Source organism: Sodalis praecaptivus, from assembly GCF_000517425.1.
GTDB lineage: Bacteria > Pseudomonadota > Gammaproteobacteria > Enterobacterales > Enterobacteriaceae > Sodalis_A > Sodalis_A praecaptivus.
Window position 1 is genome coordinate 2,011,193 of record NZ_CP006569.1, and the last position, 230,686, is coordinate 2,241,878.

At 57.6% G+C, this 230,686-nt stretch carries 191 protein-coding genes, 1 tRNA gene, 2 other RNA genes, 2 pseudogenes, 1 riboswitch and 1 other annotated feature (2 of these 198 cut by a window edge); of the genes and pseudogenes, 104 read left to right on the forward strand and 92 right to left on the reverse strand.

What is annotated here, in order from left to right:
* The 3 genes from SANT_RS08980 to cspE form a co-directional block, all read left to right on the forward strand.
* Nucleotides 1-521, forward strand: the 3' portion of a protein-coding gene (locus SANT_RS08980; RefSeq protein WP_025421959.1) for an MBL fold metallo-hydrolase. The gene continues 466 nt to the left of window position 1, outside the view; only the last 521 of its 987 coding nucleotides appear in the window; the start codon falls outside the window, past its left edge; the stop codon is at nt 519-521.
* A gap of 1,026 nt (nt 522-1,547) precedes the next feature.
* On the forward strand, nt 1,548-1,682 hold the full coding sequence (locus SANT_RS23320; RefSeq protein WP_071882013.1) for a DUF2627 domain-containing protein: 135 nt from the start codon (nt 1,548-1,550) through the stop codon (nt 1,680-1,682).
* Between the two features lie 23 nt (nt 1,683-1,705).
* The gene (gene cspE, locus SANT_RS08985; protein WP_005968829.1) at nt 1,706-1,915 is read left to right on the forward strand and encodes a transcription antiterminator/RNA stability regulator CspE; all 210 of its coding nucleotides are present in this window, start codon (nt 1,706-1,708) and stop codon (nt 1,913-1,915) included.
* Nucleotides 1,916-2,308: 393 nt separating this feature from the next.
* On the opposite strand, the gene pgeF is transcribed toward cspE, so the two are convergent.
* The gene (pgeF, locus tag SANT_RS08990) at nt 2,309-3,034 is read right to left on the reverse strand and encodes a peptidoglycan editing factor PgeF (protein WP_025421960.1); all 726 of its coding nucleotides are present in this window, start codon (nt 3,032-3,034) and stop codon (nt 2,309-2,311) included.
* Between the two features lie 111 nt (nt 3,035-3,145).
* Between pgeF and rlmA the strand changes: the two genes are divergently transcribed.
* Nucleotides 3,146-3,967, forward strand: coding sequence for a 23S rRNA (guanine(745)-N(1))-methyltransferase (gene rlmA / locus SANT_RS08995; protein WP_025421961.1), 822 nt, complete (start codon nt 3,146-3,148; stop codon nt 3,965-3,967).
* A 157-nt stretch (nt 3,968-4,124) separates the two neighbouring features.
* Here rlmA and mntP read toward each other — a convergent pair whose 3' ends face one another.
* The 5 genes from mntP to manX form a co-directional block, all read right to left on the reverse strand.
* Nucleotides 4,125-4,712: a manganese efflux pump MntP gene (gene mntP, locus SANT_RS09000; RefSeq protein WP_025421962.1), complete on the reverse strand. Its 588-nt coding sequence runs from the start codon at nt 4,710-4,712 to the stop codon at nt 4,125-4,127.
* Between the two features lie 47 nt (nt 4,713-4,759).
* Nucleotides 4,760-4,900, reverse strand: a riboswitch (yybP-ykoY riboswitch).
* A 197-nt stretch (nt 4,901-5,097) separates the two neighbouring features.
* Nucleotides 5,098-5,559 (reverse strand): DUF986 family protein, encoded by a 462-nt coding sequence (locus SANT_RS09005; RefSeq protein ID WP_025421963.1) that lies wholly within the window; start codon nt 5,557-5,559, stop codon nt 5,098-5,100.
* A gap of 64 nt (nt 5,560-5,623) precedes the next feature.
* Nucleotides 5,624-6,472: a PTS mannose transporter subunit IID gene (locus SANT_RS09010; RefSeq protein WP_025421964.1), complete on the reverse strand. Its 849-nt coding sequence runs from the start codon at nt 6,470-6,472 to the stop codon at nt 5,624-5,626.
* A 12-nt stretch (nt 6,473-6,484) separates the two neighbouring features.
* The gene (locus tag SANT_RS09015; protein ID WP_025421965.1) at nt 6,485-7,285 is read right to left on the reverse strand and encodes a PTS mannose/fructose/sorbose transporter subunit IIC; all 801 of its coding nucleotides are present in this window, start codon (nt 7,283-7,285) and stop codon (nt 6,485-6,487) included.
* 89 nt (nt 7,286-7,374) lie between these two features.
* Complete coding sequence (gene manX / locus SANT_RS09020) at nt 7,375-8,340, reverse strand: PTS mannose transporter subunit IIAB (RefSeq protein WP_025421966.1); 966 nt, start codon at nt 8,338-8,340, stop codon at nt 7,375-7,377.
* 585 nt (nt 8,341-8,925) lie between these two features.
* Here manX and SANT_RS09025 point away from each other — a divergent pair.
* Nucleotides 8,926-10,482, forward strand: coding sequence for a TerC family protein (locus SANT_RS09025; protein ID WP_025421967.1), 1,557 nt, complete (start codon nt 8,926-8,928; stop codon nt 10,480-10,482).
* Nucleotides 10,483-10,789: 307 nt separating this feature from the next.
* On the opposite strand, the gene SANT_RS09030 is transcribed toward SANT_RS09025, so the two are convergent.
* The 3 genes from SANT_RS09030 to pabB form a co-directional block, all read right to left on the reverse strand.
* A complete protein-coding gene (locus SANT_RS09030; RefSeq protein ID WP_025421968.1) occupies nt 10,790-12,154 on the reverse strand; it encodes an L-serine ammonia-lyase in 1,365 nt (454 codons plus the stop codon).
* 310 nt (nt 12,155-12,464) lie between these two features.
* Nucleotides 12,465-13,058 carry a CoA pyrophosphatase gene (locus SANT_RS09035; protein WP_051440141.1) on the reverse strand — a complete coding sequence of 198 codons (594 nt, stop codon included), beginning with the start codon at nt 13,056-13,058 and terminating at the stop codon, nt 12,465-12,467.
* Nucleotides 13,051-14,412: an aminodeoxychorismate synthase component 1 gene (gene pabB, locus SANT_RS09040; RefSeq protein ID WP_025421970.1), complete on the reverse strand. Its 1,362-nt coding sequence runs from the start codon at nt 14,410-14,412 to the stop codon at nt 13,051-13,053. The genes SANT_RS09035 and pabB overlap by 8 nt, the downstream gene beginning before the upstream one ends.
* A 151-nt stretch (nt 14,413-14,563) precedes the next feature.
* Between pabB and SANT_RS09045 the strand changes: the two are divergent.
* Nucleotides 14,564-14,740 (forward strand): annotated as a pseudogene (locus SANT_RS09045) (YoaH family protein); the annotation flags it as partial.
* Between the two features lie 90 nt (nt 14,741-14,830).
* On the opposite strand, the gene SANT_RS09050 reads toward SANT_RS09045, so the two are convergent.
* On the reverse strand, nt 14,831-15,181 hold the full coding sequence (locus tag SANT_RS09050; RefSeq protein WP_025421972.1) for a RidA family protein: 351 nt from the start codon (nt 15,179-15,181) through the stop codon (nt 14,831-14,833).
* A 164-nt stretch (nt 15,182-15,345) separates the two neighbouring features.
* Between SANT_RS09050 and SANT_RS09055 the strand changes: the two genes are divergently transcribed.
* The 4 genes from SANT_RS09055 (at nt 15,346) to rnd (ending at nt 19,877) form a co-directional block, all read left to right on the forward strand.
* Nucleotides 15,346-17,247, forward strand: a complete 1,902-nt coding sequence (locus SANT_RS09055; RefSeq protein WP_025421973.1) for an ATP-dependent DNA helicase — start codon at nt 15,346-15,348, stop codon at nt 17,245-17,247.
* Nucleotides 17,248-17,327: 80 nt separating this feature from the next.
* The gene (gene tsaB, locus SANT_RS09060; protein ID WP_025421974.1) at nt 17,328-18,026 is read left to right on the forward strand and encodes a tRNA (adenosine(37)-N6)-threonylcarbamoyltransferase complex dimerization subunit type 1 TsaB; all 699 of its coding nucleotides are present in this window, start codon (nt 17,328-17,330) and stop codon (nt 18,024-18,026) included.
* Nucleotides 18,027-18,088: 62 nt separating this feature from the next.
* Nucleotides 18,089-18,700, forward strand: coding sequence for a Slp family lipoprotein (locus SANT_RS09065; RefSeq protein ID WP_071882069.1), 612 nt, complete (start codon nt 18,089-18,091; stop codon nt 18,698-18,700).
* Between the two features lie 37 nt (nt 18,701-18,737).
* Complete coding sequence (gene rnd / locus SANT_RS09070) at nt 18,738-19,877, forward strand: ribonuclease D (RefSeq protein WP_025421976.1); 1,140 nt, start codon at nt 18,738-18,740, stop codon at nt 19,875-19,877.
* 84 nt (nt 19,878-19,961) lie between these two features.
* On the opposite strand, the gene minE is transcribed toward rnd, so the two are convergent.
* The 3 genes from minE to minC are packed head-to-tail and all read right to left on the reverse strand — an operon-like array spanning nt 19,962 to nt 21,752.
* Complete coding sequence (minE, locus tag SANT_RS09075; protein WP_025245067.1) at nt 19,962-20,231, reverse strand: cell division topological specificity factor MinE; 270 nt, start codon at nt 20,229-20,231, stop codon at nt 19,962-19,964.
* 3 nt (nt 20,232-20,234) lie between these two features.
* Nucleotides 20,235-21,047, reverse strand: a complete 813-nt coding sequence (gene minD, locus SANT_RS09080) for a septum site-determining protein MinD (protein ID WP_025421977.1) — start codon at nt 21,045-21,047, stop codon at nt 20,235-20,237.
* Between the two features lie 21 nt (nt 21,048-21,068).
* A complete protein-coding gene (gene minC / locus SANT_RS09085) occupies nt 21,069-21,752 on the reverse strand; it encodes a septum site-determining protein MinC (protein ID WP_025421978.1) in 684 nt (227 codons plus the stop codon).
* Between the two features lie 134 nt (nt 21,753-21,886).
* Between minC and SANT_RS09090 the strand changes: the two genes are divergently transcribed.
* The 3 genes from SANT_RS09090 to SANT_RS09100 all read left to right on the forward strand — a co-directional run bounded on the left by SANT_RS09090 (nt 21,887) and on the right by SANT_RS09100 (nt 24,055).
* The gene (locus tag SANT_RS09090; RefSeq protein WP_025421979.1) at nt 21,887-22,168 is read left to right on the forward strand and encodes a YcgL domain-containing protein; all 282 of its coding nucleotides are present in this window, start codon (nt 21,887-21,889) and stop codon (nt 22,166-22,168) included.
* A 664-nt stretch (nt 22,169-22,832) separates the two neighbouring features.
* Nucleotides 22,833-23,489, forward strand: a complete 657-nt coding sequence (locus SANT_RS09095) for a fumarylacetoacetate hydrolase family protein (RefSeq protein WP_025421980.1) — start codon at nt 22,833-22,835, stop codon at nt 23,487-23,489.
* Nucleotides 23,490-23,605: 116 nt separating this feature from the next.
* Nucleotides 23,606-24,055, forward strand: coding sequence for a YcgN family cysteine cluster protein (locus tag SANT_RS09100; protein ID WP_025421981.1), 450 nt, complete (start codon nt 23,606-23,608; stop codon nt 24,053-24,055).
* 274 nt (nt 24,056-24,329) lie between these two features.
* Here SANT_RS09100 and SANT_RS09105 read toward each other — a convergent pair whose 3' ends face one another.
* Together SANT_RS09105 and dsbB are read right to left on the reverse strand one after the other, a co-directional pair.
* Nucleotides 24,330-25,187 (reverse strand): hypothetical protein, encoded by an 858-nt coding sequence (locus tag SANT_RS09105; RefSeq protein ID WP_025421982.1) that lies wholly within the window; start codon nt 25,185-25,187, stop codon nt 24,330-24,332.
* Between the two features lie 701 nt (nt 25,188-25,888).
* Nucleotides 25,889-26,419, reverse strand: coding sequence for a disulfide bond formation protein DsbB (dsbB, locus tag SANT_RS09110; RefSeq protein ID WP_025421983.1), 531 nt, complete (start codon nt 26,417-26,419; stop codon nt 25,889-25,891).
* 315 nt (nt 26,420-26,734) lie between these two features.
* On the opposite strand from dsbB, the gene fadR reads away from it, so the two are divergent.
* Entirely contained in the window at nt 26,735-27,463 is a 729-nt protein-coding gene (gene fadR / locus SANT_RS09115; RefSeq protein WP_025421984.1) for a fatty acid metabolism transcriptional regulator FadR, read from the forward strand.
* Nucleotides 27,464-27,512: 49 nt separating this feature from the next.
* Here the strand turns inward: fadR and SANT_RS09120 are convergent, their stop codons facing one another.
* A complete protein-coding gene (locus SANT_RS09120) occupies nt 27,513-29,048 on the reverse strand; it encodes a SpoVR family protein (protein ID WP_025421985.1) in 1,536 nt (511 codons plus the stop codon).
* Nucleotides 29,049-29,856: 808 nt separating this feature from the next.
* Between SANT_RS09120 and SANT_RS09125 the strand changes: the two genes are divergently transcribed.
* Together SANT_RS09125 and dadX are read left to right on the forward strand one after the other, a co-directional pair.
* Nucleotides 29,857-31,143 carry a D-amino acid dehydrogenase gene (locus tag SANT_RS09125; RefSeq protein ID WP_038668420.1) on the forward strand — a complete coding sequence of 429 codons (1,287 nt, stop codon included), beginning with the start codon at nt 29,857-29,859 and terminating at the stop codon, nt 31,141-31,143.
* 44 nt (nt 31,144-31,187) lie between these two features.
* Nucleotides 31,188-32,258 carry a catabolic alanine racemase DadX gene (dadX, locus tag SANT_RS09130; RefSeq protein ID WP_025421986.1) on the forward strand — a complete coding sequence of 357 codons (1,071 nt, stop codon included), beginning with the start codon at nt 31,188-31,190 and terminating at the stop codon, nt 32,256-32,258.
* A 33-nt stretch (nt 32,259-32,291) separates the two neighbouring features.
* On the opposite strand, the gene SANT_RS09135 is transcribed toward dadX, so the two are convergent.
* On the reverse strand, nt 32,292-33,488 hold the full coding sequence (locus tag SANT_RS09135) for a multidrug effflux MFS transporter (protein ID WP_025421987.1): 1,197 nt from the start codon (nt 33,486-33,488) through the stop codon (nt 32,292-32,294).
* A 218-nt stretch (nt 33,489-33,706) separates the two neighbouring features.
* Between SANT_RS09135 and SANT_RS09140 the strand changes: the two genes are divergently transcribed.
* Nucleotides 33,707-34,141: a MarR family winged helix-turn-helix transcriptional regulator gene (locus tag SANT_RS09140; protein ID WP_025245054.1), complete on the forward strand. Its 435-nt coding sequence runs from the start codon at nt 33,707-33,709 to the stop codon at nt 34,139-34,141.
* Nucleotides 34,142-34,304: 163 nt separating this feature from the next.
* Here SANT_RS09140 and SANT_RS09145 read toward each other — a convergent pair whose 3' ends face one another.
* From SANT_RS09145 to yeaG, 3 genes are all read right to left on the reverse strand, one after another.
* Nucleotides 34,305-36,035, reverse strand: coding sequence for a potassium/proton antiporter (locus SANT_RS09145; protein WP_025421988.1), 1,731 nt, complete (start codon nt 36,033-36,035; stop codon nt 34,305-34,307).
* 1,068 nt (nt 36,036-37,103) lie between these two features.
* Nucleotides 37,104-38,381, reverse strand: coding sequence for a YeaH/YhbH family protein (locus SANT_RS09150; RefSeq protein WP_025421989.1), 1,278 nt, complete (start codon nt 38,379-38,381; stop codon nt 37,104-37,106).
* A 36-nt stretch (nt 38,382-38,417) separates the two neighbouring features.
* Nucleotides 38,418-40,352: a protein kinase YeaG gene (gene yeaG, locus SANT_RS09155; RefSeq protein ID WP_025421990.1), complete on the reverse strand. Its 1,935-nt coding sequence runs from the start codon at nt 40,350-40,352 to the stop codon at nt 38,418-38,420.
* A 430-nt stretch (nt 40,353-40,782) separates the two neighbouring features.
* On the opposite strand from yeaG, the gene SANT_RS09160 reads away from it, so the two are divergent.
* Nucleotides 40,783-41,535, forward strand: coding sequence for a MipA/OmpV family protein (locus tag SANT_RS09160; protein ID WP_025421991.1), 753 nt, complete (start codon nt 40,783-40,785; stop codon nt 41,533-41,535).
* A 90-nt stretch (nt 41,536-41,625) separates the two neighbouring features.
* On the forward strand, nt 41,626-42,480 hold the full coding sequence (locus SANT_RS09165; protein WP_025421992.1) for an aldo/keto reductase: 855 nt from the start codon (nt 41,626-41,628) through the stop codon (nt 42,478-42,480).
* A gap of 213 nt (nt 42,481-42,693) precedes the next feature.
* Here the strand turns inward: SANT_RS09165 and SANT_RS09175 are convergent, their stop codons facing one another.
* Both SANT_RS09175 and gapA read right to left on the reverse strand, forming a co-directional pair.
* Nucleotides 42,694-43,566, reverse strand: coding sequence for a D-hexose-6-phosphate mutarotase (locus SANT_RS09175; protein ID WP_025421994.1), 873 nt, complete (start codon nt 43,564-43,566; stop codon nt 42,694-42,696).
* Between the two features lie 68 nt (nt 43,567-43,634).
* Nucleotides 43,635-44,633, reverse strand: a complete 999-nt coding sequence (gene gapA / locus SANT_RS09180; RefSeq protein ID WP_038668423.1) for a glyceraldehyde-3-phosphate dehydrogenase — start codon at nt 44,631-44,633, stop codon at nt 43,635-43,637.
* Between the two features lie 344 nt (nt 44,634-44,977).
* Here gapA and msrB point away from each other — a divergent pair, with 344 nt between their 5' ends.
* Both msrB and SANT_RS09190 read left to right on the forward strand, forming a co-directional pair.
* Nucleotides 44,978-45,391 carry a peptide-methionine (R)-S-oxide reductase MsrB gene (gene msrB, locus SANT_RS09185; protein WP_025421996.1) on the forward strand — a complete coding sequence of 138 codons (414 nt, stop codon included), beginning with the start codon at nt 44,978-44,980 and terminating at the stop codon, nt 45,389-45,391.
* Nucleotides 45,392-45,439: 48 nt separating this feature from the next.
* Nucleotides 45,440-45,712 carry a YeaC family protein gene (locus tag SANT_RS09190; RefSeq protein WP_025421997.1) on the forward strand — a complete coding sequence of 91 codons (273 nt, stop codon included), beginning with the start codon at nt 45,440-45,442 and terminating at the stop codon, nt 45,710-45,712.
* A gap of 152 nt (nt 45,713-45,864) precedes the next feature.
* Here SANT_RS09190 and pncA read toward each other — a convergent pair whose 3' ends face one another.
* The 3 genes from pncA to sppA form a co-directional block, all read right to left on the reverse strand.
* The gene (gene pncA / locus SANT_RS09195; protein ID WP_025421998.1) at nt 45,865-46,518 is read right to left on the reverse strand and encodes a bifunctional nicotinamidase/pyrazinamidase; all 654 of its coding nucleotides are present in this window, start codon (nt 46,516-46,518) and stop codon (nt 45,865-45,867) included.
* The gene (gene ansA / locus SANT_RS09200; RefSeq protein WP_025421999.1) at nt 46,493-47,548 is read right to left on the reverse strand and encodes an asparaginase; all 1,056 of its coding nucleotides are present in this window, start codon (nt 47,546-47,548) and stop codon (nt 46,493-46,495) included. The genes pncA and ansA overlap by 26 nt, the downstream gene beginning before the upstream one ends.
* A 179-nt stretch (nt 47,549-47,727) precedes the next feature.
* Nucleotides 47,728-49,581: a signal peptide peptidase SppA gene (gene sppA / locus SANT_RS09205; RefSeq protein WP_025422000.1), complete on the reverse strand. Its 1,854-nt coding sequence runs from the start codon at nt 49,579-49,581 to the stop codon at nt 47,728-47,730.
* A gap of 223 nt (nt 49,582-49,804) precedes the next feature.
* Between sppA and SANT_RS09210 the strand changes: the two genes are divergently transcribed.
* Nucleotides 49,805-50,356: an NAD(P)H nitroreductase gene (locus SANT_RS09210; protein WP_025422001.1), complete on the forward strand. Its 552-nt coding sequence runs from the start codon at nt 49,805-49,807 to the stop codon at nt 50,354-50,356.
* A 142-nt stretch (nt 50,357-50,498) separates the two neighbouring features.
* Nucleotides 50,499-52,454 (forward strand): DNA topoisomerase III, encoded by a 1,956-nt coding sequence (locus tag SANT_RS09215; protein ID WP_025422002.1) that lies wholly within the window; start codon nt 50,499-50,501, stop codon nt 52,452-52,454.
* A gap of 50 nt (nt 52,455-52,504) precedes the next feature.
* Here SANT_RS09215 and SANT_RS09220 read toward each other — a convergent pair whose 3' ends face one another.
* The 7 genes from SANT_RS09220 to SANT_RS09240 all read right to left on the reverse strand — a co-directional run bounded on the left by SANT_RS09220 (nt 52,505) and on the right by SANT_RS09240 (nt 55,798).
* The gene (locus SANT_RS09220) at nt 52,505-52,906 is read right to left on the reverse strand and encodes a pyrimidine (deoxy)nucleoside triphosphate diphosphatase (protein ID WP_025422003.1); all 402 of its coding nucleotides are present in this window, start codon (nt 52,904-52,906) and stop codon (nt 52,505-52,507) included.
* 5 nt (nt 52,907-52,911) lie between these two features.
* A complete protein-coding gene (xthA, locus tag SANT_RS09225) occupies nt 52,912-53,718 on the reverse strand; it encodes an exodeoxyribonuclease III (RefSeq protein WP_025422004.1) in 807 nt (268 codons plus the stop codon).
* A gap of 121 nt (nt 53,719-53,839) precedes the next feature.
* A non-coding RNA gene (locus SANT_RS23325) (RtT sRNA) lies at nt 53,840-53,967 on the reverse strand.
* Between the two features lie 40 nt (nt 53,968-54,007).
* Nucleotides 54,008-54,135: non-coding RNA, RtT sRNA (locus SANT_RS23330), on the reverse strand.
* Between the two features lie 40 nt (nt 54,136-54,175).
* Nucleotides 54,176-54,260 (reverse strand) — tRNA-Tyr (locus tag SANT_RS09230).
* A gap of 155 nt (nt 54,261-54,415) precedes the next feature.
* Complete coding sequence (gene purU / locus SANT_RS09235) at nt 54,416-55,264, reverse strand: formyltetrahydrofolate deformylase (RefSeq protein WP_025422005.1); 849 nt, start codon at nt 55,262-55,264, stop codon at nt 54,416-54,418.
* A 69-nt stretch (nt 55,265-55,333) separates the two neighbouring features.
* The gene (locus tag SANT_RS09240; RefSeq protein ID WP_025422006.1) at nt 55,334-55,798 is read right to left on the reverse strand and encodes a YchJ family protein; all 465 of its coding nucleotides are present in this window, start codon (nt 55,796-55,798) and stop codon (nt 55,334-55,336) included.
* A gap of 462 nt (nt 55,799-56,260) precedes the next feature.
* Here SANT_RS09240 and rssB point away from each other — a divergent pair, with 462 nt between their 5' ends.
* The 4 genes from rssB (at nt 56,261) to SANT_RS09260 (ending at nt 60,779) form a co-directional block, all read left to right on the forward strand.
* Nucleotides 56,261-57,274, forward strand: coding sequence for a two-component system response regulator RssB (gene rssB / locus SANT_RS09245; protein ID WP_025422007.1), 1,014 nt, complete (start codon nt 56,261-56,263; stop codon nt 57,272-57,274).
* Between the two features lie 191 nt (nt 57,275-57,465).
* Nucleotides 57,466-58,368 carry a UTP--glucose-1-phosphate uridylyltransferase GalU gene (galU, locus tag SANT_RS09250; RefSeq protein ID WP_025422008.1) on the forward strand — a complete coding sequence of 301 codons (903 nt, stop codon included), beginning with the start codon at nt 57,466-57,468 and terminating at the stop codon, nt 58,366-58,368.
* Between the two features lie 50 nt (nt 58,369-58,418).
* Entirely contained in the window at nt 58,419-59,762 is a 1,344-nt protein-coding gene (locus SANT_RS09255; protein WP_025422009.1) for a UDP-glucose dehydrogenase family protein, read from the forward strand.
* A 9-nt stretch (nt 59,763-59,771) separates the two neighbouring features.
* Complete coding sequence (locus SANT_RS09260; protein ID WP_025422010.1) at nt 59,772-60,779, forward strand: NAD-dependent epimerase; 1,008 nt, start codon at nt 59,772-59,774, stop codon at nt 60,777-60,779.
* A 1,321-nt stretch (nt 60,780-62,100) separates the two neighbouring features.
* On the opposite strand, the gene hns is transcribed toward SANT_RS09260, so the two are convergent.
* Nucleotides 62,101-62,508, reverse strand: a complete 408-nt coding sequence (gene hns / locus SANT_RS09265) for a histone-like nucleoid-structuring protein H-NS (RefSeq protein WP_025422011.1) — start codon at nt 62,506-62,508, stop codon at nt 62,101-62,103.
* 634 nt (nt 62,509-63,142) lie between these two features.
* Between hns and SANT_RS09270 the strand changes: the two genes are divergently transcribed.
* Entirely contained in the window at nt 63,143-63,760 is a 618-nt protein-coding gene (locus tag SANT_RS09270; protein ID WP_025422012.1) for a thymidine kinase, read from the forward strand.
* 539 nt (nt 63,761-64,299) lie between these two features.
* Here the strand turns inward: SANT_RS09270 and adhE are convergent.
* Nucleotides 64,300-67,017, reverse strand: coding sequence for a bifunctional acetaldehyde-CoA/alcohol dehydrogenase (gene adhE, locus SANT_RS09275; RefSeq protein ID WP_025422013.1), 2,718 nt, complete (start codon nt 67,015-67,017; stop codon nt 64,300-64,302).
* A gap of 1,826 nt (nt 67,018-68,843) precedes the next feature.
* Between adhE and oppA the strand changes: the two genes are divergently transcribed.
* The 5 genes from oppA (at nt 68,844) to oppF (ending at nt 74,474) form a co-directional block, all read left to right on the forward strand.
* On the forward strand, nt 68,844-70,481 hold the full coding sequence (gene oppA, locus SANT_RS09280; protein ID WP_025422014.1) for an oligopeptide ABC transporter substrate-binding protein OppA: 1,638 nt from the start codon (nt 68,844-68,846) through the stop codon (nt 70,479-70,481).
* A gap of 98 nt (nt 70,482-70,579) precedes the next feature.
* Complete coding sequence (gene oppB / locus SANT_RS09285) at nt 70,580-71,500, forward strand: oligopeptide ABC transporter permease OppB (protein ID WP_025422015.1); 921 nt, start codon at nt 70,580-70,582, stop codon at nt 71,498-71,500.
* 15 nt (nt 71,501-71,515) lie between these two features.
* A complete protein-coding gene (oppC, locus tag SANT_RS09290; RefSeq protein WP_038668427.1) occupies nt 71,516-72,424 on the forward strand; it encodes an oligopeptide ABC transporter permease OppC in 909 nt (302 codons plus the stop codon).
* Nucleotides 72,425-72,435: 11 nt separating this feature from the next.
* Nucleotides 72,436-73,461 (forward strand): ABC transporter ATP-binding protein, encoded by a 1,026-nt coding sequence (locus SANT_RS09295; protein ID WP_025422017.1) that lies wholly within the window; start codon nt 72,436-72,438, stop codon nt 73,459-73,461.
* Entirely contained in the window at nt 73,458-74,474 is a 1,017-nt protein-coding gene (gene oppF, locus SANT_RS09300) for a murein tripeptide/oligopeptide ABC transporter ATP binding protein OppF (RefSeq protein WP_025422018.1), read from the forward strand. The genes SANT_RS09295 and oppF overlap by 4 nt, the downstream gene beginning before the upstream one ends.
* Nucleotides 74,475-74,602: 128 nt before the next feature.
* Here oppF and SANT_RS09305 read toward each other — a convergent pair whose 3' ends face one another.
* Nucleotides 74,603-74,926, reverse strand: coding sequence for an HI1450 family dsDNA-mimic protein (locus SANT_RS09305; RefSeq protein WP_038668430.1), 324 nt, complete (start codon nt 74,924-74,926; stop codon nt 74,603-74,605).
* 54 nt (nt 74,927-74,980) lie between these two features.
* Entirely contained in the window at nt 74,981-76,441 is a 1,461-nt protein-coding gene (cls, locus tag SANT_RS09310; RefSeq protein ID WP_025422020.1) for a cardiolipin synthase, read from the reverse strand.
* Nucleotides 76,442-76,614: 173 nt separating this feature from the next.
* Between cls and SANT_RS09315 the strand changes: the two genes are divergently transcribed.
* Entirely contained in the window at nt 76,615-76,794 is a 180-nt protein-coding gene (locus SANT_RS09315; protein WP_025422021.1) for a YciY family protein, read from the forward strand.
* 168 nt (nt 76,795-76,962) lie between these two features.
* On the opposite strand, the gene SANT_RS09320 is transcribed toward SANT_RS09315, so the two are convergent.
* Entirely contained in the window at nt 76,963-77,196 is a 234-nt protein-coding gene (locus SANT_RS09320) for a hypothetical protein (protein WP_038668433.1), read from the reverse strand.
* 588 nt (nt 77,197-77,784) lie between these two features.
* On the opposite strand from SANT_RS09320, the gene lysM reads away from it, so the two are divergent.
* Nucleotides 77,785-78,261: a peptidoglycan-binding protein LysM gene (gene lysM, locus SANT_RS09325; RefSeq protein ID WP_025422023.1), complete on the forward strand. Its 477-nt coding sequence runs from the start codon at nt 77,785-77,787 to the stop codon at nt 78,259-78,261.
* A gap of 281 nt (nt 78,262-78,542) precedes the next feature.
* Here lysM and SANT_RS09330 read toward each other — a convergent pair whose 3' ends face one another.
* Nucleotides 78,543-78,839, reverse strand: coding sequence for a YciI family protein (locus SANT_RS09330; protein WP_025422024.1), 297 nt, complete (start codon nt 78,837-78,839; stop codon nt 78,543-78,545).
* Nucleotides 78,840-79,123: 284 nt separating this feature from the next.
* On the opposite strand from SANT_RS09330, the gene tonB reads away from it, so the two are divergent.
* Nucleotides 79,124-79,873, forward strand: coding sequence for a TonB system transport protein TonB (tonB, locus tag SANT_RS09335; protein WP_038668436.1), 750 nt, complete (start codon nt 79,124-79,126; stop codon nt 79,871-79,873).
* Nucleotides 79,874-80,065: 192 nt separating this feature from the next.
* On the opposite strand, the gene yciA is transcribed toward tonB, so the two are convergent.
* From yciA to SANT_RS09355, 4 genes are read right to left on the reverse strand one after another with little or no spacing between them, the layout of a single operon-like run.
* Nucleotides 80,066-80,488, reverse strand: coding sequence for an acyl-CoA thioester hydrolase YciA (gene yciA, locus SANT_RS09340; protein WP_025422026.1), 423 nt, complete (start codon nt 80,486-80,488; stop codon nt 80,066-80,068).
* Nucleotides 80,489-80,529: 41 nt separating this feature from the next.
* Nucleotides 80,530-81,081 (reverse strand): septation protein A, encoded by a 552-nt coding sequence (locus SANT_RS09345; protein ID WP_025422027.1) that lies wholly within the window; start codon nt 81,079-81,081, stop codon nt 80,530-80,532.
* Nucleotides 81,082-81,117: 36 nt separating this feature from the next.
* Entirely contained in the window at nt 81,118-81,870 is a 753-nt protein-coding gene (locus SANT_RS09350) for a YciC family protein (protein WP_025422028.1), read from the reverse strand.
* 54 nt (nt 81,871-81,924) lie between these two features.
* On the reverse strand, nt 81,925-82,335 hold the full coding sequence (locus SANT_RS09355) for a YkgJ family cysteine cluster protein (RefSeq protein ID WP_025422029.1): 411 nt from the start codon (nt 82,333-82,335) through the stop codon (nt 81,925-81,927).
* 276 nt (nt 82,336-82,611) lie between these two features.
* Between SANT_RS09355 and ompW the strand changes: the two genes are divergently transcribed.
* A complete protein-coding gene (gene ompW, locus SANT_RS09360; RefSeq protein ID WP_025422030.1) occupies nt 82,612-83,247 on the forward strand; it encodes an outer membrane protein OmpW in 636 nt (211 codons plus the stop codon).
* Between the two features lie 66 nt (nt 83,248-83,313).
* Here ompW and SANT_RS09365 read toward each other — a convergent pair whose 3' ends face one another.
* The 7 genes and pseudogenes from SANT_RS09365 to trpL all read right to left on the reverse strand — a co-directional run bounded on the left by SANT_RS09365 (nt 83,314) and on the right by trpL (nt 90,457).
* Complete coding sequence (locus SANT_RS09365; RefSeq protein WP_025422031.1) at nt 83,314-83,628, reverse strand: BON domain-containing protein; 315 nt, start codon at nt 83,626-83,628, stop codon at nt 83,314-83,316.
* Between the two features lie 107 nt (nt 83,629-83,735).
* Entirely contained in the window at nt 83,736-84,542 is an 807-nt protein-coding gene (trpA, locus tag SANT_RS09370; protein WP_025422032.1) for a tryptophan synthase subunit alpha, read from the reverse strand.
* 1 nt (nt 84,543) lies between these two features.
* Nucleotides 84,544-85,734 (reverse strand): tryptophan synthase subunit beta, encoded by a 1,191-nt coding sequence (gene trpB, locus SANT_RS09375; protein WP_025422033.1) that lies wholly within the window; start codon nt 85,732-85,734, stop codon nt 84,544-84,546.
* A 33-nt stretch (nt 85,735-85,767) separates the two neighbouring features.
* Entirely contained in the window at nt 85,768-87,126 is a 1,359-nt protein-coding gene (gene trpCF, locus SANT_RS09380; RefSeq protein WP_025422034.1) for a bifunctional indole-3-glycerol-phosphate synthase TrpC/phosphoribosylanthranilate isomerase TrpF, read from the reverse strand.
* A 7-nt stretch (nt 87,127-87,133) separates the two neighbouring features.
* A pseudogene (trpD, locus tag SANT_RS24695) lies at nt 87,134-88,727 on the reverse strand (bifunctional anthranilate synthase glutamate amidotransferase component TrpG/anthranilate phosphoribosyltransferase TrpD).
* Nucleotides 88,727-90,289 carry an anthranilate synthase component 1 gene (locus SANT_RS09395; RefSeq protein ID WP_025422037.1) on the reverse strand — a complete coding sequence of 521 codons (1,563 nt, stop codon included), beginning with the start codon at nt 90,287-90,289 and terminating at the stop codon, nt 88,727-88,729. The pseudogene trpD and the gene SANT_RS09395 overlap by 1 nt, the downstream one beginning before the upstream one ends.
* A gap of 30 nt (nt 90,290-90,319) precedes the next feature.
* Nucleotides 90,320-90,424: a sequence feature (Trp leader region), on the reverse strand.
* Nucleotides 90,398-90,457, reverse strand: a complete 60-nt coding sequence (gene trpL, locus SANT_RS24875) for a trp operon leader peptide (RefSeq protein WP_148296350.1) — start codon at nt 90,455-90,457, stop codon at nt 90,398-90,400. Its footprint overlaps the feature before it by 27 nt.
* Before the next feature lie 167 nt (nt 90,458-90,624).
* Here trpL and rnm point away from each other — a divergent pair, with 167 nt between their 5' ends.
* The 3 genes from rnm to rluB all read left to right on the forward strand — a co-directional run bounded on the left by rnm (nt 90,625) and on the right by rluB (nt 93,544).
* Entirely contained in the window at nt 90,625-91,512 is an 888-nt protein-coding gene (gene rnm / locus SANT_RS09400) for an RNase RNM (protein WP_038668439.1), read from the forward strand.
* A 52-nt stretch (nt 91,513-91,564) separates the two neighbouring features.
* A complete protein-coding gene (locus tag SANT_RS09405) occupies nt 91,565-92,185 on the forward strand; it encodes an L-threonylcarbamoyladenylate synthase (protein WP_025422039.1) in 621 nt (206 codons plus the stop codon).
* A gap of 471 nt (nt 92,186-92,656) precedes the next feature.
* Entirely contained in the window at nt 92,657-93,544 is an 888-nt protein-coding gene (gene rluB, locus SANT_RS09410) for a 23S rRNA pseudouridine(2605) synthase RluB (RefSeq protein ID WP_025422040.1), read from the forward strand.
* A 149-nt stretch (nt 93,545-93,693) separates the two neighbouring features.
* Here the strand turns inward: rluB and cobO are convergent, their stop codons facing one another.
* Both cobO and SANT_RS09420 read right to left on the reverse strand, forming a co-directional pair.
* Nucleotides 93,694-94,284, reverse strand: coding sequence for a cob(I)yrinic acid a,c-diamide adenosyltransferase (gene cobO / locus SANT_RS09415; RefSeq protein ID WP_025422041.1), 591 nt, complete (start codon nt 94,282-94,284; stop codon nt 93,694-93,696).
* Nucleotides 94,285-94,337: 53 nt separating this feature from the next.
* Complete coding sequence (locus SANT_RS09420) at nt 94,338-95,099, reverse strand: YciK family oxidoreductase (protein WP_025422042.1); 762 nt, start codon at nt 95,097-95,099, stop codon at nt 94,338-94,340.
* A gap of 77 nt (nt 95,100-95,176) precedes the next feature.
* Here SANT_RS09420 and SANT_RS24070 point away from each other — a divergent pair, with 77 nt between their 5' ends.
* On the forward strand, nt 95,177-95,356 hold the full coding sequence (locus tag SANT_RS24070) for a hypothetical protein (RefSeq protein ID WP_148296261.1): 180 nt from the start codon (nt 95,177-95,179) through the stop codon (nt 95,354-95,356).
* 288 nt (nt 95,357-95,644) lie between these two features.
* The gene (gene sohB, locus SANT_RS09430) at nt 95,645-96,691 is read left to right on the forward strand and encodes a protease SohB (protein ID WP_025422044.1); all 1,047 of its coding nucleotides are present in this window, start codon (nt 95,645-95,647) and stop codon (nt 96,689-96,691) included.
* Between the two features lie 474 nt (nt 96,692-97,165).
* Here sohB and SANT_RS09435 read toward each other — a convergent pair whose 3' ends face one another.
* The gene (locus SANT_RS09435; RefSeq protein WP_025422045.1) at nt 97,166-97,417 is read right to left on the reverse strand and encodes a YciN family protein; all 252 of its coding nucleotides are present in this window, start codon (nt 97,415-97,417) and stop codon (nt 97,166-97,168) included.
* A 419-nt stretch (nt 97,418-97,836) separates the two neighbouring features.
* On the opposite strand from SANT_RS09435, the gene topA reads away from it, so the two are divergent.
* The 5 genes from topA (at nt 97,837) to SANT_RS09460 (ending at nt 105,865) form a co-directional block, all read left to right on the forward strand.
* Nucleotides 97,837-100,425 carry a type I DNA topoisomerase gene (gene topA / locus SANT_RS09440; protein ID WP_025422046.1) on the forward strand — a complete coding sequence of 863 codons (2,589 nt, stop codon included), beginning with the start codon at nt 97,837-97,839 and terminating at the stop codon, nt 100,423-100,425.
* 198 nt (nt 100,426-100,623) lie between these two features.
* Nucleotides 100,624-101,598 (forward strand): HTH-type transcriptional regulator CysB, encoded by a 975-nt coding sequence (gene cysB / locus SANT_RS09445; RefSeq protein WP_025422047.1) that lies wholly within the window; start codon nt 100,624-100,626, stop codon nt 101,596-101,598.
* A gap of 420 nt (nt 101,599-102,018) precedes the next feature.
* A complete protein-coding gene (acnA, locus tag SANT_RS09450) occupies nt 102,019-104,712 on the forward strand; it encodes an aconitate hydratase AcnA (RefSeq protein WP_025422048.1) in 2,694 nt (897 codons plus the stop codon).
* Between the two features lie 200 nt (nt 104,713-104,912).
* Nucleotides 104,913-105,269: a DUF4440 domain-containing protein gene (locus tag SANT_RS09455; protein WP_025422049.1), complete on the forward strand. Its 357-nt coding sequence runs from the start codon at nt 104,913-104,915 to the stop codon at nt 105,267-105,269.
* Between the two features lie 140 nt (nt 105,270-105,409).
* Nucleotides 105,410-105,865 (forward strand): GNAT family N-acetyltransferase, encoded by a 456-nt coding sequence (locus SANT_RS09460; protein WP_025422050.1) that lies wholly within the window; start codon nt 105,410-105,412, stop codon nt 105,863-105,865.
* A 191-nt stretch (nt 105,866-106,056) separates the two neighbouring features.
* Here the strand turns inward: SANT_RS09460 and ribA are convergent, their stop codons facing one another.
* Nucleotides 106,057-106,656, reverse strand: coding sequence for a GTP cyclohydrolase II (gene ribA / locus SANT_RS09465; protein ID WP_025422051.1), 600 nt, complete (start codon nt 106,654-106,656; stop codon nt 106,057-106,059).
* A gap of 260 nt (nt 106,657-106,916) precedes the next feature.
* On the opposite strand from ribA, the gene pgpB reads away from it, so the two are divergent.
* From pgpB to yciH, 5 genes are all read left to right on the forward strand, one after another.
* A complete protein-coding gene (gene pgpB, locus SANT_RS09470; RefSeq protein ID WP_025422052.1) occupies nt 106,917-107,675 on the forward strand; it encodes a phosphatidylglycerophosphatase B in 759 nt (252 codons plus the stop codon).
* 237 nt (nt 107,676-107,912) lie between these two features.
* The gene (locus SANT_RS09475) at nt 107,913-108,230 is read left to right on the forward strand and encodes a LapA family protein (protein WP_025422053.1); all 318 of its coding nucleotides are present in this window, start codon (nt 107,913-107,915) and stop codon (nt 108,228-108,230) included.
* 6 nt (nt 108,231-108,236) lie between these two features.
* Nucleotides 108,237-109,406, forward strand: a complete 1,170-nt coding sequence (gene lapB, locus SANT_RS09480) for a lipopolysaccharide assembly protein LapB (protein ID WP_025422054.1) — start codon at nt 108,237-108,239, stop codon at nt 109,404-109,406.
* Nucleotides 109,407-109,546: 140 nt separating this feature from the next.
* Nucleotides 109,547-110,308, forward strand: coding sequence for an orotidine-5'-phosphate decarboxylase (pyrF, locus tag SANT_RS09485; protein WP_025422055.1), 762 nt, complete (start codon nt 109,547-109,549; stop codon nt 110,306-110,308).
* Entirely contained in the window at nt 110,298-110,621 is a 324-nt protein-coding gene (gene yciH, locus SANT_RS09490; protein ID WP_025422056.1) for a stress response translation initiation inhibitor YciH, read from the forward strand. Before pyrF ends, yciH begins: the two co-directional genes overlap by 11 nt.
* 75 nt (nt 110,622-110,696) lie before the next feature.
* On the opposite strand, the gene osmB is transcribed toward yciH, so the two are convergent.
* Complete coding sequence (gene osmB / locus SANT_RS09495) at nt 110,697-110,912, reverse strand: osmotically-inducible lipoprotein OsmB (protein WP_025422057.1); 216 nt, start codon at nt 110,910-110,912, stop codon at nt 110,697-110,699.
* 284 nt (nt 110,913-111,196) lie between these two features.
* On the opposite strand from osmB, the gene araD reads away from it, so the two are divergent.
* A complete protein-coding gene (gene araD, locus SANT_RS09500) occupies nt 111,197-111,892 on the forward strand; it encodes an L-ribulose-5-phosphate 4-epimerase (RefSeq protein ID WP_025422058.1) in 696 nt (231 codons plus the stop codon).
* A gap of 489 nt (nt 111,893-112,381) precedes the next feature.
* Entirely contained in the window at nt 112,382-113,401 is a 1,020-nt protein-coding gene (gene kdgT, locus SANT_RS09505) for a 2-keto-3-deoxygluconate transporter (protein WP_025422060.1), read from the forward strand.
* A gap of 136 nt (nt 113,402-113,537) precedes the next feature.
* On the opposite strand, the gene SANT_RS09510 is transcribed toward kdgT, so the two are convergent.
* Complete coding sequence (locus SANT_RS09510) at nt 113,538-115,472, reverse strand: exoribonuclease II (RefSeq protein ID WP_025422061.1); 1,935 nt, start codon at nt 115,470-115,472, stop codon at nt 113,538-113,540.
* A gap of 178 nt (nt 115,473-115,650) precedes the next feature.
* Entirely contained in the window at nt 115,651-117,954 is a 2,304-nt protein-coding gene (locus tag SANT_RS09515; RefSeq protein ID WP_025422062.1) for an FdhF/YdeP family oxidoreductase, read from the reverse strand.
* A gap of 253 nt (nt 117,955-118,207) precedes the next feature.
* Between SANT_RS09515 and SANT_RS09520 the strand changes: the two genes are divergently transcribed.
* Both SANT_RS09520 and SANT_RS09525 read left to right on the forward strand, forming a co-directional pair.
* Complete coding sequence (locus SANT_RS09520) at nt 118,208-119,806, forward strand: PTS transporter subunit EIIC (protein ID WP_025422063.1); 1,599 nt, start codon at nt 118,208-118,210, stop codon at nt 119,804-119,806.
* 252 nt (nt 119,807-120,058) lie between these two features.
* Entirely contained in the window at nt 120,059-120,988 is a 930-nt protein-coding gene (locus SANT_RS09525; RefSeq protein WP_025422064.1) for a LysR family transcriptional regulator, read from the forward strand.
* 111 nt (nt 120,989-121,099) lie between these two features.
* On the opposite strand, the gene fabI is transcribed toward SANT_RS09525, so the two are convergent.
* The 6 genes from fabI to sapA all read right to left on the reverse strand — a co-directional run bounded on the left by fabI (nt 121,100) and on the right by sapA (nt 127,496).
* A complete protein-coding gene (fabI, locus tag SANT_RS09530; protein WP_025422065.1) occupies nt 121,100-121,888 on the reverse strand; it encodes an enoyl-ACP reductase FabI in 789 nt (262 codons plus the stop codon).
* Between the two features lie 171 nt (nt 121,889-122,059).
* Complete coding sequence (gene sapF / locus SANT_RS09535; protein WP_025422066.1) at nt 122,060-122,872, reverse strand: putrescine export ABC transporter ATP-binding protein SapF; 813 nt, start codon at nt 122,870-122,872, stop codon at nt 122,060-122,062.
* A gap of 2 nt (nt 122,873-122,874) precedes the next feature.
* On the reverse strand, nt 122,875-123,867 hold the full coding sequence (gene sapD, locus SANT_RS09540) for a putrescine export ABC transporter ATP-binding protein SapD (RefSeq protein WP_025422067.1): 993 nt from the start codon (nt 123,865-123,867) through the stop codon (nt 122,875-122,877).
* Entirely contained in the window at nt 123,867-124,757 is an 891-nt protein-coding gene (sapC, locus tag SANT_RS09545) for a putrescine export ABC transporter permease SapC (protein WP_025422068.1), read from the reverse strand. The genes sapD and sapC overlap by 1 nt, the downstream gene beginning before the upstream one ends.
* Nucleotides 124,744-125,709, reverse strand: coding sequence for a putrescine export ABC transporter permease SapB (gene sapB / locus SANT_RS09550; RefSeq protein WP_025422069.1), 966 nt, complete (start codon nt 125,707-125,709; stop codon nt 124,744-124,746). Before sapB ends, sapC begins: the two co-directional genes overlap by 14 nt.
* Nucleotides 125,706-127,496: an ABC transporter substrate-binding protein SapA gene (gene sapA / locus SANT_RS09555; protein WP_420480357.1), complete on the reverse strand. Its 1,791-nt coding sequence runs from the start codon at nt 127,494-127,496 to the stop codon at nt 125,706-125,708. Before sapA ends, sapB begins: the two co-directional genes overlap by 4 nt.
* A 771-nt stretch (nt 127,497-128,267) precedes the next feature.
* Between sapA and SANT_RS09560 the strand changes: the two genes are divergently transcribed.
* Entirely contained in the window at nt 128,268-130,589 is a 2,322-nt protein-coding gene (locus SANT_RS09560; RefSeq protein ID WP_237234686.1) for a TonB-dependent receptor domain-containing protein, read from the forward strand.
* 436 nt (nt 130,590-131,025) lie between these two features.
* Here SANT_RS09560 and SANT_RS09565 read toward each other — a convergent pair whose 3' ends face one another.
* From SANT_RS09565 to pspF, 3 genes are all read right to left on the reverse strand, one after another.
* On the reverse strand, nt 131,026-132,066 hold the full coding sequence (locus SANT_RS09565; RefSeq protein ID WP_025422072.1) for a hemin-degrading factor: 1,041 nt from the start codon (nt 132,064-132,066) through the stop codon (nt 131,026-131,028).
* 1,146 nt (nt 132,067-133,212) lie between these two features.
* Entirely contained in the window at nt 133,213-135,756 is a 2,544-nt protein-coding gene (locus tag SANT_RS09570) for a hypothetical protein (RefSeq protein WP_025422073.1), read from the reverse strand.
* A gap of 249 nt (nt 135,757-136,005) precedes the next feature.
* Complete coding sequence (gene pspF, locus SANT_RS09575; protein ID WP_025422074.1) at nt 136,006-136,995, reverse strand: phage shock protein operon transcriptional activator; 990 nt, start codon at nt 136,993-136,995, stop codon at nt 136,006-136,008.
* A 168-nt stretch (nt 136,996-137,163) separates the two neighbouring features.
* Between pspF and pspA the strand changes: the two genes are divergently transcribed.
* The 7 genes from pspA to tyrR all read left to right on the forward strand — a co-directional run bounded on the left by pspA (nt 137,164) and on the right by tyrR (nt 143,200).
* A complete protein-coding gene (gene pspA / locus SANT_RS09580; protein WP_025422075.1) occupies nt 137,164-137,826 on the forward strand; it encodes a phage shock protein PspA in 663 nt (220 codons plus the stop codon).
* Nucleotides 137,827-137,906: 80 nt separating this feature from the next.
* Nucleotides 137,907-138,140 (forward strand): envelope stress response membrane protein PspB, encoded by a 234-nt coding sequence (gene pspB, locus SANT_RS09585; protein WP_025422076.1) that lies wholly within the window; start codon nt 137,907-137,909, stop codon nt 138,138-138,140.
* Between the two features lies 1 nt (nt 138,141).
* The gene (gene pspC, locus SANT_RS09590) at nt 138,142-138,498 is read left to right on the forward strand and encodes an envelope stress response membrane protein PspC (RefSeq protein WP_025422077.1); all 357 of its coding nucleotides are present in this window, start codon (nt 138,142-138,144) and stop codon (nt 138,496-138,498) included.
* The gene (locus SANT_RS09595) at nt 138,495-138,719 is read left to right on the forward strand and encodes a hypothetical protein (protein WP_025422078.1); all 225 of its coding nucleotides are present in this window, start codon (nt 138,495-138,497) and stop codon (nt 138,717-138,719) included. The genes pspC and SANT_RS09595 overlap by 4 nt, the downstream gene beginning before the upstream one ends.
* 340 nt (nt 138,720-139,059) lie before the next feature.
* Nucleotides 139,060-140,457: a YcjX family protein gene (locus tag SANT_RS09600; protein WP_025422079.1), complete on the forward strand. Its 1,398-nt coding sequence runs from the start codon at nt 139,060-139,062 to the stop codon at nt 140,455-140,457.
* Complete coding sequence (locus tag SANT_RS09605) at nt 140,454-141,509, forward strand: YcjF family protein (RefSeq protein WP_025422080.1); 1,056 nt, start codon at nt 140,454-140,456, stop codon at nt 141,507-141,509. Before SANT_RS09600 ends, SANT_RS09605 begins: the two co-directional genes overlap by 4 nt.
* 119 nt (nt 141,510-141,628) lie before the next feature.
* Nucleotides 141,629-143,200 (forward strand): transcriptional regulator TyrR, encoded by a 1,572-nt coding sequence (tyrR, locus tag SANT_RS09610; RefSeq protein WP_025422081.1) that lies wholly within the window; start codon nt 141,629-141,631, stop codon nt 143,198-143,200.
* A gap of 186 nt (nt 143,201-143,386) precedes the next feature.
* Here the strand turns inward: tyrR and tpx are convergent, their stop codons facing one another.
* Complete coding sequence (gene tpx, locus SANT_RS09615) at nt 143,387-143,893, reverse strand: thiol peroxidase (protein ID WP_025422082.1); 507 nt, start codon at nt 143,891-143,893, stop codon at nt 143,387-143,389.
* A gap of 149 nt (nt 143,894-144,042) precedes the next feature.
* Between tpx and ycjG the strand changes: the two genes are divergently transcribed.
* Nucleotides 144,043-145,011: an L-Ala-D/L-Glu epimerase gene (ycjG, locus tag SANT_RS09620; protein WP_025422083.1), complete on the forward strand. Its 969-nt coding sequence runs from the start codon at nt 144,043-144,045 to the stop codon at nt 145,009-145,011.
* Nucleotides 145,012-145,063: 52 nt separating this feature from the next.
* Here ycjG and mpaA read toward each other — a convergent pair whose 3' ends face one another.
* A complete protein-coding gene (mpaA, locus tag SANT_RS09625; RefSeq protein WP_025422084.1) occupies nt 145,064-145,786 on the reverse strand; it encodes a murein tripeptide amidase MpaA in 723 nt (240 codons plus the stop codon).
* 145 nt (nt 145,787-145,931) lie between these two features.
* Between mpaA and SANT_RS09630 the strand changes: the two genes are divergently transcribed.
* Complete coding sequence (locus tag SANT_RS09630; RefSeq protein WP_025422085.1) at nt 145,932-147,548, forward strand: peptide ABC transporter substrate-binding protein; 1,617 nt, start codon at nt 145,932-145,934, stop codon at nt 147,546-147,548.
* A gap of 308 nt (nt 147,549-147,856) precedes the next feature.
* Here SANT_RS09630 and SANT_RS09635 read toward each other — a convergent pair whose 3' ends face one another.
* Both SANT_RS09635 and SANT_RS22915 read right to left on the reverse strand, forming a co-directional pair.
* Complete coding sequence (locus tag SANT_RS09635) at nt 147,857-148,657, reverse strand: queuosine precursor transporter (protein WP_025422086.1); 801 nt, start codon at nt 148,655-148,657, stop codon at nt 147,857-147,859.
* Nucleotides 148,658-148,670: 13 nt separating this feature from the next.
* On the reverse strand, nt 148,671-149,246 hold the full coding sequence (locus SANT_RS22915) for a helix-turn-helix domain-containing protein (protein WP_025422087.1): 576 nt from the start codon (nt 149,244-149,246) through the stop codon (nt 148,671-148,673).
* 674 nt (nt 149,247-149,920) lie between these two features.
* Between SANT_RS22915 and SANT_RS09645 the strand changes: the two genes are divergently transcribed.
* The 3 genes from SANT_RS09645 to SANT_RS24600 all read left to right on the forward strand — a co-directional run bounded on the left by SANT_RS09645 (nt 149,921) and on the right by SANT_RS24600 (nt 152,323).
* Nucleotides 149,921-150,658 (forward strand): hypothetical protein, encoded by a 738-nt coding sequence (locus SANT_RS09645; protein WP_025422088.1) that lies wholly within the window; start codon nt 149,921-149,923, stop codon nt 150,656-150,658.
* A gap of 61 nt (nt 150,659-150,719) precedes the next feature.
* On the forward strand, nt 150,720-151,703 hold the full coding sequence (gene zntB, locus SANT_RS09650) for a zinc transporter ZntB (RefSeq protein WP_025422089.1): 984 nt from the start codon (nt 150,720-150,722) through the stop codon (nt 151,701-151,703).
* A gap of 473 nt (nt 151,704-152,176) precedes the next feature.
* A complete protein-coding gene (locus tag SANT_RS24600; protein WP_200867283.1) occupies nt 152,177-152,323 on the forward strand; it encodes a hypothetical protein in 147 nt (48 codons plus the stop codon).
* 190 nt (nt 152,324-152,513) lie between these two features.
* Here the strand turns inward: SANT_RS24600 and ttcA are convergent, their stop codons facing one another.
* Nucleotides 152,514-153,461 (reverse strand): tRNA 2-thiocytidine(32) synthetase TtcA, encoded by a 948-nt coding sequence (gene ttcA, locus SANT_RS09655; protein WP_038669507.1) that lies wholly within the window; start codon nt 153,459-153,461, stop codon nt 152,514-152,516.
* A 731-nt stretch (nt 153,462-154,192) separates the two neighbouring features.
* Between ttcA and SANT_RS09660 the strand changes: the two genes are divergently transcribed.
* Nucleotides 154,193-156,055, forward strand: coding sequence for a pentapeptide repeat-containing protein (locus SANT_RS09660; protein WP_257720089.1), 1,863 nt, complete (start codon nt 154,193-154,195; stop codon nt 156,053-156,055).
* A 141-nt stretch (nt 156,056-156,196) separates the two neighbouring features.
* On the opposite strand, the gene nifJ is transcribed toward SANT_RS09660, so the two are convergent.
* Entirely contained in the window at nt 156,197-159,724 is a 3,528-nt protein-coding gene (gene nifJ, locus SANT_RS09665) for a pyruvate:ferredoxin (flavodoxin) oxidoreductase (protein WP_025422092.1), read from the reverse strand.
* A gap of 232 nt (nt 159,725-159,956) precedes the next feature.
* Here nifJ and SANT_RS09670 point away from each other — a divergent pair, with 232 nt between their 5' ends.
* Nucleotides 159,957-160,205, forward strand: coding sequence for a DUF333 domain-containing protein (locus SANT_RS09670; protein WP_025422093.1), 249 nt, complete (start codon nt 159,957-159,959; stop codon nt 160,203-160,205).
* A gap of 228 nt (nt 160,206-160,433) precedes the next feature.
* On the opposite strand, the gene SANT_RS09675 is transcribed toward SANT_RS09670, so the two are convergent.
* Nucleotides 160,434-161,426, reverse strand: a complete 993-nt coding sequence (locus tag SANT_RS09675) for a 2-hydroxyacid dehydrogenase (protein ID WP_025422094.1) — start codon at nt 161,424-161,426, stop codon at nt 160,434-160,436.
* Nucleotides 161,427-161,560: 134 nt separating this feature from the next.
* On the opposite strand from SANT_RS09675, the gene SANT_RS09680 reads away from it, so the two are divergent.
* Nucleotides 161,561-164,197 (forward strand): YdbH family protein, encoded by a 2,637-nt coding sequence (locus SANT_RS09680; RefSeq protein WP_051440148.1) that lies wholly within the window; start codon nt 161,561-161,563, stop codon nt 164,195-164,197.
* The gene (locus SANT_RS09685) at nt 164,197-164,424 is read left to right on the forward strand and encodes a YnbE family lipoprotein (RefSeq protein ID WP_025422096.1); all 228 of its coding nucleotides are present in this window, start codon (nt 164,197-164,199) and stop codon (nt 164,422-164,424) included. The genes SANT_RS09680 and SANT_RS09685 overlap by 1 nt, the downstream gene beginning before the upstream one ends.
* A gap of 119 nt (nt 164,425-164,543) precedes the next feature.
* On the opposite strand, the gene SANT_RS09690 is transcribed toward SANT_RS09685, so the two are convergent.
* Nucleotides 164,544-165,149, reverse strand: coding sequence for an FMN-dependent NADH-azoreductase (locus tag SANT_RS09690; protein WP_025422097.1), 606 nt, complete (start codon nt 165,147-165,149; stop codon nt 164,544-164,546).
* Between the two features lie 221 nt (nt 165,150-165,370).
* Between SANT_RS09690 and hrpA the strand changes: the two genes are divergently transcribed.
* A complete protein-coding gene (gene hrpA / locus SANT_RS09695) occupies nt 165,371-169,258 on the forward strand; it encodes an ATP-dependent RNA helicase HrpA (protein WP_025422098.1) in 3,888 nt (1,295 codons plus the stop codon).
* 24 nt (nt 169,259-169,282) lie between these two features.
* Here the strand turns inward: hrpA and SANT_RS09700 are convergent, their stop codons facing one another.
* From SANT_RS09700 to rstA, 4 genes are all read right to left on the reverse strand, one after another.
* Nucleotides 169,283-170,101 carry a trypsin-like serine peptidase gene (locus SANT_RS09700; RefSeq protein ID WP_025422099.1) on the reverse strand — a complete coding sequence of 273 codons (819 nt, stop codon included), beginning with the start codon at nt 170,099-170,101 and terminating at the stop codon, nt 169,283-169,285.
* Between the two features lie 365 nt (nt 170,102-170,466).
* The gene (gene asr / locus SANT_RS09705; protein WP_025422100.1) at nt 170,467-170,781 is read right to left on the reverse strand and encodes an acid resistance repetitive basic protein Asr; all 315 of its coding nucleotides are present in this window, start codon (nt 170,779-170,781) and stop codon (nt 170,467-170,469) included.
* A gap of 352 nt (nt 170,782-171,133) precedes the next feature.
* Nucleotides 171,134-172,432 (reverse strand): two-component system sensor histidine kinase RstB, encoded by a 1,299-nt coding sequence (gene rstB, locus SANT_RS09710; RefSeq protein WP_025422101.1) that lies wholly within the window; start codon nt 172,430-172,432, stop codon nt 171,134-171,136.
* Nucleotides 172,429-173,157, reverse strand: coding sequence for a two-component system response regulator RstA (gene rstA, locus SANT_RS09715; RefSeq protein WP_025422102.1), 729 nt, complete (start codon nt 173,155-173,157; stop codon nt 172,429-172,431). The genes rstB and rstA overlap by 4 nt, the downstream gene beginning before the upstream one ends.
* A 276-nt stretch (nt 173,158-173,433) precedes the next feature.
* Here rstA and SANT_RS09720 point away from each other — a divergent pair, with 276 nt between their 5' ends.
* Nucleotides 173,434-173,859, forward strand: coding sequence for a hypothetical protein (locus SANT_RS09720; protein ID WP_025422103.1), 426 nt, complete (start codon nt 173,434-173,436; stop codon nt 173,857-173,859).
* Between the two features lie 134 nt (nt 173,860-173,993).
* Here the strand turns inward: SANT_RS09720 and ydgH are convergent, their stop codons facing one another.
* Entirely contained in the window at nt 173,994-174,947 is a 954-nt protein-coding gene (gene ydgH, locus SANT_RS09725; protein ID WP_025422104.1) for a DUF1471 family protein YdgH, read from the reverse strand.
* A gap of 327 nt (nt 174,948-175,274) precedes the next feature.
* On the opposite strand from ydgH, the gene pntA reads away from it, so the two are divergent.
* Together pntA and pntB are read left to right on the forward strand one after the other, a co-directional pair.
* Complete coding sequence (gene pntA, locus SANT_RS09730) at nt 175,275-176,807, forward strand: Re/Si-specific NAD(P)(+) transhydrogenase subunit alpha (protein ID WP_025422105.1); 1,533 nt, start codon at nt 175,275-175,277, stop codon at nt 176,805-176,807.
* A 10-nt stretch (nt 176,808-176,817) separates the two neighbouring features.
* Nucleotides 176,818-178,206, forward strand: coding sequence for a Re/Si-specific NAD(P)(+) transhydrogenase subunit beta (gene pntB / locus SANT_RS09735; protein WP_025422106.1), 1,389 nt, complete (start codon nt 176,818-176,820; stop codon nt 178,204-178,206).
* 84 nt (nt 178,207-178,290) lie between these two features.
* Here pntB and SANT_RS09740 read toward each other — a convergent pair whose 3' ends face one another.
* Nucleotides 178,291-179,073 carry an SDR family NAD(P)-dependent oxidoreductase gene (locus tag SANT_RS09740; protein WP_038668447.1) on the reverse strand — a complete coding sequence of 261 codons (783 nt, stop codon included), beginning with the start codon at nt 179,071-179,073 and terminating at the stop codon, nt 178,291-178,293.
* Nucleotides 179,074-179,376: 303 nt separating this feature from the next.
* On the opposite strand from SANT_RS09740, the gene SANT_RS09745 reads away from it, so the two are divergent.
* Together SANT_RS09745 and SANT_RS09750 are read left to right on the forward strand one after the other, a co-directional pair.
* Nucleotides 179,377-180,315 carry a LysR family transcriptional regulator gene (locus tag SANT_RS09745; protein WP_038669514.1) on the forward strand — a complete coding sequence of 313 codons (939 nt, stop codon included), beginning with the start codon at nt 179,377-179,379 and terminating at the stop codon, nt 180,313-180,315.
* Nucleotides 180,316-180,694: 379 nt separating this feature from the next.
* Entirely contained in the window at nt 180,695-180,907 is a 213-nt protein-coding gene (locus SANT_RS09750) for a DUF378 domain-containing protein (RefSeq protein ID WP_025245682.1), read from the forward strand.
* A gap of 100 nt (nt 180,908-181,007) precedes the next feature.
* Here SANT_RS09750 and uspE read toward each other — a convergent pair whose 3' ends face one another.
* Nucleotides 181,008-181,961: a universal stress protein UspE gene (gene uspE / locus SANT_RS09755; protein WP_025422109.1), complete on the reverse strand. Its 954-nt coding sequence runs from the start codon at nt 181,959-181,961 to the stop codon at nt 181,008-181,010.
* A gap of 126 nt (nt 181,962-182,087) precedes the next feature.
* Nucleotides 182,088-182,861 carry a fumarate/nitrate reduction transcriptional regulator Fnr gene (fnr, locus tag SANT_RS09760; protein ID WP_025422110.1) on the reverse strand — a complete coding sequence of 258 codons (774 nt, stop codon included), beginning with the start codon at nt 182,859-182,861 and terminating at the stop codon, nt 182,088-182,090.
* Between the two features lie 216 nt (nt 182,862-183,077).
* Between fnr and smrA the strand changes: the two genes are divergently transcribed.
* The gene (smrA, locus tag SANT_RS09765) at nt 183,078-183,644 is read left to right on the forward strand and encodes a DNA endonuclease SmrA (protein WP_025422111.1); all 567 of its coding nucleotides are present in this window, start codon (nt 183,078-183,080) and stop codon (nt 183,642-183,644) included.
* Nucleotides 183,645-183,825: 181 nt separating this feature from the next.
* Here smrA and SANT_RS09770 read toward each other — a convergent pair whose 3' ends face one another.
* Nucleotides 183,826-184,791 carry a TDT family transporter gene (locus SANT_RS09770; protein ID WP_025422112.1) on the reverse strand — a complete coding sequence of 322 codons (966 nt, stop codon included), beginning with the start codon at nt 184,789-184,791 and terminating at the stop codon, nt 183,826-183,828.
* A gap of 107 nt (nt 184,792-184,898) precedes the next feature.
* Here SANT_RS09770 and SANT_RS09775 point away from each other — a divergent pair, with 107 nt between their 5' ends.
* From SANT_RS09775 to SANT_RS09800, 5 genes are all read left to right on the forward strand, one after another.
* Entirely contained in the window at nt 184,899-185,783 is an 885-nt protein-coding gene (locus tag SANT_RS09775; RefSeq protein ID WP_025422113.1) for a LysR substrate-binding domain-containing protein, read from the forward strand.
* 115 nt (nt 185,784-185,898) lie between these two features.
* Entirely contained in the window at nt 185,899-186,669 is a 771-nt protein-coding gene (gene tam, locus SANT_RS09780) for a trans-aconitate 2-methyltransferase (protein ID WP_025422114.1), read from the forward strand.
* Between the two features lie 342 nt (nt 186,670-187,011).
* Nucleotides 187,012-188,028, forward strand: a complete 1,017-nt coding sequence (locus SANT_RS09790) for an isopenicillin N synthase family dioxygenase (protein ID WP_038668452.1) — start codon at nt 187,012-187,014, stop codon at nt 188,026-188,028.
* Between the two features lie 87 nt (nt 188,029-188,115).
* Complete coding sequence (locus tag SANT_RS09795; RefSeq protein ID WP_200867284.1) at nt 188,116-188,520, forward strand: MbcA/ParS/Xre antitoxin family protein; 405 nt, start codon at nt 188,116-188,118, stop codon at nt 188,518-188,520.
* Nucleotides 188,517-189,251 (forward strand): RES family NAD+ phosphorylase, encoded by a 735-nt coding sequence (locus SANT_RS09800; protein ID WP_025422117.1) that lies wholly within the window; start codon nt 188,517-188,519, stop codon nt 189,249-189,251. Before SANT_RS09795 ends, SANT_RS09800 begins: the two co-directional genes overlap by 4 nt.
* A gap of 210 nt (nt 189,252-189,461) precedes the next feature.
* On the opposite strand, the gene SANT_RS09805 is transcribed toward SANT_RS09800, so the two are convergent.
* The 4 genes from SANT_RS09805 to SANT_RS09820 all read right to left on the reverse strand — a co-directional run bounded on the left by SANT_RS09805 (nt 189,462) and on the right by SANT_RS09820 (nt 196,465).
* The gene (locus SANT_RS09805; protein WP_025422118.1) at nt 189,462-193,244 is read right to left on the reverse strand and encodes an NAD(P)-binding protein; all 3,783 of its coding nucleotides are present in this window, start codon (nt 193,242-193,244) and stop codon (nt 189,462-189,464) included.
* A 471-nt stretch (nt 193,245-193,715) separates the two neighbouring features.
* On the reverse strand, nt 193,716-195,287 hold the full coding sequence (locus tag SANT_RS09810) for an ABC transporter substrate-binding protein (protein WP_025422119.1): 1,572 nt from the start codon (nt 195,285-195,287) through the stop codon (nt 193,716-193,718).
* A 238-nt stretch (nt 195,288-195,525) separates the two neighbouring features.
* Complete coding sequence (gene ssuE, locus SANT_RS09815) at nt 195,526-196,089, reverse strand: NADPH-dependent FMN reductase (protein WP_025422120.1); 564 nt, start codon at nt 196,087-196,089, stop codon at nt 195,526-195,528.
* Between the two features lie 163 nt (nt 196,090-196,252).
* The gene (locus tag SANT_RS09820) at nt 196,253-196,465 is read right to left on the reverse strand and encodes a hypothetical protein (RefSeq protein WP_025422121.1); all 213 of its coding nucleotides are present in this window, start codon (nt 196,463-196,465) and stop codon (nt 196,253-196,255) included.
* Nucleotides 196,466-196,984: 519 nt separating this feature from the next.
* On the opposite strand from SANT_RS09820, the gene SANT_RS09825 reads away from it, so the two are divergent.
* The 4 genes from SANT_RS09825 to SANT_RS09840 all read left to right on the forward strand — a co-directional run bounded on the left by SANT_RS09825 (nt 196,985) and on the right by SANT_RS09840 (nt 200,965).
* On the forward strand, nt 196,985-197,584 hold the full coding sequence (locus SANT_RS09825; protein WP_025422122.1) for an ATP-dependent Clp protease proteolytic subunit: 600 nt from the start codon (nt 196,985-196,987) through the stop codon (nt 197,582-197,584).
* Between the two features lie 483 nt (nt 197,585-198,067).
* Nucleotides 198,068-198,778 (forward strand): helix-turn-helix transcriptional regulator, encoded by a 711-nt coding sequence (locus tag SANT_RS09830; protein WP_025422123.1) that lies wholly within the window; start codon nt 198,068-198,070, stop codon nt 198,776-198,778.
* 83 nt (nt 198,779-198,861) lie between these two features.
* Complete coding sequence (locus SANT_RS09835) at nt 198,862-200,151, forward strand: purine-cytosine permease family protein (RefSeq protein ID WP_237234669.1); 1,290 nt, start codon at nt 198,862-198,864, stop codon at nt 200,149-200,151.
* Nucleotides 200,152-200,170: 19 nt separating this feature from the next.
* A complete protein-coding gene (locus SANT_RS09840) occupies nt 200,171-200,965 on the forward strand; it encodes a nitrilase-related carbon-nitrogen hydrolase (RefSeq protein ID WP_335328941.1) in 795 nt (264 codons plus the stop codon).
* A gap of 159 nt (nt 200,966-201,124) precedes the next feature.
* Here the strand turns inward: SANT_RS09840 and SANT_RS09845 are convergent, their stop codons facing one another.
* Nucleotides 201,125-201,952: an SDR family oxidoreductase gene (locus SANT_RS09845; RefSeq protein WP_025422126.1), complete on the reverse strand. Its 828-nt coding sequence runs from the start codon at nt 201,950-201,952 to the stop codon at nt 201,125-201,127.
* Between the two features lie 98 nt (nt 201,953-202,050).
* Between SANT_RS09845 and SANT_RS09850 the strand changes: the two genes are divergently transcribed.
* The gene (locus SANT_RS09850; protein WP_025422127.1) at nt 202,051-202,956 is read left to right on the forward strand and encodes a LysR family transcriptional regulator; all 906 of its coding nucleotides are present in this window, start codon (nt 202,051-202,053) and stop codon (nt 202,954-202,956) included.
* Nucleotides 202,957-203,139: 183 nt separating this feature from the next.
* A complete protein-coding gene (locus SANT_RS09855) occupies nt 203,140-205,533 on the forward strand; it encodes a membrane-bound PQQ-dependent dehydrogenase, glucose/quinate/shikimate family (RefSeq protein WP_025422128.1) in 2,394 nt (797 codons plus the stop codon).
* A 207-nt stretch (nt 205,534-205,740) separates the two neighbouring features.
* Here the strand turns inward: SANT_RS09855 and SANT_RS09860 are convergent, their stop codons facing one another.
* Nucleotides 205,741-206,325 carry a hypothetical protein gene (locus SANT_RS09860; protein WP_025422129.1) on the reverse strand — a complete coding sequence of 195 codons (585 nt, stop codon included), beginning with the start codon at nt 206,323-206,325 and terminating at the stop codon, nt 205,741-205,743.
* Nucleotides 206,326-207,155: 830 nt separating this feature from the next.
* Here SANT_RS09860 and SANT_RS09865 point away from each other — a divergent pair.
* From SANT_RS09865 to SANT_RS09885, 4 genes are all read left to right on the forward strand, one after another.
* On the forward strand, nt 207,156-208,721 hold the full coding sequence (locus tag SANT_RS09865; RefSeq protein WP_025422130.1) for an MFS transporter: 1,566 nt from the start codon (nt 207,156-207,158) through the stop codon (nt 208,719-208,721).
* Nucleotides 208,702-209,718 carry a 3-dehydro-L-gulonate 2-dehydrogenase gene (gene yiaK / locus SANT_RS09870; protein WP_025422131.1) on the forward strand — a complete coding sequence of 339 codons (1,017 nt, stop codon included), beginning with the start codon at nt 208,702-208,704 and terminating at the stop codon, nt 209,716-209,718. The genes SANT_RS09865 and yiaK overlap by 20 nt, the downstream gene beginning before the upstream one ends.
* 1,176 nt (nt 209,719-210,894) lie before the next feature.
* Nucleotides 210,895-211,599, forward strand: coding sequence for a fimbria/pilus periplasmic chaperone (locus tag SANT_RS09880; RefSeq protein ID WP_025422133.1), 705 nt, complete (start codon nt 210,895-210,897; stop codon nt 211,597-211,599).
* Nucleotides 211,600-211,676: 77 nt separating this feature from the next.
* Nucleotides 211,677-214,445: a fimbrial biogenesis usher protein gene (locus SANT_RS09885; protein WP_158500155.1), complete on the forward strand. Its 2,769-nt coding sequence runs from the start codon at nt 211,677-211,679 to the stop codon at nt 214,443-214,445.
* On the opposite strand, the gene SANT_RS24075 is transcribed toward SANT_RS09885, so the two are convergent.
* On the reverse strand, nt 214,382-214,684 hold the full coding sequence (locus SANT_RS24075; protein ID WP_148296264.1) for a hypothetical protein: 303 nt from the start codon (nt 214,682-214,684) through the stop codon (nt 214,382-214,384). The two genes, SANT_RS09885 and SANT_RS24075, sit on opposite strands and share 64 nt — an antisense overlap.
* 71 nt (nt 214,685-214,755) lie before the next feature.
* Here SANT_RS24075 and SANT_RS09890 point away from each other — a divergent pair, with 71 nt between their 5' ends.
* From SANT_RS09890 to SANT_RS09920, 7 genes are all read left to right on the forward strand, one after another.
* Nucleotides 214,756-215,310, forward strand: a complete 555-nt coding sequence (locus SANT_RS09890) for a fimbrial protein (protein WP_025422135.1) — start codon at nt 214,756-214,758, stop codon at nt 215,308-215,310.
* A 148-nt stretch (nt 215,311-215,458) separates the two neighbouring features.
* On the forward strand, nt 215,459-216,358 hold the full coding sequence (locus tag SANT_RS09895; protein ID WP_025422136.1) for a hypothetical protein: 900 nt from the start codon (nt 215,459-215,461) through the stop codon (nt 216,356-216,358).
* Nucleotides 216,359-216,474: 116 nt separating this feature from the next.
* Nucleotides 216,475-217,248, forward strand: coding sequence for a hypothetical protein (locus SANT_RS09900; protein ID WP_025422137.1), 774 nt, complete (start codon nt 216,475-216,477; stop codon nt 217,246-217,248).
* 478 nt (nt 217,249-217,726) lie between these two features.
* Nucleotides 217,727-219,040: a GntP family permease gene (locus tag SANT_RS09905; protein ID WP_025422138.1), complete on the forward strand. Its 1,314-nt coding sequence runs from the start codon at nt 217,727-217,729 to the stop codon at nt 219,038-219,040.
* A gap of 15 nt (nt 219,041-219,055) precedes the next feature.
* On the forward strand, nt 219,056-220,204 hold the full coding sequence (locus SANT_RS09910) for a glycerate kinase (protein ID WP_025422139.1): 1,149 nt from the start codon (nt 219,056-219,058) through the stop codon (nt 220,202-220,204).
* 25 nt (nt 220,205-220,229) lie between these two features.
* The gene (gene pyk / locus SANT_RS09915; RefSeq protein WP_025422140.1) at nt 220,230-221,672 is read left to right on the forward strand and encodes a pyruvate kinase; all 1,443 of its coding nucleotides are present in this window, start codon (nt 220,230-220,232) and stop codon (nt 221,670-221,672) included.
* A gap of 284 nt (nt 221,673-221,956) precedes the next feature.
* Nucleotides 221,957-223,111 carry a CdaR family transcriptional regulator gene (locus tag SANT_RS09920; RefSeq protein WP_025422141.1) on the forward strand — a complete coding sequence of 385 codons (1,155 nt, stop codon included), beginning with the start codon at nt 221,957-221,959 and terminating at the stop codon, nt 223,109-223,111.
* A 183-nt stretch (nt 223,112-223,294) separates the two neighbouring features.
* On the opposite strand, the gene fhuE is transcribed toward SANT_RS09920, so the two are convergent.
* Nucleotides 223,295-225,517 (reverse strand): ferric-rhodotorulic acid/ferric-coprogen receptor FhuE, encoded by a 2,223-nt coding sequence (fhuE, locus tag SANT_RS09925; RefSeq protein ID WP_025422142.1) that lies wholly within the window; start codon nt 225,515-225,517, stop codon nt 223,295-223,297.
* A 644-nt stretch (nt 225,518-226,161) separates the two neighbouring features.
* Between fhuE and fhuD the strand changes: the two genes are divergently transcribed.
* Nucleotides 226,162-227,055, forward strand: a complete 894-nt coding sequence (gene fhuD, locus SANT_RS09930; RefSeq protein ID WP_038668459.1) for a Fe(3+)-hydroxamate ABC transporter substrate-binding protein FhuD — start codon at nt 226,162-226,164, stop codon at nt 227,053-227,055.
* A gap of 71 nt (nt 227,056-227,126) precedes the next feature.
* On the opposite strand, the gene SANT_RS09935 is transcribed toward fhuD, so the two are convergent.
* Nucleotides 227,127-227,549, reverse strand: a complete 423-nt coding sequence (locus tag SANT_RS09935) for an aegerolysin family protein (RefSeq protein WP_025422144.1) — start codon at nt 227,547-227,549, stop codon at nt 227,127-227,129.
* A gap of 752 nt (nt 227,550-228,301) precedes the next feature.
* Between SANT_RS09935 and SANT_RS22920 the strand changes: the two genes are divergently transcribed.
* On the forward strand, nt 228,302-229,471 hold the full coding sequence (locus SANT_RS22920) for a hypothetical protein (RefSeq protein ID WP_148296265.1): 1,170 nt from the start codon (nt 228,302-228,304) through the stop codon (nt 229,469-229,471).
* 279 nt (nt 229,472-229,750) lie between these two features.
* On the opposite strand, the gene SANT_RS09945 is transcribed toward SANT_RS22920, so the two are convergent.
* Nucleotides 229,751-230,686 carry the 3' portion of an insecticidal delta-endotoxin Cry8Ea1 family protein gene (locus SANT_RS09945; RefSeq protein WP_025422146.1) on the reverse strand. Its footprint extends 414 nt past the window's final position, so the window shows 936 of its 1,350 coding nt (coding positions 415-1,350); the start codon falls outside the window, past its right edge; it ends in the stop codon at nt 229,751-229,753.

The following is a 230,686-nucleotide window of genomic DNA, read 5'->3' on the forward strand; positions in this document are numbered from 1 at the left end:
CGCCATTGGGCATGGGCGCTTGGTTGCGCCGACACGGCGTCAAGCACGTGGCCGAATGCGACTGGTGGGATGCGCTCACGGCGCCGGCGTTCGCGCTGCACTGTACCCCGGCACGGCACTGGAGCATGCGCTCGCTCTGGGACCGCAACCGAAGCTTATGGTGCGGCTGGGTGGTGTCCACGCCGCGCTGGCGTTTTTTCTTTTCCGGCGACAGCGGCTATACCCCGCGGTTGGCGGAAATTGGCCAACGCCTGGGGCCGTTTGACGCGGCGGCGTTGCCCATCGGTGCCTATGCACCAGAATGGTTCATGGCGGAAAGTCATATGAGCCCCACCGAGGCGGTGCGTTTTTATCAGGAACTTCAACAGCCCCGGGTGATCCCGATTCATTGGGGGGTGTTCGAGCTGGCGGATGAATCCCTTGACGAGCCGCCGCGCGAGTTACTGCGTGCCCAGCGCGAGGCGGGCGTCAATAATGCCGATTTCGCGGCGCTAAAGATCGGCGGTAAGATCACGCTATGACAGATGATGTGACCATTAGCCCGGGCGTCGGCGGCGCTAAAGATCAGCGGTGCCGTGGCCTGCTGGTGAGATGCGAGGCTAGGGGCGTGCCGGGGGGGCGGACCGACGGCCGTTTGATTGGGTAGCACGTGACCTGATGGCCCGGTATTTTGCCGGCCTGACGCCCCTGCGGACTCAGTAGAAGCGGTTTTGCTTCGCCGCCGGCGTAACCCTGCACGTCAGCCTGGAGGCGAAAGCGTTAACCGATGCCCTGGTCGCCCTCTTAATGCCAATGTGTCGCGCGTGCGACCCCGAAGATAATTAAACGAAGCGGTGTAAGAAATAATCTCAACCGCAATACTGGCCGATTTCCTTTTCCGTTTGTCATATTGCTTTAATATTCACCGTATATAGCGCGTTAATAACCAGATTGTCCAAATCCCTCGCGCGGCAGGTAATAAATGAACATTATGTGTCTTTTTTGTTCATTTTGCGGCATTAACCGCGCATAGGTTATTTTTAAATTTATTAATTGGCATATTAGCAGGTTGTGCACATAAAAAGATTGCACAACATTGGTGATCCTTTATAGCGCAACATCAGCACCGCGCTGGGGCGAGACGCGGGGCTCATAAGCGGATGTTATCCTGGTCGAAAGGCGAGCTGAAGCCCTCTGATGCGTCATGGACGCGGTCATAAAGGTTTAGCACAATCTTTCACTATGTTAGAAAAAGAGGTTATAAGGGGAAGGGTTAAAATTGTGAACTAGACCCCTTGTTTTCTTACAGTGATGAATGAATAGTTATTTCTGAATAATGCATTGGACGTCGGCAGGGGTTTGCGCTAATGTTACCCTTATCCGATAACGGCAGACCGTAGCGCTATAACCCCGTAGGAAATGAGGGTCTCCCGCACCTTATTGATGCGAGGCTGATAGCCCAGTGTCTTGATTATGTGCGACATATCCGGCCCTGATTAAAAATGGCTTGCCATTGTTTACAGAGTATGTGATAACGCAATTGGGTAAAACGAGGTACAGTTCTGTATATGAGTGGCATTTTCAGTAAAGAAGTATTGCGTGTAGACGATTTCGTTGCATACCGCTTCTCTGCCGATCCTTATCTTAGTGCCTCAAGCAGTAACGACTCCAGTTTGTCTCTGTATCGCCAAATGGCGAATTAAACACTCCAAAGGAAATATGCAAGATGGCAAAGATCAAAGGTCAAGTGAAGTGGTTCAACGAGTCTAAAGGTTTTGGTTTCATCACTCCGGCCGATGGCAGCAAAGACGTGTTCGTTCACTTCTCCGCTATTCAGGGTAACGGTTTCAAAACTCTGGCCGAAGGCCAGAACGTCGAATTCGAAATCCAGGATGGCCAGAAAGGCCCTTCAGCAGTTAATGTAACTGCCCTGTAATCCAGGTTGCTGCGGCAACGGTTAGTCATTTGACTAACGGATAACATCTAAGTCCCCCTGCTGGCTTCGCGCCCGCGGGGGGATTTAACGTTGGGGGTCGCTACGGGCCAATGCGGTAAATCATTTCCGCCTACCCCCCTTTCTTGCCAGACCCATTAATCATTCCCCGCGCCCTTGATGTCTACCGCTGTGCCGACGTCATTGCGCTATGCGGCGGCTTCAGGTTGTCTACCGCTGTGCTGACGTCATCGTGTTACCCGGCCGCTGCTCCACCGCCTGGATGTCTAACGCTTGGGTGTCGTCTCACTGTTGCTGCGCTGCTTTTTTCCCGGCGCGATACCTTCCCCGTTGGATAGCGCGTCCCCGCTGTACCCAACCGCCCCGGCCTGTGCCTTACACCGCGCCGTGATCTGGCAGAATAATCAGTCCGCTATGCTGATTGCGCCCGCTGATGGTCGGATGGGTGGGATCCCGCTCACGCTGCTGGCTATTGCGGCGAAAACTGGTATAGCGCATACCTTGCTCGGGCGCCGGCGCCGGGTGACAGAGGGTACAGTGGCCCAGGGCATCGACCGCGCTGAACCCCAGCGTCAAGAGCTGTTGCCGGGCGATGGCCGCCAAGTCCAGATAGCGCGGGCGCGGGGAGATAAGTGCTGCGGGGAACGGCAACCGCTGCGTAAACTCCTCTACCAGCGTCTGGCTGACTTCATAACAGCACGGCCCGGCCGCGGGCCCTATCGCCGCGACCCAGCGTGACGGGGAGTCGCCCGCGGCGTTGAGCGTGGCGGCGAACTGCCCGAGTATTCCGGCCAGCAGACCGCGCCAACCCGCGTGTACCGCGCCGATACGCCGGCCGTCGCGGCGGCAGAATAGCACGGGTAGGCAATCGGCGGTCAGTACCGTCAACAGTATGCCGGGAACGTCGGTAACGACGCCATCAAGCTCCCCCAGGGCCTCGCCCGGCCGGCTTACCCAGCCAATATCGGTGCCATGGACTTGCTTCTTGTCCGGTAACGTCGTTTGCCACGCTTGCAGTACCTCCGGCATCAGCGACGCTTTGTCGCCAAAACCGTGCGCCACCCCGTGTATCGGGGACAACAGGGATGAATAAGCTGTCATCAATGGTGTGTACAATCGGTGGATGAAGCGCCCAGTGTAGCGCGTTTTCTACCGCCAGAGGGGCTATTTTGCGCTACACTGCGCCCTAAATGTTTTCCGACCGGAATCGCCATGTCTTGTTTCCAATGTCCGCTTTGCCATCTTCCGCTCGTCCGGCACGATAAGCACTATCGCTGCGCCGGGCAGCACTGCTTCGATTGTGCCAAAGAGGGCTATGTCAATCTGCTGCCGGTGCAGTTTAAACGCAGCAAGGATCCTGGCGACGCGCCATTGATGATGGCGGCGCGGCGCGCCTTTCTCGACGCCGGCCATTATCAGCCGCTGCGCGATTGCGTAATGGCGTCCATCGCCGCGCTCACGCCGCATGCGGGTCTACGCTGGCTGGATATCGGCTGCGGCGAAGGCTATTACACCGCCGCGCTGGCGGACCTGCTCATGCGCCAGCGGCCAGAGGCGGAGGTGTACGGGATGGATATCGCGAAAAATGCGGTGCGCAGCGCCGCGAAACGCTATGCCCAGGTTCGCTTTTGCGTCGCGTCCAGCCAGCGCCTGCCGTTTGCCGATGCGTCACTGGACGGCGTCATGCGCATTTATGCGCCGAGCAATCCCGCCGAGCTACGGCGCACGCTGCGACCGGGGGGCGTGCTGCTGACGGTGACGCCCGGCCCGCGCCATCTCTATCAGCTCAAAGCGCTCATTTATCGCGATGTGCAGCTGCACGCGCCAAAGGAAGAAACCCTCGCGGGGTTTGCGCCGCTAGGGGAAAGCGCGCTTTGCTATCCGCTGCGGCTGACCGGCGCGGAAGGCGTGGCGCTGCTGCGCATGACGCCCTTCGCCTGGCGCGCCACCCCGGAGGTGCTCGAACGGTTGGCGGTCGCGACGTCGTTTGACCTCGAAACGGATTTTATCGTGCGCCTGTGGCGGCGGGTCTGAAGTCTGGGCGGCATCGGCAGTGCAAAAAGTCTTCCGCTCGATTAGCGTGGGCAGGGGAGGCCTTGCGTTATTGGGGCGGGTGGGGCGGTGAATATTCCGCTCGTTAAACACAGTCTGGGGAGATAACGGCGTTTTATTGGCGCGGGCAGCGCCGGGATTACCCAATCAAATTGGCGAGCATGGCTTCGCCGATATGGCTGTAGAGAATGTTGCAGCCGATGCCAATCAGGATGAAACCGCCAATAATTTCCGCTTTATTGCCCAGACAAGGCCCTACAAAGCGCCCCAATAGCATACCGATGGTCGACATAAGCAGGGTGGCAAGACCGATTAGCAACGCGGTGTGAACAATATTGACCTGTAGCATCGCCAGACCCACGCCGATGGCCAGCGCATCGAGACTGGTGGCGATGGCGGTGGCTACCAGCACGCCCAAGCTGTGTTTACCGACTATGGTCGTCTGCGCAGGCTGCGCTTTCCAGCCCGCCAGCACCATTCGGCCGCCCAGAAACGCCAGCAGGACAAACGCCACCCAATGGTCCCAGCGCATAATATACTGACTGGCCAGCAGGCCCAGCCCCCAGCCGATAAGCGGGGTAATGGCTTCTATGACGCCGAAAATCAGACCGGTACGCAGGGCTTCTCGCAGCGCGGGCTTGTGCAGCGTGGCGCCTTTGCCGACCGAGGCCGCAAAGGCGTCCATCGACATGCCAAAGGCAAGAATAAGTGTGGCGGAAAGATTCATTGTTAAGCCTCGGCTGGGCGCCCATATCCACGCTTTCCTGTCCCCCCAACCTTACCGACAGGTCCGCATGTCTATAGTCTCGCCAGCCGATGAAGGCCGCCCGCACCACGTTTACCAAAGAAACGAGTATGTTGACACGGGCATTTTCGCTACAAGGCAAAAATAGGCTACTCCCTAATGACGGCGCAACCTTAACATAATATTTCCCATAATAACAACTACAAAAATAACAGGGATAAATACCCTCAGGTTTGCTGTTGATTAATTGCGCGCAGCGTGAGGATAATGGCGGGATTTCGCCGGGAACTGACCGGGAAATAAAGAATAAGGTATTTTTCATTGCGTTGACTAATTTATTTAGCCAAGGCTATATAATTAATTTAACCTACTGTAACTCCATAAGAAAATGGTAAATATTCTCTAGATCGTCTAATTTATTGACCTGGATCAGCAAACGCCGTTTTTCCAGGTCAATAACCAAATAACCATCTTCCGATAAATTCATATTTTTGATACGAGAATAACGGATAAATACATTGCCATAAAAAAAACCTTCTGTCTTAAACAGCATACGTGGACGACGAATATAGGCCAGATAAACCACCATCAATCCCAGGATTAAAATCAGGGTGGAGGTGACGACCGTGCCGCCGGTTGTGATGTTTTTGTACAGCAGTATCAGCAGCAGGACGATAAAAATCAGGCCGTCCAGCCGGCCCTGGCGGCGCAGAGGTACCCGTAGCCGGGTTTTGCCGCGCAGTGCGTAATCCACAATAAACTCATCAAAGACGGCAAACAGCAGTGCGATAACAATCATTACCACCAGGCCGATATCGGTAACGGTCATGCTTCCCCCCAAAAAAAGCAAAAAAAAAACCGGGGCGACATCCCCCGGTTTGATAACGGTATGCTTACAGACCCAACAGTCCCACCCAGTAGCCGAAGATACCGATGACGAAGAAGCCCATAATAATCCACAGGGCGTTCACCTTGCGGCGCAGAAGCCACATACAACCGAAGGTCAGCAGCAGCGGCACCAGCCCGGGCATCAGCTGATCCAGAATCGTCTGGACGGTGGTGACGGTGGTTTGTCCCTCGGTGTTGGTGATACGGGACACCACAAAGGGGATATTGACGTGGGTCCACTTATTGACTAACGCGCCCATCACAAATAGCCCGAGGATGGACGCCCCTTCGGTCAATTTTTGCAAGAAGCCGCCGCCCATATCGTTTACGATATTGACACCTTTACGGTAGCCATACGCTACGCCGTAATAGCGGGTAGCCAGGCGCACCAGGTTAAACAGAATGAAAAACAGCAGCGGACCAAGCAAGCTGCCGCTCATGGCGATACCGGCGCCAAGAGCGGCGAATACCGGCCGTACGGTACCCCAGAAAATCGGGTCGCCGACCCCGGCCAGCGGCCCCATCAAGCCGACTTTGATGCCGTTGATGGCGGCGTCATCAATCGGTGCCCCGTTGGCGCGCTGTTCTTCCATGGCCATGGTGACGCCCAATACCGGCGCGGCGACATAGGGATGGGTGTTGAAGAACTCCAGATGCCGTTTGATCGCCTGCTTGCGGTCATCGTTATTTTCCGGGTACAGGCGGCGAATCACTGGCACCATCGAAAAACAAAAACCGAGCGCCTGCATACGTTCAAAGTTCCAGGATCCCTGGAACAGGTTGGAGCGGATAAATACGCCGCGTACATCGCCGGGCGTCAGTTTCTTTTGACCTGTAGCTGTAGTATCGACCATTTCTCTCACCTATTAATCCAGTTCATTATCGAGATCGTTAGCACCCTGCGCCGGTGCGGCCTGTCCTGCGACCCGGTTGTAGCGCGGGCTGAGCTGGATGTAGAGTATGGCCATGACCACGCCGATCACCCCCAGCGCCACCAGGTTAAAGCTGGTGAAGGCCGCGGTGACGAAACCGAGGTAAAAGAACGGCATCAAATAGCCCGCGCGCATCATGTTGATGACCATCGCATAACCGACCACCACAATCATGCCGCCGGCGATATTCAGGCCGTTGGTGACGACTTCTGGAATCGAACTGAGCATGTTGTGTACGGCGTCTGTCCCGACCGACACGCCGACGATGACCGCAGGAATGGCGATGCGCATCGCCTGCAAGACCAGCGCTGAAACGTGGATCCAGCTCAGCGCCGTCAGGTTGCCGCGTTCGGCGGCGCTGTCGGCGGCATGCTGGAAGGCGACGGTGATGGTGCGCACGATGATGGTCAATACCTGTCCGGCGGCGGCCAGCGGGATCGCCAGCGCGATACCGGCGCCGACGCTTTGATTACCGGCGATGACCAGAATGGTGGAGATGATAGACGCCAGCGCGGCATCGGGCGCCACCGCGGCGCCGATATTCATCCAGCCCAGCGCGATCATTTCCAATGTCCCGCCGATGATGATACCGGTTTTCATGTCGCCCAGGACCAGACCAATTAAGGTACAGGCCACGAGCGGACGGTGAAACTGAAATTCGTCGAGAATCGATCCCATGCCTGCAATACAGGCGACGACGAATATCAGTACAATTTGAAGCGTGGTGATCTCCATTGTACTTCTCCTCTTACCTTGCGTAATAGAGCGATGAATCCGTTTCCAGGCAAACTTACGCTCTTAAGGGTGATAATGCGGCGTAGGGCTTAATTGCCGAGTTTTTTAATTAAATCCATCATCTTCAACGGGGAATCGCTGGACACTTTACGCACTTCCAGCTCGATACCGCGTTCGTTAAGCGTCTTAAACGCCGCGATGTCTTTTTCGTCTACCGACACGGCATTGTTCACCTGGGTTTTACCCTGGCGAAAGGCCATACCCCCAATATTGACCGTGGTAATGCCGACGCCGCCCTCGACCAGACGCACGACGTCGGTCGGGTTGGTGAATAACAGCATGACGCGGTCATTGGCATATTTCGGGTTGTCGTAAACGCGGATAGCTTTCGCCACGTCAACCACATGGGCCGTAACGCCCGGAGGCGCCACCTGGGTGAGCAGGGTTTTGCGCACCGTATCCGCGGCCACTTCATCGCTGACCACGATAATGCGTTTAACGTTGGTCTCTTTCGTCCAGCGGGTGGCTACCTGGCCGTGGATCAGACGGTCGTCGATACGCGCCAGACCAATGCTCATGTGGCCACCTTGACCAGCCGCCACCGGCGCGGCTTTCGCCACCGGCGCCGGCGCGGCGGCGGGCGGAGCCTGTTCCTCCTCCGGGGCTTTTAGCGCTTTTACGCCAATACGTCCGGTTTCCACCGCGATACCGACCAGCTCTTGAAAGGTAGGATTATCGTCGCGGGCCATAAAGGTTTCGGCCAGCATGGGGATATTTACGCCGGTCACGACTTCATAATTTTCTTTATCGATGACAATCCGGCTGGCGGCATTAAACGGGCTGCCTCCCCAGGTATCGACCAGAAATAACACGCCTGCTGTGGTGTCAAGATCCGCCAGACGGGCGGTATATTTTTCAATCAATGTTTCAGCGTTTTCGCCGGGGACGAAATCGATCCAGGCGACGTTGTCTTGTGCGCCCAAAATCATTTCGGCCGTTTTCAATAATTGCTCGGCCGCTGACCCGTGAGTGCCAATAACAATAGCAATACTCACTGGATACCTCCTCTATTGACAAAATGGGTTATGCGCCCCGCACGAAAGCCGTGTCGAGGGCCCTAACTCTTTGGTGGTATAACTGCAAAGTCAGGAACGATGCCTGCCCTGACCGATGTCCGCCCTACAGATTGATCTGCTTCAGTTATTGGTTCGGACGATCATAAGTAAATCGCGATTTATTTTAGTGTGTAAAAAAATAAAAATTGTGACGGCGCTCAGTTATTTGGCTACCGGAATCGGTACAAGCGCACAAAAGAGTGTAGCTGAGAATGAACAAACGGCTTGAAGTGAAAAAGTTTTGTGCCGGGCGGTGATTCCCTGATACAGTAAAGCGTTTAAATTATAAAAGGAGCAAACAGCCCTCCGATGGACTGTCACCGAAGCCGTTTCATCATTGTTTGTCCGCTTGCGCGGTCATCGTTGTCCTCTCACTGGCGCTTCGCGCTGGATCCTGCTTTCGTCATGTTTGATCCCGCTCCCCAAGAAAGTGTGCCTCTTGGCGGCTTGCCCCTGCGCGTTTGCCGGCAAAGATGCGGTTTAACCCTGTAATCTCTACAGCCTAAATACCTTACGGAGCCTGTGATGGAATTCTTAATGGACCCCTCAATTTGGGTGGGATTATTGACCCTGATCGTATTGGAGATCGTTCTCGGCATCGACAACGTGGTCTTTATTGCGATCCTGGCGGACAAACTCCCGCCCAAAAAGCGCGATCGCGCGCGGGTGGTAGGTCTGTCGCTGGCGTTGATTATGCGCCTTGGGCTGCTGTCGCTGATTTCGTGGATTGTTACGCTGACGCGACCGCTGTTTCATTTGGGCGACTTTTCCTTTTCCGGCCGCGATCTCATCTTACTGTTGGGCGGGATTTTCCTGTTGTTTAAGGCAACCACGGAGTTGCACGAACGTTTGGAAAATAAAGAGCACGACAGCAGCGCCGGCCGCGGCTACGCCAGCTTTTGGGCGGTAGTGGTGCAAATCGTTATTCTCGATGCGGTATTCTCCCTGGATGCGGTCATCACGGCGGTGGGGATGGTTAACAATCTGCCCGTCATGATGACCGCCGTGGTCATTGCTATGGCGATTATGCTGCTGGCCTCTCGTTCGCTGACCCGTTTCGTTAACCGTCATCAAACCGTGGTGGTGCTGTGTCTCAGCTTCTTGCTGATGATAGGCCTCAGCCTGATTGCTGAAGGTTTTGGTTTCCATATTCCGAAAGGCTACCTGTATGCCGCCATCGGCTTCTCGATCCTGATTGAGATGTTCAACCAAATAGCGCGCCGCAACTTTATCAAAAACCAGTCCGCCAAGCCGATGCGCGAACGTACCGCGGAAGCGATTATGCGGTTAATGGGGGGCAGGGCGCAGCGCGAAACCGGCGAGGATGATTCGGCCCAGGCGTTCAAGCAGGCGCATTTCGCCGACGAAGAGCGCCATATGATCACCGGCGTGCTGTCGCTGGCTTCGCGCACCCTGCGCAGCGTGATGACGCCGCGCAATGAGATAACCTGGCTGGACTGCCAGCGGCCGGTAGAGGAGCTGCGTGCGACATTAATGGAAACGCCGCACAATATGTTCCCGGTCTGTAACGGCGAGCTGGATCAGCTTATCGGTATCGTGCGCGCGAAGGATTTGATGGCGGCGGTGGATAACGGCGAACAGGTCAAAGCCTACGCCGCCGCCAATCCGGCGATCGTCGTGCCGGAAACCCTGGATGTGTTGAAGCTGCTGGAGGAGTTGCGCCGGGCGAAAGGCAGCATGGTGATGGTGTCCAACGAATTCGGCGTGGTACAAGGGTTAGTGACGCCCCTGGACGTGCTGGAAGCGATTGCCGGTGAGTTTCCCGACGAAGACGAAACGCCGGAAATAGAGGTCCACGAGGACGGCTGGCTGGCGAAAGGCAGTACCGATCTGCATGCGCTACAGCAGGCGCTGGACACCCAGGCGCTGGCGCGCGGGCGGGATAACGTCGCCTCGTTGGCCGGCTTGCTGTTATCCCAGTGCGATCAAATGCCGGTGGAGGGGGATGTGCTAACGCTTGACGAATGGCGCTTTACCATTCGCCAGATGGTGGAATATCGCATTGAGCAAGTGTGGATTGAACGCCTGGCGCCGCGGCACGGCGAGGATGAGGAGGAGTAATCCGTTAAACGGCGCCGACGTGGCGCTGAGTATGCGCCTTTGCCGGATCCCAGCGGGCGGCAATAAGGATGCATCATTCGCAACGCCGCCGGCGCCGCAGTTCCATGTTGCAGCCGCCGGGACGGAGTGCAGATAGGGGACGGCGGCGCCGGCGGATTTTTGGTGGCGCCGGGTGCAAGGGAAACTGAGCGGCGGGGTTCCCGCATTGGCCCCTCTGGCGCCACGCTGCTACGGCCTGAGCGTGGTCACCCTTGACCTTTCAACCGCACCGCGGCTGTCGCACGCCAGTTCCGCGGCGCATCTTCACTCAGTCGCATTGCACCTTGATGGCCAGGCCGCCACGGGAGGTTTCGCGGTATTTGGCATTCATGTCCTTGCCGGTTTCATACATGGTTTCAATCACTTTATCGAGGGACACCCGCGGCGCGCTGGTGCGGCGCAGCGCCATGCGCGAGGCGTTGATCGCTTTTACGGCCGCGATCGCGTTACGTTCGATGCACGGCACCTGTACCTGGCCGCCCACCGGATCGCAGGTCAGCCCCAGATTGTGTTCCATACCGATTTCCGCCGCGACGCACACCTGTTCCGGACTGCCGCCCATCAGCTCCGTCAGGCCGGCCGCCGCCATGGAGCAGGCGACGCCCACCTCGCCCTGACAGCCGACTTCAGCGCCTGAAATGGAGGCATTCATCTTGTACAAAATACCGATTGCGCCGCTGGCGAGGAAATACCGCAGCCAGATATCGGCCGAGACCGGCTCGATGAAATGGTCATAATAGGCCAGAACGGCGGGCACGATCCCGCAGGCGCCATTAGTGGGCGCAGTGACAACACGGCCGCCGGCGGCATTCTCTTCATTGACCGCCAGGGCGAACATATTGACCCAGTCCACCACCTGCATGGGATCGGTTGAATGCTTATCCCCGGCGATCAACATCCTTCTGAGCGCGGCGGCGCGGCGCGGTACCCGCAGCGGCCCCGGCAGCACGCCCTCGGTATTCATGCCGCGATCGATACAGGCGCGCATGGTCTGCCAGACGGCGGCAAAATAGCGGTCTATCTCCGCGCGCTCGTGCAGCGCGAGTTCGTTGCGCAACACCAAACCGGATAGCGACAGGGCGGTATCGCGGCAGTGTTCCAGCAATTGCTGAGCGCTAGTAAAACTAAAGGGAACGCTGACCTCATTCACCACCGCTTGGCCGAACTGTGCTTCCTCGACGATAAAACCGCCGCCGATAGAGTAGTAGGTTTGGCTGTAAACGCAGCGATCGCCCGCGAACGCGTGGATGCGCAGCCCGTTTTCGTGCCGCGCCAGGTTAGTGTGGTGAAACACCATGCCCCCTTCGCGCGCAAAGTCCACTTCATGGGGAGTACCGGCCAACATCAGCCGCTGGCGCTGCGCGACGTCGCGCAAAAACGCCGGCGTGGCGTCTATGGCCACCGTATCCGGGCTATTGCCGGCCAGGCCAAGGATGATCGCCTGGTCGGTGTGGTGTCCTTTCCCGGTCAGGGCAAGGGAGCCGTAAACCTCGACGGCGATACGCGTGACGGAGGTCAGCAGATGTTTTTCGACCAAATCGTCCACAAATTGTTTACCGGCTTTCATCGGGCCCACCGTATGGGAACTGGACGGACCGATACCAATTTTGAACATATCGAAAACGCTGATCACGTTTGCTCTCCTGTAAAATTTTTATAAGGCAACGGGCAGGTGGCATTGACCTGATTGTAATAGTTGAACGGGGTACACAGGCGCGTTTTCGCATGAAATAAACTAATGTCAACGGCGTTGACGATGCCACGCGTCATTTGCCCTGCTGCGCCGACCATTAAGCGATATTTTTAAGTGCAGTAGTAAAATTAAATGCCAATTAACAATAATGTATTAGTATTATGTTCTGCGCAATGTCGCTTGCCGGGGATTTTAGCCAGTTAAATGGAAAAGAAAAGAACTCTGTGCCGTTAAGGGGAGCTGGCTCCCATTATTCGATTGGCGGACGGATATGTTGACCGAGGCGATAAAGGATTTGAGCGGTCATGCCCCAGACCATGTGTTGCCGGTACCAGGAGAAATACACTCGCCGGGTTTGCGCTCGCCGTTCAATGTCCAGCGGGGTATAGCTCGCCAGCGACAAGGCCTCGGTCAGCGGAATTTCAAAAATTTCCGCCACTTCGGCCTCGCTGGCGACAAAACGGGCGCCTGGCGCCAGCAGCCCCACGATCGGGGTGACCTGAAAACCGCTGCTGCTGTCCACCGGCGGCAATTGTCCCAACACCCGGACCTGACGGGGATCGATGGCGACCTCCTCTTGCGCCTCGCGCAGCGCGGTGGCGATCGCGGAAACGTCGTCCGCATCCGCGCTGCCCCCCGGAAACGCCACCTGACCGGCGTGTTTGCGCAGGGACGCGGCGCGGCGGGTGAGCAACAATGTCGGCGTAGAATGGCAAATAATCGGAATCAGCACCGCCGCACGCCGGCGATGGTAGGTCTCGTGACGTGTCTCCGGCAGCAGCAGTTGAAAACGGGTAATAAATTCCGCTAGCGGCAGCGGGCGCTCGGTCACGGCGTCAGGCATGCAACTGCTCCAGCAGCGGCAGTAGCGAGGCGGCCTTCGCCAGGGTTTCCTGATATTCCGCTTCTTCGTCGCTGTCGGCGATAAGACCGCCGCCGACGGGGCAGTGTATATGCTGGTCCGCCACCAGAAGGGTGCGAATGGCGATATTGGTATCCATCGTGCCGCAGCAACTGACATAGCCGATGCTTCCGCACCAGGCGCTGCGACGCTGGGGTTCGAGCCTTTCGATGATTTCCATTGCCCGCACCTTTGGCGCGCCGGTAATGGAGCCGCCGGGGAAGCAGGCGCGCAGCAGATCGCAGGGAGTGCGATCGGCCGCCAGGGTGGCGGTGATGGTGCTGACCATGTGATGCACCGCCGTAAAGGTCTCGATAGCAAATAGCGAGGGCACGCGCACGCTGCCCGGTTGCGCCACGCGGCCGATATCGTTACGCAACAGATCCACTATCATCAAATTTTCCGCCTGATCTTTAGCGGAAGCGGCCAGCCGCGCTGCCTGCTGGCGATCGGCGTCGGCATCCGCCAGCCGCGGCAGCGTCCCTTTAATGGGGCGGGTCTGGATTTCGCCGGCGCGCAGGCGCAGGAAACGTTCCGGCGACAAGCTCATCACCGCTTGGTCTTCCAGACGGATGAAGGCTGAAAACGGCGCTCGGTTATGGGCCAGCAAATGGCGAAACGCCGGCCATTCATCCCCGTCGCAAGGGGCGCTGAAGCGCTGTGCTAAACAGACCTGATAGCAGTCTCCCGCCAGTAAGTGTTGCTGGACCTGGCGAAATTTCTCGCCATATTCGGCGCGGGACATATTGGCGCGCCAGGGGCCGAGCAGATGAAACGGCGCCGATGTGGGCGGCGCCGCGGCGGTCAACCGGCTAAGCAAGGGCGCCGGATCGTCGTAACTCACCAGGGTCACCGTATGGCGATGGTGGTCGGCAATGACCGCCCAGCGATAAATGCCCACCGCCATTTCCGGCAGGGGGACGTCCTGTTGCGCCAGCGCAGGCAGGGTTTCGATGCCGCGGGCGAGATCGTAGCCAAAATAGCCGAGCGCCCCGCCGAGGAACGGCAATGACGCGTTGGGCAGGGTCGTCATGCCCGCCGCCGCCAACGCCTGCTGGACCAGCGCAAAAGGGTCGTCGCGGCGAGACTCGCGGTCATCCCCCCGGCGAATTTCGGTGACACCGTCACGCGTCACCAGCGTGACCGCGGGCGCCGCCACCAGAATATCGTAACGGCTGTCGGGATGACTGCTGTTGCCGGAATGCAGCAGCATCGCCCAGGGCTGCCCGGCCAGCGGGGTAAAGTAGTCCAGTACGGCATCGGGCCGGTAGGGTAATGCTGTCAGTTGTGGCTGCATGGATAAGCGCCTGTTCCCGAATGACGCGGCAACGGCAACCTGTCCGCGCGTGTGGTGATATGATGGCGCGATCCTAGCATACATCCTCGCCATGGCGTAACCGGCCGCGTCATGAGATAATCGACACGATTGCCGCCACCGAGAGAAACTGATGTTACACGATATGCCCGCGTTAACCCATGAGCAGCAGCAACAGGCCGTCGAACGTATTCAGGCGTTAATGGCCCAGGGGATGAGCAGCGGCGAGGCCATTGCGCTGGTGGCGCGCGAACTGCGCGCCGACCACGCCGGCGAAAGGGTGACGCTGCGCTGGGAGGAGGAGGAGGAAACCGAGGCTTATGAAGCCCCGGCGGTGCCCCCGGAGACGGATCCTTACGATGGCTCTCCCGATGACGATTGAGCGCAGGGTGGCCCGTTCTTATAGCGCGGCGATGATTTTGATTTCGATTTTATAGCGCGGATTCATCAGCCCCGCCTGAACCGTACAGCGCACCGGCGCGCTGCCGGCCTCGACCCAGTTATCCCACACCGCATTCATCGCGGCGAAATCCGCAGCGTTAGGCAGGAAAATGGTCGCATCCAGCAGGCGGCGTTTGTCGGTGTTGCAGCGCGCCAGCATGGCGTCGATAGCGGCGAGCGCGCTGACGGTCTGGCCGGTAATGTCTTCGTCAAGCGCGGCATCCGCCGCCACGCTGGTGTAGTAAAGAGTCTGATGATGGATCACCGCGTCGGACATACGGGCGCCGGCATCAATACGCTGGAGGGTCATTGCATTTCCTTTCAGTGGTTAGTGAAAACAACAGCATATCATACCGGCGCGGGAAGCCCAGCGCGCCCGACGGCGGTAGCGAAACGCGTTTGCGCGCGTGTCCGGGGGAAGCGAGCCGGACGAGGTAGGGAAAAACAGCGGAACGCGTTGGCGTGGGAGACAGTGTGACAGACGATTTTACGCCCGAGGGCGTGCTGGCGAAAGCCCTGAGCGGTTTTAAGCCGCGGGAGTCCCAGCGCCTGATGGCAGACGCTATTCGCGACGCCATCGGCGCGCAACAACCGCTGGTGGTGGAGGCGGGTACCGGCACCGGCAAGACCTACGCCTATCTGGTGCCGGCCCTGCGTGCCGATAAAAAGGTGATCATTTCCACCGGCTCTAAGGCGTTACAGGATCAGCTCTACGCCCGGGATCTGCCGCGTATCGCGCAGGCCCTGTCCTACCGCGGACAACTGGCTTTGTTGAAAGGGCGCGCCAATTATTTGTGCCTGGAACGCATGGCGCAGCACGCGGCGGCAGGGGGCGCACTGCCGCCGGAAACGCTCGACGCGCTGAGCCAGGTGCGCGCCTGGGCATCGCAAACCGAGGATGGCGACATCGCCAACTGCGGCGGGATCGCCGAAGACAGCCCCATCTGGCCGCTGGTGACCAGCACGAACGACAACTGCCTTGGCAGCGATTGTCCTGAGTATAAAGAGTGCTTTGTGGTTAAAGCGCGCCGCCGGGCTATGGATGCCGACGTGGTGGTGGTCAACCATCATCTTTTCCTGGCGGATATGGTGGTGAAAGAAAGCGGTTTCGGCGAACTGATCCCCCGCGGCGACGTGATGATTTTCGACGAAGCGCATCAACTGCCGGATATCGCCAGCCAGTATTTCGGCCAGCAGCTCACCAGCCGCCACATGCTGGATTTGGCGCGCGATATGACCTTGGCCTACCGCACCGATGTCCGCGACATGCAGCAGCTGCAAAAGAGCGCCGATCAGCTCTCGTTTCGCGCCCAGGATTTTCGCCTGGCGTTGGGTGAACCGGGGTTTCGCGGTAACCTGCGCGACGCGCTGGCCCAGCCGATGGTGCAGCGCGCGCTGGTGCTGCTGGATGATGCGCTGGAGTTATGTCATGACGTGGCGAAGCTGGCGCTCGGCCGCTCGGCGCTGCTGGATGCCGCGTTTGAACGTGCGACGCTGTACCGCGCCAGGTTAAAACGCTTGAAAAATACCAGCGAGCCGGGATTCAGTTATTGGTACGAATGTAACGCGCGTCATTTTGTCCTAGCGCTGACGCCGCTGTCGGTCTCTAACCGTTTTCACGAAGTCATGGCGGAGAAGGCCGGCACGTGGATCTTCACCTCCGCGACGCTGTCGGTGAATGACAAGCTGGATCATTTCACCCAGCGCATGGGATTGGAGAAGGCGACATCGCTTTTGCTCGCCAGCCCGTTTGATTATGCCGCTCAGGCGCTGCTGTGCGTGCCGCGCTTTTTACCGGAACCGCGGGAACGCGGCGCCGCGCAGAAGCTGGCGCGGATGTTGCGACCGGTCATTGTCGCCAACCGCGGTCGCTGTTTCTTCCTCTGTACCTCGCATCAGATGATGCGCGATCTGGCGGTGGAGTTTCGCGCCTCGCTGACGCTACCGGTTTTGGTGCAGGGGGAAACCAGCAAGCGCGAAATCCTGCGCCAGTTTGTCGACGCCGGTAACGCGGTGCTGGTGGCCACCAACAGTTTTTGGGAAGGGGTGGACGTGCGCGGTGATGTGCTGTCATGCGTCATCATTGATAAACTGCCGTTTACCGCGCCGGACGATCCGCTGCTGAAGGCGCGCATTGAGGATTGTCAACTGCGCGGTGGCGATCCGTTCGCCGAGGTGCAGATCCCCGAGGCGGTCATCGCCCTGAAACAGGGGGTCGGCCGGCTCATACGCGACAGCGATGACCGTGGCGTGCTCATCATTTGCGATCAGCGGCTGGTGACCCGCCCGTACGGTAAGATTTTTCTGCAAAGTCTGCCGCCGGCGCGCCGCACGCGATCGCTGGAGCGTGCCATCGCCTTTCTGACCGGCGGCTAAGCGCCGTATCCCCTTGTGGCAGCGGGTGTGTTATGATAAACGCCCGTTACAGTCCTTATCACTCCCGCCTGAGGTTTGGCATGTCTACCCGCATTTTAGCCCTTGATACCGCGACAGAAGCCTGTTCCGCCGCGCTGATGCTCGACGACGAGCTGCTGGAGCGCTTCGCCGTAGCACCCCGTGAACACACGCAGCGCATCCTGCCCATGGTGGACAGCCTGTTGGCGGAGGCCGGTATTACGCTTGATAGTCTTGATGCGCTGGCGTTCGGCCGCGGTCCCGGCAGCTTTACCGGCGTGCGCATCGGCATCGGCATTGCCCAGGGGCTGGCGCTGGGCGCCGATCTGCCGCTTATCGGCGTCTCCACCCTGGCGGCGCTGGCCGAAGGCGCCTGGCGTCAAACCGGCGCTAGCCAGGTGCTGACCGCTATAGACGCGCGCATGGGGGAAGTGTACTGGGCGGCGTATCGACGTGAGGCGGGCGTCTGGCTGGGCGAGGATGGCGAAGCGGTGGCGGCGCCGGCGGCCCTAGCGGCGCTGAGCGCAGACCTGAGCGGGTGCTGGGCCACCGCCGGCACCGGCTGGCAAACGTACCCGACGTTGCTACAGCATGACGGATTGCAGCTCATCGCGGGTGAAACGTTGCTGCCCAGCGCGCGGGACATGTTGCCGATAGCGCTTCATCACTATCGCCACGGCGGCGCCCGACCGGTCGCGCTGGCGGAACCGACCTACTTGCGCAATGAAGTGGCATGGAAAAAATTACCTGGCCGCGCTTGAGCGCTAAACTTATCCGGCCGGTGCGGGTCAAAGTAGTAAGTTTATTAACGAGATCAAGTACTATGTTCAGCCATCAGGCTTCACCCGTATCGTTGCGCCGGCTGATGCCGGTCGGTTTCCTGGCCGCGATGTTAACGCTTACGGGGTGTGTGACGGTACCGGAGGCGATCCGCGGCACGACCCCGACGCCGCAGGATGATTTGGTGCGGGTGATGAATGCGCCGCAGCTGTACATCGGTCAAGAAGGGCGCTTCGGCGGTAAAGTGGTCAAAGTGACGAATGAAACCGGTCGCACCCGGCTGGAAATCGCCACCGTACCCCTTGATGATGGCGCGGTGCCGCTGATGCACCAGCCGTCCCTTGGCCGCATCATTGCTCAAATCAGCGGTTTCGTCGAACCTTCCGATTTGAAGGGGCAATGGGTCACTGTTGTGGGGCCGATCACCGGCACGGAAAAAGGCCATATCGATAAAGCGAATTACACCTACATGGTTATGCAGGTGAACGGCTATAAACGCTGGCGCATCGTGCGTGAGGTGTCGGCGCCCATGGGGCCGCCGCTCGGGCCCTGGGGTTGGGACTACCGCTATGGATCGCCGTGGGGACCAGGTTACGGTCCGGCATGGGGCGCTTACTACGGCGATACGCGGGTAGACACCGTCTTGGTGGACTAACTTTTTCTTAACACACGCGCAAAAAGAGAGTGCAGTATTGGATTATCAATTAATTACCACGGATCAGGCTTTGCACGACAGATGTCAGCAGGCCCGTCAGCCTTCGTGGGTAGCGGTAGATACCGAATTTGTGCGTACCCGCACCTATTATCCCCAACTGGGCCTGATTCAGTTATACGACGGTGACGCGCTGACGCTTATCGATCCGCTGGCGATTACCGATTGGCAGCCCTTCATTGCGCTTTTGGCGGATCAACAGGTCACTAAATTGCTGCATGCCTCCAGCGAAGACCTGGAAGTGTTCTGGCATCGCTTTGGTCAGATGCCGGAACCGATGATCGATACCCAAGTGCTGGCGGCGTTTACCGGCCGCGCGCTTTCCTGCGGATTTGCCGCGCTGGTGGCGGAAACGTTGCAGGTCACGCTAGATAAAACGGAATCCCGCACCGATTGGCTCGCACGGCCGCTCAGCGACAGGCAGTGTGATTATGCCGCCGCCGATGTTTACTGGCTCTTGCCGATGGCGCATAAGCTAATAGCGCAAACGCAACAGGCGGGATGGTGGTCGCAGGCCAGCCAGGAGTGCGCGGCCCTGTGTCAACGGCGTCAGGACGTCACCGATCCTGAATTAGCCTATCGAGATATCGCTAACGCCTGGCAGCTGCGCACGCGTCAGCTTGCGTGCCTACAGCGGCTGGCCAGCTGGCGCCTGAATAAGGCCCGCGAGCGCGATATGGCGGTCAATTTTGTTGTTCGCGAAGAAAATCTCTGGCAGGTGGCGCGCTATATGCCGGGCTCCCTTGGCGAGCTGGAGCAGCTTGGCCTCAGCGGGCCCGAAATCCGCTTCCACGGCCGGGCGCTGCTGGCGCGGGTACAGGAGGCTCAGGCGCTGTCGGACGAAGCGTTGCCGCCGCCGGTACTCAATCTTATCGATCGTCCCGGGTATCGCCAGACGTTTAAAGCGTTGAAAGAGCAAATTCAACTGACGGCTAACAAGACGGGGCTGAGCAGTGAGTTGCTGGCGTCCCGGCGTCAGATAAACCAGTTAATCAGCGTAGTTTGGGGGCTGACTCACACTGCGCGGCAGCCGGAATTGATAAGCGGCTGGCGGGGAGCGCTGTTCGGCGCCCAATTGCTGGCCTTGTTATCCCAGGACGAAAGCGAAACGCGCTCTTAAGCGGCGGGGGGAGTCAATGGCGTGGCTGGCCCATGAGGCCGCGAGCCTCCTACCGTCAGGCAGGAGGCGGAAGAGCGGCGGCGTTCATTTGGTGCTTTCTTCCGTTTCCGGCAGCGTTACGTTCAGCTCCAGGATGGAGATATCCCCATCCTTCTTCTCCAATTGAACCGAAAGCATTTCCGGGTCGATTTGCACATATTTACTGATGACCTCAAGCAGGTCGCGTTTCAGCTGCGGCAGATAATGCGGCTCGTTATCGCCTCTGCGCCGCTCGGCAACGATGATCTGCAGCCGTTCCTTGGCTATATTGGCTGTCGTTTTTTTACGGGAGAGAAAAAAGTCAAGTAATGCCATGGTTTATCCCCCAAACAGGCGTTTCAGGAATCCCTTCTTCTCTTCTTCGATGAAGCGGAAGGGACGTTCTTCTCCTAACAGGCGATCAACCATATCTGAATAGGCCTGGCCAGCATCAGACTCCTCATCGAGAATTACCGGCTCTCCCTGGTTGGAAGCCCGCAACACCGATTGATCCTCGGGGATCACACCTACCAGAGGAATGCGTAGAATTTCAATCACATCTTCCATACTGAGCATGTCGCCGCGGCTGACGCGTCCCGGGTTGTAACGGGTCAGTAGCAGATGCTCTTTAATGGGGTCTTGACCGCTTTCGGCTCGGCGCGATTTGGACGAAAGAATGCCCAGAATACGGTCGGAGTCGCGCACCGACGACACTTCCGGGTTGGTCGTGATAATCGCTTCATCGGCAAAATACAGCGCCATTAAGGCACCGGTTTCAATACCGGCCGGTGAATCGCAAACGACAAAATCGAATTCCATCGTGCTGAGATCGTTCAATACCTTTTCCACGCCGTCGCGGGTCAGGGCATCTTTATCCCGCGTCTGCGAGGCAGGCAGAATATATAAATTCTCGGTCCGCTTATCTTTTATCAGCGCTTGATTCAGCGTGGCATCACCCTGGATGACATTGACAAAGTCATAGACCACCCGGCGCTCACAGCCCATGATCAAATCGAGGTTTCGCAGGCCGATATCGAAATCGATCACCACGGTTTTCTTTCCTTTGCGGGCTAAACCGGTAGCGATGGCCGCGCTTGATGTGGTCTTGCCAACGCCCCCTTTACCCGAAGTAACAACTATAATGCGTGCCATAAATGGATTCCTTGTCAAGGGCTAAATTAAAGGATGAATGGTAAGCGTGCCGTCCTGCAGACATAACCGCGCGGCTTTGCCTGAAAATCCGACCGGAATTTGATCGCTCAGCCAATACTGACCGGCGATGGATACCAGCTCCGGGGAGAGATGGGTACAGAAAATCTGGCACTCTCCGTCGCCCGACGCACCGGCCAGCGCGCGGCCCCGCATCATGCCATAAATATGGATATTGCCATCGGCAATAAGCTCGGCGCCGGCGCTAACGCTGCTGGTGACAATCAAATCGCTGTTGCGGGCGTAAATTTGCTGCCCGGAGCGCACCGGCGTGTTGATAAGCCGCGTTTTGACCGCCGCCGGCGCCGGCGCGGGCGCCTCGGCGACGCTGCGCTTTGGCGCTTTGCCTTCGGTCAGCAGCGGCAGCCCGCTGCGCACGATCGCCTGTTTCAGTTTCGCGTCGCGACAGCCGCTGACGCCGACCACATGCAGGCCGGTCGCCAGCACCGCCTGTGACAGCGCCTCCCAGGGCGTGTCGCGACTGAGGCCGGCGACGTTGATGACAACCGGCGCATCTTGTAAAAATCCAGGTGCTTGTTCGACTTTTTCCTCTATCGCCCGACGGATTTCTTCTGGCTGCGCATCATGCACATGAATTACCGATAAAGTAAAATTACTGCCTTTCAACTCAATTGGCGTTTGCGACATCTATCCTGACTCAGTCTTAGCACGTGTAATTTCCCGATTCGTCACGGGAGGCGATATTCCGAAGTACTGCATGCATGTTATAGTTACCGCTATATACAGGCAAGACACCAGACCACGGAAATAGAGTAAAAAATATGTTTTGTGTGATCTATCGAAGTTCAAAACAGGATCAAACCTATCTTTTTGTTGAAAGAAGAGAGGATTTTACCCGCGTCCCGGCCGACTTAATGGCGCACTTCGGCAAACCGCTATTCTCAATGATTTTACCCTTAGACGGTAGCAAAAATCTCGCTTCCGCGGATATAGGAAAAGTAAAAGAATTACTTAAAGAGCAGGGCTTCTATCTACAAGTCCCCCCGCCGGTGGAAAATTTATTGACCCAGCATCATCTCGCCGAAAAAAAACCTGATCATTAACCCATAGGTTCGCGCGGCGGAATTACCGGCGCCGCACTTGCAGGGCTGAATCAATTATCCCATTGGCGATTCTGTAGGTTAAGCCACGGCGGCAGCCCCGCTATACCCTACGCCCGCGCGCGATGTAAACCTTTGGCGGCTATGAGCCCATTTGCCACTATCCCCTGTCCCACGCCCCGATGGCGTACTTAGCGCACCAAATGTGACGATGTCACGTGTGCTAGTGCTGCACCGCCTGCTTTCTCTGTTCATGCAGGGCAAAGCGCTGTGATCGTCATGCTCGGGGGTGACAAACCGGTTGCCGTTTGGGCGACAGTTTGCGCACGGCGACGGCGCTGTCGATATTCCCTTAACGAAGGAAAAGCCTTAGGCGCCAACGCGACTTCAACCAATATAAGGCTTAGGTCATCGGCCAGGGCCGCGCAGGGTCTGCCGCTGACGTCATAGCATCACCGCCACGACGGCACCCTGTCGCCCACGTCGGCACCATGCCCGCCCGCGTCGCCGCCATGAAGTCACGTCGGTACCGGGCCCGCCCGCGTCGGCACCGTGCCGCCTACGACGGCGGAAGAAATGCGCCATGGGGCTACCCCTTTGCGTCGGCTGGCGTATGATAACAGCGTTAAACAAGTAAACAGGGTGTTAACGATTGCAGGAGAGAGCAATGTATCAGCATAGAAATTGGCAGGGCGCACTGTTGGATTTTCCGGTCAGCAAGGTGGTGTGCGTCGGCAGCAACTACCGTAATCATATCAAAGAAATGGGCAGCGCCACCCCCAGCGAACCGGTGCTATTCATCAAGCCCGAGACCGCGCTGTGCGATATTCATCAACCTATCGTGATCCCTACCGATCGGGGGGAAGTGCATCATGAGGTAGAGTTGGCTATCTTGATTGGCGCGCCGTTAAAACAGGCTAACGAGCAGCAGGTCGCTCAGGGTATCGCCGGCGTGGGCGTCGCGCTGGATTTAACGCTGCGGGATCTGCAGGCGCAGTTCAAAAAAGCAGGGCAGCCCTGGGAGAAAGCGAAAGGTTTTGATGGCGCCTGTCCGATATCGGGGTTTATTCCGGCGGCGGAATTCGGCGATCCCCAACAGGCGGATTTGACGCTAACGGTTAACGATCAGGTTCGGCAAACGGGCAACACCCGCGACATGATCCATCCTATCCTGCCGCTCATTGCGTATATGAGCCATTTCTTTACCTTGCGTCCCGGCGATATCGTACTGACGGGGACGCCAGAAGGGGTCGCCGCGCTTAAGCCCGGCGATGCGCTCACGGTAAGCCTGAATCAGCATCAATTGAGCACGCGGATAATTTAGCGTTTGATTTTCGCCCGGCCGCTCGTCGTCGCGCCTGATCCTGCGCTGAAAAAAGTTGCATGCGGGGGGGAAAAGCATTATATAACGCCCCCTTGATTCCCGTTATGGAGACCACCATGCCTGAACGCCCCTTTTGGCAGACCAAAACCCTGGCTGAAATGTCCGATGAGGAGTGGGAGTCCCTGTGCGATGGCTGCGGGCGCTGCTGCCTGAATAAATTGATCGATGCGGATACGGATGAAATCTATTTCACGAATGTCGCCTGTAATCTACTCAATTTAAAAACATGCCAGTGTCAACATTATGCCAACCGATTTGCCTATGAGCCGGATTGTATCAAGTTGACCCGGGAAAATCTGGCCACCTTTGACTGGTTACCTCCCACTTGCGCTTATCGGTTGCAGAGTGAAGGCAAACCGCTGCCCCATTGGCACCCGTTGTTGAGCGGCTCAAAGGCCGCGATGCACGGCGAGCGTATTTCGGTCCGCCATATTGCGGTGCGGGAAAGCGACGTCGTCGACTGGGAAGACCATATATTGAATAAGCCTGACTGGGCCAAAGGATAAACGCCGCACGCGCGGGGGCTTTCACTCGCGATGAGGTCGGGCTGTCCCGCGCAATAAAGAGGAGAGTGCATTTTCGCTATGGCTCGTCGCCTGGCGTACGGGTCACTCTCCGGCCTTTGGCACGACTTTACTGCTATCACGGCGCCTTCACGCCTTATTCCAGGTTTCGACGGTAAGGCTGAAACGCGTTTGGTTATGCCCCCGGCATAGGCCGTCGCTTGGCCTGAATAAACGAGCGCGGCGGGGAAGTCTCAATGCGGCGGTTGGTGCTAAATCATATTGTTTTGCGTTTTTTTGCTGAGGTGATATCAGGGGAAACGGTGGCGTCTTTGCCGCAGCGCTCACGACTTTCATTATAAGCGGACCGGGGCCCGGTACTGTCAGCGCTCATTACATTGCCGGCACCCACAGCCGTACTGGGGAGATTATTAGATTTTCTCTGCCTGCTTTTTCTTATTAAAAGGATCTTTTTGCTCAATAAATTACTTTGGAAAAGTAAGCTATCCCGCTGGCGCAGGCAGTCATAATGCGCATTCATGTTATTGATCAGTCTGGCGTAGACCCTATTAAGCTCTCCTTCATTTATCTCGGGCTGTAAGCACAATTGTTGTAGCCGTTCGATGTCGGCAATCGCCTCATTGCGCCATAAGTTGGCATTATTGGCCGCGATATTAAGCGGGACACTCCAACGATTCATTAACTCTCGGGAGGCTTTTTCCGGATTAGATGTTTGGTCAATCGCCTTTAATAAAGAAAAAATATTGGTAGGAAATCGATGCTCATTCTTTATCTCTGCGGAGCCAACGGCTTTCTCCTGCGGTGTCGCCATGCAACCTACTTTTTCAGGATGATGTGGCGGCAAAGATCTATTCCGCTGCTGTTCTTGCGCTGCCGCCTGGTGTTCCTGGCTGTCGCTCTGCGGCATCCTGCTTTGCTGGGGGCCGGCGGTACTGGGTCCCTGCGGGTAGGATGTATTCGATACCGCCTCTAACTTATCCCTGTGGTTCATCAGCGCCAGAAAGAGGGTTTGGCACCCGGGCCGTCCTGTTGACGCTGAATCTGAATGAGGGGCGTGATCATATTTTGTCTTCCCGTTTATTAAGCTCAACGCGCTATCTGAAATTGTATTCATATTCTTCCTCTTGTTATGGTCTCGGTAGTTGAGATGAACAAACCAAGCACTATTGGCGCCATCATACCTTCTTTAGATAACAATAACGTAAACGGCCGACGCCGGGCATTAATTAATTGTGCAATGACTTATTAATGTTGTGCTGATGCAATTCATAAGCAATGCATAGCAATAAATACATCGCTTAAAGGTGAAAAAAATAAACTGTTCGCCGCGGGTAGGGTATTGCGATAATGGTTATCAGTTTAAGATTGTTTTTGACTATAATACTGTGGGTCATAAATAAATCGGCTGCGGGTGAGGCGGGTATTTATTACTTCTTATGTCTCCTTCCATTGCTCCACGCGCCATGAGCCAGTAAAGTGGTGTTGACGCTTAACCGCTGAACATGACGCTCTTTCGCTAAGCACGTCATGCACTGCGCGGCGAAGCGTTATTAAAAAGAGTCCGGCTCATAGAGGGGTATTATAACAGCCGACGTCCGAAAAACCTCTTAGCGGTAACGACGGCGCGGATGCGCCGGGTATAAACGCGTCCGATCGCATTTTGACGGTAATGGCGCAGGGGCCGTGTGGAAACGAATTGAATAAGGCCGTGGTTTTAGGCATACGGCGATAAATAGGCGGATAATTTTATCGTGGCCGCGGGGCAATCGTCGGCGCATGACGGCATGGCGGCGCCGTCATGCGCCTATGCCGCCATCAGCGGGAAAAGAGGTCGCGTTTGCGCGGAGGGAAGAATTGCGCGAGCAAAATGATCGCCGCTACCGCCAGGTAGGCGCCGAAGATGACAATCATCCATTGTGGCATCTCCAGCGACAGGAAATGCCATTGACGAACGGCGCAATCGCCGCTGGCGCTGAAGACCGACGGCAACCACTTGTCCAGCGGCAGCCAGGCGGGGAAATTCACGAAAAAGTCGCAGGTGACGAAGGGGGAGGGATGAAGCTGGATATCGGTATGCTTCATTGCCAGCAGCAGGCCTTGCCAGGCGCTGTACAGCCAAATCGCCAGACCGGCGAAACGCAGCGGCGTGGCGGGCGCGATGGCGCCTACCAGGCCGGCGGCAACCACGCCGTAGAGGGCGCAACGTTGATAAATACACAGGACGCAGGGTTTAAGCAGCAATACATGCTGAAAGTAGAGCGCAACCAGTTCCAGCGCGAAGGCGGTCAGTGCCAATAGTAACCAGGCTGCACGATTTTTGGAGCAGCGGTTTAACGATTGCATCATAGAGGGTTGTCCAGAGCAGTTATAAGTGGCGTGAAACGAGCATTCTAAATCAAAAAACAACAGACACCAGCGACTTTTCCGTCGGCGGCATACCAGAGCCCGCGCCGTTTTACTATTATTGAAGTTACCCCACGTGTACGGCGCGAAAAAAAGGTCCTTTTGGCTGCCGATAGTCATAAGCGGGAGATGGGTTATAGTCTGCCGCCAGCGGGCAAGGTAAACTAACTCGCTTGTTCATGATGAAGTCACCGCGCCCGCTCGTAAGGGAGGGTGAGAGGCATGTGAATTGTTAGAGTTGCTATGGAACAAACGAATATGGTCATCAAGGCGCAAAGTCCTGCCGGTTTCGCGGAAGAGTTTCTGATTGAAAGCATCTGGAACAATCGCTTTCCGCCTGGCTCCATCCTGCCCGCGGAGCGGGAGCTTTCCGATCTGATAGGTGTCACCCGCACCACGCTGCGGGAGGTACTGCAGCGACTGGCCCGTGACGGCTGGCTTAAAATCCAGCACGGCAAGCCGACCCGGGTAAATAATGTATGGGAAACGTCCGGACTGAATATCCTGGAGACGCTGGCGCGGCTTGATCATGACAGCGTGCCTCAGCTCATTGATAATTTGCTCTCGGTGCGCACCAACATCGCCGCGATTTTCATTCGTCTGGCGGTGTCGCTGTATCCTGATAAAGCACAGGCGGTGCTCTCACAGGCTGCGGCGGTAGACGATAAGGCGGAAGCGGATAAGGCTGATGCCTTCACCGAATTGGATTACCGCATTTTCCACGGCCTGGCGTTTGCTTCAGGCAATCCTATCTATGGCCTGATTTTTAACGGCCTGAAGGGGCTTTATTTACGGGCGGGGCGCTATTATTTTACTAATCCGCAGGCCCGCGAACTGGCGCGCAATTTCTATAGCCAGCTGGCGACGCTATGCCGCGCGGGGCTGTATGATCAGGTCATGGAGCTGGTGCGCCGCTACGGTAAAGAGAGCCGGGAGATCTGGGGCGCCATGCAATCCGCGATGCCTAAAGATATCGTGGGGATTTGACCTCGACGAAGGTGCCGCCCTGGGACGGGCGGCGGCCATTCGGAAGGCATCAGAGCGGCGGCTGGCGCGGCGGACAGCGTTCGATAAGCTCGACATTGCCCTCGTCGTTCACCTGCTCCATATAGACGTCAAAGCTCCATAACCGATGAATATGCTTCATCACCTCACGGCGGCTTTTCGCCAGCGGCGCGCGGTTTTGCGGTGTGTAACGCAGCGTCAGCGACCGATCGCCGCGCAAATCCACATTCCAAATTTGAATATCCGGCTCCAGATTGCTCAAATTGTACTGGGAAGAGAGCTCCTGGCGTATGGCCTGATACCCTTCTTCGTTATGGATGGCCGCGATTTCCAGATAGTTGTTGTGATCGTCGTCGAGTACCGTAAACAGGCGAAAATCTCGCATCACCTTCGGCGATAGGAACTGACTGATAAAGCTTTCGTCTTTAAAGTTGTGCATGGCGAAATGCACCGTTTCCAGCCAATCGCTGCCGGCGATATCGGGGAACCAGCGGCGGTCTTCCTCCGTGGGCGATTGGCAGATGCGCTTGATATCCTGGAACATGGCAAAACCCAGCGCATAGGGGTTAATGCCGCTGTAATACGGGCTGTTATAGGGCGGCTGATAGACCACATTGGTATGGCTATGCAGGAATTCCAGCATAAACCTATCGCTGACTTTGCCTTCATCATACAAGTGATTGAGGATGGTATAATGCCAGAACGTGGCCCAGCCCTCGTTCATGACCTGGGTCTGTTTTTGCGGATAGAAATACTGGCTGACTTTGCGCACGATACGCAATATTTCCCGTTGCCAGGGTTCGAGCAGCGGCGCATTTTTCTCCATGAAATACAGCAGGTTTTCCTGCGGCTCCTGGGGGTAGCGCAAACGCTGTTCCGTCACTTCCTCTTTTTCCCGGCGCGGTAGCGTGCGCCACAGTTCGTTGACCTGGCTTTGCAAATACTCTTCCCGGCTCTTTTGGCGGGATTTTTCTTCCTGCAGCGAGATTTTTTGCGGGCGTTTGTAACGGTCGACGCCGTGATTCATCAGCGCATGGCAGGAGTCCAATAATTGCTCCACCTGTTCCACGCCATAGCGCTCTTCGCATTTGGTAATATAGTTGCGGGCGAAAATCAGGTAGTCAACGATGGAGCTGGCATCGGTCCAACTGCGGAAAAGGTAATTGTTTTTGAAAAACGAATTGTGCCCGTAACAGGCGTGAGCCATGACCAGCGCCTGCATGGGCATGGTATTCTCTTCCATAAGGTAGGCAATACAAGGATTGGAATTGATCACAATCTCATAGGCCAGCCCCTGCTGACCGTGCTTATAGCGCTGCTCGGTTTCGATGAACTTTTTGCCAAATGACCAGTGGGTGTAATTGATAGGCATCCCCACGCTGGAATAGGCGTCCATCATCTGTTCCGAAGTGATGACTTCTATTTGATGGGGGTAGGTATCAAGCCGATAATGTTTGGCTACCCGGTCAATTTCATCGAGATATTGCTGGAGCAGTTCAAATGTCCAATCCGGTCCATCGCTAAGACATGTGGCAGAGCGTGATCGTTCATCAATAGAAATCGTCATCAGCGCACCTCATCGTTACAGACAGCACGAGATCATGCTGTCTTATTATTAATCCTAGCGCAAGATGAAAATCGCGGAGGATGTGCTAAGGCACCTTCTCGCCTGGACGCCTTTCTATTTAGTTAGCACGCGCGACGGGCGAGGGACCAAGCGCCGCTAGCGGGGCGCGGCCGCACAAGGCGTCGGCGGCAAGCACGCGCGCGAACCCGGCGCCTTGGACGCGATAGCCTGCCGGGCAGACATGACCGAACGCCGGAAGGGCAACAGGCGCGCCGATGAAATCACGCCCGGAACCTGAATGCTGGCGCGCTGGGAGCAGAGCGCGAACGGGAGCACGGAGGCCTAGTTCTAACATCGTGCGCGCACCGCGCCGCTGGCGTGTGGCCCCTGTACAACGCGCCGTACGCGCCGTGCTATCATGTTGTGAGACACAGACGTGGGAAAGTCTCTGGCAGGATGCCGGCAGGGGATTATCCGCTGTCTGACGCGTTAAACCTTATTACCTGCTTATCGCCGCACTCGTCCTTATCAGCGCGTCGGGGTCATGACGCGGAAATGACGACGTTTTTTGTGCTATAGAATGATGTGAATTGAGAGGTTAATGCTGATTTTCTCGGCTTGTTATCACTTTAAATGATTAAATCAGTTTTTTTATTTTGCTATTGAATTAGCTTCGCGGCAAAGTATTTAATAAAATGTCAATAACTCCCCGATTGGCGTTATTGACGCTCGCGGTGCATCTTTCTCATCATCTTTCCTACGCCAGCATTTTATGCTGTGGCGGATGTGGGTATAAGGCAAGACAATCATGCAGGTAATTGTGTTAGGCAGTGGCGTGATAGGCGTGACGTCGGCCTGGTATTTGGCTCAGCAGGGGCATCAGGTCACCGTGCTCGATCGCCAGCCCGGTCCGGCGCTGGAAACTAGCGCAAATAATGCCGGCCAAATATCGCCCGGCTATTCCGCGCCCTGGGCCGCGCCGGGCGTGCCGCTCAAAGCCATTAAATGGATGTTTCAGCGCCACGCGCCGCTGGCCGTCAGATGGCATGCCGATGCGGAGCAACTGCGCTGGATGTGGCAAATGCTGCGCAATTGCGATAGTCGACATTATTATATTAATAAAAGCCGCATGGTGCGGCTGGCGGAATACAGTCGCGATTGTTTGAAAGCGTTGCGCGGCGAAACCGGTATCCGCTATGAAGGCCGTCAGGGGGGAACGCTGCAGTTGTTCCGCACCGATAAGCAATTCGCCAACGCCCAGAGAGATATTGCGGTACTGCGCGCTGAAGGCGTACCCTATTCGCTGCTGGAGGCCAACCAATTGGCCAATGTCGAGCCAGCGCTGGCCGGCGTCGCCCATAAACTCTCCGGTGGTTTACGCTTGCCGAACGATGAAACCGGCGATTGCCAATTATTTACCCGCCACCTTGCCGCCATGGCGGCGGAAAAGGGCGTCGCATTTCGTTATAACTGTCAAATCGGCGCGCTGGTACGCAATGGTAACCGCATTGACGGCGTAAGCTGCGGCCGGGAAATTGTGCGCGGCGATGCCTATGTGATGGCGTTGGGGTCATATTCCACCGCCATGCTAAAAGAGGTGGTCTCTATTCCGGTTTATCCGTTAAAGGGGTATTCGTTAACGATCCCGTTGGCGGATGAGCAGGGCGCGCCGGTATCCACCGTGCTGGACGAAACCTATAAAGTGGCAATCACCCGCTTCGATCGGCGTATTCGGGTGGGAGGAATGGCGGAAATTGCCGGCTTCAATACCGAGCTGCCGTCGAAACGCCGGCTGACGTTGGAGACCGTGGTGCGCGATTTATTTCCCACCGGCGGCCATATTGAGCAAGCGATGTTCTGGACCGGCCTGAGGCCGATGACGCCGGACGGCACGCCGCTGGTGGGCGCCACGGCGCTTAACAACCTGTATCTGAATACCGGTCACGGTACGCTGGGCTGGACAATGGCGTGTGGCTCGGGGCGATTGCTGGCGGATATGATCAGCGCGCGGGTGCCGGAAATTCGTTATGACGATCTGTCCGTCGCGCGTTATGCGCCTGGATTTGATGCCGTCGCCGTTACGCGACGGATCTGAGGCCGCCTCGCGCGGCCGTTTCTTTGAGGTAAGGAGCTGTTTTCATGCCACGTCCGATTGTCGCTACGGTGGATTTAGCCGCGCTGGCGTCAAATTTAACCATTGTCCGCCGCCATGCGCCGCAATCGTGCGTGTGGTCGGTGGTTAAAGCCAATGGCTATGGCCATGGCCTGAGTGCCGTTTGGCAGGGGTTGCAGCAGACGGACGGTTTTGCGCTGCTGGATCTGAATGAGGCGGTCGTGCTGCGGGAGATGGGCTGGCGCGGCCCCATTTTACTGCTGGAGGGATTTTTTCAGCCGGCCGATTTGGCGGAAATCGATCGCTATCGATTGACCACCGTCGTTCACAGCGACTGGCAGATCGACGCGCTGCGGCGCATGACCCCGCGCGCGCCGCTGGATATTTACCTCAAGCTGAACAGCGGCATGAATCGGCTGGGCTTCAGCGAACGGGCGCTGCCCGGCGCCTGGCAAGCGCTAAGCGAACTAAAGCAGGTGGCGACGCTGACTTTGATGACCCATTTCGCTTATGCCGACATGCCGGAAGGGGTCGAGGCGCAAATGGCGGTAGTGGCGCGCGCCGGCGATGGGCTGACGGGCCCGCGCTGTCTGGCGAATTCCGCCGCGACCTTATGGCATCCTGAGACCCATAGGCAATGGGTTCGACCCGGCATTATTCTTTATGGCGCCTCCCCGAGCGGCGACTGGCAAGACATCGCCGCCAGCGGTTTGCGGCCGGTCATGACGTTAGAAAGCGAATTGATTGCCGTGCAGTCGGTGCCCGCCGGGGGACGTATTGGTTACGGCGGTCGCCACCGGCTAAGCGAGACGCAGCGGGTCGGCGTTGTCGCCTGCGGTTACGCCGATGGCTATCCGCGCCACGCGCCTACCGGGACGCCGGTTTGGGTCGACGGCGTCAGAACGCGCACTCTGGGCGCGGTTTCCATGGATATGCTTATGGTGGATTTGCAGCCTTGTCCACAGGCGCGTATTGGCGCTAAGGTCGAACTTTGGGGAGATCACGTCAAAATCGATGAGGTCGCCGCCGCCGCCGGTACCCTGGGTTATGAACTCATGAGCGCGCTGGCGCCGCGGGTGACGGTCCAGCTTCGCTAACCCGCGCCGCGGCCGCGACAGGCCGGGCGAAGGTTACGGGCGCAGCCGGGTCAATCGGGGCGCGCTGTGGCGCGCGCGCAGCCGGGCCGCGAAAGCAAATACCGCCCCCAATAGCATCACCAGCGCCAGCACCTCACGTGGCGCCAGCGGCAGCGCCATCATCGACAGGCTGACCGCGGCCGCGCCGGCCATCTGCACAAAACCATTCAGCGCTGACGCCACGCCCGCCTCCTCGGCGAACGGCTCCAGCGCATAGCTGGTGGCGGGCCCCATTAAAAACGCCAGTCCGGCACAGGCGGTGGCGACGGGTAACATATAACTCAGCCAATGGGTCTGCCAGCTCGCCGGCGCCGCCGTGACGCTGAACAGCAGCATCAGACTACCGAGCGCCATGAATACCGTGCCTAACGTCAGACAAACGGGGCGTCCCATTTTGCGAATCACCCGATTGGCGATAACGCTCGCCAGCATGATCCAAAACCCGTTCGCGCCGAATACCATCGAAAAGCCCAGCGGCGTAAGGCCGCCTTCGCCCATCAGGACCTGTGACGATAAAGAAACGTAGGTCAACGCCATCGCCATAGCGCCCGTATTCACCAGCGCGTACAGAATAAAACGGCCTTGGGTCGCTATCTGCCAGTAGCGGACAAACGGCAGCGTGGTTGACGCCCTGGTGCCAGCCGGACGCGTTTCAGCCAGGCCTACCGCCGTCAATATCCCAACCAGCAACGAAAAGGCGGCCAAGGCCCAAAATGGCGCGCGCCAGCCGAAACCGGCCGCCAGTAGACCGCCCGCCATCGGCGCCAGCGCCGGCACAATATTCAGTGTGCCATTAAGAAAACTGAAGGCGCGAGCCGCATCGTCACCGTCCAGCCTGTCGCGCACGCAGCTAAACAACGCAACGGTGGTGCAGCACACCGCCAATCCCTGCAACACCCGCGACAAAACGAAGAGCCAAGGAAGGGTCGCCGCCGCTGCCAGAAGGGCGCCTGCGCCATACAGCGTGACGCCGGCCAGCGCCAGCGGACGGCGTCCAAAATAGTCCACCAGCGGTCCGGTAATCAGTTGCCCGAGACCCATAACGCCGATAAAGAGCGGGATCGTTGACTGGATGAGCGATTCGTCGGTCTGGAGGCCGTGGGCGATGAGGGGGATAACGGGTAGATAAAGATCGATGCCCAGCGGACCCAGTAATACCAGCAGTAGTAGAAGGAAAAGAAACTTTTGCATTGACACGCCACGCCATGAAGGGATGGCAAGCATAATAATAGTTGCCAGGTAAATAAAGCATTGAATGCTGTTAGGGTAATTTATTTGCCTGATAACGATGAACGGATATGCATGATTGGCCAGGGATCATTTCTTTGTTCGCCAATGCGTGTGTGATTGGTCTTCGTAATCAATGTGTGATAATTTTTAACATAGTGTGTCTTTACCTGATACGGCCGATGAAAACTGAATATAAAAATTTTTCAAAAATGTTGCATTTGACCTCGCGCGCGCTGCGCATGGCTATTGACCGGCGCCTGAAATATTTGGGTCTCAGTCAGGCGAGCTGGGTGGCGGTGGCGGCTATCGCCGGCGCGGAATCACCGCTGTCGCAAAGCGAACTGGCGCAGCGGCTCGGCGTTGAAGGGGCAACGGTGGTAACGATGGTGGACCGTCTGGTCAAAATCGGTCTGGTACTGCGCATCCCCACCCCGGCCGACCGGCGTAAAAAGCTGCTGGTGGTCACCGATGAGGGTAAAGCGCTGTATGAGAAAGTGCGCACGGAAGCGGATGCTCTGGGCAAGGAGATCCTTGAGGATGTCGATGCCCGGGATATGCAGGTGGCCATGCGGGTGCTCGAGAAGGTCTACAGCGCGACGGAAACGCTGACCTGACCGGCGACGAAGGAACGCCCTGCACGGTGCCCGGGAAGAGGGCGGCGTAGCGGCCGCAGACGTTTAACCGTTGGCGCTTTTTGAGATTGGTTGAACGCCGGCGTTCTCACTCTGGGCCGCAGGGCTTCGCGCCGGCGCTGACTCCACGCGTGCGGCTGCGGTTTCATGCCGCATCGTCGGCAATCTTGATCCCGATTTTGCTCACCTGATGCTCGTCTTTTTCCGCAACCGTCCAGACTACGCCTTCCGCCACTACATTATCCCCCACCACCGGTTCGCCCCCGCCCAGCAACGCCATGACAAACTGGCCAAGCGTCAGCTCGCCATCCACTTCGCCAGCGAATTCCAGACCGTAGATAGAGGAAACATCGCGCAAGCGGGCGTCGGCTTCCAGTATAAAATCCCCGAAAAAGCGCTGATCCAGCGCGACGGGCGGCGATTGGCTAAACAACCTGCCCAACGCGGGCAAATCGCGCTCCCGACCGATGACGCAAAGCACATCGCCTTCGCGCAGTCGGGTGTTGGCGGTAGGATGAAGCAGTACATTGTCGCGAAACAGCGCGGCGATGCGCGTATGGCGGGGCATTTTCAGATCGCGCAGCGCCGCGCCCACGCACCAGTTTTCATCTCCCAACTGATAAATAAACTGCTCCCAGGGGTTCTCGGGATGGATATCCATCCCCACGCGGGAAATGGGCGACGCGGTCGGCGGCACAACCACCTTCGCCAGGCGGGCGGCGAAGCCCAGCGAGGTGCCCTGGAGCAGCAGGGAAATCAAGACGATAAAGAACGCCACATTAAAATAGAGCCGCGCGTTGTCCAGGCCCGCCATCATGGGAAATACCGCCAAAATAATCGGCACCGCGCCGCGCAAGCCGACCCAGGAGAGAAAAAACCGCTCGCGGGTGGTGTAGTTGCGAAACGGCAGCAAACCGACAAAAATCGACAGCGGACGCGCTACCAGCATCAGCCACAGCGACAAGATGAGCGCCGGAATGGCGATCATCCATAAGTCGCTGGGGGTGACTAAAAGACCCAGCACCAAAAACATGCAGATCTGGCTCAGCCAGGCCATGCCGTCAAACGTTTGTAAAATACCGTATCGGTTGCGTATCGGCCGGTTGCCCAAGACAAAGCCGCACAAATAGACCGCCAGAATGCCGCTGCCTTCTAGCGCGGTGGTCAGAGCGAAAATCATAATGCCGCCGCTCACCGCCAGCAGCGGATACAGCCCGTTAGCCAGCGAGATGCGGTTGATCACCTGCTGCAACAGCCAGCCGCCGCCCAGGCCCATGACGACGCCCAGGCCGAATTCGCGGATAAGATGCACCAGAAATAGCCAATCAAGGTGGGTTTGCCCGTTTTGAATCATGGCGATAAGCGTGATGGTCAAAAACACCGCCATCGGATCATTACTGCCCGATTCAATCTCAAGCGTGGAGGTGACACGTTCGTTTAGGCCCTTGTCGCCTAGAAGCGAAAACACCGCCGCGGCGTCGGTGGAACCGACGATGGCGCCGATAAGCATGCCTTCAATCATATCCAGCCCAAACAGCCAGGCCGCGGCCATGCCGGTTAACCCGGCGGTGATGATGACCCCCACCGTCGCCAGCGACAATGACGGCCAAAGCGCAACGCGAAAGGCGGTGGCGCGGGTACGCATACCGCCATCGAGCAGAATCACCGCCAGCGCCAGGTTACTGATAAGATACGCCACGGGATAGTTATCAAACGCGATGCCGCCCAGGCCATCTATTCCCGCCAACATGCCAATGGCCAGAAAAATAACCAGAATAGGGATGCCAAGACGTGAGGAAAAGGAGCTCAGCAGGATACTCCCCCCCACCAATATTGAACCGATAATAAACAAACTTATAATGGTGCTGCTGTCCAAACGCGGTCTCCTTTTGATTTTTTATTTCATACCCTGTCTCTGCCTATCCCGCAGAGGCGTCGTGACCCAAAATACCTACCGCGACTGTCTGGCTGAAAGCGTCGGCACCAAGACCTGAAAAGGGGAGGGAAGTTCACCTTACTGCCCGGCGTGTCCTCCGTCGGAGCCCGCGACGGGAGCGGGGGAGGCGGGAAACCTGATCCGGCGGATCCCTGGCCGGTACTCGATTAAACTACCCTTTTTATTCTCAACAAAAAAGTCGTTTTTTTCGTATTTATCTCTTTTAAGGCGTTTAAGCGCTTTTTTTGTCACAACGGGCCAAAAATGTCGTTTTACTCCCGTGCAATGAGAGGGGCCGTCCGCCGCCGTTCATGCCTGCGAAGCGAGGCGACAGCCGTCTCAGCCGCGCCTCATCGCACCACGCGCAGGGTTTATGCCTGCCGTCATGCTGGCGTGGTTAAGCACGGAATGGCTGACCGGGTCCTGCGGACGGCGAGAGCCGCGCCGCGTGCGAGCGACACCCTGTTGGGCGCGACGCTGGCGCAACTTGGTAACCCGCCGCGCCGCGCGCGAGCGGCACCCTGTTGGGCGCGACGCTGGCGCAACTTGGTAACCCGCCGCACCGCGCGCGAGCGGCACCCTGTTGGGTGCGACGCTGGCGCAACTTGGTAACCCGTCGCGCCGCGCGCGCGGCACCATCAGGAGTGCGCCGTTGCGCCAACACCGTGGTGCAGCTCAGCAGCGTGGCCCTGCCAGGACGATAGTCAGTTAATTATACGCTATGGTTAATAATTTGATATGAAAGTAAATTCCGATGACCCATCAAAAAGCGTCATTTTTGGCGCTATCCACCCGTGGCGAAACGCCGTCAGTTGCCGGTCTAGCGCCGCAGGCCAGTTGATTTTCGCACGGCGTTAGCACTGAACGAAGCGTGGCGACAATCTCGCCAACTATCATTCGCTGGTGGGCCACGTCAGGCGGCGTTACCTGAGCGGTTTGAGTCAGGGGGCGGTGAAACGCAATAGGAATAAACAGCCAGTCGGACCAGGCTGGCTGTTGGTGGAAATATTAGCGGCTCTCGTTGAGTTGTTTCTGGAACAATTCGCGGAACACGGGGTAAATATCTTCCTGATCGCGAATATGCTGCATGGCAAAGTTGTCGAAACGCGCCTGTAGGTCTTCGTATTCACGCCACAGCGTCTGATGCGCCCGGCGGGTGATTTCAATATAGCTGTAATAACGCACCATGGGCAGCAGATGATTCGCCAACAGATCATGGCACAGAGGAGAGTCGTCCGCCCAGTTGTCGCCGTCCGACGCCTGCGCGGCATAGATATTCCATTGATTTGGGTCGTAACGCGCCTTGATGACCTCTTCCATCAGCTTCAGTGCGCTCGAGACAATGGTGCCGCCGGTTTCCTGAGAATAGAAAAACTCATGCTCATCCACCTCCTTTGCCTGGGTATGGTGCCGGATATAGACCACATCCACGTTTTTGTAGGTGCGGCTGAGGAACAGATACAGCAAAATATAAAAACGTTTCGCCATATCCTTGGTGACCTGATCCATCGAGCCGGAAACGTCCATCAAACAGAACATCACCGCCTGGCTGGACGGTTCTGGACGACGCTCAAAGTTCTTATAGCGTAAATCGAAGGTATCGATGAACGGTACCCGATCGATTTTCTGACGCAGTTCCGCGATCTCGCGCCGGATCTTTTCTTGCTCCAGCAACTGCACCGGTTCACTGTTGGCCAGCCTATCGAGCTCGGCCTCCAGCAGACGGATGGCACGCCGCTTCCCGGCGGTCATGGCGGTGCGCCGGACCAGCGAATTTTGCAGCGAGCGAACGACGCTAATGTTAGCCGGCACCCCGGTTGACGTGTATCCAGAGCGATGCGTTTTGTACTCGTTTAGCTGCTTATGCTGGTTTTTCTGCAGGTTGGGCAGCGCCAGATCTTCAAACAGCAGATCCAGATATTCATCTTTGGAAATCTGAAAAACAAATTCATCTTCCCCTTCGCCGTCCTGGCTGGCATTGCCCTGACCGCTGCCGCCACCCCCTCCCGACGGCGGCCGCTCGATGCGATCGTTTTGCACAAAATGGTCGTTGCCGGGATGCACCCGATGGCGCATGCCTCCCCGGCCCTGATGAAAGATGGGTTCATTGATGTCGGTATTGGGAATCGACACCGACTCCCCGCTTTCCACATCGGTAACCGAACGCTTATTGATGGCCCCGGCAATCGACTGTTTAATTTGAGACTTATAACGGCGCAAGAAACGCTGGCGGTTGACCATGCTCTTGTTTTTGCCGTTAAGTCGTCGGTCAATAAAATAGGCCATTATATCCTCCGGACGACAGTGTCTACGCGTCGTGTATTACGACGATTTCCTTACCCGCAGATACCATTCGCATAACAGGCGCACCTGCTTACGTGTATATCCCTTTTCCATCATACGATCCACAAAGTCGTCATGTTTTTTCTGCTCATCCGTGGACGTTTTCGCATTAAATGAGATAACCGGCAGCAGCTCTTCGGTATTGGAGAACATTTTTTTCTCAATAACGACCCGCAACTTCTCATAGCTGGTCCAGTTCGGATTGCGGCCGTTGTTGCTGGCGCGGGCGCGCAGGACGAAATTGACGATTTCGTTGCGAAAATCCTTGGGATTGCTGATGCCGGCCGGCTTTTCGATTTTCTCCAGCTCGGCGTTCAGCGCTTCGCGGTCGAACAGCTGCCCGGTATCGGGGTCGCGGTATTCCTGGTCCTGGATCCAGAAATCGGCATAGGTGACATAGCGGTCGAAAATATTTTGACCATATTCTGAGTAGGATTCCAGATAGGCGGTCTGAATTTCCTTGCCGATGAACTCGGCATATTTCGGAATAAGGTAGCCCTTCAGATGTTCCAGGTATTTTTCCGCCACATCCTGCGGGAACTGTTCACGCTCAATCTGCTGCTCCAACACGTAGAACAGATGCACCGGGTTGGCCGCCACTTCGGTGTGGTCGAAATTGAACACCCGCGAGAGGATCTTGAAGGCGAAGCGGGTTGATAGGCCGTTCATCCCTTCATCGACGCCGGCGTAGTCGCGATACTCCTGATATGACTTGGCTTTGGGATCGGTATCCTTCAGGCTTTCGCCGTCGTACACCCGCATTTTCGAGTAAATGCTGGAGTTTTCCGGCTCCTTCAGCCGCGACAGAATCGAGAAGCGGGCCAGCGTTTCCAACGTACCCGGCGCGCACGGCGATTCCGACAATTCGCTGTGGCTGAGCAGCTTGCTGTAAATCTTCATTTCCTGCGACACCCGCAGGCAGTAGGGCACCTTGACGATGTAGACGCGGTCGAGAAACGCCTCATTGTTTTTGTTGTTGCGGAACTGGACCCACTCCGATTCGTTGGAGTGCGCCAGGATGATGCCGTTGAACGGCAGCGCGGCAATGCCTTCAGTGCCGTTGTAGTTGCCCTCTTGCGTCGCGGTCAGCAGCGGATGCAGCACCTTAATAGGCGCCTTGAACATCTCGACGAATTCCATCACCCCCTGGTTGGCGCGGCACAACGCGCCGGAATAACCGTAGGCGTCGGGATCGTTCTGGGCGTGGTCCTCCAGTTTACGAATGTCCACTTTGCCCACCAGCGCGGAAATATCCTGGTTGTTCTCATCGCCAGGTTCGGTTTTCGCGATGGCTATCTGCTCCAGAATCGACGGCCAGACTTTGACCACTTTAAAGCGGGTGATATCGCCGCCGAACTCGTGCAGCCGTTTGGCGGCCCAGGGCGACATGATGGTGCCGAGATAGCGCCGGGGGATGCCGTATTCCTTCTCGAGAATATGCGCGTCCTCCTGCGGGTTAAACAGGCATAAGGGATGGTCATTCACCGGGCTGCGCTCGCCGTTGGCGCTCAGCACATAGATGGGAACCCGCTGCATGAGGGATTTCAGGCGCTCCGCCAGCGACGACTTCCCGCCGCCTACCGGACCGAGCAGGTATAGGATTTGCTTCTTCTCTTCCAGCCCCTGGGCCGCATGCTTCAAATAAGAAACGATTTGCTCGATAGCCTCTTCCATGCCGTAGAATTCCTCGAAAGCCGGGTAGCGGGCGATCACACGGTTGGAAAACAGGCGGGAGAGCGGTGGCTCCTGAGCAGTGTCGATCATCACAGGGTCGCCGATGGCCATCAGCAGCCGTTCAGCAGCGTTGGCGAACGCGCTTCGGTCCTGGTGACATATCGTGAGGAATTCCTGCAGGGTGAACTCTTCGTCCTTTGCAGCTTCGTAGCGCTGACGGTAATGGTCAAATATGTTCATAGCGATGCCCGTCCTTACGTTTAGCACAGGTTAAAAGGGAGCTAAGAGATAATACTAGAACCGCTCCCGAAAAAAAGATGCTCACTGAGTACAGCAACCACTATGCCAACTTGTTCGCACTTTTATGCTACCGGACTCAGATTAATCCTTCTCTACAACAAAGTTTAGTTGGCATCCGACAATTGTCATGGTAGCCAGCGCCTTTTTTGAAGAGATTTCAATGACTCAGTTTGCGTTTTATCGTCTACGCCCCGTCTCATGCGGTCTGCGGCGCAATGCGCAAGATATGTAAAGGACATATATAGATTTAAGATATAATATGTTTGTTATTTTATATGTCTGTAAATGAACTGATGTACGTTACGCGCGCGACCTTTTATCTTATATCTACAGTATGCGCATATTTTTTCTTAACGGGAAACATACATTCGTGAAAACGCATTCTCTTAAACCGCTTAGCCTCGTTTTGATCGCGGGATTGCTGTCGCCAATGGCCGCCGTGGCCGACGATTTATCACTCGGCGTCTCAGCCGTGTACGCCACCAGCCCCTACCGGGGTGACGATGATAAAGTTCTGCCGTTTCCGCAAATAAATTACGATAGTCAGTACGTGTATGTAAAAGGCTTGAGCGCCGGCTACTATCTGTGGAAAGATCCGCAGAACCAGTTATCGATCACGGCGGTTTATGCGCCTTGGCATTTCCGGCCAAGTAAAAATGATTATGACGACATGAAAGCCTTGGACAAGCGTCGCTCCACGGTGATGGCCGGACTGCGTTACAGTCACACCGCCGATTGGGGGGTGGTGCGCGCGGAATATTTGGGCGATATTCTGGATAACAGCGATGGTTTCACCGCCGATCTGTCATACCTGTACCCTATCCAGCAGGGCCGGTTTACCCTGGTGCCGGGCATCGGCGCGATGTGGGCTAGCGAGGACCAAAACAACTATTACTACGGCGTGAGCCGCAGCGAGTCACGCCGCAGCGGCCTGCGTGAGTATCATGCCGACGACGGCTGGTCCCCCTATGTGGAGCTGACCGTGAACTATGCTATTACCCAAAGCTGGCGCACCTACGTGATGGCGCGCTATCTGCGTATGAGCGATGAAGCGAAAGACAGTCCGATGACCGATAGGCAATCTATCGGCCTGATTGGCATTGGCACCACCTACAGCTTCTGATGGTGCAGGATATGCACTAAAACGGGGCGCTTGCGCCCCGTTTGCACAATGGGAGAACAGGAGGCCGAATTTATCTGTACAGGAGGGACTATGAGCGCTAAAGAGATCCGCTTTCCCGATGGCCATTGCGTTCCCGCCATTGGGCAGGGGACCTGGTATATGGGCGAGCGTAATAGCGATACCGCGCAGGAGGTAGGCGCGCTGCGCGCCGGGCTGGATTTAGGTTTAACGCTTATCGATACCGCCGAAATGTACGGCGACGGCGGTGCGGAGCGCGTGGTGGGTCAGGCGATCGCCGGTCGTCGCGACGAGGTGTTCCTGGTGTCGAAGGTCTATCCGCAAAACGCCGGCGGACAAAAAGCCCTGACCGCCTGTGAGAATAGCCTCCGCCGCCTAAAGACCGACCACCTTGATTTGTATTTGCTGCACTGGCGCGGCGGTATTCCGCTGGCGCACACCGTTGATGCGATGATGCGGCTGCAGCAGGACGGTAAAATCGCCCGCTGGGGCGTGTCCAATCTGGATGTGGCGGATCTGCAAGAGTTGTGGTCGCTGACAGGCGGCGACGCGTGCATGACCGATCAGGTACTGTATCACTTGGCCTCGCGAGGGATTGAATATGATCTACTGCCCTGGTGCCGCGAGCGGCGGCTGCCGGTAATGGCTTATTGCCCGCTGGCGCAGGCCGGTAAATTACGTACAGGGTTAATGCACCACCAGGCGGTGCAGGGCATTGCCGCCGAATTAGGGGCGAGCGCGGCGCAGGTGCTGCTGGCGTGGGTTATTCGCGAGCCGGGGGTGGTGGCTATCCCGAAGGCATCCAGCCTGGCGCATGTGAAAGAGAACGCCGGCGCTTTAGCGATCACCTTATCCGCTGAGCACCTCGCGGCATTGGACCGGGCTTTTCCGGCGCCGCGGGGCAAGACCGCGCTGGATAGTGCTTAAAGCCAAGGCCCGCTGTCGCGGGCCTGATTCTAGCGCCCGGTCAAGATTGGGCGCCGTCATAGCATTGGCGGCGAGCTGGCACAGGGGCAGCATTCTCCAGAAACCGGTCGGCTGGGCGCTGGGCGCCGCCGCAGCGTTGGCGGCGAGCTGGCACAGAGGCAGCATCCGCCTGAAACCGGTCTACTGGGCGCTGGGCGCCGCCGCAGCGATGGCTTAGGATTTGCGCAGGCGCAGGGTCTGCCGTAAACGCGCCGGCGCCGCGGCCGTACTGACCAGCGGATCGTTCACCCGCGCCGTCTCCACGCACACATAGCTGAGATAACTGTCGTCGGCGAAATCGCCGATCGAGTGCGAAAGGGACTGCCCGCAGTTCCAGGCCACCACGTCGCTATGGTGTTGATGGTGAACTTCGATGACCCGTCCCAGCACCGGATCATGAATGAGGCTTGTCGGCTCAGGTGCGGTATAGACGCGATCCACTTCGCCGGCAAAGGTCACATCGCCCTGCTGCTGTTCAGCCTTGCCGCCGTTGACTTTATCGATAAAGCTGTCGCCGAGCCCGCTGACGTGGATATCGCCAATGGCCCCCACGGTGAAGTAGCTATGCAGCGCGGACGTCGTCTGATACTCACCCTCGGCCACCAGTTCGATACTGCACGTTTGTCCGAGGGTAAAGTGGGCCTTAAGCGTGAACGGATGGGGAAAAAACGGTTCAGTCAAGGTGCTATCGCGCAGGGTAAAGGTCAGTTGGACCTGTTTATCGTCCTCGCTGTGGTCGCTTAATTCCCAGGGAAGGATGCGGGCGAAGCCGTGGTTGGGGGTGGCAACCTTACCAAACCAGGGCCAACAGATCGGTACGCCGCCGCGGATGGCCACGCCTTCCTGGAAGGCGCTTTTTTCGCTTAACCACAGTACCGGCTTTTCGCCGGCCGGCTGCCAGGCGACAAGATGCGCGCCCTGCAGCGTCACCGCCGCCCGTACCTGCGGATGTTCGACCACCACCAGCGGCAATTCATCTTGCTGGCGTAGCGTTAGAGACGGCGACAGGGTTTGTTTGACGGGCAACGTAAAAAGAGAGTCAGACATCGTTATACCTCCTGAGTAAAAGAAAAGGGCGACATCGCTGCCGCCCTTTCATCATCCGGTCACCAGACTTATTTGTTGGCGATATGGGAGATCAGATCCAACACTTTATTGGAATAGCCGGTTTCGTTATCGTACCAGGCGACCAATTTGACAAATTTGTCGTTCAGCGCGATACCCGCTTTGGCATCGAATACGGAGGTCAGCTTCTCGCCGTTGAAATCGGTAGAAACCACGTCTTCATCGGTGTAGCCCATCACGCCTTTCAGCTCGCCTTCAGCGGCTTTTTTGATGGCGGCGCAGATGTCTTCATAGGAAGCCGGTTTTTCCAGACGCGCGGTCAGGTCGACAACCGAGACGTTCGGCGTCGGGACGCGGAAGGACATACCGGTCAGTTTACCGTTCAGCTCGGGAATGACTTTACCTACCGCTTTGGCGGCGCCCGTCGAGGACGGAATGATGTTCTGGGACGCGCCGCGGCCGCCGCGCCAGTCTTTATGAGACGGGCCATCGACGGTTTTCTGGGTGGCGGTAGTGGCGTGAACGGTGGTCATCAGGGCTTCAACAATACCGAAATTGTCGTTGATAACCTTGGCCAGCGGCGCCAGGCAGTTGGTGGTGCAAGAGGCGTTGGACACGATATCCTGGCCATCATAGGCTTTATGGTTAACGCCCATAACGAACATCGGGGTGTTATCTTTGGACGGCCCGGTCAGCACCACTTTTTTAGCGCCGGCGGTGATGTGCTTGCGCGCGGTTTCGTCGGTCAAAAAGATACCGGTGGCTTCGGCGACAACGTCGACGCCGACCTCGCCCCATTTCAGGTTAGCCGGATCTTTCTCAGAGGTACAGCGGATGGTTTTACCGTTTACCACCAGATGACCGTTTTCCACGGCGACGGTGCCGTTGAAGCGACCATGGGTTGAGTCGTACTTCAACATGTAGGCCATATAATCCGCATCCAGCAGGTCGTTGATGGCAACGATTTCAATGTCGTTACGTTCCTGCGCAGCACGGAAAACAATACGGCCGATACGGCCAAAACCGTTGATACCTACTTTGATAGTCATATATTCCACCAGCTATTTAATAATGAATAAAAGGTTACTTGTAAATTTACAAAAACCTCGCGCAGCGTCAAGCGGAATCGTGTCAATAGTTGCGACAAATCAATCCAGACCCCGTTCAGCGCACGATATGTACGCAATTGACGTCAACACACCTGCAGCTCATATGGGGTCGTCATCGTCCAATATAAACTGCGACAAGTTGCAATTTGTGATAAGAATCACATTTCCACGGCTACAGCATTTCATTATAGAGTTTATGCCAAAATTGCCTGCCGCGTTGTTAATTATTTGTTATAATGGCTTTACTGGAAAGCTTTCCCATCCCTCGCCAGAGACGCGTAACAATGGCCAATAATACACCCTCACGATTACCCGATGAAGCAATGACCGACATGCAGCGCTATGTCACCCAACAACGCGGCACTGAACCGCCCTACAGCGGTAAGCTATTAGAAAATAAGCGAACGGGGCAATACCATTGCCTGGTTTGCCACGCGCCGCTATTCTACTCCGAAACGAAATATGAATCAGGCTGTGGCTGGCCGAGCTTTTATGAGCCGGTGAGCGACGAGGCTATCCGCTACCTTGAGGATAACACTCACGGTATGCAGCGGGTGGAAATCCGCTGCGGCACCTGCGATGCCCATTTGGGGCATGTATTCCCCGACGGGCCGCAACCCACCGGAACGCGGTTTTGCGTCAACAGCGCCTCTCTGCGCTTCAAGGACGGTGAAAACGGCGAAGAGATTGCCGGATAAGCTCAGCTTTATCGATTCAGCTAATTATTCCACATGAAAGGTGCGGCAATGGATGTTGAAGCGCTTCTGGCGACGATGACGCCGGAGATTTATCAACGGCTGATGACGGCCGTGGAATTGGGCAAATGGCCCGACGGGGTGGCGCTAACGCCGGAGCAGCAAGCCAACTGTATGCAGATGGTTATGCTGTGGCAGTCGCGTCATAACCGTCACCCCGAGCATATGAGCATCGGTACCGATGGCCAGATTACCATGAAGAGTAAGCGTGCCTTGCTGGAAGAACTGAAGGCCGGGACCGTCGACGTACTGAAACCCCAATAAGGCGCCGGTGCGGATTGCTCTGATGGGCCTCGTTTGCGGCCCCGGCGGCTCAGCGCGCGACGGGATCTCACCCGGGACGCGACGGCGTCTCGGCGGACTGTCGGCGCGTCGCTTCAAAGCGCCGGTTATCCGTTCGGCGGGGGGCTTGGGGGTTAGCCAACCTCACAGGTCTCCAGCCGCGCGGCGAAGGCGTCCAGCGTCAGCATTTCTGCGCCGCGGCGCGCCATTTCCCGCAGCGCCTCGGCGCTGTCCTCCGGTTGCAAATTGACGCCGCGGCAGCCGTCGGTGAGCACCTCGACGGCGTAACCTAAATGCAGGGCGTCCAGCACGCTGTATTTCACGCAATAATCCGTGGCCAATCCCAGGACGGTCAGCCGGTCGATGTCGTGCGCGCGCAGCCAGCCGTCCAGGACGGTCTGCGCCCGGCGACCGTTGTCAAAAAAGGTGCTGTAACTGTCGATATGGCGCTGTTCGCCTTTGCGAAATACCGCCGCCAGACCCGCGCGGTTAAGCCGGGGATGGAAGTCCGCGCCCGGGGTCTCTTGCACGCAATGCACCGGCCACCAAATCTGCTCAAGCCCCTCCAGTACGCCGAGCGTATTGACCGGCTGCCCGGCGTTAATGGCGAAACTGCCGTGATCCCGTGGATGCCAGTCCTGGCTGGCCACCGCGGGAATGTTCCACCGGGCGCACAGCGCCAGCGCCGCATTGGCCACGGGGATCACCGCATCGCCCTGCGGCACCGCCAGCGCGCCGCCGGCGCAGAAATCATTCTGTAAATCAACCAACAATATTGCTCTGGCCATGGCTTTCTCCTGATGCATCGCTGCTGCTCAATTCGCCGCGCAGATCCTGCTGCATGAGACGGCGGATAGCCTGGTAGGGCAACGATTGGCTAAGTAAAAAATGCAGCTTGGTGAGGGCGGCTTCCACCGTCATATCAAAACCGCTAAGGACCCCGGCGCGGGCCAGGGCGTTGCCGGTGGCATAGCCGCCCATATCCACCCGGCCAGAGAGACATTGCGTCAGATTGACTACCACAATACCACGGTCGTCCGCTTGCTTAAGTTCGTGCAATAGCGCCGGGTGCTGCGGCGCATTGCCCACGCCATAGGAGCGCAGGATCAGCGCGCGCACCGGCTGGCGCAGAAAGTTGCCGACCACATCCGCGGAAATACCGGGGTAGAGGGTGACCACCCCGACAGGCTGGGGCGTGATGGGATGTACGATAAGCGGGCCACCTGCCGCGCATACCGGTGAGGGCGTAACACGGCGGATATGGATACCCGCCTCCAGCAACGGCGGCAAATTCGGTGAGGCGAAGGCATCGAACCCATCGGCATGGGCCTTAGTGGTACGGTTGCCGCGCAACAGTTTGTTATTGAAAAACAAACCGACTTCCTTGACCGGATAATGGGCGGCCAGATACAGCGCGTTGAGCAGATTGGTTTGCCCGTCGGAGCGGAGCGCTTCCAGGGGTATTTGCGAGCCGGTGACGATGACCGGCTTATCGAGATTCTCCAGCATGAACGACAGCGCGGAGGCGGTAAAGGCCATGGTATCCGTCCCGTGCAGGATAACAAAGCCATCATAGCGGTCATAGTTGGCGGCGATATCGCGGGCGATGGCTTGCCAGTCGTCGGGGGTCATGTCCGACGAATCGATCAATGGGGCGTATTCATGCACGGTAAAGTCCGGCATTTCGGGGCGGTAGAATTCCGGCATCCGCGCCAATTGACGCTGCAGGTGACCGGAAACCGGCACGTAGCCATTGTCCGAGCGCTGCATACCGATGGTGCCGCCGGTATAGGCGACGTAAATGGATTTCTTCTGCATGGGAGCGCGACGCGTAGTGGGCAGTTGCGCCAATTATAAGGCGCTTATTAAATAACACCAGCCGCCCGGGGCGTAACGCGTCGCAAGCAGAAAAAAACGCCCGGTTCAGACCGGGCGTGGGTGAAGGCGAGGGCGCTGGCGCGCCGGGCCGTTTCGATGCGGTAACGGCGCCAGCTCCTTTAGCGTACCACTTGCTCGCAGGAGAGACAGAACGCGTAGCGGTTTTGCGGATCGTTCCAGTTGAACCCCAGGCCGGCATCCATCTTCAGCCGGTCCACCACCTGTGTAACCGGCGCCGGCAGCCAGGATTGAATCACGCTGGGCAGTACGGCATATACCGACGCGCTGGTTTGCGTGAACAGTAAATCCAGCAGGCCCGGCTCATCCAGATACCAGTTCAACTGGTATTGCTTTAATTGCGCCAGTTCGGCGGCTTTAGTTACCGCGTCGTCGAAGTCCCCCAACTGGTCCACCAGGCCGTTTTGTGCGGCATCGCTACCGATCCAAACATGGCCTTGGCCGATTTTATCGACTTCCTCCGACGTCTTGTGGCGGGACTGCGCCACCAGGTCGATAAAGTTGTGATAACCATTTTCGACGTTAAGCTGCATCATCTGCGAGAATTCCGACGGCAGCGTTTTGGTCATCGACACATCCGCCAGCGGCGAGGTCGCGACGCCATCGGTGTGGACGCCGATGCTGTCAAGAGAGCTCTCCACGGTGTTGATCACCCCGAAGATACCAATCGATCCGGTCAGCGTGCTGGCGCTGGCGATGATGTAATTGGCGGGGGTGGAGACCCAATAACCGCCCGAGGCCGCGACGCCACCCATGGACACCACTACCGGTTTGCCCGCGGCGCGTGCGGCGGCCAGCTCAGAGCGGATAACTTCGGAGGCGGTCACGCTGCCGCCGGGGCTGTTAACCCGGAATACAATGGCTTTGATATCGGGATCCAACCTGGCATCGCGGATCTGGTCGGCGGTAGTGTCGCCTCCGACCGACCCCGGTGTTTCCGGGCCGTCGATAATGGCGCCATTGGCGAAGATCACGGCGATTTGCCCGCCCTGCTGCGACGGCGTCGCCGGCTGATAATCGTAAATACTGATGCCGTTGAACGCTTTGTCGCGCTTGTTCCAGCCAAAAGCCTTGGTCAGCGCATCGTCAATCGCCGAACGGGACGCCACTTCATCGACCCATTTGTTATTAAGAGCAAATTGCGCGGTATTGCCCTGAACCGCGCGCAGACCGTCCAGCATGGCCTGGGCGCCGGGGAACAGCTGCTGCGGCGTAATTTGCCGGTTGGCCGCGGCCGTCGTCAGATAATGCTGCCAAAGCTGACCTACCCAACGGCTATCGGCCTCGCGGGCGTCGTCGGACATATTGTCGCGCAGGAAAGGTTCGACCGCGGACTTATACGTGCCGACACGGAAGATGTGGCTATTGACCTTTAGCTTATCGAGTAAGGTTTTGTAGTAAAGGTTATTCGTGGCAATACCGTGTAAATCCACCGCGCCCTGGGGCGTGAGATAGATTTTATTGGCATAGCTGGCAAGGAAGTATTGTGCCTGGCTATAACTGTCGCCCACGGCGTAGATGGGTTTGCCGCTATCGCGGAATTCACGCAACGCTTTACCGATGTACTGTAGCGAGGCCTGATCCGCCCCGGCGAAATCTTTCAGCGACAGTACCAGCCCGGTGATATTGGCGTCGCCTTTCGCCTGGCGCAAGGTATCCACCACGTCAAACAGCGAATTTTCCTGCAGCCGGTTGCTGGACGCGCCGAGCAATTCGCGGCCGAGCTGACGGACTTTATTATTCATTGCCGGCTTATCGACCACGGTGCCGGTCAGATCCATCACCAAGGCGCCTTTTGTCGGCGTCGGCGGCGTGTGTCGCACTTGTAAATAGATCCCGACCACCACGATGATGAGGACCACCAGAAATACGTTGAGGATAAATTCGCGGATAAAATTCAGTAAACGCCAGCCCCATTTAAACGGGCCGGAAATAATTCGCCACAATGTGCGCATGAGATCTCCAATAAAACAGCGAAGTCCAAAATCATAATATAAAATTTGTTCGGCCGCGCTCTAAAAAACGCTACAGGTAAACCTTACCGCCGCGCGTTCAGGCCCTCGCCCCGGGCGTACGGAGAAAAGCGGGCTGCCGCCGCCCTCAACAACGGTAGCACGCTATTACAGGTCAGGGCGCTATGATACCGTTAACGCCTTATTCTACCTTAGGAGTAAACTCATGGACGCATTGGAACTGTTACTAAATCGCCGCTCTGCTTCCCGTTTAACCGAGCCCGCGCCGGCCGGTGAGGCGCTGGATCTGCTGCTGCGTGCGGGTATGCGCGCGCCGGACCATGGCGCTTTGCAACCGTGGCGCTTCATCATTATCGAAGGCGAAGGCCGCACCCGGCTGAGCGAGTTGCTCAGCCAGTCGGCGATGAACGCCGGCATGGATCCCAAAGGCATTGAGAAAGCGAAACAGGCGCCGTTTCGCGCGCCGTTGATTATCGCGGTCGTGGCCTACTGCGATAGCCAAAGTAACGTACCGCGCTGGGAGCAGGTGGTTTCCGCCGGCTGCGCGGTGCACGCCATGCAGATGGCGGCGTTGGCGCAGGGCTTTAACGGCATCTGGCGCACCGGCATTTGGACCGCGCAGCCGGACGTACGTGCCGCCTTCGGCTGTCGCGAGCAGGATGACATTGTCGGTTTTCTCTATCTCGGGACGCCCCAGTTGAAAGCCAGCACCACGGTATTGCCGCCGGCGACCGACGCCTTCGTGCGCCGCTTTTGATTGCATGTCGGCGGCCAATATTCGACGCGCGCCGGCCGCGATGCGTATCGCAGCAGATGCGCAAGACGCAGCGCCCGCCGGCGTAAAATGCTATGCTGTGCCGATCAAGACGGTTGCTTATCATTAGGTGTACACATCACAGATGCAGTTGTTTATCGCCGAAAAACCCAGTCTGGCCCGCGCCATCGCCGATGTTTTGCCACAGCCCCATCGCCGCGGCGATGGCTATATCGCCTGCGGCCCGGATCACGTGGTGACCTGGTGTATTGGTCATCTGCTGGAGCAGGCGCAGCCTGACGTCTATGACGGGCGCTATGCCCGCTGGTCGCTGGCGGATTTGCCTATTATTCCGGAAAAGTGGCGGCTACAGCCGCGGCCCGCGGTGCAAAAACAGCTAAATGTGATCAAAACGCTGCTCGCGCAGGCCGAACAGGTTATCCACGCCGGCGACCCCGACCGCGAGGGGCAACTGCTGGTGGATGAGGTGCTGGAGTATCTGGCGCTCGACGAGGCCAAACGCCGCGGCGCCAAGCGCTGTTTGGTCAATGATCTCAATCCGCAGGCGGTCAGCAAAGCGGTGAGCCGTTTGCGGGATAACAGCGAATTCGTGCCGTTGTGCGTATCGGCGCTGGCGCGGGCGCGCGCCGATTGGCTGTATGGGATCAATATGACCCGCGCTTACACCTTGATTGGACGCAATGCCGGCTATCAGGGGGTGTTGTCGGTAGGCAGAGTGCAGACGCCGGTGTTGGGCCTGGTGGTGAGACGGGACGAAGAGATAGAACATTTCGTGCCAAAAGCCTATTTTGAAGTGAAAGCGCATATTGTGACGCCGTCACAAGAACGCTTTACCGCCCTATGGGTACCCAGCGACGCGTGTGAAAGTTGGCAGGACGAAGAAGGGCGCTTGCTGCATCGTCCGCTGGCGGAGCATGTGGCCGCCCGTATCACCGGCCAGCCGGCGCAGGTGGTGCTTTATCAAGACAAACGGGAATCGGAAACGGCGCCGCTGCCGTTTTCCTTGTCGGCGCTGCAAATCGAGGCCGCCAAGCGTTTTGGCCTCAGCGCGCAGCAGGTGCTTGATACCTGTCAGCGGCTATATGAAACCCACAAACTCATCACCTATCCCCGCTCCGATTGCCGCTATTTGCCGGAAGAGCATTTCGCCGGACGTCAAGCGGTGTTGGCCGCCATAGCCGGTCACCAGCCCGAGCTGATGACGCAGGGCCAACTGAACACCGACCAGCGCAACCGCTGCTGGAACGATAAAAAAGTGGATGCGCACCACGCCATTATACCCACCGCCCGCGCCGGCCGCGGGGCGCTCAACGACAGCGAGCAGAAAATCTACGGTCTGGTGGCGCGCCAGTATTTGATGCAGTTTTGCGCCGACGCGGTTTTTCGTCGCTGTACTATCGAGTTGGCTATCGCCGGGGGCAAATTTGTCGCCCGCGCCCGTTTTCTTGCCGAAAGCGGCTGGCGCGCGCTGCTGGGCGCGAAAGAGCGGGATGAGGAGAACGAGGGCACGCCATTGCCGGTGGTCGCCGAGGGGGATACGCTGCTTTGCGAGCGGGGGGAAGTGGTGGCGCGTGAAACGCAACCGCCGCGGCCGTTCACCGACGCCAGTCTATTATCGGCGATGACCGGGATTGCCCGTTTTGTCCAGGATAAAGCGCTAAAGAAAATTCTGCGCGCCACCGACGGGCTGGGCACCGAAGCGACGCGCGCCGGCATTATCGAATTATTGTTTAAGCGTGGTTTTTTGTTTAAACAAGGACGCTACATCCACGCCAGCGATACCGGCCGCGGTTTGATCCATGCGCTGCCGTCGAGCGCCGCCAGCCCGGATATGACCGCGCAGTGGGAATCGTCGCTCACCCAAATAAGCGAGAAACAGTGCCGCTATCAAGATTTTATGCAGCCCTTGACGCAAACGCTACAGCAACTTATTCATCAGGCGCGCCAGCAGCCGGCGCCCTCATCCTTGCGGGGTCTGCCGCCGGCGACCGAAAAACCGCCGGTCAAAGGCGCACGACGTAGGCGTAAACCGCCCAAACCTTCCACCGACCCGCGTCCGCCCGCCGGCAGCGCGGCGTAAAGCACATCGCGCGCGCCCGCGCGGCGTCAGGTAAGACCATTATTGGGCCCTTATCGTCGGGCGGCGTCTTGGGCGATTAACGCCTGAATGAGGGGGGCATCCGCCGCCGCCAGCGGCAGGGCAAGCGCGCGCGAAGGAGGAAGCCAAATGCACTCGCTATGACAGTGTAACTCCAGCTCGCCGCGAAAGTGGGTCACGCGCCAGCCGTAGAGCAGAATTTCTCGCTCCCCTAGGACACGGCGATGCAGGGCGACAAACGAGCCTATCCGCACGTGCAGGGATAATTCTTCAAACAGCTCGCGCCTGAGCGCTTGGGGCTGTGTTTCGCCCGGCTCCACCTTGCCACCGGGCAATTCCCACAAGCCCGGTTGGTCACGGCGCTCATCGCGCCGGGCCAGTAGCAGGGCGCCGTCGCGGACGATAAGCCCCGCCACCACCGTAAGCGGCGGCATGGCACTCACAAATCGAAATCCGCCCACACCGGCGCGTGATCGGACGGTTTGTCCATCGCGCGGATACCGTAATCGATGCCGGTCGCCCGAACGGCGGACGCCAGCGGCCGCGAGGCCAGCAGGAGGTCAATACGCAGACCACGGTTATCATCAAAGCCGCGCGAGCGATAGTCAAACCAGGAGTAACGATCATCGCCGGAGGGATTGGCCTGGCGGTAAGTATCCACCAGTCCCCACGTCAACAGCCGGTCCATCCAGGCGCGCTCCTCCGGCAGGAAAGAGCATTTCCCGGTGCGCAGCCAGCGTTTACGGCTCTCTTCGCCGATACCAATGTCCAGATCGGTGGGGCTGATATTCATATCCCCCATGATAAGCAGCAGGGATTCGCCGTGGTGGCTTTGTTCCACATAGTCTTGCAGATCGCGGTAGAAGCGCTCTTTGGCAGGAAATTTGACCGGGTGGTCACGGCTTTCACCCTGGGGAAAGTAGCCATTAACCACCGTTAATACCCCTTTGGGCGTGATGAAATCGGCCATGATAATCCGGCGCTGGGCGTCGTCGCCGTCGGTACTAAAGCCGCGGCGGATGGCTAACGGTTTTTCCCGGCTGAGCAGCGCCACGCCGTAGTGGCCTTTCTGACCATGATAGTACACATGATAACCGTGGCGAGAGACCTCTTCGAGAGGGAACATATCGTCGTGAACTTTGGTTTCCTGTAGACCGATCACGTCCGGCTGCAGTGTCGTGATGATGGCTTCAAGCTGATGGGGGCGCGCGCGTAGCCCATTGATATTGAATGAGACAAACTTCATGGTTTCTGCCAGGTGAGAGGTTATCGGCAGATGTTAGCAGAAACCGTCAGCCATGAAAACGCGGCCAATGTCAGCGTCGGGCGAGAAAGAGGTCCGTGTGCCGTTAACAGGACGTTTAAGGGTGCGGGTGGGGAAGGATGATTCGCCGCTTTGCGGCTCACCCTACGGGCCGATGCTGCGCATCGTTGTCTCGCGCCGCTCGACGCGAACCTTGGTCGAAGGTTCTCACCTTCCCCCGCGAATATCAGGGAAACCAAGGTGGTGGTGGTTAGCAAGAAGCTTGATGAAAGGGTGGTGGGGGAAGGATGATTCGCCGCTTTGCGGCTCACCCTACGGGCCGATGCTGCGCATCGTTGTCTCGCGCCGCTCGACACGAACCTTGGTCGAAGGTTCTCACCTTCCCCCGCGAATATCAGGGAAACTTAGGTGGTGGTGGTTAGCAAGAAGCTTGATGAAATGGTGGTGGGGGAAGGATTCGAACCTTCGAAGTCTGTGACGGCAGATTTACAGTCTGCTCCCTTTGGCCGCTCGGGAACCCCACCTGAGCGAAAGATGACAATAACGCGTCAAGCGGGGCGCATCATATCAAATAAAGCGGCGCTGTAAAGCGCTAACGCGCGCCCCCCGATTCTTTTGCCGCTTTTTTCTCCAGCCGCGGACGAAATGCGCGCGATGATGGCCCCTACGCCGCGCGGCGTTAAAAAATAACGGTCCGATTGCCGTAGACGAACACCCGCTGCGCCAGCACGCGGTATAACGCTCGGCTCAGGACATTTTTCTCCACGTCCCGCCCCGCGCGCATCATATCTTCCGCGGTGTAGGTATGATCGACGTGAATCACGTCCTGAATAATGATAGGGCCTTCATCCAGGTTATCGTTAACGTAGTGCGCGGTGGCGCCAATGATCTTCACCCCGCGCTCATAGGCCTGGTGATACGGACGCGCGCCGATAAACGCCGGCAGGAACGAGTGATGAATATTGATGATTTGATTGGGGTAATGACGCACAAATGTCGGCGTTAGTACGCGCATGTATTTCGCCAGTACCACATAGTCCGGGGCGAAGGCGTCAATCTGCGCCATCATGCGCGCATCATGCTCCTCGCGGCTGAACCCTTCATGGCTTATCAGGTGGAAGGGGATATCAAACCGTTCTACCAGCGGCCGCAGCGTTTCGTGGTTGCCGATGACCGCGGCGATCTCCACATCGAGACCGCCATAAGCGCTTTTCATCAACAGATCACCTAGACAATGGGCTTCTTTCGTTACCAGCACCACGATGCGGCGCCGTCCGGCGTGATTCAATTCCCGCAGCGTTCCCGCAGGAAGTACCGCGTCCAGATCGGCCAGCAGCGCAGCATCATTGAATAATCCTTCCAATTCGGTGCGCATAAAAAAGCGACCGGTATGATGATCAACGTACTCGTTATTTTGCACGATATTCAACTGATGCTTGAAGCAAATGCTGGTGATTTGCGCAATCAGACCTTTGGCATCCGGACACAGGGTGCGTAATACCTTTCTTTGTACATTTTGCGACTGCATTGACTTGCGGATCCTGTCCTGTCTGTTGATTTTTGCCATGAAGCGGGCCGCGAGGGAGCGGCGGCCGAATTATTGTCCACAACACTTTTTGAATTTGAGGCCGGAGCCGCACGGGCACGGCACATTCCTGCCGGGTACAATATGCCGGCCGTCGACATAATACCAGCGTTCATCGAGGCGGACAAAGCGGGAACGTTCGTGAATAAAGCCGTTGCGCCGCTGCCGCTCGTCGTAAAAGCGGGCGATAAATTCCACATAGCCCTGGCCGGCATCTTGGCCGGCGGCGCAGTCGATCACCCGCAGACCGCGCCAACGGGTGGCGCGAAAGCCGTCGGTCAGCTCATTGCGCCACGCCGCGGCGCCGGCTTGTGGGTGCCAGGTGGCAACTAAATAATCGACATCCTCTACCACAAAGGCGCTGTAGCGTGAACGCATCAGCTGTTCGGGGGTCGCGGGCAGCAGGTCACCCGAAAGGAATGGGGCACAGCAGTCGGCATATGGCCTACCGCTGTCGCAGGGGCAAATTGAGCGCACGCGACTCCTTGTTCAATGAGGGGGTAGCGACCCACGCGATCGCACATGCGGGGGACAAAAAGGTATTTTACCCAAAGCGACCGCCGCTGCGACTATTTTGGCTAAACACCGGCGAATAAAATGCCCGGCGGTGGCCACAAGGGCGGGGTTTTACCCTGTATCGGCGGTTAGCCCTTGTCAAGCCGGACAGAAAGCTCCATCATTTTGCACTGCAAAGATGCAAATTTCCTTAATGGCGACTACGCTCGTAAGAGGTGCAATGGGATTTTAACGTCGTCGGCGACGGCATCATGGCCGTTAAATGGGGTAGTAATGGGGCCGTCGGGAGAGCCGGGCACCAGGTTTTATGATTATGTGAGCGGATGAAAAACCAGCAGCAGACTAAACAGCCCCTGTCATTACTTATAAGCAAAAGTGGTGTGTTGCAGCCACTGTTAGAAATAAGCGGAGGAAGGGGTTTCAATGGCCAAACCGTTAGCAAACAAACTTGTTCTTATCATTGAGGATGAGGCTGTTTTTCGATCCGTACTGAAGCAATTTCTGCTGACATTAGGGGCTGATGTCGTCGAGGCCGATCAAGGGCAACACGCGCTGGATAAGTTGGCGTCCATCCGTCCGGATCTTATCATCTGCGATCTGGAAATGCCCGAAATGAACGGTCTGACCTTTGTTGAGCGTTTTCGCGCGACCGATACCACCACCCCTATTCTGATTGTCTCCGGCACCGATCAAATGACCGATATCGCCCGGGTTCTTCGGCTCGGGGTGCAGGACGTGTTGCTGAAACCGGTGGAGGATTTCCCCCGTTTGCGCGAAACGGTGCTGGGCTGTCTTTATCCCGATATGTTCACCTCCAAAGTCGACGAAGAAGAGCAACTGTTTCAGGATTGGGACGCGCTGAGCCAGCATCCGGGGGCCGCGGCGAAACTACTCAAACAGTTACAGCCTCCGGTTCAGCAGAATATTGCGCAATGCCGGGTCAATTATCGCCAGTTAACCATGGCGGAGCAGCCGGGCCTGGTGCTGGATATCGCCGCGCTTTCCGATCACGATCTGGCTTTTTATTGCCTGGACGTCACCCGTGCCGAAGAGAAAGGGGTTTTGGCGGCCTTGCTGTTACGAGCGCTGTTCAACGGCCTGCTACAGGCGCATTTAGCCAATCGCGCGCACCGGCTGCCGGAATTATCCACCTTGTTGAAACAGGTGAATCAACTTTTGCGTAAAGCGAATCTTGAAGGACAATTTCCTTTATTAGTAGGCTATTATCATCGCGTAATGAATAATTTAATTTTAGTGTCGGCCGGCCTCAACGCCACACTGAATACCAATAACCAGCAAATCCAGTTAAATAGTGGCGTACCGCTCGGCTCGATGGGGAATGCCTACCTCAATCAGGTCAGCCAGCACTGCACCGCCTGGCAATGCCAGGTCTGGGGCGCCGGCGGCCGTCTGCGGCTCATGCTCAACACCGACTAGCCGTCCAGCGCGTCGGCTTTCGTATACAGAATAATCAAGTTAATACCTTTTAACCCTCACTATTGGGTAATTGTCCTATTTTAGACTGAACGCCCATTATTCCACGGGTTTCCCATGCCGAAACTGATATAATCGAAAAGTTAAACATATTATAGAGATAAAATTTTATCTTAACGAAAGAGAGGTGGTTCATGTCTGCTATTACGACAAAAGTGAAAAAAGCAGTAATCCCGGTGGCGGGATTGGGCACACGAATGTTGCCGGCAACCAAAGCGATCCCGAAGGAAATGCTTCCCCTGGTGGATAAGCCTCTGATTCAGTATGTGGTGAATGAATGTATCGCCGCAGGCATCAACGAGATCATTTTGGTCACCCACTCGTCCAAAAATTCCATTGAAAACCATTTCGATACCAGTTTCGAGCTGGAAGCGATGCTGGAAAAACGCGTCAAGCGTCAACTGTTGGCGGAGATCCAGGCGATCTGCCCCCCCCATGTAACCATTATGCAGGTTCGTCAGGGGCTGGCCAAAGGCCTGGGGCACGCGGTGTTGTGCGCGCACCCGCTGGTGGGAGATGAGCCGGTTGCGGTGATCCTGCCCGACGTGATTATCGATGAATATGAATCTAACCTACAGACCGAAAATCTGGCGGCGATGCTAAAACGCTTTGAAGATACCGGCCGCAGTCAAATTTTGGTCGAGCCGGTGGATGATGTCACCAGCTACGGCGTGGTGGATTGCCAGGGCAAGACCCTCAATCCGGGTGATAGCGTAGAGATGGTGGGCGTGGTCGAAAAACCGTCGGCGGAAGAAGCACCGTCTAATCTGTCCGTGGTTGGCCGCTATGTGCTGTCCGCCGATATTTGGGCACTGCTGGAAAAAACCCCTCCCGGAGCCGGCAATGAAATTCAGCTGACCGACGCGATTGCTATGCTGATGGACAAAGAAACCGTCGAGGCCTACCACCTGAAGGGGCTGAGCCACGACTGCGGCAACAAACTGGGCTACATGCAGGCGTTCGTTGAATATGGCCTGCGTCATGAAAGTCTTGGCAAAGAATTCAAAACGTGGTTAAAAGACGCCATCACAGAATAAAGCGCTGAAGCTTTTTGGCTACATATTGACACAGACCAGGATCATCCAACATGAAAGTAACGGTTTTTGGTATCGGCTATGTCGGCTTGGTGCAGGCGGCGGTTTTAGCCGAAGTGGGGCACGACGTGTTGTGCGTCGACGTGGATGAGCGCAAAGTCGAGAATCTGAAAAAAGGCGTGATTCCCATTTTCGAGCCGGGGCTGACGCCGCTGGTGCAGCAGAATTATGAAGCCGGACGGCTAAAATTTACGACGGATGCGCAGGCCGGCGTCAATCATGGCGTCATGCAGTTTATCGCGGTAGGAACGCCGCCGGACGAAGACGGCTCTGCGGATCTGAAATACGTGACCGCCGTAGCGCGGACCATCGCCCAGCACATGAACGATCACAAAGTGGTACTGGATAAATCCACCGTGCCGGTGGGTACGGCGGATAAAGTCCGCGCCGTGATGCAGGAAACGCTGCAAAGCCGCAATAGTACGCTGACGTTCGATGTGGTATCCAACCCTGAATTTTTGAAAGAAGGGGCGGCGGTAGCCGACTGCATGCGCCCTGAGCGAATTGTGGTAGGCACCGACAATGAAGATGTGGTGGAATTACTCCATGAGCTTTACGAGCCGTTTAACCGCAACCACGACCGGATGATCCTGATGGATATCCGTAGCGCCGAGCTGACCAAATATGCCGCCAACTGTATGCTGGCCACCAAAATCAGCTTTATGAATGAAATGTCCAATCTGGCGGAATTGCTGGGTGCGGATGTGGAGAAAGTACGCCAGGGCATTGGCTCGGACTCGCGCATCGGTTACAGTTTTATTTACCCTGGCTGCGGCTATGGCGGCTCTTGCTTCCCGAAAGACGTGCAGGCGCTCATTCGGACCGCCGAGCAGATCGGTTATCAGCCCAAGCTGCTGCAGGCTGTCGAAGACGTAAACTACCAGCAGAAAGACAAACTGCCGGCCTTTATTCGCCGCCATTTCGGCGACGATTTAAGCGGCAAAACCTTTGCGCTGTGGGGGCTGTCGTTTAAACCCAACACCGACGATATGCGCGAAGCATCAAGCCGAGTGTTGATGGAAGCGTTATGGCAGGCCGGCGCGACGATTCAGGCTTTCGATCCGGAAGCGATGAATGAAACGCAGCGCATTTACGGCCACCGCGACGATCTGCAATTGATGGGCACCAAAGAAGCCGCCCTGCGCGGCGCCGATGCGCTGGTCATCTGCACCGAATGGCAGAACTTCCGCGCGCCGGATTTCGATGTCCTTAAGGCGGCGCTGAAACAGCCGGTGATCTTTGATGGCCGTAATTTATACGATCCGGAACGCCTCGCTAATCGCGGCTTTGTCTATTATGGCATTGGCCGCGGCGCGTCGCTTGCTTCTCCTTCCTAAGAGACCGCGATGAAATTTTTGGTCACCGGCGCCGCCGGTTTTATTGGCTATCATGTCAGCAGGCGTCTGCTCGCTGACGGTCATCAGGTGATCGGTATCGACAACCTGAGCGATTATTATGATGTGTCGTTAAAGCAAGCCCGTCTTGACGGTCTGCGGGCCTATGACGCTTTCCGTTTCCACAAGCTTGATTTGGCGGACCGGCAGGGCATCGCCAGCCTGTTTGCCGATGAAGGGTTTGAGCGGGTGATCCACCTTGGCGCACAGGCCGGGGTACGCTATTCGCTGGACAATCCCCTGGCCTACGGTGACGCCAATCTGATCGGTCATCTTAATATCCTTGAAGGGTGCCGGCATACGCAGGTGGGGCATCTGCTGTACGCCTCCTCCAGTTCGGTCTATGGCCTTAACCGCAAGTTGCCCTTTTCCACGGACGATGCGGTGGATCATCCGGTGTCGCTGTATGCGGCCACCAAAAAAGCCAATGAGCTGATGGCGCACACTTATGCGCACCTGTATCGGTTGCCGACCACCGGCCTGCGCTTTTTTACCGTTTATGGCCCATGGGGGCGCCCGGATATGGCGTTGTTCAAGTTTACCCGGGCGATGCTCAACGGCGAGCGTATCGACGTCTACAACGGCGGAGACATGCTGCGCGACTTTACCTATATTGACGACATTGTCGAAGCCATCATGCGTCTGCAGGACGTTATTCCGGCGTCGGATGCCGGCTGGACGGTGGAAACCGGCTCGCCGGCGGCGAGTTCCGCGCCTTATCGCGTCTACAATATTGGCAATAGTCAGCCGGTAAAGCTCATGGACTATATTCAGGCGCTGGAAGAGGCCCTCGGTATCCAGGCAGAGAAGAATCTGCTGCCAATGCAGCCCGGCGATGTGCTGGAAACCAGCGCGGACACGCAGGCGCTGTATCGCGCGATTGGCTTCAAACCGCAGACGCCGGTGGCGGAAGGGGTCAAACATTTCGTCGAATGGTATCGCGAGTATTATCAGCGTTAATGTATCGCCACCCAATAGCGATAAAAGCGGCCGGTCGGCCGCTTTTTTTTTGCCTGTCATGTCTGGGGTCTCCGCCGCGGTCGTTTATGCGCCAGCCGGCAGGAGGACAGCCACGCGCGCCGCGCCAAGGGGCATAGTGGCCACGCCGGAGCCTAGCGGCCAGATAGGGTTTATAGACCGGTTGGGTGGCGTAGCGCTCGCACCAAGGCCCGTCAGCGCGTCTCAACGCGGCGAGAGAAGGCGGTTATTGCTAGCCTGCCAATAGGCAGTGGCCCGGGCGATGGACGGCGCCCAAGGATTCCTGTTGCTGATATGCCTCGATATGAGACATGACTCGGCAGTAGAGGCAATGCCGCGGCGACACCTGAGCGAATGCGACCTGATGAGGTCGTTGTCTTGCCACTTGGCACTTGCCACTTGCCGCTGCGGATATTCCCGGCGGCTGGCTTATCGCCGCGGGTAGGAATAAGCGGGGACGAAAGCCTTCCCGGATCGGACTGCGGATTCAGGTCGGCATAAACGGGGCTTCGCCGTTATATCTTTTGCGATTCATCAAATGCAGGCACGGGAAACAGGACCGGAAATATGGCTTCCTCACAGGCGCTTCCTGTTTGCGCAACAGGCAGGCACCGCGGCTAAAAAGGGAACGCGGAAGGTTCATCCGCTAATATACATACAGGTTAACGAACATATTCACCCTATGAAAAAGCTCTCAAGAATGCGGCATAACGCACATTTTGGCAGCAGGGCGGTCCTATTTTGGCCTGACGATTTGCCGCCTTCTTTACCGTTTTTGGCAATATACTGCAAGAGAAAAGGTCATAACGCTTACCTTCGGCCATTGAAATCACTGCAAGTGAAATATTTCTTGAACATCAGAATGCCTTCAAATCAAACCGTCTTCGCGCTAACGGCTTTTTAACTCATCGGCAAATTAGCGCAGAGAAGTGTGTCGGTTTGTCACAATGGAATAGCCCAGACACCGATCGCGAGTTTGTGAATGTGAAGATATTGTTGGATTATAACGGCGCAATGGCGGCGCTATCGTGAAACGCCGGGGGTAATCCCCACTCTTCCGGCCGTTCAGTAGTTAATTATTCTGTTCATAATTTACTCATCACAAGGTTTGTTTGCTGATTATTTAAAAACCTCTATGGCGCAGACCCGTGTGGAATAGACTGCGGCTTCGGGAAAGTGCTTGCATGATGGCGGGTAATAGGGCAAAGGATTGGACCTTTGTACGCGGTGCACAACGCAAAGGGCAGATAAAAAAAACCCGCTGCGGGCAGCGGGTTTTTTGCAACTTGGGTCGGCTAGGCGATTACAGCAGGAAATCTTCCAGTGCTTTGCCTTCTTCATCAATCGCTTTTTTGATTACCGCCGGGGTACGGCCTTGGCCGGTCCAGGTTTTAACGTCGCCGTTTTCGTCGGTGTACTGATATTTCGCCGGACGAGCGGCACGCTTGGTTTTACCCGCGGATTTAGAGGCGCTCATCGACTGCAGCAATTCGTTCGGGTCGATGCCATCGGCAATCAACATTTCGCGGTATTGCTGTAATTTGCGCGTACGCTCTTCAATTTCGGCCTGGGCTTGACTATCTTCCTCGCGGCGTTCATTGACAACGACCTCTAGTTTCTCCAGCATTTCTTCAAGAGTTTCCAGAGTGCATTCTCTGGCCTGTGCGCGCAGAGTACGGATGTTGTTAAGAATCTTTAGTGCTTCGCTCATTGACATAATCTCGAATATTATAAAGGGGGCGTCCCAGTAATAATAGAGCGCTAGTTTCTTTTCTGCAATACCCAGATTGTGATTAATCAAAAATATTCTTTATAAATGCCCATGACCCCGCAACTGTAAATATATTGTGTTCGCCGGACGCGGCAAAATTGATTCATCAGGTTCCGTTTTTCCTTCAGGACGCCTTATGAGTGCATAATGCACTGCTGATTTCATTATAAGGAAGGTTTATATCACCGCGCCGGCGGGGGGTTATAACCGCTGTAGACCTTCCCGGCGGCTGAAAAATAAAAGCTTTACAGCATAATCTCCTGCGTTGTCTTATATCGCCTGCAGCGGGACGTTCCCCCTTTGGGTCCGCTCACAGCCGCGATAAATGCCGCCTTTACCCCCCGTTAATGCCGATAGCGCGAGCGTTTTAACCCGGAGGAAACTATAACTCGCCCGCCGTTGGCGGCCGCTGCGCGTTTTTTTATTGCTCGGGGAAGCAAGTTATTGTCCGGCGGGCTCGCCGCTGCCGCCGGTGCGGGATTGTGGGCACAGGGACAGCTTCATCACGTCGGCGAATATGATACACTCTCATCCTATTTATTTGGTCCTATCATTGAGGCGGAGTGCCGAACGGATGGCGCAACTCTATTTTTATTATTCTGCAATGAATGCCGGCAAGTCTACCGCGCTGCTGCAGTCCTCCTATAATTACCAAGAACGCGGCATGCGCACGCTGGTGTTTACGGCGGAAATCGATGACCGCTACGCCCGCGGGCAGGTCAGTTCCCGTATCGGTCTGTCTTCTCCCGCCGAGGTGTTCAATGCCGAAACCGATTTGTTTGCGGCCGTGGCGGCCGCCCATCGGCAACAGGCCGTTCATTGCGTGCTGGTAGATGAATGTCACTTTTTAAGCCGCGAACAGGTCGCCGGCCTGTGTGAAGTGGTGGACAAACTAACGATTCCGGTGCTGTGTTATGGCCTGCGCACCGATTTTCGCGCGGAGCCGTTTACCGGCAGTTTGTGGCTGCTGGCCTGGGCGGACAAGTTGGTGGAGCTGAAAACCGTATGCTATTGCGGGCGCAAGGCCAACCGCGTGCTGCGCCTCGACGAGCAGGGAAAAGCCGTGCACGATGGGCAGCAGGTGGTGATTGGCGGTAATGATCGCTACGTGTCGGTGTGCCGCAAGCATTTTACCGAGGCGTTGGCGCGCGCGGTACCCGTGCCGGGAATGAAAAATCTCCCGCACGCCTAGCGTGCTTCGACGCATCGCGCGCGGAAACTTTTGCGCTCGCCGCTCGCCGCTCGCCGCTCGCCGCTCGCCGGCGGCGTTCTGCCGCACTTAGCGCAATTGCCCCTAAGGCTAGCGGTGCCGTAGGGTTTTTTTGGCGCCTCTCGGCCGTCAGGGCCGTTTGGCGTTCTCGGTAGGGTTATCGCGCGTGTTGTCGCGCGTCGGTGCCCAGAGGGGCTGGTGCGTGCTCGACGCTGTATCGGGTGGGGGATGGCGTAGATACCGCCGGCTGCCCGTTCGCGCCCTCGGGCCATTGTGAGCGGTCCGGGGTTAGCGCTAGCATGTCGGCGGCTATGCCGCTCCCGTGGCGCGCACGACGCCAGCGTTCTCCCCGGGCGTGCAAACGCCTGTTCCACGACGGCGAGCCCCATGAGCGCCGGTGCGTTTCGGCAATAAAAAAGCCCCGCCGGGAATCAACCCCCGGCGGGGCGGTTTAGAGCCGTAGCGGCCCGCTAGCGAAAAGGGTCAACTGCGGCAGGGCACAACAGCCCGCCGCAGACCGGTCAACTGGTGACTTTCTTCGCTTTCTTTTCGCTCTTGGACGCCGGAGCGCTCACTTTAGCATCCCCAACGGGGGCGGGCGCGGTGGCGGCTTCTACGGCATTGTCGAAGGGTTCGACAAACTTGCGGCCGTAGTAGGTATCCAGCAGGATTTGTTTCAATTCGGCAATCAGCGGATAGCGCGGGTTGGCGCCGGTGCACTGATCGTCGAAGGCGTCTTCCGACAATTTATCCACTTTGGCCAGGAAGTCCGCTTCCTGCACGCCGGCTTCACGAATCGACGTCGGGATACCCAGTTCCAGCTTGATTTCATCCAGCCACTGCAGCAGTTTTTCAATTTTCTGCGCGGTGCGGTCGCCCGCTGCGCTAAGCCCCAGATGATCGGCAATTTCAGCGTAGCGACGGCGAGCCTGCGGACGATCGTACTGGCTGAACGCGGCCTGCTTGGTCGGGTTGTCATTGGCGTTATAGCGAATAACGTTGCTAATCAGCATGGCATTGGCCAGACCATGGGGAATGTGGAATTCCGAGCCCAATTTATGGGCCATGGAGTGACACACCCCGAGGAAGGCGTTGGCAAACGCGATACCGGCAATGGTGGCGGCGTTGTGTACACGCTCCCGCGCGACCGGGTTCTTGGCGCCGTCGCGGTAGCTGGCGGGCAGATACTCTTTCAAAAGCTTCAGCGCCTGCAGCGCCTGGCCGTCGGAGAATTCTGTCGCCATGATGGAAACATAGGCTTCCAGGGCGTGGGTTACCGCATCCAAACCGCCAAAGGCGCACAGGGATTTAGGCATATTCATGACCAGATTGGCGTCGACTATCGCCATATCCGGCACCAGGGCATAGTCCGCCAGCGGGTATTTCTGCCCGGTAGCGTCATCGGTCACTACGGCGAACGGCGTGACTTCAGAACCCGTGCCCGAGGTGGTGGTAATGGCGATCATTTTCGCCTTCACGCCCATTTTCGGGAATTTGTAGATACGTTTACGGATATCCATAAAGCGCAGCGCCAACTCTTCAAAATGGGTTTCCGGATGTTCATACATCACCCACATGATTTTGGCGGCGTCCATCGGTGAACCCCCGCCCAGGGCGACAATGATGTCCGGCTTGAAGGAGTTCATTTGCGCCGCGCCTTTACGCACGATGCTCAACGTGGGGTCCGCTTCGACTTCAAAAAACACTTCGGTTTCAATACCGTGTTTTTTCAGCACCGAGGTGATCTGATCGGCGTAGCCATTATTGAACAGGTAGCGGTCGGTCACGATAAAGGCGCGCTTGGCGCCGTCGCTGGCCACTTCTTCAAGCGCAATCGGCAGGGAACCGCGACGGAAATAGATGGATTTGGGAAGCTTATGCCACATCATATTTTCAGCTCGCTTAGCGACGGTTTTGGTATTGATGAGGTGTTTGGGGCCTACGTTTTCAGAAATCGAGTTACCACCCCAGGATCCGCATCCCAGCGTCAGCGACGGGGCCAGCTTAAAGTTGTACAGGTCGCCGATGCCGCCTTGCGAAGCCGGCGTATTGATAAGAATACGCGCGGTTTTCATCTTGTCGCCGAAATATTTTACGCGCTCGCTTTGGTTGTCCTGATCGGTATAGAGACAGGACGTGTGGCCGATACCGCCCATCGCCACCAATTTTTCAGCGATTTCCACCGCGTCCTCGAAATCCCGTGCGCGATACATGGCAAGGGTGGGCGACAGCTTTTCATGGGCAAAGGGTTCGGACTCGTCGACCTTGCTGACTTCGCCAATCAGGACTTTGGTGTTGCCGGGCACGCGCAGACCCGCCATCTCGGCGATTTTCGCCGCCGGCTGACCCACGATGGCCGCATTGAGGCCGCCATTTTTGAGAATAATGTCAGAAACCGCTTTCAGCTCCTGGCCGCGCAGCATATAACCGCCGTGGCTGGCGAAACGTTCGCGCACCTGATCATACAGTGCGTCGACCACGACCACGGATTGTTCCGAGGCGCAGATGACGCCGTTATCAAAGGTTTTCGACATCAGGATGGACGCAACGACGCGTTTGATATCCGCGGTTTCATCCACCACGACGGGGGTGTTACCGGCGCCGACGCCGATGGCGGGTTTACCGGAACTGTAAGCGGCTTTCACCATACCCGGCCCGCCGGTGGCGAGAATCAGGTTGATGTCCGGGTGGTGCATTAATTGATTAGATAGCTCCACCGACGGTTCGTCGATCCAGCCAATGATATCCTTGGGCGCCCCTGCGGCAATGGCGGCCTGCAATACGATGTCGGCCGCTTTGTTGGTGGCGTTTTTGGCGCGGGGATGCGGCGAGAAGATAATCCCATTGCGGGTTTTCAGGCTGATGAGCGCCTTAAAGATAGCGGTGGAAGTCGGGTTTGTCGTGGGAACGATACCGCAGATGAGGCCGATCGGCTCGGCGATGGAGATGGTACCAAAGGTGTCATCCTCGGCCAGAATGCCGCAGGTTTTTTCATCTTTGTAGGCGTTGTAAATGTATTCAGAAGCAAAGTGGTTCTTGATGACTTTGTCTTCCACGATACCCATACCGGATTCGGCCACCGCCATTTTGGCGAGCGGAATACGAGCATCTGCCGCGGCCAGGGCGGCCGCACGGAAAATCTTGTCCACCTGCTCCTGGGTAAAATTGGCATATTCGCGCTGTGCTTTTCTCACCCGTGCAACTAAGGTATTGAGTTCAGCGACATTAGTAACAGCCATATTGCTCTCCTAATAAAGTTAAAAATTGCGATAAATCTGTTAAACCATTTAAGTAAAGAGCCCCGTGTTGACAATTATATGACCGATTTGCTCATTCGTCGTTCATTTGGCCCGTTGCTTCTTGACCTTTTGGGTCATGGCGTTTTACTTAACCAGTCTTCAGGTCGCCATCATTAACATCTTGTGATTTACCTTCCCAGTATCTTAATCACCTTATTCACTTCCTTAATGCAAAGCTTACGGGGTATCGAACGACGAATATGTGATCGGAGTCAAAAAAAATGCAAGCTGACACCTTTCAGCTTCAACATAAAAACGCTTTGTTACCTGAGAGATACCTTTGTTCAATCGCTTTCACCTAATGGTTAATAAACCTAACATATTGACAACATTTTGCTGTCCATACAGCGACAATAAAGCCCTGCTCAATGCGGGGAGATGCGCTTAAAAATGACACTAATTACCGTTGAAGGAACGTGGTGAGGTTATTTACCCGGCCGCGAGGCGGAATAACCCGCTATTGATCAGAACGTGACGCAATGTTTGTAAGAGAAAGCACAAGCGATGGCCTATATTACCGCTAATGACACGCTATCGGAATAGATTATTTTCCCACCGACGCCAAGCTATGCATTAAAATCATTTACATTAATTGACGTTGTTGATGAACCTGGCCCTATTTCCCTGCGGCATCTGGGGCCATGGCCGACGCAGACGGCATCCTAAAGGGGGCCTCCTCAACGCCTGAGCCCTGAACGTCGCGAGAGGGTCGCGCCGCGCTACCCAGGGCTGGGGGCGCTATCATGCTGCCGCTGACGTTTTGAGCGCGCTGCGCGCTATATTGTGCGCCTGCGGGCGGCGGGCCGTGATAAAGCCGATCCATTATTAGCAACCGGTGTAAGCGGTGCGGCGGCGTTACATTATTCGGCACATTCAACGGCCATCAACGCTTGGTGATGAACGCCAAAGGCTGAATGCCAAAGGGTGAATGCCAAAGGCTGAATGCCAAAGGCTGAATGCCGGAGGTCCAAACGACAAACGACAAACGACAAACAACAAAGCCAAAAGCCAAAAGCCAAAAGCCACACGGTGAATGGTAAACGGCCAAAAGCATTGCCACTCGCCGCCGAGAAAATGTCCGAGGTCGGGCAGAGCGCTGCCTTAAGCGTGAGTGGGGCGGGAGATACCCGCTGCTGCCGAGCCGACGGCGGTAAAATGCGCGTATTCCGCCGCGTAAATTATTTGCGCCGGGAAAAGGGCCTTAAAATAAGGCGGATTGCACAATGAGGCGGCAAACGCGCACCATTTTGCAGCAAGGACGGGGTGAAATGAATTTTGCGCGGCATGCGGCAAGAAAAAAACTTTCTACGCTATTTCAGCCATCTATAAGTAGTCTCCTGCACGGTAGGGTTTTTTTTTAACCGTTCGCGTTCAAGGGACTTGTCACGATGCAACCCAGATGTTATTAGTGTTATTTATCTTATCATTAGCCAATTATTCTAATTACTGGCGATATATTGACCTTATGTGTTTCAGACCCCGTTGGGATAGCTTAATTATTTGATATATGGCCCATTACAGTTGAATCACAATGATAAAGGCCACGCGCATAGCCAAGGCGTGTTCCGAGATTGCCGCCGCAACCTTTTTTACGGCGGCGCGACGCCTTGTTTAACATGCCAGGGTTAATACCGAATATCATACCTTTAGCCTTGCGGCTTCGTTCGCCGCAGCGGGCTTGAGGTGCGTTATACCCGCAAAGCGGGAATCTGCAGAGGGCTTGACAGGGGTCCGTGCAATAATAAAAAAACCGGAGTGCATCACTAATGACCAACATCACGAAAAAAACGCTTCTTGCCGCGGCCGTGTTTACCGCCATGGGAATGGGCGTTGCTGGACAATCTTTTGCCGCGGACGTTCCCGCCGGCGTGCAGTTGAGCGACAAACAGGAATTGGTACGTGGCAATGGCGCAGAATTGCAATCCCTCGATCCGCATAAAATCGAAGGGGTTCCCGAATCCAACGTCAACCGCGATGTACTGGAAGGCTTGATTATCAACGATCTGCAGGGCCGGGCTCAGCCGGGCGTGGCGGAGAGCTGGGAAAACAAGGATTTCAAAGTTTGGACGTTCCATCTTCGGCCAAACGCCAAATGGTCCAACGGCGATCCGGTCACCGCGCAGGATTTCGTCTACAGTTGGCGCCGACTGGCGGATCCCAAAACCGCCTCTCCGTATGAAAGTTATCTGCAATATGCCCAGATTACCAATATCGACGATATCATCAGCGGCAAAAAAAGCCCCGATACCCTGGGCGTGAAAGCGTTAGACGATCATACTCTGGAAGTCACGCTGGCCGAGCCGGTGCCGTATCTGATTAAGGTGCTCGCCCATCCGTCCATGTCGCCGGTGCCGCAGAAAGTGGTGGAAAAATTCGGTGAGAAGTGGACCCAGCCGGCGAATTGGGTCGGTAACGGCGCCTACGTCGTCAAAGATTGGGTCATTAACGAGCGCATCGTACTGGAGCGTAACCCGCAGTATTGGAACAACGCCAAGACCGTCATCAATAAAGTCACCTATCTGCCGATCTCTTCCGAAGTCACCGATGTAAACCGTTATCGCGCCGGCGAAGACGATATGACCTACAACAACTTGCCGATTGAGTTGTTCCAGAAACTGAAAAAAGAGATCCCGCAAGAAGTCCACGTTGATCCCTACCTGTGCACCTATTATTACGAAATCAATAACCAGAAGGCGCCGTTCACCGATGCGCGCGTGCGTACCGCGCTGAAGCTCGGCTTGGATCGCGATATCATCGTCAACAAAGTGAAAGCGCAGGGCGATCTACCGGCCTACGGCTTTACGCCGCCCTACACCGACGGTGCTAAACTGACGGCGCCGGAATGGTTCGGCTGGTCGCAGGAGAAGCGCAACGAGGAGGCGCGTAAATTGTTGGCCGAGGCGGGCTACACCAAAGATAAACCGCTGACCTTTGATTTACTGTACAACACCTCGGATCTGCACAAAAAGCTGGCTATCGCCGTGGCGTCCATCTGGAAAAAGAACCTGGGCGTGAATGTGAAGCTGGAAAATCAGGAATGGAAAACTTTCCTGGACACCCGCCATCAGGGCAATTTCGACGTCGCCCGGGCCGGCTGGTGTGCAGATTATAATGAACCGACGTCCTTCCTGAACATTATGCAGTCCAACAGCTCCAACAACAGCGCGCATTATAAGAGTCCGGCATTTGATAAACTGCTGGTCCAGGCCCTACAGGCCGGTTCGGAAGAGGCGCGCGCCGGATTCTATCAGCAGGCGGAACAGCAGTTGGATAAAGACTCGGCAATCGTCCCGGTGTATTACTATGTTAACGCCCGTTTGGTTAAACCTTACGTAGGGGGTTATACCGGTAAAGATCCGCTGGATAATGTGTACGTAAAAGATCTATACATTATCAAACACTAAGGATGTTTGACGCGTGACAACAGGGCAGACCGCTGGCGGTCATGCCCTGTTTGTTCTGCAAACGCCTTATCGTCTACTGCCATGTTATAGGTCTGGTAATGGTAAAGTTTATTCTCCGACGGCTGCTGGAAGCGATTCCAACGCTGTTCATTCTGATCACCATCTCATTTTTTATGATGCGTCTGGCGCCCGGCAGCCCGTTTACCGGCGAGCGCAACCTGCCGCCGGAAGTGATGGCCAACATAGAAGCCAAATATCATCTGAACGACCCCATCCTCACGCAATACGGCAATTATTTATTGCAGCTGGCCCACGGTGATTTCGGTCCGTCGTTTAAATATAAAGACTACTCGGTCAACGATCTGGTGGCCAACTCATTCCCCGTCTCGGCCAAGCTCGGCCTCGCGGCATTTTTGCTGGCAGTAGTGGTCGGGGTCGCTGCGGGCGTCATGGCGGCGCTCAAGCAGAACACCAAATGGGACTATCTCGCAATGGGGTTCGCGATGACCGGCGTGGTCATTCCCAGTTTCGTGGTGGCGCCGCTGCTGGTGCTGATTTTCGCCATCACGCTGAAATGGTTGCCCGGCGGCGGCTGGAACGGCGGCGAGCCCAGATTTGTTATTTTGCCGATGGTCGCGCTTTCTCTGGCTTATATCGCCAGCATCGCCCGCATAACCCGCGGTTCGATGATTGAAGTGCTGCATTCCAATTTTATCCGCACCGCGCGCGCCAAAGGATTGCCGATGCGGCGGATTATTTTCAGCCACGCCTTGAAGCCGGCGCTGCTGCCGGTCATTTCGTACATGGGACCGGCGTTTGTGGGCATTATTACCGGCTCAATGGTGATAGAAACGATTTATGGTCTGCCCGGTATTGGCCAGCTGTTTGTGAATGGCGCGCTTAACCGCGATTATTCGCTGGTGCTGAGCCTGACCATTCTGGTGGGCACCTTGACTATCTTGTTTAACGCCATTGTCGATGTCCTGTATGCGGTTATCGACCCGAAAATCCGTTATTGACGCTGGAGCGCGCAAATGATTGTGAGTAAGAAAAATAGCGAAGCTCTGGAGAAATTCAGTGAACAATTGGAAGTGGAGGGCCGCAGCCTGTGGGCCGACGCCCGCCGTCGCTTCATCCATAATAAAGCGGCACTGACCAGCTTGTTTATCCTGCTGCTGATTGCGCTGTTCGTGATATTGGCGCCGTCGTTGTCCGCTTTCCGCTATGACGATACCGACTGGGCCATGATGTCCAACGCGCCGGATATCGCCTCCCAGCACTATTTTGGCACCGATTCCTCCGGCCGTGATTTGCTGGTGCGGGTGGCGATCGGCGGACGTATCTCGCTGATGGTGGGCATTGCCGCCGCGCTGGTGGCGGTGGTGGTGGGGACGTTATATGGCGCGATGTCCGGTTATATTGGTGGCAAGGTCGATTCTCTGATGATGCGGCTGCTGGAAATCCTTAACTCGTTTCCGTTCATGTTTTTCGTCATCCTGCTGGTGACGTTTTTCGGCCAGAACATCTTTTTGATTTTTGTCGCCATCGGGTTAGTTTCCTGGCTGGATATGGCCCGTATCGTCCGCGGCCAGACGCTGGGCCTCAAGCGTAAAGAGTTTATCGAGGCGGCGATCGTCAGCGGCGTGTCCACTCGCAACATTATTCTGCGTCACATCGTGCCGAACGTACTGGGTGTGGTGGTGGTATACGCGTCGCTGTTGGTGCCGAGCATGATTCTGTTTGAGTCTTTCCTGAGCTTTCTCGGGCTCGGTACCCAGGAGCCGCTGTCCAGCTGGGGTGCTTTGTTGAGCGATGGCGCCAACTCGATGGAGGTCTCTCCCTGGCTGCTGATTTTCCCGGCGCTGTTTCTGGTGGTGACGTTATTTTGTTTTAACTTTATCGGCGATGGGTTGCGTGACGCCCTCGATCCGAAAGACCGTTAAGGAGTGCCGCGATGAGCACGAATCACACTTCGGTGCCGGGCGCGGTGACGCCTGCGGACACCGCCGCGCCGGCGCTGCTGGATGTGCGCGACTTGCGGGTCACTTTCGCCACTCAGGATGGCGAGGTGACCGCGGTCAACGATCTCAATTTTACCTTGCGCGCCGGCGAGACGCTGGGCATCGTCGGCGAGTCCGGTTCGGGCAAGTCCCAAACCGCTTTCGCGTTGATGGGGCTGCTGGCGGGCAATGGCCGTATCGACGGTAGCGCGATGTTTAACGGCCGTGAAATCCTCAACCTGCCGGAAAAGCAGTTAAATAAACTGCGCGCCGAGCAGATTTCGATGATTTTCCAGGATCCGATGACCTCATTGAATCCCTACATGCGCGTGGGCGATCAATTGATGGAAGTGCTGCAGTTGCATAAACGGATAAGTAGACATGATGCCTTCACCGAGTCCGTGCGTATGCTGGATGCGGTGAAAATGCCCGAAGCGCGCAAGCGTATGCGTATGTATCCCCATGAGTTTTCCGGCGGCATGCGCCAGCGGGTAATGATCGCCATGGCGCTGCTGTGCCGGCCGAAACTGCTGATCGCCGATGAGCCGACCACCGCGCTGGATGTAACGGTCCAGGCGCAGATCATGAATTTGCTCAACGAGCTCAAACGCGAGTTTAATACCGCCATTATCATGATCACCCACGATCTGGGCGTAGTGGCCGGCATCTGCGATCGGGTATTGGTGATGTACGCCGGCCGCACCATGGAGTACGGCAAGGCGCGGGATGTGTTCTATCGCCCGAGTCATCCTTATTCCATCGGCCTGCTGGCGGCGGTGCCGCGTTTGGATGCCGACGGCAGCGCCATTATGACTACCATCCCCGGCAATCCGCCTAATCTGTTGCGCTTACCCAAGGGGTGTCCGTTCCAGCCGCGCTGTCCTTATTCAATGGATATTTGCGCCACCATGCCGCCGCTGGAACGCTTTGGCGATCAGCGCCTGCGCGCCTGTTATAAGCAATTGGAGGAGCTGGTATGAGCACCCTGGCCGACAAGAAGAAAGTCATCCTCGACGTCGACAATTTAAAGGTCTATTTCGACGTCAAAGGGGATAAACAGTGGTTCTGGCAGCCCGCCAAAAGCCTGAAAGCGGTGGATGGCGTATCCCTGCGGCTGTACGAGGGCGAAACCCTTGGCGTGGTCGGCGAGTCCGGCTGCGGCAAATCGACCTTTGCCCGGGCGCTGATTGGTCTGGTCAAGGCCACCAGCGGGCGCATCGCCTGGCTGGGGAAAGAGTTGCAGGATATGAATACGGCGCAGTGGCGCGCCACGCGCAGCGATATTCAGATGATTTTCCAGGATCCGCTGGCCTCGTTAAACCCCCGTATGACCATTGGCGACATTATCGCGGAACCGCTGCAAACCTATTTCCCGAAAATGCCGCGCCGGGAAGTGAAGGAAAAAGTGCGCAACATGATGATGAAGGTCGGGCTGCTGCCCAACCTTATCAACCGCTATCCCCACGAGTTTTCCGGTGGGCAATGCCAGCGCATTGGTATCGCCCGCGCGCTCATCCTCGAGCCCAAGCTGGTGATTTGCGATGAACCCGTCTCGGCGCTGGATGTGTCGATTCAGGCACAGGTGGTGAATTTGCTACAGCAGCTGCAGCGGGAAATGGGGCTGTCGTTAATCTTCATCGCCCACGACCTGGCGGTGGTCAAGCATATCTCCGATCGGGTTCTGGTGATGTATCTCGGCCACGCGGTGGAGCTCGGTACCTATGATCAGGTGTACCACAATCCACAGCATCCCTATACGCGCGCTTTAATGTCGGCGGTGCCGATTCCGGATCCGGATAAAGAGCGTAATAAGGAAATTCAGCTGTTGGAGGGGGATTTGCCGTCGCCGATTAACCCGCCGTCGGGGTGTGTGTTCCGTACTCGCTGCCCGATGGCCGACGAGACGTGCGCCGTGACGCGGCCTATCCTACAGGGTAGTTTCCGCCACGCCTGCTCCTGCATCAAGGTGGATGTTGCCCAACTGGCGCAATAGCGCCCGACCCGCCCGGCGGCGGGTCGGCTTTCGCCGCGGCCGGGCGTCAGTTGACCGCCCGCGCCGTACCGGCTTTTCTCAAGGGGTGGCGCAAGCCCGGCGGATGCCTACCGCGGACGCGATGCGACTCACTCCTTCCACAAGATGTGGCAGACTTTCTCGGTGCGGTCGCGGCAAATCAGGATACGTGCAAACACGTCGTTGACCGCCATCCCGTCCTGTTCCGCCAGCCCTATCACCACTTCGGCGAACAGATCGGGGTTGAGATCGAAATCCACCTGCTCATGCCACGCCTCTGAGGGGTCAAACAACTCTGCCGCCCCCCGCTGTTCAAATTGCAGATTGAACAACAGGATGTCCGCCGGATCGAGATTATCCTGCGCCAGTTCGAGAAAAATATCGTAGGCCGCTTCGAGCGTTTCGTCATCCGTCAGACGATTGTCCAGATCCATCATCACTGTCCCGTTAACTGAATTGGCGCTATTACAGCATGCCGTCTGGCAAAATTACAGCAATGGACTGAAAAAGTAGAACAGCCGCTCGACGATACGCTGCCAGTAGGGACGCTTCGACCAAACTCTGGCCTCGATAAGCCGCGACCGGGCTAAATAATCCTCCTGCACCCGCGCCAGATCGCTGCCGAAATCGTCATCGTCAATGACCAGCGTTATCTCAAAATTCAGCCACAGACTGCGCATATCCAGATTTACCGTGCCCACCAGACTTAATTGGCCATCCACCAACACGCTTTTGGTATGCAGTAGGCCGCCCTCGAACTGATGGATCAACACGCCGGCTTCCAGCAGCTCGGCGAAGAAGGCCCGGCTGGCCCAGCCCACCAGCATTGAATCGTTATGGCGCGGAACGATGATATGGACTTCTACGCCGCGCTGCGCCGCGGTACAGATGGCGTGCAGCAAATCATCGCTCGGCACCAGATAGGGCGTGGTCATCACCAGTTGCTCGCGCGCCGCGTAGATAGAGGTGAGCAAGGCCTGATGAATGACGCCCTCGGGAAACCCCGGCCCCGAGGCGATGACTTGTATGGTATGCCCCGTCGCCTGTTCAAACGGCATGATATTAACGTCGGGGGGCGGCGGCAAAATGCGCTCGCCGGTTTCTATTTCCCAATCGCAGGAGAAGATGATGCCCATGGCGGTGGCCACCGGTCCTTCCATACGCGCCATGATATCGATCCACTGACCAACGCCGGCGTCCTGTTTGAAGAAGCGCGGATCCACCATGTTCATGCTGCCGGTGTAGGCGATGTAATTATCAATGAGCACCATTTTGCGATGCTGGCGTAAATCCATACGGCGCAGAAATACGCGCAGGATACTGACGTGCAGCGCTTCCACTACATTCACCCCGGCGTCGCGCAGCAGCGCGGGGTAGGGACTGCGGAAAAACGCCACGCTGCCGGCCGAATCGAGCATGAGCCGGCAGCGTACGCCGCGCCGCGCCGCGGCCATTAACGCTTCCGCCACCTGGTCCACCAGGCCGCCGGCCTGCCAGATATAGAACACCATCTCAATATTGTTTTGCGCTAGACCGATATCGCGAATCAGCGCCCGCAGCGCATCATCGGTACTGGTCAGCAGCTGCATTTGATTCCCTTTCAGGCCGCCCATGCCCTGTCGGTGCTCGCAGAGCTGAAACAAAGAGCGAGCTACTTCGCTGTTTTCACTGGCAAAAATGCGACGACACCCTTTCAGATCTTCAATCCATTGGGCGGTGGAGGGCCAGAGCGCTTTACTACGCTCGGCGCGGCGTTTACCCAGGTTGAGCTCGCCGAATAACAGATAAGTAATAATCCCCACCAGCGGCAGAATATAGATGACCAGCAGCCAGGCCATGGCGGAAGGCACCGCGCGACGTTTCATCATTACCCGCAGGGTGACGCCTGCGATCAACAACCAATAGCCGAAGAGCAATAGCCAGTTGATTACGGTATAAAGCGTTGTCATAGGGGCGAAAAATCCTGTTCGCGGAGCGTTAGCCTGAGTTTACGCATAAGGGGCGCAAAGAGGAAATTGTTTTACTGGACGCGTGATGCCCGCAAGCCGCGCGCGGCTTGGCATGGCGGGAAAAGTGGCTATAATGGCGTCCGTTGGTTCAAGCCCGTCCAAAGGTCATAGTGATGAAACGAAGCCGTAACGAAGTCAGCCGCTGGCGCATGCAGCGTCAGGTCCAGCGCCGGCGTAGCCAGTGGGTTGAAGCGCAATCCCGCACCTACCGCCGCCTAACGCGCTTGAGCCATCTCCAGCTCAAACAGCAGCGGCGCTCATTGTTGTTTGCCCTTGCCTATACGCTGAATTGAGTCATCGCGGCGCTGACCGGTCAATACAGACGCTTGATTATTGACGGCTCACGGCCGGCCTGGCGTTACGCTGGCGGGCGGCTTACGGGCAGTAAAAAACCGGCTTCATGCCGGTTGAGGTGTGACAAACGAATGCCCGTTTTCCTCCCTGAGGCGATGTCCGCAGCGTTACTGCGTGGCGGTCGTGGTTGAGGTCGACGTAGACGAACCGGTATTTTCCGGGTCGCTGGCCGATGCCACCGCGGCGACGGAGCTGGACACAAAGCTGGCGTCACTGCTGCTGGCACTACCGGAAGCGCTCTGCGATGCCGCTGTGGTCGTGCCGGCCGCGCCGGCCGCATAAACGGTCGAGCTGCCGATTGCAGACAGCGCCAAGGCCGCCATCAGTATCTTCTTCAACATAATTACCTCCTACTGTTAAGTGTTTAACGGGGGAGTACAGCTTTTCTACGGTATGCGATAAAGTGACCAGGTACAAACCGGATATGGCCGGAGGGGGGGACATTCGGAACTATCTTGGAAAATGAGGTCAGATAACGTACTGAAACGCGGCAATTTATAAAGTTGACTGCGAATATTCTTAAATATGAATTTACCGAATCTGGCTCACGGAAACAGCGGTAATATTATCCTTAGGTGTATTTTTGATGACCGCCACGTCATGCCCTTTAGGCGCAGCCTGTAACAGACAGCGTATCTGCTGTATTTATTCTCTTTGCACTCCACACGTTCTCTTTGCGCTCCACACGCCGTAAACGCCGTGTCCTTTCTTCTCTGCTGTTAATGCTTGGTGCCGCGTTCATCTCGTCACGCCATGGCGCCGCTGCTAGGGGTTCACTTTAGCGCGGTTATGCCGGGCGTGGAGTACCGGCCGCCGGGCTGAACGCCTGACTCCCCCCGCGATCTGGCGGGTAAATCCGTTGTGCTATCCTTTATTACGGTGCTAATCAATTGGCGTTGACTTGAAATGATGACCGAGAGGAGAATGAAATGGGTTTATTGAATTTCGTTAAAGACGCGGGTGAAAAGGTGTGGGACGCGGTCGCCGGCAATCATACGGAAAAGAGCGCCAAGCTCAAAGAACACATCCAGAAATTGGGTCTGCCCGGCGCAGATAACGTCAATATTGATGTCGCGGATGATAAAGCGACGGTGACCGGCGAAAATATCAGCCAGGAATTGAAGGAAAAAATTTTGGTGGCGATTGGTAATGTCGCCGGTATCAGCGGCGTTGACGACAAAATCACCTCTGCCACCGCGGCCAATACCGCTGAGTCGCCCGCTATCGCGGATGCTAAACCAGCCAGTCGATTTTATACGGTCGTCGCCGGCGATACCTTAAGTAAAATTGCGAAGTCGCAGTATGGCAACGCCAATGATTATATGAAAATCTTCACCGCCAACAAACCGATGCTCAGCGATCCAGACAAGATCTATCCAGGACAGACCTTAATCATTCCGCAATAACATGACCGCGGGCAACGTTGGCGATGATAGGGGACTCAGAAAGCGATCGCGGTCGGGAACGCAACGGGCGAGAAAGCGCCATCGCTCGAATCCGGCCCGCGACGGCCGACTCACGTTTGACGCCGCGATGTGAGATGGTGTCCATTATGGCTGTCGGCTGAAGGCACGTGCAGTCTGCCGGGCAACCTCCTGTGCCTCCGTTGGCTGCGTTGCCCGCTTCGCCAATGCGGTTAAACGCTTTGCCGGCCGTGCCCGCGGGGCACGCCATCGCCACGCTAACCTCAGAAAACCTTTTTGTAGGGCTTCACGTGCACCTTGGCATACACGCCGGCGGCAACATAGGGATCGGCCTCCGCCCAGGCTTGGGCTGCTTCAAGGGAATCAAATTCGGCGATGACCGTTGAGCCGCTAAAACCCGCCGCTCCGGGATCGTTGCTGTCTATGGCCGGGGTGGGGCCGGCGGTGAGCAGGCGACCCTGATCCCGCAGCAGCTGAAGACGCGCTAAATGAGTAGGGCGAACGGACAGGCGCTTTTCTAACGAATCGGCCACGTCTTCGGCATAGATAACATAGAGCACGGTAAGACTCCCAACCTGGAATGAGGAAAAGTAATTCACGTTATGATATTGCACCCTGCAGCGCAACGAAAAGTTTGGCCGTCTGATTAAACCGTGAATTCTGCACCGTAGACGGTTAAAGGCGTAGAGTGAAGGTCCAAAACTCTGCGCGCAGGGCGCGAAAAGTCCGAAGCGCTAGCGCTCAGGCAGATAAAAACGCTAAACGATAAAGAGATCGCTGACAGTTATTGAATATGATTGCTATTTGCATTTAAACTTTGCCCTCAACCACGACTTCCAATGATATGGCGTTAACTATTTTGAATCAGACTCGTCGCTTTTCCTGGCCGTTTATTGCGTCTGCCGGATTACACGCCTCTTTGGTCGCAGCATTACTTTATGCCACGGTCCCGCCGATGAGTTTACCTTCCGCCGTCGAGCAGCCCATGACCGTTATGCTGGTGGCGCCCGAACCGCAGCAGGCGCCGCCGGTTGAGCAACCGCCCGATCCGCAACCTGTGGCGCCGGAGCCGGAAGTAGCGCCGCAGCCCGTGCCTGAGCCGGAACCCGAACCGGTACCCGAGCCTCCGGCGCCGGTACAGGTGCCCAAACCCGTGCCGAAGCCCAAGCCAAAACCCAAACCCGAGCGGCACCGGGAGATCAAGCCGCGGACGCCAAAACCCGAGACGCGCCCGGCGTCGCCCGCCCCCAGCGCGCCGCCGGTTCGCCCGGCTACCGCGCCGGTTACCAGCGCGCCGGCGAGCAGCAGCGTGAAAAGCGCTAGCAGCGCGCCGCGGGCGACGTTTCGCAGCAACCCTATTTATCCTCCGCGGGCCAGAGCGTTAGGGATTGAGGGCCGTATTAGCGTGATGTATGACGTTAATGCCGAGGGGCGGGTGGAAAATATACGTATCGTTTCGGCCCAGCCGCGCAATATGTTCGAGCGCGATGTTCGTTTAGCGATGCGCCGCTGGACCTATGAGACCGGCAAGCCCACCGCCAATATGACGGTCAAATTCCAATTTGATATTCAGGGCGTCAGCAGCGGCGACTAGCGGGACGGGGCCGGCGCTAGGCCGGCTTTTCGCAATCATTGTCGGGGGCGGATGAACGGCCATAGTGCCGCCGGCGCACGGCGTGCAAGGTGCAAATGGACGTGCGGCCAACGGCGGGTGCCTGCGCGTCAAGAGAGGATGTCACGGCGGGTAAACAGGCCGGCACCGGCGCAGCCGCCGAACGAAAGAGGCTTACCGGGCGCCGTTGAGCTGGCGCTTGTCAGGCGGCAGCGGCTGGGGTTTGCCGCTGTTATCCACCGCGACGTAGGTAAATACCGCCTCGGTAGCCCGGTAGCGCTGGCCGATGGGCTCCGATGACACTTTCTTCACCCATACCTCGATATTGATGGTCAACGAACTGGTCCCCGTTTTCAGACATTGGGCATAGCAACAGATGACATCGCCCACCGCCACCGGTTTCAAAAAAGTCATGCCGTCGACGCGCACCGTCACGACCCGGCCCTGCGCCAGCTCTTTCGCCAAAATAGCGCCGCCAATATCCATTTGCGACATCAGCCAGCCGCCAAAAATATCGCCGTTGGCATTGGTGTCCGCCGGCATGGCCAGCGTGCGCAGCACCATTTCGCCGCTGGGCGGCTTAATCACTTCGCTCATCATCACTCCCGCTTAACATCACCCGCGCCAAAGGCGCAGGATTAATGGGTATTATTATTGCGTTCATCCTCCGCCATATGGCGGTAGATATAAATTCCGCTGAGCAGTGTAAACACCAGCGTCAGGCCGGTGAGGCCAAAAACCTTGAAATTTACCCAAACGCTCTGCGGCAGCCAGAACGCGATATAAATATTCGCCGCGCCGCAGGCCAGGAAGAACACCGCCCAGGCGATATTCAAATTGTTCCAAACCCGCGCCGGGAGATGGATCTCTTTATCCAGCATACGTTGAATGAGGGGCTTGCCGAGGACGAATTGGCTTATCAGCAGTGCCGCGGCGAACAGCGTATAAATTACCGTCACCTTCCACTTGATAAATTCCGCGTTGTGATAGTAAAGCGTCAGCGAGCCGAATATCGCTACCAGCACGAAGGTAATCAGGGCGACCTTTTCTACTTTGCGATAGCGCAGCCAGGTATAAACCAATACCAGCGCGGAGGCGACAATCAATGCGCCGGAGGCGTAGTAGATGTCGTACAGTTTGTAGACAATAAAAAACACCACCAAGGGCAGGAAATCAAGAAACTGCTTCATAACAAAGTCCACCGGTAAAGAGGGTAAACGCCGCCATCAGGCCTGCCGCAACAACATATACAGACGATAAAGATAGATTAGCAGCAGAGCGGAAATAAGATTGCTCAGACCATTTAATAATACCGCCGCCACCAGCGATGACACCAGCGTGAACTGGGTCGCCAGCAGAAGCACCGCCGCTTTAGCCAACAGCCAGAACAGCACCGCCGGCGCCAGCAGCCGAAGATTGGCAAACGCCAGACTGGCGCTCAGGCGCATGGATTTAATGGCGCCCAGATTATCGCTGGTGGCAATGACCGGCGCCAGGCTAAAAGCGATGGCCAGCAGGATACCCGGTACGATAATCAGCAACAGGCCTAACTGCACCAGCAACGTCGTGAGAAAAATAAGCAGCAGCAGGCGCGGCAACAGCGGCGCCGACAGGCCGATGGCGCGCAATACGCTGACCGGCTGGCGATTGGATACCAGGCGAATCATGGTCAGCAATCCTCCCGCCAGCAGGACGTTGCCGACCAGACCGGCCAGGGTACCGGCGGCGGAGGCTTTCAGCAACACGCGCTGCTGCTCGACCGACATCTGCTGTACCAATTGCTGCAGGCTCATGTCGGCAGTGTCGCCCATATGGGTACCGTCGCTGAGCGTCATCAGCTGCTCGCTGCCCGGGGACAGCGCATGTCCCAGCACCACGCTTATCAGCGCCGTCAGCAGCGCCAATAGCACGATACTGGCAAACTGATTACGGAAAAAATTCAGCATGTCGCGGTACAGGGTACTTGCCATAATTGGCATGGGGGCTCCTTGGCAAAACAATCAATAAATAGGCTAGCCCGCTATTCTACCCTGTTAATCCACGGCTTGGCACCCTAATGCATCATCCCGGGGCGAGTGCGGCATGATTTTCTCCCACTGCGCCGCCGGTCGCGCCAAGGGCGGTAAGCCATAGTGCGCCCGGGCGCGATCGCACGCGGCGTTCGCCAGGCCCTCTTCGCCGCTCATGCGGAACTCGCGGCAGGGTGACGGGCGCGAGGCATAAATGGCGCAGCTCACGCTACAGCCGATTTGTCCCAGCAGCGCGCGGCAGCGCGGCGGGCGATCGTTGCTGCCCGCCATACAGCGTAGAAAAGGCGTGAGCGGTTCCGTTAACGCCGCAGGCACCTGGCCGGCGCCGTCATCCGCCTCGGCCCAATAAAAAGACACGCGAAAGCGCGCGCAGCAGGCGCCGCAGGACATGCAGGGGTTGCCATCATCGTTCATGCTGTTATCCACCGAGGCCACAACGTCGAACCCGAACTGACACACTCGCAAACTACCCAGCCCGCCGCCTGAAAGCAACAGAAATGACTTATCACCGCTTTTTTTGCTGTTGTTGCCGTTCCGTTGATATGGATCAACCCGTAAATAGTAGGGGAATTGATATAACGCTTGTTATCGGTGATGCATATCAATTCGCCTCTACGCCACCGAGGGTTCGGAAGGTGATAAGGATCAAATTTACCCCTAACGGTAAGCAAAATAGCAATGGAGCAGGGTATGAAAACAACCGTTTTGGCCGCGTCCGTGGCCGCTATTCTTTTTAGTCAACCCGTATTCGCCCACCAGGCCGGTGATTTTATCGCCCGTGCCGGCAGTATTACCGTCCGGCCCAGCGAGAGTTCGGATAATGTGTTGGGGCTGGGCGAGTTCAATGTCAGCAATAACACGCAACTGGGGCTGACCTTTGGTTATATGATCACCGATAACATCGGTGTCGAGTTGTTGGCGGCGACGCCGTTCAGTCACCGCGTCGGGCTTAACAGCACCGGCAATATCGCCAAGGTCAAACAATTGCCGCCAAGCTTGATGGCGCAATATTATTTTGGCGATGCCCAAGACAAGCTGCGGCCCTATATCGGTATCGGCGTGAACTACACCACCTTTTATGATGCCCATTTCAATCAGAAGGGCGAGGATCTCGGCTTAAGCGATTTGAGCTTGAAGCATTCCTGGGGTCTGGCCGGGCAGGCGGGGCTGGATTATAACGTCAGCGATAACTGGCTGATTAATATGTCGGTGTGGTATATGGATATCGATACCGATGTCCGCTTCAAGGCCGGCGGTCAGCAGCAATCCATTCATACCGATATCAATCCCTGGGCGTTTATGTTTGGCGTCGGCTATCGCTTCTGACGGCTTTCGGCCAAGAAAAGGGGGCGCCTGCGCGCCCCCGGCTAACACCGCTAAACCTGACGTGGGTTATTTGATTTGCATATCGTTTTCCACCGACTTCACGCCGGCCACGCCGCGCGCGGCCTGAACCGCCAGGCTGGCTTCGGAGGCGGACCCCACAAAACCGCTTAACTGCACGCGGCCTTTAAAGGTTTCGACATTGATTTCCCGCGCTTTCAGACGATCGTCGCGGACCAATTCCGATTTCACCTTCGCGGTGATAACCGTATCGTCAATATAGCCGCCGGTTCCCTCAGACTTTGCGGTTGGCGCGCAACCGCTCAGCGCGAAGGCTAATAAAAGAGGGGTTAACAGGCTGGCGGCGACTTTCCACACGTTCATATTCTCTCCTTGATGGAATGCGTTGTCGTTATTTATTCGGTTTTATCGCCGGCGCTTTGCGGGCGTCCGGCATTGACAGTGTTGCTGATAAAACGTGTTTGCGCCAGTCAGGAACGGGTGGCGGCCTTCATTTCGCGCACGAATTGCGCCAGTTTTTCCAGCATCAAAGCGGGATCATCCACATGGTTTTCGATAATCCGCACAATGGCCGAGCCGGAGATGGCGCCGGCGGTACCGGCCTGCAAAGCGGATCGCACCTGATCGGGTTCGGAAATGCCGAACCCCTGAAGGGTCGGCGCCGCGTGGTACGCCTTCAGGGTATTGACCAAATGCGCCAGCGGCGTATTGGCCCGTTTTTCGCTGCCGGTGACGCCGGCGCGCGAGAGCAGGTAGGTATACGCCCGGCCGTGGGAGGCGATTTCGCGCAGCAGATCATCGTCGGCGTTGGGCGGGCAGATAAAGATGGGCGCGACACCATGGCGCAACGCGGCTTGGCGAAACGGCAGACTCTCTTGCAGCGGCACGTCCGCCACCAGCACCGAGTCGACGCCGACGTCGGCGCAGCGGGCGTAGAAAGCGTCAATGCCGTCGTTGTACACCAAATTAGCGTACATCAGCAGGCCAATGGGTATCTCGGGGTATTTGGCGCGAATCGATGCCAGTATCTCAAAGCAGTGCGCCGGCGTGACGCCGGAGGCAAACGCGCGCAGGTTGGCGTTTTGGATAGTGGGGCCGTCCGCCAGCGGATCGGAAAACGGGATGCCCAACTCCAGCGCGTCGGCGCCGGCGTCGATGAGCGTATCGATGATTTGCAGCGAAAGCGCGGGGTTGGGATCGCCCAGCGTCACAAACGGCACGAAAGCACCTTCGTTGCGGGCCGCCAACCGGCCGAATAATTGCTGATAGCGTTCCATATTAAATTTCTCCTCGCGCCGACAAAATATCATGAACGGTGAAAATATCTTTATCGCCGCGCCCGGACAGGTTAACCACCAGGATCTGCTCTTTCTCCGGCTCCGCTTTAATCATCCGCAGCGCATGGGCCAGCGCGTGGGAGGATTCCAATGCGGGGATAATACCCTCATGGCGCGAGAGACGCCGGAAGGCGTCCAGGGCTTCTTCGTCGGTGACCGATACGTACTCGGCGCGGCCGATGCTATCAAGGTAAGCATGCTGGGGGCCCACCGACGGGAAATCCAGGCCGGCGGAGATGGAGTAGGACTCTTCAATCTGCCCCTCGGCGGACTGCATCATCGGCGATTTCATACCGAAGTAGATGCCGGTGCGGCCGTGTTTCAGCGACGCGCCGTGCTGGCCGGTTTCAATGCCCAGGCCGCCCGGCTCCACGCCTATCAAACGCACGTCGGGTTCATCGATGAAATCTGCGAACATGCCGATGGCGTTAGAGCCGCCACCGACGCAGGCGATGACCGCATCCGGCAGGCGCTGCTCCTGCTCCTGCATCTGCGCGCGCGTCTCCTCGCCTATCATCCGCTGGAATTCGCGCACGATGGTCGGGAAGGGGTGCGGACCGGCGGCGGTGCCGAGCATGTAGTGCGCGCGTTCATAGCTGGCGGACCAGTCGCGCAACGCTTCGTTACAGGCGTCTTTCAGGGTGGAGGAGCCGCTGTGCACCGGAATGACCTCGGCGCCCATCAGCCGCATACGAAAGACGTTGGGGGACTGGCGTTCGATGTCTTTGGCGCCCATATAAATCCGGCATTTCAGCCCCAGCAGCGCCGAGGACAGGGCTGAGGCCACGCCGTGCTGGCCGGCGCCGGTTTCGGCGATAATTTCGGTTTTGCCCATCCGTTTGGCCAGCAGCGCCTGCCCCAGCACCTGATTAGTTTTATGGGCACCGCCGTGCAACAGATCTTCGCGTTTCAAATAAAGTTTGGTCCGGGTCCCGGCGGTCAGGTTGCGGCACAGCGTCAGCGGCGTCGGCCGACCGGCGTAATTCACCAGCAGATCGCTGAATTCGGCCTGGAACGCCGGGTCGCTCTGGGCGCTGACGAACGCCTCTTCCAGCTGAATGAGCGCAGGCATCAGGATTTGCGGCACGTACATGCCGCCAAACTCGCCAAAATAGGGATTAAGTCGTGTCATGCTCTGTTGTCTCTCACGGTGTCAGGCTGATGGTTAATAGGCGCGCAGCGTCTGAAATACCGTAGCCAATTTATGATGATCTTTAATACCCGGCGCGCTTTCTACGCCAGAGTTGAAATCCAGTCCTGCGCAGCCGAGGCGCGCCGCGGCCACGCAGTTATCCGCCGCCAGACCGCCCGCCAGCATCACGTTGTCCAGCGTCGCTCCGTTTAACAGCGACCAGTCAAAAGGCTTGCCGCTGCCGCCGCCGTTATCGAGCACATAGCGATCCACCTGGGCCAGATCGCGTGCCGGCAGGGCGTGGCGCATATCCAGCGCTTTCCAGATGCGGCAGTCGGGCGGCAGAGCCTGACGCAGCGCGTCGATGTAGGCCTGATCTTCGCCGCCGTGCAGCTGGACCGCCGCCAGCGACAGCGCGCTGGCTTTCGCGGCGACCTCGCTCACCGGCGCATCGCGAAACACCCCGACATAGCGAAGCGGGGCGCCGGCCATCACGGCGCGGGCGGTGTCTTCCTCCACATAGCGCGGGGAGCCGGGGACAAAAATCAGTCCGCCGTAGAGCGCGCCGGCCTCCAGGGCGGCGCGGGCATCGGCGGCGCGGGTAAGGCCGCAGACTTTGTTTTCCCCGAGCAGCACCCGGCGTACCGCCATCGTCAAGTCGGGTTCGGCCATCAGCGCGCTGCCGATCAAAAAGCCATTGGCGTAGTGGCTGAGTTCGCGCACCTGGCGATAATGATTGATGCCGGACTCGCTGATGACCGTGACGCCGGCCGGCAGACGCGGGCCCAGGGTGCGGGTGCGGTTCAAATCGATAGACAGATCGCGTAAATCGCGATTATTGATTCCCACCACTTTTGCTTCCAGCGCAATCGCGCGCTGCCGCTCGTCGTCGCTGATGACCTCGGTCAACACGCCCATGTTCAGGCTATGGGCCACCGCCGCCAGCTCGCGGTAGGTGTCGTCGTCAAGGACAGACAACATCAGCAGAATCGCGTCCGCCTGATGCAGCCGCGCCAGATAAATCTGCCACGGATCGATGATGAAATCTTTACATAATACCGGCTGGCTCACCGTGCGGCTCACCTGGCGCAGAAAATCGAAGCTGCCCTGGAAATATTTCTCGTCGGTCAGTACCGAAATAGCGGAGGCGTAATGCCGGTAAACGCCCGCGATAGCGACCGGGTCAAAATCGGCGCGGATAAGGCCTTTGGACGGCGACGCCTTTTTGCATTCCAGGATAAACGCCGTGCGGGTACCGGACAGCGCGTGATAAAAACTGCGCGTGCTGGGTTGCACCTGATGACGGAAACTCTCCAGCGGTTGCAGCCGTTTACGCTCGGCTACCCATTCATATTTGTCTGCGACGATCTTCGCAAGTACCGTGTCCTGCATGACTTTCTTATCCTCTTGCTGCCAGGGCCATCACGCGCGCATAGGGGGCACCGCTGTGAATTTCCTCCAGCGCCCGATGGGTGTTGTCACGGAGATTTTCCTGCCCGAACAATTTGAGCAGCAGGGCCACGTTGGCGGCGACGGCGGATTCATGCGCGTGTTCACCTTTACCTTGTAACAAACGCGCCAAAATGTCACGGTTTTCTTCCGGCGACCCCCCGCGTAGCGCCTCTGCCGGCTGGGGCGACAGGCCGAAATCCGCCGCGCTCAGGGTGTAACTTTCAATCGCGCCGTCACGCAGCTCCGCCACCTGGGTCGGCGCGTGCAGCGCCACCTCGTCCATGCCGCCGCCGTGGACCACCGCGGCGCGCTGGTAGCCCAGCACGCGCAGCGTTTCGGCGATGGGCAATACCAATTCCGGGCTGTAGACGCCAATCAGCGCCAGCGGCGGACGGGCCGGGTTAATCAGCGGCCCCAGCACATTAAACAGGGTACGGGTCTTCAACAGTTGCCGTACCGGCATCGCGTGACGGAAGCCGGAATGATACTGCGGCGCGAACAAAAAACACATGCCCAGTTCATCCAACGCCTGGCGCGACAGCGCCGCCGGCATATCCAGCCGGATGCCGAACGCCGCCAGCAGGTCGGAAGAACCCGAGCGGCTGGATACGCTGCGGTTGCCGTGCTTGGCCACCCGGGCGCCGCAGCCGGCGGCGACGATGGCGCTGGCGGTGGAGATATTGATGCTATTGCTGCCGTCGCCGCCGGTACCGACGATATCGGCAAAAGGATAATCGGGACGCGGAAACGGGCTGGCGTCGGCCAGCAGCGCACCGGCGGCGCCGGCGATTTCCTCCGGGTATTCGCCGCGCACTTTCATGCTGATAAGGGCGGCCGCCAGCTGTTCCGGCGCCAATTGCCCTTGAATGATGGCCCCGAACAGCTGCTGGCTTTGTTCACGGCTGATTCGTCCGCCCTGGTAGAGATGTTCCAGTATCGCTTGCATAAAAAGGTCCTTGTGGTTACGCCAGCGCCCAAGCGAGCGTTTGATTTAACAAATGTGCGCCTTGGGTGGTTAAAATGGATTCAGGGTGGAATTGGAAGCCGCAGATGCGATCGGCGTCATTGCGTACCGCCATCACCATGTCGTTATAGTGGGCGTTAACCGTCAGCGAGTCCGGTACCTGACTGCCGACCAGCGAATGATAGCGCGCCACCGGCAGCGGATTCGGCAGACCGGCGAACATGCCCTGATTGTCGTGGCGGATAGGCGAGGCTTTACCGTGCAAAATTTCGCCCGCCTGGCCGACGTGGCCGCCGTAGGCTTCCACTATCGCCTGATGCCCCAGGCAGATGCCGATGATCGGTAACCGGCCGCGCAGTTGAGTGAGCAGTGCCGGCATACAGCCGGCCTGGGCCGGTGCGCCGGGCCCCGGCGACAGCATCAGGATCGGATTTTCCATTTCGCTGAGCGCCCGCGTGATCAGTGCGGCCGGCAGCCGGTTGCGGTAAATCACCACCCGATGATCGTTGGCGCGCAGTTGATCCACCAAATTATAGGTAAATGAGTCGATGTTATCGAGTAACAGGATGTCGGCCATCAGAACAGCTCCTTTGCGTCGTGGGCGGTAGCAATGGCGCGCAAAACGGCGCGTGCTTTGTTGCGGCTTTCGTCGGCTTCCGCCTGGGGCACGGAATCCAGTACCACGCCCGCCCCGGCCTGTACCGTGGCGATGCCGTCTTCGACATAGGCGGAACGGATGACGATGCAGGTATCGAGCGCGCCGGCGGCGGTGAAATACCCTATCGCGCCGCCGTAGCTGCCGCGGCGTTCGCCTTCGGCTTCGGCGATAAGCTGCATCGCCCGGACCTTCGGCGCCCCGCTCAGGGTGCCCATGTTCATGCAGGCGCGGTAGGCGTGCAGCACGTCAAGGTCGGCGCGCAGCTGGCCTACCACCCGCGACACCAAATGCATCACGAAGGAGTAGCGATCGACTTTGGTCAGATCGGCCACATAGCGGGTGCCCGGCTCGCAGATACGCGCCAGATCGTTGCGCGCCAGGTCCACCAGCATCAGATGTTCGGCCAGCTCTTTATGGTCGGCGCGCATTTCCAGCTCGATACGGCTGTCGAGATCGGCATCGAGCGTGCCGTCGGCGCGGCGACCGCGGGGGCGGGTGCCGGCGATGGGGTAAATTTCAATCTGCCCGGAGTCGGGGGCGTATTTCAACGAGCTTTCCGGCGAGGCGCCGAACAGGGTAAAGTCATTGTCCTGCATGAAAAACATATACGGGCTGGGATTGCTTTTCTTCAACGTATGATAGGCGGCGAGCGCCGAAGGACAGGGGAGGGAGAAACGCCGCGACGGCACCACCTGGAAAATTTCCCCCTCGCGGATCGCCTGCTGCATGCGGCGCACGATTTGGCCGTACTCCTCGTCGCTCTGGCTGCAGGTCAACGTCATGGTGTCGATGACCTGATGCGGGATCGGTTCCGGCGCCTGGGTAAGCTGATGCTGTAATTGCTCAAGCCGGTGCTGCAACCGCTGCTTTTCCGCCGCATTGGCGCTGAACAGGCTGCACTGCAATTCGCAGGTCTGCTGCTGATGATCGAGGATCAGCAGCGTTTCGGCGAGATAGAAACAGTAGTCGGGGCAGCGCTGGCCAGGACGCAGCGGCGGCAGGGATTCAAAGCCCGCGACCAGATCATAGGCGAACAGGCCGCCGACAAACATCGCTTTCGGCGCGTCCGGCGGCTGGCCAACCAGCGTCAACAGCAGGCGCAAACAGTCAAAAACCGACAACGAGCGCAGGCGGGCGTCCTCATCCACGGCCTGTTCCGTCTCCGGGAAGGTTAACTCGCGGCCGTAGGGGTGGGTAATGACCGTGACCTGCTGCGGCAAAGCGGCGTCCAGAAGCGGCAACAGCGCGGCGCCGTTGGCGCTCAGCGCCTGCAGCGTGACGGTCTGGCCGAGGGCGGTGATACGCAGCGCGCTATCGACAACCATCATACTTTCGAGATCATGCTTCTTATCAATCTCGGCCGATTCCAGCAGCAGTGTCGCGGGACGGGCGCCGCACAACTGGTTGAACATCGCCGTAGGGTCGGGACGGTAAGGGGCCTGCGCGTGCAGCAATTCTATCTGGTACTGGCTGGTTGGCATTTGCATTATCTGATTTCCTGATTGTCGCCCATGAAAAAGCCCGCTGATGCAGCGGGCTAGTGGGGTCTTGCTCTGTCTGATGACAGCGACGCATGATAACACCACCCGCTAAAGGGAGGTGCGCCACCAGCGAAGCAGTACGGTTATAGATGTCATCATTTTTAGCATCTCGAAGGCGTGTGTTTAACTGCGTACTAGTAAACTAGTTCAGAGATAAAAAGTCAACCTTAATGGTAGCGCTGACGAAAATAAATCCACTAGTTCGATTCAGCTCGGTTTACCGCTATCATGGAGGGCAATGAAACCATAGGCAGACTCCCTTGACAGCACAACCGATGACATCCCCCCTACGGGTGATTTATGACCTGCACAGCCATACCACCGCCTCCGATGGCCTGCTCACGCCCCGGGAGCTGGTGGTGCGCGCCCAGGCGATGGGCGTCACGGTGCTGGCGATAACCGATCATGATACCGTTGCTGGCCTCGCGCCTGCCCGGGAGGCGATTGCGGCGCTGCGCTTGCCGCTTAACCTGGTGGCGGGGGTGGAGATTTCCACCCTCTGGCAACACCACGAAATTCATATAGTCGGATTGGGCATGGCGCCTTCTCACCCGGCGCTAACGACGCTTTTGGCATCACAGCGCGCGCATCGCCTGGCGCGCGCGCGGGCCATCGCCGAGAGGCTGGTAAAGGCGGGTATTCATGATCCCTGGCACGGGGCCAGACAACTGGCGCAGGACGATCTGGTCACCCGCGGCCATTTCGCGCGCTATCTGGTGAGCCTGGGCGTGGCCAGCAACGTCGCCAACGTGTTTAAAAAATATTTGTCGCGGGGGAAAACCGGCTATGTCCCGCCACAGTGGTGTACAATAGAAGAAGCGATTGAAGCGATCCACCTAGCAGGGGGACAGGCGGTAGTGGCGCACCCGGGGCGTTATCAACTCTCGGCCAAGTGGTTGAAACGGTTGCTGGCGCAGTTTGCCGCCGCCGGCGGTGACGCCATGGAAGTCGCCCAGTGTCAGCAGTCGCCGCAGGAAAGGAGTCAGCTTGCGGGCTACGCCCGTGATTATCACCTTCTTGCTTCACAAGGGTCCGATTTTCATCAACCCTGCGCATGGATTGAGCTGGGTCGCAAGTTGTGGCTGCCGGGAGGGGTTGAGCCGGTATGGCGTGACTGGCCTGTGTTGCCTGCCGCCCATCCCCCCGCCACCGCAGAGGGATAAACCTGGCAGCCCGTGTCCTTTGCCGGCCGCCCTAATAAGGAGTGTTTGATTAATGAGTCAGTTTTTTACCCTTCATCCGGATAATCCGCAGCCGCGTCTGGTCAGCCAGGCGGTTGATTTGCTGCGCAAAGGCGCGGTCATCGTCTATCCTACCGACTCCGGTTACGCCTTGGGCTGCCAGCTTGAAGACAAAACGGCCATGGAGCGCATTTGTCGCATTCGCCAGTTGGACGGCCATCACAATTTTACGCTGGTCTGCCGCGATCTTTCTGAATTATCCACCTATGCGCAGGTAGACAATCAGGCGTTCAGGCTGATGAAAAATAATACCCCCGGCAAATATACCTTTATCCTGAAGGCCACCAAGGAAGTGCCGCGTAGGCTGATGAGCGACAAACGCAAAACCATCGGCCTGCGCGTGCCGTCGAACCCCATCGCGCTGGCGCTGCTTGAGGCGCTGGATGAACCGATGATGTCCACCACCTTAATGCTGCCGGGCAATGATTTTGCTGAATCCGATCCGGAGTCTATTCGCGACCATCTGGGTAAACAGGTGGATCTGGTCATCCACGGCGGTTTCCTCGGCCAGCAACCGACCACGGTCATCGATCTGACCGACCCGGCGCCGCGGGTGGTACGCCAGGGGGTGGGCGATGTCTCGCCGTTTTTGTGAGGCAAGCGGCGGCGAGTGGGGCGCTGATAAACTGACTGCAGGCTAGGGCGGCGCCGAGATGCTCTCCCGTAGCGTGATTGCACAGGCCGCCGGCGGCTGAGCTCCCGCTCGTTGCAGTCAGCGGCATCTCCGCCGATGGGCTTAGCGTCGTGCTGGCGCGGCGCAAAGGATTGCCCGCCGACGGGCGCAGGGGGTGAGCAGTGGCTGAGCGTCGAGGGAGGCAGGTGCCGTACAAAGCAATGACCCCGGCTCGAGAACCGTTACCGCAAGACAGAGCGGCCGCTCGTAATCTTACTGCCGCGGCGGTGACGGACGCGGCCTCGTTTCACCCAGCAATGCTCGCGCGGGCGAATAAAGCTTACAGCGGGTAGTGTATTGCTGTATAATGGCGCAAGTGATTTAAGTTAACTCATTGATTTTAATGTATTTACATCCATCTGACGCCTGTGAAGGCGACATGCGAGGTTCGCCATGAGCGAAAAACTGCAAAAAGTCCTGGCCCGTGCCGGACAGGGTTCCCGCCGAGAAATCGAAGCCATTATTGAACAAGGCCGCGTGAGCGTAGACGGTAACGTCGCAACATTGGGCGATCGCGTAGAGGTCACCAGCACCACCAAGATTCGGGTGGATGGCCGCATTATCACCATTAAACCGGTGGAAGACGCGCTTTGCCGCGTGTTGGCTTATTATAAGCCGGAAGGCGAACTCTGTACGCGCCGCGATCCCGAGGGGCGGCCAACGGTTTTTGATCGCCTGCCGCGTCTTAATAATGCCCGCTGGGTGGCCGTCGGCCGCCTGGACATTAATACGTCGGGGCTATTGTTATTTACCACCGACGGAGAATTGGCTAATCGCTTGATGCACCCGAGCTGTGAAATCGAACGGGAATATGCCGTGCGTGTTTTCGGCGTGGTGGATGAGGAAAAACTGCGGCAGCTGACCCGTGGCGTACAGCTGGAAGACGGTCCGGCGGCCTTTCGCAGCCTGACGTTCCAAGGGGGCGAGGGCCTGAACCAGTGGTACAATGTGACGCTGACGGAAGGGCGCAATCGCGAGGTGCGGCGCCTGTGGGAGGCGGTGGGCGTTCAGGTCAGCCGGCTTATCCGCGTGCGTTACGGCGACGTCACGCTGCCCAAGGGGCTGCCGCGCGGCGGGTGGACCGAACTACCGCTCGACAATATCAATTACCTGCGTGAAAAAGTGCAGTTGCCGCTTGAATCGGTGACCAAGCTGCCGGTAGAGCGCGATCGCCGCCGCCTGAAGGCCACGCAGATCCGGCGGGCGGTCAAGCGCAGCAGCCAGCGAGCGCCCTCGCGCCGCGGCGGCCAAAGCAGCAAGCGCAATAACGGCATAGGCTAACGGCAACGGCGCCAGGGGGGAATACCGCCCGGGTGCAAGACGCGCCCCCAGAGCGGGGCGCCGTCGGGATGCCGTGTAAGGTGACCGCGTCACGTTATACGGCAGGCGCCTGCGGCGGCAATTAAAAAAAAGCCCATTAAGTGACAGTGTCACCAGTCAATGCCCTGCTGCGCCATGATGCCGGCATCGAAAGCGTGTTTAACCGGCCGCATCTCGCTGACGGTATCCGCCATGTCCAGCAACTGTCGGTGGCAGCCGCGCCCGGTGATGATGACGCTTTGCCTCGCGGGACGCGCGTTAAGGGCGGCGATGACCTCCTCGCGGTCCAGATAATCGTAGCTTATCATATACGTCAACTCATCGAGCAGCACGACATCCAGCGTGTCGTCCGCCAGCATTCGCCGGGCGTGGCGCCATGTATCGCGCGCGGCGGCGCCGTCAAGTTCGCGACTTTGCGTCTCCCAGGTAAACCCGGTGGCCATCACCTGGAACTCGACGCCGTGCGGCTCCAGCAGCCGGCGCTCGCCGTTAGGCCACTGGCCTTTGATAAACTGCACCACCCCGGCGCGTAACCCATGGCCCACGGCGCGGGTCACGGTCCCGAAACCCGCGGTGGTCTTGCCTTTACCGTTGCCGGTGAAGACGATCACGATCCCGCGCCGTTCGGTCGCGGCGTCGATACGGGCATCGACTTTTTCTTTTAACCGCTGCTGACGCTGTTGATGACGCCTGGCATCCATAAAAGCCCTCTCCATCAAGGCCGCATCGCCGTGGCGGCAATAGCGGCCGGGTATCAGCTCGCCGGACCGGGTTTACGATCGGGCTGTGCGTCAAAGCTGATGCCGGTTTTACGCCGGCTGTCGTCGCCCATCAGGTAAAGATAGATAGGCATGATATCGGCCGGGGTTTTCAGCCGCTCCGGATCTTCAGTTGGAAACGCGTTGGCGCGCATGCCGGTACGGGTGCCGCCGGGGTTAATACAATTGACCCGCAGCGTCGATGCGGGATACTCCTCCGCCAGTACCTGCATCATCCCTTCGGTGGCGAACTTGGATACCGAATAAGCGCCCCAGTTTGCCCGGCCCTGGCGGCCCACGCTGGAGGTGCTGAAAATCAGCGACGGGTTGCTGGCTTTAAGCAGCAGCGGCAGCAGCGCTTGCGTTAGCATAAAGGTGCCGTTGATGTTCACCGCCATGACTTCTGACCAGCGCGCGGGGGTTTGCTCGGCTATGGGCACGATTTCCCCCAAAAGGCCGGCGTTGTTGAGCAAACCGTCCAGATGGGGAATTTCGTCGCTAAGACTTTGGGCCAGCCGTTGATAGGGCGCCGGCTCGGTGCAGGCCAAATCCAGCACCAATACCCGAGCCTCACGCCCGCCGGCCTCGGCGATGGCCTGTTTCACCGTGTTCAGTTTATGTTCAGTTCTACCGAGCAACAGCAACGATGCGCCGTGGCGGGCATAGGTCAGGGCCGCCTCGCGGCCTATGCCGTCACCGGCGCCGGTCACTAGAATGCGTTTATGATCCAGTAAATTACGTTTGGGCTGATAATACACGCCTCACTCCTCAGCTAGGAAACGTTGCCGCCAATCGGCGATTATCGCGGCTCCCATGGACAGACTTAGCTCTTTTTATGCCTGATCCAGCAGGGTATTTCAATCGCCGGGAATCCGATGTCGACCTCATCGACGCCGAGGCCGGGGGCATTGCCGTCACGGTGACCCGGGTTTGGCCCGCGGGTCGTGTCCCTGCCGCGGCGGCGGTGGCGACTTGGCGTCAGCGCAGGTCGCCGGACCGCCGGCTCAATCTGTAGCGGCGGTGGCCGGCTTGGCGTCTACGTATGCCGCATGACCGCCGGCCTGACCTGTAGCGGCGGTGGCCGGCTTGGCGTCTACGTATGCCGCATGACCGCAGGCCTGACCTGTAGCGGCGGTGGCCGGCTTGGCGTCAGCGTATGCCGCAGGACCGCCGGCTCAATCTGCGGCGGCGGGGGGCGGGGACCCTCGACCCCGGCGGCAATATTCTGATTTTTCAGGCGACGCGGCGCGACGCCTTGGCTAGAATAGTTGTCAACGGTTCTCATTATTAGCAAGGCGGTTTTGTGGAATTGATTTCGCTGTACGGACTTTTTCTGGCCAAAACCCTTACCGTGGTGCTGGCCATCGGCGCGCTATTACTGCTGGTGTTTGGCTTACGCATGCGGTCGCGCCAGCGCAAAGGACAGATTCACATCCAGGACCTGGGCAAACAGTATCGCGAAAGGCAGCGTGAAATGCAGCTGGCCCGGGTGGGTGACGCCGAGAAGGGCATTTGGCATAAACGGCACAAAAAGCAGGATAAAGCCGACGCCAAACAGGCCAAACTGCGGGCGAAGCGGGGTGACAACGCGGCGTCACGTTCGTGTCTGTACGTATTGGACTTCACCGGCAGTATGGATGCCGGCGAAGTGAGCTCGCTGCGCGAAGAAATTACCGCCGTGCTGTCGGTTGCCAAATCGGGAGACGAAGTGCTGCTGCGCCTGGAAAGCCCCGGCGGGGTGGTTCACGGTTACGGCCTGGCAGCATCGCAGCTTCAACGGCTGCGGGAAAAGGGCATACCGCTCACCGTGGCGGTGGACAAGGTCGCCGCCAGCGGCGGTTATATGATGGCCTGCGTTGCAGACCGCATTGTTGCGGCCCCCTTCGCCATTATTGGCTCCATCGGCGTGGTTGCCCAGATCCCCAACTTCAATCGCTTATTAAAACGTAACGATATCGATATGGAGCTACATACCGCCGGCGCCTACAAACGCACGCTGACGCTGTTTGGCGAAAATTCCCCCGCCGGACGCGAAAAGTTCCAGCAGGAGCTGAATGAAACCCACCAGTTGTTCAAGACCTTTGTTCAGCGCATGCGTCCCGCGCTGGATGTGGACGCCGTCGCCACCGGCGAACATTGGTATGGCGAGCAGGCGCAGCATTTGGGGCTGGTGGATGCTATCGGGACCAGCGACGATGTGCTTATTGAGCAATTGGCGCGCCATGAGGTAATAAGCGTGCGTTTTAGCCGGCCGAAACGCTGGATGAGCCGCTTCACCGATAGCGCCGCGTTGAGTCTGGAACAGCGGCTTCTGCGCTATTGGCAGCGCTCGCACAAGCCGCTGCTGTAACACGCTGGCCGCAGCAGGCTTGCTGCGCCGCCGCAGGCTATCGCCGCTAGAGTGACATTGGGGCCAGAGGGTTTCGCCGCACCCAGGCGGCCTGACTCTGGGCCTGGCCCCCTGCGAGGGGTGGGAAATAACTTATTGCCCGAGAAGCGGTCATTCTTATGCCGCGTTCCACGCGCTTTCGCAACGAAAGCGGCGCGCCCGGCAGGTTGAGATACTGTCTAGTTTCAACGCAAGCCTCGCGCTTCCACGCGCGAACGGCGGTTTGGCGCGCATTTCGCTTCGGCATTGCTCTCGTAAAATTTCTCATCAGGCGTAACGGGCGACGCCCCGGCAGGGCTGAATCTTTCAGCCCGGTCTTTCGTTTGATAACGCGCGCCGGCACGGGGTTTAACCCGCGTTGAATGTCGATGGCGGCCAATTGGGCCGGACGCCGGGCGTTCATGACGGCGTCGGCTGCGGCACCGGGGCGCTATATCAGTCCTCCAGATGATATTTTTCCGATAAGACGTGGGCGAGATGCTTGAACATATTAAACACGGCGGTGGTTTTCTGTGTCGGTATTCCCTGCTCATCAAGAAAAAAGTCACCGCGAAAAACCAGCACCGGCCCTTTCTGTTCCACCTCGGTGGCCAGCATTCCGTGCATATAGTCTTCATGGTCGCGAATTATCCGGTTTGCTTCTTCTAACAGACTTTTTCTGTCGATAGCGATGGTGCTGCTGTGCATATTTGTCACTCCTGTGTTAACGCATGCCCTATTGTAATACTCTGTTGTGTTTGTCGGCAAACCGACTAAGGTTTATTCGTTTAGTTTACGGTTTTGCTAATTGCGTAGCGGGTAAAACCATTTTTTCCCCCGCTTATTGGTTGCACCAGTTTTTTTATCATGTACAGTGTGGCCCTCCGCGCATCGGGTGGTTATTTTGTTACCGATTAGCGGGGAAATAAGCAGCGCCTGCCGGCGCTTATTATAAAAATAAGCGAATTAACAAGAAGTTGACCTACTGTGCTTCGGTCGTGTGAGCGCGACAAAAACAGGTTGATTTTTGGCGGCGCTGCCGCAATATAAAAAAAGAGGTATGCCCAGCCAGGGTCTGGCGCAAAAAACTTCTTATTGCAGAAGACATCACTCAGGTAAAGGTAAAAATGGGTAAAGCTCTCGTTATCGTTGAATCGCCGGCCAAAGCCAAAACGATTAATAAATATTTAGGCAAAGACTACGTGGTTAAGTCCAGCGTCGGTCACATCCGCGATTTGCCGACCAGCGGTTCAGCCAGTCAAAAGAGCGCCGACGCCAGTAAAAAGAAAAAAGGCAAACCGGACCCGCAGCGCGCGTTGGTCAACCGGATGGGTATCGATCCCTACCACGGCTGGAAAGCGCAGTATGAGATTTTGCCCGGTAAAGAGAAAGTGGTGACCGAGCTAAAAGCGCTAGCGGAAAAAGCCGATCATATCTACCTCGCAACCGACCTTGACCGCGAAGGGGAGGCGATTGCCTGGCATCTGCGGGAAGTTATCGGCGGCGATGATAAGCGTTTTAGCCGGGTGGTCTTCAATGAAATTACCCGCAACGCGATAGCTCAGGCCTTTGAACAGCCGGGCGAGCTGAATATTGACCGGGTCAACGCCCAGCAGGCGCGGCGGTTTATGGACCGTGTCGTGGGCTATATGGTCTCGCCCTTACTGTGGAAAAAAATCGCCCGTGGCCTGTCGGCTGGACGGGTCCAATCGGTGGCGGTGCGGCTGGTCGTGGAGCGCGAGCGGGAAATCAAAGCCTTTGTGCCGGAAGAGTATTGGGAACTACACGCCGATCTACAGACGGCGCAGGCGTCTCCCCTGGCGATGCAGGTAACGCATCAGCAGGAAAAACCCTTTAAGCCGGTGAATCAGCAGCAAATTCAGGCCGCGCTCGACGGGCTTGAAAATGCGGAGTATGTGGTCAGCGATCGTGACGATAAGCCAACCAGCAGCAAACCGGGGGCTCCGTTCACCACCTCAACGCTGCAGCAGGCGGCCAGCACCCGGCTGGGCTATGGCGTAAAGAAAACCATGATGTTGGCGCAGCGGCTGTATGAAGCCGGACATATTACCTATATGCGTACTGACTCCACCAATTTGAGTCAGGATGCGCTTAACATGGCGCGCGGCTATATCAGCGCGTCATTCGGCAATCCGTATTTGCCGAAACAGCCCAACGAATATGCCAGTAAAAATAACGCCCAGGAAGCGCATGAGGCGATCCGCCCCTCCGATGTCAATGCCTTGGCGGAGCAGTTGAAAGACATGGAAGCCGACGCGCAGAAACTGTATCAGCTGATCTGGCGTCAATTCGTCGCCTGTCAAATGACGCCGGCGCAATACGACTCCACGACGCTGACCGTCACCGCCGGCGAGTTTCAGCTGCGCGCCCGCGGGCGTACCCTGCGTTTCGACGGCTGGACCAAAGTGATGCCGGCGCTGCGCAAGGGCGATGAAGATCGGACCCTGCCGGCGGTGGAGGCGGGCGAGACGCTGACGCTGAGCAAGCTGCTGCCCAGCCAGCATTTCACCAAGCCGCCCGCCCGCTACAGCGAGGCTTCGCTGGTGAAAGAGCTGGAAAAACGCGGCATTGGCCGGCCGTCGACTTATGTGTCGATCATCTCCACCATTCAGGATCGCGGCTATGTCCATGCGGAAAATCGCCGTTTTTATGCGGAGAAAATGGGCGAAATCGTCACCGATCGCTTAGAAGAGAACTTCCGCGAGCTGATGAATTACGATTTTACCGCCAACATGGAGGATACCCTCGATCAGGTGGCGGCCAATCAACAGGAGTGGAAAAGCGTGCTTGACGCGTTTTTCGACAAATTCAGCCAGCAGTTGGAAAACGCCGAAAAAGATCCCGAAGAGGGCGGTATGCGGCCCAATCAAATGGTGATGACCAGCATCGATTGCCCGGTCTGCGGCCGCAAGATGGGGATTCGTACCGCCAGCACCGGCGTGTTCCTGGGCTGTTCAGGCTACGCGCTGCCGCCGAAAGAGCGCTGCAAAAACACCATTAATCTGATCCCGGAAGCGGAAACCCTGAACGTGCTTGAGGGCGACGATGCGGAAACCAACGCGCTGCGCGCGCGCCGCCGCTGCGGGAAATGCGGTACCGCGATGGACAGCTATGTCATCGACGGCCAGCGTAAACTCCACGTCTGCGGCAACAACCCGCTGTGCGACGGCTACGATATCGAACAGGGTGAGTTTCGGATCAAGGGCTACGACGGCCCGGTGGTGGAGTGTGAAAAATGCGGCGCCGATATGCACTTGAAATTGGGGCGTTTTGGCAAATACATGGCCTGCACCAACGATGACTGTAAGAACACCCGCAAGATCCTGCGCAACGGCGATGTGGCACCGCCGAAAGAAGATCCGGTGCCGCTGCCCGAGCTGCCTTGCGAGAAGTCGGACGCCTACTTTGTACTGCGTGACGGCGCGGCGGGGGTCTTTTTGGCCGCCAACACGTTCCCGAAATCCCGTGAAACCCGCGCGCCGCTGGTGGCGGAGCTGGCCCGTTTCCGCGACCGCCTGCCGGAAAAACTGCGCTATCTGGCCGATGCGCCCGTCGAGGATGACGAAGGCAATAGCACCCTGGTGCGTTTTAGCCGGAAAACCAAGCAGCAATATGTCTCGGCGGAAAAAGACGGCAAAGCCACCGGCTGGACCGCTTTCTACGTGGATGGCCACTGGCAGGTGACCAAAAAGTAACGGCGTTGCCGCCACCAAGCCAACCTCGCGGTTGGCTTTTTTTTTAATTGATAATTAAGTGATATTAAGTGTTTTTTTATGATTAAATAGTATTAGTCATAACCAACGCTTTTAAGCGCTTTCGCGGAACCGGGTGAGTCGCCTGCTCGGCGGCCTCTCGCCGTGCGTCAGGTTCAGGGTATTCGTCAGGACAAGCAAATGAAATTGCAGCAACTTCGTTATATTGTGGAAGTGGTTAACCACAACCTGAATGTCTCTTCTACCGCCGAGGGGCTCTACACCTCTCAGCCCGGCATCAGTAAGCAGGTGCGGATGCTGGAGGATGAACTCGGCGTGCAGATTTTCGCCCGCAGCGGCAAGCATCTGACCCAGGTTACGCCGGCGGGCCAGGAGATCATCCGCATCGCGCGTGAGGTGCTGTCCAAGGTCGACGCCATCAAGGCGGTGGCGGGGGAGCATACTTATCCTGATAAAGGATCGCTGTATGTGGCGACTACCCACACCCAGGCGCGCTACGCCCTGCCGGACGTGATCAAGGGGTTTATCGAGCGCTACCCGCGGGTGTCGCTGCATATGCATCAGGGTTCGCCGACCCAAATCGCCGAAGCGGTATCAAAGGGCGTCGCGGATTTCGCCATTGCCACCGAAGCGCTGCATCTGTATGACGATTTGGTGATGCTGCCCTGTTATCATTGGAATCGGGCCATCGTGGTGCTGCCGGATCATCCCCTGGCCGGTCATAAATCGCTGACGATTGACGAACTGGCGGCATATCCGCTGGTGACCTATACCTTTGGTTTTACCGGCCGTTCCGAGCTGGATACCGCCTTCAATCGCGCCGGCCTGACGCCGCGTATCGTATTCACCGCCACCGATGCGGATGTGATCAAAACCTACGTGCGCATGGGGTTGGGCGTCGGCGTTATCGCCAATATGGCGGTGAATACCCAAGCGGATCCGGATCTGGTTAAAATCAACGCCGACGATCTGTTCGCCCAGAGCACCACCAAGATTGGCTTTCGCCGCAGTACGTTCCTGCGCAGCTATATGTATGATTTTATTCATCGTTTCGCGCCACATCTGACCCGCGATGTGGTGGATACGGCGGTGGCGTTGCGTTCCAATGAAGACATCGAAGCCATGTTCAAGGACATCAAGTTACCGGTGAAGTAACTGCGCCCCCTTGATCCGCCGGTCGTCATCATTCCGGCGGAAGAGACGCGGTGTCAGGTTATGCCCCGTTGGCGGCGAGCCGCGCTAACAGCGTATCGTCCCGGTGGGAGAGACGCGGTGACATGCCATGTCCGCTTGCCGGCCAGTTGCGCCATTGTGCCGTTTGCGTTTGTGCGCAGGGGCGCCGTCTACGCCTTTATCCCCCTCGCGCCAGCGCCGCTGGCCCCGCAACTGCCGCGGCGGCGTGTTCGCAGGCCGTTTTCAGGGCCTCCCTTGGCGCCATGGCCGCGCTCACGGTTTTACCCATCGCAGCAATAATCCCTCTGTGTTATGAAAACGTTGCCGTTTGTTTGTACTATCTTTAAATGATTACCTCAACCCCAATAGGGTTATGACAATAATGATTTAGATGGAGGAGTTATGTCGTCATCAATTAAAGAAGCAAGCAGGGACCAGCTCACCGCGCATCACAAAACCTACCATTTTTATAATCTGGCGCGAGCGGCAGAACAGCTCGGACCTATCGACAAACTGCCCAAATCCATGAAAGTGCTGCTGGAAAATCTGCTGCGTCATCAGGACGGCGTCATCGTCACCGAGGCGCACCTGCGTGAAGTCGCAGGCTGGCTGAAAACCGCTCATGCCGAGGGTGAAATCGCCTATCGTCCGGCTCGTGTGTTGATGCAGGATTTTACCGGCGTGCCGGCGGTGGTGGACCTGGCGGCCATGCGTGAGGCGGTGAAGCGGTTAGGGGGGAATGTAGACAAAGTGAATCCTCTCTCGCCGGTGGATCTGGTCATCGACCATTCGGTCACCGTCGACGCCTACGGCAGCGAGGAGGCGTATGCGGAAAATAATCACCTGGAAATGTCGCGGAATTTGGAGCGCTACACCTTCCTGCGCTGGGGGCAAAATGCGTTCAGCCGGTTTCGCGTGGTGCCGCCGGAAAACGGCATCTGTCATCAGGTCAATCTGGAATACCTCGCCAAAACCGTGTGGCACGAAGAGCAGGATGGGCAAGAGATTGCCTATCCGGATACGCTGGTCGGTACCGACTCCCATACCACCATGGTCAACGGGCTCGGGGTGTTGGGCTGGGGCGTCGGCGGGATCGAGGCGGAGGCGGCCATGCTCGGCCAGCCGGTATCGATGCTAATTCCAGACGTGGTGGGCTTTAAATTGACCGGTAAACTCAATGAAGGCATCACCGCGACCGATTTGGTGCTGACCGTGACGCAAATGCTGCGTCAGCATGGCGTGGTCGGCAAATTCGTTGAATTTTACGGCGACGGACTGGATGTACTGCCGCTGGCGGACCGGGCGACTATCGCCAATATGGCGCCGGAATATGGCGCAACCTGCGGCTTCTTTCCGGTGGATGCAATAACGCTCGACTATTTACGCCTGACCGGGCGCAGCGAAGCGCAGATCGCGCTGGTGGAGGCCTACTGCAAACAGCAGGGGCTGTGGCGCCTGGCGGGTGATGAACCGGTGTTTACCAGCACCCTGGAGCTCGATATGGCAAGCGTTGTGGCCAGCCTGGCCGGCCCTCGGCGTCCCCAGGATCGCGTGGCGCTGCCGGGCGTGCCGGGTGCGTTCAAAGCCAGCGATGAATTGGCGTTGGGCAAACGCACCGAGCCGGTCGCGCAACCGTTTGAGCTGGACGGCGAAACCTACCGGCTGGATCAGGGCGCGGTGGTGATCGCCGCTATCACGTCCTGTACCAATACGTCGAATGCCAATATTTTGATGGCCGCCGGGCTACTGGCGCGTAACGCGGTGAACAAGGGGCTGCGCAGCAAACCCTGGGTAAAAACCTCTCTGGCGCCGGGCTCCAAGGTGGTGACCGATTACCTGGAAGCGGCCGGGCTGACGCCTTACCTTAATCAGTTGGGATTCAATTTGGTGGGCTACGGCTGTACCACCTGCATCGGCAACTCCGGTCCGCTGAAACCCAGTATCGAAGCCGCAATCAAAGCCGGCGATCTGACCGTGGGCGCGGTGCTTTCCGGTAACCGTAATTTCGAGGGCCGTATCCACCCGTTGGTGAAAACCAACTGGCTGGCCTCGCCGCCGCTGGTGGTGGCCTATGCGCTGGCGGGCAATATGCTGATCAATGTCAGCGAGGATCCGCTGGGCAGCGGGACCGATGGCAAACCGGTCTATTTATGCGATATCTGGCCCAGCTCGGAAGAGATCGCCCAGGCGGTCGCGCTGGTCAACAGCGCCATGTTTCACAAAGAATACGGGGAAGTCTTCACCGGCAACCGCGACTGGCGCAATATTGCGGTCAACCGCGCCCCGACGTACCATTGGCAGCCGGATTCCACTTATATTCGCCTGACGCCGTTTTTTGAAGATATGTTGCATCAGCCGAAACCGGTTGAAAATATCCGCGGCGCGCGCATTTTGGCCATGTTGGGGGATTCGGTGACCACCGACCATATATCGCCGGCGGGCAATATCAAGGTAGATAGCCCGGCGGGGCGCTATTTGCAACAACATGGCGTAAGCACGGCGGATTTTAACTCCTACGGTTCGCGGCGCGGCAATCATGAAGTGATGATGCGTGGCACCTTCGCCAATATCCGCATTCGTAACGAAATGGTGCCGGACATCGAAGGGGGCTACACCCGGCATATTCCGTCGGGAGAGGCGTTGGCGATTTACGATGCCGCCATGCGCTACGCCGCAGAGCAGATTCCCTTGGCGATCGTTGCCGGTAAAGAATATGGTTCAGGCTCCAGCCGCGATTGGGCCGCCAAGGGACCGCGGCTGCTGGGGATCCGGGTGGTGATGGCAGAAAGCTTCGAGCGGATCCATCGCTCCAACCTTATCGGGATGGGGATTTTGCCGCTGGAGTTCCCCCACGGCGAAACCCGTAAGACGCTGGGTCTGAGCGGCGATGAAACCGTCGATATTCCCAACCTGGCGGCACTCAAACCGGGCTGCGAGGTGCCGGTGACCTTTACCTGGCCTGACGGCCGTCGCCGTACTATCGATGCGCTCTGCCGCATCGATACCGGTAATGAGCTGACCTACTACCGTCATGACGGTATCCTGCACTATGTGATCCGCAATATGCTTAATGAACCGGTGGCAGACCCCGCCTAAAGCAGCCTGAACGGCACCGGGGAGGCCGCAGCAGATAGCGTTCAACGTCGCTTAAGCATCACCGGCGGCCCGCCGCCGTACTGGCGCGTAAACGTCTGTCCGCGGCGGTGCAACGCCGACAAGCATGAACGCGGCGTAAGAGGGAAACACACTCAGAGGGTGGCGTACGGCGGTGAGCAGGACGGCGTGAGGAAGGCGTGATGACCCTTGAGCATCTGAAAAAACGGGAATGCAGCCTGCACGGCGCTAGACGGCGCGATAGGGATTGGCTGGAGCAGATTCTGCATCCTGATTTCTGTGAAATTACCCGTTCGGGGACCTTGGTTGACCGCGCAGAAACGATAGCCGCGCTGGTGAGGGAAAAGGGTGCGCCGGCTATTCTCAGCGCTGATTTTACGCTGCTGAAGACGGGAGAGAACAGTGCCATACTGCGTTATCGTACGGTGTGCCCGGACGGTAGCCGCGCCGCGCTGCGCGCCTCTTATTGGCTGCGCGGCGAAGATGAGCGCTGGCACCTGGTCTTCCACCAGGGGACGCCGACGGCCGATGGCGACTAGATAATCGCGAGGGCGGCCATGACGCGCTTGGCTGTTTTCACATCACCAGATAACCTTTTTTACGGCAACGCGGTGGGTGTATCATCACGTTGTTCACCACCGGGGAAGCACAATGGCGGGCGAAGCCATAAGGGTAATGCATGTTCCACATCATCGAGGTCGATAAAAATCACAGTGCGTTAAGCGGGCTGGTCAGTGAACTGGATGCGTTTCAGAGCCAGCTTTACCCCGCCGAAAGCAATCATTGCCTGGACTTTACCACCGTTGGCGAAGAAAGTATCCGCTGCGTTATTGCCCATGATGCAGCCGGTGTTGCTGCCGGCTGTGGCGCTGTACTCTTGCAGGGTGGCGGGTTTGGCGAGATTAAACGCCTGTACATTCGCCCCGCCTACCGCGGCAGGCGGCTGGGAGAGCAACTTATCGCCCGTCTCGAAAGGCTGGCGGCAGCGGAACTCTGCCATCAATTGCGGCTTGAAACCGGTATTCACCAGCAGCCGGCTATAGCGCTGTACCGCCGCTGTGGGTATGCGCGCTGCGATGCTTTTCCGCCCTACAGGGACGATCCGTTAAGCGTGTTTATGTCTAAATCCCTGTAGGGGCGATGCCTGGTTACCCCGGCAATGTTATGGCGAGAAGGGGGCTGGGCGTTCAATAGAGGGAGAACGGGCAACGCCGGTCTGTCACTCACCGGTGGCGCGGGTCTGACGGCGACCGGCAACCGCTGTTGCCGTTTGCACTCTGCCGCGCGCCGCCTGCCGAGGCCGGCCATTGCTACCGCGCTCGGCGCCTACTCGGCGGGGCCGTTGAGCAAATGGCCCATTTTGGCGGCCTTGGTATCCAGATAGCGGGCATTTTTCGGGTTGCGGCCAACGATAAGCGGCACGCGTTCGCTGATGTTAATGCCCGCCTCGGTCAGAATCTCGACCTTTTTGGGGTTGTTGGTTAACAACCGCACTCTTTCCACGCCCAACAATTTGAACATGTCGGCGCACAGGGTGAAATCACGCTCGTCGGCGGCAAAGCCGAGCTGGTGATTGGCTTCAACCGTGTCGGCGCCCAAATCCTGCAGGGCATAGGCGCGAATTTTGTTCAATAGGCCGATATTGCGGCCTTCCTGACGATGGTAGAGCAAAATGCCGCGTCCCTCCTCGGCGATATGGCTCAGCGCCGCCTCCAGTTGGAAGCCGCAATCGCAGCGCAGGCTGAATAGGGCGTCGCCGGTAAGGCACTCGGAATGGACCCGCGATAATACCGGCGCCGGACCGGTAATATCGCCATACACCAGGGCCAGATGGTCGTGCCCGGTGGCGATTTCCTCGAAGCCGACCATCAGGAAATCTCCCCAGGGTGTCGGCAGTTTGGCCTCTGCCACACGTTTAAGCTGCATGTTGCTCTCCAAAACCCAATGATGACGCGCATCCTACTGCTTGCCGCGGTGTTTGACCAGCCTCCGCGCAGGGATGGGCGCCGTTCGGAATCCTCTGAGGGCTATTTTGCCATAAATTTACCCTATGACGGGATTTGTTGCGGTTAATTGGCGACAAATTGCGCAACCGGTACGCCGTTAGCCGTTGTTTGGGGCACTTTCTGTTAAGCTTGCCTGCGGTCGTCGCGCACCCGGGCGGCGAACGGCAAAAAGGAAATTCAATGGTTGAAATTGCAAAACGTACCGGCGCGGGCGCGCTGCTGCTGATGATTTTACCGCTACTCCTCTGGGTAAGCGGCTGGCAATGGCGCCCGGAAAGCGATTACCGCTGGCTCAAAGGGTGGTATTGGCTGACGCAAACCGTCACCTCGCCCTGGGGAACACTGACCAGCGCGCTGCTAATAGGCTGGTTTCTCTGGTGCCTGCGCTATCGTCTGAGGCCGGCGCTGGGGTTGGCGGTGATCTTGTCCGCTACGTTGCTCATCGGTCAGGGTATGAAGTCGTTTATCAAAGAGCGGGTGCAGGAGCCCAGGCCCTACGTGGTCTGGCTGGAAAAACATTATGCGCTCAACGACCGGGCGTTTTACGCGATGCCGCGCAAGGCGCGCGCCGCGGCGTTGGCGCGGGAGCTGCAACAACAGCAACTGATTCCGCCGTGGCTACAACGTCATTGGCGCGCTGAAACCGGCTTTTCCTTTCCCTCGGGCCATACGGTTTTCGCCGCCAGTTGGGCGCTGCTGGCCGTGGGTTTGCTTTGGCCGCGTCGGCACCGGGTATCCACGGTGGTGCTGATGGCGTGGGCCAGCGGCGTGATGGTTAGCCGAATGGCGCTCGGTATGCACTGGCCGCGGGATGTGGTGATGGGTATCGCCGTCGGTTGGCTGGTCATTACTCTGGCGTGTTGGCTGGTGCAGCGTTCGATCGGCGCGCTGACCCCGATACCGGAAGAAGCGCCGGATATTCGCTCGCGCAGTGAATGACGCCGCAGGCGGGGGCGTGCCCTTAGCCGGCAAAGAGAAAAGCACCGCCAGCGGTTGGGTTTTCCCTGCGTCGGCCCTATAGTAGTTATTCAGCGTGTGCATTTATTACCGCCGCCGGGAGGGAGCGGTGCCGAGCGAAGGGTAAAATTTCCTTCATTATCGGGGAAATGGTAATTTAACCGTGTCAGATGGGCTAAGCGTCTGAACATACGACTAACACGGCTTGCAGGAAATCATGTGAAATATGTTCTGATAATTTTGTTGGTGCTGGTGATTTTTATCATCTCCGTTACCTTTGGCGCGCACAACGATCAGGTGGTGACTTTCAACTATCTGCTGGCTCAGAGTCAATTTCGGGTGTCAACCCTGCTCACTTCACTGTTTGCCGCCGGCTTTGTCATCGGCTGGGTCATTTGCGGCCTGTTTTGGCTGCGCACGCGCGTTGCCTTAATGCGGGCCGAGCGCAAAGTCAAACGGCTCGAACAGCAGCTTTCGCCGTTGGAGACGGTTCCCACCGTTCCCGCCAGTACCCCAGCCGTTGCGCCTAAGGAATAACGCATTATGTTAGAACTGCTGTTTCTGTTGCTGCCCGTGGCTGCCGCCTATGGGTGGTACATGGGGCGCAGGAGCGCGCAGCAGGATAAACAGCAGGAAGCGAACCGTCTTTCCAGGGAGTATGTGGCTGGGGTGAATTTTCTCCTGTCAAATCAACAGGATAAGGCTGTGGACCTGTTCCTCGATATGTTGAAAGAGGACAGCAACGCCGTCGAGGCGCACCTGACGCTGGGGAACCTGTTCCGTTCCCGTGGCGAAGTCGATCGCGCCATTCGCATCCACCAAGCGCTGATGGAAAGTACCTCGTTAACCTTTGAGCAGCGGTTGTTGGCGATTCAGCAGCTTGGTCGTGACTACATGGCGGCCGGCTTTTACGATCGCGCTGAAGACATGTTCAGCCAGTTGGTGAACGAGGACGATTTCCGGGTTGGCGCCTTAAGCCTGCTATTGCAGATCCACCAGGCGACCAGCGAATGGTCAAAGGCGATAGACGTCGCGGAAAAGTTGGTGAAGCTCGGTAAAGAGCAGCGCCGGGAAGAGATCGCCCATTTCTACTGCGAGCTGGCGCTCCAGGCCATGGGCAGCGACGATATGGATCGCGCCGTCGCGCTTTTGAAAAAAGGGGCGGCGGCGGATAAAAATAGCGCACGGGTGTCCATCATGCGCGCCAGAATTTATATGGCGCAGCAAGATTACGCCGGCGCGGTCGGCGAATTGACGCGGGTGCTGGATCAGGATCGGGAAATGGTCAGCGAAACGCTGCCGATGCTGCAAGACTGTTATCAGGCGTTGGGACAGCCGGGCGCCTGGGCGGATTTTCTCAAACGCTGCGTAGAAGAGGATACCGGCTCGTCGGCGGAGCTGCTGTTGACCGATATTATTGAGCGTGAACAAGGCCCGGAAGCGGCGCAGGGCTATATCAACCAGCAATTGCGCCAGCATCCGACCATGCGCATGTTTCACCGCCTGATGAATTTCCACCTCAGCGAGGCGGAGGACGGTCGCGCCAAGGAGAGTTTGCAGACGCTGCGGGATATGGTCGGCGAACAGATCCACACCAAACCCCGTTACCGCTGTCAAAAATGCGGGTTCACTTCCCACAGCCTGTATTGGCACTGCCCGTCGTGTAAATCCTGGGCGTCGGTCAAGCCGATACGCGGTTTGGACGGCCAGTAACCGTCTTTCGGGGTGGCCGCCACCCCCGGCGGCGGGCGAGCCTATCGCCGCTCCCGGGCTGGGCTTTTGCGGCGCCGGCGGGTAAAATGACCGGATACTCACGGGCCTGCGATCGAGGGGCCGCCAACCAGAGATGTTTCATGACGCGCACGATGTTATCTTCCTTTTCCTCTATTGCTCCGCAGCGGGCGGGTTCGCCGGTGATTGTGGCGCTGGATTACGCCGATGCTCGCCAGGCGCTGGCGTTTGCCGACAAAGTGGCGCCGCAGCAATGCCGACTGAAAATCGGCAAAGAAATGTTTACCCTGGCGGGACCGGCGCTGGTGCGCGACCTGCAACAGCGCGGCTTCGACGTTTTCCTGGACCTGAAATTCCACGATATTCCCAATACGGTGGCCAAAGCGGTCAGCGCGGCGGCGGCGCTGGGGGTCTGGATGGTCAACGTTCACGCCAGCGGCGGCGAACGTATGATGACGGCGGCGCGGGAGGCGCTGGTGCCGTTTGGGGCTGACGCGCCCACGCTTATCGCCGTCACGGTGCTCACCAGTATGAATGATGACGATCTGAGAGGGATAGGCATTGCCGGCAGCGCGTCCGATCACGCCGTGCGGCTGGCTGTGCTGGCCAAAAAATGCGGCCTGGACGGCGTGGTCTGTTCCGCCTGGGAAGCCGCGCGGCTGAAAATCGACTGCGGCGCGGCCTTCCAATTGGTGACGCCGGGGATACGGCCCGCCGGAAGCGACGCCGGGGATCAGCGCAGGGTGATGACGCCGCAGCAGGCGCAGCGGGCGGGGGTGGATTATATGGTGATCGGGCGTCCGATTACCCAGGCGGCTGACCCCTCTGCCGCTCTGGCGGCTATCCTCCAGGAATTGCATGTCGGAGCGGTCCATGGCGAATGAAAACCGGCTGGTGTATTCCACTGACGGCGGGCGCATCAAAGCCGACGACTCCCACGCTAAGCGTGCGTCGGGGGACGGCATCGTGCGGTTGCAGCGTCAGACCAGCGGCCGAAAAGGCAAAGGGGTATGTTTGATTACCGGTCTGGATTGGGACGATGCCGCACTGCAAACGCTGGCCAGCGAGCTGAAAAAGAGATGCGGTACCGGCGGGGCGGTGAAAGAGGGGGTCATTGAAATCCAGGGCGATAAACGCGAGCTGTTAAAACAGTTATTGGAAGCGCGCGGCTTAAAGGTCAAGCTGGCGGGCGGCTAAACGGGCGCGCCCGCCCGATGCGCTATCCCAAGCGCGGCAGGTGGCGATGAGGATAGGCTTACCGGCTAACGGCTATTAATCGACCTGATGGCCGATAATCCCGCCGACGGCGGCGCCGCCAATGGTCCCCAAACCGCTGCCGTGGGTCAGCACCGAGCCGCCGATGGCCCCGGCGCCGGCGCCGATAGCGGTGTTGCGATCGCGTTTCGACCAGTTCGAGCACGCGCTCAGCGATAAAGCGAGGGTGACCGCCAGCGCCGCGGCGGCAATGCGTTTAGAGGTTGAGCTCATCATCACGTTCTCCATAGTACGGTGTTATATTGAATTACCTTGAAATAATTATAGACTTATCCGCAACATTTAGCTTGTTCAGGGTTTAATAAAAAAAGTTTATTTTTCAATATATTACCCATTTCCTCTGGGTTAAATAATCCGAAATATCGCTCCTGTTTCCAGGCTGATACGTTTCCCCCCGGTCCGATAGCAGATCCATGCCCGATCTTCAGCCGGTTTACCCATACCGGACCGGCGCAGCGGACCGGACAATAGCCTTATCGTGGGATAAGGAGAACGCCATGCTAAACAGTCTGAAACAACAGGTGCTGGAGGCGAATTTGGCGCTGCCGCAGCATCAGCTGGTCACCTTTACCTGGGGTAATGTCAGCGCGGTGGACCGCTCAGCCGGTCTGATGGTGATCAAACCGTCAGGGGTCGACTATAGCGCCATGACCCTTGAGGATATGGTCGTGGTGGAGTTGGCAAGTGGCCGGCGGGTGGAAGGCCGGCGCAAACCCTCATCCGACAGCGATACCCACCGAGCCCTCTATTTGGCGTTCGAGGCGTTGGGCGGCATTGTCCACACCCACTCCCGCCACGCCACCATTTGGGCGCAGGCGGGGCGCGATCTTCCCGCCTGGGGTACCACCCATGCCGATTATTTCTATGGTGCTGTCCCCTGTACCCGACTAATGACGGACGCTGAGATCAACGGTCGATATGAATGGGAAACCGGACAGGTGATTATCGAGACCTTTCGCCACCGGGAGCTCGATCCGGCGGCGGTGCCGGCGGTGCTGGTCAATGCTCACGGTCCATTCGCCTGGGGGAGCGATGCGCAGAACGCGGTACATAACGCCGTGGTGCTGGAAGAAATCGCCTACATGGGGATCTTTTCCCACCAGCTCAGCCCCGAACTGCCGGCCATCCAGCGCAGCCTGCTGGTGAAACACTATCTGCGTAAGCACGGCAAAGACGCCTATTACGGTCAATAATCGGTGCCTGCACGGGCCGCCACGGGATGATGATACCGTGGCGCGTGCCGGCGCCAACAGGGGATCGCCTCCTCCATCGGTGGGTGCTGGTGTTCGCCGGACACGCTGGTGCGGCAACGGCAACTCGGCGCAAGTGGGGCGCTAAAAGCGTCACCGTGTCCTGGCGTCACGCTAACCCTTTTCTGCGCGGTGTCATAGCGAACCGCCGCCACGTCTGCATGACCTTGCATACACTCCCAATCTCCCTGACGACTTCCTGCGCGGTAGGCGTTGTTGCCGTTACGGCGGGCGGAAGTCGCAACCGCCAGCGGTTTTAATAAAATAACGTATTTTAAAATTAGAAACGTTATTTCAATTATGCGGCCGATCACTGTTTCCGCCCTGATTTGCGGCTAGGTTAAGCCTACATTTCCTCCGTCTGCCGGGGGAGTCCGGCCAGCGACTGGCCATACCGCCCGCGGGCGGCCTCTGAGATAAGGTGGGATCAGAATGCAAATCAAACGTGCTATCGATAAAATCCCGGGCGGTATGATGCTTGTTCCGCTGTTCCTCGGCGCGCTATGCCACACTTTTGCGCCGGGTGCCGGCAGCTATTTCGGCTCATTTACCAATGGCCTTATCACCGGTACCGTGCCGATTCTGGCTATCTGGTTTTTTTGCATGGGCGCGTCCATCAAGCTGAGCGCCACCGGTACCGTGTTGCGCAAATCCGGCACGCTGGTGGTGACCAAAATCGCGGTGGCCTGGCTGGTGGCGGCGATCGCCTCGCGGCTTTTGCCCGCCAACGGCGTGGAGGTCGGCTTTTTTGCCGGGCTGTCGACGCTGGCGCTGGTGGCATCAATGGACATGACCAACGGCGGCTTGTACGCCTCCATTATGCAGCAGTACGGCAGCAAGGAGGAGGCAGGGGCCTTTGTGCTAATGTCGTTGGAGTCCGGGCCGCTGATGACCATGGTTATCATCGGTACGGCGGGTATCGCCTCCTTTGAGCCGCAGGTATTCGTCGGCGCGGTCTTACCTTTTATTATCGGTTTCGTGCTGGGCAATCTGGACTCGGCGCTGCGGGAATTTTTCTCCAGCGCGGTACAGACGCTGATCCCTTTCTTTGCCTTCGCGCTGGGCAATACCATCAATCTGGCGGTAATTGCCCATACCGGGTTGCTGGGCATTCTGTTGGGCTTGTTGGTGATAGTGATTACGGGTATCCCGCTGATTCTGGCCGACCGCCTCATTGGCGGCGGCGACGGAACCGCCGGCATTGCCGCCTCCAGTACCGCCGGTGCGGCGGTGGCGACGCCGGCGATTATTGCCGGCATGGCCCCGCAATTTGCGCCGATGGCGCCGGCGGCCACCGCGCTGGTGGCAACCTCGGTGATAGTCACCTCGATTCTGGTGCCGGTCATTACCGCGCTTTACTCCCGCCGCGTTAAGCGGGGTCTGCCGGCCACGGCGGGCGATAATCAGGGGATGAACGGCGGGGCGGCCGGCGCCGACCGAATGGTTCCTTGACCGGGCCGCGGCGGGCGCGTCTGCGGACGTCGTGCGGGCGCGCGTTTATCCTCTGGCCACAGGGTCGAGCGAAAAACAAACGCACCGCCTGGACGGTGCGTTAAGGAGAGCCGCCGGCGCGGTGCCGGCGGGCGGTTCAGACCGGGCGGGCAATGACCGAGCGGTTTTCCATTCTGACTTCGGCGAGGGTAACGTCTAGGGTATCGCCCTGACGGTAGCGCTCCTCGCCTTTCACCTGCACGGTGCCGGTATCCTGGCTACAGACCAGCTCATCGCGTACGCTGTGAATAAAGGGGGCGGGGATGAACGCCACCGCGCCGAAAGCCTGCAGACGCACGCGCATACCGCCGCGCGAGATATCGATTATCTCCGCAGCGAAGCGGCTGTCGCTGCCGGCTTTTGGCTGCAAGAAACGGGCATAAAGCCAATCCCCCACGTCCCGCTCCGCCATGCGGTTTTGCCGGCGCCGTTCGGCGAGGCGGATCGTCACCTCTTCACCCGGCCGTTCGGCGTCGCCGACGCCAATCAGCGCCTTCAACAGACGGTGATTGAGCATATCGCCATATTTACGGATAGGCGAGGTCCAGGTCGCGTAGGCATCCAGCCCCAGCCCGAAGTGCGGACCCGGCGCGGTGCTGACTTCAGCGAAGGTTTGGAAACGGCGGATGCGGCTGTCCAAATAGGTGGTGGGCAGGGCGTCCAGCCGCCGGCGCAGAGCGCAAAACCCTTCCAGCGTCAAAAGTTTGGCAGGCTCCACGTCGATATGATGCGCGCGCAGGATGGCTACCGCCTGATCCACCAGCAACGGATCGAAACCATGATGCACGTTATACAGCCCGTAGCCCAAACCGTCGCGCAATACGCGGGCGGCACAGACGTTGGCGGCGATCATCGCCTCCTCAATCATGCGGTTGGCGATGCGGCGCGGCTCGACGACGATGTCGTCCACATTGCCTTTCTCATCGAGCACGAAGCGATAATCGGGGCGATCCCGGAACACCAGCGCGTGATGCTGACGCCAGGCGCTGCGGGCCTGGCAAACGTCGTGCAGCAGGCGCAACTGATTGGCGATGGCATCGTTTTCCGGTTGCCACGCGCCGGTATTTTCCAGCCAGTCGGAAACATGGTCATAGGCCAGTTTGGCCTTGGATTCTACCCAAGCGGTGAAGAAACGCGCGTCATCGGCCAAGGTGCCGTCATGATGTACGGTAACGCGGCACGCCAATGCCGGACGCCGTTCGTGGGCGCGCAGTGAGCAGAGATCGTCGGATAGCGCGCGCGGCAGCATGGGAATATTGAAACCGGGCAGGTAATTGGTGAAGGCGCGCTCACGGGCGATACGGTCCAGCGGGCTGCCGGCCGGTACCCATGCGGTCGGATCGGCGATGGCGACGGTCATGATCCAGGCACCGTCCGGCGCGCTGGCCAGATGAATGGCGTCGTCCATATCTTCGGTGCTGGCGCTGTCGATGGTGATAAAATCCAGCGCGGTGAGATCGTCGCGCGCCGGTCCCTCTTGCTGCAGGGCAATTCCTTCCGGCATTTCCGGCGCGGCACGCTCAAGATTATGACGGGCGAGGGTAACCCACCACGGCGCGAAAGGGTCGTCGGCGGTGGCGACCAGCGCGGTGATTTCCGCGTAAAACTGGCGATCGCCTTTCAGTGGGTGGCGCCGCATTTCCGCGACCGCCCAATCGCCGGTTTGGAAGGTCTGGCTGACGCCGCGCTGCGGCCGCGTCGGAATAATTTCTTTAATCAGCGGGTGGTCCGGCACGACGGTCATACGCTCGTCCTTCACCTGAACCCGCCCCACAAAACGCGTCAAAAACGGCTCGATAAGCGCTTCCGGTTCCGCAATCTCCCGCTCTTTCTCCGTGCGGACCACGGCGGTGATTTTATCGCCGTGCATCACTTTTTTCATAAAGGGGGGCGGAATGAAATAGCTTTTCTGGGCGTCGACTTCGAGGAAGCCGAACCCTTTCTCTGTGCCTTTTACCACGCCTTCGACACGCGGTGTCTGAGAATGCAGTTGCTGTTTTAGCTGAGCAAGCAGCGGATTGTCTTGAAACATAATGTCCGGAAAATTGGAGTAGAGTGGGCCGAGTTGCGGCAGATAGTTTTACGCGATTCGGTCTGCGGCGGCAAGCCTACCGGCCATATGAAGGTAAAAAAACCGCCCGCGATAAACGGCGGGCGGTTTTCAGGCGAGGGGTGGAGGGGCGTGGCGGTAAGCCGGCGCGCCCTACCGATCACAGGATGCGCTGAGTGACCGACGTCACGCTCGGCGTCAGTTTGACCGGCACCGATTTGGAGGTCGGCGTGAAGGTGCCGTCGCCGAAGCTCGACAGCGGCACCAGCGGGTTGGTTTCCGGATAATAGGCCGCCAGGTTGCCGCGCGGGATGGCGTAGCTGACCGCTTTGAATCCCGTTACTTTACGGTGTACGCCGTCATGCCACAGGGTTTCGATATCGACCCGATCCCCTTCTTTCAGACCCAGCTCCGCCAGATCCTGCGGATGGATAAACACCACTTCCCGCTGACCGTAAACGCCGCGATAGCGGTCGTCCAGTCCATAAATCGTGGTATTGTACTGATCGTGGGAGCGCAGGGTTTGCAGCGTGAACGGCGCGCGCTCACCCGCCAATTGCGGCATAAGCGACGCGGGCAGGGCGGCGGCGCTGAATTGGGCCTTGCCGGTCGGCGTGGTGAAACGCAGCTCAGCGGCGGCATTGCCCAAATAAAACCCTCCCGGCGCGTCGCAGCGGCGGTTAAAATCGGTGAAGCCCGGCTGGGTGACGGCAATGTGGTCGCGGATCAGATCATAATTGCCGGCCAACGCGCGCCAGTTAAGTTTGTCCTCGCCCAATACCGCGGCGGCGATGCCGGCGACAATCGCGGTTTCGGAACGCAACTGGTCGGAAATCGGCGGGTTCACGCCCTGCGAGGCATGCACCATACTGAACGAATCCTCGACGGTGATGTACTGATCGCCGCTGGCCTGCGTGTCGCGATCGGTGCGGCCGAGCGTCGGCAGAATCAACGCGTCGTGGCCGGGAACCAGATGGCTACGGTTGAGTTTGGTGCTGATATGCACGGTCAGCGCACAGCGCTGTAGCGCGTCCTCGGTGCGCGGCGTATCCGGCGCGGCCGCCGCCAGGTTGCCGCCAAGGGTAATCAGCACCTTCACCTCATCGCGCAACATCGCCTCGATGGCCTGCACGGTATTGTGCCCTGCGCCGCGCGGCGGCGTGAAAGCGAAGTGCGCCGCCAGGCTATCTAACAGCGCCGCCGACGGTTTTTCGTCGATACCCATGGTGCGGTTGCCCTGCACGTTGCTGTGGCCGCGAACCGGGCACAATCCGGCGCCGGGTTTGCCGAGTTGGCCAAACAGCAATTGCAAATTGACGATTTCGCGCACCGTTGCCACGGAGTGTTTGTGTTGGGTGATCCCCATCGCCCAGGTGCAAATGACGCGCTTGGCGCCGCGGTAAATCTCTGCGACTTCGCGTAAATCCTGCTCGCTCAGGCCGGACTGTTGGGTTATCTGCTGCCAAGAGGTCGCGTCTACCGCGGCCAGATAATCCTCTACGCCGTGGGTGTGGGCATTGATGAAGGCGTCATCGAAAATGCCGTCCTCCCCGCGCGCCAAATGCTGGCGATGGGTCTCAAGCAGCGCCTTGACGATGCCGCGCACCGCCGCCATATCTCCCCCCAGATTGGGCTGCAGGTAGCGCGAGCTAATGCGTCCGGCTTTGGGCGTAATCACTTCCAGCGGTTTTTGCGGATCGGCGAAACGTTCAAGCCCGCGCTCGCGCAGATTGTTGAAGCTGACAATGCTGGCGCCGTGGTCGGCGGCGTGACGCAGGCTGTGCAACATGCGCGGATGGTTGGTACCGGGATTCTGGCCAAAAACGAATATCGCGTCGGCCAGCTCGAAATCGTCAAGGCGAACGGTGCCTTTACCGACGCCGATGCTTTGCTTCAGGCCGCTACCGCTGGCCTCGTGGCACATGTTGGAGCAGTCGGGGAAATTATTGGTGCCGAACATGCGGCCGAACAGCTGATAGAGATAGGAGGCTTCATTGCTGGCGCGGCCGGAGGTGTAGAGCTCCAACTGATCGGGGTGCGCCAGATCCTGCAGATGGTTGGCGATAAGGGCGAAGGCGTCCTCCCAACGGATGGGCAGGTACTTATCGCTCTCGGCGTTGTAGCGCAGCGGCTCCGTCAGTCGCCCCTGATATTCCAGAAAATAATCGCTCTGCTGGTAGAGCTGGCTGACGGTATGGCGGGCGAAAAAGGCCGCATCCACCGCCTTACGCGTGGCTTCCCAACTCACCGCCTTGGCGCCGTTTTCACAAAAGCTGAAGGTGCCATTATTATCGCCCCAGGCGCAGCCGGGGCAGTCAAAGCCTTTTGATTTATTCACGCGCAGCAGATTGCGGATGTTTTTAAAGGTTTGTTTGCTGTCCAGCACATAGCGGGTGGTGGATTCCAGGGCTCCCCAACCGCCCGCCGCGCCGTCGTAAGGTTTTATCGCAGGTTTAAATTTCATTTTAAGGTTTCGCAGATAATAACTTCGATGGGATGTTAAATTTTGTTTAACGGTTTGCTCCAATTGCGTGAAAGTTTAATCTCACCGCCGACGACCGTCTAATCGAAACGCTTTATCACGGTATAGAGCGCGGTTATTGCGCGCCAATTGTGATCTTGCTCATATTCCTGGCCACCAACCCCACCCATTGCCCTCGCCGCCGTTGACGCTGTCGCATACTGACTGAGTCGTCCAACGAGGAGTGGCCCGCGCGATGAAAGAGATAAGCAGCAAAATTCATGGGTTCGGCAAAGCGCTGATGATGCCTATTTCGGTGATCGCCGCCGCCGGGATTTTCCTGGGGCTGGCGGCGGCGATGCAAAACCCCGCGGTGACCGGCGAGGCGTTCGCCCAGTTGACATACCCGCAATGGGTTATTGGCTTCATCCGTCGGGTGGCAAGCGCGTTATTTGCCAATCTGCCGCTGTTTTTTGCCGTCGCCAGCGCAATCGGCCTGGCGCGGGAAGAGAAGCCGACCGCCGCTTTCGCCGCGGTGATAGGCTTCATCAGCCTGCATGTGGGGGTAAGCGCGTCGCTGGCGGCGCAGTCTATCACCCCGGCCACCACGACCCTGGCGGCCCTGACCGGGCGCGGCATGTCGCAGACCGAAGCGCTGATGTATGCCGCGCAGTTCACCCCCACGTTGGGTATTTTTTCTTATAATATGAGCGTCCTCGGCGGGGTGATCGCCGGCCTGGTGACGGTGGCGCTGCATAATCGCTTCTATACCGTGGTGCTGCCGACCGCCATCAGTTTTTTCGGCGGCCGCCGCTTTGTGCCTATCGTGACGGTGGTGGTGTTGCCGCTGGTGGGGCTTGGGCTTTCATTCATTTGGCCCGCCATCGGCCACGGCATTGCCTGGGTGGGGCAAGTGATTGGCAAAAGCGGCGCCTTCGGCATGCTGCTGTACGGCTTTTGCGAGCGGCTTCTGATCCCGACCGGCCTGCACCATATTTTAAACGAAACCGTGCGCTTCACCCCCATCGGCGGCATGGCCACGGCGGATCATCAGACGTTGGTCGGGGCGCTAACGATTTTTAATACCTCCCTGACCCATCCCGGTCTGCTCAGCGACGAGGTGATTCGTCACGCCACGCGCTTTTTGGCCCAAGGTAAAATCCCCACCATGATGTTCGGCTTGCCGGGGGCGGCGCTGGCGATGTATCACTGCGCGCGACCCGAGCATAAAGCACGGGTCAAGGCGCTAATGCTGGCCGGCGGCCTGGCGTCGTTCACCACCGGTATCACCGAGCCGCTGGAGTTCTGTTTTATTTTTGTCTCGCCGGTGCTGTTCATTTTCCACGCGGTGCTGAGCGGCGTCGCGTTTATGCTGATGGATATACTGCATGTGATGATTGGCAATGTGCAGGGCGGCGCCATCGATTTGGTCATTTTCGGGATGCTCGGCGGCGCCAAGACCCAGTGGTGGTATCCGGTGCTGCTGGGCGCGGTCTACTGCCCGCTGTATTATGTCGTGTTCAGCGCGGTTATCCGCCGCATGAATGTGGAAACACCGGGCCGGGAATCGGAAGAACAGACCCCGCCGGAGCAGGAAAAGCAAAGTGCCGACGAGCGGTCGCAAACCATTATCAACGGCCTGGGGGGACGGCAAAATATCGCCGACGTCGACTGCTGTTTTACCCGGCTGCGCGTACGGGTGCGCGATATGCAACAGGTGGTGGATCGCACCTTGATGCTTACCGGCGCGAGCGGCGTCAAACGTGTCAGCGGCAACGATGTGCAGGTTATCTATGGACCGCAGGTGGAGAAAATCGCCCATGACGTTAAACGGTCTCTGGGCGTAAGCCATTAGATGGCGCGGGGTTATAGGCTTGTGATTACGCGGGCGTGGCAACGCGGAGGCGACAGTCGTCCCTTACTCAGACGAGCGCGGCGCTCTGCCCGTCGGCGGCGGACGCGGTCTTCAAGCGAGGGCAGCCGCTGATTGCCCCCTGAATCGCGACGCCCGTCGCGTTGTGCGTGCTGTTGCGCCGCGGGGTTTGCACAGATCCCCCCGGCGCGGAGATGGTATACTGTTTATTACGCCCGGCAACCGATCACCTAGATGGATATCAAACAACTGATTTACTTGTGCAATCTGGAGCGTGAGCGCCATTTCGGACGCGCCGCCGACGCCAGCTTTGTCAGCCAGCCGACCCTGTCAATGCGGCTGAAAAACCTCGAACGCGAGCTCGGAGTGGCGCTTATCCACCGCGGCAACAGTTTTCAGGGCTTTACCGCCGAGGGCGAACGAGTGTTGGCCTGGGCACGGGAGATTGTTTCGGTCTATCAGGGACTTAAACTGGAAGTCGAGTCCCTTAAACAGGGCGTGGGCGGCACGCTGCGCATCGGTATCGTGCCGCAATGCGGCGTCTCGCTACCGCAGTTGTTGCAGCAAGCGCAGGTGCATTATCCGGATTTACGCTATCAGGTAACGGTGCTCAGCGCCGATCAACTGTTGGAGGCGCTGACCAACCATAGCGTCGATCTCGGCATTGGTTTTTTTGAGCTGGCGCTATTGGCAGAGCTGAAATTCCAGACGGCGCCCATCGTGGATCGCGGCGTAGAACTGGTTTTTCACCCGGCGTGCTTTCCCGCCCTGACGCCGACGCCGCCGTTAAGCTTGGCGCAGGTGGCCGAACTGCCGCTATGTCTGGCCGAGCCGAGCCGCTATTTCCGGCGTTATTTAGATGAAAACTTCCGCGCCGCGGGGCTACAGCCGCGGGTTGTCCTGGAGAGCGCCTCGATTTTTCAACTGCTGCAAGGGGTGTTTACCGGTTTAGGCTGCGGCATTGTGCCCCGCGGCCATCTTTTGCCGGCCATGACGCCGGCATTAACCACCATCCCGCTGGCCATGCCGGCAATGAAGCGGCAAACGGCGATGGCGATCGCCGCCACCGGGCGGGCGATCCCGCTGGCGCAGACGGTGTTCGATTTCGCGCGCGTCTGGCTGGCGCAGCAAGGCGTGGACGGTGCGGCGGCCTGGTCTGAATGAAGCCGCGACGGCGGCAAACCGAGCGGGAGAGGCGAGTGGCGAGCGCTTAACCAGCGCCCGTGAAATGTCGGGCAAGGGTGAGGGGGCCGAACGTCCGGCCCCCCGAGGCGATTAATCCAGGTCGAGCTCGTTCATGGCGGCAATATTAAAGCCGCCATCCACGTGCAGCACCTCGCCGGTGATCCCCGCCGACAGATCGGAGCACAGGAACGCGGCGGTATTGCCGACGTCCTCAATGGTCACCACGCGGCGGATGGGCGTCACCGACTCGCAATGGGACAGCATCTTTTTAAAATTCTTGATGCCGGACGCGGCCAGCGTGCGGATAGGGCCCGCGGAAATGGCGTTCACCCGCACACCTTGTGGCCCCATGGCGTTGGCCATATAACGGGTATTGGCCTCCAGGGAGGCTTTGGCCAGGCCCATAACGTTATAGTTGGGGATGGCGCGTTCCGCGCCCAGATAGGTCAACGTCACCAGCGCGGCGTTGGGATTAAGCATTGGCCGGCAGGCTTTCGCCATGGCGACGAAGCTGTAGGCGCTGATATCGTGCGCGATGGCGAAACCTTCGCGGGTCACGGCGTTGACATAATCGCCGTCCAATTGGTCGCCGGGGGCATAAGCGATGGCATGCACGAAACCGTCAAACGTCGGCCAGACGTCGGCCAGACGGGTGAACAGCGCTTCGATGCTGGCATCTTCCGCCACGTCGCACGGCAGCACGATGCTGGAATTGAAATCGGCGGCAAACCCTTCCACCCGTGATTTCAATTTGTCATTCTGGTAAGTGAAAGCCAGCTCCGCACCCTCACGGTGCATAGCCTGAGCGATACCGTATGCAATTGAACGGTTGCTGGCAACGCCAGTCACCAGAATGCGCTTACCGGTAAGAAAACCCATAGCATTAATCCTTGTGATCATTATTTCATGCGATCGTGTGCCCAACGGTGAACCCGTGCAGCAACGCTCGTCGTTGATAAACCCGGCGAAGTGTAGCATGAATCTTTCGCCGGAGTGTAGATCCGCGCCCCGCAGAGGTCGGGGCCCGCGTGTGCGGCGGGGACCGCGCGCTTAAGGCGTGGCGCCGTCGCGCCGCCAGGCATCGGCGGTCAACGCTTCGCCGAAGTGGCTGGCGATAAGCCGGCGGGTCAAATCGTGCAGCGGTGCCGCCAGGACATCAGCGGTGCTGCCGCGTTCCACCACTTCGCCGTTTTGCATCACGATGATCTGATCGCTCACGTGCTTCATCATGCCCAAATGCTGGGTGACATAAATAAACGAGATGCCTTTTTTCGCCTGTAGCTCGAGCATAAGATTGATGATTTGTGAGCGCATCGACATATCCAGCGACGCCAGCGCTTCGTCCGCCACGATAACCTTGGGCTGCAAAATCAGCGCGCGCGCCAGACCGACGCGCTGTTTTTGCCCCGGCGCCAGCATGTGCGGGTAGTAATATGCGTGATCCGGCCGCAGGCCGACCTGGCGCAGCGTGGTGTCGATGGCCCGTTCGCGTTCGCCGCCGGTCAGGGTGGTGTTCAGCCGCAGCGGAACATCCAGCAGTTGGCCGATACGCTGGCGCGGGTTGAGGGCGTTGCTGGCATCCTGGAAAATCATGCGGATGCGCTGGCTACGATAGCGGTAATCGCCAAAATGCAGCGGATGATCGTCTATTAAGATTTCACCGGCGCTGGGCTCGACGCTGCCGGCCAGCATTTTCGCCAGCGTCGATTTACCCGACCCGTTTTCACCAATAATGGCCAGCGTCTGGCCTTCGCGCAAAGTAAAGCTGACGTTTTGCACCGCCGCCACCTGATGGCGGCGAAATAGGCCCGTGCGGTAGCGGAACGTTTTGCTCAGGTTGCGGGCTTCAAGCAGGGTTTCCATGCCTATTGCTCCTCCAGATTGAGCGGGTAATGGCAGGCGAAAAAGTGGTTTTTAACCGGCAGCAGCGGCGGCGCCTGGATGCAGGTCTTCTGCGCATAAGGGCAGCGCGGCCCCAGGCGGCAGCCGATAGGCAGATGCTCCAGGGACGGGATACCGCCGGGCAGGGTGTTCAACCGGCTTTTGGGCGGCATTGAGCGGCCGAAGTCGGGAATGGCGCGGATCAACGCCTGAGTGTAGGGATGGTGCGGCGTGGCGATTAAATCCTCGCTTTGGGCGCTTTCCACCGTTTGCCCGCAATACAGCACGTTGATGCGGTTACACCACTTGCTCATCATTTGCAGGTCATGGCTTATCAGCAAAATGGTGGTGCTGTTATTTTGATTAAGGCGCGCCAGCAGACGGAAAATTTGCGCTTGGGTAGTAGGCTCCATGGCGTTGGTAGGTTCGTCGGCAATCAACAGCCGCGGTTGATTGGCCAGAGCGATGGCAATCATCACCTTTTGACACTCGCCCTCGGTCAGCTCATAGGGGTAGGCGTGCATGATCTCTTTATGGGCTTTGAAACCGACCCGGTGCAGCAGCTCGATGGCGCGCCGCTTGCGCCAGCCGAATCGCTGCCACCATTCGCCTTTATAGGTCCAGCCGGGAATGGACTGGATTATCTGCCGGCCGATGCGCTCCGACGGGTCGAGACAGGATTGCGGCTCCTGAAATATCATCGACACATTATGGCCCACCACCTTGCGCCGCTGGCGCGGGGTCAGCGTGAGCAGGTCGATATCGTCGAAACGGAAGCGATCGGCGCTCACCCGCCAGTTATCGCGGGTCACGCCGCAGATGGCTTTGGCGATAAGGCTCTTGCCCGAGCCGGATTCCCCCACCAGACCGCGGACTTCCCCTTCGCTCAGGGTGATGCTCACGCGGTCCACCGCCTTCACCGGTCCCTCGGGGGTCATAAACTCGATGGTGAGATTGCGAATATCCAATAACGGCATTACTCCACCTCCGCCACCATGGCGCGGCGCACGCCTTCACCAAAAATATTGACGATCAGCACGCTTAGCATGATAGCACAACCCGGCAGCATCACCGCCCAAGGCGCGACATACACCAGCTCCAATTGATCATCCATCATCGCGCCCCATTCCGGCGACGGCATCTGCGCGCCCAGATTGAGGAACCCAAGCGCGGCAATATCCAGGACAGCCATGGACAGGGCGCGGGTGAACTCCGACACCAGCTGACTGGCAATATTGGGCAGCACCGCATAGCGCAGAATATGCGGCATCGACGCGCCATCCATCCGCACCGCCAGGATATAGTCCTTTTCCAGCTCGCTATGTACCGAAGTATAGACGGTGCGCACAATGCGCGGCAGCAGCGCCAGCCAGACCGCCAACATGGCATGTTCCAAACGGGGGCCGAGAAACGCCACCACCACAATGGCCAATAGCAGTGAAGGGATGGACAGCACGGTATCCAGCACGTGATTCAGCGCCGCCGAGCGCAACCCGCGGGTGACGCCGGCCAGCACGCCGAGCGCCAGACCGACCAGCGCCGCCGCCATGGTCACCACCAGCGCCGAGCCGAAGGTGGGTGCGGTACCGGCCAGTAGCCGGCTCAGCACATCGCGGCCCAAGTCATCGGTGCCGAGGAAAAAAGAGACGTCCCCGTAGCGCGACCATGAAGGGGGGAGCAGTTGATAGCCCAAAAACTGCTGATCCAGCGGATAGGGCGCAAACAGCGTGCCGAACAGGCACAGCAGGATCAACAGGGCAAAACCATAGAGACCCAGCATCGACATGGCGTCATGGTAAAAGGTGCGCCATATCTGCGCCAGCGGGCCGGGGATGCGTTTTTCGCGATAAACGTTATCTGAGGGCATACCACTCCTTATGACGCAGCGGGTTTGCCAGCGCGCCGACCACGTCCGCCAGCACGTTCACGGAAATGACCAGCGTTCCCACCACCATCACGCCGGCGGAAATGGCGGCATAGTCCTGCTGGCGGATAGCGTTGATAAGCCAGCGGCCCAGGCCCGGCCAGCTGAAGACCACCTCGGTGATCATTGCCAGGGTTAGCATGGTGGAAAATTGCAGCCCCAGTTTGGGGATAATCGGCGGCAGAGCATTATGCAACAGGTGGCGGCGTACGATGGTCCAGCGCGACAACCCGCGCGTGGCGGCGGCGCGAATGTAATTGCGGCCAATGACTTCAACGGTGCTGATGCGCATCAGCCGCACCACTTCGGTGGTCGGCGCCACCGCCAGCGCGGCGATGGGCAACACCATATGCTTGAGCGCGCTGATGATCATCTCACTGCGGTAAGGGGAGTCCGACAGCCAGGCATCCAGCAGCGCGAAGCCGGTAATGCGCTGCACGGGATACAACAGATCGAAGCGGCCGGCGACCGGGAACCAGCCCAAATGCAGGGAAAAATAGAGCGTCAGCAGTAGCGCCAGCCAGAACACCGGCATAGACAGACCAAGCAGGGCGAAAATGCTGATACTGATATCCTGCCATTTACCGCGCGCCACGCCGGCGATAATACCTAGGGGGATGCCCACCAGCAGCGCCAGCAAAAAGGCCAACAGGCACAGCTCCATCGTTGCGGGAAACACCTCGGCCAGCTGCACGCCAATCGACAGGCCGTTGATGCTGGAGACGCCAAAATTGCCGTGGATCAGGCCCCAGAAATAATAGCGGTAGGCGTCAACGAGCGCTGCGCCGCCCAAGGGGGCGCCGGGGGTGTAGTAATTCAGGCAAAAGCCAACCAGGGTCAACAAAAACAGCGTGACCAGCAGTAACACCAGCCGGCGCAGGGTAAAAATTATCATGGCGTCTGTTCCTGTCGTTCATCGCGGTACACGCCGGCGAAAGACGCGTTGCCGAACGGACTGAGCACCAAACCGCGGATGCCGTAGCGATAGGCCTGCAGACGCAACGACGAGGCGAGCGGCAGCACCGGCAACTGTTGCGCCAGCATTCGCTGAGCTTCGTGGTAGGCGTCGATGCGGCTGGCGAGCTGCTGAGAAAACAACGCCCTGTGCAGCAGCGCGTCAAAGGCCGGATCGCACCAGCGCGCATAGTTGGTTTGCGAACCGATGGCGGCGCAGCTCAATAGCGGACGGAAAAAGCTGTCAGGATCGTTACTGTCGGTGGACCAGCCCGAAAGCGTCATATCGTGATTCACCGCGGTCAGCCGCGCCTCCTGAAACCGCCCCTCTACCGGGATAATGGTCAAGCGTATTCCCACCTGCGCCAGATCGGCCTGAATCAATTCGGCCGTTTTTAACGGGCTGGGATTATAGGATTGCGACGCGGTGGGCACCAGCAGATTAAGCTGTAACGACGGTTTGCCCAGCTCGCGCAGTAGGGCGCGCGCCTTAGCGGGATTATATTCCGTCACCCGTGCATCATTATCATAGGCCCAGGAAGCGCGCGGCAGCAGCGACGCCGCGGTTTCAGCGGTACCGTAATAGATCGACTGCATCAGCCGCGGATTGTTGATCGCCAGCGCGATAGCGTGCCGCAGCCGAACATCGTTCAACGGCGGCTTGCGCGTATTAAAGGCCAGGTAAGCGATGTTCATCCCGGGGCGCAGCGTCAGCCGCAGGCGAGGATCGTCGCGCAGAATGGATAACTGGCTGGCGGCGGGATAGGCCAATACATCGCATTCACCGGTCAAAAGCCGCGATAAACGCCCGATCCCGCCGGAGCTTAAGTCGATCACCACCTGCGCCATTCGCGGCTTTCCGCGCCAGTAATGCTCATGGCGCGTGAGACGGATGAATTGCCCGGAGTGGTATTCATTGAGCATAAACGGCCCGGTCCCGACCGGCAGGCGATCCAACTGCTCCTGATGGCCGCTGGCCGTCAGCCTGTCGGCATATTCCGCCGACAGCACTGGCGCATAATGGGTCGCCAGATGCCATAAAAATGAGGCGTCGGGGCTTTCCAAACGGAACTCCACCGTATCGTTGTCGATACGTTTTACGCTCTGCACCGTTTGCGGGAACTGCAAACTGTCGAAATAGGGGTAATCACCGCCGTTGACGGCGTGCCAGGGGTGGTGGACGTCAAACATCCGCGCGAAGCTAAACACCACATCGTCGGCGTTGAGCGTGCGGGTTGGGGTAAACCAGGCGGTGCGCTGGAAGGCGATATTTTTGCGCAAATGAAAACGATAGGTCGCGCCGTTATCCAGGACTTCCCAGCGCTGCGCCAGTTCGGGGATAAGCCGGTAAGTATAGGGATCCACCGCCAGCAGCCGATCGTAAAGCTGCGCCGATAAAGTGTCCACGGTGACGCCGCTGCTGGCCATCTGCGGGTTAAAGGTGGTGACCATGCCGCTAACGCAATAGACAAAGCCGCTCTGGCGAATCGGCGGTAGCGGCGCGGGCGCGGCGTTCAACCGGGGCGTCACCGGCGCGGCATCAGGACCGGCGCCGGCGGCCACGACATCAGGCTCGGACGCGGCCTCGGTCGCCAGCACCTGAGGTTTGGCCGCGTCGTCGACGGCCACGCCAGCGGATTTGGCTGTGGCGTTGGCGGTCATGCCAGTGGATTTGGCTGTGGCGTTGACGGCCACGTCAGTGGAATTGGCCGCGTCGTCGACGGTCATGCCAGCGGATTTGGCTGCGACCTCGACGGCCATATCAGCGGGCTTAAACGCGGCGTCGGCAGGCACAGCGCCGGCGCGGCGCTGTGCCGCATTCGGGGCACGCGCGGCGGGAATGCCGCTTCCGGTGACGTTGTCACCGCCGCTCTGCGACCCGGCAGCGCCGGCCTCGCGGGCCGTCCCGGCCGTTAGCAGCAGGGCGGCCAACAGCGTGACGGCGGCGCGCGTCAGACTGTAATCAGATTGTGTCGACATAAACCACTTTATTTCTACCAGTAATGACTTGAGTTTACCTTACTCTGGCCGACCTCCCAATGCCGATACGCAGAAAGGCACGCGTTTCTCCGCCGACAGCCTTTCTTACCCCCGATATTCGCTGTCTTGCTCCCCTTTTGCTGGTTAAAACAGCGGCCGTAGCCTTGAACCGAACGGTAAATTCCTGTTTACGGGAAAATTTTACGAAAGATCTTCCTTACATTAGATAATAATGTGTATCATTCAAAAATAATAATGATAATGGTTATCATTTAAATGTGGTTATTGTAACTTCCCTGCGCAAGTCAATGTGGGCATCCCGATATCGCCAATCAACAACAGGGAGCCGCAACTACGAGAGTCGATTTCATCTGTGTACTGTCGCCGGCAGGGCTCGCCCGCGCCGTCTTATCACGCTTTAACAATAATAAATGTCAGACAATTGGAGATTGCTTAATGACTATGCACCACAGGGGAATTCAGATAGCGCGTCTGAATAAAATCTTGCTTACCGGGATTATGGGCGGTAGCGCGTTTGGCGCCGTCGCCGCCGATACCGCGGCGACGGCGCCCGCCGTCACGGCGCAGCCGACGGTGGCCAGCGAGTCGGAAAATAAAGACGATCTCATCCGGGTGGTCGCCAGCAAAATCAAAAAAGAGGCTGGAACGAAAACCACGCTGAGCGCCAGCGATCTGCAAAAAGAGGGCGGCAATGACTTCGGTACGATCATGCGCTATCAGCCGCTGGTGAGCGCCACCGGCGCCGCCACGGGAACCGGCACCGGCAAAAGCGGTTTTGACCGCGGTGGCTATACCGGCTATAACATTCGCGGTCTGGAGGCTAACCGCGTCTCAATCGATGTGGACGGCGTGGAACTGCCCAACGCCACCGGCCGAAGCTATGTCAGCCGTGCGGGATCGGGCACGTTCGGGATTGGCCGCGACTATATCGACCCCTATGTGTACGGCGGGGTCGGCATCGATTCCGGCGTAACCGACGTCACGCGCGCCAATCAGGCCATCGGCGGCGCGGTTTCGTTCCGCCCCAAGAGCGCGGATGACTACCTGTCACCGACAAAATCCAGCTATTTCGGCTATCAAAGCGATTATGACTCAGCCAACCGCGGCTGGCATAACGGCATCACCGCCGCCGGCGGCGACGAATACCTGCGTGGCCTGATTGCCATCAGCCGCCGGGACGGCCAGGAAACCCGCAATAACAGCGACAGTGTGAAGGTGGCGCCGGCCAACTGGCACTCAAACGCCTTTTTGGCCTCCGGCAGTTGGCAGATGAACGATAACCATCTGCTTACCGGCACCGTCGATTATTATCACAAAACCAATCACACCCATTACTCCGCCTGGAACTCAGCCGGCAGCGCCGTCATTGGCACCAATCAGCAAACCAGCCAGACCCGACGCTGGACCGCCACCCTGGATGATCTATGGCACCCGGATGTCACCTGGGTTGACACCATCGACACCAAAGTCTTCTACCAAAACACCGAAGCCCACGATTGGACCTATGGACCTTCCACAACCGGCACCAGTCTGGTGACTACCTATTCCAATTACGATAGCAAAAGCTTTGGCATCACCAGCAATATGGAAAAAGAGTGGGGTATTCATGACCTCCGCTGGGGTATCGATGCCCGACGGTCCGATACCGAGCGCCCGTTCAACCAGTCCCCCAACCAAAGCTCGTTTAACTACATCATGCAGCCGGAAGCCAACAGTACCAGCGAGAATCTCGGCGCCTTCCTGCAAGACACCATGACCTGGGATCTGGCCGGGCATAATTTTTCCGTGGTGCCGGGGGTCCGCGTGGCGTATCAACGCACCAAGCCGAAAGACTTGTCCAACCTGGCCAACAGCACCTTGACCGTGGACGAATTAAACACGCTCTACGGTTCGTTTAGCGATACGCAGGTGTTGCCGTCCTTAAGTTTCCTGTATGACATCACGCCGCGGCTGACCACCTACCTCCAGTACAAACGCGGCGCGCAGTTCCCCAATGCGAGCCAGATGTACGGTTCATGGAACCTCAGCTCCAGCTATGCGGGCAGCAGCCAGTATGCCCTGCTGGGTAATTCCAGCCTAGATACGGAAACCAGCAATAATTTTGAATGGGGCTTGAAAGGCGAAGCGGTAGAAGGGATCACGTTCAGCACGGCGGCGTTTTACAATACTTACAAAAACTTCATCGACTATACGCGTTATAGCCGGTCCGCCAATCCTGAGAAGTTCACCAATATTCCCAGTAATATCTATATTGCTTACCAGGCGGAGAACCGCGACAAAGCGTATATCTACGGGGGCGAAGTTAGCGCGCGGTTCAACTTCGGTACCTGGTATCCAGAGGTTAACGGTCTGCGCGCACGCCTGGCGTTTGGTATGGCGGAAGGGGCGGCCAAATCCGATTATATGGGCGATAAGTACGTTGATCTGGACAGCGTGGCGCCGATGCGGTTGGTGGCTGGGGTGTCTTATGACGATCCTGGCGAGCTGTACGGTGCCGCGTTGACGGCGACCTTCAATAAAGGGAAACGGGCCAGCGCCACCAATCGCCAGAGTTATAATAATTCCGGCAGCGCGATTACCGATTCCACAACGGAGTATATGCGCGTGCCGGGCTATGGCCTGGTGGATTTAACGGCCTATTATCGCATCACGAAAAACGTCAAGGTGAGCGGCGGGTTATACAATATTACCGATCGGAAATATTGGGATTACCTGAGCAGCCGCAATATCGAAACCAGCACTAATCAGGACCTCAGCGACCAGGCGCTGGCAACGCAGCCGGGCAGGACGTTTCAGTTAGGGCTGAACGTGGACTTCTGATGCACCGGGCGCCGTCCTGACTGGCTTTGCCCGTCAGAGGGGCGAAAGTTGCCCTATCGGCGCCCGACCCACCGCTATATGAAGCAATAAAACCCCGCTCGGCGCCCGTCGCGCAAACCGTCACGCCTAAACACGTCAGGTTAGGCGCCCGACGGCATTGTGTCCGGGCGTTAGCTCTCTTCTCGGTGGGATCGGCACGCTCGGGGTCGGGCGTCAAACCTGTCGGTGTAGGTGTCGGTAACTGACGCTTCTTCCGGGCGGCGTAGAGGTCTAGGTGCCTTTTGTGCCCGCTGTAAGACCTCTGTGTATCCGCACGCCAGGCGCAGCCTGAACCAGACGGCCAGGCGTGAGAAATGTCACCGCAACGGCGACTTTGGGAAGGGGGCGTTTATTGTGACGGCGTCACGCATGAGCTGGGTCCCCCTTATCGTTGGCGTTAAGCGGCGCCGGCGTGCGCGCCATCGCCGCCGAGCTCGGCAACGTGTTCTCGCCATTGGCGTTGCTCGCTTTCCCCCTCGGTGCGCTGACCGTTAAACTGGGCAATCTGGGTTCCGTCGGCGGCAAAAAGTTCCAGACTGGTCACCAGGCCGTCGCGGGTGGGTTTACGCGTGACCCAGCTCTCTACGATAGCGTCTTCGCGCAGATGGAGGGTAAAGGTCGGGTTAAAGATATTCAGCCACTCCTCCATCGGCGCCTGTTTTTGCACCGGGCCGGTAAAGACCTGTATGCAACTGCGATTGCCGACAAAAATCATGATTTCGTTACCGGCCGTCTCAAGCCGCGGTAATAGACTACGCAAGGCATGATTGTCCACTCGATAGGCCAGGTCGCTCGGCACGGCGCGAAAAGCCTGCTGACGCGAGAGGCCATGACGTTTCAGTAGCCCAAAGAACTGATGCACATCGGTCATGCCTCGCCATTCTTGTTCAATGCGCGCGCTGTCATGAGGAACGACGACGGCGGTGTCCGGCACGGGGCTGAGCTCAAGGGTTGGCGCAGGAGTGACCGTGTAACTTTCAATTAAAGCCTCCCAAGCCGCCATCGCCGTGGCGGGGGTGGTGTAAATTTTCAGCGCCGAGTCACCCTGTCTATCGAACAGCTGAATACTCTGTCGTTCACCCCGGGGCGTTTGTTCTTTCAGCGCGAACGCGCTTTGCCACTGCGCGGGGAAGAGGCGCAAATCGAGCCCGCGCGGATTAAGCACCAGACCGACATGGGGTTGCAGCTTCACATTCTGATAATGACCGACCTGTTCATGCACCGCGTATTCGTTTCGACTGATGGTTTTGGTTTCCCCCACGGCACCCAGGGCGGGCAGCAGCGTGGCAAAATCCGGCCGCAAAGCGCGGGCATCATGACCTACGCGCGCCAGGGTGAGCTCCGCTTCGCTTATTCCCGCCAGCGCGGCCAGATCGCGAGCATACTTGTGTGGATGTTGGGCCTTTAGGGCCAGATAATGTTGATAGCGATGTTCCATGCTTGGTTCCCTAAACTGTGTTGGAGCAAATAAGGTGAATGACGTCAGGCTCTCTCCCTGCGACTCGCCGGCGTGAGCCCGCCTCGGACAGTCGCGGTGGCGCACCCGCGGCGCGGGAGTAAACCGTTTATTAAAATAGAATGATAACGGTTATCATTATCACTGAAATGTATCGTAACAGCAATTATTTTACCAGGGCACTACCTGGTGTTTACGTCGCCTCCGCCGGCGCGGAATGAGGGATTGCCCGGCAGTGGACGCGCTGCAATGCACGACGCCCCGGCAACGGACGTGTCTACATCACGCCCTGAGGGATGGAATGAGTCTATCTGCTCAACAGATAAGCGCGCTATCAAGATCTGCGCGAAACCTTTGACGCAAAGAGAGTGCGGAGGCGAGGGCCAGATTCAAGCCCTGTAGCGGCGGCAGGCAGAAAGGCACGCAGAAAGACGGGTAGATAAGCGCGGCGCTGGCAAAGGAAAACAGCGTCCACACAAGCGACATTAAGCCAGCGCGTGCGGGCACAGCTGACGACAGCGGCATTAAGCTAGCGCGTGAGGGCATCACTGACGACAGCGGCATCAAGTTAGCGCGTGAGGGCATAATTGACGATAGCGGCGGGAGGGGGTGGGGGCAAGCTGTGCTGTCTGCCAACAGCGGGAGCGGAATGTCCCTAACCTTATTACGGAAATGAGAAACATTCTCAACAAAATGCTTTACAAACGCTACTGATAACTATTATCATTCTTTTGCTCCTGATGATGAGGTTCACCTCAACAGATGGGCACGACATTGCTCACATTGCTTCCAGTATTATTTAGCCAGCAGGGTGCTGGCTTTTTTTTGGGGCGCAGAGACCGGGCACTGGCGCGCCATGCGCTACCGGGCCGACGGCTTTTCTTCCGCAGCCCTTAAAGGTCATCGGTCCATTTTCCTTTACTCCTGTCGAAGCGCGTTATAACGCCTTCCGACGCCGCACGTTTTCACTCGGCTTGGCCAAGGCCGTCGCGGCGTGCTTTTTGCGCGGCTCGGCGAATGCCGCCGACCGCAGCGGCCGAGCCCTAGCGGCAGCGATCAATAACTCTTGTGCAGCCCTACGTCAGGTTAGCCCGCGGCGGCGTGCGGTCAGGTCTCTCGCTATTGCACTCATTGTTGCTCGGGTGTGGCGGGTACCGCCAGCAAAGCGGTCTGGATCTCATCAAGGACGGTGAATGGAATCGTCGGTTGGTCGAGGCGGACATTATTTTGCCACCGCGCCAACGCCGGTAGGAGATGATAATAGGCAACCAGGGTTGTAAAGGTTTCATTCAACGATTGCTGTTGATCGGCGCCGTAATAGCCAAAATAACTCGACGACAGAAATAACTCGTTAAAAATCGGCTTCCCGTACGCCAGGACGTTAGGTCCTGGATCGCCGTGATAGAGCTCGTCCAACCATTGTTGGTAGAGCGAAGACATATAGCGCGCAAAATAATCGCCGGCTCTTTCGTCCAGCAAAATGTAGTTCTGCACGTCTTTATTGACTATCGCGTGTTCCACCAGGCCGCTTGCCGCCGCCCACAGCGCGTGGAACCGCGGCGGCAAAGAGGGTAACGGCGCCTCCGCCGGCCCGAAACGGTGTAAAAAACGGTCCTTCAGCGCCTGTTTTAATGGCTGGATGGCGACCCTCCTTTGCAGCAACTCGGCTAAAGAATAGGGCCTATTGGCCGAGTGATGCGCAGAAGCAGCGATAACGTCCGCCGCCGTGGCGCCCGTGACGATAGACGCGGTGGGAAAGGTTTCTGCCAACGTTTGCTGAATCTGAGTTATCTGGCGCGCATAGCCTTCCATCACGCCGATATTGATTAAGACGCTATGCTGGGCCAATGCCGCCTTTGCCTCCGCCAGTCGACGCTGCACGTTTTCGAGTAAAATAGGCAGGGGAATCCCCTGTCCGCTGTCCCTCTCGAAAGCGATGTCGCGCAGCAGCGGATCAAAAAAATGCTGGTAAAACTCTTTCGTCATCGCCCGCGTTAGGACATCGTTCATCGCTAGCCAATGTTCATTGCCGATAAAGTTATCATAATGAATATGCGAATAATGCAGCATCAGGGGGGGGATCGCCTCGGTCCCGGTGGGCGCCGGCGGGTGCGCCGTACTGCTGGTTGGCGTTATTGTGCCAAACGTTGTGCCGGCCAGCGCGGTAGTGCCGGTGTGAAGCGGGTCAGGCGCCGCCGTCGCCGGGGTGATGGCCGCCTCCCGCGTGGCCCTGCCTCCCTTGTCTACCGGGACCGCCCAGTCTGGCGGCGATAGCGTCACCACGGCCGCCTTCACGCTCGTGGGCAACGCCGCTGACGCCACCGACTTCGTTTCCGTCGCCACCTGCGTTGCCGCTGGCGACAGCGCCTTTGCTGATAGCGCCCCTTTCGCTGCTGCTTGCGCCTCCGATCCCGTCATCTCCGCTATAGCGCTGAGGGTCGGACGGCTGAGCGCCTCGTCGCTGGTCGGTGGATAATGCGCGGACGGCGGGCGGGCGGGTGTGCCGTGCCAAGCGGCCGCGACATACTCGTGTAACACGCGTAGTGAATAGCCGCAGAACAGATAGCCCACCGCTGTCGCCGTGGCGATGCCGCAGGCGTGTCTGTCCTGCGACAAAAGACAAGTCGTAAGGGCGGTCGAGGTCGCCACCGTAGGCTGGATTTCCAAGCGGACGTACTCTTTGGCTTCACCCGATGTGGCGTAGTGAGAATCTAAGACAGCGGGCTGCGGGTGGGTTAAGGCATTAAGCTCACCGCCGCCCAGGAAATCCGAGGCGCGGATGATACGCTCGTCGGGGGCAAGCCCAAGGGGCGGGTCGGTGGGACGGTGGGGGGACAGGTCGGGGGGCTGAGTTAACAGCCGCTTATCTCTGCTGGCGGCATGGCGACGGTTGCGCGGATTTTTCGGGTGGTGGTGCGCGCGGGACGAAACCTTTGCGGCAGCGGCACCGTCCGGCGGGGCGGCGGGTTGACGGGAACTGTCCGCGTAAGATTGCACGGCAGGCGCGACGACAGATCGATGGGGCCTTTTCGCGGCAGGTGCACGGACTGGCTCGACGTCGGTGGTGTGGGGATGCAACGCGCCCGCATTCCTGGCTGACGCAATAGCCATTCTATTGGCGACGTCCGCCGCCGACGTGGTCTTTTGCTTGCGCGCGCGGTGGGCGGCATGGCGCCGCCGGTGGCGGGCCTCCTGCCTTGGCCCGTTTTGCCGCGTCTGCTGTCGCCCCAGGGGGAGATCCTGCGTGCTGTCCGGGTTGGCGGCAGCGCGTAGCGCTCGGCTCGTTTCATAACGCAATTCCGCCTCAGCCGTCAGGGAAGGCGACCCCCCTTTAGCCGGCAAACCGCGCAGGCCGGTCATGCGGCTGTTCATCCCAGCGCAAGCGCCGGCAGCATCGACGGTGGCGTTACCGCAACCGCCCGCCGCCGGTAGAGGCTCTGCGGCCCGGCTGCCGGTATGCGCCGGCGGCCGGTCGGGCAGCGCGGTGACGGCGCCGATATGGGTGATAATGCCGATAAGGCTGAGATAACCCACGGCGCGCCTATATTTATCGGCGTCGCCGGGGCGCTGCGCAAGGTGATGTAATACCGTCTGCAATGGCGGTTCAATGCGCTGTTGGTGATGCTGAAACAGACCGGTGGTTCTACGATGATGTTGTAGCGATGCAGGCATATTTTACCCCTCCCTGGGTCAAAACCACTCATCGGCGCCGCGGCGGCTGGCGCTGCCGGCATTTAACGTGAAGGGGGTTATTGAACGCCGATGTTCCTGTTTGCGGCAGGCGCGCCGCGCTTGAGAAGAAAACCCCATTCAGCCTGGCGGATTTTAGAAAGTGCGCCCGCCAGGTGCAATAGCGAACGGTTAAATAAGGCGTTAACAATATGATGTGGCGCAGGCGCTGTCGGCCGAGAACGCCCGCGGTCAGGGACGGGCTTTAATGCCGTGTTTTTTCATCATGCCGCGCAGTTGATGGTAGCTCAGGGCCAGCATGTCGGCGGCTTGGCGTTGTTGATAATGCGTGCGGGCCAGCGCCTCTTCGATCCAGCGCTTTTCCTGCTCTCGCAGCCAGTCGCGCAAATCTAGCGGCAGCGTAGGCGCGGAAGACGCTGTCGGCGAGACCGGCGGCGCCAGACGCACCGCCTCAAACGGGTTGATAATAATCTGGCTCAGGGGACGATCGCTACTGTCATGGCGATAAAGCGACCGCTCCACGACATTTTTCAACTCGCGCACGTTGCCTGGCCAACCGTAGTCGAGCAGACTTCGCCGTGCTTCAGCGCTGAACCCTGGAAACAGCGGCTGTCCCAACTCGCGGCACATTTGAATAGCGAAATGCTCGGCCATTACCATAATATCGTCCGGCCGCGCCCGCAGCGGCGGCAGGGCCACCACATCGAAGGCCAGCCTGTCGAGCAAATCGGCGCGAAAATCGCCGGCCAGCGCCAGCGCCGGCAGGTCGGCGTTGGTGGCGCAAACCAAGCGCACGTCCACCTGTAGCGGCTGACTGCCTCCGACGCGCTCCAGCTCGCCATACTCAATCACCCGCAGCAGCTTTTCCTGGACCATCATAGGGGCGTTAGCCAATTCATCCAAAAATAGGGTCCCCCCGTCGGCGCGCTCAAATCGCCCCTGATGGCGTTTTTGCGCGCCGGTAAACGCGCCGGCCTCATGGCCGAACAGCTCTGAATCGAGCAGGTTCTCATTAAGCGCAGCGCAATTAAGCGAGATAAAAGGGCCTTGCCAGCGCGGCGACAGATAATGCAACCGCCGGGCGATGAGCTCTTTACCGGTGCCGCGTTCACCGATGACCAGCACGGGTTTTTGCAGCCGGGCCAAGCGCGATACCTGCTCGAGCACCTCCAGAAAGTCATTGGATTGGCCAAGCAGGGTGTCATGGGGGGATTCAGACATGGTAAATTTCGCCAACAGTTAGTGGATATCACCACTATACTCCAGGCGGATGAGAGATCAAATTTAAAAAGCGATATATTTCATAAGGATAGTTAGGTTGTCAATATTGGCACGAATATTGTATTAAAGTGCGAGACGTTTATTTGCGACATGAAGAGGAAGTGAATTATGGGCATTTTTTCGCGCTTTACCGACATCGTCAACGCCAACATCAATGCACTGCTGGATAAGGCGGAAGACCCGGAAAAACTGGTGCGCCTGATGATTCAGGAGATGGAGGATACGCTGGTTGAGGTCCGTACCACCTCCGCGCAGGCGCTGGCGGAAAAGAAACAGCTGCTGCGCCGTATTGAACAGGCTGATAATCAACAGGCCGAGTGGCAAAGCAAAGCGGAACTGGCGCTGTCCAAAGATAAAGAAGATCTGGCGCGCGCCGCGCTGATGGAAAAACAGCGTTTGGTCAAACTCGCCGCGGCACTGCGTCAGGACGTGGCGGTGATCGAAGAGACGTTGGTGCGGATGAAGCACGAAATCGGCGAGTTGGAAAACAAACTGGCTGAAACCCGCGCCCGTCAGCAGGCGCTGACGCTGCGCCACCAGGCCGCCTCGTCGTCCCGTGATGTTCGGCGCCAGCTCGACAGCGGGAAACTGGATCAGGCCCTGGCGCGTTTTGAACAATTTGAACGCCGGATTGATCAAATGGAAGCGGAAGCGGAAAGCGTCGGGTTCGGCAAACAAAAATCGTTGGATCAGCAGTTCGCCGAATTGAAGGCCGACGATGAGATTAATGAGCAGTTGGCGGCGCTAAAGAACAAGCTGCACCAAGGCTGAATGCCGCGCCGCTTGGCAGCGGGCGCCCTGGCGCGCTCCGCCGCGGCGTTCGAGCTACAAAGACCACATAAGGAGAAATCATGGATGCCCTGTTAGTCGTGCTGACCATACCGCTGACTATATTTATTTTATTCGTCGCGCCTGTCTGGTTGTGGCTGCACTATAACAGCCGTCGTCAACAGGGAAGCCGCCTGAGCCAACAAGATGCGCAGCGGTTGGCGCAGCTTACCCGCGACGCCGAGCGCATGCAGGCCCGTATCCAAGCGCTGGAAGATATTCTGGACGCGGAACACCCCAATTGGAGGCAAGAATAAGATGACGGTAGATTTGAGCAAAAAGCTTTATCGACGCCCCGATGAGGGGATGATCCGCGGCGTTTGCGCCGGCATCGCCCACTATTTCGCCGTACCGACGCGGCTGGTGCGCGTTATTGTCGTGCTGTCGATGATTTTCGGCCTGTTTATGTTGACACTGTTGGCGTATGGGATTTTGGCGTTTTGGTTAGAGCCGGCACCGCCGTCAGCCTATCAGGGACAGGACGGCCTGGCCCCCGGCCAGCAGTTGGATCGGACGGATGACCTGCTGTCAGAGAGTGAACGGCAGTTACGCCGCGTGGAACGGTATGTCACGTCGCCGGCTTTCAGCCTGCGTAACCGGTTTCGTCAGCTATGATTGCGCTCGTCCGTTTTCTTCTGCTGGCGTTGTTGAGCCGTGTCCCCGCCGCCGTAAGCGCCCGGCTGCTGGCCCGTATATCCCGCCGCCCGCTGCGGCTGGCGCTGGGATGGTTGCTGCAGCCGCTATTAACCCTGGCGGCCGGCCATCTGGCACGCTATGTCACGCCGGCCGCCGCCGGTCGTGGTACCGCCTCGGGCAGGCCGTTTCGCCGCCGTTGAGCATCGAGCGTCGCCGAGCGCGGTGACGCGGCTTGCGCCGGTCTCCCTAAAGCGCACCGTCCCTCCCTCCCACTGTCTTATCGATGCTACTGGCGCAGGCGGCTGAGCCCTGAGGGAGACGCCACGCCTGGCGGACAGGCTGGCGCTGCACGCTGGCGTTCCCTGCAAAGCGGGGAGGGATGCGCTAAGCGGAAGCGGGCGCGCGTTGGGGCTAGCCTCGGCGCCGCGGGTTTCAAGGCGCGCAACGGCGGGCAAAAAAAGCGAACGGCATTGCGGTTTCCGCTACAATAGCCGCACGCCGTGACGTGACGAAACAGCGAAGAGCAAAGGGAAACCGCCGATGAAAAGACTGCAAACCGAATTGAATGCGCTGGTGAATCGCGGGCTTGACCGGCACCTGCGGCTGGCGGTGACCGGCCTGAGCCGTAGCGGTAAGACCGCGTTTATTACTTCCCTCGTCAATCAGCTGCTTATGGCTAATCATGGCGCACGCCTGCCGTTATTTGATGTGGCCCGCGAAGGCCGGCTGCTGGGCGTGCGGCGGGTGCCGCAGCGTAACCTGGGGTTGTCACGTTTTACTTACGATGAAGGTATGGCGGCGCTCAGCGGTTCGCCCCCCGCCTGGCCGGTACCGACCCGCGGCGTCAGCGAAATGCGTCTGGCGCTGCGCTACCGGTCACGGGATGCGTTGTGGCGCCACATCAAAGAGGCCGGCACGCTGTATCTGGAAATCGTCGATTATCCCGGAGAATGGCTGCTGGATTTGCCCATGCTGGAGCAAGAGTATCTCACCTGGTCGCGGCAAATGCTGGGGCTGCTGCACGGGGAGCGGGCGACGTGGGCCGCGCCCTGGCTTTCGCGCTGCGCCGAGTTGGACCCTTTGGCGCCGGCGGACGAGCGGGCGCTGGCGGCGATTGCCCAGTCCTATACCGACTATTTATTGCAGGCCAAAGCCGCCGGGCTGCATTTCATCCAGCCGGGACGGTTTGTGCTGCCGGGCGACATGGCCGGCGCGCCGGCGCTGCAATTTTTCCCCTGGCCGCGGTTGGACGACGGCGATGAGGGACGGCTGGCGCGGGCGGATAAACGCAGCAACATCGGGATGTTGCGCGAACGCTACCGCTACTATTGCCAGCAGGTCGTAAAAGGCTTCTACAAACAGCATTTCAGCGGTTTCGACCGACAGATTGTCCTGGTGGACTGTTTAGCGGCGCTCAACCGGGGGCCCGATGCCTTTAACGACATGCGCCTGGCGCTGACGCAATTGATGCGCAGTTTTCATTACGGCAAGCGCAGCCTGTATCGCCGGCTGTTTTCCCCCTGTATCGATAAATTGATGTTTGCCGCGAGCAAAGCGGATCATGTGACCGCCGATCAGCACGCCAATTTGGTCTCGCTGTTGCAGCAGTTGGTGAAAGACGCCTGGCAAAATGCCGCTTTTGAAGGCATCAGTATGGATTGCGCCGGGGTGGCGGCGATTCAGTCCACGCTTAATGGCGCGGTGATGCATCAGGGACAAAGCCTGCCGGCGCTCAAAGGCGATCGGCTGCAGGACGGAGCGCCGCTCACGTTTTATCCGGGAGAAGTGCCGGCACGCTTACCGGGACCGGCCTTTTGGCAACACCAGCAGTTTCAGTTCGAGGCCTTCCGTCCGCAGGCGCGTGAGAGCGACGCCCCGTTACCGCATATTCGCATGGATGCCGTCATGGCGTTTTTGCTGGGGGATAAATTACGATGACCGATCCTATCCGACCGCGTATTGATTTTGATTCGCCGCTGAACGAGCCTGAGGCGCCGCGCCTGCGCGCCGCCAGGCACTTTACTCACGCCGACAGCGAGGGGTTTGTGCCCCATCCTTCGGCGGTAGCGGAAGACGAGACCGGCAAGCCGGAGGCGCTCCTTACCCACGCGTTGACGCCAAAACGCAGCCTGTGGCGGCGGATGGTGGTAGCGGGTGTAGGCCTATTGGCGCTCAGCAGCGTCGCGCAGGGCATCGGCGCTTTCGTAAACGCCTGGCAGCAGCAGCAGTGGTTCAGCCTGGGGGCGCTCACCGCCGCTGGCATCATCGTGCTGGCGGCCCTTGGCGCGATTTACGGCGAATGGCGCAGGCTTTACCGCCTGCGCGAAAGGGTGACGCTACGCGATCATGCGGCGGACCTGCTAAAAAGCCATGCGTTAGGCGAGGGGCGCGCCTTTTGCCAGCGGCTTGCCGCCCAGGCGGGCATCGGCGCCGATCATCCCGCGCTGCAACGCTGGCAGGCCGCGCTGCACGATAGCCAGAGCGATCGGGAAGTGGTGGCGCTTTACGCCAGAGTGGTCCAGCCGGTCATTGATCGCCAGGTGCGGCTCACCATCAGCCGATTTGCGGCAGAATCGACGCTGCTGGTCGCCGTTAGCCCGCTGGCGCTGGTGGACATGAGCTTTATCGCTTGGCGTAATTTCCGCTTGGTGAACCGTATCGCCGCGCTTTACGGTATTGAGTTGGGCTATTTCAGCCGCATCCGGCTGTTCCGGCTGGTGCTGGTGAATATCGCTTTTGCCGGTATCAGCGAATGGGTACGGGAAATCGGTATGGACTCGGTATCCCAAGATCTCACGGCCCGGCTCTCTGCCCGCGCCGCGCAGGGAATGGGGGCTGGGTTGCTGACGGCCCGGCTGGGGCTGAAGGCAATGGAACTGTGCCGGCCGCTACCGTGGTTGCCCGGTGAAAAACCGCGCCTCGGCGAGTTCCGCCGCGAATTGCTGGGCCAGTTAAAATCCGCGTTGGACAAGCGTTCCTCCGCCGGCTGACCGATAAATGGATGGTTTAGTGTCCAGGCTGTCAACTTTTGCTGACAGACAGCTTCAACCGCGGCGCAATGGCCAGTATGATATCCCCCAAACACCTGATCGCTTGAGCGAGGCAATACATGCGTTTAGAAGTAGCTTGTCAGGACCGTTTGGGCCTGGTGCGGGAAATATTGGATTTACTGGTGTCGCGTACGATCAATTTGCGCGGCATCGAGGTCGTCGCCACCGGGCGCGTTTATCTTAATTTTACGCAGTTGGAATTCGATGTATTCCGCTCATTGATGGCGGAGATTCGCCGGATAGATGGCGTGACCGATGTGCGTACCGTCGCTTTTATGCCCACCGAACGCGACTCGCGCGCGATGCAGGCCATTCTTGCCGCCATGCCGGAAGCCGTATTGTCTATCGATCTCAAAGGTCGGGTCGCACTGTCCAACCCGGCGGCGGCGCTGTTGTTCAATCTCAGCGAAGAGAAACTCGCCGGCCAGTCCGTATCCTCGCTGGTGGGCGGTTTTGATTTCAATCGGTGGCTGGAGGATGCCCTGCCTCAGCCGGCCGCCGAACGGGTCGTGATTGCCGGTCAGGATTTCCTGCTGGATATCACCCCCGTGCAATTGCCGGGGGACGACGGCAATATCGCCACCGTCGGCGGTGTGGTCATGTTGAAATCGGCGCTGCGCATGGACCGGCAATTAAAAGACCATTCCGTTCACGACGACAGCGCGTTCAGTCATCTGCTGGCCAGCAGCGAGCGTATGCGCCAGGTTATCAATCACGCCCGAAAGTTGGCGATGCTGGACGCGCCGCTGCTGATCATGGGCGAAACCGGTACCGGTAAAGATGTGTTAGCGCACGCCTGCCATCTGCGCAGCGCCCGTGGCCGTAAGCCCTTTTTGGCGCTCAATTGTGCCGCCTTGCCCGACGAAGTGGCCGAAAGCGAGCTTTTTGGCCATGCCGCCGGCGCTTATCCCAACGCGCTCGAAAGTAAAAGAGGCTTTTTTGAACAGGCGGACGGCGGCTCGGTTCTATTGGATGAGATAGCGGAAATGTCGCCGCGCATGCAAAATAAGTTATTGCGCTTTCTCAATGACGGCACCTTCCGGCGCGTGGGGGAAGACAAGGAAATGCATGTGGATGTGCGGGTCATTTGCGCCACGCAGAAAAATCTGCTGGAGCTGGTACGGGACGGCCATTTCCGCGAAGACTTGTATTATCGCCTGAATGTGCTCACCTTGACTATCCCGCCGTTGCGCGAGCGCCCCGAAGATATCATGCCGCTGGCATCGATGTTCGTCGCCCGTTTCTGCGACGAACAAGGGGTGGCGCGGCCGCGTCTGGCGCCGGATCTGGCCGCCACGTTGACGCTTTATCCCTGGCCGGGCAACGTGCGACAGTTGAAAAATGCGCTGTATCGCGCCATGGCGCAGCGGGAAGGGACGACATTATGCGCCGAGGATATTGACCTGCCCGACTTAAGCCAGGCGCTGCCGTTGACGGACGATCTCTTGGACGGGTCGCTGGATGACATCAGCAAACGGTTCGAGCGTTCCGTGTTGACGCGCCTCTATGGTGCCTATCCCAGTACCCGCAAACTGGCGAAACGGCTGGGGGTATCCCATACCGCCATTGCCAATAAATTACGGGAATATGGTTTGAGCGGCAAGAAAACGGATGAGGATCCCGCGGTCTAGCCCGGCGGATGCCCCCATAACGCGTTCATTTCAGCGGAGCGCCGGCCAAGCGGCTCTGTCCAGCGGGGCGCGTGACGAGCCGGCGACGTCAGCGCGGCGCTAGCCGGGGTCGGTTAGCCCGAGGGCGGCAAGCCGGCGCGGATCGGCCAAAGTGTCCACCGTCTATCCTGCGCTCGCCGCGCTCGCTCAGGCGTGCAGCGCGGCGAGCGCCGCATCGTAATCCGGTTCTGTGGCAATTTCGCCGACCAGTTGGCTGTAAATAACGCTGTCGTGTTCGTCCAATACCACCACCGCGCGCGCCGCCAAACCTTTCATCGGTCCATCGTCAATCGCTACACCATAATGCTGGCGGAATGCCGGGTCGCGCAGAGTAGACAGGGCGATGACCCGCTCCAGCCCCTCGGCGCCGCAAAATCGTTTCTGAGCAAACGGCAGGTCGGCGGAGATGCAGAGTACCAGCGTATTGTCGAGCGATCCCGCCAATTGATTGAACTTACGGACCGACGTTGCGCAGGTGCCGGTGTCCACGCTCGGGAAGATATTAAGCACCTTGCGTTTTCCGGTGTAACTTTTCAAGGTCACATCGGACAAATCGGTGGCGACCAGTAAAAAATCCGGCGCTTTGGCACCCGGCGCCAAAAACGTACCGGCTACGGTCACCGGCTGGCCTTTCAAAGTAATAGTCTGTGACATGAATCGCATCCTTTTGGGTGATAGTGTACAAGTCATTAACAGAATAAGCCTAATTGCGTTGAATTACGAAATTTCTTCTTACCCCTGCCGGTAGGCGGTGTTTTGCCGCTATACTTTTGATTTGCCGCTAATTGATCCGAGGATGCCCGATGAGAGTAATGCGTTTTTATCCGCAGGCCTGGCCGTTGCGAACGCCGTTCGTCATCGCGCGCGGTGAGCGTACCGAAGCCCGGGTGGTGGTGGTGGACATCGAGCAAGATGGGCTGCATGGTATCGGCGAATGTACGCCCTATCCCCGTTACGGCGAAACCGAGGCCTCGGTTATCGGGCAAATCAACAGCGTCCTGCACGGCATCGAACAGGGCATCAGCCGAGACGTCTTGCTGCAATTGCTGCCCGCCGGCGCCGCGCGCAATGCCATCGATAGCGCGCTGTGGGATTTGGAGCGCCAGGCGGCCGGCCAAACGCTGGCGGACTATGCCGGTGTCGCGCTGCCGACGCGGATCGTCACGGCGCAGACCCTGAGTATTGATGAGCCGCAGACGATGGCGGAGGCCGCGCGGCGCTGCTGGGACCAAGGTGCCCGGTTGCTGAAAGTTAAACTGGACGACCACCTGTTAACCGAGCGCGTGGTTGCCATCCGTGCGGCGGTGCCGCAAGCCACCCTGATTGTGGACGCCAACGAGTCGTGGCAACCGGAGGGCTTGGCGACGCGTTGTCAGTTGCTCGCCGATTTAGGGGTGGCGATGCTGGAGCAACCGCTGCCGGCGGAGCACGACGCGGCGTTGCAGCATTTTATCCACCCGTTGCCGATTTGCGCGGATGAAAGTTGTCATACCCGTGACCAATTGGCGACGCTACAGGGCAGTTATGAAATGATCAATATCAAGCTGGATAAAACCGGCGGGCTGACCGAGGCGCTACTGTTGGCGCAACAGGCGCGCGCGAAGGGCTTCGCTATCATGCTGGGCTGCATGCTTTGTACCTCGCGCGCGGTGGCGGCAGCGCTGCCGCTGACGCCGCAGGCGAGCTTTATTGATCTCGATGGTCCCACCTGGCTGGCGATGGACGCTGAACCGGCGTTGTCCTTCCAGTGCGGGTCGATAACGCTCGGCTGAGCGCTTGGCAGGCGGTGCGCTTAGACAGGGGGCGGGGGAGCGCCGACTGCCCTCAGCTGCGCGTTGCGCCGTCGGTGTCCGTTAATAACGCTATCATCGCTTCAAGATAATCGTGGGTGGCGGCATCGGCTGAAATGGCCGGCAATTCCACGGTAATGCACGGCAGCCCGCGGTCGGCGCACCAACTGCCGAACGATCCCGGCGTGGCATACCCCACGCTCTCTACCAGCGGTAGGCGGAATGTCTGCGCCAGACGCTGCGCCAGCGGCGATGGCGGCGCCTGCTCGATGCAGGCCAGCGGTTCATGGAAGCTGACGACCCAGGCGGGCCGCAGATCGTCAATCAACCGGCATAATGCTTGCGTTTCCGGTTCGGAACCCGCCTGGTCGCCGGTGGCAAGCGCAACATCCCGGGCCTGCGTTGCGCTGGTCCAGCGATACACCGTTTCACCGCTCTGCCAGTTCGCCGCCGGGAAGTTGCGGTTGAGATCCACACCCCGGGCGTTGGCGCGCAGCCCGAACCGGCAGCCGTCGGGGTTGACCGCCAGCACTAGCGCATGACGCAGCGCCTCCGGGCCAAGCGTGCGCAGGGCACAGGAGAGCGCGATGACGCTTGCGGTCTCATCGCCGTGGGTGCCGGCGATAATCAGCCCATGACCTGCCGCCCCCCGGCTGGCGGGATGATAAAGCAGCGGCGCGCCCAGCACTGAGGTACCATAGGATGTTCCCAACGATGGCAAGGCGCCGCGCTGGGATCGGGGCCGAAAGGGTTGCATACTGTTTCCCGCCAGAAAATAATCAGTTACATTAACAGTGATTACTTTACCGAAAAATTTCCCGCAGTGTTAGTTTCCGCAGAGTATTTTGCCAGAACGCCGACGGGGTAAGCCCGATATCGGCCATAACGCTAAGGAACAGTCTATGCCGCGTTTCCCGTTTGCCATTTGCGCCCTCATGCTCGCCGCCGTCTGCGGCAACCTGCACGCCGCCACGGTCCCTCCCGGTACCGCGCTGGCGGATAAACAACAGGTGGTACGCCACATCAAAGACGAGCCCTCCTCACTCGATCCTATTAAAGCCGTCGGGCTGGTAGAGGCTCAGGTTGACCGGGATTTGTTTGAAGGGCTGGTCAATCAGGATCCCGCCGGCAAGGCTATTCCCGGCGTGGCACTGCGCTGGCAGACCAGCGATAACCAAAACTATGTGTTTCATCTGCGTCGCGACGCGCGCTGGTCGAACGGCCAGCCGGTGACGGCGCAGGACTTTGTCTACAGCTGGCGTCGATTGGTTGATCCCGCCAACCATTCTACTTTTTCCTGGTTTGCCGAACTCGCGGGCCTGAAAAACGCCAGCGAGATTATCGCCGGCAAGCTGCCCGCTGAACAATTGGGCGTCAGCGCGCCGGACGACTACACGCTGAAGGTGACGCTCGATAAGCCGGTGCCGTATTTCGTCAGCCTGACCGCCAATTTCAGCCTGTTTCCGGTGAATCGCGCCACGGTGGAGCGTTACGGCCAGGAGTGGACGCGCGTCGGCCATTTGGTGGGCAACGGCGCGTTTCAGCTCAGCGAGCGCGTGGTGAATGAAAAACTGGTCCTGACGCCCAATCCTTACTATTGGGATCATCAACATACCGTGCTGACCCAGGTGACCTTTGTCCCCATTAGCGCCGAATCGGCCGCGCTTAATCGCTATATGGCCAACGATATCGACATTACCGAGTCGTTTCCCAAGGATCGTTACCGGCAACTGCTGCAACACATCCCCGATCAGGTTTACACGCCGGATCAGCTCGGTACCTATTATTATGCCTTCAACACTCGGCGCGGCCCCACGCAGGACGTGCGGGTGCGGAAAGCGCTGTCTTATGCCATCGACCGGCGCATTATCGCCGGTAAAGTGGTGGGATCCGGCGAGAAGCCGGCCTGGCATTTTACCCCAGACGTAACGGTAGGCTTTACGCCGGCGGCCAGCTACTTGCAGCAGCACAGCCAGCAGGAGCTAGACGCCCAGGCGCAGGCCCTGATGCAGGCAGCCGGTTACGGGCCGAATAAGCCGCTGACGCTTACCCTGTTGTATAACACCTCGGAAAGTAACCAGAAGATTGCCATTGCGGTGGCGTCGATGTGGAAAAAAACGCTGGGCGTGAATGTCAAATTGGTCAATCAAGAATGGAAAACCTATATTGATAGCCGCAACACCGGCAACTTTGATGTGGTGCGCGCTTCGTGGATTGGCGATTACAATGAGCCCTCGACCTTCTTATCGTTGTTGACCTCCACCCACAGCGGCAATATCGCCAAATTCAGCGATCCCGCCTACGATCAGCTATTGCAACAGGCCAGCCGGGAAACACATCCGCAGCGGCTGAGCGAGGATTATAACAAAGCGGAGGCCATCATTGCCGATGAGGCGCCTATTGCGCCCCTCTATCAATTCACCAATGGCCGGTTGATCAAGCCTTGGCTGAAAGGGTATCCCATTAACAACCCGGAAGACGTGGCCTACAGTCAGACGCTGTATGTGTTGAAACATTAAGCGGCCCGTTGCCGCCGGCTGGCCGCGCGCGCGGCGTGGGTGGCAGCCTGCGCGCCGCGCGCGAAGCTATCCCATCAACCGGCCGCGAGCCGCAGCCTCTGCGCGGCATGCTGTTGCCGCGGTGGCTGTCTCTCGTGGCTCCTATCGGCTGACGCGGTGGGCGATGTGTTCAGCGGTATTCAGCCATCATTTTGCGCGTGAATTCCGTATCAATTACCCTATCTGTCGCCGAGCGCGGCTGATAATGTGGGCTGGCCACAGGTGGAGAGGGGGCGTCATGCGTCCTTTCAGGCTGGCTGCGGCCATGGCTATTTGAACAGTTCGCGACGGATGCCTGAGACAAGGATGAACGTAATGGGAATGCAGACCAGCAGCGAATAGACCACTTTGAACAGGTAGTTTGAAAGGACGTAGTGCAGCATATCCCCCAGGGGCATGCGGGTGGTAAAGAACATCAGGATCCAAATCAGCGAGTAGAGAAACTGCCCGATGAGCGTGGAGACCAGGCAGCGGAACACCAGATAATGGCCGTTGCACAGCTCTTTAAAGCGCGAATAGATATAGTTGTTAGCATTATCCGCCGTCAGCAGGCAGATGAAATTGATAAAAAACAGCCAGGGCAGCGGGCTGAACGTCGCTTGATAATGCTTTGTCTGCTCGGGGTTTTCCCCCGGCAATTGCAGGCTAAGCCAAATCCCTCCCGCGGCCAGCAGTAGCGCGCATGCGCAAATCAGTACCGTGTTGCGTGCATGTTTGCGGCCGAAGATTTCGTTGATGGTATCCAAAAAGGCGAAGGAGAGGGGAAAGATCAGAATGCCGCCGGGCTGTAGCCCGCTAAACACCGAAATGGTATTGGGCGAAAGGGGAATGGCGATAAGCAGCGACGATACGAACAGCGTAAGCAGCACGATGAAAATGGTGAACTCTTTGTAGCGGTTTAAATCCAGCGGGCTCAAGGAGCAGGAGACGAGAATAGTATGGCGATCGTGGGCGGAAAAAAAATCGATGAGATGATTTCTGACCAGGCTGTCGGCACTATCGCGAAATATATGGCCTCCTTTTTTTACCCGGTAACTAATATTATTGTTAGTTATTTTTTCTAAAATCATTTCGCCCACTCCTTTATTCAATATAATCAAAAAAAGCCACAATTCTACCCAGAACCGCACAATTGTTCATATCCGGCGGTTGGGGCGTATGATGAATCCAGCGAATGGAGGTAATATCATCAATACGCATTGAGAGAGTTAGCGCACCGCCGCAGCGCAACAAAAAGAGTCCGCTGCCTTTGAGTTTTTCATTAATCACGGCTAAGGTTGAATTCGCAAATATTTCGTTTGGCGGTATTTGCACCCCATAAAGACCGTCGGAATGGGGCAGCAGCGCTATCTCCGGCAATTGAATGATTTTTATATAACGTTTTTTCTGATCATTGTGTACAAATTTATACAACGGCACTTCAACCAAATGCTTATTATCATCAAGATTGGGGTCGCCGTAGCCGTTAAGCAGCCACTCCGGCCGCACCCGCAGCGCTTCTGCAATGCTAATGAGATGCTTGTGGGGGCGAGCAATATAGCCGGATAATAAATTAGACATATAACCATTAGATACGCCGATTATTCGTGCCAGTTCGGCGGCGTTAAATCCGCGGGCAAAAAGGGCTTCTTTTAAACGTTCATTAAATTGTTCCGTCATAAATGGGACCACCGATTAAACAGTTTCTAGTAATAATGTTATTAGGCGAAGAGATTATCCCTTGCCATACCCTTGACAGTTTCAAAAAGTTTCATTAATTTCATCGGGCTTTATCGTTTCAATGGCTATATTGCTGTCGTAAACGATAACATTCAGGTGCGAGTAATTAAATAAATAAAATTACATAAATACTAATTTACATATTTAATAATAAGGGTTAATTGAGCTCGAGGCGATAGTCAATCACCGTGATTATTCTATTAAACGAGCGACGACTTTCAATCAATTATTTTAACTGTGCCGTCCGGTGCGCCCACCAGCGTGGCGGAAACGCATTTTACCCGCGCGACGCGGTGCCCCGCTGCCCGCTCGCGCTCCGGCCTGTTATTACGGTCCCATTGTGACATTTCAGGAGTAAGCTGCCATGGCGATTGCAACCGATTTTGACTATGTTAGCCGCTGTACTTTTTGGTCAGTCCACTTGCGCGCTGGCGAGGGTAACATCCTGCCTCTGGCGACGCTGGCGCATGCACGGCGCAGGACACGGCGCCGATCCGGGTCGCCGCCGGCAGGCGAGCGTTTGCCGCTACGCCGCCGCTTTGCGCGGACATATGGGCCCCTGGGGATAAACGGACCGCTGGACGTGCGGCAGCGTAAGCGCGGGGAGGTTTGCGATGGATAAGCGATTACCGGCGCTGATTGACCTGATGGGCGCCAGGAAAGTGCGCTTCTTTTTCACCCCCGACGGGATTTTAGTGGTGAGAGGCCACCTGGATTTGCGCGGCAGCGGGATCTCCCTGCTGCCGGATCGTCTGGTGGTCGCCGGCTCTTTGCTGCTGACCGGCTGTCCACTTGGGGAACTGCCCGCCATGCTCAGCGTGGGGGAGGTGCTGGATTTAAAAGATACCTCGATAACGGCATTGCCGCCGGGGTTGACCGTCGGGGGGCCGTTGTTTCTCGAAAATACGCCGCTGCGCGAGCTAGCGGCCCACAGCCATTTCGAGGATTCCCTTGATTTGGAAAGTACGCCGCTGTCCACGCTGCCCGTCGGGCTAAAGGTCAACGGTTATCTCAATATTCGCGGTACCGCGATAACCCACCTGCCGCCGGATTTACAGTTAAGCGGCCCGCTGCTGCTGGATGCGCAGCGTATTCGCAGCCCGCTGGCCTGGCGCCGCGTGACGCTGCCGGCGTGCCAGCCGGGGGAGGGTGAAGAGTGGTGCGCGGCGGGAGAGGAGGTCCAACTGATCATTTTCGCCGTGCGTTTGGCCGGCGAGATCAAAATTTCCGCCGGCGGTTTTTACGGCAGTCCGGCGGCGCTGGCCCGCAGCGGTATCGGCGCGCCGCTGCTGCCGGCGGCGCAGGACTGTCTGCGTGAGTTGACGGGGCGAGAGGCCACGGCATCCTCCTGATCGCACCCCGGTGAAAACGGTTATACTGGTGCCTACTCATGGTTAACAAAGGTGCTGGATGTTGGATCTGTTAGAGGGGAACACGCTTAATTTTTCTGAAATCGTTTACGCCGGGCAGCTTGACGGTCAGGGTGGGGTGATCCCGATTGAGGATCGCGCGATCGCGGAGTGCGGCGGGACCTGCTGGCTGCATTTGGACGTGGAGCACCAGGGCAGCGCCGAGTGGCTCAGCCGTTCGCCCCTGATCCCCGATCCCGTGCGCGAAGCCCTGGCCGGCAACAGCACCCGTCCGCGCGTTACCCGCCTGGGTGAAGGCGCGCTGGTGGTGCTGCGCAGCATCAATTTCGCCAACGATTCCCACGCCGACGAGCTGATTGTGCTGCGCATCTATATCACCGGCCGGTTGATAGTCACCACGCGCCGCCAGCCGATTCAGGCGGTGGAGGAGATACTCGACGATTTGCAGAAAAAGCAGGGGCCGGAGGATAGCGGCAGCTGGCTGGTGGCGATGAGCGACGCGCTTACCGACCATACCAGCGAATTCATCGAAGATCTGCATGACAAGATTATCGCCCTGGAGAACGATCTGCTGGATCAGCAGATTCCGCCCCGCGGCCAGCTATCCCATTTACGTAAGCAGCTTATTGTCCTACGGCGTTATATGACGCCGCAGCGCGACGTGTTTTCGCGTTTGGCCAGCGAGCATCTCCCCTGGATGACGGACGATGATCGCCGGCGCATGCAGGACATTGCCGATCGTTTGGGGCGCGGGCTGGACGACATCGACGGCGCCATCGCCCGCACGGCGGTGGTCGCCGATGAGATCAATTCGCTGATGGCGGAAGCCATTAATCGACGCAGCTATACCATGTCGCTTATGGCAATGATATTTTTACCGACCACGTTTCTGACCGGCCTGTTCGGCGTGAATTTAGGCGGCATTCCGGGCAATAGCGAACGCTACGGCTTTGCGCTGTTTTGCCTGGTGTTAGTGATAGTGATCGCCGGCGTTGCGTGGTGGTTAAAACAGCGTAGATGGTTGTAACCGCGGGGGCGCCGCAGGCGGAAGCTGCGTCTTTTTGGCCCTAAAATTGAGCAATATCAATAATAGTGGCCGCAATATGAGGCATGATCACTTTCGCAGGTGAATGCAACGTCAAGCGATGGGCGTTGCGCTCCATATTGTCTTACTTCCTTTTTTGAATTATTGCATAGCATATTTAATTCAGATGATGCCGGGTGAATAGCCCGGCATTTTTTTTATCCCTGCTGCCCGCCCATGAGAGCCAAAGGCGATAATGGCGACCGGTGCGGCCAAACCCCGCTTGTTGTGACGCGTAATGCTTACTACGCTTTAACAAAGCACGCCGTGAAGGCCATGGCGGCAGGCCGGTGCACAGCGGCCATAAGCGCCACGCCACGCGTGATGGCGTGTCAACCCGGTGACGCCTATCAGAGAGGGGAAGCATTATGATGACCGAGTCTCACGCTGCTTGCAGCGCAGCAGTCCGCTACCGAATGAGCATTCCGACCGATCCGATACCCAACGATCCAATTCCCACCGATCCGCCGCCGATCCCGACGCCTATCCCCGAACCGCCGCTGGAGCCGCCCTATAATCCCGATCCGCACCCGATTAATGATCCGCCGCCGCATCTGCTATAAAGCCGTCAGCGAGGGTAAAGCGCGGTGAAAATCGCGCCGTACCGCGTGAGGCACGGCTAAGCGAGACCGGGTAGGGTGTGCGTTGGCATAGGGGGCTGTCAGCCTGCGCGGCGTTGAGAATTGGGCTGCAGGCGATTTATCCGGCTTCGCCAGCGCCGCGCGCGCGTTCACCGCGAAAGCGCCGGGCCCGTTAGCGCAGCTCCACGATGTCCAGTCGGCCGTCAGGAACCGGCGGCGTGTCGTCCTCCAGCAGGTCTTGCCAGCCCGCGGGCTGTAGGGGAAAGGTTTCGCGATCGAAGGCGATATCGCCGCCACCCGCCACGGGGCTGCCCTGCGTCAGGCCCTTAAAATCGAATAGTTGCGTGTCGCTAAGATGTGACGGCACCACGTTTTGCATGGCGCGGAACAGCGTCTCGCTCCGCCCCGGGTAGCGTTTGTCCCAGTCGCGCAACATATCGCCGATGACCTGGCGTTGGAGATTGGGCTGCGAACCGCACAGGTTGCAGGGAATAATCGGAAATTGGCGCGCCTGCGCGAAGCGGGCAATGTCTTTTTCGCGGCAGTAGGCCAGGGGCCGGATGACGATATGCTTGCCGTCGTCGCTCATAAGCTTGGGCGGCATCCCTTTGAGTTTGCCGCCGTAAAACATATTTAGAAACAGGGTTTGCAGAATATCGTCGCGATGGTGGCCGAGCGCGATGCGCGTCGCACCCAATTCCGTGGCGGTGCGGTAAAGAATGCCCCGGCGCAGGCGTGAGCAGAGCGAGCAGGTGGTTTTACCCTCGGGGATTTTGTCCTTGACGATACGGTAGGTATCTTCGGTAACGATATGATATTCGACGCCCTGTGACGCGAGATACTCGGGCAGCACATGCGCCGGAAAGCCGGGCTGTTTCTGGTCCAGATTGACGGCAACCAGGGAAAAATTGACCGGCGCGCTTTGCTGCAAATTGCGCAGGATTTCGAGCAGGGTGTAGCTGTCCTTGCCGCCGGACAGGCAGACCATGATGCGATCCCCTTCCTCAATCATGGCGTAATCGGCAATCGCCTGGCCTACGTGGCGCCGCAGGCGTTTTTGAAGTTTATTAATGTTGTATTGCTGCTTTTGCATGACCACGGCGTTCTCTGCCTTCCTCATAACGTGATGACGTTGCGCGCGCCAGAGGTTTTCCCGGGGCGGCATTACCGACGTATGGTACGGATTGTACGCGATAATGCCAGCATCGACAGACAAAAAATGCAGCCGCCGGCGGTTTTACCCACTTTCTCGCGGTGGCCAATCAAGGTGCGCTCTTTCCCTGGCCCTGGTGGGACGGGGCGCAGTAAAGAGGGGTATGCGCGTTGCTGTCTCGCCGCCAGACCGCGCGCGACCCGTTTCTCGCGCTATCCGGGTTGGGGATTAACGGCGACTCAGCAATTCTTTGCCCGCTTAAATCGGCTAAAACTGCAATTTCGCTGCCGCAGAGATATTTCGTCTCTTCCACTTAATCGCTATGGTAGTGAAACGGATCCCCCCTGGGATGCCGTTCATTCAGAGGCGAGGCGTATCAGGCAACGCGGCGGGGTGACGCACCAGGCGGGGCGCATCGCGTAACAGAGTAGGAGAGCGACTTATTCGAGCCAACGCGGAGGGGGACTATGTTCAGAGCAGTGACTCATCCATCGGATCGTGCAGGTGCAGACCCTGCACTTGCCGAAGGCGCTAAAACCACGGCCAGGATGATATTAAGCCGCACCGTTCCTGACGCCTCGAGCAAACCGTATAAAGCCAAGTGGCAAAAGGCCAAATGGTGGGTGTTGAAAAATCTCATGGCGGCCAGTAACCGACATATCGGCGCGTTGGATCTCCCCCATCTTATTATGAGTGATATGATCCTGCCGCGGAGATTAAATCTTACCGGCGCGAATCTACGGAAAAGCGAATTTAACCGGGTCACTATGACGGCCGTATTATTGTGCCAGAGCGATCTAAGCCACGCGAATCTCGCCAGCTGTAACTTGCGGCGGGCCAAATTGCGCCACGCATCGCTGTATCGCGCGCGATTGGACAAGGCCCTGTTACGTCGAGCGGATTTACAGCATGCTGATTTAAATCAAGCGCAACTGAACTATGCCGTATTGGATTTCGCTAAACTACGTAATGCCAACTTTAAACTCACCAGCTTTTACCGTGCCAAGTTGCGGCATGTCGATCTCAGCGACGCCTACCTTAAAAAGGTCGATTTAAGCGGCGCCTGCCTCAGATATGCCAATCTGCGCAATGCGGATTTGCGCACTACCCATTTTCGCGGCACCTGTTTGCGCAACGCCAATCTAAGCGGCGCGCATATTTCTCCCGGCGGCATGTGCAATATGAATTTCCAAGGGGCCATTATTGAAGGGGACCTCAAACTGGATCTGTCAGCCGGATGGAGTCAAAACGCCGTCGATAATTATCTTAATCCAAGCAATTACGCCAAAGGCGGTGGCGTGTTGCAGGCTATTGACAGTATCAGCACGGTTTATCAGCCGCTGAAAATCACCTTAATGCGGCGGATAATGGTTTCACTACAGCAAACCGACCTTTCCCTGACCACCGTCGCCCCCGCGCTATTAGATAAACTGTCCAGCGCGCCTTATTATGATGAACCGGATATTGCCCGCTGGTTACAGGAAATCGGCTCGCGCTTTATCAGCATCTTCGACACGAAAATTATGCGCCGGCAACACGAAGAGGTGCTGCGCGTCATACTCGACACCTTCAGCCGTTACCCGGAGAGTATGGTTATCCATAGCGTCGCCTTTATCCAGACGATTGCCCAGGCCATCTTTGCTCGCCGCGCGTCAGCGACGGTGCAGCAGGCGAAAACGCTGTATGCGCGTTATCTCACCCATCGCCGGATAGCGCCTTATGCCTTGAAGGCGGAATTTGGTGATCGTGCGAAACATGTGCCCAACTGGCAGGATAAAAGCGCGGCCAATTATGTTCTCCTCGCCGGCAAACGCTCCGCCTACGCCCTGTTGTTATCGCAGGAGGGGCTTGAAAGCTTACTCGGTAGCGATCATCGCGCTGCGGACGGCCGGCATGATTACCTTTACCGCGATGGCGTCCCCGTGAACCGGCAGGAGTATTGCTGGGAAACCTTGCGCCAAGAGCGCTTTCCGCTGTTCCAGTCGGGTTATCTGCGCCGGCTTAGCGAAAAACATATTATTGAGGTGTTGGCCCGCTTAAATCTGAGTGCCGCCACCCAGCAGCTGTTTGTGGAAACGACGAAACAGGCGTACTCAAACATTAAACTGGTGAGTCCTGAGAAGCAGTTGCTGATGCACGGCTTATGGGCGAACAGGGTTTATCGGTTCGACAGCGACGGCAACTGTACGCTTGATGAGGGTTTTTATGCACGGCTGATGCAGTTGGCGCTGTTGGTTGACCGTTCACCTGCTGAGCGGGGGCAGGTGATGTTTTGCCTAGCCGCGCTGTTTGCCAAATGTGCCTCGAACAGCCTATTCGGAACCGAGGAGGATTCGCCTTATGCATTACGCAGTCTCGCCTGCGCCTTCTTGGATCGGGCCTGTACGCTGCAAAGCCGCATCGCTCACGCCGCACGCGACTTCACCGTGTGGAAAAACGCTCTGCTTGGCCGCCAGGGTGAAGCCACCTGCGCCGCCGTCGTGGCCAGTGAGATGTTGGGTTACGGGACGACGCATTTTCCAGAGGTGTTAAAGCAGGTCATGCCGGTCGAGTGGCGCTAAACGTACCCGTAGAGTCTGGCTAGGGGCAGTCAGCTTCGAACGTGCTAAACGTGTTTATCGAATTTTAATGTCCGCATTTGCCGGGGGAGGCCGCGGCGGCCCCACCCTGTGAAATGCATTACCCAGGGGAATGCGTAGGCGTCAACCGGCGGTTTCCGCCTTACCGGCCATCCGCGCCAGGAAATCATATTTCTGCTTCAGTTCTTTTTCCGCCGCCTGATACAGGGCGCTGGCGACGTCCGGCTGTTGGGTATTCAGCCGACGGAACCGCTGTTCGTTAAGCAGCGTGGCGGACAGATCGCTGGAGGGGGGACGGGAGTCCAGCGCCAGCGGTAGTTTGCCCTCTTCGCTGCGACGTGGGTCGAAGCGATACAGTGGCCAGAAGCCGGTGGCGGTCAGTTGGCGCATCTGGTCGTGGCTCAGCGCCAAATCATAACCATGCTCTTCGCAGGGGCTATAGGCGATGATCAGGGACGGCCCTGGATAGGCCTCCGCTTCCTGTATGGCTTTCACCGTCTGATTCAACTGCGCGCCGAGGGAAATCTGTGCCACATAGACATGACCGTACATCATCATGCTAACGCCAAGATCTTTACGCGCCTTACGCTTGCCCTGTTCACCGAATTTGGTCACCGCGCCGAGGGGCGTGGCTTTGGACTGTTGTCCGCCGGTATTGGAATAGCATTGGGTATCCAGGACCAGCACATTGACGTTTTCGGTCAGGCTCATCACATGATCCAAACCGCCAAAGCCGATATCGTAGGCCCAGCCGTCGCCGCCGATAAGCCAGATGGACTTATCCACCAGGTAATCGGCGTCCCGCGCCAGCTGACGCGCCGTGGCCTCCGCCGCATTGCCCAGCAGACGGCGCAATTCGCCGATCTGCCGCCGGCGTTCTTCCACCGGCGCCTCGGCGGCGCGCAGGCCCGCCACCAGCGCATCAGGTAACGACCCGGCGTGCTTGTCCAGCAGACGCAACACCCGCTGGCGATGGCTATCCACCGTTAGACGAAAGCCCAGACCGAATTCCGCATTGTCCTCGAACAGCGAGTTGGCCCAGGCCGGACCGCGGCCGTCGGCGTTAGTGGTATAGGGCGTGGTGGGCAGGTTGCCGCCATAAATGGACGAGCAGCCGGTGGCGTTGGCGATAAGCAACCGGTCGCCATACAGCTGGGTCAGCAGCTTGATATACGGGGTTTCACCACAGCCGGAGCAGGCGCCGGAGTATTCAAACAGCGGGGTAATCAGCTGCGAGGTGCGGATATCGATGCGCTCAAGCGTGCGGGTGTCGATTTCAGGCAGGTTGAGGAAGAAATCATAATGCACCTTCTCCTCTTCCACGTGCGCCAGACGCGATGCCATGTTAATCGCTTTGATTTCCGGGTTTTGCCGGTCTTTGGCTGGACAAACCTCAACGCACAGATTGCAGCCGGTGCAATCTTCCGGCGCCACCTGCAACACATACTTCTGGCCGCGCATATCGCGCGCCTTAACCTCAAGAGACGCCAGACCCGCCGGCGCGTTCGCCAGCGCCTGTGGCGGGACGACTTTGGCGCGGATCGCGGCGTGGGGACAGGCGGCGACACAGTGGTTGCATTGGGTACACAGCGACGGTTCCCACAGCGGAATGTCTTCGGCGATGTTGCGCTTTTCCCAGCGCGTGGTGCCCATCGGCCAGCTGCCGTCCGGCGGCAACGCCGAAACGGGCAGGGCGTCGCCCTTACCTGCGAGCATGGCGGCGGTCACCACTTTGACGAAATCCGGCGCCGCATCGGAGACGACCGGTGGGCGCACGGGGCTTGCCCCGTCGACCGGTTGCAGCACCACATTAAACAGCGCCTCGCGGGTCGCCGCCAGCGCCTGCCAGTTGCGCTCCACCAGTTCTTGTCCCTTGCTGCTGTAGCTTTTGGCCACCGCCTGTTGCAGGGCGCTTAACGCCGTGTCCGGCGGTAAAATACCGGACAGCTGGAAGAACGCCATCTGCATGACGGTGTTAATTCGCGCCCCCAGCCGGCATTCGCGGGCAATCTGCTGGGCATTAATGACATAAAAACGCGCCTGGCGCTCATTGAGCAGCGCCTGTACCTCTTGCGGCAGGCGCGGCCAGATTTCATCGGCGCCGTAGGGGGTATTCATCAGGAAAATACCGCCGTGACGCAGGCGCTCCACCATCTGATATTTATCGATAAATTGAGATTGATGGCAGCCGACAAAATCCGCCTCGCCCACCAGATAGGCGGAATTAATGGGGTTCTCGCTAACCCGCAGATGGGAAACGGTTAATCCCCCCGCCTTTTTTGAATCGTAAACGAAATAGCCCTGAGCGAAGAGCGGCGTGGCGTTACCAATAATCTTGATGGAGTTTTTGGTCGCCGACACCGAGCCATCGCTGCCCAGACCGTAAAACAGCGCCTCCAGCCGCGACTGACGCGGCAGCGTCGCCGCGGGCAACGGCAGCGAGAGCTGGGTAACATCGTCATAGATACCCACGGTAAAACGCGGCCGCGGCGCCGCCTGCGCCAGCTCGTTAAACACCGCCAGCACGCACGGCGGATCGAACTCTTTGGAAGACAGACCAAAACGGCCGCCGATGGTACGCGGCAGCGCGTCGCGTTCGCCCCGGCTGTAGGCTTCCGCCAGCGCGGTCATCACATCAAGATACAGCGGTTCCGCCTGTGCCCCCGGCTCCTTGGTCCGGTCCAGTACCGCAATCGCCTTAACCGTCTGCGGTATGACCTCAAGCAAATGACGGGCGGAGAAGGGGCGGAATAGCCGCACCTTGACCACCCCGACCTTTTCACCGCGGGTGAGAAGGGTATCAATCACCTCTTCACAGGTACCGGCGGCGGATCCCATCACGACAATGACCCGCTCGGCCTGCGGATGACCATAATATTCAAACGGCTTGTAGTGCCGGCCGGTGGCGGCGGCGAAGTCGTCCATTGCCTGTTCCACCTGCCGATAGGCGTCGTTGTACCAGGGGTTGGTGGCTTCCCGTGACTGGAAATAGGTATCGGGATTGGCGGAGGTGCCGCGGATCATCGGATTATCCGGCGTCAGCGCGCGGGCGCGGTGGGCGTCGATGGCGTCCTGGGGCAGCAGCGCTTTTAAGGTGTCATCCGACAGCGGCGCGATTTTGTTAATTTCATGGGAGGTGCGAAAGCCGTCAAAAAAGTGGATGAAGGGCAAACGGCTGTTTAGACTGGCCACCTGGGCAATCAGCGCGAAGTCCTGCGCTTCCTGGACGTTATTGGCGCACAGCATAGCGCAACCGGTCTGGCGCACCGCCATGACGTCCGAATGGTCGCCAAAAATCGACAGCGCGTGGGTCGCAACGGTGCGCGCCGCCACATGCAGGACAAAAGGGGTCAACTGGCCGGCCAGCTTATAAAGCGTCGGGATCATCAGCAATAATCCCTGCGACGACGTGAACGAGGTGGACAGCGCGCCGGTTTGAAGCGCGCCGTGCACCGTGGCGATGGCGCCGGCTTCGGATTGCATCTCCACCACCCGCGGGGTGTCGCCCCAAATATTGGGCGTGCCGGTCTCGGACCAGGCATCGGCCTGCTCGGCCATGGTAGAGCTGGGCGTGATGGGGTAGATGGCGATAACTTCGTTAATGCGGTAGGCCACCGAGGCGACTGCATTGTTCCCGTCTGTGGTGATCATGAGGACCCTTATCTGTGCTGCGGATGATAGCCGGGAAATCATTGGCTTATCATGAATTGCCGCAAGTATAGCAGCACTAACCCTGGGGGATTTTAGCTTTTGTGTGATGCACGAAACGCGAGGAAAGACAGATGAAGTGTAAAGTCAATCGGCGGGTTCTCGACGAGAGCGCCCGCTGCCGCTACACTGGCTCTTCCAGACGATTCCTATTTTATCCTTGCGGAGCCCTTTGATGACGTTATCACGGTGGTTATTGGCGACCTCAGTCGTGTTACTGGTGGCGTGCAGCAGCGATCCCAGTGTCAATGACGAACCTGAACAGCAGGGGACGGCGGTACGTATGCCGCGCCCGGTGCTGAGCCAGGCGGAACAGGCCGCCTGTAGCGGCGTCGGCGGCACGCTTACCGCCGCCCTGCAGCTGGATGGCTCCACCGTAGGAATGTGCCAGCTCACCGACGGCCGCCGCCTGCCGGCGCGCTGAGCCGGTTGAGCGGACGCGCAACGTCTTTGCCATCGTCCGTAAGCGATGCCGGTAAGTGGTCTCCTGCACGTTGACCTCTGCCGGCGCGCTGAGCCGGCAAATCGGGCGCACAATGCCCGTTCTCCTGCCGGCAAGCGGCGTTGGTGAGTGGGGCGCCTGCCGGGCGCCCTCGCGTTTACCGCCGGCCCGTGTTGAGGGCGTCTACGCCGGCGCTATGCGCGACCGACGTTACGCGCTTACGAGGTTGGGGCACTCCTCTCCCCGCGCCAGCCGTTGGATATTCTGTAGCGTGGTCTGGCCGATATGCGTCAGCGCCTCTTCGGTCAAAAAGGCCTGATGGCCAGTGAACAGTACGTTATGGCATGCCGATAGCCGCCGGAAAACATCATCCTGTATGACGTCGTTGGATTTATCCTCAAAAAACAGATCGCGCTCGTTTTCGTAGACATCCATCCCCAGCGCGCCAATCTTTTGCATTTTGAGTGACTCGATGGCCGCCTGGGAATCGATAAGGCCACCGCGGCTGGTATTGATGATCATGACGCCATCTTTCATTTGCGCGAAGGCCGCGCGGTTGAGCAGATGATGGTTTTCCGGGGTCAGCGGGCAATGGAGGGAGATGACGTCCGAGGCGGCATACAGGCTTTGCAAATCCACATACTCGGCGCCCAGCTCCAGCGCTTGCGGGTTAGGATAGGGATCATACGCCAGCAGCCGCATGCCGAATCCGCGCAAAATACGCATTGCGGCGACACCTATCTTGCCGGTGCCGATAATCCCGGCGGTGCGTTGATGCATATTGAAACCAATAAGCCCTTCAAGTGAAAAGTTGGCATCGCGGGTGCGCTGGTAGGCCCGGTGAATGCGCCGATTAAGACACATCATCATGCCCACCGCATGCTCCGCCACCGCTTCCGGTGAATAGGCGGGTACCCGCACCACCTGAATGCCTAACGCCCGCGCGGCCGCGAGATCGACATTATTAAAGCCGGCGCAGCGCAGCGCCAGGATGGTGATGCCCAACGCCGCCAACTGCTCTAGCACCTCCCGGCCGCCGTCGTCGTTGACGAAAAGGCAAACCGCGTTGCAGCCCTCGGCAGTTTTGACGGTGCGGGGCGTTAGCAGAAAATCGAAATATTCCATCTCGAAGCCGAACGCCTCATTAACCTGGGACAAATATTTATGATCGTAATTTTTGGTACTGTATACAGCGACTTTCATTATTTCGTCTCCTTGGCACTCCGGCGAGCGTAGCAGATGGCCATTATAGGCACAATCCGGCGTCGGTTATCGGCAATATAGTCCTCTGGTAGGATATGTTATTGTGGGCGGGTCTGTCAGCCACAAGGACTGTCATGCCCCGGACATTAATACCGCTCGGCGTTTTGCGCCGCCCCTTGCGCAACGTTGCGCTGATGCTATTGCTGCTTTTTCTGCTGCTGCTCGCGCTATGGTTCACCCTGCCGCGCTGGTTACCGACGCTGGCCAATAGGGCGCTGCCCGACGATCTGCAATTGCGGCTCGACGGTCGCCCCGGTTGGCGGCAGGGCGCCGTACAGCTGCCGGCCTTTCGCTTGAGCCGTCCCGATTGCGTCTGGCTGCGCAGCGACGGCGGCGATCTGACCCGCCGCGCCGGCGCCTGGCGGTTGCATCTCATCGACCTGCGTCTAGACACCGCCTGCGTAGCCCCATCGACGTCAACGACCTCCGCACGGGATCCGCTTGCGCAATGGCAAGGGTTGCCGGCATTTAGCGTGCTTATCGACCGGCTGACGGTAACCCCCTGGCAGGCGTGGGCCGGCCGCCTGACCTTGACGCATGCGGGGCCAAGCACCCGGCTCGCTTATCAAAGCGATAAACTGGCGGCCGAGGTGGCCCTTGACGATCGCCAATTAACCCTGGAGCGTCTGTCCCTGAACGGCGCACCCGCTCCGGCGCCGGTAGTGTTACAGGGGAAACTCACCCTGGCCCCCGGCGCCCGGCTGCTGCCCGAGCGCGGGGCCGTGCAGGGCGGCCTTACCCTGGCGAACGGTACCGCGCTCACCTTTGATCTCAACTGGCGTCAACAGCAGGGTGTGCTGTCGATTACCGATAGCCAGAACGGCATGACGCTGGTGCATCTACCGTGGCGCATTTCCGCACGAGAGTGGGTGGTGAGCGATGGACGGTGGCGTTGGCCTTACGCCACCCAGGCGCTGGCGGGGGGAATTGCCCTGACGCTGACCGACTGGCGCGACGGTCTGGCCGGCCTCGGCATCAGCGCGCGGCTCAACGTGCTGACGCAGGGATTACGTGGGCGCGCCAACGCGGTGTTGAATATCGGTCCTGGCCCGCTGCGGCTGACGGATAATCGCCTGCCGTTTCGCCTCAACGGCAGGGTAAATGACAACGCTCTTTCGCTGGATGCCGCCATCCCCGGCGAATTGCGCGGCGATGTGACCGCCCCGTATCTTGCCTTGTTGCCCGGCGCGCTTTTGCGTCTGGTCGGGGGCGTGTCGGACATGTTTGACATCGATAGCGCGCGTTTGCCCCTAGCCGGTGTTCAGCTCTCCTCCGCGGGGGTGAACGGCCGGCTACAGGCCATTTTACAGGCCAGAGCCGGAAACCACGGGCGTTTTACGCTGCATTTGGACGGTAAAGCGGTGAACTTCTGGCCCGACGCCGGCGATTGGCGCTGGCGGCTGTGGGGCAATGGCGAGCTGCGGCCGTTTGGCGCGAGCTGGCGCATTGCCGGTCGCGGCGCCTGGCAGGACCACATTCTGCGTCTGAGCGCGGCACAGGGGGAAATGGATCGTTTTCGCTATGGTCTTATCGATGCCCGCGCCCCGCGCCTGCGGTTGACCGCGCCGCTCGTGTGGCGCCGCGGCGACGACGCGCCGGCGCTGGCGGGCGCGCTCGAAATGTCGTCTGCGCAGGTGCGGTTGCAGCACGGCGGCGCGCTGCCCGCCCCGCGGTTGACCCTGGCGCTAAGCGGGCGTAGTCCAGACGATTGGCGCTGGCGTGGAACGCTACAGGCGGGCGCGTTGGGGCCCGTGCAATTGAACGGGCGTTGGGACGGGGCGCGGCTGCGCGGCCAGGCCTGGTGGCCAAAACAGCCGCTGCGGGTGTTCGCGCCGTTGCTGCAACCGGCATTGGGCATCCGGCTGCGCCAGGGCGAATTTTATGCGCAGAGCGCCTTTTCCGCCTCGGCGGATCAAGGTTTTATCGCCGGCGGTCACGGTGTGCTGACCGGGGGGGATCTCTGGTACGGCGACAGCCGTTTGGTCGGCGTTCGGCTGTCGCTATCCTACCGCCTGGCGCAAAGCCGTTGGCAGTTGGGGATCCGCCAGCCTGCCGCATTGCACATCGATGAAATCATCTCCCCTATAGCCTTGCGTGAACTGGATACCGGCCTGAAAGGTTTCTATCCCTTTGATGACGACCATCCGCTCACCTTAACCCACATGACGTTGCAAACCCTTGGCGGCCAGGTATCTTTAACCCCGCTGCGGCTGCCGCAGCACGCGCCAGCGGTGCTGAAGGTGCAGGGTGTGGAAATGAGCGAGCTTATCACCGCGTTAAAACCCAAACAGTTCACCATTTCCGGGCGGGTAAGCGGCGAGCTGCCGCTGTTGCTCGATGATGCGACCCAGCTTATCCCCCGCGGTTGGATTGCCAGCGATAATTTGATGACATTGCGCCTGGATCCCCAGTTCGCCGACGCGCTCGCCGCCCGCGATTTCGCCACCGCCGCCGCCGTTGATTGGCTGCGCTATATGGAAATCAGCCGGCTACGCGCCACGTTGAATCTCCGCCGCGCGGGAGACCTGACGCTCGATGCCAACATTGCCGGAACGGGCGCCCACGCCTCCGCGCGGCGCGCGGTGCGCCTTAATTACTCGCATCAGGAAAATATCTGGCAGCTGTGGCGCAGTTTGCGCTTCGGCGGCCGGGTGGAACAACTACTGGAAAAACAGGCGGCCGCCGAAGCGCCTGCCGAAGGGGAGCCTTAATGCCTTGGAGCAAGAGCCTGATTGCGCTACTGTCGCCGTTGCTTTTTACGCAGTGCGTACCGCGTATTGAAATCGCCACGCCGACCGCGCCGATAACCATTAACATCAAAGTTAAGATCGAGCACGATATCCTCATAAAGGCCGACCCGCAAAGCGAGGCGCTGCTAAATCGCGATCGGGCCGCATCCGAGACATCAGCCGGCGCAGAGGCGGGGACGAGGCGTTAAGCCCGAAATGGGCGGCCATAAGCGCGGCTCGCGCCGCCGGTGCAGCGGCAAGAAAAAAGCGCATCCGAAGAGGCGCTAAACGGGCCCGGGGCCCAAGGGAGGGTAGTCACATAACGGGGTTAAGCGGTAACGAACTCCTCGATAGCCGCTTTTGCCTCTTCCTGCGCCTTTACGGCCGCGTCCGGACCGTAAGCCACGCCTTCGGCATAAATAAAGCTAACGTCGGTGATGCCGATAAAGCCCAGGAATAGGCGCAGATAGTGGGTCACCAAATCGCTCGGGGTATCTTTATGGATACCGCCGCGGGTTGTCAGGATCAGCGCGCGTTTGTTTTTTACCAATCCTTCCGGACCCTGTTCGCTGTAGCGGAAGGTCACGCCGGCGCGGGCGATCAAATCGAAGTAGTTTTTCAACTGGCTGGGGATCGCGAAGTTGTACATAGGCGCGGTCAACACCAGCACATCATTAGCCTGTAATTCATTAATCAGCGCGTCGGATAATTCCAGCGTCTGCTGCTGACGCGGGGTTAAGGTGGCGTCGGAAGGACGCAGCGCTCCGACCAGTTCACCATCCAGCTCCGGGACCGGCTCGGCGCCCAAATCGCGCACGGTAATCTCGTCGCCTGAATGCTGCTGGCGCCACTGCTCAATGAAATGGTCAGCCAACGGATTCGACTGGGAAAAGGTGGCCAGAATACTGGACTTGACTACCAAAACTTTGCTCATGGGTATTCCTTAATCAAGACGGGTTCAACAACCTGACGTTTACTCTAGGCAACTTAGCGCCGGGGTGAAAGCGCAATAATTCGAGTTGTTCATTCGAAAATACTGAACAACACAGGGAACCCTCGGGCGCCGCGCCGGATTATGGTAGAATGGGGGCCAATAAGTTGCAGAGAACGGCTGGCCGGACGCGCACGTCCGGCCGCAGGTAGAGGAAAGACAACGTGAATTCACCCCTTGCGGCACTGACCGCCACGCTGGACGATGTCATGATCCGCGACAAAACGGTGCTTAAACGCCGCCTGCGGGGCGCCGCAAAACGGCCGTTGTCCGGCGAGCAGCAGCAACGCTGGCAGCGGGAAATGGAAACCGCCATTGCCGCTTCGCGGCAGCGGGTGCAGGACCGCCGCGCGGCGGTCCCCGTCATCACTTACCCGGAGAATTTACCCGTCAGCCAGAAACGCCAGGCGATTCTTGAGGCGGTACGGGACCATCAAGTGGTCATCGTGGCGGGTGAAACCGGTTCAGGTAAAACCACGCAGCTGCCAAAAATCTGTCTGGCGCTCGGGCGGGGCGTTACCGGCATGATAGGCCATACGCAGCCGCGAAGGCTGGCGGCGCGCAGCGTGGCCGATCGTATCGCCGGCGAACTGGAGACCCCGCTCGGGGGCGCCGTCGGCTACAAGGTGCGGTTCAACGATCAAATTGGCGACAACACGCTGGTGAAGCTGATGACCGACGGCATACTGCTCGCGGAGATCCAGCAGGATCGCCTGTTGCTGCAGTATGACACGCTGATTATTGACGAAGCCCACGAACGCAGCCTCAATATCGATTTTATTCTCGGCTATCTGCATCAGTTGCTGCCGCGTCGACCCGATTTGAAAGTGATCATTACCTCCGCCACCATCGATCCGGAGCGCTTCTCGCGCCACTTTCATCACGCGCCGATTATTGAAGTTTCCGGCCGCACCTATCCGGTGGAGGTGCGCTACCGCCCGCTGGCGGAACAGGCGGACGACGAGGGGGATCAGGCCCAGGGCATCTACGATGCGGTGCAGGAACTAGGCAAAGAAGGGCCAGGAGACATTCTGATTTTTTTGAGCGGCGAGCGGGAAATCCGCGATACCGCCGACGGCCTCAATCGGCTCAATTTGCCCCATACCGAGGTGTTGCCCCTGTACGCGCGCTTATCCAACGCCGAACAGAATCGGGTGTTTCAATCCCATTCCGGGCGGCGCATCGTGCTGGCGACCAACGTGGCAGAAACGTCGCTGACGGTCCCCGGGATCAAATACGTCATTGACCCCGGTACGGCGCGGATCAGCCGTTACAGTTTCCGAACCAAGGTACAGCGCTTGCCTATCGAGCCGATTTCCCAAGCGTCGGCCAATCAGCGAAAAGGCCGCTGCGGCCGCGTGTCGGAAGGTATCTGTATCCGCCTCTATTCCGAGCAGGATTTTCTCTCGCGCCCGGCCTTTACCGACCCCGAAATACTGCGCACCCATTTGGCATCCGTCATACTGCAAATGACGGCGCTGGGGCTCGGCGATATCGCTATGTTTCCGTTTGTGGAAGCCCCCGATAAACGTCATATCCAGGATGGCGTGCGGCTACTGGAAGAACTGGGCGCGCTGGAGGGCGAAACGGCCGAGGGATATCGCCTGAGTCCCCTTGGCCGGCAATTGGCCCAGTTGCCGCTGGATCCGCGCCTGGCGCGCATGGTACTTGCGGCCCGCAGCGGCGGCTGCGTGCGTGAGGTGATGATCATCGCTGCCGCGCTGTCTATCCAGGATCCGCGCGAACGGCCCATGGACAAAAAGCAGGCATCGGATGAAAAGCACCGCCGCTTCGCGGACAAAGAGTCTGATTTTCTCGCTTTTGTCAATTTGTGGGATTACCTCCAGACGCAGCAAAAAGCATTATCCTCCAGCCAGTTGCGCCGCCAGTGCCGGGTGGATTTTCTCAGCTATTTGCGCGTGCGGGAATGGCAGGACGTCTATACCCAACTGCGCCAGACCGTTAAAACTTTGGGCCTGCCGATCAATGCCCAACCTGCCGATTATCGGTCGCTGCATAGTGCGCTGTTGACCGGCTTATTGTCCCATATTGGCCAAAAAGACACCGATAAACCGGAGTACACCGGTACCCGCAATGCCCGCTTCGCGCTTTATCCCGGCTCTGCGCTGTTCAAAAAACCGCCCAAATGGACCATGGTCGCGGAGCTGGTGGAAACCAGCCGGCTATGGGGCCGGATTGCCGCCCGCATCGAACCGGAGTGGATAGAGCCGCTGGCGCCTCACCTGGTGAAACGCAGTTACAGCGAACCCCATTGGGAGAAGGCCGCCGCCGCGGTGATGGCCGCGGAGCGGGTGACGCTACTGGGGCTGCCCATCGTCATCGGCCGGAAGGTCAACTATGGCGCCATTGATCCGGCGCTTTGCCGCACGCTGTTTATTCGCCATGCGCTGGTGGAAGGGGATTGGCAGACCCGTCATCCCTTTTTCCGCGCCAACCGGCGGCTGCTCGATGAGGTCGAGGAGCTGGAGCATAAATCCCGACGCCGGGATATTCTGGTGGACGATGAAACGCTGTTCGCGTTTTACGACGGACGTATCGGTGAAGAGGTGGTATCGGCGCGCCATTTCGATAGCTGGTGGCAGCGGGAGCAGAAGGCCGATCCCGAGCGGCTCAATTTTGAAAAAACCATGCTGGTACGCGCGGGGGCGGAAGCCATCAGCGCGGTTGACTATCCTAATACTTGGCGCCAGGGCAGCCTAAAACTGCGGCTGAGTTACCAGTTTGAACCGGGCAGCGATGCCGACGGCGTCACGGTGCATATCCCGCTGCCGCTGCTGAATCAAGTTTCGCCGCAGGGATTTGACTGGCAAATTCCCGGCATACGGCGGGAGTTGGTGATTGCGCTGATTAAATCACTGCCTAAACCGTTACGGCGTAACTTTGTTCCGGCGCCGAATTATGCCGAGGCTTTCCTTGAGCGTGTGACGGCCGGCGACACGCCGCTGCTGGACGCCCTGGAGCGCGAACTGCGGCGCATGAGCGGCGTGACCATCGAGCGAGAGGCCTGGCAACTGGACCAGGTGCCCGATCATCTGAAAATGACCTTCCGGGTGGTGGACGAGCAACAAAAAACCCTGGCCGAGGGCAAAGATCTGGACAGTCTAAAAGCCCAGCTTAAAGACAGCGTTCAGCAGACCCTGGCGGCGGTCGCGGAGGAAGGGCTGGAGCAGGAAAATGTGCAAAGTTGGCATTTTGGCTCCCTACCGCAGCGGTTTGAGCAGAAAAAGGGCGGCTATCGGCTTATGGCTTGGCCGGCGCTGGTGGACGAGCGGCAAAGCGTCGCCATCAGGCTGTTTGAGACCGAAGAGCAGCAGCGGCGGGCCATGTGGCAGGGCGTACGCCGCCTGCTGCTGCTCAATATTCCCTCGCCGGTCAAATATCTGCACGAAAAATTGCCCAATAAAGCCAAACTGGGGCTCTATTTCAATCCTTACGGCAAGGTGCTGGAGCTGATAGACGATTGTATCAGCTGCGGCGTGGATAAGCTGATGGCGGAACAGGGCGGGCTGGTGTGGCAGGAGCAGGACTATTTGCGGCTACAAGAGCATGTGCGCGGCCATCTTAACCCGGTGGTGGTCGACATCGCCAGTCTGGTGGAGCAAATTTTAAGCGTGGTGTTCGCCATCAATAAGCGGCTGAAAGGGAAAGTCGATCTTAGCCTGGCGCTGGCGCTGTCCGATATCAAAAGCCAGCTCGACGGCCTGGTGTACCGCGGCTTTGTCACCGCGAGCGGCGAGCGGCGGCTGGCGGACATTTTACGCTATTTGCGCGCCATCGAGCGCCGCCTGGATAAATTGGCCATCGATCCGCATCGGGACCGCGCACAGATGCTGAAAGTGGAAGCGGTGCAGCAGGCGTGGCGGCAATGGTTGGCCAAACTCCCGGCCGCCCGACGAGAAGAGGAGGCTGTGGCGGACATTCGCTGGATGATTGAAGAGCTCCGGGTCAGTTTTTTTGCCCAACAGTTGGGGACGCCGGCCCCCGTCTCGGAAAAACGCATTCAGCAGGCCATGGATGTTATTCAGCCGTAAACCGTGCGTGAAAAGTGCCGGCGCTTAGGGCGCCGGCGTATCCCGCTCCCCGGCGCTGAGTTGCGTCAGCTGGTCGCGAATCGCGGTAATCGCCAGCGCGCGGTTATCGGCCCGGTAGCGGTCTTTCGCCAGCGGCGCCGAACTTTGGATGGCTATCAATCGCCAGCCGGTCAAGGTATAGAGCATGAGCGGCGAGCCGCTGTCGCCAGGCAGCGTGTCGCAGCGGTGCGATAGCACCGCACGCTGCGCCCAGCCGGTAATCTGACAGTTTTCATGGCGATAGAGCGTATCGAGATGATCCTCGGGATAACCGGCCTGCGTAACGTGCCGTTCTGCTTGTTTCAACTGAAGGGTTAACTCTTCGCGATCACCTTCCCAAAGCGGCAGCGGCTTTAATGCCGTGAAAGCCTGTTTCAGGCGAATTAACGCAAAATCTTCCCCGGCCGCCGACGGCGGTACCACCCAGCCATCCCCGGCGGGTTTCAATCGTCTGCCTAGCGAAGAGGAGACCAGTGTTTCGATCGCGCTGGTCTGATAGCGCCAGCGCTGGTGGTCGGCGACAAAACGTAACATAACGGCGGGGTCGATTTTCCCCGGCGGCGTCAGCACACAATGGCCGGCCGTCAACGCCAGATGCGCAGAGATAAGCGTGGCGGTACACAAATTGCCGCTGGCGGTTTCCACCTGGCCAATAGCCTGCCACGGCCAACCGGTGGGATCCATAATGGCCTGACGTTGGTCGTGGCCGAAGAAAAGCGTGCGCTGCTCGTCGCTTAATGCGGCGGCGGCGCGGGACAAAGGGATCATCGTGACCAATAACACCAGCAATGGCGCAATACGCATAGAAAGACGTGCCTTATGATTATCTCGAGATTCATCCGTGCGGCGTTTACTCACTATAGCCGATAATAGTCACCAAGGAGAGTAAAAAACGTTGTGTTTCAGTTGGCTAAAGGCAGCTAGCCGTAGGCTGTCCGTCTGTCGGGTAGTCAGAGGTAGAATGACGCACTAATCAGCGCGCAGAGGATCAAGACGCCCAGAATAATTTCATAGCGATAACGTCGCAGCATAGACCGGACCCTAATAAAGCGACACCCGGAATTCCGGGTGTCGCGGTAGAGCGATTTTCCGCGGACCTGGCCCGCGAAGACCCTGGCCGAGCGCGGCGGTGAGGGGGAGTAACCGCCGGTCGGCAGGGGTTACCTCAATTAAGCGGCAGGCGTGGCGGCAGCGGCTTTCGGCGCGGCTTTGGTGTGTTTTTTCACGTGTTTCTTCGCGGCCTGGGCGGTCTGGGTGGCTGCAACTTTTTTATGTTTCTTAACGGGTTTCTTCGCCGCCTGAGCAGTTTGTGCCGGTGCGGTTTTCTTGGCTTTCTTGTGTTTTTTGACGTGATGCACGGTTTTTGCCGGCGCCGTTTGGGTGGTGGTGCTGCCGGCGGCCGGTGCGGTGGTGGTATCAGCAGCGAAAGCGGCGCTGGACAATCCCATGGTGGCGGCAACAATCAGTGCGAAAATCTTTTTCATTATCATATCCTCAGCATTGCGGTTTCGGTGACAACCCCGAGTCGGGGCCGATGACGGAAGCTTAGGGGAAGGCGCGCGCGTTGTAAGTAAGTGAATGGTATCGCTCTGTAACCGTTTGTACGACCTGCGGGTCACTATGACTCAAGGAGGTCACGCCTTGAGGTTAGGCAGTCATATCCGACGTCACCTTCCGCTGCCGCCGCGCCTCGGCCGCCGGCTGAGGGGAAGCATGCTCCCGTGGGCTCACCGTCATAACGGATATTAGTTACAACATACTATAGATTGGCATCATTGTTAACCCTCGTCCGGCGCAAGCGCTCCAACAACGCATCCCCAGAGCAGCGCGGGCAGACTAACCGTGTGGGTAAGCGGCCGCCGGTTTGAGCGGCCAGCGGAACAGAAAACGCGCGCCGCCCAGATGGCTTTCGCCGACGCTAATCTCGCCGCCATAGGCGAGGGCGATGGAGTGAACGATGGCCAATCCCAGGCCGCAGCCGCCGGTGGTGCGATCGCGGCTGGGATCCAGGCGCACAAAGGGCTCGAAAATCCGTTCGCGTTCTGCCGCCGGGATCCCCGGGCCGTCATCATCGACCTGCAGATATCCCCAGTCGCCCTGCTGGCCGAGACGGATGCTGATGCTTTGACGGCTGTAGCGCAGCGCGTTATTTACCAGATTATCCAGCACCCGTTCGGTAAGCCGTTCATCCAGGGGACCGAAATCGCCCTCGGCGGGGACCTCCTGTGCAATAGCGCGCTCCGGATGCAGGGTGCGCATATCCTCGATTTTCTCGCCGAGCCAGCGCGGTAGATCAAAGGCGGTCAGATTAAGCACCACCTGCGGCCGGTCGAGCCGGGCGAACGTCAACAGCTCATCGATAAGCCCCTCCAACTGGGCAATGTCATGATTCAGACGTTCTTGCTCATCCGGGGCCACGCCTTCGCTCATCGCCAGCCGGTAGCGCAAGCGTACCAGCGGCGTTCGCAGCTCGTGGGCGATGCCGTCGATAAGCCGTTTTTTACTGGCGATGAGCGTGTTGACGCTATCCGCCATTTGGTTGAAAGCGATACCCAGCCGATAGAGACTGGAAGCGCTATCAAAATGGGTACGCTCATTGAGATGGCCCTGGCCGAGACGCTGCGCGGCCAGCTCCAGCTTCAGCATGTCCTGCCAGTGCGGGCGCATCCAGACGAATACCGGAAAGGCCAGCGACAGGCCTATCATGACCAGTAGCGCCAAATCCAGCAGGCGCATCTCGTGCAGAAAGAATAAATAGGGGATCGGCCCGACCGCCAGCACGTAATTACTGCGCGGAATACGCTGGATAAAGGTGTATTCGTCATCAAGGGCGAGGATTTCGCCACGCCGTAAACGCCGGTCGGAATCCGGCCGCAGACGGAATTTTTTCATCGGCTCGATATGCAACTTAAACGACAGATTGAGATCAAGACGGTTGATGGTTTTGTTCCAGTCGCGCGGCGGGATGGCGCGCAGTTCACTTTTCATCAGATAAAGCGAACTTTTCATCAAATCATCAAGGGATTTGCGGCCGGCGCGCTCGGCGGTGACTTTGTAGACCAGTCCCACCAATAGCGTCATGACCAGAAAGCAAACGAACAAAAGCAGGTAGAACTGGATAAAGAGCTTTCTCATGGCCGGGCGCGCTCCCAGGCGTTGGGGGCAAACAAATAGCCTTTATTGCGGATGGTTTTGATACGAAACGGCTCAAGAGCGCTGTCGTCGAGCTTTTTACGCAGACGGGATATCGCCACGTCGATGCTGCGGTCCAGGCCGTCATAACTGACGCCGCGCAGCTTTTTCAGCAGCGCCTCGCGATCCATTATCTGTCCGGCATGGCAGGCGAGCTCCCAGAGCAGTTCAAAGTCCGCCGTGGAGAGCAAAACGGTGTGGCCGTCGAGGATCACCTGACGATTGATGGCGTCGATACTCAGTTGACCAAAGTGCAGCACGCTGGCGGTGCTCGCGGCGGCGGCGGACGCAGGCGCGCGCGCGGCGCCGCTATTCTGGCGCAAATGCAGCCGTACGCGGGCCAGCAACACCGCGGGCGGCGTCGTTTTAAGAATATAATCGTTGGCGCCCATCTCCAGCGCCAGCACATGATTCATATCGCTGTCCAGCGAGGTCAACAAGACGATAGGGCCCGCATAGCGGGGACGTAAATCCCGGCACAGCGTCATACCGTCTTTGCCGGGCAACAGGATATCCAGCAGCACCAGATCGGGCGCGTGCGCCTCGATAACCTCCAGCGCCCGGTCGCCGCGCGGCTCCACTATCACCTCGAAGTCGTGCTTACCCAGCCAGGCGGCTATCAGAGTGCCGACTTCGCTATCGTCTTCTACATATACGATCTTGTTCATCAATGGACTTTACCGCCTTCCAACGCCAACATCCCCGCCCAGAGCATACCGCCACTCGCGCCTCGACGCCACGTGCCGGGATAAATGATTTGTTAACAGCAATAAAGGTGAGATCCCGGCCGCAAATGTTGACAAAGAGGGGGCGATTGCGCGTGACCAGGTCAACTTTTAGCACTTGCCGATGCGGCTTAGCACCTATTATCCCGACCGTTATGATATAGTGCGAAACGGGCGAAAGGCGAGCGGCGCCAAACGGTTTAGAGAGGAACGGGCGAGATGAGCAAACCTCAGTTTGCAAATGCCGAGCAGGGTGAAACCTTTTGCTTCGATTACACGGATTATCTCTCCGCGAGCTGTAAGAAACGCTGGAGTTTCATCGACGCGATATACGGCGTTATTCCCATTTTCGGCATGGTCACGCGCCAGGCCGCGGCGAGTAGCCAGACCGATCAGGAGAAGCTGAAAGCGTTGGCGTTGCAGGTTCTTTCAACCCAGGTGAATGATGAAACGAATATTATCCGGCTGATCACGCTTGCCGGCCAGCAGGGGCTGACCCGCTTTGATATTCAACTGCCTTACGCGCTCGAAGGGGAGCAACTGGCGCAGATCCGCCAGGAACTTGGCCCACCGCTGCAACTCACCCAACAAGATGAGCGGCTGCTTATCCGTCTGCCTATCCCTAACGCCGCCACCTCGGCCTGAAACGCGCGCCTTGATCTGACTAATGTCTTCGTGTGCCAGGGGCCAGGGCCACAATAACCCCCGGCGCCTGGCGCGCGCGGCACATCGGCGGTGAAATTACCTCTACACGGCAGGCACTCAGGCTACGCGCGCCCTTATTTAAACAGGTCGGCGCTGATGGTCAGGTTACTGCCGCTCTGGTTCTGCTGCCACTGGCGCGTAATGTGATAAAACTTGGCGCCTTTCTTCGCCGCACGTCGCGCGGTTTCGGTTGAAATATCAGTTGAGCTATTGAAATGGCCGGTAAAGCTGATGGAGTCAAACGGAACCATTTGCGCCGCGGTGATGTTGTTAACTTCTTGAATCTTGGTGCCGTCAGGTAATGTGACGGTGTAACGCGTGCCGCGGGTGGATTGCGTTTCAAAGAAGCGGCCTACTTTACTGCTGGGGGACTCTGAGGAAGCGACGCCTGGAATTTCCACATTGGCGGCCGCAGCACCCCCGGCGGCCAGCGCCGCTTTACCGGCTTCTGAGTTGGCCGGGATCTTGTCCGGGCTCTGCACTACGCGCTTCGGCGCATCCGCTCGATAAATGAAGGCGGTGGCAAACTGGTTTCCGCCCTGATTGGCGTTTATCTGGCGCACAATATAGTAGGAGTCGGCGCCTTTGGCTTTCGCCGCTTTGGAAATGGCGTCATTGATTTCCGGCTGGTTGCGATAAAAACCGTTAACCGATACGGTATCATAAGGCTCCAGTAAATTGGCCTCGGTGCGCGGTAGTTCTTTGACGCCATTGAATACCCGGTACTGCGTCTCGGTGGAGGCGGCGGGCGCATCTTGACGATACAGATCGGCGGTGACGCGCCAGTTGCCGCTGTTGTTGGCGTCATTGATATTGACCACGTAAAACGCCGCGGCGCCAACCTGGTCCGCGCGGCGCGAAACCGCGGCGGCGGCATCGTTAATGGCGTTAAACCGACCGGTGATATTAATACGTTCAAAAGGCTGCAAACTGGCGGCCTTTTCCGGCGAAAGCTCCTGCGCCGCTTGCGCGGTAAAGGTCAGTAAAGTCATTAACGCCGATGTCAATAGTGTCTTCTTCAGCTTCATAAAAAATCCTTTCGACAAACGCTTTCACGCAAAATGTGCTGAACTGTTGATGTATAACAGAATAGGCGCCGATTATGGCATGTAATAATGGCAACTGTCTCAGCATTTCATGTGACGATTGACAACATTTGCTTTTAACGACCTGCATGCGGCGGGATTTTTATCCCAAAACGTAATTAACCGGCACAAAACATAGACCGCTTATCTTAATTTAAGTAGGTTAGTAGTTGACGCCTGCTGGATTTCCCGGGCGGCGGCCCGTGATGCCGCGCGTTCCGGCACCGGCAACCTGTCATTTACAAAAGAACTGAATAATAAGGGAAAGCTATGCGTATTGGTGTACCAAAAGAACGCGTTGCCAACGAAGCCCGGGTCGCCGCCACGCCTAAAACCGTCGAGCAATTGCTTAAGCTGGGTTTTAGTGTCGCGGTGGAAAACGGCGCCGGGACATTGGCGAGTTTCGAGGATGCCGCGTTTGTTGCGGCGGGTGCGACGTTGACAAATACCTCTGAAGTTTGGCAGTCCGATATCATTCTTAAAGTCAATGCGCCGACCGAGGATGAAATTGCCCTGCTGAAAAGCGGCACGACGTTGATAAGTTTTATTTGGCCCGCGCAAAATGCCGACCTGCTGACGGCCCTGCGCGCCAAAAACGTCACCGTCATGGCGATGGACGCCGTGCCGCGTATTTCGCGCGCGCAGTCGCTAGATGCTCTGAGCTCGATGGCCAATATAGCCGGCTACCGCGCCATCGTTGAGGCCGCCCATGAATTCGGTCGCTTCTTTACCGGCCAGATTACCGCGGCGGGTAAGGTGCCGCCGGCGAAGGTGATGGTGATCGGCGCCGGCGTCGCGGGGCTGGCCGCCATCGGCACCGCCGGCAGCCTCGGCGCCGTGGTTCGCGCTTTCGATACTCGTCCCGAGGTGAAAGAACAGGTGCAAAGTATGGGCGCCGAGTTCCTCGAGCTGGAGTTTACAGAGGAGGCGGGTGGTTCCGATGGTTACGCCAAGGTCATGTCTGACGCCTTTATCAAAGCCGAAATGGCGCTGTTCGCCGCGCAGGCGCAAGATGTCGATATTATCGTCACCACCGCATTGATTCCGGGCAAGCCGGCCCCCCGTCTTATCACCAAAGAGATGGTCGCCAGCATGAAACCGGGCAGCGTTATTGTCGATCTGGCGGCGCAAACCGGCGGCAACTGTGAGCTGACCGTGGCGGACCAGGTGACGGTGACCGATAACGGCGTGCGAATTATCGGCTATACCGATTTGCCCAGTCGGTTACCCACCCAGTCCTCCCAGCTGTACGCCACTAACTTAATAAACCTGTTAAAACTGCTCTGTAAAGAGAAGAATGGCGATATTGTGGTGGATTTTGACGACGTCGTTATCCGCGGCGTTACCGTTATCCGTGACGGCGAATTAACCTGGCCGGCCCCGCCTATCACCGTGTCCGCTCAGCCGAAGCCGGCGCAGGCTGCCCCGGCGGCAACGCCCGCAGCGCCGCCCCGGCCGGCGTCGCCGTTGCGTAAATATGGGCTTATCGCCGTGGCTATCGTGTTATTTGGCGCCCTGGCGAATGCGGCCCCGCGCGATTTCTTATCGCACTTTACGGTGTTTGCCCTGGCATGCGTCGTGGGCTATTACGTCGTCTGGAATGTCAGCCATGCGCTGCACACCCCGTTAATGTCGGTCACCAATGCGATTTCAGGCATTATTGTCGTTGGCGCGTTATTACAAATCGGCGATGGCGGATGGGTCTCTTTCCTGTCGTTTATTGCCGTGCTGATTGCCAGCATCAATATCTTTGGTGGTTTCACCGTCACTCAGCGCATGCTGAAAATGTTTCGTAAAAATTAAGGGGTGAACCATGTCTGAAGGACTCGTCACGGCGGCTTATATCGTCGCCGCCATTTTATTTATTTGTAGCCTGGCGGGGCTATCCAAACACGAAACATCGCGGCAGGGTAACCTGTTTGGCATCACCGGGATGGCTATCGCGCTCATCGCGACGGTGTTGGGACCCCATGCCGGCAATGTCGGCTGGATCATTGTTGCCATGGTCATCGGCGGCGCCATTGGGGTGTATTTGGCGCGCAAGGTCGAAATGACCGAAATGCCGGAACTGGTAGCGATTTTGCACAGCTTCGTCGGCTTGGCGGCGGTCTTGGTCGGCTTTAATAGTTATCTGGAGCACGACGCAATTACTAACGCGGTCATGGAGAATATCCATTTAACCGAGGTTTTCCTGGGGATCTTTATCGGTGCGGTGACCTTCACCGGCTCGATCGTGGCGTTTGGCAAGCTGCACGGGAAAATCTCCTCCCGTCCGCTGATGTTGCCGCGGCGTCATCAAATGAACCTCGCGGCGCTGGTGATTTCGTTTTTACTGCTGATACTTTTCGTGCGCAGCGACAATATCGGCCTGCAGGTGCTGGCGCTGTTGTTGATGACCCTCATCGCCCTGGCGTTCGGCTGGCACCTGGTCGCCTCCATTGGCGGCGCCGATATGCCGGTGGTGGTTTCCATGCTTAACTCCTATTCCGGCTGGGCAGCGGCGGCGGCGGGTTTTATGTTGAGCAACGATCTGCTGATCGTCACCGGCGCGCTGGTGGGATCGTCCGGTGCCATCCTCTCCTACATCATGTGTAAAGCGATGAACCGCTCCTTTATCAGCGTCATCGCCGGCGGGTTTGGTAACGACAGCAGCGCCGGCGATCCCGAAGCCGAAATGGGGGAATATCGTGAAACCACGGCGGAGGAGGTGGCCGAATTGTTGAAAAATTCCAGCTCGGTGATCATCACTCCCGGCTACGGCATGGCGGTGGCGCAGGCGCAATATCCGGTACACGATATCACCGCCAAGCTGCGGCAGCGCGGCGTCAATGTGCGTTTTGGCATCCATCCGGTGGCGGGGCGCTTGCCGGGCCATATGAATGTACTGTTGGCGGAGGCGAAGGTGCCTTACGATATCGTGTTGGAGATGGATGAAATCAACGAGGATTTCAGCGCCACCGATACCGTGTTGGTCATCGGCGCCAACGATACCGTCAACCCGGCGGCGCAAGACGATCCGCGCAGTCCCATCGCGGGAATGCCGGTGTTAGAGGTGTGGAAAGCGCACAACGTCGTGGTCTTTAAGCGTTCGATGAATACCGGTTACGCCGGAGTACAAAATCCGCTGTTTTTCAAAGACAATACGCAAATGCTGTTTGGCGATGCCAAGCAGAGCGTAGAAGCGATTTTGCGCGCGCTTTAATCGTTAGCCCAGCCGGCCGGCCCCGTATTTGTTTCGGTGGCCGGCCGGTAGGTTGACGCGCTAGCCGGTTGTAATGGGTAACGCTTATCGGTAGCGTGCCGCCAGCTGCGGCGACTGGGCGCCAAAGGCCGCCAGGTTGGCTTTGCAGACATCTGCCAGTAGTGTGGCGTTCTCAACCCCCGGCGCACAGAGCACTTCCCCCAAATCAAGGGCGCGCAGGCTGGCGGTGACTACATCATCCGCACTCATTCGCGCTAATGCGCTCAAATCCATCCCCTGACGTTCATGAAATTCGGTGGCGACGATGCCGGGACAAAGTGCCTGGACGCGCAGGCCGGCGGAGCCCAGCTCTTCGTGCAGCGCCAATGACATGGACACCAGATGGGCAAGGGCGGCGACATAGATGGCGCGCCCGGGCGCTTGCCCGAGCGGGGCCGTTGCGCCAAACGCCAGCATCCCCGCTACGTTGATAAGCGTGCCGCCGCGCCGCGCCACCATGCCCGGCGCGGCGGCATGCGCCAGCAGGGTGGGCGCGATACACTTCACCTGAAGTAATTCGCTCGCTTTCTCCGGCGGCAGCGTGGTGAAGGGCATATAATGGGCCACGCCGGCATTGTTGATAAGCAATGTCAGAGGCTCTCGGCGGCATAATTCGGCCACGGCGGCAATACCGGCCGCGCAAGCCAGATCGGCTACGACCGGGCGGATGTTGACGGCGGGAAATTCGGCGGCCAGCGCGTCCAAACGTTGTTGGCGGCGTCCCACGGCAATCAGGGGGTACCCCCGGGCGGCCAGCCGGCGGGCAAACGAAAGGCCGATGCCCGAAGAGGCGCCGGTGACCAGCGCTAAAGGTGTCAGGCTTTGCATGTTTTCTCTCCTGTTTATAGGGAACCGTCGCGGAATGCGTCGCCTCGTCGGCGGCGGGCCGGCCAACGGCAGCGGTCGGCCGTTTGGCATTTCCCCGTCACTGCCCGGCATTGTAGCGTGGCACCCAAGAGGACGGTATCCTACCGCCGGTGTACAGAGTGTTCGTTTTTACGTACACTCAGCGCGGAGGGCAAGCGCGGAAAGAACGGTATTAAGCGCTTGGACATTTAGCGCTGTGCGTCGCACGCAACTGAGAGGCGCCACCTACTTTCAATGGCCGGCAACGGCGCCAGGGGAGCGAAAGTGACAAAAAGGGCAACGGACAGGCTGAGCGATTTGAAAGCGTTTGCCGCCGTAGCGCAGGCCGGCGGATTTCGTCAGGCGGCGCGCGCGTTGCACGTCAGTCCCTCCGGCCTCAGCGATGCGGTGCGGCGGCTCGAAAGCCACTTGGGCGTACGCCTGTTGCACCGCACGACGCGCAGCATATTGCCGACGGAAAAAGGGAAACAGCTGCTGGAGCGCATTGGCCCCGCTTTCGCTGAACTCGCGCAGGCGCTGGAAACCGCCACCTCATCGAGCAATCGGCCCGCGGGTACGCTGCGTCTTACCGTACCGGTAAATGTCTCGCGCTTGGTGCTGCCGCAACTGCTTGCGCCTTTTCTCAAACGCTATCCTGACATCAAGGTTGAGGTGATGGCGGAAAGCGGCATTGTCGATTTCCTGTCCGCGGGGTGCGATGCGGGGATCCGTTATGACGATTGGCTTGAGCAGGACATGATTGCCGTCCCCGTGGGACCGCGCGAACAACGTTTCGCCACGGCGGCGGCGCCGGCCTACCTTGACCGGCACGGCCGCCCCCGTCATCCCCAGGATTTGATGAAAATGGATTGTTTGCGCAGCCGGTTCGGCGGGGGAAATCTGGAAATATGGCACTATCAACGGGGAGATGACGTTTATCAACTCGCGCCGTCAGGCCCTCTGATCTACAGTGCCGGCACCGCAACCGATCTCGGCGTCGCCTCGGCGGTCGCCGGGCTAGGGGTCATCTATCTCTTTGAAAACTGGCTACGCCCCGCGATTGACAGCGGCGAACTTGAACCGGTGCTGCAACCCTGGTGGCAGACCTTTTCCGGGCCGTATCTTTATTATTCCGGCCGCAGGCTGGTCCCGCCGCCGCTGCGCGCGTTTATTGATTTTATTCAATCTACAAAGGATGCCGTTGCGTCATTTCCTGACCGGTAAATAACGTCGTCCTTAAAGGCAGGGGTGGCAGCCGCAAATCGGCCTTAAGGCAGAGGTGGCAGCCGCAAATCGGCCGTTTAGCGGGGCGCTCATTTATGGGCCGCCAACGCTTGCGGCCTCGCTTCCCTCCTGCCTACGCCTGTGCGCAGCGCAATCGCCCGCCGTTGACCGAGCAGGGGCCGGCATCATAACCGGCGATAAAAGTATAATTTCCTGCAAACGGCCGGCAAAATAAAATTTACTCCTCCCTTATCGGAAATAAGCACTACAGTTTATTAGCGTATTTTCGGGTTCTCTATGCCGCCGGGTTTTCATCCGGCCGGTAACAAGCGGGACTCATGAGGCAATAATGCCCAATATTTCAATAAGGGGAGTGATCATGAAAGCATTAACCACCATTGCGTTAATTTTGCTCATTGTCGGTGGCGTGAATTGGCTATTGGTTGGGCTATTTCGCTTTGATCTGGTGGCAACCGTTTTTGGCGGGCAGGAAGCAATGGTTGCGCGCATTGTCTATGTGATTGTTGGCCTATGCGCATTGTACTGTTTGTCGCTATTGCCCAAAATAGCAGTATGGCACCGGAGCGTATAAGACATCAGAGAATACGCCCGAGGGCAGGCTGGCAGGGGAATGACTGCGGCATCGCCACACAAGGCACCTTCCGGTGCCTTGTGATTAATCCAGTCGCTGATTACTCGTATTGATCACCCAGCTCCAGCGTTACCGGCGAAACAAAGTCATCCGGCTTAATCGCCAGCAAATCACATTTTAGATGGTCGATCACCAGTTCGGTGGTATTGCCGATAAACGCGGCGGAAAAACCGGTACGGCCGATGCTGCCAATCACCACTACGCCGGCGTCCAGATGTTCAGCCAAATCGGGAATAACCTCTTCCGGCATCCCTTTTTCGACGTGGGTATATTTCTGATCGAGACCGAATTTTTGCCGTAGGGTTTTCATGGCGAGAAGATGCTGTCCGCGGATCGCGTCGTTATATACGCTGGGATCGAAATCGGGTAATTCAATGGCAATGTTGATAGGCGTGACCGGATAGGCGCCCACCAGATGAACCTCGGTCTGGTTCACCTGCTTGGCCAAGGCCAACGAGGCCTCCACCAGCTTGATATTGAGGGGATCGTGATACGGCTCTTCACCGGAAAGATTGACCGCTACCAGGGCTTTTCCGCCCTCGGGCCAGGGCTGATCTTTCACCATCCATACCGGACAGGGGCATTTGCGTAATAGATGCCAGTCCGTCGGGGTAAATATCACGGATTCAAAACGGTCGTGCTGATGGGCCATTTTCAACAGCAAATCGTGGTCAAATGCCAGGACTTCCTGAATAATCGCCTCAAATGGGCGGTTATGCCAAACCACCTTGATTTCAATTTGCACGCCGCTGTCAAGATAATGACGACACTGTTCGGTAATCCAGGCGGTACGCTGTTCAATTACCCCCCTGCGCATGGCGGTCCGCTCATCGGGGGACAGCAGGGTGGTCATTTCATAGGAGAAATCATAAATCGGCAGGAAGGCTTTAATATGGCCGCCCAGCCGTTGAACCAGATAGACCGCTCTGCGCAGCGCAGGCTGATCGTCCTGATCGGGGTCGATTGCTACCAGCAGGTTTTGATACTTTGCCATAACGTCTCCTTACTTCTGCGGTTCAACTGAACGTTTGAGATAAGAGTAACTCATCAAGGCAAACACTGACAGGTATGGAATGAAGCCGGATCAATAAAATAACAAAATTACTTCTCCGGCCATTGTTCAGGCGATTTTCTGCGGCGTGCTGGCCATTTTCTGCGGCGTGCCGGCCAGATCGGACAGCAGGGCGTGGTTTTCAATAGTAATATATTTGCCTTTCACCGCCAGCATCCCGCTTTTTTGAAAGCGTCCGAGCAAGCGGCTGATAGTTTCCACCGTGAGGCCAAGATAATTGCCGATATCGCCGCGGGTCATGGTCAGGCGGAATTCGCGGGGCGAGAAACCGCGCTGGGCAAAGCGGCGTGAAAGATTATAGACAAACGCGGCCAATCGTTCCTCGGCATTTTTCTTCGACAGCAGCAAAATCATATCCTGATCGCCTTTGATTTCACCGCTCATTAACCGCATCATCTGCTGCCGCAGGTTAGGCATTTTACCGGAGAGATCATCAAGGGTTTCAAAGGGTATTTCACACACCATCGACGTCTCCAGCGCCTGGGCAAAACTCGGATGCTGGCCGCCGCCAATGGCATCGAAGCCCACCAGATCGCCGGCCAAATGAAAACCGGTGATCTGTTCGTCGCCCTGTTCGGTAATGGTGTAACTCTTGATCGTGCCGGAACGGATGGCGTAGAGGGATTTTAACTCATCGCCCGCCTTGAACAGCGTTTGTCCTTTCTGGATCGGTTTTTTACGCTCAATGATATTGTCGAGCTGATCCAGCTCGTGCTCATTTAGCGTAAAGGGAATGCAGAGCTGGCTGATACTGCAATCCTGACAATGGATGGCGCAGCCGCCGGACTGAATTCGTCTGATGATACGCTTTTCAGGGATAATCATAGGTCGCCGCCCTTGCAATATTGATTTGCGTCAATTTTAACATTAATTGCCGCCGTTATAAAAGCACCACGGAAGGCTGCTGCACTTTTCGCCAAAAAACGGCGGGGAGGGGGGTGAAAAGGCCGTGAAATATCCCAACGCGGGGACTATAGTTGAACTGTGTTGACCCCCGGACGATGCGCGCGCAGCCCGGGCCCGCGTGAGCGAAAAACAATGACCTATGACGATAAAGAGTTGTTTAACCAGGCCATGGAAGATGTCAGACCGTTAAAACAGCGCGCCAGCGTGGTGTATTTAGCGGCCAAATCCGCCCCGTCTCAGCGGCCGGCGCCGGCGCGCCCGTCGCAGGAAAACTTTCTTATCACCGAGCTTTTCGCGCCGCAGCCCTGCGATACGCCGCTCTATTTTAAGCAAGACGGCATTCAGCAGGGGCTTATCGATAAACTCGGCCACGGCAAATACCTCATCGAGGCCAGGCTGAATATCACCCGCATGCCGGTCATGCGCGCCCGCGCGCTGCTGTTTGAGTTCATGGAACGTGTAACGCAGGAAGAGTGCCGCACGCTGCTGATTATTCATGGCCGCGGGCCTAGCGACGACAGCCATGCCAACAGGGTGCGCAGCTTTGTGGCCCGTTGGCTGATGCAGTTTGTCCAGGTTCAGGCGTACTGTTGTGCACAACCGGCGCACGGCGGCGCGGGCGCCTGCTATGTGGCATTGCGCAAATCGGCGCGAGCGCGCGGCGAAAATCGTGAGCGCCACGCCCGACGTTTACGCTAAGGGCTTCCCCGGTTTCGGCGATGATGGGTATCCTCATTACCGCACCGATTAGCGGTCCGTCGTCCCTCTGCGCGATTGACGGCCCAACCGTCGCGCAATGCCTTCGCAATGGGCGTTGCAACTGCCGCTCGATTGCCGTTCCTTTCATCGCCCCGCTGGGCGGCCCGCTCCGGTTCATGAATTAGGCGTCCGCCGGCTCCCTGACGCAGGGCAGACAGCTCAATACAAAGCGCAGCGCGACATAGCCCACCACCAGCGTGGCGATGGTCACCTCAATATCCGCCAGGTAGGTTATTTGACGGACATAATTTTCCGCCATCGGATAGGCCGCTAAGGAATGGGCCAGCTTGTACAGCGCGGTCGCGCCAATCGCCAATGGAAAAGTGAACGCCGCGAAACCGGGCGTGAACGGCAGGCGCAGCAGGCGCGGCAGCGCCAGGTAAATCAGCAGGGTCATCGACAGCGCAATACCCAGCAAAATCGCGCACAGCAAGAGCGACGGCTGGGCGGTTACCGATAAATATCCGGCGAGCGATAGGCTAGCGGGGGCCGCCATAATGGCAATGGTCGGTTTAGCGCTGTTGGCAATTTCCGGGCGGAAGATAAAGCGATAGAGCATCAGCGGCAGCATGACGGCGTAACTGACCATACCCCCCAACAGCAGAATATGCGCCAGCGGGGCCAGCGCGCCGCCGGGAAAGGCCACATCGGCGACAATGATCCCCACCGGCGGCACAAACCAGGCGGGCACCATATGCGCCAGGCGGAAATGGCGGCTGCGGTGCCAGATAAAGATTCCCAAAAAGCATAAATGTATCGCAACCGCCAGCAACCACAGCCCTTGGCCGCCTAGTGGCCAGATAGGCGCCAGCGCCTTGGCGACCAGCATCCAGCCCATGGCGTAGGTGGGCACGACACTGCCGATAACCGCATGTTGCAGATCCTGCGCCAGACGAATGGGGTGACAGCAAAATTTTGCCGTCAGCGCCAGCAGCAGGATAGTCGCTATCAGCGCGCCGCCATGTTGCCCTGCGCCATGGAGCGGCAAGGTATATTCCAGACAGGCGCCGAGACTGGCAATACCCAGCGCCAGACCGGCGGTGGGCGTCGGCAGCCGCAGTAGCGACGTTGTTAACTGTTTCGACATGCATGTTCTCCAGCACAAAATGCTCATTCATTCGGTGCGAGTATAGAGATTATTCGTCGTTCAGGATATTCTGTTTTTTTTAACCTAGCGTTTTATAAAACTAAACGATGAAGTTGACTCTCAAACAATTGTTGGTGTTTAAAATCGTCGCGCAGTGCGGCAACCTTTCCCAGGCCGCCGGGCAGCTGTTCATGACCAAGGGCGCGGTGTCCCAGACGTTGGGCGAAGTCGAGAACCGCCTGGACATTAAGTTGTTCGACCGTCATCACGGGCGCCTTTTCATTAACCACGAAGGCCGCCGTCTGCTGCCGCTGGCGGATGAACTATTGACGCGGGTGGACGATATCGACGAACTTTTCAGCACCGGCGATCCGTCGTTACGTTTGGGGGGCAGCAAAACTATCGGCGGGTATTTGCTGCCGTCCTTGCTCAGCGATTTCCGGCATCGCTACGGTTGGTTACCGGAAGTGGTCATCGACAACAGCGAGGGTCTGCGCAAAAGATTGCTGAATTTTGAGCTTGATTTGGCGCTTATCGAGGGCGAAGTCAACGATGAGGATTTGCAGGTCACGGCGTGGCGCCAGGACGAAATGGTCATCATTTGTCCCGCCGGCGATCCCCTCGCACAGGGCGAAAACGTGCCGCTGTCGGCGCTTGAAGATCGTCAGTGGATCCTGCGTGAGACCGGTTCCGGCAGCCGCAACGACTTTGAGCACCAATTGGCGCCATTATTGACCAAGCCCAAGATTGTATTAGCGCTGGAGGATTTTGACGCGATCCTGTTTTGCGTTCAGCAACGTCTCGGGCTGACCTTTGCCTCACGATTGCTGATCGATCAGCCGTGCTTCGCCGGGCACTTCAGCCAGATCCCCACGCAACAGCGTTTTTTCCGCACTCTCAGCCTGTGCCACCATCGGCAGAAATACCTGTCGGATAGTGTGGGGGTCTGGATACGTTTTCTCCATGCGCAACGGGGAGACAGCACGATTTAGCTTTCGGAACGCGAGACGTGGGCACCAGGAAAATGCTAGGTTTTATCCTTTCCCTAAGGCCATTCCGCGGCCGGGGCGAGGATGTCGCGGCCGCGGTTTCTCTGGAGACAAGGTCATGCAGGAGTGGAACCCCGAGCTTTATCGCCAATTTGAAGACGAACGCACCCGCCCAGCGCAGGCGTTGTTGGCCCGAATCCCGCTGGCCACGGCGGACAATATCGCCGATTTGGGCTGTGGCCCGGGGAATTCTACCGCGCTATTGGTCGAGCGTTTTACCGAGGCCCGGGTCACCGGCGTCGACACGTCGCCCAGTATGCTGGCAAGCGCGCGTGCCCGCCTGCCGGGGTGCGAATTTATCGAGCAGGATATGGCATCCTGGCGCCCCGCGCTGGCGCAGGATATCGTTTTTGCCAATGCCTCGCTGCAATGGGTGGGCGGTCATCTCCAGTTGCTGCCGCGGCTGATGGGCCAGTTAGTCGCCGGCGGCGTCTTAGCGGTACAAATGCCGAATAACCGGGAAGAGCCTAGCCACCGGGCCATGCGTGAAGTCGCGTCTCGGGCAAAATGGCGTGGCCGGATCCCCGACGCGGCTTTTAGCCGAGTGGGTATTCTCAGTGTCGCCGACTATTACGATCTGCTGGCGCCGTTGGCCGCCGGCGTGGATATCTGGCAAACCCGCTATTACCATGTGATGCCGTCCCTGGCCGCCATCGCCGTATGGCTGCGGGCGACCGGGCTGCGCCCGTTTCTCGACCCGCTAACGCCCGCGGAACGGGACAGTTTCCTTGACGATTATCTGCAGGCGATTGCGCCAGCCTATCCGCCGCGAGCCGATGGTCGGGTATTGCTGGCCTTTCCCCGCCTCTTTATCGTGGCCCGGCGCTGAAAGCCCGGCGAGGACCGGCATACCCCGCGGCCGGTTTTTGTTTCCGCTCGAGCTCAACGCTTATTGCCGGCTGGTCCAGACGCTGAGGCTCCTTGTCCTTGTCTTTCTCATGACCCGTCGCCTTTGTCGTCCAGTAAAACCGGCTCGGTCTGGCGCTGCGCTGCATCCGGCCGGCGTCATTCCTGGGCCGCTCACGGCGGGGCAGTGCCAGCGGCCGCATTTTGTTGTAGTCTGTCATAATTACGCTATAACGCCATCGCGCCCGCCGGCCTGGGTGACGGCTTGCCGCCGCGGTGGTGCGGGCGTATGCCGACGAGTGATTCCAACGATACAGGAGTGCCCATGCGATCTTCAGCTTTGCCCGATACCCTGCCCATGTTGGATCTCGCCCTGTTTGACGCCGCGGGCCAAGAGCGTGACGCTTTTCTCGCCCGGCTACGGCTGGCGGCACACGATATCGGTTTCTTCTATCTGACGGGCCACGGCATCGACCCCGACCTGCTGCGTCAGGTACAAGCGGTGGCGCTGCGCTTCTTCGCGCTGCCGGCTGCGGATAAACAGGCGGTGGCGATGATCCATTCCCCCCATTTTCGCGGCTACAACCGCGCCGCCTCGGAGCGTACCCGCGGCCAGCCGGACTGGCGTGAACAGTTTGATCTTGGCGCGGAGCGTGCGGCGCTGCCCCGAGACGCGACCCTGCCTGCCTGGACACGCTTGCAGGGCCCTAATCTTTGGCCGGCGGCGCTGCCGGAGATGCAGCCGCTGTTGACCCGTTGGCAGCAGGAGATGACGCGGATGGCGCTGCGGCTGTTGCGGGCGTTTGCCGAGTCGTTATCGCTGCCGGGCGGCGCGTTTGACCCGCTTTATGGCGAAAAGCCCAATGAGCATGTCAAATTGATTCGCTATCCCGGCAGAAAAGAAGGGGAAAGCCGGCAAGGCGTTGGCCCCCATAAAGACTCCGGTTTTCTCAGCTTCCTGTTGCAGGATGAAAATAAAGGATTGCAGGTGGAAATCGCGCCCGGTAAATGGATAGACGTCGAGCCGAAAACGGGCACGTTGGTGGTCAATATTGGTGAACTGCTCGAACTGGCGACCAATGGCTATCTGCGCGCGACCGTGCATCGCGTGGTTTCGCCGCCGGCAGAACGTGAGCGGCTGTCGATCGCTTTCTTTCTGGGGGCGCAACTGGATGCGGTCGTACCGATTTACCCGCTGCCGCCCGCGCTGTCCATTGAAGCCCCTGGCGCCGCCAGCGATCCGGACAATCCGCTGCTGCGCGACGTTGGTTGGAACTATTTGAAAGGCCGTTTGCGATCGCATCCCGATGTCGCCGAGCGCTATTATTCGGATCTCCTCTGACCCTAAGCGGCTGCGCCATCTCAATCTCCCAGTGGACGGTTTTCATTTTTTCGTCTAGAATGAGATTGTGATTGAGGAGGGTGACGTATGCAAATGTCGGCGGCGTTAGACAATAAAGTAGATAAACATCAGGCGGCGGCGGTAGGCGTTAAGACCGCGTTAGCGATTTTGGATAAGTGGGGCGCGTCACCGGAGCAAAGCCAGGGTATATTGCAACTGTCGCGCGCGAGCTGGTATAAGCTGCGCAAAGATCCCGCGGCGGTCGCCCTCAACCACGATCAGTTTGAACGAATAAGCTATTTGTTGAATATTCATGCCGCGCTGCGCACGATTTTTGACAATCCTGAAAACGTTTATGGTTTCATGTCGATGGACAATCATAACCCCTTTTTCAGCGGTCGGTCGCCGCTGCGCATTATCGGCACAGGTAGCTTCGGCGCGCTCTATGAGGTTCATAAACGCATCGATGCGTTACGCGGAGGGCAGTGGTGACGGAAACGCTTCCCTCTCTCCCCAGGATCACCCTGCGCGATCAAACCGGTTATCGTCTTATCAATTCCAAATACCCGCCGGTGTCGTTGTTCGACGATGTGGCTGATGAGCACGAATTTAATGCGCTGCATGCCCTGCAAGCGTTGACCAATCCCCGCCTTTTAGATCAAGACGCCATCCTTAACGGCCTAAAAAAAGGGGAGATTCCTTTCGGCATTGCCGGCTGCTCCTATGCGGTGGCGCCGTTTACTCACGTTAACCCCGACGGCAGCCGGTTCAGCGACGGCTCTTTCGGCGTGCTGTATGTGGCGGATACGGTAGAAACCGCCCTCGCCGAAGTGGCCTATCACCAGGAGCATTATTGGCGGCGCGTACCGGGGCTAAAGTTTGAACGGCTGGTACTGCGCGGTCTGCAGGTGAATTTTTCCACAGATTACGCCCGAGACGCTACCGTGTTGCCTGTCGATCATGCCGTTTACGATCCCTGCCATTACCACGTCTCCCAAGCCCTCGGCGCGGCGCTGAAAAACGCCGAATGTGCCGCGCTGCGTTATCATTCGGTGCGCCGGCGCGGCGCGGTGTGCTGGGGGTTATTTACCCCCGCCGGCGTCACCGGCGTGCGCCAGTGCGCGCACTATGAAATGATGTGGGACGGGCAGGCTATCACCAGCATCGGCAAAATTACCCTCACCAAACCGGCGCCCCGGCCACGAAACGGCCGCCTCGGCTGAAGACCCGCCATGCTGACTCGGCGTGCCATGTTTAGACAGCGTTTGCGCCCGAAGGACAGCGGCTTTACCCCACGCCGCGGCCCGCCTCTTTATGCTTCGCCCCGGGGTCGGGCTTGCTTTTCGTCCGCCGCAACCTGCTGTTTTATCCTATCGGCGCGCATAGGCTGATTTATCGTCCGTCGCGACCCGTTGCGCGCCTTGTATGGCGAGTCAGCGAACCAGGCCGATTTTTGGCGCAAGCGCTTTGACCGCCTCGGCGGCCTTTTTGCCGGCGATAAAGGCATGATCCGAATTGTAGTATTCCCATTCGCTGTAACGGCCCGCCAGCAGGATGTCATAGCGGGCCAGCCATTGCCTGACGGTGGCGACATGGCCGGCACGGGCATGATCGTACAACACATAGGCATAGGGCATATCCACCATGTTAACGGTGAGGATCTCATCGTCTGCGCGGAACAGCCCGACGCGAATGCAGTCGCTAATACAGCGGTCGATCAGCGCCTGTCCCTCCAGCGGCAGCGGTTTGTAACTGGAGTAGGTCAGCTCGCAGGTAAGGGCGAAACCGCCCGGCGCATTACTGTGCGGGCTGGCGTTGCCCTGAACGAAAATACGATGAAACAGTGTATCCCCCGGGTAGTAGATCCAGTGTTTGTCGGTCAGCGCCGGGCGGCCAATACCCAGATTGACGCAACGCACGGAAATATGCCGCAGACCCCGCGCGGCCGCTCTTACCGCGTCTGGGGCGGCGTCGTCCATCATGGCGATAAGCGCCGGCAACGGCATGGTGCTGATAAGATGCTCGTAGCGGTAACGGCGTCCGTCGGCCAGCGTCAGAAGATGCGCGTCGGGTTGGAGCGACACCACCTCGGCGCCGGTTTCAAGTTCACCCTGCAAATGCGGCACAAAGCCCGTCATCAGCGCCTGAAAACCGCCCTTAAGCGGATAGCCAAAACGGGCATTGGGCCCCTGAGGCGGCCCTACCGGCTCCAGCGCGCCGGAGATGATTTGCTCCAGATCCGGTAGCGGCACTCTGCCGCCGAGCCAGGAAGTTTCCATTTCCGTTAACGGCACGGTCCACAGTTTTTGGTTATAGGGCAGCGCGAAATGTTTACCGATGCCCTCGCCCCAAACCTGGCGGATAAATTGCTCGAAATTACCGGGGGGCGGACTCGCCAACGCCTGCGTGCTGAGCCCGTCGGGCTGCGCGCGCTCGGCGCTGACGGCGGGCGCCGCGCCGGCATTGGGAAAGCGAGCGGCGATCGCGCCTAATAGACACTCTTTGATGACCGTCGGTGGCAAACCATACAGCGCGCCCTGGAAAGGGTAGCGGGAGTATACGCCCTGGCTGTAAATCCAGGCTTCGCGATCTTGCCAATGCATATTGTCGCCCAGTAGTTTCTCGTACAGCGCCAAGACATAAGGATCCTGCGAGAACATGATATGCCCGGCATAATCAAAGGTGAAACCGTTATCTTCAATGGAGCGGCACCAGCCGCCAACGTCGCGGTTACGCTCCAACAGCAGGGAGCCCGCGCCATAATGATAGGCGGCGCTCAGACCGGTGGGACCTGCGCCGAGGATCACGCAAGGGACCGTAGTGAGATGCGCCTGACGCGCGTGGGGCACCAGCGTAACCGCCGGGGGAGGCTCCGCTGTGCGGGTCGGCACCGCGGTGGCATCGGACGGCACAGCCTGCGGCGACTGGCGCGCAGGGGGGCGGGCATCGCGTAACGCCTGCTGAATAATGGCGGCCATTTGGTCCGCGCTGTTGTCCCAGGACGTGGCGGCGACAATCGCCTGCATCCGCGCCGCGTGCGCGTCGCGCCGCTCGGAAGATAGCGCCAGCCGATCCGCACAGGCGGCGATGAAGCCGGCGGTATCATGACCAATCGCCACCACCTGAGAGTAGGGCTCCACCACGTCGGTGATAGCGGTGCTGACAATCGGCAGGCGGGCGGCCATATACTCCAGCACCTTGGTAGGACTGATAAAACGGGTGGCGTCGTTGCGGGCAAAGGGCAGCAGGCAGACATCCCAGCCGGCCAGAAACTGCGGTAGCGCCTGATAAGGTTGCTGACCGTAATAGTGAATATTGGGCCGTCGCGGCAAGCTATCGGGGGAGATTTTCACCACCGGACCGACGATGACGCATTGCCAGTCGGGATGGTGGTCGGCCAGCGCGGCCAAAAGCGGCAAGTCCAGGCGTTCATCAATCACGCCATAGAATCCGAGGCGCGGATGCGGCAGGTCGCGTTGCAGCGGGTGATCGTTGCTTCTGTCCAGCGCCTGCTCGAAATGCACCGCATCGACGCTGCTGGGAAAGCAATAAGCGTTATCGTGCCGCGTCTGTTTGGCACGGTGCAGGCTCGGTCCGCCGGTGAAAAGCACCTCGGCTCGGGCCAACAGCGCCGATTCGCGCTGCAACAACTGGCGGGGAGCCTGATTAAACGCCGCCAGCTCATCCATGCAGTCATAAATTACCAAGGCCGGATCCAGCGGCGTCAATAGCGGTAGCGCCATCGGCGTATAGAGCCAGGCAATGGGCGAGGGGGTATCGGCCATCAGATCGTTAATCAACGGCTGCAACCAAGGCAGCTGGTCGTCGTGGAAGCCGGCCGCTTTAACTGGCGTGTGCGGTCGGCAGACGCGCACGTTAGCCACCGGGGTCGTTATCTCCAACCGCGCCGCGCCCGGTTCATAGACTGGCTCCTCCACAAAGACGACGGCGAAATGTTGCGCCAGACGGCTAAGTAGCTGCTGCGGCCGCTGCCAGACAAAGTCCCAGCGAAGATGGCTAAATACGATGATCGTCTGCATAGTCTTATCCTGGCCCGAGGGGCGATGAGTGGAAAACAGCGTCTGAAAACGGTCGAGCTTTCGCTGCGCCCGCAGTAAGGCCGCGGCATAGGGCCGGCAGAGCGTGCGCGCCAGGGGATCGGCCGCGGCCGGCGTCACATCCCAGAGCCCGCTGTGGTGCCAGCGCTGGGGATCTTCCCAGTCCGGCCGGTCAACGGCCGGATACAGGCAGATGCCCGTAATATCGGTACCCTGAAGGCGCGCCTGCGCGACCTGACCGGCGATATCCTCTATCCAGGCACCCCGGCCGCTGCCGACATGCCCCGTTTCCGCCAGCAGCAAGGGGCGTTGATAGCGCCGGTGGAGCTCGCCTAACAGGCAATAAAGAGGCTTGCGCCGCGGATCGCCCAGATGCCAGTGCAATCGGCGATGACTGCCGTATTCCCATTGATTACTGTGATAATAATTAGCACCAATAATATCCAGGTAACGCGGCGCGCCACCCAGCTCTGGCGCCAACCGCCCGCACAGCATGTCCCAGGCTTCAAACTGCGCCGCATTCTGTGCGGCTACCGCCTGCGGATCATCGTCACCGTCCGGCGTGGCGATCAGGTGAATAAGCGGATCGCAGTGTAAGATGCGCGCGCGCGGATCGGCCGCCCAAATCGCATCACAGCCCGCCAGCGCCGCGCGTACCAGTTGGCGTTTTCCCTCCCGCCCCACATCGGCAGTTGCGTCTTTGCGGCAGTGAAAGAGCGCTACCGCTAATCCCCAACTGGTAAACGAGATTTCATTGATGGGTGAATAGACCGGCGCTTTGTGATAATAGGGCGCCAGCCAGGCGGCCAGCGCACCGCAAAATTGTGCAAAACGCGGCACGAACCGATCAGAAAAAATATCGATATCCTCCGGCCAGCCGTAATGGCAAAAGGTCCAGCTTATCTGTATGCCCAGTCGCTCAGCGGCTTCCAGCCTGCCCAGCAGGGAGGAAAAATCAAAGCGTCCCTGCCGCTCCACCAACCGCCAGCCCACGCTTTCTCGCACCGTGGTAATATGCAGCGCCTTCAATCGGGCATAGTCACCAAACGCACGCGTCAGATGGCCGGTCTGATGATTCAGCGATAGGGCAAAGCCTTGGCGATTAATATGGTCGGCACCCTCAAACCCTGCCTGCCAGGGAGAATCAAATACCTGCATAGCGACGCCTCCGATGTTTTCGGCGAGGCGCGGAATGCGCCGAATTAAAAAGTAATAATAAGCATTACTGGACAGGCAACCGGCGGCGACAAACCTTATTTAGCGCAATAACTCCTGAACCTAATAAGAAAGAGACACACCGACACGCACGGGCGACGGCCGGCCAGAGGTCATGCTTTTTTACGTGTCAATCATGCTGCCGTTGGCGCCGGGGCGGCAGGGGCGTTATCGTCAGGCTTAAGCGATGGGGTAACGTCTAAATCATAGCTAACGTTAATGAATGCGGAGAAGAAAATGGGTAAATTGTGCGCTGAACCGCTTGTAATCGCCTTTTACACGGTCAGTGCCGTTTAAGTCAGGTTAAAGATAATGAATGTTTTAATCAACGCGCCGGGGTTTGACGGCGACTTGACCTTGGCATCCCAGCGCCGCGGGACGGTGAGAGAAACGCCGGCTATGCCGGCGCCGCAGCTATTTACTCACTTTATCGTAATACACCATATCAGCGTTCAAGCCTTGCTGGTAACCCTTGACGTTGGCACGCAGCACCAATACCGCTTTGCCCTGATCGATAAAGACATAGGGGGAGCTGCGTTGCAGTTCTCGCTGCAAATCGGCATACATGGCGCGGCGTTTGACGGGGTCCGTTTGTGCGACCGCCGCTAGCGTTTGCTTGTTAAGCGCCGGAATTTGCCAGCCGTTCAGCCCCGCGACGGTTCCCCCTTTGCCATCGTTATAGGCGAAGGCGCTTGCGTTGGAATGGGCATCGAAATAATCCGGGATCCAAAGCCGTATGGCGGCCTGATGCTGGCGCGCGCGCACCCGCGCATAGACCTGAGAGCCCGCCGCCGGCAACAGTTCAAGTTTAACGCCCCCCTGAGCGAAGCTTGCCTGCAACGACTGAGCCAAAGTGATATAGGGCGGCTTGTTTTCCACGTCCAAGGTAAAATGCGCATCGCGTATGCCGGCCTGCTGCAAAATTGATTTAGCTTTTGCCGGATCAAAGGTAAAAGGATTATCCGTTAGCGCCCCGGGCAACCCCAGCGGCAGAAAACTTTGGTGGACAAAATATTGCCCTTTCAATAAATCTCGGGTAATGCCCTGGTAATCCACCAGATAACGCGCCGCTTGCCAGAAAGCCGGATTCTTGAGCAGCGGATTGGCCGGGTTTTGGGTATTAAAGACCAGATAATTTTGCTCGGCGGAGGGAATCGACAGCACCTTTAACGCGCTGTCGTTTTCCAAACTGGCTGTTTGATCAGGGCCAAGATCGCGGGCAATATCCGCATCCCCTTGCTGCACCAGCAGACGGCGTGAGGCGGCGTCCGGCACGTTTTTGATAATGACATTTTTTAACCGCGGCCGGTTAGCGCCGGCGTGGTCATTGGCGTCCAGCACAATCGCTTCATGGGGTTGATAGACCCGCAGCGAGAAGGGGCCGCTGCCCGCGGCGTGCGTGCGTAGCCAGCCGTTGCCGTAATCTTTATCGCTGACATGCGCTAACACCGTGCGGCTATCTACGATCGAGGCAATGGGCGTGGAGAGCAGATTTAGCGCCACCGCCGGGCTGATATCACTGGTCCAGCGCAATTGCAGGGTGTGATCGTCCACGCGCGCGAGTAAACCGTCGATGTTATCGGACTGCCAGCCCAAAATGTTGAGGATAAACGCCGGTGATTTGTTCAACTTGACCGCACGGCTCAAGGAGAAAATCACATCATCGCTGGTGACCTTGTTACCGGAGGCAAAAACTGCATCTGGCCGCAGCGCGATCCGCAACGATTTGTCGGCGGCATTTTCTTGCCAGCTGGCGGCCAGCATGGGCTGCGTCCGCGCGGGATCGTTGCGATCGGCCTGAACCAACCGCTGATAGAGACTGGGAAGCGTTTGAATGCTGGACAACTCATTGCTTTCCGCCGGATCGAGACTCACGATATCGTCTAAGGATTGCGCCACGATAAGGGTTGAGGGTGGGGTGGCGGCCATAGCGGCGCCGGCGAACAGCGCCGCGCAAATAAGCAGCGGCAGTACATTTTTCTTCATAGCGCAAAGGTCCTTGATACCCGGCAATTCCGCCAGGCAACAGATTGAAAATAAGGAAGTTGTTATATGACGCTACCCTAATGTGCGCCGGAGAATTTGGCAAATTGCCAAAAGTTCTAGATTAGATGGATTAGGTCTAATGTCAGCGGCAGCGCGGGGAAGGGGTACGCCTGCGGTAGGTCTTGTCTGACGCCGGCGCCGGGCGTCAGATGTGGTCGGTGATACGCCAGGGACGGTGTCAGGTCACCACGCTGTGATGGCGAACGCCAGGGTGAATATTCCGCCCGAGCGCGCGCATAAACGATTGTAAAGACTCGGCAAATCGCGCTTCCACCGGCGGAGCCAGCGTGGCCTGTTGGTCATTGAGGATGATCTGGCTGTCATCGGCGAAAACCCCGTGCAGGATCTCTTGCGCTTTAAGCGCGCTTAATACGGGTTTCAGGGCATAATCCACCGCCAGCATGTGCGCCTGCGTTCCGCCGGTCGCCAAGGGCAGCACGACTTTATTTTCTAGCGCCCGTTCAGGCAGCAGGTCGAGCAAAGTTTTTAGCGCGCCGGAAAACGAAGCTTTGTAGACCGGGGTGGCGACAATTAACCCGTCGGCCGCCGCCAGCTGTTCGCCAAAGCGTATAATGGCCGGGCTGTCAAAGCGAGCATACAGCAGATCTTCCGCGGCAAAGTTGTGCAGATTCCACGGCGAAACGACAATATCGCGCGCTTCAAGCCAATGCCGGGCCAGGTCAAGCAACGCCGCGGAACGGGACGGAATACGGGGACTGCCCGCCAGGGTAATAACGCGCATAAAAACTCCTTAAGGTAAACCCCATTTCCGCTGGCTGCCGCCCGGAGGGGAAACGTATCACCGTGCTACGGTCAAAATGCCACCTACGCCAACCGCAGGACGATAGGGCGCCAGGGCGCAGAGAAAACCGTTCGGCCTGGCCCCGGCCTGTCAATGGCGGCGATTATTCGCCACGTCGCGGCGTGGCGGACACTCGAGTGTCCAGCCATAAAGACATTGGCCCCGTGTCGATACCGTATAAACAGGCGGTGGGCAACATGGCTTCCATAATGCGGCAGCTATCGAGCAAAGACGCCTCGGTTGCGGCGGGAAACAATCTGTCCAGTAGTCGTTCCCATCGTGTGGGCAGCGCCAGCGCGGGCCAGGCAAGTTTCATGTTGACCTCACTAACAAAAGTGATGTGAATGTTAAAAAGGAAATTACCCGTCCGCCGCCGGTGAGCCAAGCAATCATTTTTGCTAAATTTATCCGTTTTCTGGCAAACGCGATAAACCTGCCGCCGACGGTCCTTGTCTTCTTCGTACCGATGTGCGCCTGCCGCCGACGGTCCTTGTCTCCTTCGTACCGATGTGCGCCTGCCGCCGACGGTCCTTGTCTCCTTCGTACGGATGTGTGCCTGCTGCCGACGGTCCTTGTCTCCTTCGTACGGATGTGTGCCTGCTGCCGACGGCCTCCGTTTCTCTCATGACGCCGGTAACATTGTTTCTCGCGTCGCGGCGGTCTGCCGACGGGCCGTTTCGCGCCAGACGCGATGGGCGCACGGCGCGGTCACATGGGCACAACTGGCGCAGGGGCCGCGTCATGCAAGCGGCCTGGTCTTGCTCTGTTCTTGCGCCCAATGGCAGGGTAGGATGCTAGACTGTAACGGCACATCATTTACGAGGAGTAACGGCATATGTGGTCCCAGGCCAAAGACGAAGAAAAAGAACAGGACAAAAGCGAGACCTCGCACCTGATTCAGAAAAAGATGCTCGACTCGCGGTCCATTATCATTTCCGGTGAGATTAACCAGGCGCTTACGGAGAAAGTGGTGTCGCAGCTGTTGCTGCTGCAGGAAATCGATGACCGGCCCATCAAGCTTTATATCAATAGCCAGGGGGGACATGTCGAAGCCGCAGACACCATCCACGATATTATCAAGTTCATCAAACCGACCGTGCATATCATCGGCACCGGCTGGGTGGCCAGCGCCGGGATTACCATATTTCTGGCGGCAGAAAAAGCGCATCGTTATGCGTTACCCAACACGCGCTTTATGATCCATCAGCCATTAGGCGGCGTGCGGGGGCAGGCGAGCGATATTGAGATTGAAGCCCGCGAAATTATCCTGATGTTGGAACGCGTAAACCGCCTGATTAGCGATGCCACCGGCCAGCCGCTGGAAAAGGTGAAGAAGGACACCGACAGAAATTATTGGATGACGCCGCAGCAGGCGATGGATTATGGCATTGTGGGCCAGATTTTGACCTCCTTTAACGAACTGAATCTGGATTGAACCCGGCTCATAGCGGCCGGACGTCCGTTTAAACCCTTGCCGGGAGGGATCCCGGCCCTCGGTTGCCTATCAGGCACTGCTTTTGATCGCGATGAACGTTCGACTCACTCTGGCACAAAGCAAGCGGTTTGCAGATACTGATGATATGGCGTGCAATCGGCGGCAAAGATATGACTATGAGCCGCTATTTTCTCCGGCCAATATCTGCATTGTGGGGTTAATGACGGCCGTTATTTAAAACAGATCCGGTTTATGCCTATCCCAGGTAATGTGTTAAACCATTTTGCCCAATTAATGCCCTCATGACGAGAAAGTATTACTGTAATATCATGAGTGAATCGTTTCCGAAACGGATTAGGGAAATAAGTCGGTCAGTGCTTATTGACGGTAGGTATTGACCTGAGTAGAGTATGGCAACGGACGACGTCTTTCTTGCTAATACCCTATCAAGCTGCTTCGAGGAATGAAAAAGGAGGCGATACAATGGATGTTGACATCTCCCCTCAATTGATATCTCTGTTTGAAAATAGCAAAGATCCGTGGGGGGTAAAGCTATTTTACCATGATAAATCATTCCACTACTACAGTAATCAATCTAATCTTGATATGTTGAATTTGCCCATTACCTTCGATATTGAAGGGAAAACAGATATCGAGATACCCCATCCGACATCAGAATTTGCCTACCATTTTCAGAATCATGATTTTGAGATATTAAAGCGGCAGATCAATATCACTTCCATTGATATCTATCCTTACGGTAAGGAGGCCACTCTACAGCCCTATGCCTGCGAAAAATTCCCGCTTTACGATAGCAGCAAATGCTGTATCGGAGTGGTCTATCACGCCAGAAAATTTGAGCCCTATAGTCTGAGAAATATCCTTAATCTTGACGTTTCCTGCAGTTACACCTGTCAAGCCTGGTTAAACGACGGGGGTTGCAACCCGGAAGATATCTTTACGGAAAGAGAAATGGAAATTATCTTCCTCACCATTCATGCTTTAAGCGCGAAAGAAGCCGCGCGGGTCCTGAATATATCCCATCGGACGGTTGAAAATCGACTGCGGATTATTTACCAAAAAGTAGGTATCAATTCCTCTTCACAACTCGCCGAATTTTGCCGGCAAACGAAGCTGCACTGTAATATTCCTCCCGGCCTGCTTAAAATGGGAAGCTATCTCCATTTACAATAAACATTAACCATAACGGCACGGGCGCCCGTCGGGAGCCAGTTGATTTTTTATATGGACTCACTTAGTTCAACATGGATATTTCTATGAATGATGATTTTGTTTATGGCAGGGTTCCCTGTGCGCAACGCTCCAGTCTGTTTACCGTAACCTTAATTAGAATAGGCTCCATCACCGCGCTATCGCAGTTTATGCTTGGCGCGACGCTTGGGCACGCCATGTCATTCTGGCAGGCGATGCTTGCTACGCTATTAGGAAGTCTGATACTGGAATTCGTTGGTCTGGGATTGGGCCTCGCCGGCGTGCGCGAAGGGCTGCCCACCTCTTTACTCTCGCGCTGGTGCGGCTTTGGCCGTTTCGGCTCCGCCCTCATTGGCCTGGCTATCGGCATCAGTTCGCTGGGCTGGTTTGGCGTGCAAAACGGCGTGTTTGCCAAAAGTCTGGCCTATGCTTTTGACGGCAAGCTGTCTTTCGCCTGGTGCGCCGTCATCGCGGGGTTGGCCACGACGCTACTTGTGGCTTTCGGCTATCGCGCATTAGGTTGGACGGCGAGGATTGCGGTTCCGCTTTTTATCCTCATGGTAATGTGGGGAGCCTATCAGGTGTTACCCGGCCTCAGTCCCGCCGAATTATTCGGTTATTCCCGCGATAGCGCGGCGGCGATTTCGCTCAGCGCCGGGGCAACGATGGTGGCGGGGGGGTACATTGTCGCGGCGCTGATTACGCCGGATATAAGCCGCTATTGCAAAGACGGCAAAAGCGTTTTCTGGATGATGACGATTTCCATTATTGTTGGCGAGTTCATCGTTAATGCCTTGTCGATTTTAATTGCCCATGTGCTCGATACTGAGGATGTGGTGAGCATCATGACGCAAAGCGCCGGCTGGCTGGGGGCCGCCTCGGTGATGCTGGCGGTGGTCAAGGTAAACGATATCAATCTTTACAGCGTCTCGCTCGGGGTCAGTAATTTCATACATGTTTGGTCCGGTCTGCGCATCAAATATAGCATTATCACGCTGGTAGCCGGTTCGCTGGGAACCTTTTTCACCGTAACGGGCATTTTGCATCGATTTATCGATTTTCTGATGATGGTCGGCGTGGTTTTTCCTCCCATCGCGGGCATTATGTTGGTCGATTATTACCTACTAAAAACCCATCGCGCCGTACTGGACGCATCACGTCATGAGGGGACGCTTCCCGATAACGCCTCCACCCCTTTTATCAATCTCGTTGCGTTATTTTCCTGGGGGATTGGCGCCGTCTCCGGCTTTGTGATTACCGAGGGGATCCCCGCGCTAAATGCGATAGCCATCGCCGGCGTTCTGTATTGGGTGTTGTCGTATTTCAAGCAAATATGCGTAAAACGCGTGTCTTAACGGTGTGAGGTAACCTTTGTTGAAAATAGCTTTAGTGCAAACCGATGCCTACTTAGGTGAGAAACGAAGAAATCTGAAACGTCTGCGGCAATTTTGCCAAACCGCCAAAAAGGAGGGCGCCCAGGTCATTTGCTTTCCGGAACTGGCGACCACCGGCTATGCCCCCGCGCTATTGGGCCATGAGTATCGTGCCTTGAGCGAAACGCGGCATGAGGAAACGGATCGCATGTTCAGCCTGCTGGCAACCACGCTGGAGGTGATTATCATTTGCGGTTTTATCGAACGGGATGCGCAAACCGGTGCCGTATATAATGCCGCGGGCGTCTGGCTGCCAGGGAAGGCCAGCTGGCTTGGGGTATTTAGAAAAATGCACCTTATCCAGGACGAAAAGCGCTGGTTTACGCCTGGCCAGGCGCTTCAGGTATTCGATACGCCCGTTGGGCGCATCGGCGGCATGATTTGTTACGATGCGGGGTTTCCGGAAGTCGCACGCTGTCTGACGCTCAAACAGGCAGATATTCTGGTGCTGTTATCGGCCTGGCCGGAAAAAGACAAAGACATCTGGTATATTAATGGCCCCTGCCGCGCGTTGGAAAATACCGTATATTTGGCCGCCGTCAACCGTTGGGGTAAAGAAGGCGACAGCCAGCTGTTCGGCGGGAGTCAAATACTCAGTCCGCGCGGTGAGGTCATGGCAAGGGCGACGGAGCAGGGAGAGCAAATTATCTACAATACCCTTGACCGCCAGCGTCAGTCGGCAATACGCAAAGCCTTGCCTTATCTGGACGACCGGCAGCCCGATCGCTATCGCTAAAGCATTTTTTTCCGCCGCGTTAGCGGGCAGGCGCCCTGGAAATAGCCGTTAGGGCGTCTGTCCCGTCAAGGTGGCGCTCAAGTACTCCCGCCAACGCGCTCGGTGCATGCCCTGCCTAGGGTGGGGCAGATCCGTTCGGGATCCTGTCACCGCCATACTTCATCCTGCATCGGCGCCGGCGGCGATGGCTTCCTGCGTTTCCAACTCGGCCAACTGATGCTGTAGTGATTGGCGGATGTTGTTGAACGCGGTGCTGCCCAACGCTAAACGGAACGGCGGCTGCGGCATATCGGTGGCGGCAATGATGGCGTCGACCGTTTTGCCCGCATCGCCTTTGATGGCGAATTCCCCCGAGCTGAGCGCCGCGCGCAACCTACCGGCCGCCGTGTTTTCATAGGCCGCCAACGCAGGCGCCATGACCAGCGATTGCGCAAAGCGGGTCCCGGTGGGGCCGGGCTCCGCCAGAATAAAATCGATGCCGAGATCCGCCACCTCTTGTGCAACGGCGGTGACAAAGCCTTCTATACCCCATTTCGTGGCATGATACAGGCTAAAACAGGGGTAGGCGATGCGCCCGCCCTCCGATGAAACCTGCACAATACGGCCGCCGCCCTGTTTACGCAACCAGGGTAAAACGGCGCGAATCAGCTGGATCGAACCGGTCAGATTGGTGGCGATTTGCTGCGCGATTTGATCGTCGGCGACTTCTTCCGCCGCGCCAAACAACCCATAGCCCGCATTGCTTACGACCACATCAATTTTCTCGGCCAGGGCAAAGGCCTGCGCCACCCCCGCGCGAATAGTGTCGCTACGGGTGAGGTCCAGGGTAATGATTTGCAACGCGTCGCCGTAGTGAAGCTTTAACGCATCCAGCGCGCCGCCTTGCCGTACCGTTGCGATGACCCGGTCATTGCGCTGCAACAGCTTCTCGGTCATGACCCGTCCCAGTCCGGCGGAAGTGCCGGTAATTAACCATGTCTTATTCATTGCTGTCTCCCTTCGGAAAGAATAAGAACAGCATAATGGCGCGCGTTTGCTATGATAATACCCAATAATAAACATAGATTGATGGTAAAAATACAGCAATGAGCGCCCCTTCCCACACTGAACTACGCATCTTTATCGCGGTGGCCGAACGCCGTCATTTTCGCGAAGCGGCGGATTTTCTCGGTATGAAGCCCTCGACGCTGAGCCACGCGATCAAAGGGTTGGAGGAGCGGCTACAGGTCCGCTTATTTCATCGCACCACACGCAGCGTGGCGCTAACCGAGGCGGGCCAACACTTTTATCGCCGCCTGCGCCCGCTAATGCGGGAATTGGACGACACCATGAATAGCGTCACCGCGTTGGGAAAGCGCCCGGCGGGAACTTTACGCATTAACGGTAGCGAGGCGGCCATCAGCATTTTGCTTGCGGAGGTGATACCGCGTTTTAACCAGAACTTCCCGGGTATCGAACTGGATTTGGTGGCCGATGGCACTTTAAGCGACGTAATTCAGCATGGCTTTGATGCCGGTATCCGTTTGCGCGAGGATATTCCGCAGGATAGGGTGGCGGTGCGGATAAGTCAGGAGGTGCGATTTTTGGCGGTGGCGTCTCCAGCCTATTTGGCATCGCATCCGCCGGTGTTAACGCCGCGAGATTTATTGCAGCAGCGCTGCATCCGTCAGCGCTTACCGAGCGGTAAGCGCTACGCCTGGGAGTTTATGCAGAAGGGCGACGTCTTTTCATTGGATGTTCCCGGTACGCTGACGCTGAATAGCAGCCCATTGATGGTCGAAGCGGCGATCAACGGATTAGGTATCTGCTTTGTGCCGGAATATTATGCGCGGCCCTATTTTGCCTCCGGCGCTCTGGTCGCGTTATTAACCGCGTGGAGCACGGCGTCGCCGGGATTATTTTTATATTTTCCGCCTAGCCGCCATCTGTCATTTCCGTTACAGGCATTTATTGACACCATCAAAGCATCGAGATCGGCAGATAGGCGCTAAGGGGCCGCGGTACATTCCGCCGGCCGCCGTGGCCGACGGGCAAGTGTTTCCGTAAAGTAATAATAACGCGGGCGACATAAATGAGTCGGTGTAATGCGGGCCATTTATCGCTAAGATAACGTTGTCAGAATGTTAATTCTTGTACAAATGATGTTTATTAATTTCTAAAGTTGGAAATGGCAAATGATTAACAAAATAACCAGCATAGTCATCGCCCTTATTGGCCTGGCCATGCTTTGGATGGGAGGGGAGCTGTTGCTGGCCGGCGGCTCGTTTTTTTATGTCATCATGGCGCTGGGTCTGCTGGCCACGGCCGTAGCGCTGTTCAAAAACAACAAAGTCGCGCTGTCTATCTACGCGGTGTTGATGTGGTTAACGCTCATTTGGATTATTTACGAAGTGGGCTTCGACAAATGGCAGTGGATCCCCCGCGGCGATCTGATAGGCATTATCGGCGTCTGGCTGGCGTTGCCCTGGATAGTCCGTCCGCTATATCGTCCATCGCAGCCCGATAACGCCCGTGGTTTTCACCCCTTTCTGGGCACGACCGTCCTTATCATGATAGCCATCGTCATTGGCCTCATGTTCTATGATCCCTACCCGCAGGCCGGCAATATCACGACCGAACGCACGCCGGTCGACGCCGGCGCGGCGCAAAACGACTGGTCTGCCTATGGCGGGAGCGCCAGCGGCCTGCGTTTCTCCGGTCTGAAGCAGATTGACAAAACCAACGTTAACCGTCTGACGATTGCCTGGGAGTATCATACCGGCGACCTGCGCGATCCGGCCAAGGACGCCTCGGAATTTACCTTCGAGGCCACGCCGCTGAAAGTGAATGATACGGTGTATTTCTGCACCCCGCACAATGAAGTGCATGCCTTGAACCCTGAAACCGGCGCGGTAAAGTGGAAATACCAGGGTACCCCGGATCCCTCGAATTTGCAGCAGCATCAGACCTGCCGCGGCGTAAGCTATTATGACGCCGGCGCGGCGCCCATCGCCGCCGATACGCCAGCCGGCAGTACGCCGGCGCCGGCGCTGTGTCGTAAACGCATTTTTAACGCCACCACCGATGCCCGGCTGATTGCGCTGGATGCTGATAGCGGTAAGCCCTGTGCGGATTTCGGTACCAACGGCGTTGTAGATTTGCATGCCGGGATGGGACAGATTCGTCCTCACGCGCTGATGCAAACCGCTGCCCCTCTAGTGGCGGAAAATTTGGTGATCGTTGGTGGCTCGGTCATGGATAACGGCTATCATGCCGGCAATCCCTCAGGGGTCATTCGCGCTTACGATGCCATAAGCGGTAAATTGGTTTGGAACTTTGATCCCGCTCAGCCGGAGAATACCCAACCTATAGGCGAAGGGCAAAGTTACCCGCAGGATACGCCGGTCGCCTGGGGCACCCTGAGCGCTGACGTGAAAAATGGTCTGGTGTATGTGCCGTTCGGCAATGCCTCGCCGGACGAAGTGGGCATCAACCGCGACCCCAATAGCAATACCGAAAAATTCCGCGACACGCTGGTTGCGTTGGATTTGCATACCGGCACCTTTAAATGGCGCTTTCGATCGTCCAATAACGATCTCTGGGATCGGGATAATCCCTCGCAGCCCTCCTTGCTGGATATCGATTATCAAGGCAATAAGCAGCCAGTGGTCGTTCTGCCGACCAAAACCGGCAATCTTTTTGTGTTGAACCGTCTGACGGGCCAACCCGTTTACCCGGTCAATCAGGTTGAGGTGTCGACAAAAGGCGGCGTGCCGGGCGAGAAATTGGCGCCGACGCAGCCCGTCTCCGCATTGAACTTTATTCCTGAAGCGCTGAACGAAAAAGCGATGTGGGGGCTGACGCCGTTTGACCAAATGGCCTGCCGCCGTGAATTTACCTCGTTGCGCTATGACGGTAACCCCTGGACGCCTTCAACCGAAGCCGGCACGCTGGTTTTCCCCGGCAATATCGGCGTCTTCAACTGGGGATCGGTCGCGATAGATCCCGAACGGCAAATTCTTATCGCCTCGCCCGTTCGGTTAGCCTATAAGTACAACCTGATTAAGCGCACTGCGGATACGGAAGACAAACGGCTGTTTACCCAAGAAGGGCAGCCGTACTGGAATGAAAATTTCGAGGGCAATTATGCGATACACATTCAGCAATTTGCCTCCAGTCTCGGTATCCCCTGTATCGCGCCGCCGTGGGGAAGAATGGTTGGCGTTGATTTAACCAGCGGTAAGACCGTTTGGCTGCGCCGGGTCGGCACCACCAAAAACCTGGCGACCACCTTTTTGCCCGGGCGCTTTCCCATTGGTTTCCCGATGGGGATGGTCGCCCATGGCGGTCCGCTTATTACCGCGGGCGATGTGGTATTCCACGCCGCCACGGCGGATAACTTCTTCCGCGCCTATGATGTCAATACCGGCAAACTGTTGTGGGAAAACGAGCTGCCGGCCGGCGGGCAGGCGACGCCATCCACCTATATGGGCAAGGATAACAAGCAGTATGTCATTATCGCCGCTGGCGGCCATGGTTCGATGGCCACCAAACCCGGTGATGCGGTCATCGCGTATCGCCTGCAGTAGGCGTAACCGGCCGCGCGCGGTGCAGGCCGTGGCCTGAGACGTTCTTGAAGAGCTGCCCATGGCAGCTCTTTTTTTGTGCCGCTCGGTCTCTTCACCTCTGCAGATTTTGCAGCTTATCGCCGCGGGCAAGAGGCGGTAAGCCCTATCGCGGCGCGCCACGCTGGCGGGCGGCAAGCTAGCTGGCCGCGGGCCTGAGACCGCTGGCGGTCAAAAGAAGACGCGTTCGCTTAAGCGCTGAAGCTCCTTGCTGATTTTCTCGCCTGAACGGGCAAATTCTTTACTAATGCGCTCTCCCGTGCGATTTATCTCGGGAGCGGCATGGGTTTCAAGGCGTTTAGAAAAGCTAGTCAGTTGCTGTAAAATTCGTTGGGCTTCCCGGTTGACTTTTTCTGCTCCCGTGTTTTGCTGACAGGGTTCTTTGGGCGTAATGCTGAGCTGCAGAACGGTCAGCGCCTCGTTCAGCTTAGCTAAATCATCAGACGAAATAGGGTCTGCGCCGGCATTGACGCGCATATCATACTGAATACTTTGGCCCAGAATTGTTGTCGACTTAATTAAATCCGCCAGGGCGGCGGTGTTCTTCGCCACCAAGAAAAAAGCGTTTAGCCGATCCGCATCCCGTTCGGCAAACGCAATAAAGTCCGCCACCTTTGGCTGATGTGACGTATTGTTGATAGACGTTAACGTCCCTAGGAGCATTTGAAATCCCTGGGCGATTTGATTATTTTCAGTAATATTATTCTGCTCGTTAACTGCAGGCATGCCCGCGCGAACCTGTATAATCGTCAACATGTGATGATCTCCTTATAACGCGATGAATTAACGTATTAATAACATCAAATGATTAAATCAATGTCAAACCGATAATTTGTTTCCGCTCGGGAAATTAAGCTGTGATTCCTTGGCGGGTCAAGAGGTTCGGAGCGCCACGGGCAGAACAAGGACGGCTTAACTGTTATTTCGCGTTCGCAGGGAAAGTAAAGGAAGGGAAGGGGAAAAAGAAAATGACATAAGCGGTAATTGCGATTTTCTCTTCTATGACGAGCCGAGTTAATGCCTGGCTTATCATTTTCTGAAAACATACCCCTAAAACGCATTGCCTAAAAGTGAAGTTTCTCTATAACCGCGAAGTTTTATTGGCTGCGTCTGGCGTCTTACCTTAATGCCATCGATCCTGTTTACTATAAAAATGGGGGATTAAATTAGCACTCAAACACCCGGGAAATAACCATGATGAAAGAATGAAGGTCATTTTATCGCGGTTATCAGCGCTTTGGTTTTATTTTAGCTATGCCGCAGCCGCAACGGGTTTATTACCTTGGCGCTGGTTAAGGGCGTTCACGCGCGCGGGGCGTACTGACCATGACTATTCTCATACCCTGGGGGGTCTCACGTCGACAGGGGCGTGCCATAAATCAATCTTGCAGCAGCGGACAGGGCTCGGCCGGACCGACGTCGATGGTCTCATCGGCACGGGTGATTTTCTTTATCTGCGTCACATTTTATCTTCCTATTCACGTCCAAAATGTGATCAGGTTCAGGTGTGGATATTAGTATTCTTGTATGGCAGATGGAGAGTGCTAGTGTGATTCCACTCTTTATCGTAATTGGATCGCAATAAAATGATAAATCGGGATGAAGAAAAGCCGATAAGGCTTAAAAATATGCTCGCCTATGGTGGCGGGGATGTCTTCGGGGGCGGCAGTTTTACCGTCCTCGGCCTCTGGTTAATGTACTTTTATACCACCTACGGCGGGCTTAGCCCAGCAGAGGCGGGAGCCGTTATTGCGACGGCGCGTTTGCTTGATGCCTTTTTCGATCCGCTCATGGGGTATGTTACCGACAATTTTTGGCGAAATCGGTTGGGCCAACGCTTCGGCCGCCGCGGATTTTTCTTTCTCATTGGCGCACCGCTGGTGTTTATCAGCTATATCATCATGTGGGCCAGCGATATGGGCTTCGGCTACTATTTAGCCACCTACATTCTTTTCTACGCCTGCTATACCTTGGTCATCGTTCCCTATGAAACCCTCGCGGCGGAAATGACGCATGATTTTCACGTCCGCTCGCGCCTGACCGGTGTACGCATGTTCTTTTCGATGGGTGCCGGTATTCTGGCGGCCTGGCTGCCGGGGGGAATCATTGCTTTCCTCGGGAAAGACGCCTCCTCGTCCTTTTTATATATGGCGATCATCTTTGGTACCTTATTCGCCGTGGTCATTCTCGGGCTCTATTTTTTCACCTGGGAACGTCCTATTGCCGTCCCGGAGAAACCCGCGCCGGTGGAGTTCAAACGCGATATGAAAGCGTTGTTCCGCTCGCTTTTGTCCACCTTTAATGTCAGAACCTTCCGCCAGCATGTCGGCATGTATCTTGGAGCTTATGTGGCGCTGGATGTGCTGGGTGCGGTCATGGCGTATTACATTATCTTTGTGCTGGGCCACAATACGGTGGATGCCGCCAACAGCATGACGTTCATGTCGGTGGTGCAGTTTTTTTGTATCGCCGCCTGGATCCCGCTTTGCATTAAAATCGGCAACGGGCCCGCTTATAAACTGGCGCAATATTTTATGCTGGCAAGCGTCGCGCTGTTCGTCAGTTTTTATGCTTTTGATATTCCCACGGCGTTGTGGATGGTTTGGGGCGCCGCCATCGTCATGGGGATGGGCCGTTCCGGTACGCAATATGTTTGCTGGAATATTTACAGCTTCATTCCCGATGTGGATGAAATGCTGACGGGCAAGCGCCGGGAGGGCATTTTTGCCGGCGTCATGACGTTCGTACGTAAGGCGGTGCAGGCCGTTGCGCTCTTTATCGTCGGGATGGTTCTCCAGACTTACCATTTCGCAGGCAAGGGCGCGACAACGCAGCCGCCGGAAGCGATTCATGGTATTGCGCTGGTCTTCGGCATTGGCGCCGTCATTTTCCTTGCCGTAGGCTTGTTAAGCGCGCGTCGCTTTCGTCTAAATCAGCATAACCACGCGCTGCTGATTGCGGAAATCCAGCGCCGGCGCGCCGGCGGCGGCGCGGCTGACGCATCGGTGCAAACGCGTCAGGTAGCAGAGACATTGACAGGGTGGCCATGGGCAAGCCTGTGGGGAAATAACGATATCATGCGCCGCATCGACCCTCGCGCCGCCGATTTAAACCAAGAAGGAACCACTCGACATGACCCGAATAGCATTTGAGGCACTACAATCGACCATTGAACAGGCTTTTTTGCGGGCCGGTTTGTCGGCCGAACAGGCCGCTCTGTGTGCCAAAATACATACACAAACCAGCTGCGATGGTATTCCTTCCCACGGCCTTAATCGCGTGGCGCGCTTCGTGGACTATGTGAAAAAAGGCTGGGTAGCGGTCGACGCCGTGCCCGAGCGGGTAAAAAGTTTATCGGTGATGGAAGTCTGGGACGGCCAGCGCGGCCCTGGTATTCCAAATGCTATCCTGGCTATCGACAGGGCCATTGAACTGGCGCGGGATAACGGCGTTGGTATGGTCGCGATGCGCAATACCACGCACTGGATGCGCGGCGGCACCTACGGCTGGCGTGCGGCAACGCAGGGCATGGCCGCGATTTGCTGGACCAATACTGAATCCTGTATGCCCGCCTGGGGCGGTAAAAACCCCCGTTTAGGCAATAATCCCTTTGTGATGGCGGTGCCGGGCAAAGCCGGCCCATTGGTGTTGGATATGGCGATGTCGCAGTATTCCTACGGCAAACTACAGGTAACACGCTTAAAGGGCGAAAAGTTACCCTACGCCGGTGGGTTTACGGCCGAGGGCCAGTTGACGGACGATCCCGCGCCGATTGAGGCATCCATGCGTATTTTGCCCGCCGGTTACTGGAAAGGCTCCGGCTTGGCCATACTACTCGATGCTATGGCGGCGTTACTTTCCGCGGGCAAATGTACGGCGGAAATTGACACCATAGAGCAGGGCAGTTGCACCGGCGCCAGCCAAATTTTCATGGTGTTTGACCCGGCCCAGATTGGCGGCCAGGCGCTCTCTGAGCAAATCACCGCACGCGTGCAGGCGTATGTCAACGGCTCCGACAAAGCAGAAGGCTTCAGCGAGGTTACCTGGCCAGGACAGCGGCAACGCTTGACCCGCGAACAGAATCTACAACAGGGCATCCCCGTAGACGAAGGGGTATGGAAGGAGGTGCAAAAACTCGCGGCCGGATGAGAATAGCCGCCGTTTTGCGTGATGAAGCCCGTTCCCGAGCGCCCGACAAGCAATGTGAATGCCCGACCTTTGGGCATTCCTCCTTTGGTCGATTATTAGCTAACGCATAGATAAGCGCAGAGGGGCTTTCGTTTTCTTTGGACCTGTTGATATTGACCGGGCAGATTGGCGGCGGTTGAATGCACTACCGCCCGCCGGCGGGATAGCATGGTTAAGGTCACTCCTGTCGTTTTACCCTTTCTCACTCTCTGCCGATTTTCCGGCGTCTGAACGCGTTTAGCGTGTCGATAGCGCTGCGCACATCCTGCAAAAGAGACCACGCCCTCATGTGATCCTACCCGGTTACGCCTATTTTCTTCTTCTGCGCTTTGAGTATGCAGATCATCAATGAGGTAGGTTATCTATCCACTGGTTTATTTTATTAATAATGAAGTGAGATGTTTATTTTTATTACTATACCATTTAGATGATGTTAATAAGTGAGAAATGTTGAAAGAGAGTAGATTAAACTAATCTTAAACGATAGTGTTGAAAGTGAGCTTTATTTTTCCTTTTTAGCGCTGCATTAGCGGTCCCTGCCGCCGAAACCCTTTGCGTCCGACTAATGTAACATTATGTAAGTAAAGTAATTTGTGATTTTGGACTCAATCATTCATCGACAATGGCGATCGATAACCAAACTTTGATAATGATAATCTATTGTTTTTTTTGTATTGATTGCTATTGACGATCAATATTTAAACGCTATTATGTGCATCCTCAGTAATGAGATGAAATATCTTACCCAGTTTCACGATAACAATAATGTCAATATGCACTTGGCGAGTTACGGGTATATTGTGCTACTTCATGTATTTTTCTCGCCCATTGCGGTGAAAGCGTGTGTGCGTTTATGGCGTTGCTATTGAATCGCGTTTGTGCATTTTGGACTGGGATATTTATCCCCGTCGGCTTATTTATTATGGCAATACGCTTATTACAATCTTATTAGTCTTTAGAAAATATCTTGTTGTAGCATTGTTGCCGGAATTAATCCGGAACATAGGCAAAGTTAATTAACGCGGGGAAAGATCGCATTAGGCGGCAATCTGTGATGGCGTCCTGAATCTGCAATCCCGTTATTGTTTAATAATATTGATAAAGTCCAGAGATCCCCGTTCTCTGGCGGGAGTAACTATGTCCCTATGTCGCTTCGCTCTAAAGGTGATTGCCTGTGCGCTGGCGTTGGGCGCGTTGAGCGCGCCGCCCGCCAGCGCGGCCGGCGGAATTTCTCTGCAAAGTACCCGAGTGGTGTACCCCCTGGGCGCCAAACAAACGACGGTTGCCGTAAAGAATTCATCCACCACAGATTCTTTCATGGTGCAGTCCTGGGTGAATAATCCCGGCGGGGAAAAAAGCCGTGATTTCGTCGTAACGCCACCGCTGTATATCAGCGGGCCGAATAATGAAAATACCCTACGCCTGATGCTGACCGGCGCTAATCTTCCTCGCGACCGCGAGTCGCTGTATTATCTTAATGTGAAAGCCATTCCTTCTCTCGATAAACAGGCATTGAAGGGGAAGAATATGCTGCTGCTGGCGGCGAATACCCGCATCAAGCTATTTGTTCGTCCCACAGGGTTAATACCGGCCGTCAATGAAGCCCCAAAAAAATTAACATTCCGTCGCCAGGGAAACATGCTGGAGATTGTGAACCCGACGCCTTATTACATCACGATAACGAATATGAAAGCCGGCAACCAGGCATTGGGGAACATAATGGTGGCGCCGCAGGGGTCGGGCCGGCAGCCGCTAACAGCCGGGAGCGCCAATGTTGTCACTTGGCAGACGATTAATGATTACGGCGCCGTAACGCCAGAAATAAAAAGCCCGATACGCTAATCGCGCTCTTTTAATTCATTTTGCCGCGCCTGCGCCGCTATTCGCCTCTTTTTCTACCCTGGTTATGGATAATGACGATGACAGACAAAACACTATCCCGACATGATGCCGGGCGCGGTCGGACTGTGCCGTTTTTCCTGTCGCCGCTGGCGGCGGCCCTCACCCTGATGATATCGGCGCCCGCCGCGGCCGAGCTGTACTTTGCTCCCGAACTGATAGCGGGCGGCGCACAGGACGTGGCCGACCTGTCCCGGTTCACACAGGCGGGTCGTCAGCCGGCCGGGACCTACGATGTCGAGATTTACCTGAACAACCGGTTTGTGGTGCAGCGGCCGGTGACCTTTAGCGTCGCTGACGGTGAGGCGCATAACACGGCGGCCGCGGCCGCCAGCGCACAGGGCCAAACGGCCCCACAAAGCACCCACGGCGACAACAGGGTCGGTAAAGGGGGGGACGAAGAAGCTTCTCCATCGGCGGAAAAAGATCGCGAAAACAATGGCGCGCCCGCCGTGCGCGACATTCATGACGACACCGGCCTGATGGCCTGCCTGAACAAAAAAGCGTTGCGGGACCTGGGGGTGAGCATCAACGCCTTCCCGGCCCTGGCCGCCGTGGCAGACGACGCCTGCGTGTCGCCGGGTCGCTATATCCCTCAGGCCTACACCGCGTTTGATTTTCAGAAAATGCGTCTGGATATCAGTATTCCCCAGGCGGCGCTGCAAAGCCGCCCGCGCGGCTGGATCCCCCCTGAACAGTGGGACGAAGGCGTCAACGCCGCGCTGCTCAGCTACCGCTTTAGCGGCAGCGACAATAAAGGCCGCTATTCGGACAGCCGCAACCATTATCTGAGCCTGACCAGCGGTTTGAACCTCGGCGCCTGGCGCCTGCGCGATAACAGCACCTGGCGCGATTACAGCAGCCGCTACGGCCATGAACGCCGCTGGCAACATTTGAATACCTACGCCCGGCGCACGGTGGTGCCGTGGCAAAGCGAACTGACGTTGGGCGACAGCACCACCAACGGCCAGGTGTTTGACGCAGTGGGTTATCGCGGCGTCCAACTGGCCAGCGATGACAGCATGCTGCCGGACACCCGGCGCGGTTTCGCGCCGGTGATTAAAGGCACGGCGCAGGGCAATGCCCAGGTCAGCATCCGCCAGAACGGCCATGTCATTTACCAGACCTTTGTGCCGCCCGGCGCCTTTACCATCGACGACCTGTATCCGGTGTCGTCCGGCGGCGACCTGGTCGTGACGGTCACCGAGGCCGACGGCGGCACGCAGGTGTTTACCGTGCCCTATTCGTCGGTGCCGATGCTGCAGCGCGAAGGGGTGGTGAAGTATGGCGTGACGGCGGGCCATTACCGCAACAGCAGCGACCGCTACACCGACCCGGCCTTTGCTCAGGCGTCGGTACTGTGGGGGCTGCCGCACAACCTGACCACCTATGGCGGCGTGCAGTTGAGCGACAACTACCGCGCCGCGGCGCTGGGCGCCGGCATCAACCTGGGGGCATGGGGGGCGCTGTCGGCGGACGTGACCCAGGCCAACAGCACCTTGGCGGACGGCAGCGACCATCAGGGGCAATCGCTGCGCTTCCTCTACGGCCGTTCGCTCAATCAGCTGGGCACCACCTTCCAACTGGCCGGTTATCGCTACTCGACGCAGGGGTTCCATACCCTGGACGAGACGGCGCTGAAAGGGATGCGCGGCTGGCTGACCGACGGCCAGGAGGTGGACGCCGAGGGGCGTCCGGTGAAACGGCCTTATACCGACTACTACAACCTGTACAACAACAAGCGCGAGCGTTTGCAGGTCAATATCTCGCAGCGCCTGGGCAGTCTGGGATCGCTGTATCTGAGCGGCACGCATCAGACCTACTGGAGCGGGACCGACGCCAGCGATTCGCTGCAGGCGGGCTTCAGCGGCACGGTGGGGAAGGTGAGTTACACCCTGTCGCACAGCTATACGCGGGTCAACGGCCAGCCGCATGCCGATCAGACCACCTGGCTGTCGCTGTCGGTGCCGCTGGACGCCTGGCTGTCCCCCGGCGACATCACCGACCGCCGTCATCCGCTGTGGGCCACCGCCAGCATGGGCCGCGACGCCGACGGCAGGTTGACGCAGCAGACCGGCCTGAGCGGTACGGCGCTGGCGGAGAATAACCTGAGCTGGAGCGTGGCGCAGGGCTACGGTCGTGACGCGGGCGGCAGCGGCAACGCCAGCGTGAACTACCAGGGCACCTACGGTAATACCAGCGCGGGCTACAGCTACAACCGCAACTACCGCCAGGTGAACTACGGCGCGGCGGGCGGCGCGGTGCTGCACGGCGGCGGCCTGACGCTGGGACAGCCGCTCGGCGACACCAATGTGCTGGTCGCCGCGCCGGGGGCCGCCGGGGTGCCGGTGGAAAACGGCAACGGGATACGCACCGACTGGCGCGGCTACACGGTGGTGCCCTATGCCAGCGTGTACCGCCAGAACCGGGTGGCGCTGGACAGCAGCCAACTGGATGACTACACGGAAATCGACAACACCGTCACCCGGGTGGTACCGACGCGCGGGGCGCTGGTGAAAGCGAACTTCAAGGCGCGCAGCGGGGCGCGGGCGCTGCTGACGCTGACGCGCGGCGGCCGGCCGCTGCCGTTCGGCGCCACGGTGTCCAGCGGCGACAACAGCGGCATCGTCGGCGACGACGGACAGGTGTATCTGTCCGGCCTGCCGAATGCAGGGGTGCTAACTGCGCAATGGGGCGCGCAGCCGGACCAGCAGTGCAAGGTGCACTACCGGCTTCCGGAAACGAACCCGCAGACGCCGGTGATACAGATGGCGGCGCGCTGCGAGTAATACGGCGCCGGCATCGTCGGCGAACGCGCCGGCATCATCGACGAACGCGCCGGCAGCATCGGCGAACGCCCGGAAGCATCGGCGAACGCGCCGGCAGCATCGGCACGCGTCAGCAACTCAGGAGAATGCACCAGCAACATCAATGCACGCGCTAGCAACTCAGGAGAATGCACCAGCAACATCGTCGAATGCACTAGCAACATGGCGTGAGACGGGAAGACGGCATTACGCCGACACACATTCTAAACCGGGTGCTTAGCACCCAACTAACCGGGTGCAGGGCACCTAACTTAATAAAAGGAAATGAAACATGTCATTGATTGTACGTAAAAACACCCTGGGCCTGATTATCGGCTCACTGCTGGCCACCACCGGCCTGGCGCACGCCGCAGATACGGCCCAAATCGATATCACCGCCACGGTAGAAGCGAATACCTGCACGCTGGAGAGTGGCAGCAAACAACAGGGTGTCGACCTGGGCCACGTCGCCATCGATAAACTGAAAGCGGGCACGACGCCGGAGAAAGCATTCTCGTTGCAGCTGACCGGGTGCAGCGATTCCGCCAGCAAGGTCATTGTGACCTCGACCTCAGAGGCCGCCGCCGAAGGGTCGGACGCCTTCAAAGTCACCGACGCCGCATCCGAGACCGACGCCAAGGGCGTGGGCGTGAAGATTATGGGCGGGGACGATACCAAAACCACGCTGGTCCCGGGGGGGGAAGGTGTGGAGTATAACCTTGACCTGACGGGGGGTAACGACATTCCCCTGGACTTCACCGCGCAGTTGGTCACGGTGGGTGACGTCAACGCGGTGTCGGCCGGTGCGGTCAACGGGGCGGTAACGCTGAACCTGGAATACCAGTAAGACAACGGCAAGCACTCACAGGGAAGTGAGTTGGCGGCCCAGGGTCACGGTGGTGAACGCGCAAGAGCGGCACGGATGGGTCCGACCGCTCTGATGCACGCTCAGCGCGGATTATCAGGCAGTATTTGCAAAACGGGATGTGAAGAGCATGTATAGCATCGGTCAACACCCCGCTGGCGGGCGGGCAAAACATCTTCTGGCGGCGGCCATCGGTATTATCTGCTGCTGCCAGCCCGGTCTTGCCATGACCATAGATGCTTCGGCGGTAGTGGAGGTGCCCGTACCCGATTTACAACTGTGGGCTAAGGGCGGTTACCCGACCACCGACAGCCACACCGGCTTCACGCGTATGATGCTGATCCCAAACGGCAGCAACCCCGGGGTCGGCGGATACGCGAACGTAGTCGTCACCACCAACCAGGGCTCGTTCAGCGTTAGGCTCCCCCTGTGCCAGGACGCAGATCAATGGGCATGCTGGGATAATCCCAGTTATTGGGTGGACGTGCCCGCCTTTGACGGCCAGTCCGTAACGGGAGGAGACAACCCGGTGATCACCGGGTTTACGGTAAGCGGCTCTCTGCAAAATCTGACGGGGAAAGCGCTGTCGATGATGGTGAAATTACAGGTATCGGATAATAACGGTTGGGGGAGCTCGGCGAATGGTTTTTCTACGATAGGCCATGCCACACTTCCCGCAGCGCCGGTTTGCTCCGTGGACGTCAATCCCACCGCCACCTTCGGCCCGCTGGGAACAGGCCAAACGGCAGCGCCAATACAGATTACCTCCAACTCGGTTGGCGACGGCCATATCACCTTTACACCCGATGCCCATGATGACAACGGCGGGCTTCTCCAGAACGACCACGGCAACACCCTCAGCTATGGGGTGGTGAATTCAGCGTCCAGCGTTGCCGACTGGCAGGCCGCTGAAGCCCGGTGGCGGGGTGACCAGAGCGATGATTATGCCGTCGAGCTGGATAAGATCCCCTCCACGGCCCAGCCCGGGGCCTATAGCGGAAGGCTGCAAGTGACGCTGGCATGCGACTAGCGCTCAAAGCGGTGCGCCCGCGGCACCGGCCTGCGCCCGCCGGCGGAAATTCGTGAGGAACGAGATTGTTATGACCCCGCAATAATTATGCAAAAATAAAATCAAGGTACTCTGTCATGCAAAAAAGCAAATCTCTTTTCCTTTCTATGGCGTCTATCATTGTGCTTATCGCGACGCCGAGCAGCGGGTTCGCGACGACAATATCCAGTTTATCAGGTCATGTTTATGAAAATACGCAACCGTTGGAAACCTGGTTTTACCCTACTTCATTTGAGGTCACCCACACGGCTGAGACCACAGACGCTTGTCTTATCTTAAAGACATCGGCAATTACTGAGAGCAATAGCGTCGCCGGTATTGTTGAAGGTGATGGAACGATAGAAATCACGGATACAGTACATATCAATTGGAAAATAAAATTATCAGCGACAGTCGATCCTTTAGCCTGTCCCGGCGTTAGAGAGTGGAAAGGAAGCGTTACCGCAACCTTGATAAGACCCGACGATGCCGGTGGCGCGACAGGCCGCAAACCCATCACTATAGAGTATGATCTTACCCCTACAAGCTGCGCGGTGGATGTGGTTTCTCACATCGATTTTCCGAAAATAAGTCGAGTGGGGACCATTCAAGACGTCAATATAACCTCAGGCGCTGAGGGTGAAGGAACCTTAACTTTTGAACCAAGCTTGAAACACACTAACGGCGGTTGGCTGCAAAATGGCGATAGCCACATAGTTTATAACGTTACCAACACCGACTACGATGTCGCCGCGTACAAATGGACCGGCGATTTGCAATCGGAGCACGCTTTGCACCTATCCGGGGTAACCTCTGCCACGCCAGCGGGGACCTATGAGGGGGCGATGACCGTGACCGTCGCCTGTGATTAACAAACCGCGTGGCTAGGGACTCGGGGGCGCCTTGGCGGGTAACCGAGAGCCGCGCCGCGCAGGCGCTGACTGGAAGCGACGATTCCGCCTGCACCCTGGCCAACGGGAGACCGGCGTGAGCCCCGACTGAGCGCAACGCGCCCTGAAGCGGTATTGCGCCTGCTGTTTGGCGCACAGGCCCCACATCCCCCGCAGTGTGATAAACCTCTCTCTCTATTGTTCTGCAACACAAAAATTTCTGTACAACTGCCCAGTTTTTCGTGTTTGGGCACATAGGTTATTTTATCGACAAGTCTTAGAATACTCCCCAATACAAATAAGCTAGCAATAAGGAAATCATTATTGGTTTTAAGTTTTTTTAAAAAATAATATTAGCACAACGTAACTATAACTTCATTGATAAGTGCATATCCCGCCAGAATGGGTTTTGCATTAGCACTCTATTGTCGATAACGTATAAAGTATAAGAGGTCTCATTATGCATACCATAGAACCCTTGGCATGGTACGGAGCATTAATCGGTCTTTTTATTGCCATTGCGCTTATTTTAAAAAAAATTAACCCCGTTTATTCACTCTTCCTCGGCGCTATTCTCGGTGCTGTCATCGGTGGCGGCAATCTAGAACAGACCATCGGTCTGCTAACGTCGGGCACGCAGAGTGTTATGGGCACGGTAATTCGCGTGCTGGCGGCAGGAGTACTGGCAGGGGTGATGATGGAATCAGGCGCGGCGGAAACCATCGCTCAGGCCATCGTAAAGAAGATGGGAGAGAGCAAAGCCATTCTGGCCTTAGCGCTGGCCACCATGATTATTACCGCCGTTGGGGTATTTATCCCGGTCGCCGTATTAATTGTTGCCCCCATTGCGCTGTCGGTGGGTAATAAAATGGGCATTTCCAAACTGGCGTTATTACTGGCGCTTTCCGGTGGCGGTAAAGCGGGCAATATTATTTCACCTAATCCCAACACCATTGCCGCCGCGAATGGCTTCCATCTGAATTTAAGCGACGTGATGATTGCCGGTTTTATTCCTGCGGTATTTGGTCTAATCATGACGGTTATCGTTGCTTCCATGCTAAAAAATAAAGGCTTCAGAGTAAGCAGCGATGAGGCGGCGGCCGCTTACGGTACGCAAAGTGCCAAAAACGAAAAAACCTATCCAACCTTGGGCAAAGCCATCGTCGCTCCCGCGGTGGCCGTTATCCTGCTGATGATCAATCCGATCGGTTCTATTTTCCATCTAAGCGCTCTAACGGCATTCAAACTGGACGCGATGTATGTCCTGCCGATCGCCGGTATCGTCGGGCTGATTACCATGGGGCAAAAGCACAAAGTCATTGCTTATACCGCCTCGGGGCTGGAGAAGATGACCGCCACCGTGCTCATTCTTATCGGCGCTGGCGCGATTGCGGGTTTGATTGCCGCGTCCGATCTCTCCACGCAGGTAGTACAACTTATTCATATCATGGGCATTTCCGGAACTTTCCTGGCGCCCATCTCCGGCATTTTGATGGCGGCGGCCACGGCCTCGACGTCAACCGGAACGATATTGGCGACCGGTACCTTCGGTCACGCCATTGCCACTATTGGCATTGCGCCCATCGCCTCAGCCGTCATGGTGCATACCGGGGCGACGGTCATCGACTCCTTGCCGCAAGGCAATTATTTCCACGTAACGGCTCAGAGTATGAACATGTCGATCAGACAACGTATGGGCCTGCTGCCCTATGAAGCGATGGTCGGCGGCACCATGACCCTGGTCGCGACCGTGCTGTACGGCTTTATTCTCTAGTAGAAGGCAACCCCAATGAAGAAAGCGACATTTGTATTAGCGCCTGACTCCTTTAAGGAAAGTATGACGGCGAAAGAAGTATGCACCGCAATGGAGAAAGGCCTGCGTAAGGTGTTTCCAGAAGCGAACTTTGTTCATGTTCCCATGGCTGACGGCGGCGAAGGCACCACTCAGTCGCTGATTGATGCCACCAACGGCCGTCTTAATGCATTAAACGTAACCGGACCCTTGGGAGAAATGGTCCAAGCCAGCTATGGCATTATGGGGAATGGCGACATTGCCGTGATTGAGATGGCCTCAGCCAGCGGTATTCAATGGGTCAATAGGGATTCAAAAAACCCGCTTATTACCACGACCTATGGTACCGGCGAACTGATTCGCGCCTGTTTGGATAAAGGCATTAAGAAAATCATTCTGGGCATTGGCGGTAGTGCGACCAATGATGGCGGGGCGGGTATGGCGCAAGCGCTGGGCGTGCGTTTTTATGACGAAGCGGGCAACATCTTGCCCCGCGGTGGGGGCGCCTTGGGGCGCTTGCAACATATCGATCTTACCGGGTTGGATAGCCGCCTGGCGCAGGTGGATATACAGGTCGCTTGTGATGTGACCAATCCTTTATGCGGTGAACAGGGGGCCTCCGCGATTTTTGGCCCGCAGAAAGGCGCAACGCCGGATATGGTGGCACGGCTGGATGCCAATCTAGCGCACTTTGCCGCGGTTATCCGCCACCAATTGGGCAAAGACGTTGCCAATGTGCCGGGTGCAGGCGCAGCGGGGGGATTAGGGGCGGGATTGATGGCCTTTACCCACTGCACGTTGCGCAAAGGCATTGATATCGTGGTTGAATTTAGCGGATTGCGCAACAAGTTGGTGGGAGCGGATTTCTGTTTCACCGGCGAAGGGCGTATCGACTATCAAACCAAATTCGGTAAAACCCCTTACGGCGTCGCCAGGACCGCCAAAGCGCAAGGCGTTCCGGTGATCGCCGTATCCGGCTGCGTTGGAGATGGGGTTGATGCGCTCTACGGGGAAGGTATCGACACCATCTTTGGCATTATCCCCCGCGCTGACACTATTGAGGCTCTATTGAAAGACGGGCCGATCAATATGGAGCGGGCGTGTGAAAATATCGGCAGGCTGCTAAAAAAAGCCGCGGCATGTTAATAGCGTCGTTTAAAAGGTGAAGAGTATGGCGGAAATCCGTCGACGTACCAAAATTGTCGCTACTCTTGGTCCCTCGACCGATCGCGACAATATTTTGGAGAAAATGATAATGGCTGGCGCCAATGTGGTGCGCTTCAATTTCTCTCACGGCGCGGCAGATGAGCATATTGCGCGTGCCCAAGCCGTGCGCGCGATTGCTCAACGCTTGGGCAAATCCGTGGCTATTTTGGGCGATTTACAAGGTCCCAAAATTCGAGTGTCAACGTTTAAAGAAGGTAAAGTCGCTCTGCGTAAGGGGGAGACTTTTATCTTAGATGCCTTATTAGATAAAGGCCAGGGCGATAATACTCGAGTGGGAATCGATTATAAAGCATTGCCACGCGACGTGGCGGCAGGTGATATTCTGTTGCTGGATGATGGTCGTATTCGGTTGGGCGTGTCCGATATTGTCGGCGAGAAAATCGTCACCCGCGTGATCGTGGGCGGAATACTCTCGAATAACAAAGGGGTGAATAAGCTCGGTGGCGGTCTTTCCGCTGACGCGCTAACGGAAAAAGACCAAGCGGATATTCTACTCGCAGCCAAAATGCATGTGGATTATTTGGCGGTTTCGTTCCCGCGCACCGGTGATGACTTACGCCGGGCGCGCCGTTTGGCGCGTGAAGCGGGTTGCCAGGCGGCCATTATCGCTAAAGTGGAGCGCGCTGAGGCCGTGGCCACGCCGGAAAACATGGATGATATGATCCGCGCCGCCGATGCCATTATGGTGGCCCGTGGCGATCTGGGTGTGGAAATAGGTGATGCCGCGTTGATGGGAGTACAAAAACGTTTAATACAACGAGCGCGACAATTAAACCGCGTGGTGATCACCGCAACGCAAATGATGGAGTCAATGATTGCCAGCCCCATGCCGACGCGGGCTGAAGTGATGGACGTGGCCAATGCGGTACTGGACGGTACGGATGCGGTGATGCTTTCGGCCGAAACCGCCGCGGGCAACTATCCTGTCGAAGCCGTAGCGGCGATGGCGAACGTCTGCCTGGGAGCAGAGAGCAGCCCGCAAGTCACCCCCTCAAAGCACCGCCTCGATGTAGAGTTTACCAACATCGAGGAGATGGCGGCGATGGCGGCCATGTACGCGGCGAATCATTTGCAGGGCGTTAAAGCCGTCATCGCGATGACGGAGTCGGGACGCACCGCCCGCATGATGTCTCGCATAAGTTCTCGGATACCGATTTATGCGTTATCGCGCCATACCGCCACCTTGAATCAGGCCGCGCTGTATCGCGGCGTTACACCCCTGCCGTTCAAGGGCCGCGCTGTAGGCGTGGGCTCGGCACAAGATGCTATAGCGCTGCTGAAAGCGAACGGTGCTCTGGCCCCAGGGGATAGCGTTATCCTGACACAAGGGGACAGCATTGGGAAAATTGGCAGTACCAATACATGTCGTATTTGTCTGGTGGAATAAGCATCTATTATTATCGTCGTCATAATATGCTGGCGGCGATAATTTTCATTAATCCTTTGCCGATGATTTACTATTTTCTCTAATGCGCGGTAGCGCTTTATTTTCCCCAGGGAATGAATGATAATGTTTATCTGAGATAAATGCGTCCTCTTTCTAAATAATGACGAAGTTTGTATCAGAAAGTTTATTAAATTGGGGCAAATTAGCAATGAATGTGGCGTATTGATGATAGGGATGTTTTCTGCTTGCGACATGTTTTTTACGCTGCAGCAGAGGGATGATAAATGACAGATTATGATTTCGACGCGAAATTGGCTTACTCGATTGTCGAGCGAACCATGAAAATTATCGACTGCAACATCAATGTCATGGATACCCGGGGACGTATAATTGGAAGTGGCGATCGGGAACGTATTGGTGAAATTCATGAGGGAGCGCTATTGGCGCTCAGTCAACGGCGGGTGGTATCGATAGATGCTGCCTCGATGCATACCTTACAGGGTGTGAAACCGGGCATTAATCTGCCGTTGCATTTCAACAACCAAATCGTGGGAGTGATCGGTCTTACGGGGGAGCCTAACGGGCTCATGCAGTTCGGTGAACTGGTCTGCATGACGGCGGAAATGATGCTGGAACAAGCGCACCTGCTGCAACTTCTGGCGCAAAACAGCCGATTGCGGGAAGAGCTGGTCCTGAGCATGGTGCGCAACGAGACTTATCCCGCCAATATTCGCGAGTGGGCGCAGCGCTTGGGGGTGGACCTGTCGTTACCGCGTGTCGCTATGGTGGTGGAATTAGACAGCGGTCAGCTTGGCGTCAGTACGGCGATGAGTGAATTACAGCAGTTGCAATCGTTGCTGAGAGAAACAGGCAAAGATGACCTCATGGCGATCGTCTCGCTTACCGAAATGGTCGTGTTGAAACCGGCTTACTTACATGCTGAGCGCTGGGAGCCGGAAGAACACAAGCGCCGCATGACACAACTTTATCAACGTTTACAGCAGGAAAGCCCGCTTAAAGTCCGTTTGGCGCTGGGGAACTTTTTCCCCGAAGAAGGCGGGGTGGTGCGCTCCTATCACACGGCGAAAACCACCATCAGCGTCGGTAAGCAGCGGATGCCCGAGGTACACTGTTTCTGTTACCAGGACATTAAGCTGCCGGTACTGCTTGATAGTCTGCGCGATGGCTGGCAGGCCGCTGAGTTAGTCAGCCCATTGCAGCGCCTTAAAGCGCAGGATGGTAATGGTGTATTTAGAAAAACGCTTCATACGTGGTTTTGCCATAATCAGCAGGCGGGTGAGACGGCCAAAGCGTTGTTTATACACAAAAATACGCTTGAATATCGCCTGCGGCGCATTACTGAACTGACCGGGCTGAATTTGGCGAATTTTGAAGATCGTTTTCTGCTGTATGTTGCCGCGCTATTGGATAACGTCTAGCGAAGGCTGAGCCGGTCGTCTTCTTAGCCCTCCGCCAGGGGATAAACGCCGACGTCCTTTTCGGTCGTTTATCGCGGTGTAACGGGGTTGACTTCCTTTTTTGACGGTGACGTCGCTCGCGTCCAATCCGACCCGGCGGACAGCTTCAGCTCATCCGCTCATGCCCCCTCGCTTGCTGACTGCTTAGAACTGATATGACAGGCTAACCGAGACGTTAAGCGGTTCCCCATAGACATAACCGTTCATGTAAGAATAATAAGTGCGGTCAAACAGGTTATCGACGTTCGCCTGCACCGCCATTTGTTTGGTAACTTGATAGCGGGCAAAGAGATTTGCCAGGGGATAACTGCTCTGATAGACGCGCTGAGTGCTGCCATCGGGCGCGGTAAGGTCTTCATACACGCGGTTCTGCCACTTGATACCCCCTCCCATGGTCAGCGCCTGGAGCATTGGCAAGCGATAGCTGGAAAACAATTTGAACTCGGTTTGCGGTTGATCCGGGTTGTAACGCCCCTCCGAATCACGGGCCACATAACGTGTTGCGCCGAATGTCATTTGCAGGTTGTCGGTTAGCGCCCCGTTAAGCTCAAATTCCGCCCCTTTGCTGCGCGCGCCCTTGGTCGCAACATAGGCCTGTTCGCTGCTGTTGTTGACATAAACGCCATTCTCTTCTTCACCGACATTGTTTTGCTCAATGCGGAAAATCGCCATGGTCGCGGTCAGACGACCATCAAGCCACGCAGACTTGAGGCCTGTTTCATAGCTTTTGCCGGTGACCGGCGACAGATAATGACCGCTGCTATCACGATAGGTTTGCGGCTGGAAAATCGAGGTATAACTGGCGTAAGCTGACCAGCTCTCGTTGATGTCATACACCAGGCCCGCATACGGGGTGATGTTGTTTTTTTCCATATTGCCGCTGCTGCCGTCGGAGCTGTATTGTGTGTAACGTGCACCGACAATCAGAGACAGTGGATCCGCCAGCGAAAAGCGTGCGGCGCTGTAGGCCGATTTCTGACGTACCACATCATCGGCATTTTGATACCAGCCCTGCCATGCCGGTTCGGCGATATTGCCGTTCCAGTGATTATTAAACGCGCCAAGATCGTTGGCGGTGATGTCATAGGCGTCTAAATCGGTTACACCATCCTGGCTGTCGGTCACATTGTGTTGACGGCTGTAGGTAACGCCAAGCATCAGTTGATGCTTACGACCGAACAACGCGAAGGGGCCGCTGGCATAGCCGTCCACCGATGTTAGTTCACGCTTACCACGATCCATGCTGCCGTAACCATCCGCACCTTCACCGGTGGTGGCATCGGGATAAGACTGGTATCCGACATAAAGCAGTTTATCACTGAAGGTGTTTTCAGCGTGGGTGCCATTTAGACTCACACGCCAGCCATTATCGAAGTTATGGACCAAATCGGCATACACTTTGCGCGCTGTCGTGTGGTAGTAAGTCCAGTCCGCCGAAGAGTTCAGGCTGCGTTGGTAATGCGTAAGCGAGCCATTGCTGTAAAACACCGGATTACCGCCCCAAGTGGGATCGCGGGTATCTGCGTCTTGATAATCGTAGCCGAGCGACACCGTAGTATCATCGGTGATATCCGCATCAAGCACGCCATAAAGGAATTTGGTATTTTTATGGTAACGATCTAGCCAGCTATCTTGATCCTGATAACCCGCGATAACGCGTCCCCGCACCGATCCCGCTTCATTCAACGGGGCTGAAACGTCTGCGACATAACGCTGTTTATCCCAGCTGCCGTAGCTGGCGCTCAGCGTTCCGGTGAGCGCTTTGCTGTCGGCGTGTTTACGCACCATATTCACTGACGCTGCCGGGCTGCCTGCGCCCGTCAACAGACCGGTGGCGCCACGCACCACCTCGATGCGATCATATATCGCCGTATCCGAAGCGGCGTCCCCGAAATTCCAGGCATCGCCCACCGAGGTAGGAATGCCATCGAATGTGAAATTAGTGAGCTTAAAGCCGCGAGAATAATATTCCGAGCGTTCACTGTCCACCAAATTACTGGTAATGCCGGTGGTGTTATTCAGCACATCGTTAACCGTTTGTAACTGCTGATCCTGCATACGCTGCTGAGTAATGACACTGACGGATTGGGGGATATCGCGCGGCGTCAGAAGAAGTTTTGTGCCGGCTCGGGTGGTCGTCACCTGATAATCTTTGTTCTCTGCGCCACCGTTATCGCCATCGGAGGTGGCATTTACCACTATCACATCATTCTGGCTGTCGCTTTTGGTCGAACTGGACTCGGTCGTCTGCGCCATTGCCTGGTTGAGAAGCGTCTGTACCGCCATGGCCAACAAGGACACCGTAAAGGTTTTGCGGATGCTTGGCACGAGGTTGTTAGCGCGAGTTTCCTTGCGATTCGGGAGCATAGTGTTTTCCGTCGGAAAGATCGAGATGTGTTGTTATCGAGCGTCTTATTCAGCGTGCCGTACCCTGTTGCGGCTCTCGAAAGTAAGAAGCGAAAATTATTAAAGCCAATGATAATCATTTGTATTATTAATTCAAAAAAGGTTTTGCCTAAATATGTAAATATTTGTATTGGTCAGTAAAATCAATTGACTGGCGTGAAAAGGACTAAGAGGGGCCAGGCTTAGCGTGCGGGCACATTAGGGCGATGAGGCGGAAGAGGATTGGTGTCCCAGCATGGTCGTTTTGGCGAGCAGAGGGATATCGACGTTATCCCGCCAAGCGTCCGTAGGTCATTTCATTGTCTTCAGGGGGTAGGGTTACCGTCTATGGTACGCGGATGTGGCGTGATGGAAACCGCCCCCGGCGTTGCCTTGGACCGTCGCATTTTAAATTCCGATTGCGATCGCTATCCTTCTGCATCTACAATTTTCACTCGAATGATTATCATTTGCTTTAGGACACTTATGACGGAAGGTACCCTCAGCGGGGGCAGGAAGGCCACCTTGGCGCGGAATGCCGAATTTTTACCCTCTTGTGGGAAACGAACGACGCGTGCTACCGAATGCAGCCTCAAGAACGACGCGCCAGTAGGGAGAAGGTCTTGATGGCGAGGCGTTCATCGGTTATTGACGCGAACCGGCGCCGTGTGGTTACCGCGTTGCTGCTGATGCCATGGTTACCGGGCGCTTCGGCGCAGACGGATAAGCCGGTTAAACGTATTATTTCCCTGGAATGGCTGCCGCTGGAATTGCTTTTTGCCTTGGGCGTGACGCCATTGGCGGCGGCCGATACCCATGACTATCGACTGTGGGTAAGGGAGCCAGCGTTGCCCGTCGGCGTCATTGATGTTGGCCAGCGTGACGCACCCAATCTGGAATTCATCGCCGAACTGAAACCGGATCTGATTCTGTATTCCCAGGGATATGGCCCGCGCGCGGATCAATTCCATGACATCGCTCCCGCCATGGAGTTCAACTTTACCGACGAGCGCGGTCATCCCTTGCGCACGGTACGTGCCGGCCTGCTGTCGCTGGCTGAACGGCTGGACAGGGCGGCAGCGGCCCGGGAACACCTGGACTTTTTTGATCGACAATTGGCGGACGCCAAGGCGCGCCTTGGCTCCTATCGGCGACAGCCGTTGCTGGTTTTCTCGCTAATAGACGATCGTCATGTCTTCATCCTCGGTGAGACAAGCCTTTTCGGGGACGTCATGCGGCAACTGGCCATCGACAACGCTTGGCAGGGAGAAAATACGTTTTGGGGCACCGCGGTAGTCGGCATCGAATACCTGGCGAAATTGCCACCGCTCCGCGCCATTTGTCTAGATCACGGCGATGAAGCCGCCAGGGCGCGCGTCGCCGCCACGCCTATATGGAAATCCCTCTCCTTCGTACGTGAGAACACATGGCGTAATGTTCCCGCGATATGGTTTTTTGGCGCTACGCTATCCGCCCTTCGATTTTGCCGTATGCTTGAGGATTTAGAAAACCAATGGTAACTTCACGCGAGATACGCGATGGCCTAAGCTAGAACGGCCATTTTAATGACGATGTGGAGAGTTGTTTACCGTCACGTTTTTTGATCTTGATGTTTAATTACATCGATAATAACTGAGCCAATGGGACGTTCATACTCCCCGATCCCGTACAGCTGAGAACGATAGAAATAGTCCAAACTTACATCGCAAACCAGCAGTGACTCGCTCGCGCTGGGCCACCACGGGTTGTTCCATATGTATTCAGCAATCCATTTCTTTCCATCAAATAGGGAGATGCTGCCTTGAGTCCCTGTTGATGCACCGTCGCGACCGCACGAACAAATGTCGTAAATAGTATTAGCATGAATAATCTTACCTTCTAACCTAGAAAGCGGTATTTCAATATCTTTATTGCTTTGTGCATGAAATTTACCCCAATGCAGCGTCACGTTTTTTATTGTCATGTCAAAATTTATTGGCTTAATGCTTATATCAACCCATTGTTTATAGGACATGTGCGATCACCTGTTTTCTTAAGTTGTATCCGTAGGGAATCTACACTCGAACACGTTTGAATGTAGACGCCAATCCAGAAAGTCAGCGAGAAATAAGACCTATGCGTTTCCTTTAATTACCTCTTAGCGTTAATGGATCAGGGGCGTAAAAATAACACCTCAAGTTTGAATTATTATTCACTCAGGATTTTGAGCCAGAAAGTTTCTTAAACGTCACTGCATGGATATATATCGCGCGCGACAAAGGACGCGCCATTATTAACGGGCAGCGGGATCCTGAGCGCGGACGAGCTTAATGTGTGCGCCGATAGGGTATCACGAGCGCCGCCTTTTACAATGCCACACAACCTCATTTATCCTGTGACGTAGAGGCTGCGTCTAGGGCATTGACCGTACACTGACCGGAAGCATTGTTGCATGCCACGGCATTTTGCCGACTGTACCGGCTCGACGAGGCTTCAAGGGACGTTCAGGTTACTTGGCTTCATATTGGCAAGCATAAAGCGGTACGCGTTATCGCCGTAAACCAGCAATATGTAACCTGGTGCGCTAACTACCATCAGCGGTGATAGCAGCCGTCGACATCTCTCCCGCGTCGGCGTTGTCGATGACATTAGAACCCGCCCCGTTGCCCCAACCATTTGTTGCTGTCATCGCACAGGCGATGACCGATTGTGTCATAAGCACGATAAGGGGTAGGTCAGGGTGGGCGTTTAGAGCGTTGGTATCACAACGGAAAGGAATCTGTAAAGATGCGAATTACGAAAGGCATTTACCCATGCATTGATGGATATGGATCACCTGAACACATAGAACCATCTTCACCTCCAGCGATTAACCAGTGCCAAGGCATAACTCCGTATGCCATAAAAATTTCCAATGCATGCTATCGACTCGCACACCTGCACATCGACGGCAACAGCGTGCAGAATAGGTCAGTAAACTGCGCACGATTACTGCGTTTGCAGAATCATAGCGTAATAACCTATGCCAAGAAAATATATAATACACCTTTGGATGACAGGATCGTCGATTCAAAGGGTCTTGAGCAGACAAGTTTTCGCCCTGCGCCATACCGGCGTAAGAAGGTGATAGACCCGGAAAATCCGGGAAAAATGATTTCGCGAACTACTCTACATTTGCGCCAGAAGGTGGTAGACCCGGCAAATGAAGGGAAACTGGTGTCTCGGGGGGCGTTATATAAGCGCAAAAAGGTCGAAGACCCGCATAATCCGGGGAAACTGATTTCTCGCAGTGCCTTATATAAGCGTATTAAGGTGATAGATCCAGAAAACCAGGGGAAAACAATTTCACAAAGTACATTAAACGGCAGGGTTAAGGTCGCAGACCCGGAAAATGTTGGGGCGTTGATTTCCCGTAATGTGCTATATAAGCGTAAAATGGTTGCAGATCCCGATAATCTGGGTGAGATGATTTCTTGCAATAAATTATATAAGAGAAAAAAGGTGGCTGACCCTGATAATCCGGGGAAAATGGTGTCCAGAAATACCTTAAGAATGCGTCAGAAAATCGAAAACCCGGAAAATCCCGGCGAAATGATCTCTCGCAATGCGCTATATAAGCGCAAAAAAGTTGCTGATCCAGAGAATCCCGGAGAGATGATTTCCCGCAATACCCTCTATAAGCGTAAAAGAGTCCCAGATCCGGAAAACCCCGGGGAAACCGTTACGCGTAGCATACTATATAGACGCAAGCGAGTGGCAGACCCACAAAATCCTGGGAGGATGATAGCCTTAAGTACCTTTTATAGCCGTAAAAGAATAGCAGACCCGGAGAATCCGGGAAAAACGATCTCTCTGAATGCCTTACAAATGCGTCAGAGGGTGGCAGAGCCGGCAAATCCGGGGAAAGTGATTTCGCGGGGTGCATTCTTTCAACGCAATAAGAGTCTGACATTATGAACATAGCCGTTGCAAATGGGAAAAATCATTCGTTCGCCGCCACCCTAGCGCCTGGCGAGCTCGAGATCCTCTGGAACGCGATGGGAATTCCCTGGTTGATAGCTAAGAGGCTGGCCTTATCGCAGGCGTGCCGCCCGGCCTCTGGTTGTCGCGCACGGCATCCGTCATGAAGCAAGTGGATTCGGACTTCACGCAGCGAGGCGGTATCCGGTGGCTTGTCGCGTTATCCGCAGGGACAAGGAGCGCGCAAGGCGGGCGCGCTCCTCGCACTTGTGCAGATTATTTTGCCATCCATTGCCGTTGTGCTGCCTTAGCATAAGCCGCCGATAAAGTATTATCGTACACGACGCCGCAGGCAATGCCGCTCATCTGATGACCCGATTGCAGGTAATCATAGCCAATTTCATCATCAGGAACGTAAATCAGCGCAATGCGATAAGGGCATTCAAGCTTCAATGTCATTACATCGGGATCGTTTTGCTTGCCGGCCGATATCGAGGTGCCTTTAGCTGAGGTCACGGTGGCGCGGCCAACGAATTCGAACATCGATGCACTTATCGAATTGAGGTAGTCATAGTCATTTTCATCAAAGTCGATCGCATGGGGGGCGACCTGTAAATCATTGGGCCGCCCAAAATAACCCATATTGTCTTGATGGTCAGTGTAGACGACTTTCGCTGCCGTAGGCCGCACATATTCATCGCTAAACTCAATCGTGTCGTATAACGTCGCGGCGGTAATCACCGCTGCCTCCGAGGCTGGCGTTATGATTGTTGCTAACTCCGCACCATCAAGCGCGACAGGCTGGTCGTTTTGAATTTTGTAAAATATGCCGGCGGCCATACCCGGAAAGGTCAGAGCGATGATCGGATTGGATGTCATGATGTGCTGTTTAAATTGCCCCCATATCTGGGAAAAAATAACGACGTTGGTGAGGTAATACTGGTTGAACTGGAATATATTATTGATACTCTTCATGTTTTTGTTGTCCGCAGAGTCGCCTGCATTCTGTTGACTTAATTTATCAATGACATATTTCTCATGGGTTTCAGTGATTTTCTCGATATAATCAATGGCGGTTAGCGCCAAATTTCTAATTCTTGTGTTTTCGGTATCGATTAGCTCTTGATCCAGTTTTAACTGGCTTGCATGTTGAATGACTTCCAAACGAAAAGCCAAAATCAGCGAGACAGTAGTGCAATAAAGGGGGGCGAA

Bases quoted from the DNA above. Each gene is read 5' to 3' on its own strand.
- ansA (WP_025421999.1), bottom strand. From the start codon at position 47,548: ATGCAGAAGAAATCCATTTACGTCGCCTATACCGGCGGCACCATCGGT.
- SANT_RS09850 (WP_025422127.1), top strand. From the start codon at position 202,051: ATGAGCGCCCCTTCCCACACTGAACTACGCATCTTTATCGCGGTGGCC.
- fhuE (WP_025422142.1), bottom strand. From the start codon at position 225,517: ATGCTCCCGAATCGCAAGGAAACTCGCGCTAACAACCTCGTGCCAAGC.
- ssuE (WP_025422120.1), bottom strand. From the start codon at position 196,089: ATGCGCGTTATTACCCTGGCGGGCAGTCCCCGTATTCCGTCCCGTTCC.
- cls (WP_025422020.1), bottom strand. From the start codon at position 76,441: ATGACAACGCTTTATACCGTAATCAACTGGCTATTGCTCTTCGGCTAT.
- SANT_RS09795 (WP_200867284.1), top strand. From the start codon at position 188,116: ATGCAAATGTCGGCGGCGTTAGACAATAAAGTAGATAAACATCAGGCG.
- asr (WP_025422100.1), bottom strand. From the start codon at position 170,781: ATGAAAAAGATTTTCGCACTGATTGTTGCCGCCACCATGGGATTGTCC.
- SANT_RS09775 (WP_025422113.1), top strand. From the start codon at position 184,899: ATGAAGTTGACTCTCAAACAATTGTTGGTGTTTAAAATCGTCGCGCAG.
- SANT_RS09845 (WP_025422126.1), bottom strand. From the start codon at position 201,952: ATGAATAAGACATGGTTAATTACCGGCACTTCCGCCGGACTGGGACGG.
- tam (WP_025422114.1), top strand. From the start codon at position 185,899: ATGCAGGAGTGGAACCCCGAGCTTTATCGCCAATTTGAAGACGAACGC.
- SANT_RS09690 (WP_025422097.1), bottom strand. From the start codon at position 165,149: ATGAGCAAAGTTTTGGTAGTCAAGTCCAGTATTCTGGCCACCTTTTCC.
- pspF (WP_025422074.1), bottom strand. From the start codon at position 136,995: ATGTCTGAATCCCCCCATGACACCCTGCTTGGCCAATCCAATGACTTT.
- SANT_RS09855 (WP_025422128.1), top strand. From the start codon at position 203,140: ATGATTAACAAAATAACCAGCATAGTCATCGCCCTTATTGGCCTGGCC.
- SANT_RS09150 (WP_025421989.1), bottom strand. From the start codon at position 38,381: ATGGCCTATTTTATTGACCGACGACTTAACGGCAAAAACAAGAGCATG.
- SANT_RS09565 (WP_025422072.1), bottom strand. From the start codon at position 132,066: ATGGAACATCGCTATCAACATTATCTGGCCCTAAAGGCCCAACATCCA.
- minE (WP_025245067.1), bottom strand. From the start codon at position 20,231: ATGGCATTACTTGACTTTTTTCTCTCCCGTAAAAAAACGACAGCCAAT.
- SANT_RS09010 (WP_025421964.1), bottom strand. From the start codon at position 6,472: ATGGTCGATACTACAGCTACAGGTCAAAAGAAACTGACGCCCGGCGAT.
- SANT_RS09660 (WP_257720089.1), top strand. From the start codon at position 154,193: ATGATCCTGCCGCGGAGATTAAATCTTACCGGCGCGAATCTACGGAAA.
- dsbB (WP_025421983.1), bottom strand. From the start codon at position 26,419: ATGATGCAATCGTTAAACCGCTGCTCCAAAAATCGTGCAGCCTGGTTA.
- SANT_RS09520 (WP_025422063.1), top strand. From the start codon at position 118,208: ATGAAAGAGATAAGCAGCAAAATTCATGGGTTCGGCAAAGCGCTGATG.
- SANT_RS09435 (WP_025422045.1), bottom strand. From the start codon at position 97,417: ATGCACAGCAGCACCATCGCTATCGACAGAAAAAGTCTGTTAGAAGAA.
- SANT_RS09680 (WP_051440148.1), top strand. From the start codon at position 161,561: ATGCCCCGGACATTAATACCGCTCGGCGTTTTGCGCCGCCCCTTGCGC.
- cysB (WP_025422047.1), top strand. From the start codon at position 100,624: ATGAAATTGCAGCAACTTCGTTATATTGTGGAAGTGGTTAACCACAAC.
- SANT_RS09740 (WP_038668447.1), bottom strand. From the start codon at position 179,073: ATGCAAAGCCTGACACCTTTAGCGCTGGTCACCGGCGCCTCTTCGGGC.
- minD (WP_025421977.1), bottom strand. From the start codon at position 21,047: ATGGCACGCATTATAGTTGTTACTTCGGGTAAAGGGGGCGTTGGCAAG.
- yiaK (WP_025422131.1), top strand. From the start codon at position 208,702: ATGACCCGAATAGCATTTGAGGCACTACAATCGACCATTGAACAGGCT.
- tyrR (WP_025422081.1), top strand. From the start codon at position 141,629: ATGCGTTTAGAAGTAGCTTGTCAGGACCGTTTGGGCCTGGTGCGGGAA.
- SANT_RS24600 (WP_200867283.1), top strand. From the start codon at position 152,177: ATGAGCATTCCGACCGATCCGATACCCAACGATCCAATTCCCACCGAT.
- pgpB (WP_025422052.1), top strand. From the start codon at position 106,917: ATGGTTGAAATTGCAAAACGTACCGGCGCGGGCGCGCTGCTGCTGATG.
- SANT_RS09015 (WP_025421965.1), bottom strand. From the start codon at position 7,285: ATGGAGATCACCACGCTTCAAATTGTACTGATATTCGTCGTCGCCTGT.
- yciH (WP_025422056.1), top strand. From the start codon at position 110,298: ATGGCGAATGAAAACCGGCTGGTGTATTCCACTGACGGCGGGCGCATC.
- SANT_RS09675 (WP_025422094.1), bottom strand. From the start codon at position 161,426: ATGAAAGTCGCTGTATACAGTACCAAAAATTACGATCATAAATATTTG.
- rssB (WP_025422007.1), top strand. From the start codon at position 56,261: ATGGCCAAACCGTTAGCAAACAAACTTGTTCTTATCATTGAGGATGAG.
- nifJ (WP_025422092.1), bottom strand. From the start codon at position 159,724: ATGATCACCACAGACGGGAACAATGCAGTCGCCTCGGTGGCCTACCGC.
- pabB (WP_025421970.1), bottom strand. From the start codon at position 14,412: ATGCAGCCACAACTGACAGCATTACCCTACCGGCCCGATGCCGTACTG.
- SANT_RS09100 (WP_025421981.1), top strand. From the start codon at position 23,606: ATGCCTGAACGCCCCTTTTGGCAGACCAAAACCCTGGCTGAAATGTCC.
- SANT_RS09905 (WP_025422138.1), top strand. From the start codon at position 217,727: ATGCATACCATAGAACCCTTGGCATGGTACGGAGCATTAATCGGTCTT.
- SANT_RS09810 (WP_025422119.1), bottom strand. From the start codon at position 195,287: ATGAAGAAAAATGTACTGCCGCTGCTTATTTGCGCGGCGCTGTTCGCC.
- SANT_RS09900 (WP_025422137.1), top strand. From the start codon at position 216,475: ATGCAAAAAAGCAAATCTCTTTTCCTTTCTATGGCGTCTATCATTGTG.
- SANT_RS09600 (WP_025422079.1), top strand. From the start codon at position 139,060: ATGAAAAGACTGCAAACCGAATTGAATGCGCTGGTGAATCGCGGGCTT.
- SANT_RS09860 (WP_025422129.1), bottom strand. From the start codon at position 206,325: ATGTTGACGATTATACAGGTTCGCGCGGGCATGCCTGCAGTTAACGAG.
- SANT_RS09035 (WP_051440141.1), bottom strand. From the start codon at position 13,058: ATGCCTGACGCCGTGACCGAGCGCCCGCTGCCGCTAGCGGAATTTATT.
- oppB (WP_025422015.1), top strand. From the start codon at position 70,580: ATGGTAAAGTTTATTCTCCGACGGCTGCTGGAAGCGATTCCAACGCTG.
- pntA (WP_025422105.1), top strand. From the start codon at position 175,275: ATGCGTATTGGTGTACCAAAAGAACGCGTTGCCAACGAAGCCCGGGTC.
- SANT_RS09395 (WP_025422037.1), bottom strand. From the start codon at position 90,289: ATGCCAACCAGCCAGTACCAGATAGAATTGCTGCACGCGCAGGCCCCT.
- SANT_RS09720 (WP_025422103.1), top strand. From the start codon at position 173,434: ATGAGCAAACCTCAGTTTGCAAATGCCGAGCAGGGTGAAACCTTTTGC.
- cspE (WP_005968829.1), top strand. From the start codon at position 1,706: ATGGCAAAGATCAAAGGTCAAGTGAAGTGGTTCAACGAGTCTAAAGGT.
- SANT_RS09835 (WP_237234669.1), top strand. From the start codon at position 198,862: ATGAATGATGATTTTGTTTATGGCAGGGTTCCCTGTGCGCAACGCTCC.
- sapF (WP_025422066.1), bottom strand. From the start codon at position 122,872: ATGGAAACCCTGCTTGAAGCCCGCAACCTGAGCAAAACGTTCCGCTAC.
- SANT_RS09190 (WP_025421997.1), top strand. From the start codon at position 45,440: ATGGATGTTGAAGCGCTTCTGGCGACGATGACGCCGGAGATTTATCAA.
- SANT_RS09670 (WP_025422093.1), top strand. From the start codon at position 159,957: ATGACGTTATCACGGTGGTTATTGGCGACCTCAGTCGTGTTACTGGTG.
- oppA (WP_025422014.1), top strand. From the start codon at position 68,844: ATGACCAACATCACGAAAAAAACGCTTCTTGCCGCGGCCGTGTTTACC.
- oppF (WP_025422018.1), top strand. From the start codon at position 73,458: ATGAGCACCCTGGCCGACAAGAAGAAAGTCATCCTCGACGTCGACAAT.
- SANT_RS09065 (WP_071882069.1), top strand. From the start codon at position 18,089: ATGTTCAGCCATCAGGCTTCACCCGTATCGTTGCGCCGGCTGATGCCG.
- SANT_RS09825 (WP_025422122.1), top strand. From the start codon at position 196,985: ATGTGGTCCCAGGCCAAAGACGAAGAAAAAGAACAGGACAAAAGCGAG.
- kdgT (WP_025422060.1), top strand. From the start codon at position 112,382: ATGCAAATCAAACGTGCTATCGATAAAATCCCGGGCGGTATGATGCTT.
- ribA (WP_025422051.1), bottom strand. From the start codon at position 106,656: ATGCAGCTTAAACGTGTGGCAGAGGCCAAACTGCCGACACCCTGGGGA.
- SANT_RS09050 (WP_025421972.1), bottom strand. From the start codon at position 15,181: ATGACCCTCCAGCGTATTGATGCCGGCGCCCGTATGTCCGACGCGGTG.
- oppC (WP_038668427.1), top strand. From the start codon at position 71,516: ATGATTGTGAGTAAGAAAAATAGCGAAGCTCTGGAGAAATTCAGTGAA.
- SANT_RS09095 (WP_025421980.1), top strand. From the start codon at position 22,833: ATGTATCAGCATAGAAATTGGCAGGGCGCACTGTTGGATTTTCCGGTC.
- SANT_RS09350 (WP_025422028.1), bottom strand. From the start codon at position 81,870: ATGCCAATTATGGCAAGTACCCTGTACCGCGACATGCTGAATTTTTTC.
- SANT_RS09750 (WP_025245682.1), top strand. From the start codon at position 180,695: ATGAAAGCATTAACCACCATTGCGTTAATTTTGCTCATTGTCGGTGGC.
- SANT_RS09935 (WP_025422144.1), bottom strand. From the start codon at position 227,549: ATGTCCTATAAACAATGGGTTGATATAAGCATTAAGCCAATAAATTTT.
- SANT_RS09025 (WP_025421967.1), top strand. From the start codon at position 8,926: ATGGAATTCTTAATGGACCCCTCAATTTGGGTGGGATTATTGACCCTG.
- trpB (WP_025422033.1), bottom strand. From the start codon at position 85,734: ATGACACGACTTAATCCCTATTTTGGCGAGTTTGGCGGCATGTACGTG.
- SANT_RS09605 (WP_025422080.1), top strand. From the start codon at position 140,454: ATGACCGATCCTATCCGACCGCGTATTGATTTTGATTCGCCGCTGAAC.
- tpx (WP_025422082.1), bottom strand. From the start codon at position 143,893: ATGTCACAGACTATTACTTTGAAAGGCCAGCCGGTGACCGTAGCCGGT.
- pntB (WP_025422106.1), top strand. From the start codon at position 176,818: ATGTCTGAAGGACTCGTCACGGCGGCTTATATCGTCGCCGCCATTTTA.
- lysM (WP_025422023.1), top strand. From the start codon at position 77,785: ATGGGTTTATTGAATTTCGTTAAAGACGCGGGTGAAAAGGTGTGGGAC.
- sapB (WP_025422069.1), bottom strand. From the start codon at position 125,709: ATGATAATTTTTACCCTGCGCCGGCTGGTGTTACTGCTGGTCACGCTG.
- smrA (WP_025422111.1), top strand. From the start codon at position 183,078: ATGACCTATGACGATAAAGAGTTGTTTAACCAGGCCATGGAAGATGTC.
- SANT_RS09320 (WP_038668433.1), bottom strand. From the start codon at position 77,196: ATGTTGAAGAAGATACTGATGGCGGCCTTGGCGCTGTCTGCAATCGGC.
- SANT_RS09570 (WP_025422073.1), bottom strand. From the start codon at position 135,756: ATGCCTGCATCGCTACAACATCATCGTAGAACCACCGGTCTGTTTCAG.
- SANT_RS09805 (WP_025422118.1), bottom strand. From the start codon at position 193,244: ATGCAGGTATTTGATTCTCCCTGGCAGGCAGGGTTTGAGGGTGCCGAC.
- rstB (WP_025422101.1), bottom strand. From the start codon at position 172,432: ATGAGAAAGCTCTTTATCCAGTTCTACCTGCTTTTGTTCGTTTGCTTT.
- SANT_RS09910 (WP_025422139.1), top strand. From the start codon at position 219,056: ATGAAGAAAGCGACATTTGTATTAGCGCCTGACTCCTTTAAGGAAAGT.
- rluB (WP_025422040.1), top strand. From the start codon at position 92,657: ATGAGCGAAAAACTGCAAAAAGTCCTGGCCCGTGCCGGACAGGGTTCC.
- acnA (WP_025422048.1), top strand. From the start codon at position 102,019: ATGTCGTCATCAATTAAAGAAGCAAGCAGGGACCAGCTCACCGCGCAT.
- SANT_RS09260 (WP_025422010.1), top strand. From the start codon at position 59,772: ATGAAATTTTTGGTCACCGGCGCCGCCGGTTTTATTGGCTATCATGTC.
- SANT_RS09270 (WP_025422012.1), top strand. From the start codon at position 63,143: ATGGCGCAACTCTATTTTTATTATTCTGCAATGAATGCCGGCAAGTCT.
- SANT_RS09770 (WP_025422112.1), bottom strand. From the start codon at position 184,791: ATGTCGAAACAGTTAACAACGTCGCTACTGCGGCTGCCGACGCCCACC.
- SANT_RS09790 (WP_038668452.1), top strand. From the start codon at position 187,012: ATGCGATCTTCAGCTTTGCCCGATACCCTGCCCATGTTGGATCTCGCC.
- SANT_RS09140 (WP_025245054.1), top strand. From the start codon at position 33,707: ATGAAAACTGAATATAAAAATTTTTCAAAAATGTTGCATTTGACCTCG.
- purU (WP_025422005.1), bottom strand. From the start codon at position 55,264: ATGCAGTCGCAAAATGTACAAAGAAAGGTATTACGCACCCTGTGTCCG.
- pgeF (WP_025421960.1), bottom strand. From the start codon at position 3,034: ATGACAGCTTATTCATCCCTGTTGTCCCCGATACACGGGGTGGCGCAC.
- SANT_RS22915 (WP_025422087.1), bottom strand. From the start codon at position 149,246: ATGACGGAACAATTTAATGAACGTTTAAAAGAAGCCCTTTTTGCCCGC.
- SANT_RS24070 (WP_148296261.1), top strand. From the start codon at position 95,177: ATGCCTGATCCAGCAGGGTATTTCAATCGCCGGGAATCCGATGTCGAC.
- sppA (WP_025422000.1), bottom strand. From the start codon at position 49,581: ATGCGCACATTGTGGCGAATTATTTCCGGCCCGTTTAAATGGGGCTGG.
- SANT_RS09460 (WP_025422050.1), top strand. From the start codon at position 105,410: ATGTTCCACATCATCGAGGTCGATAAAAATCACAGTGCGTTAAGCGGG.
- SANT_RS09220 (WP_025422003.1), bottom strand. From the start codon at position 52,906: ATGCCGCCGCTTACGGTGGTGGCGGGGCTTATCGTCCGCGACGGCGCC.
- pspA (WP_025422075.1), top strand. From the start codon at position 137,164: ATGGGCATTTTTTCGCGCTTTACCGACATCGTCAACGCCAACATCAAT.
- lapB (WP_025422054.1), top strand. From the start codon at position 108,237: ATGTTAGAACTGCTGTTTCTGTTGCTGCCCGTGGCTGCCGCCTATGGG.
- SANT_RS09365 (WP_025422031.1), bottom strand. From the start codon at position 83,628: ATGAACGTGTGGAAAGTCGCCGCCAGCCTGTTAACCCCTCTTTTATTA.
- trpCF (WP_025422034.1), bottom strand. From the start codon at position 87,126: ATGCAGGACACGGTACTTGCGAAGATCGTCGCAGACAAATATGAATGG.
- SANT_RS09175 (WP_025421994.1), bottom strand. From the start codon at position 43,566: ATGTCTGACTCTCTTTTTACGTTGCCCGTCAAACAAACCCTGTCGCCG.
- SANT_RS09645 (WP_025422088.1), top strand. From the start codon at position 149,921: ATGGATAAGCGATTACCGGCGCTGATTGACCTGATGGGCGCCAGGAAA.
- SANT_RS09345 (WP_025422027.1), bottom strand. From the start codon at position 81,081: ATGAAGCAGTTTCTTGATTTCCTGCCCTTGGTGGTGTTTTTTATTGTC.
- cobO (WP_025422041.1), bottom strand. From the start codon at position 94,284: ATGGATGCCAGGCGTCATCAACAGCGTCAGCAGCGGTTAAAAGAAAAA.
- SANT_RS09120 (WP_025421985.1), bottom strand. From the start codon at position 29,048: ATGACGATTTCTATTGATGAACGATCACGCTCTGCCACATGTCTTAGC.
- topA (WP_025422046.1), top strand. From the start codon at position 97,837: ATGGGTAAAGCTCTCGTTATCGTTGAATCGCCGGCCAAAGCCAAAACG.
- adhE (WP_025422013.1), bottom strand. From the start codon at position 67,017: ATGGCTGTTACTAATGTCGCTGAACTCAATACCTTAGTTGCACGGGTG.
- xthA (WP_025422004.1), bottom strand. From the start codon at position 53,718: ATGAAGTTTGTCTCATTCAATATCAATGGGCTACGCGCGCGCCCCCAT.
- ydgH (WP_025422104.1), bottom strand. From the start codon at position 174,947: ATGAAGCTGAAGAAGACACTATTGACATCGGCGTTAATGACTTTACTG.
- galU (WP_025422008.1), top strand. From the start codon at position 57,466: ATGTCTGCTATTACGACAAAAGTGAAAAAAGCAGTAATCCCGGTGGCG.
- SANT_RS09125 (WP_038668420.1), top strand. From the start codon at position 29,857: ATGCAGGTAATTGTGTTAGGCAGTGGCGTGATAGGCGTGACGTCGGCC.
- SANT_RS09635 (WP_025422086.1), bottom strand. From the start codon at position 148,657: ATGATTTTAGAAAAAATAACTAACAATAATATTAGTTACCGGGTAAAA.
- yeaG (WP_025421990.1), bottom strand. From the start codon at position 40,352: ATGAACATATTTGACCATTACCGTCAGCGCTACGAAGCTGCAAAGGAC.
- araD (WP_025422058.1), top strand. From the start codon at position 111,197: ATGCTAAACAGTCTGAAACAACAGGTGCTGGAGGCGAATTTGGCGCTG.
- hns (WP_025422011.1), bottom strand. From the start codon at position 62,508: ATGAGCGAAGCACTAAAGATTCTTAACAACATCCGTACTCTGCGCGCA.
- ttcA (WP_038669507.1), bottom strand. From the start codon at position 153,461: ATGAGGAAGGCAGAGAACGCCGTGGTCATGCAAAAGCAGCAATACAAC.
- SANT_RS09215 (WP_025422002.1), top strand. From the start codon at position 50,499: ATGCAGTTGTTTATCGCCGAAAAACCCAGTCTGGCCCGCGCCATCGCC.
- uspE (WP_025422109.1), bottom strand. From the start codon at position 181,961: ATGGCAAAGTATCAAAACCTGCTGGTAGCAATCGACCCCGATCAGGAC.
- pyk (WP_025422140.1), top strand. From the start codon at position 220,230: ATGGCGGAAATCCGTCGACGTACCAAAATTGTCGCTACTCTTGGTCCC.
- SANT_RS09865 (WP_025422130.1), top strand. From the start codon at position 207,156: ATGATAAATCGGGATGAAGAAAAGCCGATAAGGCTTAAAAATATGCTC.
- SANT_RS09880 (WP_025422133.1), top strand. From the start codon at position 210,895: ATGTCCCTATGTCGCTTCGCTCTAAAGGTGATTGCCTGTGCGCTGGCG.
- osmB (WP_025422057.1), bottom strand. From the start codon at position 110,912: ATGAGCTCAACCTCTAAACGCATTGCCGCCGCGGCGCTGGCGGTCACC.
- pncA (WP_025421998.1), bottom strand. From the start codon at position 46,518: ATGGCCAGAGCAATATTGTTGGTTGATTTACAGAATGATTTCTGCGCC.
- dadX (WP_025421986.1), top strand. From the start codon at position 31,188: ATGCCACGTCCGATTGTCGCTACGGTGGATTTAGCCGCGCTGGCGTCA.
- fabI (WP_025422065.1), bottom strand. From the start codon at position 121,888: ATGGGTTTTCTTACCGGTAAGCGCATTCTGGTGACTGGCGTTGCCAGC.
- yciA (WP_025422026.1), bottom strand. From the start codon at position 80,488: ATGAGCGAAGTGATTAAGCCGCCCAGCGGCGAAATGGTGCTGCGCACG.
- fadR (WP_025421984.1), top strand. From the start codon at position 26,735: ATGGTCATCAAGGCGCAAAGTCCTGCCGGTTTCGCGGAAGAGTTTCTG.
- SANT_RS09295 (WP_025422017.1), top strand. From the start codon at position 72,436: ATGAGCACGAATCACACTTCGGTGCCGGGCGCGGTGACGCCTGCGGAC.
- SANT_RS09820 (WP_025422121.1), bottom strand. From the start codon at position 196,465: ATGAAACTTGCCTGGCCCGCGCTGGCGCTGCCCACACGATGGGAACGA.
- SANT_RS09890 (WP_025422135.1), top strand. From the start codon at position 214,756: ATGTCATTGATTGTACGTAAAAACACCCTGGGCCTGATTATCGGCTCA.
- fhuD (WP_038668459.1), top strand. From the start codon at position 226,162: ATGGCGAGGCGTTCATCGGTTATTGACGCGAACCGGCGCCGTGTGGTT.
- mntP (WP_025421962.1), bottom strand. From the start codon at position 4,712: ATGAATCTTTCCGCCACACTTATTCTTGCCTTTGGCATGTCGATGGAC.
- SANT_RS09210 (WP_025422001.1), top strand. From the start codon at position 49,805: ATGGACGCATTGGAACTGTTACTAAATCGCCGCTCTGCTTCCCGTTTA.
- pspB (WP_025422076.1), top strand. From the start codon at position 137,907: ATGGATGCCCTGTTAGTCGTGCTGACCATACCGCTGACTATATTTATT.
- tonB (WP_038668436.1), top strand. From the start codon at position 79,124: ATGGCGTTAACTATTTTGAATCAGACTCGTCGCTTTTCCTGGCCGTTT.
- SANT_RS09885 (WP_158500155.1), top strand. From the start codon at position 211,677: ATGACAGACAAAACACTATCCCGACATGATGCCGGGCGCGGTCGGACT.
- SANT_RS09830 (WP_025422123.1), top strand. From the start codon at position 198,068: ATGGATGTTGACATCTCCCCTCAATTGATATCTCTGTTTGAAAATAGC.
- SANT_RS09255 (WP_025422009.1), top strand. From the start codon at position 58,419: ATGAAAGTAACGGTTTTTGGTATCGGCTATGTCGGCTTGGTGCAGGCG.
- SANT_RS09090 (WP_025421979.1), top strand. From the start codon at position 21,887: ATGTTTTGTGTGATCTATCGAAGTTCAAAACAGGATCAAACCTATCTT.
- SANT_RS09355 (WP_025422029.1), bottom strand. From the start codon at position 82,335: ATGAACGATGATGGCAACCCCTGCATGTCCTGCGGCGCCTGCTGCGCG.
- ompW (WP_025422030.1), top strand. From the start codon at position 82,612: ATGAAAACAACCGTTTTGGCCGCGTCCGTGGCCGCTATTCTTTTTAGT.
- SANT_RS23320 (WP_071882013.1), top strand. From the start codon at position 1,548: ATGAGTGGCATTTTCAGTAAAGAAGTATTGCGTGTAGACGATTTCGTT.
- rstA (WP_025422102.1), bottom strand. From the start codon at position 173,157: ATGAACAAGATCGTATATGTAGAAGACGATAGCGAAGTCGGCACTCTG.
- sapD (WP_025422067.1), bottom strand. From the start codon at position 123,867: ATGCCGTTATTGGATATTCGCAATCTCACCATCGAGTTTATGACCCCC.
- mpaA (WP_025422084.1), bottom strand. From the start codon at position 145,786: ATGCAACCCTTTCGGCCCCGATCCCAGCGCGGCGCCTTGCCATCGTTG.
- SANT_RS09560 (WP_237234686.1), top strand. From the start codon at position 128,268: ATGGGCGGTAGCGCGTTTGGCGCCGTCGCCGCCGATACCGCGGCGACG.
- SANT_RS09005 (WP_025421963.1), bottom strand. From the start codon at position 5,559: ATGACCGTTACCGATATCGGCCTGGTGGTAATGATTGTTATCGCACTG.
- rnm (WP_038668439.1), top strand. From the start codon at position 90,625: ATGACATCCCCCCTACGGGTGATTTATGACCTGCACAGCCATACCACC.
- pspC (WP_025422077.1), top strand. From the start codon at position 138,142: ATGACGGTAGATTTGAGCAAAAAGCTTTATCGACGCCCCGATGAGGGG.
- SANT_RS09455 (WP_025422049.1), top strand. From the start codon at position 104,913: ATGACCCTTGAGCATCTGAAAAAACGGGAATGCAGCCTGCACGGCGCT.
- msrB (WP_025421996.1), top strand. From the start codon at position 44,978: ATGGCCAATAATACACCCTCACGATTACCCGATGAAGCAATGACCGAC.
- SANT_RS09920 (WP_025422141.1), top strand. From the start codon at position 221,957: ATGACAGATTATGATTTCGACGCGAAATTGGCTTACTCGATTGTCGAG.
- SANT_RS22920 (WP_148296265.1), top strand. From the start codon at position 228,302: ATGCGAATTACGAAAGGCATTTACCCATGCATTGATGGATATGGATCA.
- SANT_RS09510 (WP_025422061.1), bottom strand. From the start codon at position 115,472: ATGTTTCAAGACAATCCGCTGCTTGCTCAGCTAAAACAGCAACTGCAT.
- SANT_RS09135 (WP_025421987.1), bottom strand. From the start codon at position 33,488: ATGCAAAAGTTTCTTTTCCTTCTACTACTGCTGGTATTACTGGGTCCG.
- SANT_RS09895 (WP_025422136.1), top strand. From the start codon at position 215,459: ATGTATAGCATCGGTCAACACCCCGCTGGCGGGCGGGCAAAACATCTT.
- sapC (WP_025422068.1), bottom strand. From the start codon at position 124,757: ATGCCCTCAGATAACGTTTATCGCGAAAAACGCATCCCCGGCCCGCTG.
- SANT_RS09630 (WP_025422085.1), top strand. From the start codon at position 145,932: ATGCCGCGTTTCCCGTTTGCCATTTGCGCCCTCATGCTCGCCGCCGTC.
- trpA (WP_025422032.1), bottom strand. From the start codon at position 84,542: ATGGAACGCTATCAGCAATTATTCGGCCGGTTGGCGGCCCGCAACGAA.
- SANT_RS09700 (WP_025422099.1), bottom strand. From the start codon at position 170,101: ATGCGTATTGCGCCATTGCTGGTGTTATTGGTCACGATGATCCCTTTG.
- SANT_RS09515 (WP_025422062.1), bottom strand. From the start codon at position 117,954: ATGAAATTTAAACCTGCGATAAAACCTTACGACGGCGCGGCGGGCGGT.
- rlmA (WP_025421961.1), top strand. From the start codon at position 3,146: ATGTCTTGTTTCCAATGTCCGCTTTGCCATCTTCCGCTCGTCCGGCAC.
- SANT_RS09595 (WP_025422078.1), top strand. From the start codon at position 138,495: ATGATTGCGCTCGTCCGTTTTCTTCTGCTGGCGTTGTTGAGCCGTGTC.
- SANT_RS09405 (WP_025422039.1), top strand. From the start codon at position 91,565: ATGAGTCAGTTTTTTACCCTTCATCCGGATAATCCGCAGCCGCGTCTG.
- SANT_RS09305 (WP_038668430.1), bottom strand. From the start codon at position 74,926: ATGGATCTGGACAATCGTCTGACGGATGACGAAACGCTCGAAGCGGCC.
- ycjG (WP_025422083.1), top strand. From the start codon at position 144,043: ATGAGAGTAATGCGTTTTTATCCGCAGGCCTGGCCGTTGCGAACGCCG.
- SANT_RS09685 (WP_025422096.1), top strand. From the start codon at position 164,197: ATGCCTTGGAGCAAGAGCCTGATTGCGCTACTGTCGCCGTTGCTTTTT.
- pyrF (WP_025422055.1), top strand. From the start codon at position 109,547: ATGACGCGCACGATGTTATCTTCCTTTTCCTCTATTGCTCCGCAGCGG.
- SANT_RS09105 (WP_025421982.1), bottom strand. From the start codon at position 25,187: ATGAATACAATTTCAGATAGCGCGTTGAGCTTAATAAACGGGAAGACA.
- SANT_RS09315 (WP_025422021.1), top strand. From the start codon at position 76,615: ATGAAACGAAGCCGTAACGAAGTCAGCCGCTGGCGCATGCAGCGTCAG.
- SANT_RS09525 (WP_025422064.1), top strand. From the start codon at position 120,059: ATGGATATCAAACAACTGATTTACTTGTGCAATCTGGAGCGTGAGCGC.
- tsaB (WP_025421974.1), top strand. From the start codon at position 17,328: ATGTCTACCCGCATTTTAGCCCTTGATACCGCGACAGAAGCCTGTTCC.
- sapA (WP_420480357.1), bottom strand. From the start codon at position 127,496: ATGACCGTCGACGACGCGGCCAATTCCACTGACGTGGCCGTCAACGCC.
- SANT_RS09165 (WP_025421992.1), top strand. From the start codon at position 41,626: ATGAGCGCTAAAGAGATCCGCTTTCCCGATGGCCATTGCGTTCCCGCC.
- minC (WP_025421978.1), bottom strand. From the start codon at position 21,752: ATGTCGCAAACGCCAATTGAGTTGAAAGGCAGTAATTTTACTTTATCG.
- gapA (WP_038668423.1), bottom strand. From the start codon at position 44,633: ATGACTATCAAAGTAGGTATCAACGGTTTTGGCCGTATCGGCCGTATT.